Source organism: Bacillus sp. GbtcB14, assembly GCF_019091205.1.
GTDB classification, from domain to species: Bacteria; Bacillota; Bacilli; order Bacillales; family Bacillaceae_G; genus Bacillus_A; species Bacillus_A cereus_AG.
The window spans coordinates 29,552-260,237 of record NZ_JAGXJT010000004.1; the positions used below are offsets into that span (position 1 = coordinate 29,552).

A 230,686-nucleotide genomic window follows, 5' to 3' on the forward strand; every position below is an offset into this window, starting at 1 on the left:
TCTTTCGGATCTTCTGGTTTCACTTTTGGTTCCTTCGGTTCTTTCGGATCTTCTGGTTTCACTTTTGGTTCCTTCGGATCTTCCGGTATCTTAAAATCTTCTTTTGTTTTCGGTAAAATTGTAACTGTAGGCTCAAGTGGTGGATTTATTTTATCGTCCACTACCGCTTTATTTGTTATCCCTTTACTTGGTGATGCTTTTACCTTCGCTTTAAAAATAATACTACGTTCTTTCGTATCTGTAATTTCTAGATACTTGGCGATTACTTTTCCAAACTCCATTTTTAACTCTATTGGATTTGGCTCAGCACCTTCAAATCTAAGACTATCTTGTACATACTCTAAACCGGCTGGTATTTCATCTTCTACCTTTACCACAGCTAGCTTTCCGTTTTCTACCGTATTTTCAAAGCTAATTCGGTATTCGACTTCTTCTTCTAGCTTCGGTTCTTTATTACTTACTGTCTTCGTCGCTTTTAACTTACCATCTTTATATTCTGGCTTTATTGTCGCTGTCGGTTCTATAACTGGATGGTTCGGATCATCCACATGAATAATCGCTTTATTTGTTATTTCTCCTCCAACTTTTACTGTTTCTTTTACCTTCACTTTAAAGATGATACTTCTTTCTTTCGTATCCATAATTTCCGGATACTTCGCTGTTACTTTTCCATTCTCTACTGTAAGCTCTGTTGGTACAGGCTTATCACCTACAGCCTCCAGGCTATCTTTCACATATTCTAAACCGGCTGGTATTTCATCTTCAATTTTCACATCAACTAACTTCCCGCCATCTACTGTGCCGTTAAAAGTAATTCGATATTCAATCTCTTCTCCTAACTTCGGTTCATGATTACTTACTTCTTTCCTGGCCTCTAGTTTCCCATCTTTATATTGCGGCGTAATTGGTATAAGTGGCTCAACTGGCGGAGTCGTCGGATTATTATCATCCACAATCACCTTGTTTATAATCTCTTTTCCTACTTGTACCGTTTCTTGTACTCGCACTTTAAAGATGATACTTCTTTTTTTCGTATCCGTAATTTCTGGATACTTTGCTGTTACTTTTCCATTCTCAACATGAAGTTCTACTGGATTTGGTTCCGGCCCATCAGACTTTACACTATCTTGTACGTATTCTAAACCGGCTGGAATTTCATCTTCTACCTTTACCTCAGTTAGTTTTCCGTTCTCTATCGTATTTTCAAAGCTAATTCGATATTCTACTTCTTCTCCTAACTTCGGTTCATGATTACTTACTGTTTTTTCTGCTTGTAATGCACCCTCTTTATATTGAGGCTGAATAGCGATAATCGGTTGCTCTGGTGGATTTATTGTATCTTCCACAATCGCCTTATTCACAATTTCCTCGCCTATTTTAGCTTTTTCTTTTACTTTCACTTTAAAGATGATGCTTCTTTCTTTCGTATCCACAATTTCGGGATACTCTGCAAGGACGATCCCATTTTTCACTTTTACATGCAATGGTTTCGGATTCTCTCCCTCAGCTCTTTCACTACCTTCTACAAACTCTAAGCCACTTGGTAATTCATCCTTAATCTTCACCTTCGCTACTTTTCCATGCTCAACTACGTTACGGAAAGTAATTCGATACTCTACTTCTTCTCCTAATTTTGGAGCTGGATTATTTACTGTTTTCTCAGCTTTTAATTTTCCATCCTTATACTCCGGTGTAATAATCGCTTCTGGTTTTTGCGGCGGATTCTTTGGATTATGATCATCCACAATTGCCGTATTCACGATTTTCTTACCGACTTTTGCTGCTTCCGTTACTTTCACCTTAAAGCTAATGCTACGCTCCGCTGTATCAGTGATATTCTCATACTTCGCTGTAATTTTTCCAGCTTCTTCTTTTAACTCTACCGGATTTGGTTCATTACCTTCTGCTTTTAAACTATCCTTCACATACTCTAAACCAGTTGGTAATTGATCCTCAATTTTCACTTCTGCTAGTTTTCCGTTTTCTACCGTATTTTTAAAACTAATTCGGTACTCTACTTCTTCTCCTAGCTTAGGATCTTTTTTACTTACCTTTTTATCAGCTTTAACTTTACCGTCTTTATGCTGCGGTGTAATATCTACTTCCGGTCGCTCTTGTGGATTTTTTGTATCATCAACAATTGCTTTATTTACAATTGCTTTGTCCACTTCAACTGAATCTTTCACCTTCACTTTAAAGATAATGCTTCTTTCTTTCATGTCAGTGATATTGTTATACTTCGCGATAACTTTACCAGCTTCTTCTTTCAACTCTACTGGGACTGGCTTATCACCTTCTGCTTTTAGACTATCCTTCACAAATTCTAAACCAGATGGGATTTCATCTTCTATCTTCACCTCGGCCAGCTTTCCATCTTTCACCGTATTACTAAATGAAATGCGGTATTCGATTTCTTCCCCTAGCTTCGGTTTATGATTATTTACCTTTTTATGAGCATTAATTTTACCGTCTTTATATTGCGGTGTAATTTTAGCTGTCGGTTCAGTTATAGGGTGGTTCGGATCATCCACATGAATAATCGCTTTATTTGTAATGCCCTTGCCTATTGCAACTGAATCTTTCACCTTCACTTTAAAAACGATACTTCTTTCTTTCGTATCCATAATCTCTGAATACTTTGCCATTATCTTACCATTTTCTACTTTCAACTCCACTGGTTTTGGCTCTTCACCTTCAGCCTTTTCGCTTCCTTCTACAAACTCTAATCCAGCTGGAATTTCATCCTCTATCTTCACCTCGGCTAGCTTTCCATCTTTCACCGTATTATTAAAAATAATTCGATATTCGATTTCTTCGCCTAGCTTCGGTTCGTGATTACTTACTTCTTTTCTCGCTTCAATTTTTCCATCTTTATATTGCGGTGTAATCGGTACATAAGGCTCTTCTGGCAGATTCTTTGTATCATCCACAATCGCCTCATTTACGATTTCTTCTCCCGCTTTTACGTTTTCTTTTACCTTCGCTTTAAAGACAATAATTCTTTCCTCTGTATCTGTAATTGCTGGATATTTTGCCATTACCTTATTATTTTTCACCTGTAGCTCTACTGGTTTCGGTTTAGAACCTTCTGCCATGATGCTGCCTTCTACATACTCTAAACCAGTTGGTAATGTATCCTTTATATTTACCTCTGCTAGTTTTCCGTTTTCTACCGTGTTTTTAAAACTAATTCGGTATTCTACTTCTTCTCCTAGTTTCGGTTTATGATTATTCGCTACTTTCTGAGCAGTAATCTTGCCATCTTTATATTGTGGAATAATTGCCACATGCGGCTTTTCTGGCTCGTGTGTTGTATCTACTACGATTGCCTTATTGACAATTTCCTTACCTATTTCTGCCTCTTCTTTTACTTTCACTTTAAAGGCAATGCTTCTTTCTTTCGTATCTGTAATTGCTGGATACTTTGCCAGTACCTTGCCGTTTTCCACTTTCAGTTCTACCGGACTAGGCTTAGAACCTTCTGCTTTTAAACTGTTCTCTACATACTCTAATCCAGTTGGAATTTCATCTTCTACTTTAACCTCAGTTAGCTTCCCGTTTTCTACCGTATTTTTAAAACTAATTCGGTACTCTACTTCTTCCCCTAACTTCGGCTTCTTATTGTTTACAACCTTCTCTGCTTTCAGCTTACCGTCTTTATATTCTGGTGTAATCGTTACTTCCGAGGTTGTTGGATCTTTCGTATCATCAACAACTACTTTATTGACAATACCTTCACCAGCTTTGAAGTCTTCTTTTACTTTCGCTTTAAAGACGATACTTCTTTCTTTTGTATCCGTAATCTCTGGATATTCGGCAATTACTTTTCCATCTTTCACTTGCAATTCTACCGGCTCTGGTTTAGAACCTTCTGCTCGTAAACTATCTTTCACATACTCTAACCCATTCGGTAAATTATCTTCTATTCTCACCTCTGCTAGTTTCCCGTTTTCTACCGTATTTTTAAAGCTAATTCGGTATTCTACTTCTTCTCCTAACTTCGGTGTTTCATTATTTACTACTTTTTTTGCTTCAACTTTTCCATCTTTATGCTGCGGCGTAATTTCTGCCTTCGGTGTTTCTGGTTTGTTTTTCCTATCATCAATAGTTGCTTTATTGACGATTTTTTCACCGATTTTCACTTCTTCTTTTACTTTCACCTTAAAAGTGATACTTCTTTCTTCTGTATCCGTAATCTCTAGATACTTCGCCAGTACCTTACCGTTTTCCACTTTCAATTCCACTGGATCCGGCTTAGAACCTTCTGCTTTCACACTGTTTTCTACATACTCTAAACCTTCTGGTAAAGTATCTTCTATTTTCACCTCTGCTAGTTTTCCGTTTTCTACCGTGTTTTTAAAGCTAATCCGGTATTCTACTTCTTCTCCTAACTTCGGTGTTTCATTATTTACTACTTTTTTTGCTTCAACTTTTCCGTCTTTATGCTGCGGCGTAATTTTCGCTGTCGGTGTTTCTGGCGGATGTTTCGTATCACTCACAATTGCCTGATTGACAATTGTATCGCTCACATTACCTTTTACTTTCACTTTAAAGGTAATACTTCTCTCTTTTGTATCCGTAATTTCTGGATACTTCGCCAGTACCTTACCGTTTTCCACTTTCAATTTCACTGGATCCGGCTTAGAACCCGCTGCTTTTAAACTATCTTTCACGTACTCTAATCCATTTGGTAAATCATCTTCTATTATTACCTCTGTTAGCTTTCCATGTTCTACCGTATTTTTAAAACTAATTCGGTATTCGATTTCTTCTTCTAACTTCGGTGTTTCATTATTTACCGTCTTTTTCGCTTCAAGTTTTCCGTCTTTATACTGCGGCGTAATTTCTACTTTTGGTGTTTCTGGTTTGTTTTTCGTATCATCAATAATTGCTTTATTGACGATTTTTTCACCGACTTTTACTTCTTCTTTTACTTTCACTTTAAAAATGATATTTCTTTCTTCTGTATCCGTAATCTCCGGATACTTCGCCAGTACCTTACCGTTTTCCACTTTTAACTCTACTGGATTTGGTCCGGCACCTTCTGCTTTCAAACTATTTTCTACATACTCTAAACCTTTTGGTAAAATATCTTCTATTTTCACCTCTGTTAGCTTTCCGTTTTCTACCGTATTTTTAAAACTAATTCGGTATTCTACTTCTTCTCCTAACTTCGGTGTTTCATTATTTACGCTTTTCTTTGCTTTAATTTTTCCATCTTTGTGTAATGGCGTAATTTTTGCTTCTGGCTCTTTTGAATCTTTTGTATCATCAACAATTGCCTTATTGATGATTTCCTTGCCTACTTCCGCTTCTTCTTTCACCTTTACTTTAAAGACGATACTTCTTTCTTTCGTATCCGTAATATTTTCATATTCAGCGATAACTTTTCCATCTTTCACATGTAACTTGACTGGAGCCGGTTTATCGCCTTCCGCCTTTTCACTACCCTTTACATACTCTAAACCGTTAGGGATTGTATCCTTTATTTTTACCTTTTCTAGTTTTCCGTTTTCTACCGTATTCTTAAAGCTAATTCGGTATTCCACTTCTTCTCCTAGTTTTGGTGACGGATTATCTACTGTCTTCTTCGAATCAATTATTCCCTCTTTATATTGCGGAGTAATTCTTTCCTCTGGCTTAATCGGCGGATTTTTCGTATCATCAACAATTGCTTTATTGACGATTTCTTTACCTACTTTTGCCTCTTCCTTCACCTTTACTTTAAAGACGATACTGCGTTCTTTCGTATCCATAATATCGATATACTTAGCTTTAACTACTCCAGCTTCAACTGTTAATTCTACTGGACCCGGCGCTTCCCCTTCAGCCTTAACACTATTTTCTATATATTCAAGACCTTCTGGAATTGTATCTTCTATTCGCACCTCTGCTAGTTTTCCGTTCTCTACCGTATTATGAAAACTAATGCGGTACTCGATTTCTTCTCCTAGCTTCGGCTTTTCATTATTAACTACCTTTTTAGCGGCAATTTCACCTTTTTTACTTTGCGGTGTAATAACAACCTTTGCATCAATCGGATCATGTTTCGGATCTTTTGCAACTGCTTTGTTTACAATTGCTTCCCCTACTTTTGCCGTCTCTTTTACTTTCACTTTAAAAACAATACTTCTTTGTTCCATATCCGTAATTTCTGGATATTTTGCAGTTACTTTGCCATTCTCCATTTTTAGTTCTACTGGCTCTGGTTTTATACCTTCCGCTTTCAAACTATCTTTCACGTATTCAACACCTGCAGGTAATGTATCTTCTACCAATACCTTTTCTAGCTTTCCGTTTTCTACCGTATTATGAAATGTAATGCGGTACTCCACTTCTTCTCCTAATTTTGGTGTTTGATTCGTTACGCTTTTATCTACGTCTACTTTACCCTCTTTATAACCTGGCGTAATTTTTTCTTCGGGATGCTCAGACTGTCCATTCGGATCGCTCACAACTGCTTTATTAACAATTGTTTCTCCTATTTTTGCCTCTTCTTTTACTTTCACTTTAAAAATGATGCTTCGCTCTTTCGTATCCGTAATCTCTGGATATTTTGCGATTACCTTACCATTTTCTACTTTTAACTCTACTGGATTTGGTTCAGCACCTTCAGCTCTCTCACTGCCTTGAACAAATTCTAAGTTAGCTGGAATTTCATCTTCTATTGTAACTGCCTCTAGTTTTCCGTTTTCCACCGTATTTTTGAAGCTAATTTGATATTCAACTTCTTCTCCTAGCTTCGGCCTCTTATTTGTTGCTTTTTTCTTTGCATCAATTTTGCCGGCCTTATGCTGTGGTGTAATCTTTTCTTCTAGATCCTTTGGTGGATTTGTTTTATCACTAATAATTGCTTTGTTAACAATTTCTTCACCAATTTTTGCAGTTTCTTTTACTTTTGTTTTAAAAACAATACTTCTTTCTTCCATATCCATAATTTCTGGATACTTTGCAATGATTTTTCCATTTTCGAATTTCAGTTCTACTGGCTCTGGCTGTACACCTTCAGCTTTCAAACTGTCTTTCACAAACTCAAGACTACTCGGTAATTCGTCTTCAATCGTCAATACATCTAGACGTCCATCTTTGATAATGTTTTTAAAAGTAATGCGATACTCTACCTCATCACCTAAACTCGGTGTTTTGTTAGAAGCTATTTTTGTCGCTTCTATTTCTCCAGGAACTTCTTTTGGAAGCGTAACCGTAACATTTGCATCATCTGCAGTTTCATAATTTACCTCGGTACTATCTTTTCCCTTTACAGCAACGATATTTTTTATTGTTGTATCTGATTGTACAGAAGCTTTCACTTTTACTTTGAATGTAATAATGGCACTTTCACCAGGCTGTAACACACCACCGTCTGTAGCATCTGCCCCTTCACCAATACGGAAATCAATTTGATTATTTACAAACTCTGCTTCATCATCATTCGCATCATCAGTTTTTTGTCCTTTATTACTACCAGTAACATATTGAATGGATCCCGGAACATACTCTAAGCGATTATCTAATTTATCAAATCCTTTTACATTAGATACCGGTGCTTGATTGTTCTTCGTATCATTCTTCACTTCAATTTGGTACGTAAACTCTTCACCTGCTTTAATCTCCTTAACTTCTTTACCAGCACTATCTAACGCCTTTTTATCCACTTGTAAGTTTGGAGCATTATGTTCTGTGACGAATGTAGTGTTGTTTAATACATAAATGTCACCGCCGCCACCGTATGCTCTAAAGCGCATTTTCCCTTCTTTTAAATCATTTTTCACTTGCTTTGGACCTTCAAGATGATACGTATGAATATCTGTACTAAATGAATTTGTCCAATCTGGGTTATATCCCTGATATTTTTTTGTAACAAATTCGTTAGTGCCATCTACTTGTACTTCTGTCATAGATGAGTCATTAACATCATTGTCTTTACCGTTAATATTTTTAAACTTTTGATATCCTAACCCAAAATCATACTCTCCATAATCATAGGCATATCCATCATTATCAGCTGGATCACCTTGCGAGGAGAAATAACTAAATTTAGCCTTAAAAGCACCTTCTTTTGGCGTGTTTATTTTATTAACACTAATATCTGTCCAGGCTGTGCTTTTTTGAGAGACTAACCCTTCCCAAATTTTCATATCTTTTACGGTTTCTTTATAGTTTTCATAAACTAATATAAGATTCCAGTTGCCCCAGTAGTAGCCACTGCCTTTTTCAAATTTAATTTGTGGTACATTCGCGATTGTCACCGTTTGAGAAATACCTTGTTTTGCAATCACATTTGTTACGTCAGCATATGCAACATATCCTGCACCACTGCTATAGTGATTTGCAATATACGGTAAATAATCCGCTTTTCGTATACTATCAGCACTTACTTCAGCGTATTGCTTATCTCCCATCTTCATTTTAACGGGCTGTCTTACATCTTCATCGCTAACTCTATAATCTGCCCTTGCATCACTTGGTGTCCCCATAGCTGCTGTCCAGAATAAGTAAGCCTTTTTCACTTTACTTCCAGTTGGAATTTTTGGAAATGCACCTGTTGATGAATTAAAAGTACTATTATCGTTATCAATATCAACCGTCATTTTATTCGTTTTATAACCCATACTTTGTCTTCCATAATGATCCGTGGTCAAACCAAGCGTCACATTACCAGTCTGTACTAAATTACCAGGAGCAATTGTAGAATACAGTGGATCTCCAAACCCTTGCTTATCTCCTGTTTGGATTTGAACCGTTGAAGCATTCTCTGATGCAGCTTGTACTTCTACATCACTCTGATTTTTCGCTTCTTTTTCTAGTTGCTTCTCATCTTTAGCTACTGGTTGCTTTACAAGTTCTGTGTTGGATGTAGGTTTATTTTTATCTTCTACAGATACTTTTAATTTTTCATCCACTTCTTTAGTTTTAGCATCAGCCGGTGACCCGATATTTTTCTTACTATTGTCAGCCTCATCATCAGCATTAGCTTCAACCTTGTCTTCAGAAGGAATCCCTTCAACATCTACAAACATGATCCCTATTTGTACTTGATCTTTTTGCACACTAATCTTTTGTTTGTATTCTTTATTAAAATGCTGCGTGCGACTAGCTTTTATTAATACAGTCATTTTTTCGTGTGACTTTACATCTTGAATTTTAAGATTAGAAGAAAGAAGCTTTCCTCCCTTATCTTTTTCCTCTATATAGAAATCAACTACCTTATTTTCCGGTAATTTCTCCCCGTTTACTTTCATAGATTGAGGAAGGAACATAATTTCATTGTCATTATTTTGTTTAAGCACCAATTCTTGAATTGGTGTATCTCCCGTATTTTCAATCGTATATTGAAATACGTGCTCCCTCTTTGCTACTTCTCCCTTATATATTAAGGCATTCACTTGCTCTGCCTTAATTCTCACATCATTTCCTTGTAACTCATCCCAGCTCTTCTTATTTATCTCTGTAGCAAAAGCGCTAGGTGAAGGTAATATGATGGATAGGAGAAGTGTAATCATCGTTACGACATTAAAACATTTCAACACTTTTTTCATATTTTCTACCTCTCTCCTTTCTATATATTTGCTATCCGTCTACTTCACTTCAGTACCCACCTCATTTAGTAGTCAGGAACATAGCAATATACCCACTCGCAACAACCCGCCCTACGAAGATGCATCATTGAAATTCCTATTTCAACAATATAAACCTCATAGAATATTACTATTTTAATTTATCAAAAATAGCATATATATCGGGTACTTATATAAACCTATAAAACACCTTATGGTATAGGCCTATATAACAGTTTAAGGATACATAAAAAGCTTAACATATCCCTTAATCTATTCATACATACAATAGAAATTCTTCCATTTTTAGTCATTTCAGTTTGTTTTTTATGATTAAAATTTTCAAAAAACAATAACCGTTACATGTAAAAATATGTTATATTAAACAGGAACAAACGTTCTTATTTAAAGGAGGAATTTTTCATGATAAACGAACCTATTATCGTAAAAAAAGAAGCTTTCCAAGCAATCGGTGTTTCGCTTACGACGACAAATGAAATAGAGGCATCTACTGAAGGAAAAATCCCCGGGCTTTGGAACCGCTACTTCCAAGAACAAATCATGCATCAAATCCCAAATCAACAAACAAAAGAAACATTTGCTTTCTACTCAAACTACGAATCAGATGAAACTGGTACATATCAATTTACGATCGGTATGCCCGTTTCTTCATTAGAGGACGTTCCTGAAAATATGACAACTTTAACAATACCTGCCGCTACGTATGCGGTATTTACAACGAGAAAGGGACCAGTTGCTGAAATCGTTTGCGAAGCTTGGGAATATATTTGGAAATGGTCGAAAGAAAATAAACGTGCTTTTACAACAGACTTTGAGCTTTATGATGAAAAAGCAGCAGATCCAACCAACGTACAATTGGATATTTATATCGCATTAGCCTGAACGACAAAAAAGAAGATACCATTTGGTATCTTCTTTTTTGTCGTTAAATAGCCACTGTGCAAATTCATTATTATTGTCTACAATGAGAAAGTGCAGTATAGAAATATTAGAAACTGTATAAAGTGATTGTTAACAGGTTTTTCAGTTTAAATTTGTCACATAGAAAGGAAGCAATATGGAGGAACTACAACAAAATAAATCTGCTTTAGAGGGAAGCGGAAAGCCGTTATTAAAAAATACGAATTTCCTTTTTCTTTGGGCAGCTACACTCTTTTCAAGTTTTGCTTTAGCCTTTTTTACTTTTTCACAAACGTGGTACATAGCAAAAACATTAAACCTTGAGGCTTCACTCGGTGTTGTTTTCGTAGCTCTTAGTGTTCCAAGGCTTATTTTTATGATTATCGGTGGTGCTGTAGCTGATAAATTCCCGAAAAAAAACATTATGTTTTATTCTAATATTATTCGTGCTATTCTTGTCGCAACCATCCTTACATGGTTCATCGTAGGTGATGTAACACTATATACATTTGCTTTATTCGCTTTATTCTTTGGGCTTGCTGATGCTTTTTTCTGGTCCGCTGATGGTTCTATCTTGCCTGAACTTGTAGAAAAAAGCCGTTTAACACAAGCAAATTCACTTACACAAATGACAAATCAAGCATCGGTCATCTTAGGCCCTGTACTTGGCGGAATTCTTATCAAATTTACGAACTATGAAACGATCTTTTCGATCACGATTTTATTACTGATCGTCGCAGCCATACTCGTTCAAAAAATACAATTTACAGTGCCAGAACAGCAAAATACAGACAAAGGCATGTTCACTTCTATTAAAGAAGGAATTTTATACGTAAAGGAATCACCATTCCTTTCCACTTTCCTTCTTTGTAGCGCCTTTCTAAATTTATTTTTAATTGGTCCGATGCAAGTCGGTTTCCCGCTTTTCGTTAAAAATGTTCTGCACGGTGACTCGCTCCAGTTCAGTTACCTAGAAGCATCTGTAGGAGGCGGAATGGCAATAGGCGCTGTCATTGTCGGTTTAAAAAATATTAATCGTAGACGCGGTCTATTTTGCATTATCATGATGCTACTGTCTGGTGTATTCTTCTTATCCATCAACTTTAGTACCGTGCTTTGGCAAGCATTATTAGCTGGCATGTTTTATGGTATTACAATTGCAATGGCTATCGTTCCGCTTATGGCGATGATTCAATCGACAGTAAAAGAAGAAATGATGGGACGCGTAATGAGTTTACTTATGCTATCATCAATGGGATTCATTCCGCTTTCTTATGCATTCACATCAATCGCTCTTGCAATAGGAATTCCAATCGTAACCGTTATGAAAAGCGGTGCAATCGCCGTTATCGTCTTCGTACTATTTGTAGCGATTCGTGTTCCAGTTGTAAGAAAGTTCGATTAGCTACTTGGAGTCATGTATTATACGCATGGCTCTTTTTTAAATGGATCAAATAACGGTATCCCCTTACTTCTTCTCACAGCTGCTCCCCATTCTAATCCAATCTCTAAAAATAGATCCCGCACTGTACTATATAAAAGAGCCCTAACATTTTTACGGATTTCCCCATATTTATACGCTCTCACAACACTCTTCACTCGCCAAATGAGGTTTCCATACACTTCTTCATCAGCTAATATTTGCTCCAGTAAAACACCTTGCTCTAGTAACCCGCTCTTTTTATACGCAAGTTCCACCTTACTCCAAAATATATTAATCTTCTTCGGATTACTCGTCATCGGCACAAGTGCGTATATAAAAGGCTTCGGTATATCATGGCGACAATACGTTTCATCAAGCTCGTACGTTCCTTTTCTTTTTTCTTTTATTTGTGGAATGTTTTTAAAAAGAACTGTTTCCCCCTCACATTTTTGCTCATTTCCACTACAGCCCGCTGCATGATCCTCATTTTCACATGCGGACATTTTCATACGGTCATCCATGCGGTCAATTGCGGATACAAGAAATACATATAAGTTCGCACTATACCCGCCACGCTTATGCCTTTCTTTTGTCGCAACACGCTTTATAATTCCTAGTTCCTCTAACTTTGCAATTGAGCGGCGTACTGTACGAATACTTTTTCCAACATTCGTCGCAATCGTCTCCATTAACGGACAAGCAACTCCTACTGTTTTCTGTTTCTCATTCACCGCATACTTTCCTAAAAAATGAATAATGGTAGCATCCGTTTTATTTAATTGAAATCGATAATATTTCAAAACTTGTTTTTGATATGTATTAAACTCTTCTTTACTTCGAAATTCACTATATGGTTTCATTAAATTATATAAGCTTCCCATTTTTATCACCTCATATATAAGTAAGAGGCAGGAAGAGAAATTGGCGTGACATTGAATATTTTTTTATGGAGATGAAAATATGATCGTAATTAGCGCTTGTTTAGGTGGTATCGCTTGTCGGTATGACGGCAATGACAATCTCGTTTCAAAAATAGAGGAGCTTCTGCAAAAAGAAGATACAGTCCTCATTTGTCCTGAAGTATTAGGAGGACTACCAACACCTCGTCCCTCAGCTGAAATTATTGGCGGGAATGGCGATGACGTTTTGGATGGAAAAGCAAAAGTGATGACGAAAGACGGTGAAGATGTCACAGAAGCTTTCGTAAGTGGTGCTTATAAAGCATTAGAACAAATTAAAGATTTACACCCAGAATATATTATTTTGAAAGAACGTAGTCCATCTTGTGGCAGTGCTACGATTTACACTGGAGAATTTAACGGGAATAAACAAACTGGGTTCGGAGTGACAACTGCTTTATTCAAAAGACATGGATTTACAGTCATTTCAGAAGAGGATTTTGAGGATAAAAAAAGGAATTGACCCTGTTCGTCAATTCCTTTTTATCTGTCTTATTTCACGCTTAATTTTTCTTTCACTTTCGCTGGAAGCTCGTCTTTCTTCACTTCTTCCCAAGCCGTTACACCTTTTTTATCTGAATGATATAAGCGTAAGAACGCTTCTTTACGAAGGTTTTTCACAGCTGTAAATTCTAATTCTTTCTCTTTACCTTCTTTATCAAAAGCAGGTAACTTATACTCAAATGATTTGAATGGCTGACCACCATCAGCTTTTTCATTCTTTTCAATTCCATCAGTCGTAATTTGAACGTAGTACTCATCTTTACCCATACGGTTAATATCACAACCAACTAACAAACTTGCAAATACAACTAAAATACTAAACAGTGCAATGTATCTTTTCATTTCCTTCACCTCATATGTTTTTTCTTATATTCTTATCTTAAAGCCCAGAGCTTAAAGAAGAAATTCAAAAACATGACATGAACATTACACTTTTGTAAGATAATAATTATTTCTTCACTCTAGAAACTGTCATCCCATCACCAATTGGAATAAGTACAGATTCTAACTTCGGATGATTTGCTACTACTTCATTAAATTTCTTCATAACTTCTGTATAACGTTTTTGTTTCGCACCTTCATCCACTACACTACCACCAGCTAGAACATTATCTGTAACAATTAATGCGCCTGGCTTAGCAAGCTGGATGCAGTACGTTAAGTAATTTTCATAATTCTCCTTATCAGCATCGATAAAGAAGAAATCAAATCGCTTATTACCTGCAGCTAATTTTTCAAGACTTTGTAAGGCAGCGCCAGTCATATACGACACTTGTTTTCCAAATCCCGCTTTATGTAGATTGCTATGTGCTATCTCTGCATACTTTTCTTCTAATTCAAGAGAAGTTAACGTACCCTCTTCTCCAAAACCTTTCACAAGACAAATTCCGCTATAACCACCTAATGCACCTATTTCTAAAATATCTTTCGCTCCAGAAATAGAAACTAGCATCGTTAACAGTTTTCCCGAAGAAGGTGATACCGATATCGGCGGCATTTCGTTTTCTTTTATGGAAGCAATCACTTCATCCAAAAGAACATCTTGACCACAAAATACAGAATCAATATAACGATTAATTTGTTTCATCAGATGCAGTCCCTTGCTCTAGATTTACCTTCTCATCTAACGTGGACGCTTCTTCTGTTTCACTCTCATGTATTTCAAATAGTTGTGTAAATTCATTAATAACCAAATCAATTGCCTTTAATTCCCCGATTAAAATTTGCTGAATAGACTGGAATTCTGGCTCACTTAACTGTTGTTTAATTGTCGCTCGTTTTAAATTCATCATTTCTAAAAAGGCAATTGCTCTCCCGCGGCGAAATGTTTTCGGCCCGCGATGATGAGATCCATCTCTCCCCCTATGACGCTCACCACGGTGACGACCTTCTTTCATAAACTTATCTTCTCTCATTTCAAATCCCCCTTTGTATACAAATGTATACGTTTATTTTATAGTTCAAAGTGTATACGTTTGTATACAAAATGTCAAAACAAAAGAAAAACCCTTATAAAAAAGGAATCATTTCACTCCTTTCTCATAAAGATTTCTCTCATGTAAGTCTTTATTCATACTACTCATCTTCCACGCCATTTTTCCCACTTGTTACGAATTTTATCGCATAATTTGCGTATACCGTTTATTACGCCTTCTATTATGCACTCAATTATAATATCTATTACAAGGTATCTCACAAATCTAATTATAGGTTTAATCACGTATCTCCCCAAGAACTCAAAAATATCTTCCATCATGCGTCTCTCCTTCTTGCCCATAGAAATACTACTTTTTGCGTAACCTGCGCTCTGTCACAACCGCTGCGCCTACTGCAGTAGATACCAACAAAAATAGTACAGCGATAACATCCACGATAATGCTATTGAATTTGGATGAGACTCCGACAAATACTAAAGCGGTTGTTATCACTGCTAATAAAATTAGCGTTACTTGATTTTCATTCATCCTTATACTCTCCAATCACTCACGGTTCTCTCTCCAAGACTTTATAAAACTACCGACCATATCAGTAATAACTGCTGCTATTAAGGCCAACGCAAATAGTACTGCCCCTGCACTTAAATATAAGTTTCCGATCATGTCAGTAACGAATAACCCAATTAGTGCGATGAAGGCCAGAATTCTGGTGCTTTTCTTCGCTTTTTTTATTTTCACTTTTATCCTCATGCCATTCATTCCTTTTATGTAATCTGACCATATTATACCAAATAATAATCCTACTATAACTTTGCACATCTTCTTCATACACATAAACCAACTTCTAATAATGCAAAAGAAAAAAATAATCATTCCTTATCCAACTAACGGTTTCGTTTTCAATATGTGAAAAGGGATTTCTAGATGATGGAGTGAATATATATTTATTGTTTTCTAAATTTTGAGCGAAAATTTTTTACATAAGTTTCACTCTGTCCTAATTTAAAGTTTTCGAGAGGAGAAATGATATGAATCCTATTTTATTAGATGTTCCGTTACAAATAGAAACAGATAGACTCATTCTTCGAGCGCCACTTCAAGCTGGTGAAGGGAATATAGTACACCAAGCTATTAAAGATTCAATTAGTGAATTAAAGCAGTGGTTGTCTTTATTCCGGTCAATTCCTACTGTTGAAGAAACGGAAATTCTCCTGAGAAATGCGCATATAGATTTTTTGAAAAGAGAAAGCTTTCGCTATCTTATCTACCATAAGGAGACGAAGGATTTTATTGGAACCGCTAGCCTTCACAGAATTGATTGGAAGGTTTCTAAATGTGAAATTGGATACTGGATTAGCACGCAATTTAGTGGCAATGGATATATGACAGAAGTAGTAAATGCGTTAATAAACCTTGGATTTCAGTTTTTCAAATTTAGAAGGATTGAAATACGATGTGAACGTAATAACACGAAAAGTCGTGCGATTCCTGAAAAACTAGACTTTGAACTTGAAGGGATATTACGTAATGAAGATTTTTCAGCTGACGGCAAACAACTAACTGATACTTGCATCTATGCAAAGATAAATTAGATTTAAACATTCGTTGTGCAACCTATCTTAGGGCCGGCTTCTAAATTTGGAAGGCAACGTTTTGATTTTTTACGAAAAAAGAAAAGACCTCCTTAACGATTTTATTTCATCGCTAAAAAGGTCTTTCTCTATTTCTGCTAAAAACTTAGCACTCTTCTGGCTTACCAGCATTCGATGCTGTACGGAAAGATGATCCACATCCGCATGATGCGATTGCGTTTGGATTGTCGATTGTGAATCCGCCGCCAAGCATAGATTGTTTATAATCAATTTTTACTCCTTTAACAATTGGAGCACTTTCTGTATCGATAACAAATTCAACACCGAAAAATTCAAGAACTGTGTCGTCTTCTTTTGGTTCTACTTCAAATCCTAAGCCGTAAGAAAGGCCAGTACATCCGCCGCCATGTACAGCAAGGCGCACGTACTTCTCTCCATCTTCAGCATCTTTTAACATATCTTTAATTTGAAAAGCTGCTTGTTCTGTAACTTCAATCATGAAATACACCATCCTTTCTGTTCTCATTCTATTATACATCTTTACGCTTCTATCTTGTACTCATACACTCCGCGGCAAATTACTTCTGCTGGTCCTTTCATTAACACATTGCCTTCTTCTGTCCATGCAATCATTAAATCGCCGCCAGCTAAATGAACTGTAATTTCCTTACCACGTTCCATTTTCCCATTTAAAATAGAGGCTACAACTGCAGCACATGCCCCTGTTCCGCAAGCTTGTGTGACACCAGATCCTCGTTCCCAAACGCGGAAGTTCATCTCTGCATCATTCAAAATCTCGATGAATTCAACATTTACTCGCTCTGGGAACATTTCATGTGTCTCAAGGACTGGACCAAGTGTTGTAAGGGGTGCTTGTTCTACATCATCAACAAAAATAACCGCATGCGGATTCCCCATTGAAACAGCTGTAAATGCATAACGATGATTATTGTATAAGAAGTTTTCACGAATAAATGGTGTGTCCCCTTCACCAAGCATCGGGATTTCTGCATGTGTTAAACGCGGTGCTCCCATATCGATTTTCGCTAATGTAACTTTCCCTTCTTCTACCGTTACTTCCGCCGTTACAATGCCAGCTAACGTTTCAATTTTGAAAACTGTTTCTTCTACCAGTTTATGCTCATACGCATATTTCGCTACGCAGCGTAAACCGTTACCGCAGCTCTTTCCTTCTGATCCATCATTATTAAACATGCGCATTTTCACTGGAGCTACGTCAGATGGACAAATTAAAATCATTCCATCTGCTCCAATACCAGTATTAATATTTGAAACCTTTTCCGCCACAAGAGCTAAATCTTCTTCAAGAATTTGTTCTTCAAACATATTTACATATATATAACTATTGCCAAGACCATGCATTTTTGTAAAAGAAAATTGGCTCATTTGTACTCACTCCAAAAATAGTTTGTTATTTTAAGTATAAAATGCATGCTTTTAGAACACAATATGAATGTCCCCCGTTTCTCATATTTGACAACATTTGGCGATGAGCCATTCTTGCACAAATCGTGTAAGAAAAAGCCCTTCTACAAGGGTCTTTTTTTATTTATCCCGCATTAACGGACAGTAAGACCTCCACTTCAAAATTCAACGAAAGCAAAGAAATTAGGTGGGGATCAACTGTCCGTAAAAGCCCGATTGGTTCAACTAATAATCATTTGGGGATGAATCCCCAAATGATTAAAGTTTCACTTTATATACAATATTATCCTCCCCCGCGAAAGAAGATTTTATCTAATAGAAAAAGAAAAAGGTGCTGCTGATTGCAACACCTTAAAACATTGGATTTTCATCCAAATACTCATATACATTATTGACAAGTTCTTCTACTGTAGCACCTTGTACTACCTCACCATTTACAAGTGCAAACGGCCCTTCAAAACAAATGCCACAATATCCTAAACAACCATACTCCATTACATCTAAATTCGGATCTTTTTCTAATTTCTCTAAAGCTGCTTGTGAGCCACTCGCAAGGTTACCTACACAAAATTCAATTAATGGTTTAATCAAAATTCTCCCCCCTGTACTACAAAACAAATTACCTTCTGACTTTATATATAAGAAGAAAACTAAGCTGTCTCTTGTTGTTTTCGTTATACATTCTAAACTATTTAGTTGCTTCACTATTTCACTTCAAAGTAGATGGTCTTATTTTATATAACATGCTATTCATAATGAAATAGTAACTAGAAAAGAAAAACAGTTTACTTTACTTTTCTTCTTATTGTACAACAGAGTATTCATTCATGCATTGTTATTTGTTCACAAATTCGATATAATTTGATTGAGTAAAGTCGAAATATTTTATTAATATAAAATTGTGTGATTAGGGGATATTTCAACAGAAAAGGGGTAATCCATCATGAAACACCTCGTAATACTAGGTGGCGGCTACGGTGGAATGAGAATTCTGCAACGGCTACTTCCAAGCAACCAACTTCCGGATGATGTACAAGTGACATTAATCGACAAAGTACCATACCATTGTTTCAAAACTGAATATTATGCATTAGTTGCGGGTACTATTTCAGAAACGCATATTCGCATACCGTTTCCTGAGCACCCACGCCTTAATATTCAATACGGCACAATAACAAATATTGATCTCGAAGAAAAAGCTGTTCACCTTGATGGCGGCGAAGCAATCCAATATGATGATTTAATTATTGGACTTGGCTGTGAAGATAAATATCATAACGTTCCTGGAGCAAAGGAATATACACACAGTCTACAATCAATTGAACAAACACGTAAGACATATGAACAATTAAATAGCCTAGAACCGAATGCAACAGTTGCTGTTGTTGGTGCTGGCTTAAGCGGTGTTGAAGTTGCAAGTGAACTTCGCGAAAGCCGTTCTGATTTAAAAATCTACTTATTTGATCGAAAAGATAGAATTCTATTCCCATATCCAGAGAAACTAAGTAGATACGTAGAAGAATGGTTCGTAAAACATAAAGTTAACATTATACGAAACTCTAACATTACAAAAGTAGAACCAAACATTGTGTACAACCACGATGAACCACTTGAATGTGATGCAATCGTCTGGACAGCTGGTATTCAAGCAAATGAAGTTGTTCGAAACCTCCCAGTTGAACAAGATGGTAGCGGACGGGTTGTTTTAACAAAATATCACAATATTCCAAATAACGAGCACGTGTATGTTGTAGGAGATTGCGCAGCACTTCCACACGCACCATCTGCCCAACTTGCTGAAGGTCAAGGAGAACAAATTGTCCAAATATTATTAAAACGTTGGAATAATGAAGCACTCCCTGATGAACTACCTGTTATCAAATTAAAAGGTGTTCTCGGTTCTCTCGGTAAAAAACACGGATTTGGTTTACTAGCAAACCAACCATTAATGGGACGTGTACCGAGATTATTAAAATCCGGTCTTCTTTGGATGTACAAATATCATAAAGGTTAATACTTTACAGACTGTCTACTAAGTAGGCAGCCTCTTTTATGAGTTAAAATATAATTATCAGACACATCTTTCTCAATATGGATGATGAATTATTTTTCATTTTCATATTAAAAACTATTGATAAACAGTGTATGCTATTTATAAGTTGTTTTATTATTTCCTTTAAGACCGAAGTCATTCGGTCTTATTTTTTGCGTTGTAAATACTTTTACAGGAGGCATTCCATTTTACTTATGAACTTAACGAAACTAAACGATCGAATAGAAGCGAAGAAGAAAGAATTGATCTATCTCGTTGAAAAGTACGGATTCACTCATGATAAAGTGGTTTCTTTCAGCCAAGAATTAGATCGTTTACTTAACTTATTAATAGAACTCAAGACGAAGAAAAAACGTTGCTCTTTATAACCGTTATCTTCTCTTTTTTGATACGATATAAAGTGAAACTTTAATCAGTAGGGGTTTTGTTCATCCCCCACTGATTATTAGCCTTCACCAATCGGGCTTTTACGGGCAGTTGATTCCCCACCTAACTTCTTTGCTTTCGCTGAATTTTGAGGTGGGGGGCTTACTGCCCGCAAATAGCGGATAACTAGAATCAGAAAGGAGCCATTTATGTTTATATTAAAAGACGTTACATATAAAGATATACTACACATTCCTTATTTACAGATTCAAAAAGAAAAAATCACATGTATTATCGGTGAGAGTGGGAGCGGAAAAAGTACATTGCTCCGCATGTTAAATGATTTGCAATCTCCAACATCCGGCACAATTGAATATAACGGAAAACTAATTTCTGATTATCCCCCTATTCAGTTACGACGTGACGTAGTCATGCTTGGGCAAACGCCACCTATTTTTGATGGAACGATTAAAGACAATCTATTAATGGGACTTCGTTTTTCTGAAAAACCATTTCCAAATGATGATGCCTTGCGAAGTGCATTAACGACTGTTAGCTTAGAAAAAAATTTAGAAGACAACACTGATTCATTATCAGGCGGGGAAAAACAACGACTTGCTTTTGCACGTATCGTACTTATGGATTCACCTGTTTATTTATTAGATGAACCAACCTCGGCACTAGATAGCGATACAGAACGCCGCGTTATGAAACAATTTACTATACTAGCAAGAGAAAAGAAAAAAACAGTTATCTTCATTACACACTCACAACAGCTTCCAGAAGAAATTGCAGACGATATTATTGAAATTAGTAAAGCAAACGGTGCAACTAGAAAGGAAGTGCTCTCAGTTGAAGGGCGTTATTGAACTCCAAATTTGGCAACTTGCCGCTGCATATATTTTTATTCTCATATTAATTGGACTTGTAAAACTAAAAGGGATTCCGCGTGAAAAACAAATTGCGCTCGCAACATTCCGTATGACAATTCAGCTCGTACTTGTTGCATATGTCCTTACATACGTATTTGAAAATAGTAATCCATTTTATACAATTGCTCTTATTACTTCTATTACTACCTTTGCAATTTTTAATATTTATAAACGAGTTAACATCCCAATGTCAAAAGACTTAAAACGAGTAGCCGCTCTTTCCATGGTTGCCGGATCAATTGGGCCACTTCTACTATTTATCTTTGTTATTATCGGTCATGATCCTTGGTATGCGCCGCAATATATCGTTCCGATTACGGGAATGTTAGTTGGGAATGCGATGACAGGTGTTTCTCTCGGTGCAAATACGTTCTTAAACAATATGAAATCACAAAGAGGTCAAATTGAAGGAGCACTTATGCTCGGCGCAACACCGAAAGAAGCAACTGCTCCACTCATACGCGACGCTTTTGACTCTGCTATTTTGCCAACAATCAACTCCATGGTCGGAATGGGAATTATAAGCCTACCAGGCATGATGACAGGACAAATATTAGCTGGTATATCACCTTTTACAGCTATTCAATATCAAATTGCTATCATACTCGGTATTTCAGGAAGTACTGCCTTTGCTGTCATTATCTTTTTACAGCTTGGATATAAAACATTCTTTAATAAGCGGTGTCAGTTGAAAGAGATTGACTATGGCGGGCGATAAATGATGCACCGTTCATGGTAAATAAAATTATATCGACGATTTTTGAAATATATCGACTTACCAACCAAAATTTACAATAAAAAAAGAGGAGGCTACTCGCCTCCTCTTTTTACTTACGCCTTCTTAACGAATTGTGATTTTAACTTCATAGCGCCGAAACCGTCGATTTTGCAATCAATATCGTGATCGCCATCAACTAGACGGATACTCTTTACTTTCGTACCGATCTTCACAACTGAAGAAGTTCCTTTTACTTTTAAATCTTTAATGACAGTAACAGCATCGCCGTCTTGAAGAACGTTTCCGTTCGCATCTTTTACAACTTTTGCACCATCATTATTTTCAGCTTCTGCTTCTTGGCCCCACTCATGAGCACATTCTGGGCATACGAAAAGAACGCCATCCTCATACGTATATTCTGAATTACATTTTGGACAATTTGGTAAAGTAGCCATAAATTCATTTCCTCCGTTCATTATTTATACGTAAAAATCAAAATTGATGTTTACATCTCGATAAATAAAATTTGTATAGCATTTCTTTATAGTGCCATAGTCTCACGTTATTGACAAGCCTACCTCAAATTCTCATTTTTTATTGTATTTTACAAATTTTCAATTCGTATGGTGTTTCCAATAAAAAAGAAGAACCTTCACAAGATTCTTCTTTTCAAAATGAACGATTTCTGACTAGAACCCCAAACCATTTTCTTCAATGTAAAATTGATACTCTTCTAGCTCATCTTCACTTAACTTCTTATTATTCTCATATACTTCTTGCCACTCGAAATAATCTTTATCGAAATAAACAGCAAATTTAATTTTCACGTTTTTCTTCTCTTCATAATCATAACCAGTAAACTCTACTACATCATAATCTTGTTCTTTCTTCACAAACTTCCAAGTTGGATTATCCGTCATAATCTCTAAAGTAACACCTTCACTACTTGAACGAACGACATTTTTAATATTCGGCTCAGTTGGTAAAAGTGAAAATCCAAACATGGATCCACCAAATACTATCATCACTATAACTTGTAAACCAATCATGCCAGCAAAACTAGCGCTGCCCTTTGATTGTAAGTAATACGCCTTCTCATGATCAGGCACATCTTCTCCCTTATGTAGAACACGAACGGCATGCTTATAATATAAACGATTTCCTTGCCATCCAGTAAATATCATCGTTCCTAACTGAAGAACTAAACTACATGTTAAATAAATCCCATCTGGAATATCTATAAAAGGAGTTACAACGATACTAGGTATCGCCAATAACGTAAGTATAATAAACAACTTATACATTTTACGATAAGCTAACCAAAAAGTTGGAAAGAAAAAGGCTACCCAATTCCACGTATTCCCTTGCGCTGGATTTTCTACTTTGCCCCACTTAAAGTCATAATAAGCCGTATTCTTTTGAACAACTTTATGTAACTCTTGCGGAGAAATTATTTCTTGTAAAACAGTGTCCTTCACGTACATCATCCTTTTCTTATTTCTACACAAATGTATTTTATAGAAATAAAAAGAAGGAATCTAACAAAAAGTACATATATTTTATAAAAATGAACGGAAATCGAATATATTCCGACAATTACCCATTTATTATTTCATTTTACTTTTAAATATATTAGAATACTTATGAATGATACGTTTAATACACTAAGTTAAGCATTTTGTATATTCATAAAAAAGATGCCTCAAAATCATTTTGAAGCACCTTACTAACTTTTTACTATTTCAAACTATCCTTCACTTTCTCAATAACAACTTCTATACGTTCCGCTATACATTCCGACTCCCAATCTCCCTCACCATGCATAGCTGTATAAACCGGACAATTTTCATCATTACTATCTACAAAGATTGGATCCCCAAGATATGAATCTAGTCCAATTACAATCCATCCTTCTTTCCAACCTCCTTCTTCATTCCCGATTAAACTTTGCCCTTCATCATCAACGCTATAACCAAGTTGTCCTTCTTCTATCTCTTCACTATTAAATAGTTCTATTGTCATTGGTTCAAATTCATACTCTAACTCAATTTTATTATCCTCAGCACGATCTACATATGCTAAAAGTTGTTTAATTTTATTGTGGTTAATCATAATATTTTCTCCATTCTCTCTTGAAAAATCTAGCTTTAGTCATACTATAATATATAAAATAAAGTTCATAACACTACTATTTCAGGTGATTAAATATGAAGTATATAGTTAGGTCAAAAGTTGTTTTTTCACAAAACTTCACTACGTTCATTGTTCTCACTAGAGGAGGGCATCATGATACAAAATTTCATTTCAAGTTTGCACACTACTTTAAAACCACTTGGATTTAAGAAGAAAAGACATACATTTTTTAAAGCTGATAATGGATTTTATAAACTTATCAATATACAAAAAAGCCAGTTTGGAGATGAATTCTATATAAATATAGGAGTTCACCCTATCGGTCTCCCACAGCTTATAACGGACCAGTTACTAATTAAAGAAAACAGTTCAATATTCGATTGCATTCTACAAACGCGAATAGAGCCTATACATATGAAACAGAACCGGTTATTACATAATGTTTCACATGAAACTATCGAAATTCCGAATTGTCTTTCTACCATTTTCGACTGGTTTCAAGTGTGGGCGTCTTATAAGAATTTAGCAAAAACAAATATACACTCTATTACTCCGGTACTAGTTGTCGTTCCAATGTTACAAGAAAAAGCGTTTCTGCTTCTCACTTGTTTCTCTTTCTACAACTTAAAACAGTACGATCAAGCTAACCGCTACTTACAGCAATATTTGCATTGTGCTGTGTATCTTAATACCGAGAAAGAAGAGCAAGTTTTCTTTCGTGAAGTTGATATGTATATGAAAAAACTAGTAGAAGGTACAATGCGAAATTACATTGTACCTTCTACTAGCGCTTTATATTCCTCTTGTAACTTTTCAAATTGCTCTTCATACTTTTGTATCTTTACCGTATCCGTTTTCGAATTAAGGAGTGGTCTTCTTCTCCCAATCACCATTATATTTTTTCCTTCTATTGCATCGTTCATATATACGTATGGTTTGAAAAATTCACATTCCGTATATGGCAATGCTACAGATAATTTTGCATACTCTTCCACCTTAAATTGATTAGATAAACTTAACTCCCGTAAATTTTTTAATTGGATTAAAGGTTCTAACGAATCATCTTTAACCTTTAAGTTCATAAGAGTAAGTTTTTTTAAATGCTGTAATGCAGCGAGTGGTTGTAAAGTTTGTACTTTCATCGCTGTATTTATCCCACCGCCCATGTAAAAGGTATTGAGTTGCGGACACTTACTTAAAGCACTTAAATCTTCTAGCTTAGAAAAATCATCAATTAGTAAGGATTTGAGTTTTTTATTATACGCGATATCCCATAACGTCTTCGCTTTTGTATTCCAGCACATATACAACTGTTGTAAATCTGATAACTTCTGAAGGCCACTTAAATCCTCTACCCGCATTTCGTAAACATATAATATATCGGGACGAGCATACGAAAGAATATGTTCAAACTGTTTTTGATTTACTGCGAAAATCCATAATTTCTTAACTTGTAAAAATGCTAGTCGTTCTATATTTTTTGTTTTCCCCTCAATCGCTAATTCTTCTAAATTAGCAGTCACATTTTCCAAGTCTTTTATAATCCTCGGCTGCTCACCAATCGGAAACATTTTATCCCTCTCCTACAACTCCCAAGTAATATTCATCTCTTCAAACAAACCCTTACTAACTTCCAATCCTTCACTATCATCCGTTCCGATCATCACCACTTCTTCTTTAGACAACATCATTTCCTCGTTTGGATTTTTGATTTTTCTCTCATACACGAGTTGTAAAAGCTCTATTTGCTCTTCTGTCAGCTCATATTCTTCTTCTAATCTTTCTATTGCTGATTGCAGATTAAGTAGTGGGATTTCTAATAAGAATCCGCCATGCTCTTCCATCTCTTCAAATGAATCAATTGAATACGCACCGCTCTCCTCAATCCAAAACGCTGCTGTAATGAACGGCACTGTTTCGCCCCCCACTTCTTCTAATACGTATTGAAGTGCTTCTTCTTTCGCAATGTCTATCACTTCCGAAGGTGCCCCTTCAAAATAATTTGCCGCATCAATCCATTCATCAATTCTTTCACTATTCACATCTTGCAGGCATACGATCGTATAATCCGGATAAAACGTAATTGTCCCTCTTCCGCCTTGACTATCTTGCATATTATAGTTCAATCCATCCCATGAACTTTCATGCGAGAAATCAGGAGCACGTGCTACAAAAATTGCAGCTGCAATCGACTTTAAGATGCAACCTTTCCATAGTTGTTCTTTATTTATATGTAATTTATATTTACTCATTATCTTCCCCCATACACATATTTTTTCTATTATCTTTCCTCTACATCATACTTGTAAAGCCTTTTCTACCTACTACAAAATACGAAAGACGCCCTTTTCAAAAAGGCGTCTTTTTACAGTTGAAAATTTACTAATATAAAAAATGCATTATTTAATAAATGAATCCCCCATGGGACGAGTAAGTTATTTGTTTTCTTATACGTATAGGCTAAACATACACCTATACCAAAAATGTATAAAATACTACCTACTGTAAGGGGGTGACCTAAAGTAAATATAAAAGCACTTATAACAATACTAATAAGTGTAGAAAAGCGCTGAGATAATTTTGTGAAAAACATCCCCCGAAATAAAAGTTCTTCCCAAATCGGTGCAAAAATCGTGAGTACAACTACGTATAAAATGATTTCACTTATAGTAGGCTCTATTACTCTATTAGACTCATCCACACCAAGTCCATGTGGTAAAACTAAATTTAATACCGCAAGATATATAAGTAGTACGATCATTGTTATTACTATCGTTACATAATGTTTTAAATTGTTAAATTGCATTGATTTTAATAACTGTAAACAGTAATTTCTTGCTGGTGAATATATTGAAATAATAGTAAGAAATGTTAAAGGCGGAATAAGATGATCTACATACCATGGATATAAGGAAGAGTCATATAAAAGGTTCAAAAGGCCCACTCCATACATGACCCCCAAAATAATTATTATCATACTAATTACTTCGCGCATACTCATTTGTACATTTTTTTCTTTATATGTAACTAATTCCGTGTCCATCATATCCCCTCCAGTATAATCAAACCTTTTAATCCATTATATACCAATTTTAACAAAAAAACAGACGATACAATCTACTGTATCGTCTGTTTTTCCCTACCAGTTCTCTCTACATGTTTCAATTAAATGCAGTAAGTACCTCTTCGTCATATCAGCCCTTCTCCACCTTGAGAGCATTCGCTTTTCTTTTGGATTCTGCCGTATTCTCGCTACTTCTTTTAACAAAATCTCCCATTCTTCCCCTGAACATTCTAACAAATATTGCAATCCTCTATCTTTTGAAACGATTGTTTTATGATCCAGTGTATATAAAATACGTCCCATTGTAACGACAGCTGATTCTACCCACTCTTCTATAAAAAATAAATATGGTTGCTGCGCTTTTGCACTCCAGTACTGTTCTACGTTGTATTTCATCGTATTTACTACATCGTCCCACCTTATTTGAAACGGAAGATCTTCCGCTTCTTTCCCGGTAACTGTAATACCTTGATTTTTCAGTGTCCACCATGTGACCGCATTAATATCCCAATGACCTATATTTGCTTTACCATCTGCACAATACACGTACTCATTCATTTCATCATTGTATTTTCCTAAATCAGCAAGCGGAATATACATACCATCCATTCTTTTACCTAACGTACTATCACTTAGTTTCTTATGCAGTTCTACAAGTTGCTGTTTTTCAGCTTCATTCACAGAATCACTTATTACCGTAACAAAATCAACATCGCTCGTTTCTGCATGAAATGCACCGAGTGCGATGGAGCCGTAAATATATACCCCGACTATTTTTTCATCTAAAAAAATTTCTTTTAATTCTACTGTGTACCGCTCCATTAACTGTCGTACTTCTGTTGGTAACGCACGCTTCACTCCATTTTTCACATCTATCCCTCCAATAAAAAAGAGCCTTTGCGAATTCGCAAAGGCTTCCTGCTTTATAAATATTTCTCGATTTCTTCGTAAACATCCTTCAAACGAGGATTTCCTTCTCCAACAATTTCTCCATTTACAATAACGACTGGATAAAATAGATCTTCCTCCACTACGCGCTCTGCGAATGCTTTTTTATCTTCATCTTCTTGTTTTTCTTGGAAATCAATATACTCGAAATTAAATTTATTTTCTTGTCCTTCATATTTACGCCCAATTGCCGCTTGTAACCATTCAAACGTTTCTGTTGAAGATGGCATTCCAACGCAGCTTGCACAAATTACTTTCGTCCCATACACTTGCACATTAACCATTTCTTCTCCCCCGCTTCTTGTTTCAACAGTATATTCAGATGTCTTAGTGCATAAGCACATCATTTTACAAACTTATTCCATACCCCTATACTGAAAAAACACGTTATAAACATGATAAAAAATTTCGACATTAAAACAAGAACAGAAAAAATAGATTTTCCCCTCTATCTTGATTATAATAAAACTGATGAAAGGAGTCGATAAAAATGGAAAACCCACATATGCAAGAACAAGTACTAGAAGTACTAGATAAATTACGTCCATTCTTACTTCGCGATGGCGGAGACGTTGAATTAGTAGACATTGAAGAAGGTATCGTAAAACTACGCCTTATGGGTGCATGCGGAAGCTGCCCAAGTTCTACAATCACACTAAAAGCTGGTATCGAGCGCGCATTACTTGAAGAAGTACCAGGCGTTATTGAAGTAGAACAAGTATTTTAATTAAAAGCAGAAGCGGCTCGTTCAGAACAGGAGGTCATTGGAGCTCCTGACGAAGAGGCGCTTTTTGCCTCACAGGAAGGCGCGAAATGGCCGACTGTTCTAGCCGCTGGAGCTGGATAACATCTAAAAGCGGAAGCGGCTCGTTCAGAGCCGCTTCCTAAAAAGAGAGCCCAATGGGTCCATATCATGCAATTTATATTCATCCCTTAATACTTTTGGGAATATTACAGAGTAAATTGCCCCTGTTAAAAACATAAAAGAACCCAAGAAACTGTTACATCAGCTGCTTGGGTTCTTTTATGTTTTTAAGTTGATGTGCATATGGTAGTTTACTCTCGAAACTTCTAACACTTTTTCTTTTTAGCCGCCGCTATTTCTTGCTGTGCCGAAACGCTAGTACGCTTTGCATCTTGGATTTCTCTGACCATTTTCATAAGATTATCATCCCTTAGTTCTAGCCTTTTTTCTATTCTTTCCTCACGTTCCTTACGATCCTTCATATCGTTCTCAATTAATTTATTCCTTTGATCAATGCGGTCACCTAATCTTTGTTCCATTTCTAATAAGTTTGCTTGCTGCACCTTATTAATTTCTTCTATCATAGCGCTATATTGTTGTTGAAATTGAATTTGATATGGCAATGAATCTGATTCCTCAGCACCTTCTTTTTTGTTATCTATCCCAAATTGTTGAACAATCATTTTTGCTGATTTCTCCAATGTCATGCCATCTTCTCTACTCAACTCTACTAATTTTCCAATGAGAAATACATCAAAATCAGTGTATTCCCTTCTCCCTCTACTATTCTTTTTCACTACATAACCTTCACGTTCCAGGACATCCGAATATTTTCTAAGAGTGCTGCCACTCACTCCTAAGCGACCATAAACTTCATTAGCGTTATATAATATTTCTGTATCTGACATAGCGCTACGCACCTCCTATAAGGAGAATTCCATATCAATAGAGTAATACCTTTTAAAATCCATCAACGAAGCTCGTACGGTCTTTGCTGTATTTTGTCAGATTAGTAGATTGTATTTATATGTTACCTTTAAAAGAAATTTATAATAGAATTTTTTGTGATTTTTTCTATTGGATTGTTTATGTTTAATTTCACAAAGAAAGATTAATTGTTTCACTTCTATATTTACCATTTCTTTACATAAACAAAATAATATTATACGAGGAATTATACATTATTAATTGAATATATTTATCGATGTTGGCAAAAATTTGAAATTGGAGGATGAAAATTAATGTTTAAAAAAGCAATACTCATTTCTACTACAGTTTTAGGTTTTATGCATTTTATACCGGGGGCTGATGCTTTCGCTAAAGAATCAGCTTCAACACAAAATTTAAAGGTTTCAAGCACACAATCTACTTTGGATAAACAAACGTTGACATCTATCAATGAAGTTTTAGAAGAACAAAACATCAATTGGGAAGAAATAGAAAAAATCCATGCTATCGCTAACAAATCCCTTACATTGGTAGGTGGGAATAAGTATCTCTTTGATTCTTCAAAGGCACTTGAATTAGGGCTTACCCCAGAACAAACAACAAATTTAAAAAATGGATATGAAAATTTAAGTTCATCAGAAGTTAAAGCGTTTGAAAAGATAAAAAAAGATAAAGTTGAATTTCCAGGACCAGATCCGATCAATACGGCTCTTCCTGTTATTATTACAGTAGGGGCTCTTATAGATGCACTTTTAGCTATAGGAGCTGCTTGGTTAGTAACAATAATATTGGAATTAGGGGCATATTTAGCTTGTAAAAGATGGAAATATAGCTCTAAGACACCTAAAATTTTTACAGCTTTTTGTGATATGAAGGGGTGGTAATTTGAATTTCGCAAATATATTTATGATTTCGATTATAACTCTTATCGGTTATAAGATCTCAGAGTTGTTACTGTTAATGATATTGATGAAAAATATTGAAAAGATAAAACAACGAAAAAAAGGTTTTATCTATGAACTTGCAAAAATGAAATTAGGAGAAAAATTTAGTCATTTATAATTTATTAGATTGATTACCATTTTATTTTGCACCTAAAATGAATGATTGTACTTTGAATGGTCTCTCAGCTTGCCTGAGGGACCTTTTTCGTTTGATATTATGCGATATGTAGCTTTCTCTTTTTGATAGACTTGTGTATTCCAGCGAATACGTGACACATAAAATGCTTTTCAATCCGCAATTTTTTCTAAATCATAAATAGAAAAATAGCCAAGATCACGAAGAGAAAGTTCCCCTGGCCCTAATGTTTGCGTATGTTCCTGTCCATAACGGCAATCGCTACTTGTTCCATCTCTTACAGCTGTTTCTAAAAATTCTCCAGAAATCAATTCATACTCTAATTGAATTTTCACGCCAGCTTCTGAACCACCTCCTCCTATTCCTTTGTAAGAAGATGCATATTGAGCTGGAAGCTGAAATGCTGTTGAATCTAGTATACGGATACGTGTAAAGCGGTTAGATAAAGGAGTCATTGGAGAAAACTTCTTTCGAAATACTTGTAAAAACAATTCCTTTAAGAATTGTACAGTCTGTGCATTAAATCGTTCGTTCAGACCTTGACTAGATAATTGGATTCCCGTAGCTCTAGTTAGTTTCGAACATAAACTAACTAGGGATTCGGTCCCAATTGCTTGGCTGAGAAACACGCATAATGAAACGAGGTCTTGTACTCTACACTTTCGTTTTCGGCGAATCATTCCAGTTTTAACTGCCAGTAGTTGTAAGTGGTGAATCAAAAATTTACTTTTAAATTCTTCACCTAGTAAACGTAACTCTTCTTGTGTAACATCATTAATTTTAGACATAAAATGGGTCTCTTTTTTTATTCAAACAACACTTCTCCTTTAACATCATAAAACAAAATTGGAAATCCTTCCCCAAAAATGAGATAATTAATACTATAGAATCGTTCACACATATAAAAGTAAAAAGACATAGGGGGACGACAAATGCCAAAAATGGGGAACACTTTTTTAACAATTCAGGAACTAGAAAAGAAAAAAGAGTATTTATTAGACCTTTCATCCGTTATACCAACATGGAATACGAGTTATCAATTTTTATTTAAAGAAATCCAGCAAGAATTATTGGGTAAAGTAAATGAAAAACTCGAAAGACATCAATTCGTTTTAAATATATGTACAGATCAGCAGGTAGGGGCATAATGTATTACATAAAATTGTGGTATAAAAAAGAGACCCCAGCGGTCTCTTTTTTATACTTTTAAGATAGCCAATCTAATTTTCTAATCCCAAGCTTATCTACTGGTAAACGAAGTGAGCCATAAAAATGCTTCATAAATTGCTCTGAGCGGTTCACATCGTGTAAAATGGCTTCTAAGCGATCTCTATATATGCTTTTTTGTTCTTCGTTTCCAGTTTGGTAATATCGTTCGACCGTTTCAAAATAGTGAAGCGGGAACAAGAGCCTTGCAAATAATAAGCGCCAACCAAATGAGGATAGCGAATAATTACGTTCATAATCTGTAACAAATTGAACAATTGTTTGCTCCCAGTCTTTCTTTTTTTCTATCGTCATATGGCGGATCCATTCTGCAATATCTCGACTCGGGTGATCATACACCCAATCAAAAGGAAGTTTGAGCCGCTTCGTTTGATGCCATAATAAAGGTGTGAATCGTTCTTGACAAATTGTTGCTGCATCAGTTACTTGCGGCGTAGCATCCATCTCTGTATCTACAACATATTGGATTGCATTTTCTGCAACTCCTAAGTAATACGGGAAGGATTCAATAAACAATTGATCGAATACGTCTGTAGGGTGGTTCATCACTTGTGATTGCCAAAATTTCTCTAATTGATCGAGCCTTTTTTCCCATAACGCTTTCCATTCACCAATACGGCTTAATTGCTCAATTTCTTCTGGAAAGAATGCACCTCGTTTATGGAAGATAGAAAGCTCACTTCCTAATGATGTAGCATGTCGTTCTAACGCACGCATACCTTTTAATAAGCAGTAATTTTGTTCTTCTATCTCACTTACATAGTAGCCGTGTATAGTCGGAACGAAAGTCGCTACAGTTATATCCCCTTGCTGGTTCATATAATCACTGAGCTTTTTCATCTCTACAAGTACTTCTTCCTCCATTTCTCCAATTGGAACAAGTACATAAATTTTGTTGCGAATCCAAAAGCTTTTATAGGGGCCAAGGGGGATTAATTCTTTAACATGCATATGATAATGCTCATAAATATGATGAATCATCGCAGTCGCCACCTATGGTTTTTCTTTATATATATGAGCTTGTGCTCGCCTTTCATTCCTATGCACATGATAAAGCAACGAAACGTATACAAATACTAAAAAGAAAAAAAGGTGATAAACATGAAAGAATCAAATCAACTACAAGAAAGAGCATTACAACTATTACAAGAGCGCGGTGTAACAATTGACGATATTGCTGAACTTGTTCATTTTCTTCAAAAAAAATATCATCCAAATTTAGAGATGTCAGAATGCCGTTATAACGTTGAGCGTGTATTATCAAAACGTGAAGTACAAAACGCACTGATTACTGGTATCGAACTCGATGTCCTTGCTGAAAAAGGAATGTTAAGTGAGCCGTTACAAGATATCGTAAAACGTGATGAAGGCTTATACGGAATTGATGAAGTGATCGCACTTTCTATCGTTAATGTGTACGGCTCTATCGGTTTCACGAACTTTGGATATATCGATAAATTAAAACCTGGTATTTTAGAATTCTTAAATGATAAATCATCTGGAAAGGTACACACATTCCTTGATGATATCGTTGGCGGAATCGCTGCCGCTGCTTCAAGCCGTTTAGCGCACAGAGCTGAGCATTCGGAATAATAAAACATGAAAGACCGCCAGTTTCATACTGACGGTCTTTCATATTCCATAATCATAAATTCTCTTCCGCGGCTCAAAAAAGTAGACCCTTGCTGAAAACCTATGTTTTTATATAGCGTAATCGCTCGTGTATTAAATGTCGCTACACTAAGTCGAAACGTCTTCGGCTTATATTCTTTCGCTGCAAAGGTGATCCCAGCTTGAAAAAACATTTTCCCCAGCCCATTCCCTGTTAACGCTGGCTTCATGCCAAGTCCGATATCAATTACATCTTCTCCACCATATAAATGAGCATCTCTTCCTCCTGGCACTTGTGCATTTTCCCCAAAACAAAAATAACCAATAAACTCTCCATTATCGTCACAACAGCCATAATACGTCCCATCTAATAGTTCTTCTATTGCTTCTTCCTCTCCTGAAAAACTATACAAATCATAAGGTTCCTCATACGTCCACGTATTTATCTCATTTGCTTCTTCTACTGTTAACTTATGTATATCCACTTTCTCTTCCCCCTATTATATTTCTACTAACAATATTCGATATTCATCTTATAATTCATCTTTCTCAATATGTTTTTTAAATTTCTCGCTTTATTTTTATGGAAGATTTTCCTTATTATGTTACGATTAAACAGAATTATTTGAAATAAGGTGGTGACAATTTGAATTACTTTTCTTATCTCTCCTTAGAAGAACGTCAAAATTTTTTCTATAAAGAACCTCTTAGTTTTTCAAAAAGTATAGAGAAAGAGCAATTAGCGTACGCATTAGGGGCTACGCTATATACTCCTGGCACGAAAGAAACTATCGCGGAAGATATAATTAGAAAAAAACATGTGGAAGCTACCTCGATTATTCTTTGTCTAGAAGACTCTATCAGCGATAAGGAAGTAAAACTTGCAGAGCAAAACATTGTCGTTCAAATACAGCAAATCGCCAACTTAGTCAGTGCCAACATACTAAATCAAGCAGATCTCCCACTTCTTTTTATTAGAGTTCGACAGCCCAGTCAAATGAAAACAATTGTTACTGAATTAGGTAGTGCTGTTCATTGCTTATGTGGTTTTGTCTTTCCAAAATTCACACCCGTTAATGGAAAGACTTATATCAATCAGCTTGCATATATAAACGAGCTACATTCATTATCCCTTTATGGAATGCCGATTTTAGAATCACCAGAAATTATGTATAAAGAAACACGTGTAGAATCATTATTACAAATAAAAGATCTACTAGATTCCTATCGTGATTACATCTTAAATGTACGTATTGGCGCTACTGATTTTTCAAGTATATTTGGTATTCGGCGCAATAAATACACCCCTATCTATCATATTACTGTTGTTCGTGATTGTATTGCCGACATTATTAATATTTTCTCCAGAGCAAAAAATGAATATGTTATTTCAGGATGTGTATGGGAATATTTTTCTAATGATTACGAAGAAGGGCTCATTCAAGAGGTATCGCTTGACCATGCAAATGGATTAATTGGAAAGACAGTTATTCACCCATCTCATATTAGAGTTGTACAAGCAATGCACATTGTTACAATGGAAGATTATTTAGACGCAAGGTCAATTTTACAAAATGCAGATACGTATAACGGAGTGCTAAAAAGCAGTTTTGCTAACAAAATGAATGAAGTAAAGCCTCATTATAACTGGGCTCGCAAAACCATTTTAAAATCTAATATTTACGGGGTGCTACATGAAAACAAACAATTCACCGATCTCCTTATTACAAACGCAAAACAACACGTATAACGTTTTAAATAATATAAAGGTTCATGTAGAAGTACGTGATAATCCATATAACTTAGAATTAGACAATCTTTTTCAAATGGCAGCGAGGATAAATAAGAAGCGGAGTTTTTTATTTGTGAGTACAATTCTTGGAAAACATCTTTCTATTAAACCTGCAATCTCTCTAGCAAGTGGATTTGCTCTCGCTGCAAGATATATGGAAGTACTAGATAATGCTTTTCATCCGTTTCAAAAAGAAATTTTAAATCTTATTTCATTAGAAGTTGATGAAATTCCAGAAGAAGTATTTCATTATCAATATCCCTTGCAAGAAGAAGTGTTATTTATCGGATTTGCTGAAACAGCAACAGCACTTGGTCATTCTATGTTTCAATGCTTTCAAAATGCAAAGTATGTACATACAACTAGGGAATCGATACCCAACCTCGAATCTGTCATTACATTTGAGGAAGAACACTCCCATGCAACATCGCACCGTTGTTATGTGGATGAAAGCTTTTTTCAAAACAGCAATCCAATTGTTCTCGTAGATGATGAGATGACAACAGGAAAAACAGCATTAAATATTATTAGATCGATTCAAAATAAATTCCCACGAGAAGAATATATTATTGCTTCTTTATTAGACTGGCGTTCTAATACGAATAGAAGACAATTTAAACAATTAGAAGAAGAGCTTCAAATTAAGATTCATGTTATTTCTTTATTAGAAGGCAGTATTCATACAACTGGCCAACCATTGAATATTTCAAAAACAGATATTCAAATTGAAGAAACTAAACTTAATTTCAAAAAACATACCCTTACCTGCCCAACATTATCCTATACATCAAATTATATAAAATATACTGGGCGATTCGGCATTTCAGCATATGAACAAAAGCACATTCATTCTTTCGCTCAAGAAGCAGGAAGAACTTTAAATAGAGAAAGAATTGGAAAACGAACACTCTGTCTCGGAACAGGTGAATTTATGTATATTCCAATGAAAATTGCTGCTGAAATGGGTGAAAATATTTTATATCAATCTACAACACGAAGCCCTATCCACCCTGTTTCAAATGATGTGAACTACGCCATTCATAATCATTTCTCATATCCAAGTCCCGAAGATTCTACTATTACAAATTACTTTTATAATATTTCACCTCATGATTACGATGAAGTATTTGTTTTTATTGAACGTGATTTAGGAGAAGAAGCTCTATCTCCTCTTCTACAGCAGTTACAAACAGTTATTCCCTTTATTCATATCGTCTCATTTTCAAATAGCATAGAAAAGGAAGGTTGATAATTATGGTAAAAGTAAATTCTCATATTAGTAGTTATGATCCAAATGATGCTATTTTTCTATTAAAAGATATTAGTGATTTAATGAAAGAAAGTTCCACAGAAACTAGAGAACAAGCAATTCAAGCTGGCACACATTATTCCGAAATGTTACCAATAGAATATAAACCATCTAAAGCATATATGGATTTATTCTTTTCTTCCCTGCAACAATACAAACACAAACTAGCTATTGCTGTTGGAGTTGTCGCCGAACAAATTATACAGACTAAAGGAACTAACCTTGTCCTCGTTTCATTAGCTCGTGCTGGTACGCCTATTGGCATTCTTATAAAACGCTACATACGTTATCAATACAACCTTGATGTACCTCACTATTGTATTTCTATTGTTCGCGGACGCGGTATTGATGAAAATGCACTCCATTATATTTTGGAACATCACTCTAAAGAAACAATTCAATTCATTGATGGATGGACTGGGAAAGGTGCAATAAAAAAAGAATTAGAATATGCAGTACACACATTTAACGAACGAAATAATACACACATTTCTCATTGTATGGCTGTGCTTGCTGATCCCGGTTACTGTACTTCAATTTACGGTACGCGTGAAGATTTTCTTATTCCTAGCGCTTGCTTAAATGCAACTGTCTCTGGACTAATTAGCCGCACTGTACTAAATGACACCTATATCGGTCCAAATGATTTTCATGGTGTTAAATATTATAAAGAGCTAGAACAAGAAGATTTATCAAATTTCTTCATTGATGAGGTAACAGATTTATTCCCTTCTGTTCATTCTCATGTAGATAATCAATTACGTTATATTGCTTCAACTTACACGGATCCCTCTTGGCAAGGATTAAAAGATATACAGTCTATCCAAAATCATTTTAAAATTGACGATATTAACTTAATTAAACCAGGAGTCGGTGAAACAACTCGCGTATTACTCCGAAGAATACCGTGGAAAATTTTAATACGTAAGCAAAACAATCCCGATTTAAAGCATATTTTACTTCTTGCTAAAGAAAAGAATGTCCCTATTGAAATATATGAGAATATGGCTTATTCATGTTGTGGGCTCATTAAGCCTCTTAGGAGGGAAACGATATGATTTTCGCTAGTGATCTTGATCAGACGCTTATTTATTCCCGGAAATCGTTTCGTGCCCCTATAGAAGATGAATCAATTCAACTCATTGAAACTTTAGATGGGAAAGAAATTTCTTTCATATCACATAAAACCATTTCACTACTAAAAAAATTGCAACTGCACTCATATTTTATCCCAGTTACAACAAGAACGATTGAACAGTTTCAGCGTATTACTTTATTCCAAAATGAAATCATTCCCGAATATGCCATTACAAGTAACGGCGGTAATATCCTTCATGACGGCAAGCAAGATGTTACTTGGAACAAAGAAATAAAAAAAAGACTTTCAGTAGAATGTTTAGAGAGAAACGATATACTAAAGGAATTTGAACAAATCGCTCATAAAGATTGGGTTATATCACAAAAAACAGCTGATGATCTATTCCACTATTGCATCATTAAACGAGAGAACATTCCTTATGACGAATTAACATCCTTTATTTCTTGGTTAGACAAACAAGGCTGGGCCCATTCACTTCAAGGTAGAAAATTATATTTTGTACCGAAGCCTATTAACAAATGGGATGCTGTGCAATATATAAAAGAAGTGCTACAAATAGACACTATTATTACAGCTGGGGATTCTTTACTTGATTTATGCATGCTTGAAAAAGCTAACTATGCCTTCGCACCACTTCACGGTGAAGTAGGGGCAGCATATAATCACTTACAACCCCATGTTGTAAAAACAGATGCAATCGGCGTATATGCCGCAGAAGAAATCGTAAATAAATCACTTCAAATTATTCACAGTTCATTACCTACCTCCTAATCGAAATATGCACAATTGCATACGCACACCGATGAAACAAATGGTAAAATTTTATTTGAATCGCTGTTGCTACACTTCTTGATTAAAGAAAAGACGTTAAAACGGAAATTAGCGTCTTATCGAACTCAAGCAATTGGCACATTTTGTCATCATGAAAGACACTCAAAAGAGTGTCTTTGTTTTTATCTCACAAGGACTTACTCATTTCAAAATATACATACATAAAATAATGTAACTCTTTACACACATGAATCCTTTTCTCAAAGTTTTAAAGTAAACTCAAAATAAAAAAGCACTCTTCACTAGAGTGCTTTTTACTTTCAAATAAGGAGGTTACATAGTATGGATAGTACTCTCGTATTTAACTTCGGCATTGGTATTGTCATTATTTTATTTGTTTTCTTTGTTCTTTGTATGAGCGGGGTATAGAAAGGCGATTTTGGGCGTCTTTTTATACATACATATGTCTTCCTTGACTTCCGTAATACAAGTAACCATAATAGTTACATAATTTTAAAAAACTATTCACATATCCACAAATAGGAGGAAGAACAATGAAACATGTAATCGTTTATGCACACCCAAATACAGAAAGCTTCAACCATGCGATTTTAGAAACGGTAAAAAGTGAATTAGAAGAAAAAGGTCACGAAGTACGCGTTCGCGATCTCTACGAATTAAACTTCAATCCAGTATTAGGCGCTTCCGATTTCATCTCATTTTCTCAAGGAAACACACCAGAAGATATTAAAGAAGAACAAGAGCATATCGCTTGGGCTGATAGCATTACATTCATTTATCCAGTTTGGTGGGCAGGACTTCCTGCTATTTTAAAAGGATACGTTGACCGTGTATTTAGCCATGGCTTCGCTTATGCTTACGGTGAAAATGGTATTGAGAAGTTATTAAGCGGTAAAAAAGGCTTATTATTATCTACAATGGGAAATACGAAAGAGGCATACCTAGCCGGCGGTATGTTTGAAGCAATGAAGAAAACAGTAGATGTTGGTATCTTTGAATTTACAGGCATTGAAACAATTGAGCATACATTCTATACAAGCGTTCCTTCTGTGGATGATAGTGTGCGTAAACAATATCTTGAAGAAGTTAAAGATGTTGTGAATCGTGCATTTTAATAGAAAACTCCGGTTGTTAACCGGAGTTTTTTTATTTCATCATTAATTTCGGAATATATCTTTGAAGAACGCTTTCTAATTCATTCATATCTTCCTGCCTAATAAGTAAATTTACATTGTCATTCATTTTTTCTCGCCCGCGATATAAAAATATATTTTCTTTTGGATTTTCCCATGTTGATGTTTTATAGCCTTTTAATTCTTCGTATGAATAAAAGTTCAATCCGTCTACTACACCTTTTTCATATATTTGTACACTTTTAATAAGATGGATAGCTATTAAAGTCATAAAACAACTTGCTACAGCATGAATACCTAGCTGAATGAGAAACTGTTCAACTGTATCAATATCGCCACTTACGTACTGAGCATATATATACATACATTGTCCAATGAAATATGCTGGTCCAAGTAACGCAATCCAACGTCGTTTTACCCTAGGATATATTGCAATAAGTTTTCCTGCGCTTTTTTTCATTTCATTTATTTTATATATTTTCCATAGAACAAAGAACAAAACACATAATGTAAAAACAAACATAATACATGACATCCAGTACATTCTTATCCCCCTTTAAAATATCATTACATATAAATTTTACATTTTATATACCAACAGCACATATGCAATTATGCATAAAAAAACAGGTAACCTCTTCCGGCTACCTGTTTTTCATTACATCTTCTCAATCCACTCCGTCAAGTTATGCACAACTTGCGTCGGTTGTACTTCATATTCTGTTAACTTCTCCACAGTTGTTACTCCAGTGTGGACAAGAAGCGTATGCATGCCAGCATTTACTCCCGCTAAAATGTCTGTATCGTAGTTATCCCCAACCATTAATGCTTCATCTTTTCCTATACCAAGCACTTTTAAAGCTTGTTCCATAATGATTGATTCTGGTTTTCCGATAAAGATTGGATCCACACCTGTTGATACTGCTACAACTGATGTTAATGAACCGTTACCTGGTAATAATCCACGCTCAGTCGGAATGGCAATATCTCCATTTGTAGAAATAAACGTTGCGCCGTTACGCACAGCAAGACAAGCTTTTGCTAATTTTTCATATGTGATGTCACGATCTAAACCGACAACAACGAAATCAGGATTTTCATCCACAAGTTCAAATCCCTTTTCCACAAGCGCATCATGTAAGCCTTCTTCACCAATCATATATACAGTTGCATCTTGTTTACGTTCATAAATAAAGTTTGCTGTCGCCATACTCGTTGTGAATACTTGCTCTGCTTTCGCTGGAATATCGAAACGAACAAGTTTTTCTGCCACTTGTTCTGGTTTACGTGTTGAATTATTCGTAACGAATAAATAAGGAACGCCGCGCTCTCCTAACGCTTTTACGAAGTCGCTCGCTTCTTCAATTTGTTCTTCTCCGCGATACATCGTACCGTCTAAGTCAATTAAATAACCTTTATACATTATTATGTCTCTCCTTCTATGCTAACGTTCTCACCTATCATACCACTCTTATATTACCCGCTTTTTCCAAAGAAAAAAACGCTTTACCTTAAAGCGCCCCATAACGTTCATTTTTTCTCTTTTACTTGGTAAGAACAACTACAATCGCCTTCGCACATGTTTGCTAACGCTTTCACTTCTGCACCTGCAAATAAACGCTTATACATCTCTTTTTCATCTTCACATACTTGCGAGAATCTCTCTGCAATTTCCTTTAACGGACAGTTTTGTTTTTCAATTACGAAAGAATTCTCTCCATCTCTCTTTATTTGAACCATATAACCATTTTTTTCTTGCATAGCTGCTATCTCTTGTACTTTATATGCTAAACTCTTTTGATTACTCACTCGCTTTTGCAACTGTTCTTCCATCCGCTTCGTTCTCTCTTTTAAAACGTGACGAAGTATTTTTTCATCGCCCATTCGAGCTAAATCTTCTAACATATCAATCGCAAATTGCTTATACTCTTTCGGGAATGTATCTTCTCCCTTTTCGCTTAATCCATACAAATAAGTTGGTCTTCCGACATGTTGCCTTACCATCTTGGAATAGATTAAACCATCTTTCTCAAGATTACTTAAATGTCTTCGGATCGCCATTTCTGTAATCTCTAAAACGTCAGCTAGTTCCGCTACCGTGTGCTCTCCCTTTACTTTCAACAATTGTACAATTTCATCTTTCGTCGTACGTGCTTCCCCCATGCTTCAACCTTCTCCCTTTTCTTTCTCACATACAATATAAGATCCCCAAAAAGGTACCTTGGGGATCTTATAAGCATAATTATTCTGGTACAAATGCAGATACAGGTCCTAATTCCTTTTCTAAATAACTGCGAATATTTGCTGGGTATTTCTCTACCACTGCAATATGTTTTTGAATCGTCTTATATAATTCATCATGATTCATTTGAATATAATCTTGCGTAAGCATTTTTCGAAGAAGGATAATTTCTTTCATCCCTTGTCCATCTTCTGCACTGATCACTCGCTCGTCCATTAAAATATCAATAATATCTTCATAGCTTCCTGGATCGCGCATAATAAATCCATCAATCATCGCATTTCCTACATCTAATACACAATCAATAATAAGATGCGCTATGCGTTCTAATGCGTAAAATTCAAACTCGGTTTCATATATCTTTTTCTCTTGAAATGTACTTGTTGCTCGTTCTAAACATACTAGCATTTGTTCTATTTTCTTTCTGTCTACAAAATACATGAATGTCACCTACCTGGAAATTAAAGCATTTACATTTTAATTGTAACGCTTTCTTCTGAAAAAATCGACAATTTTTCGAATTCACCTTTTCTCCGTTATTTGTTATAGTTATATTTGTATGATTTTTGAAATTGGAGGAATGGAATCTTGGAACGTGAACTCGCACTAGAAATTGTCCGTGTAACAGAAGCAGCAGCATTAGCATCCGCACAGTGGATGGGCCGCGGAAAGAAAAACGAAGCAGATGATGCAGCAACTACAGCAATGCGTGATATGTTCGATTCAGTAAACATGGCAGGTACAGTTGTAATTGGTGAAGGAGAACTTGATGAAGCACCGATGTTATATATTGGTGAAGAACTAGGAACAGGTAACGGTCCAGAAGTAGATATCGCCGTTGACCCATTAGAAGGTACTAACATCGTTGCAAAAGGTCTTGCAAATGCAATGGCAGTTATCGCAATCGCAGATAAAGGAAACCTTCTTCATGCTCCTGATATGTACATGGAAAAAATCGCGGTTGGTCCAAAAGCAGCTGGTAAAATTAGCTTAGATGATCCAATTGAAAAAACAATTGAAATTGTAGCAGAAGCTAACAATAAAAAGATTCGTGATCTAACAGTTATCGTGCAAGAACGTGAACGTCATCAAGATATTATTGACCGTGTTCGTGCAAAAGGTGCACGCGTAAAATTATTTGGTGATGGTGATGTTGGTGCGTCAATCGCAACAGCACTACCTGGAACGGGTATTGATTTATTCGTAGGTATTGGCGGAGCTCCAGAGGGTGTTATTTCTGCAGCAGCATTAAAATGCCTTGAAGGTGAAATGCAAGCTCGCTTAGTTCCAATGAACGAAGAAGAAGAAGCTCGTTGTCGTGAAATGGGATTAGAAGATCCTCGTCAACTTCTTATGTTAGATGACTTAGTATCTGGGGATGATGCAATCTTCTCAGCAACTGGTGTATCTGCTGGTGAGTTATTAGACGGTGTTAAATTCCTTGGCGGAGATTTAGCTGAAACATATTCTATCGTTATGCGTTACAAAACAAGAACGGTACGATTCATTAAAACGCATCACCATTTAGATCATAAACCACACTTAAACTTAGATATTTAATAAAGGAGCCATGTGTATGGAAGAACGTTTCTTTCTGTACGACGATACAGTCGCTACAAGAACTCGTTTCGTTAGCTTTATGGGAGAAAATGAGCGTCATGATTTAGCACTTTTATACTCCGATCGTCATTACGGTAAAACAATTGTCCTTGATATGCAGCGCAATAGATTTGCAATCATCGGTCCTGACGATTTAAACGAACCAGGCTACTTAGAGCATGCATTTTCTATGACTGAAGAAATTGCAGAAGAACTACGCTCATTTTTATTTGAACTTATATAATTTATCGTAGGCACCAGCTATGTTAGCTGGTGTTTTTTCGCTTAAATTATTTTGAATTTTCAAACAAACATGTTATAATTAAGAATAAATCTATTTGGATAGAAAGGACGTTATCTACGTATGCCAACATTTACTTTGTAATGGACCAGCAATTGGATAGCATTACTCTCAAAAAAGCACCGTGCTTTTTCAAGGGAGTAGTCTGCCCATTCCCATTACAAAGGAACGTAACGCATCTGTAGTATGATGTTTACGGAGGTTCCTCTTTGGGGAATCTCCTTTTATTTTTGTCTATTTCTCATATCTTCATACTACAAGACATCCAAATAGCTGTATTACGTTCCTTTACCACTGCTATAAGAGGTGAAGGAAAATGCAGAAAGTACAACTTTCTTGGAGTTTATATGAAAATGAGCAAAATACAATCGAAAAGTATTGTAAAAATTGCAGACGCACTACCCTATTTACTGACACGAATATTCGTAGGCATAACGCCAATGGAAAAAATATATACCGCTTTGCCATTTATAAATGTCCGAAAGATCATACGTGGAATCAAAAACTTCGTATTTATAAAGCATTTACTGATCACGTTGAAACAGTCGATATGACCCAGCAGGATCAAACAGAAACAAGCACTACCATTTCCATTACACAACATAAAGAAAACGGCATAGCCGAAATCACAATCGTATTAGATATCGTTTTCGGTTCTCACCGAATGGATAAAGCTTTATCCACATATATTTCCGACTGGAGCCGTACACGCATTGTGGATAAAATTAAAAATGGGGATATTCAATTGAACGGACAACAAATGAAACCAAATGCAATACTTTCTGAAGGTGATTCTATTTCGATTTGTTTGTGAGCAAGTATAAAAAAATCCTCTTACAATCGTAAGAGGATTTTTTTATTTCTTCACTTTTCGTAATACGAAGTGTGCACAACCGAAGTTACAGTACTCGTATAAATACTCCGTTAACGTACTAATTTTCGTATCATATGTCGAACGTTGATTACTATCATCAAAGAAACCGCGCAATCTAAGTTGCTCATAACCCCAGTCCCCAACGATATAATCATATTTATTTAAAATTTCTGCATAACGCTCTTTAAATGCTTCTTCACTAAAACCGTCACGAAAGTTTTTAATTACTTCGTACTGCACATTATTAATGCTCACCGTAGCATGCATCTCTTGCTCTTGCTTTTGCTCCATCATTAACTTCCTCTCTAAGCATTCTTCTTTTTATCGTATCACAAAGCATACCAACCAACAATTTCAAATACAAAAAATTGAAAATTAGTGCATGCTATGGAGAAGGAGGTGATACATCGTGAAAAAACAAATTATACTCTCTCTCCTCACTCTTTCCTTATTTGCAGGCTGTCAATCAACGAATAAAGCCGAAATGGAACGTGAAGAAGGAAGTCGTGTTCTTGTTTCCAATAAAAACGACATGTATCATACGGAAAATACAAATACACGGCTTACAAGGGTAGGTTATTCATCTAAACAAAAGCATGAAGTATCTAACAAACAAGTAGGAGCCATTAACCGTGAGAAAGTCGCTGAAATGATTACAAGCATGACAGTCAAACTTCCTGATGTTACAAACGCTGCTACGCTCGTTACCGATGATGAAGTATTTGTTGTATACCGTGCAAACACAACGGATCCGAAACTCGTAGCGGATCAAGTATATAAAGCTGCATTGTCCATCGTCCCTCGCTATTATAAAGCATATGTATCAACAGACCAAAAGTTGATTTCTCAAATTCAAGGCCTTCAATCTGGCGCATTAAATGATACAGAATATACGCAAAGCCTCGATATGTTAAAACGAGAAATGAGTAAAAATCCTCATTTGAACAATACGGGGGATCAGACTTTGAACGATATGATAAAAAAATAAAACAGGTGGAGAAAACTCCACCCGTTTTTATTTTTTATTACGATCCGCATAAATCTCCATCGCATCACACATAAATTGCGCTAACCCCTCGCCAAACTTATCGATATTTTTCGTAAAGCGCTCATCAGCGACGTACATTTGACCGAGGCCCTTAAAAGCGTCTAATGAATAGTGACTAAAGTTTTGCAAGTAATCGTACCATACTTTGATAGATGCCTGCGCCTCTTTAGAATCTGGTGCACCGTGTCTCAGTGCCGCTAAATTTCTATAAATAGTATTAAACTCTTCTTGATTGTCTTTTGACATACCTTTTGCATATTCGTTCGCTTTATCTACAGCTGCGTCTCCCCATCTTTCACGTGCTTCTTCTTCATATGGGTTATGGCTGAAATCGAATCCTTCAAATTTCTCTTTATTCGTCATTTCAATCTCTCCTTTTGTATGCTGAATTGTTTTATCAATCGTCGCAATCACTTTATCTAACCTTGCACGCTTTTCAAGAAGCATTTTCTTATGAAGCTGTAGCGCTTCTTCGCGATCAAATGACGGACTCATGATAATTTCTTTAATTTTCTTCAAAGGGAAGCCTAGCTCTTTAAAAAATAAAATTTGCTGCAATGTCTCTAAATTTTCATTGGAATACAGACGATATCCAGACTCTGTCGTCTCGTCTGGGGTTAATAACCCAATTTCATCGTAATGATGCAGTGTGCGCACACTAATTCCAACTAAATTAGCTACTTCTTTTACCTTCATTGTCATGTGTATCTCCCCCTTAATACATACGATAAAGTATGACGCAACGTTAGAGTCAATAAGTGAATTATTCATTTTTTGTTAAAAGTTTCATCTCCACTATATTTCATGCATAATAGATATGTACATATATTAGAAAGCGGTGAAAGTATGGTTTCAAATACTGTAATTGCCAGCATCATCTTTCAACTCATTGTCTCGATTCTGGTCCCAATTATTGTACTCGTTTATTTCCGTAAGAAATATAATATTAATTGGAAAGTGGTCGGCGTTGGTGTTCTTATCTTTATCGGTTTTACCCAAATTCTCGAAACACCGTTCCAATTATTCATGCGCGGAAATCCTACAATAGGTCCAATTTTAGAAAACCCATTTATTTTCTCGCTTTATAGCGGACTGACTGCTGGTATTTTTGAAGAATTAGGACGCTTCGTTGCCTTTTTCTTCTTACTAAAAAAATATCAAGAATATAAAGATGGCTTCGCTTACGGAATTGGTCACGGCGGCATTGAATCTATTTTAGTTGGCGGATTCTCTGCATTTCAAGCGCTTATATTTGCGAATTCAATTAACAACGGTAGCTTCGCTCAAATGGTCGAAAAAATGCCGGAGCTAGGCCGCCTACAGGACATGTTAATTCAGCAACCTGCCTACTTATACTTCCTTGGTAGCTTCGAAAGAATTATGGCACTCGTGCTGCAAATTGCCTTTACAATGCTTGTCTTATACGCAGTAAAACAGAAGAAGTATATCTTCCTTGTGTACGCTGTATTATTCCACGCATTTGTAGACTTTTTTGCGGCACTTTACCAAACAAAAACAATCAACATCTTTGTTGCTGAAGGAATCACCCTTCTCTTCACAATTGGTGCTGTCATTCTTATTCGTAAAATGAAAGAAAAATTAATGAATGTACCGGCGTAAAAATAACCCACCAGTTGGTGGGTTATTTTTTATATAGATTATCATAATGATGATAGCTTTTACCTGCTCGCAGCTCCCTTTTTGTTTCTGCATCTATAACAATGTACTTATGAAATTCGTCTACTTCATTTTGAGAAAAGGAAGCGAAAAAATAAACTTGGCGATCAGGGTGAACGAAAGAATCTTGAAGCACCACTTCACCCCGACAACCCACGGCTGTTTTTTGTCGGAAAGAAGATTCTTCATCGGGCACTTCTTTAAATGAGATTTTTTTTCGAACGCTATATGTTGCATTGTTGTATTCTTTATAAATTTTCTTATCTAACTGTTCGTAAAACACATCCTCACTTACAAATGGCTTATTTCGATTGCTTGGATAGTCTAACTTTTGATTGGATTGTGCATATGTTGTGGACAATTGCGTAAGAAAACAAATCATGAATACGATACATATCATTTTTTTCATAAGTACACCTCGATTTTCTATTATCCACATTACTTTTCCACATATTTAGATCAATATGCCGTTTCCAATAAAAAGGAATTATTTCCACTTTTGTCGAAGTATATAGCGTCAACTTGAAAGATGGGGATGAATTATGAAGAAATTAATTATAATACGACATTGTTCAGCAACTGGACAAGAACGTGATGCCGAATTAACGATTGCAGGAAAAAATCAAACAAACATCCTTGCTACATTCCTCTTAGAAATCCAACCACAAATAGATCATATTATTTCAAGCCCATTTGTGCGAGCTATCGATTCTATTCGGCCCTATGCGCTCCAAGCTAACTTGTCTATCCAAGAAGATGAACGATTAGCTGAACGCATATTAAGCGACGTTCCAATGGACGATTGGATGCAAAAACTAGAATCTACTTTTACAAATATAGATATTGCCTTTTCAGGCGGAGAGTCAACAAAACAAGCAATGGACCGTGCTATATCGCTTATCCAAGACGTTTTAAAATTAAACCATACTACAACACTACTTGTTACACATGGAAACTTACTTACGCTCATTTTAAAGCACTTTGATCATACGATCGGCTTTAATGAATGGAGAAGTTTAACGAATCCTGATATTTACGAAATTACAATCGACGAACACTGTGTCTTAAAACGATTATGGGAAGCACAGTCCAAGTAATATCTCTTTCCAGCACATTCAGTTGACGCCACGAGAAGAAACTGTACTAACAATAGAAAGGGGTATCACTCCATATGTACGAAGATGTACTTGCTTTACTACATAAAACAAATGCTTCTTACGAAAAGTTTGAGCATGAACCGGTACTCGATTATGAAACAGATCGTATCGTACGGGAAAGGCTTGGCTTACACGGCACTCCCAGCAAAAGCTTATTTTTAAAATCTAAGTCTGGAGATTATTACGTATTTTTCACGTTAGAAGGCACAAGGCTCAACCGGGGAGAGATGAAAGAAATAACTGGAGAGCGCTTATCTCTCTGTTCTCCTAATGAACTGCGAGACAAAACTGGTTGTACACCAGGATGTGTCGCTCCTTTCGGTTATTCACAACATGTAACAATTATTGTGGATTGTGCGATTTATACTTACGACAAAATTTTAATTACACCTGGTGTACCTGAATTTACAATTGAATTATCCACAGAAGAATTAAAAAAGATTTTATTAACATGCTCAAATACTGTTTTAGAATATAAACAAAAAGAGAGCCAATGATTGGCTCTCTTTTTTTATTATTTTGCTTCTGCTGTTTTTTCTTTTGCAGAACGAACTTGCTCGTCCGCATGGTAAGAAGAACGCACAAGTGGGCCAGCTTCACAGTGGCTAAATCCTTTGCTAAGTGCAATTTCTTTAAGCTCTGCAAATTCTGCTGGTGGGTAATATTTAAGAACTGGTAAATGCTTCTTAGATGGTTGTAGGTACTGTCCAAGAGTTAAAATATCCACATTGTTTGCACGTAAGTCATCCATTGCTTCAATTAAATCTTCTCTCGTTTCACCTAAGCCCACCATAATGCTCGATTTAGTTGGAATATCAGGCTGCATTTCTTTCGCTCGACGTAAAAACTCTAATGAACGGTCATATTTTGCTCTAGCGCGAACTCGGTTAGATAATCGACGTACTGTTTCAATGTTATGGTTTAAAATATCTGGTTTTGCATCCATTAACATTTTTAAGTTTTCTTCTACTCCACCCATATCAGATGGTAATACTTCGATAGATGTGAATGGGTTTTTACGACGTACAGCTCGTACTGTTTCAGCAAAAACAGCTGCTCCACCGTCTTTTAAATCATCGCGTGCAACCGCTGTTATAACAACGTGCTTTAAGCCCATTTGTACTACTGAATCTGCTACGCGTTCTGGTTCTTGTAAATCAAGCTCAGTTGGTAAGCCTGTTTTAACCGCACAAAAACGACAAGCACGTGTACAAACCGCACCTAAGATCATAAATGTTGCTGTTTTCCTTACAGCCCAGCATTCATGAATATTCGGACATTTCGCCTCTTCACAAACTGTATGAAGATTCTTAGAACGCATCATTTTCTTTAAGCCTGTATAGTTTTCATTCGTGTTTAACTTAATTTTCAACCATTCGGGCTTGCGCTTATATTCTGTTTGTTTTGTCATGGTTATCAACTCCGCACAATATGAAATAGTTTACCGTGTTCGCTTCTTTCAATGTAACATATCTATTCTAACGTATGAAAGCGATTTGCTCAAATGAAGATTCTAAGATTTTTTCCAATCGTTCCCTATAATGAAATACTCCGTATATCCCACACTAAAAAGAGTGATGTTGTGAAAGGAGTCTATTTCATGCTTCGAAAAATTTCTCTTTTGCTTTCGATTTGCTTTCTTCTCCACCAAAACATCGCTTACGGTGAAGAGAATCAGCAAAGCATATACGAAAAGCGCATGGCACTATATAAAGAAACAGAGCAATCTTCAGGCATTCCTTGGTATTACTTAGCTGCAATGGATCAGTATGAAAGAAATATACGGAGCGTAAGAAAAGATATTCCGAAAAAACCAGATGCCATCATTTCCCTTTATTTCAAACCAGAAATATGGGCTGGACCTGTTAATGGTAACGACACTCTTCCCCATACAATTTCTCTATTTGGCGGGATGGGTTTAGATGGTGACAAAGATGGATTTGCAAATGCAAATAACGACCGTGATCTTCTGCATACAGCAGCAACGATTTTAAAGAAACAAGGATCGTCCGAAGACCGCATTCACATTATGCTTTGGGAATATTATAGACGTGCGAAAACAGTTGATTTAATTACCGAATACGCCCGAATTTATAAGCATTATGGACGTGTTAATTTAGAAGGAAATGCTTTTCCTCTCCCGATTCGCAGTGACCATAGCTACCGTAGTACTTTCGGTGCCGGAAGAAGTTTTGGGGGAAGAAGAATTCATGAAGGAACTGATATTTTTGCAGGCTATGGCGTACCAGTAAGATCCACTTGCTATGGCATTATTGAAACAAAAGGCTGGAACCGCCTTGGTGGATGGCGCATCGGTATTCGTGATCTTCATAATAATTACCATTATTACGCTCACTTAGGCGGATTCTCAAAAGAAATACAGCTTGGACAAATTGTCGAGCCTGGAAAAGTAATCGGATTTGTTGGTAGCACCGGTTATGGCCCTCCCGGCACAGCTGGAAAATTCCCGCCCCACCTACATTTCGGCATGTATAAAGACAATGGCTATACAGAATGGGCTTTCGATCCATACATGCACTTAAGTCTTTGGGAGCGAAAAGAACGCGCGAATACAAAACGATAACCGTAGCACATTGCTACGGTTATTTTTTATTTATGGCTAACTATCCGTTTTCTTTTTATCAGGTACAGAAACACTTCCGCTTCCATAATAAGTAGGTACTTCCCCTTGAACAATGCGCGTTGCAATTGGAACGTCTTGCTTCACTGTTATTTCTTTCGTATGAAATGGAATAATCACTTGCAACGTTACTTCCATCTCCATAATAATTTGAATCGCTGTCGTATTGATCCCGTGCGGCTCAATTTTTTGTTTAATATCCGTATTCACATGACCAATCGTCGTGAAATCAATTGGAATATCGGGGCCTATATTTCCAAGAAGCGCATTATCCGTTACACGACCAAAAGGAATTGCCATCGTTGCCCCATTTTTTTCAGAAATACCTAGCCCTTTCAAATCCCCTTGTTCTACTTGCTGTAAATATTTTTCTATGTATGTGGTCGTTGACGTTACGATTTCATTTACTTGCTTCGTATTTAAATTAATTGTGGACACTTTCCCATTTTTATCATTTTGTACTTTCATTAATGAATCAACATCGAATCCCTCATTAATTCTATCTTTTACCGCCTTCGTCATAACCGCTGTCGCCATTTTATGCGTCTCTACTTCCCCATATTTAAGTAATGTCGGCTGAATGCTACTATTCACAATCCATAACCCTTGCACAAGTAATATGACAAAAAGAATAAACGACATAAGCAGTATGTACCGAAAGGAAATTGGCCCCTTTCGAAACCGCGAATTTTTCGAACGAAATATGCTCATAAAAAAACCTCCTTCTTATATCATTTCTATGCAAGAAGGAGGGACGATATATGCTTATCTCATTTTTAATAATGCTTCTTTTCCGATTGTGCCAGCCGTAATACCTAAAACTTCGGCTTCAATCGTTACTGATTCTAGCGGTGCTTCAAGAAGTTGTTCAATCGTTCTTACACCAACCGCACGGCCAGCAATAATACCTCGATCCCCTAACTTCTCATTTAAAAGACCTACATCTAATGCACCGCACATAATATATCCTTTATCGCTCATTACCGCTAGCAAATTTGTCTTTGGAAGTTTGACGCTAACCGCAATAAACGTATAATTATCGATTATAATTGGCTCCACATTAACCATAGTTCACACTCCTCTCTTTCTTATCTGTATGACAAGAGAAAAATGAGTGTTACAAGTAACTAGCCTATAGTTTGACGGAAGATGTATGAGTTATCAACACGTCTGTTAACACATCTCTCAGTAGTTCCGGCATATAATATTGTTTGTCAGAAAGTGTGGATAGCTCTGGGTATAAGTATCCGAATGTAAACATATCAATCGTTCCTACCGTATATATACGATCTAATTCCAGCGATTCCCCGTTAATCAATACATCCTCGAGTAAAATTTTATTCCCAGGAATCGTATCTGGAATGACCTCGACACCAGCGTAAATCATTTTCCCCATCACTGTCCCGCGAAATCCGAATCCTTTCACCTCAAGATTCTCCATATTTGGACGGCGTGCTTTCAAAATAACTTCTCTTAACGTTTTCCCTGGTACTTTTAATAAACATGGATTAATGGGATGTGGACAAATTCTGTGAATATCTCCGCGCGTCACAACACCTTCATTTAATCCCTCTAATAGCACACCAGCGTTCACCATGCCAATCTCTGCACCACACCACGTTTTCAGCGCACTTGCTAACATGTGCGAAAACGATGTCTCCTGAAACCAATCGACCGGTAACGCTTCCTTTAAATAAACGACAGGCTCGGCCATAATCTGTTTACTTTCTTCCTGCAGCACTTCAATTGTGGATAACGGTTTGCTATAAGCACCTAAACGTTCTGTCTTAATCGCTCTACCGTCCTTTTTCAACAGCTTCTTCGTCTCTTTATCCACAGTAAGCTGAACGTGCCCAACGTAACGTCCCCACTTTTCACAACAACAAAGTAACGTATTATTCATAAGAACGCCACGCTCAAATAAATGGTGCGTATGTGCACCTAAAATAACATCTATATCATAATGCTCCGCCATATACTCATCCATGCTTTTTCCAAGGTGAGAAAGGACAACCGTAATATGAGCCTCATCTCGCACTTCTTCTAAAATAGACTCTAAATGGATAAGCGGATCTTCAATATGCCAATCGAGCATATGATAAAACTCTGGATAAGCTACCGTTAACCCGATAAAAGCAATTGTAATTCCATCTGTCGTTGTATGTAATTTATAAGGCTTTGCCCACTCCGGACGTACCCCTTCTTTTTCAAATAAATTCGCAACGAGCACCTCGAATCCAGCATCATCATATAGACGATTCAAATGCTCCTTCGCTAACGTAATTCCTTCATTATTTCCGATTGTTACATAATCATATAGCGCCTCATTTAAAAGCTTCGTATTGCCAAGTCCATTCGTCGCTTCCGAAATACTATGAAAACGATCCACATGATCGCCGATATCAACCGTCAAAACGGTCTCTCCCGCTTCCTGTCTTCGCTTTTTCTCTCCTTGTACAAACCGAGAAATTTGCGGCCAATTTTCAAAATGACTATGTATATCGTTTGTATGATAAAGGTGGATGATTGTTTCTTTATTTATATTCAGAGAAAAAACCTCCTCTCAGTTCCTTACTGCCATTTACGCTACACGTACGCAATAATCCTGTAAATACTTTTCGTCTTTTCTTGCTATTTTACATTGTACTCGCATTGAGAGAAAAAGCAAAAGTTTGTCCTTTTTTATATGAGAAACTTTATTTTTTAAATCTGTGAATTCATTGGTAGAACAGGGAGTTGTAAGAAAGTTTACCGTGGGGAATTTTCCTATGAATTCTTTACTGTATTTGTCAGTATCTTAGCCTCAACTACTTCCAGTCGCCTTCTATATATATAAATGCTCCTTTCCTGTTTGAATGGTGCAGGGTATTCGTTCCTCTTGCTATGTCGTAATTTGTTGATAAGTCGATATATTGAAATAATCGCTGATATATTCCGAGTTATGGTTGATATATTTGAAAAATCGTTGATATATTTAGCTGAACACCCACCCTGGTATCCTCTATCCAGCCAAGACAAATCCGCAAAACAAAAAAGCGCCCTGCACAGCAGGGCGCTTTCTTCATACATATATTAACCAATAGAACCTTCCATCTCAAACTTGATTAGACGGTTCATTTCAACTGCGTATTCCATTGGAAGTTCGCGAGTGAATGGCTCGATGAAGCCCATTACGATCATTTCTGTAGCTTCTTGCTCAGAAATACCGCGGCTCATTAGGTAGAATAATTGTTCTTCTGATACTTTCGATACTTTCGCTTCATGCTCAAGTGAAACGTAATCGTTTTTGATTTCGTTATAAGGAATTGTATCAGATGTAGATTGGTTATCCATGATTAACGTATCACACTCGATGTTAGAGCGAGAGTTTTTCGCTTTTGGTCCGAAGTGTACGATACCACGGTAAGTTACTTTACCACCATGCTTCGCAATCGATTTAGAAACGATTGTGGAAGACGTGTTTGGCGCTAAGTGAATCATTTTCGCACCAGCATCTTGGTGTTGGCCTTTACCAGCAATCGCGATAGATAATGTTAAACCACGAGCGCCTTCACCTTTTAAGATAACTGCTGGGTATTTCATCGTTAATTTAGATCCGATGTTACCGTCAATCCATTCCATCGTTGCGTTTTCTTCACAAACCGCACGTTTTGTAACTAGGTTGTATACGTTGTTCGCCCAGTTTTGGATTGTTGTATAACGGCAATATGCATCTTTTTTAATGATGATTTCTACTACCGCACTGTGAAGTGAGTTAGTTGTGTAAACAGGTGCTGTACAACCTTCTACGTAGTGTACGTGTGCGCCTTCGTCTACGATGATAAGCGTACGCTCGAATTGTCCCATATTTTCAGAGTTAATACGGAAGTACGCTTGAAGTGGTGTATCCACTTTAATACCTTTTGGAACGTAGATGAATGATCCACCAGACCAAACTGCAGAGTTTAATGCAGAGAATTTGTTGTCTGTTGGTGGGATTACTTTTCCGAAATGCTCACGGAAAATATCTTCGTTCTCTTTTAATGCGCTATCTGTATCTTTGAAGACGATTCCTAGAGCTTCTAGGTCTTCTTTCATGTTGTGGTATACAACTTCAGATTCGTACTGTGCAGATACACCAGCTAAATATTTTTGCTCAGCTTCAGGAATACCTAATTTATCAAATGTCGCTTTAATTTCCTCAGGTACTTCATCCCAAGACTTCTCAGATTTCTCAGATGGTTTTACGTAGTACGTAATTTCATCGAAATCTAAGTCGTTTAAGTCGCCGCCCCATTGTGGCATTGGCATTTCATAGAACTTATCCAGTGATTTTAAACGGAAGTCTAACATCCACTGTGGTTCTTCTTTCATACGTGAAATTTCTTCAACGATTTCTTTTGTTAAACCGCGTCCAGCACGGAAAATCGAAACGTCTTTGTCTTTGAAACCATATTTATAATCGCCGATATCTGGCAGTTGCTTCGCCATGTTGGTGTGTCCCTCCTTAGATAACCTCGTTTTTAGGAACCTTTAACATTACTTATCTTCGTTTAAGCCCTTTTCTAACGCTTTCCACGCTAATGTTGCACATTTAATACGTGCAGGGAACTTGCATACGCCTTGTAATGCTTCAATATCTCCTAAATCAATGCTGTCATCGTACTCTTTTCCTAGCATCATATCAGAGAAAATTTTAGAAAGCTGAAGTGCCTCTTCAATTTTCTTACCTTTTACTGCTTGTGTCATCATCGAAGCTGAAGACATTGAGATAGAACACCCTTCTCCTTCAAACTTCGCCTCTTGTACAATACCTTCTGCTACTTTCATCGTAAGTTGAATACGATCTCCGCAAGTTGGATTGTTCAAGTTAACAGTAACACTATCTTCTAACACGCCATGGTTACGAGGATTCTTATAATGATCCATAATAACTTGACGGTATAACGTATCTAAATTATTAAATGACATTTGTGAAATACTCCTTTGTCTTGATTAGCGATTCAACAAATGTATCAATTTCTTCTTTTGTATTATATAAATAGAAGCTCGCACGTGCTGTTGAAGAAGCTTTTAGCCACTTCATAAGCGGTTGTGCACAGTGGTGTCCTGCGCGAACCGCAATGCCCTCTACATCTAATACAGTTGCTACATCGTGAGGATGTACGTCTTCAATATTAAATGTAACAAGACCAGCACGATGCTTTGGACCATAAATTGTAACGCCATCTACTTCTGATAGTCTTTCTAAAGCATATTGCGCTAATTCATGCTCATGCTTTTCAATATTATCAAGACCGATTTCTTCTAGGAAATCAATTGCCGCACCAAGTCCGATTGCATTACCGATAATCGGTGTACCTGCTTCAAACTTCCACGGAAGCTCTTTCCAAGTAGATTCTTGTAAATCTACGAAATCAATCATTTCACCGCCAAACTCAATTGGCTCCATATTGTTCAGCAATTCTTTTTTACCATATAATACGCCGATACCTGTAGGTCCGCACATCTTATGAGCAGATAATGCGTAGAAATCACAGTTTAAATCTTGTACATCTACTTTCATATGAGGTGTACTTTGTGCACCATCAACGACCATAATTGCACCGTTTTCGTGTGCGATTGCTCCGATTTCTTTTACAGGGTTAATCGTTCCAAGCACGTTTGATACTTGCATAATAGAAACGATTTTTGTATTCGGTGTAACTGTTTGACGAACATCTTCTAAAGAAATTGTACCGTCTGGTTGAAGCGGAAGGTATTTTAAAGTTGCACCAGTTTTCTTCGCAACTTGTTGCCACGGAATGATGTTACTATGGTGCTCCATGTAAGAAATAACGATTTCATCGCCTTCTTTTACATTTTCAAGACCATAGCTAGCCGCTACTGTATTTAATGCAGTTGTCGTTCCGCGCGTGAAAATAATCTCTTCCATTGATTTCGCGTTAATAAACTTGCGAACTTTCTCACGTGCACCTTCATACGCGTCGGTAGCTTTCGTACCGAGCGTATGAACACCGCGATGCACGTTAGAATTATATTCTTTATAGTAACGTTCTAACGTTTCAATGACTTGAATTGGTTTTTGAGAAGTTGCTGCACTATCGAAATATACAAGTTGTTTGCCGTTCACTTTTTGATCAAGAATTGGAAACTGTTTGCGTATTTCATGAATATTCATTAGCGAACTTTCCTTTCAATTACCTCAACAAGCTGTGCCTTTACTCCTTCAATTGGAAGCTCATTAACTACAGGTGCTAAGAATCCATGGATGACTAAACGTTCTGCTTCGCGTTTTGGAATACCACGGCTCATCAAGTAGTATAGTTGGTATGGATCTACGCGGCCTACTGAAGCTGCGTGACCTGCCATTACATCGTCTTCGTCGATTAAAAGAATTGGGTTTGCATCCCCACGAGCTTTTTCATCTAACATAAGAACGCGAGAAGATTGTTGTGCATTTGATTTAGATGCACCGTGTTCAATCTTACCAATTCCGTTAAAGATAGATGTTGCACTATCTTTTTGTACACCATGTTTTAAAATCCAACCTTCAGAGTGTTTACCGAAGTGAACAACTTTAGTTGTAAAGTTTTGTGTTTGGTTACCACGGCCAATTGTTACTGTTTTCGTATCAGCATATGAACCGTCGCCCATTAAGTTCGTAACGTTCTCTGAAATTGTGTTTCCGTCATTCATAAGACCTAGAGCCCAATCAATGCGGCCGTCGCGTCCAACAACACCGCGGCGGTTAACGTAAGTTGTTACGTCTTTCGCTAATAGATCAACCGCACCGAATTTCACTTGTGCGCCTTGTTCCACGATTACTTCTGCTACGATATTTGCAATACCTTTAGCATTTTCATTTGCAACGTAGTTTTCTACATAAGTTGCAGTACTGTTCGCATCAGCTACGAATAATACGTGGTTATATACGTTAGCTTCTTCGCCGTCTACTAAGAATACAGCTTGAAGTGGAGTTTCAAGAACAACGTTTTTCGGAACATATACGAATGCACCGCCGTTGATTAATGCAGCATGAAGTGCAGTTAGACGATGCTCGTCTACTTTCACGCCATCTTTCATTAAATACTTTTGTAATAGTTCAGCATGCTCAGTTGCTGCTGTTACGATATCTGTGAAAATAACACCTTTTTCTTTTGCTTCGTCTGCTAAAGAAACGAATGCAGTTGTACCAGTACGTTGTACTAATACGCTGTTATTTTCATCGATTAAGTTTTTCACTGCTTCTGGAAGCTCTGTTAAAGAACTTACAGGCTCTTGCTTAGCAGCGTCGCCTTTTCCGATAAAGTCCCATTTTTCAATTTTCGTTTTATCAGGCGTTGGCATTGGAAGTTCAGTTGCTTGTGCAAGAGCTTGTAAGCGGAACTCAGTCAACCAAGCAGCTTCGTTTACTTCGCTTGCGCGCTGACGGATTGTTTCTTGATCGAAAGGTAATGTACCGATTGTCATGTTTATGCTCCTCTCTTACGCTTCTTGCTCTGCTGTTTCGTCTTCAATACCTAATTCTTTTTTAATCCAGTCGTAACCTTCAGCTTCTAGACGTTGTGCAAGCTCAGGGCCACCAGATTTAACGATACGACCGTTCATCATAACGTGAACGAAGTCTGGAGTGATGTAGTTTAATAAACGTTGGTAATGCGTAATCATTAGGCAACCGAACTCTTCGCCGCGCATTTGGTTAATACCTTTAGATACAACTTTTAATGCATCGATATCAAGACCTGAGTCGATTTCATCTAAGATTGCGATTTTTGGCTCAATCATCATTAATTGAAGAATTTCGTTACGTTTTTTCTCTCCACCAGAGAAACCTTCGTTTAAGTAACGTTGTGCCATTTCTGGATCCATTTCTAGGAATTCCATGTTTTTATCTAATGTACGGATAAATTTCATAAGAGAAATTTCATCGCCTTCTTCACGACGTGCGTTAATTGCAGAACGTAAGAAGTCAGCATTTGTTACTCCGCTAATTTCACTTGGATATTGCATTGCTAGGAATAGACCGGCTTGTGCGCGCTCATCTACTTCCATTTCTAATACATCTTCACCGTCGATGATGATGCTACCTTCTGTTACTTCATACTTTGGGTGACCCATAATCGCAGAAGATAAAGTTGATTTACCTGTTCCGTTAGGTCCCATAATTGCGTGGATTTCTCCACCCTTTACTTCAAGGTTTACACCTTTTAAAATTTCTTTGCCATCAATTGATACGTGTAAGTCTTTAACCGTTAATGTAGAACCAGCCATCTCAATACCTCCATTAATCCTATATATACATTTTAAAAATTACTAAAACGTTCATATTCTCATTTTATTCTCATTCTAATCTTATATCAAATAAAATGATATCGCAAACGATGAAAAAATGTAACAATTTTTTCACAAATGTATATAAGTATTTCCCTTGCATCCTTATATGATACACCTTTCTTCTTATTTATATAAAGAAAAAAGAACTGGGAAATTCCCAATCCTTTCCTTGTACTTATTCACTTACCGGAAGTACAGCACCTTTATATTCTTTATTAATAAAGTCTTGAATTTCTTTTGAATGCAGCACTTCTACTAGCTCTTTAATTTCTTTTTTCTTCTCGTCACCTTTGCGAACTGCAATAATATTTGCATATGGAGAGTCTGATCCTTCAATCGCAATTGCATCCTTTGTTGGATTTAATTTCGCGTCAATTGCGTAGTTTGAATTAATAAATAAAGCATCACCTTCATTATTTTCATACAACTTCGGTGACAGTCCAGGTTCAACATCTGTTTTAAACTTTAAGTTTTTCGGATTTTCCACGACATCTTTTACTGTTGCTTTAACAACATCCACTCCATCTTTAAGCTTAATAACGCCGCCTTTTTGTAACAGTGCTAACATACGTCCACGCTCCGCTACGTTATTACTCATAATAACTGTTCCGCCATCTGGTAAGTCTTTTAAACTTTTATATTTCTTAGAATAAATGCCCATTGGCTCTAAATGGATTTTTCCTGCGTTTACAATTTTATATCCCTTTTCTTGAATTTCTTTATCTAAGTAAGGAATGTGCTGGAAGTAGTTCGCATCAATCTCCTTATCTGCTAACGCTTTATTCGGCAGCACATAATCTTGGAATTTTTTAATTTCTAATTTAATACCCTTTTTCTCTAATATCGGCTGTGCTTTTTCTAAAATAACAGCGTGCGGCACGTTAGAAGCTCCAACAACAAGCTTATTCTCCTCTTTCCCTCCGCAAGCAGCTAATGTAAATACAGACAGCGCTGTAACAACTGACAATAGAATCTTTTTCATATGATGTCCCCTTCTCCCCAATAGTTATGTAGTTATGAAAAAGAGCTGGCATCAGACCAGCCCTTTTCAGCAATTATTCTTTTACAGGAACAACTGCCCCTTTATATTCTTTGTTAATAAAGTCTTCAATTTCTTTAGAATGTAATACTTCTACAAGAGCCTTGATCTCTTTCTTATCTTTATCACCTTTACGAACAGCTACTACGTTTGCGTACGGTGAATCGTTACCTTCAATTGCAATTGCATCTTTTTCTGGATTTAATTTCGCATCAATTGCATAGTTCGAGTTAATTAAAACAGCGTCGCCTTCTTTATTGTTATACACTTGTGGTAATAAACCAGGCTCAATATCCGTTTTGAATTTTAAGTTTTTCGGATTATCCGCGATATCTTTTGGAGTTGCTTTAACCGGATCTAGTCCGTCTTTAATTTTTAAAATGCCTTCTTTTTGTAAAATTGCTAGGCCACGCCCGTGGTCAGCAACAGAATTACTCATAATAATTGTTGCTCCGTCCGGAAGTTCTTTTAAACTCTTATATTTTTGAGAGTATACACCAATCGGTTCTAAATGAATTTTCCCTGCCACTTCAAAGTCATACTTTTTATCTTTAATCTCTTTTTCTAAATACGGAATGTGCTGGAAGTAGTTTGCGTCTAAATCCTTATCCGCTAACGATTTATTTGGTAATACGTAGTCTTGGAATTTTTTAATTTCTAACTCAATTCCTTTTTTCTCAAGTAACGGTTTAGCCTTTTCTAAAATAACAGCATGCGGTACGTTAGAAGCCCCAACAACAAGTTTCTTTTCATCTTTATCTTTCCCGCCACAAGCAGCTAACCCAAAAATTGAAGTTGAAATAAGTGCTGTAAGTAATAATTTTTTCATTTGAAACATCCTCCCATTTTTTATTATCGTTTATCTATTCGAGTCGTTAAACTATCACCAATCCACTGAATGAAAAATACAACTAGTAATACACAAATTGTCGCAACGATTGTTACATCGTTATTTCCTCGCTGGAATCCTTCTAAATAAGCAAGTGTTCCAAGGCCACCAGCACCAACAACTCCCGCCATTGCTGTATAGCCTACTAAAGCAATTGTCGTAACCGTAATACCAGATACTAATGCTGGTAACGATTCTGGAATTAACACTTTCAAAATAATTGTGCTTGTTTTTGCTCCCATTGCTTTTGAAGCTTCAATTACACCTTTATCAATTTCACGAAGCGCAATTTCAACCATTCTTGCATAAAACGGTGCCGCTCCAATAATTAAAGCTGGAAGTGCTGCACTCGCTCCAAGAATTGTTCCAAGCAGAATCTTTGTGAATGGGATTAATAAAATGATTAAAATGATGAACGGTATCGAGCGGAAAATGTTTACGAATGCTCCAATCCCCGTGTTAATCGCTTTGTTTTCCCATAAATTATCTTTCGCTGTCATAAAGAGTAACAATCCTAAAATTAGTCCTAAAACAAATGTGGCAAGAGCTGCGATTGCCGTCATATATAACGTTTCACCAGTTGCTTCTAACATTTGATTCCAATCGACATTTGTGAGTAACTTATCCATGTGCAATCACCTCCAGCTCTACTTGATCTTGATGTATTCCCTCTATTGCTTGCTGAATCGCTGTTTCCTCACCATTTAAATGAACAACTAAACTACCGTAAGAGCCGTTATTTGTTTGGGCGATGTTTCCTTGCAAAATGCTAACTTCTATATCACTGCGTTGCATTAATCTTTGAAGTACTGGTCTTTCTACAGCTTCACCGATAAACTGCAAACGAACTACTTTACCATCTGGATACTTTTCAATTAAACTTTCAATCGTTTCATTTGTATCTTCAGAATCCGTTAACTGCTGTACAAATCGTTTCGTAATGTCTTTCTGTGGATTGCGGAATACATCAAGTACTGGACCCGTTTCTACAATCTTTCCTTTCTCCATTACGGCCACTCGATTACAAATCTTTCGAATCACGTGCATCTCGTGTGTAATGAGTACAATTGTTAAACCGAGACGCTTATTAATATCTAATAATAAATCTAAAATTTGATCCGTCGTTTCTGGATCCAAAGCTGATGTCGCTTCATCACATAAAAGCACTTGTGGGTTGTTAGCTAATGCTCTTGCAATACCAACGCGTTGCTTTTGTCCTCCGCTCAGCTGAGATGGATACGCGTCTCCTCTTCCTTCTAATCCCACAAGATGAATTAACTCATCTACACGTTTTCTTCTCTTCGCCTTATCAACACCTGCAATTTCAAGTGGGAATTCGATATTTTCACGTACAGTTCGTGACCAAAGTAAGTTGAAATGCTGAAAAATCATTCCGATTTCTTGCCTTGCCTTACGAAGTTCACTTCCTGTAATAGCTGAAATGACACGATTTGCGATTGTAATTTGGCCTGAAGTTGGTTTCTCTAGCTGATTGAATAATCTGATTAACGAACTTTTCCCAGCGCCACTATATCCGATAACACCAAATATTTCGCCTTTGTCTATTTTTAAATTGGCATTATCTACAGCAGTGACATCACCGCTTTTTGCTTTATATATTTTCTTTACATTTTCTAATAAAATCATGATGTTCACCCCTTTTTGTTTGAACATACTCCGCAATTTTTTATTTTTGATGCGTGTAGTCCACCATTATCATTACTTTTATTATTTGAATGTCCTCCACATTCAAACAACAAAAAAACCTTTCCGCTTTAGAGAAGCAGAAAGGTTTTTATGCGTATATAACAACATTATCCCTCTCTCTCATCTCTCAAAGCATTTGCTTTGCAGGAATTGGCACCATTTCAACATAAGTTGACGGTTGCCGGGCTTCACAGGGCACAGTCCCTCCACCTCTCTTGATAAGAGAAATCAGATTACATTTTCGTCTGATTTGTAATTTATGAAATTGTCTATATTTTATGAATTGAATTGTATCAATATCCACACACCATGTCAACAGAAATTTTCGTAAAAAAAGAAACTTCAGACTTTTAAGCACCCACTGACATCGGCTTGCATATATGAAACATCGATTCAACTAATAGCATCGTTCGATACGTTCCCGAATATTGTACACGTCCATCGTTCATTAACATTTGCAATCGTACATTGCCGTTCACCAATTGTTTTACATCTTCCTCATCTACACAAACGATTTGCTCCGTTCCTCTTTCCTCATGTAGCAGCTCTATATAATCTCTTGAAATTTGTAGCGAACAACTTTCATCTCCAAAGCGGAAATTAACAGTTTTTTCTCCTTGTCTTAAAAGCGGCTCTAAATGATATTGACCATTAGCGTAATTTACAAATGATTGCAGCAAAGAATATAATTTCATCCTAAATCACATCCTTCATATCACTTTCTATTACACATACCATTCCCTCTCACTAAAGAGCAATCCTGTTACTTTCGCTCGACAAATACTGTAATCATCCTGCATCTCGACATATTTCCCAAGAAATATGTCGAGGCGGCAAAAACTTTGCCGCCTACTTTAATTCCGTATATAAATATTCAACCGAATGAAATGCATATATCTTCTTCATGAGTGTCCCATTTTCAAAAACAAGTAAACACGGTACACTTTCGATTCCATACTCTTTCGCTAAATGCGGAGCATAATTTAAATCTAACATTCCAATTTGGAGGTCTTCAATTGTCATCTCAACGACTGTTAACATCTTTTTTGCTAATTGGCATGTTCCACACATTGGAGTATATACATATAACACTGTTTTTTCTTCGTTCTCTATTAGGGCTGTAGCTTCGGCTCCTGTCCAATCAATCACTTCTATCATTCCTTACCGTAAATATTCTGTATAAACGTCAATGTCAGCTCCCCATAATACATTTGCTAAGTGTGAAGATGGCGCAGTTGCCACTTCTCGGTACGAGCGATCAATATAAATATGCTCTGCTTGCGGAAATTCTTTTCGAAATTGTTTCCTTAACTTTTCTCCAGCATCATCAGCATCCACTAGTACATACACTTCCTTATCAAAAAACTGATCAATGAGCTCATCCATTTTCGACAAACCAATTGTACCATTTGTACAGACAATTTCCACTGGTTCACGAATAATAGATTCAATCTTTCTTCTGTCTGATTTACCTTCTACAATAATGACTTTTTCTACATAAATCATATGTCATCACCCGATCACCATATACTATACAACCTTTAACTTAGTATATAGTATATTCGTTATTTTCATGTTGTTTCCTGTTTATTTTTGCAAAAGAAAAGCGCAAGCGGCTTGTTCAGATTGCGAGGGGGATGGAGCTTCTGACGTAGAGGCGCTTTTTGCCTTGCAGGAAGAAGCGAAGCCACCGAACAATCTAGCCGCTGAAGCTGGACAATAAAGAAAAGCGGAACCGACTGCTTAGCCCTGTTGGCTAAGGTTCTTTCGCACAGAAGACGCTTTTTATCTTCTCGTGCGGAAGGTTCTTAGACATGAAGGGCTAGGAGGTGGAGCTAGACAAAGAAAAGCGCAAGCGGCTCGTTCAGATTGTGAGGAGGATGGAGCTTCTGACGTAAAGGCGCTTTTTGCCTTGCAGGAAGAAGCGAAACCACCGAACAATCTAGCCGCTGGAGCTGGACAATAAACACTTAAACGAAAAATTTTTTCAAAAAACGTTCTCCTACACGATAATTAGTATATGATTCTATGTTCATTATTTTACACAAAATAAAAAAGGACAGCACAAAGGCTGTCCTTCAGTCGACTATAATTAGTCTTGGTTTGTCATTTCTGCATATTTTTCTGCAGTTAATAACTTCTCAACTTGGCTTGCATCAGAAAGTTCAACTTTAACCATCCATGCACCTTCGTATGGAGATTCGTTAACTAGTTCTGGTTGGTCACTTAATTCTTCGTTTACTGCTACAACTTTACCACTTACAGGTGCGTATAACTCAGAAACTGTTTTAACAGATTCTACGCTTCCGAATGGCTCGTCAGCTTCGATTGTTGCACCTACTTCAGGAAGTTCAACGAATACGATATCGCCTAGCTCACCTTGTGCAAAGTGAGTAATACCGATAACAACTTCATTACCTTCAGTTTTTACCCATTCGTGTTCTTCAGAGTAACGTAAATTATTTGGAATGCTCATGACTGTACCTCCAGTGAATGTATTAATTATGTAAAAATACCTTATTGGTACTTTTTCCACACACTTTCAAACTGCTCTTCGTTAAAACCAAGTGTTACACTCGTTCCATTTGTTACAATTGGACGTTTAATTAACATGCCATCAGATGCTAAAAGCTCGTACATTTCGTCTTCGCTTGCATCCTTTAACTTATCTTTTAAACCAAGTTCGCGGTAACGCATTCCACTTGTATTAAAGAATTTTTTTAATGGCAATTCACTTTTCTCATGTAAATTACGTAAATCTTCTTTTGACGGTGGATTTTCAACAATATGAATCATCTCATATGCTACATCGTTTGCCTCAAACCATTTTTTTGCTTTTTGACATGTGCCACACTTTGGATATGAATAAAATGTTACTGTCATAAATTCACCTACTTTTTTACTAACCTTTACCTTTATCATATAGAAAACGTTTTATTATTTCAAACGATTATTCGCTAAACTTTTACTTATTTCGTGATAATTTTTAATAATCCTGCTAATTTTTCTTATTTTTCCGCCATTTGTTAAGAAAAAATAAATATTTAATTTTTTTTAGCTTCTTCTCTCATCACTCGCGAGCATTATCTTAAACAAACGTTTGATTAACTCCCTATTTTTCTTTATTAGTCCTGGAACTGCATCGATTTCTTCCTACCGAACATACACCTTAAGCAAACGTTTGATTAATTCCACTTTTTTCTTTGTTCATCCTTGAGCCGCATTGTTTTCTTCCTACCGAACATACATCTTAAACAAACGTTTGTTTAATTCTACTTTTTTCTTTGTTAACCCTTGAACTGCATCGATTTCTTCCTGCCGAACATACATCTTAAACAAACGTTTGATTAACAATAAAAAAGGACCCTTTTACAGGCTCCTTCATCATCGACTTAAATAATCTGCAATTGTTTGAAATACTACAATATACATATTATGAATGCTTTCTTCAGTATTTCCACCATTTGATAAACCAACTGCCCATTGTTGCCCTTCACCACTTCCGATATTTGCAAAGCCTTGTGTATACATAGCATTTACATCTTTTCGTGCACTGTTATACTCTATCCCTTTTGTAATAAACGTTGAATATGATTTATCTTGCAAACCGATAAAAAACACTGGTTTCTTTAGCGATGAAAATACACTTTTATACTGCTCTGTTGAGGCTTCTTGAAAGTGATCTTTCATTATTAGAAAACCATCCACTTCCTTAGATTTCTTTTCCAGTTCCTCTAACTTTATTTCCTCAAACTTTATATTCCTAAACGTATCTTTCGGTTTTTCTCCAACAACTCCGATTACGAGTGCTCTTCCGTTATATTCTAATTTCTCTCCTTCTTTATCCTTTGCACACCCAGTACTCACTAGGCATATCAATATAAAAAATAAGAAATACGATAAACGCTTCATATAGCACCCTCCCCTTCTTTTAAGTCAAGTGACAAAAACGTAAGGCTAATTCAAGAAAATGTAAGTAAAATCGATAGCTCAAATGACGTTTCTATATTATAATCAATTGAATTTACTTACATTACTAAAACATAGGAGCTTATCATGAAGAAATTTAAACTTTCATCTTTTCTTCCGTTAAGTTATATACTTCTACTCGTACTCGTAAGTCCCCTTTACGATGTATTAAATAAATCTACTGTACACGCAGTAGATGTCACAACTGTAGTAGATGATTGGATTCCATTTGTGAAAGCATTTATTATTCCTTATTTACTTTGGTTTCCATACTTATACGGCGCACTTATTTATTACTGCTTTGCAGATCGAAAACAATATTATGTCACTTTAAGTAGTATAATTCTTGGAAAACTTGCTTGTTTTTCTATTTATTATTTTTGGCAGACAACTGTACCACGTCCAACAGTCGTTGGATCAGACGTATTTTCCGAACTAGTCCGCTATATTTATAGTATCGATCAACCGGTAAACTGTTTCCCTAGCATTCACGTTCTTACTACCTTTGTCATTATGCTAGCTGCCTTTAAACGTAGAGAACAACATGCTTTTGAATATTACATTCTTACCTTCTTCGGTACGCTTATTATTTTATCAACGTTATTTACGAAGCAACACGCATTTGTAGACGCCATTTCTGGAATGACGCTTGCAAGCATACTTTATTTCGGCGTTCAGCTTCTATTAGTAAAAGAAACCGTACGTGTTCCAGTAAAACAAAATCATAAAATGTAAAAAGCAGACTGTGGCTTCCAGTCTGCTTTTCTCTATATAAAAGGAGATTTTCAATTTAAGATTGCGGTACAGTCATATCACCAGAATGAATACGACCTGCTTTTTTAAGCGCAATGTAAAGTATATAAGAAACAGCTACTGGAATGATGATATAAGTGATTACCATCGCTGGGACAACTTCCCATCCTTGGCTCGAAATTAAATTAATTGGTGCGATAAGAGAACTTAATCCAAGACCTGCAATTTCTTTTCCTGCTTCCAGTTGGAAAATTAATGCGGACACTGGACCAACTATAGCACTGGCGACGACAGTTGGGACGAGAATCATCGGATTTTTAGTGATATTTGGCAACTGCACTTTCGGAGTACAAAGCGCCTGAGCTAATATGCCACCTAAATTATTTTCTTTCGCTGAAATAACAGAGAATCCGATAAACTGAGCAACGCAGCCGGCAAGAGCAGCACCACCTGCAACACCGTCTAAGCTAAGTGCGATCGCTAACGCAGCTGATGAAGCTGGAGAGATAAGTAATAGTCCCCAAACTACTGCTATCACGATAGAAGCGATAAACGGGCTACCAGCTGAACTATCTTTAATGAATGCTCCAACTGTATTTAAAACCGGACTAATATTTTGTGCTAACCAAATACCTACTAAACCGGAACCTAATATTGCCGCAAATGGGACGAGCATCATATCTAATGCAGTTTTTCCACTTAAACGTTTACCAATATATACAGCTAAAGTTGCTGTTAATAATGCACCGATTGGCTCACCTGTTTTAATGATTAGACCTGCTTCAGTAATTGAAATGGATCCGGCACCAATCGCTCCAGCTACCATAGCCGAGAAGATTACAAGACCGTTTGCACCAAGCATAAAAGCAATTCCGGCACCAATGGCTGGTGCCATAAGTGATTTTGCAACAACTCCGATTGTAATAAGCAATGGAATATCAACAATTCTTCCTATATTTTCGATTAGTAAACCAATTCCAAGGGATACGAAAATACCTTGCGCGATTCCAGCTGACGCTTTAAATACACGAGACATTATATATTCCTTCATTTGTTTCACCTTCTCCTATAAGTTAGTAACCAATTGTTTTCATATAATCACGTAAAATATCGTTTGATTTTGCGAATCGAGATTCTTCAACCTCTGTTAAGTTTAGTTCTACAACTTCTTTCATACCATCTCTAGTAATAATAGCTGGCACTCCTGTACAAATATCATACTCACCGTACTCACCATCTAAAATAGCTGATACAGCAATGACACGGTGATCATCGTTAAAGATTGAACTCGCAATATATGCTAGAGAGTTTCCGATTCCGTAATAAGTAGTTCCTTTACGTTTATAAATTTCCCATCCAGCTTTTGCAGTCTTCTCAACGATTTCATCTAAATCTATTTCACCAAATTGGTCTTTTTTCTCTTCTAAAATTTGCAAAATTGGTTTTCCACCAACAGTTACGTGTGACCAAGCAACCATTTGAGAATCACCATGTTCTCCTAATGAATACCCATGAATACTACGAGGATCTACATGTAACATTTCAGATAAAATTGTTCTTAAGCGAGAAGAATCTAGCGATGTACCAGTACCGATCACACGATTTCTAGGTAATCCAGATAATTTCCACACTTCATATGTAATAATATCAACTGGGTTCGATGCAAGTAAGAAAATACCATCAAATCCACTTTCCATTACGCCGCCAACAACGCTCTCCATAATCTTTGCGCTTGCTCCTAAAGTATCTAAACGACTTTGCCCTGGTTTTGGTGCTGGTCCTGCTGTAATAATAACAATGTCCATATCTTTGCAGTCTTCATAGCTTCCTGCATATACTTTTGTTCTTGTATTTGTAAAGTTAATGCAGTGTGATAAATCCATTGCTTCCCCAACTGCACGTTCATGATTTATATCAATTAATAATAGCTCTTCGCAAATGCCTTGATTGACAATGGAATATGCACAACTTGATCCAACTAATCCAGTACCGATAATTGCAATTTTTCTTGTATTTCGTTTCATGGCAATCTCTCCTAATTGATCATATAATCTATTTCTTTTGTTCTTTACACTCCTAATTATAGAGATTCCCACGATAGAAACCATGGATACTTTGTGAAATATTGAGCAAACTTTTGTCCTTTTTGTGAATTGTTATATTCCATTTTCGTCATATTTGTTACAACTGGAAAAATATTTATTATATATTTATTGACATGCCCAAAACAAAAAAAACGAGCGACTTCATTCGCTCGTTTCTTGATTCCATTATTCCGCACTTAATTGGCTTTTTAATTGTTGTACAATCATTGGATTAGCAGGTGCTGCCGGTTTGTAATAACTCTTTTGCTTTGCGTATTCATACATATTACGTTGACGCATCTCATCTTGATTACGAATTTGAATTAACGTTTGATGTAATTGTTCATTATCAGACTGAGAAATATAATTTGCATAACTTGTTAAACTTGCATTTAACCCTGCTAAATAATCATTTACCATATCTTTTTCATTCATGTTCCGCTTCCTCCTATCCTAGGAAAGTCATTAATTGCTGTTTCGTATTTCGTGCATCTTGCGCATCCTTTTGTAGCATTTGTTTCAACTCTGGATCTGTACACGTCTGTGCATACTGCTCCAACTTGTTAATAATTGTTGCATGTCCACCAATTAAATGACGTAAGTTTTCTACTTCAAGCTCTGTTAAGTTTTGCATAGAATACTCCTACCTTTCTTCTTTCATTCTTCTTTAGTATTCGGTTCTTTTTAAATCGTATTCATTAAAAAGCTTTCTTACATTTCAAATCAATCACATCTATTTATAAATGACGTTTACAAATACAGAAATGAAAATGATATTAGTTGAAGCAGCTATGGCAGGTCCATATGCATTATACGCTTGCTTTGTTGGATTATCATTTATTACTGGTTCACCTGTAGGTGGAGCTATTATGGTTGTTTTAGGTGCGCTAGGACTTCCTAAATTCGCTTCTATTTGCCAAACTATTATAAGAGCATATGCTGCTGATAAAGGTGTTAATGTTGAAATAGGATTAGATGGAGTAATTCCATATATTACTGCAAGTGTTGCAAGACACTAATATTTGAATTGGAGATGATAATACGTGGGTTTCGAGAAAAAAGTAAAAACATATTAAATGTAATAAGCAACTTAGGGATTTTTGGCTTTATGTTTTTGTTTGGCGGTATGTATACATATGTTTATTTTTATGGAACAGCCTTACTCGAAACATTTATTATGCTATTTATCGAAAATGCACTTTTAGTCATACAGTATTATTTTATGAGGAAGTTAGATTTTAAAGAGAGACTTCTTGAAATTTTAATTGTAATTGCTACCAATATCATTTCATTTTTTATTATTCAACAAAATGTAGCATTAATAGCTATTGTTATAGCTGTTGCTACTGCATCATGTATATTAATAAACCGTAAAAAAATAGAAAAACTATATACACACTAATTAATCTAATTAAAAATTAAATAGATTAACAAGCACCCTATCAGGGTGCTTGTTTGGTTCCTTCCACTTGATAGGGGAAACAAGGATAGAAAAGACACCCTAAGGTGCCTTCCTCCGACTTGAAAATTATAATTTCATATTCCAATAAAAGGATAAAATTCTGATAATTCCTAATGGTACACTTTGTGAAGTTTACATTTATTAACAGGTTAATTATACCAAAAAAAATGTATAGACAACCAGTCTTGTATTAAAATTCCATTCATTTTAATATTTGGGTGTAGGGTAAAAAAATAGAAAAAACGTTATGTCGTAGGAGGAATTTATTATGAAGAAAAAGTTTATTAAGGGTACTGCATTTGCAGTAGCAGCAACTATCTTATCAGGTACAATTGCAACTTCTGCTAGTGCTGCAGTTGAAGGAAAGAAATACGATGAATTATTACAACAGCAACAAGAAGCTGAACAAAGCGTACAACAAGCATCTATGATTCTTAACCCGTTTGAAGGATTAGGGTTAGATTTAGTTAATTTAGATGATTATGATATTCATGGTATCGATTTAAAGCAATATGATTTGCCAGATCGTTATACAGCACCATCTGACATTCAACAAATCGTTGAATATTTCGAATTAAATAAAGAAGAAACAATTCAATTATTAGAGGCTATTGAAGATCGCGAACAATTAGAGTCACCTGGATATGGTAAATTTACATGGGCTGTAGCAGCAATAAAAAAAGCTTGGCACAAACTTCCTGATAAAGTTAAAGGAGTATTAGGTGGCGCTTCAACAACTAAGTTCTTTCATACTTTAGAGCATTATACAGGAGTACTTGAAGACGGTATTTATGAAGGGTTCTTGAGAGTGACAGGAAATAAAACTTTATCAAGAATGTTAGCTAAAACCGTAATGCTATTGGTATTCTAATGAACGAAAAGTTTATTATCGTGTTAGGTATTTTTATTTGCGCAATTTTCTATTTTGGTGTGGACTATTTACTAAGTTTAAATAGTCCAGTAGCATTTAGTATTGCGGGATTAATAATTATTATTTGGTTGATTTTAATGTTTACAACACGAAAAAAATAGATTAGTAATAAAGTCAAATATTAATATTTGACTTTATTAGAATATAAGGATGTTATTTATGAAATATGTGTCTATTATTTCATAAATTGTATTTTTTATAATGATATTCATTATTGTGATTGATCACTTCGAGTTGTATAAACGGTTTATCACAACCAGTTATTAAGACAATAGGCCCGTTTGGAATAGGAATACTTATTCTTGCAGGTATTTTAGTGATTTTAGAATGGATACAAAATAGAAGATGATTGCGCTTTAAAGAGTAATAATGTACAAGGTAAAAAACCTTCCCTTTAGACATCTAAAGGGAAGATTTTTTAAAATTTATATTCTATTCATATTTATTGAATCTTCTCTTGAGCTTTTCACATTCGTAACGCAAGTCTGAGCATTTAGGTGCTAAATATTCTAGGCCCTTAATGACATATTCTAGATCGTATTTTTTACCACTTATTACGTCAGTATTAAAATCAAATATTATTTCTTTATATTTTGGTGCTATATAATTATATTCCTCATTCAATTCGGCTAATTTCTTCAGGTGTTCTGTAGGTGTTTTTAGGGACATAGGTGATTTTATTTGTTCATAAATAGAATCAATAGCATCTTTAGATAAATCAAGTGCAATCCCAACTTGTCTAAATGACATATCGTATTTTTGATTTGTCATTATGGTCGCTGCTAAATCGTTAAGCTCTTGTTGTTTAGTTTCTAATGTATCTAGTTTCTCTTGTGCGAAAGTTGCTATATTATTGGATTCATCAATTAATGAGTTCAATTGTTCTATTTTTTTATCCGATTCAGTTAAGTTAGTTTCAGTTTCTTGTCTCGCAATTTCAATTTGTGCTAACTGTTGGGTAGCTGTTTGCAATGTATTTTCGGCTTCTTCAATTTTGTCTTTGGCTTTTTCTTCTAAAGATTTTATATAAGAGTAAGCAACAGTTGCCAAAGCTATGATAATTGCGACTGCTATAGATCCCCAGGTAATTATTGTAGAAACCTCTCCTTGCAAGAAAGTTATTTGACTGTCTTTAGCAGAGATAATCTTATCTTGAACGTCTTTTACAGTTTCTAAGGAATCAACTTTCGTTTGTAACTTGCTCAATTGTTCGTTAACCTTTGTTAATTGTTCGTTAATTTTTTCGTTAGATATTGTAAACAAAGTCAGTTTCATTGTTTAATCCCCTTTGTGTATGAATTCATGACGGATTGTATGATTAAGTGCGACACTAAAAAAACAGATTTGAGCCTTGTTTCACAAGAAAAATTAAACCAATTACTACTTCTTATTAACCAAAGACCTAGAAAATGTTTAAGCTGGAAAACTGCCCACGAAGCGTTTCAGGAAGAACTGTCGCACTTAGATTGACAAACTATCAAATACAAAAAATATTATAATTACATAAAAATACAAATAATTAAAAAAGAGCTCTTTTCCAATTAATATTTTCTTTTCAAAACTACAATAGTTAAAGCATACGAACAAAGTACTCCAGCTAATAAAAATGCATTTGCTAACTTATACTGTTCGCCTGTCAATGAATATAAATTCCCGATTAAAAAGATAACTAAATATAGAAATAAAAATACAAACAATGAAATTTTAGCTGCATTCCCTGTAATATTCTCGCCTCTTTCATCTTCCCCCTCTATCTTATATTGAAAAACTTCATGAAACTCCTTACCTAAAATATGCGCAATTTCAAAAGCTAAAATTAAAGATGGATTGTAACGATTCGCTTCAATTGAGGCAATCGTTTGTCTACTTACCCCAGCTTTGTTCGCTAAATCCGTTTGTGACCAGCGTTTTTCTGCTCTAAGTACAACGAGATTATTTTGTAAATTCCCACTCTGTTTCATAACCTCTCCTTGTTTTACATTATTTTCTATATTTTTATTATAATTTGTTTTTAACATCATTAAAGTAAAACTTTAATCCTCCCACCTACCGTTCTTTTGGAATCCTATGCACTAAAAAACCTTAGAATCGCTTCTAAGGTTTCATATTGTCTCTCTTCTTATTCACTCTCTCATTACATGTAATCCTTTAATAAACGTTTCCAATAATACATGTAAACTTATATCTAAATCTAACGGCAGGCCAAATCCACCCTGCTGTTCAATTGACGCAAATCCATGACAAATACTTCTGAATCCACGTGTCGCATGAAGGGCATTCTCTCCTTCTAAGCCGTATTGTTGTAAAACATGAAGACAAAGATTTACAATTCCGTCACCTGCTTTTCTTACTTCTTCATCTCGTAAAAAAGTTGCTTCATACAATCCAGGATGTTTTCGGACAAACGCTACGTACGCTTCTCCTAATGCATAAATTGCTTCATCCACGCTTTTACCCGAGGCCGCCTCTTCCAGTCTGTTATGCAGCTGTTTTATTCCGTAAATACCAAGATTTTTCCGGACATCTTGTAACCCTTTCACATGATTATATAGAGAGGGCGAACGTACCCCTAATCTTTGCGCTAATGAAGCTAACGTTACTTCTTGTATTCCATCTGCATCTGCAATTTCTGCCGCTGTTTCTACAATTTTAGGTAATGTAAGTCCGATTCTCGGTGACATAAATTACCCCTCTTTTCTACTTTCTATATTCCGCTTAGCTTCCTTAATAACAAGCTCTATGATAGCACCTGGATCATTTATCATTTTTCCATGCCCTGCCGCAAGCAAGGACGGCTCATATTCGCTTAACTTCTCTGCACTTTGTAATGATATTTCTTTGCTCCACGTTGCCATCGCAGGAAATGGAAACCAAAATTTCATTTGTCCCGAAACAGCCATACCTCCTCTTGTTTGGAATGCATCCCCAACAATAAGAGCTTTATTTCTTACATCAAGGAATGACATGGATCCTGGCGTATGTCCCGGTGTCATAATCGCAAGCAGCGATCCAACTCGGTCGCCATCTTCCAATAAAACATCAGGTACCGTTTTTACTTTTTTAGGTACACCACCTTTTATCGGTATACTTGGTTCATCCTTTTGTAACGTCGTATCTCCTTCTAACAGCTTTGCGTCCCGCTTAGAAATATAGACTGGAACATTAGGAAGTACTTCCTTTAATGCGTCTAATGCACCGATGTGATCATCATGCGCATGTGTTAATACAATCATCTTAGTAATGGGTTTCCCTATGTTCTCAGCCGCCTGTAAAATACCTTTTGCGCTATATGGCAAAGCCGCATCAATTAAAGTTAAACCATCTTCTTCCTCCACAAAGTAACAATTCACTGGAAACACTCTTGGCAAAAATGACAATTGATATACCGTTTTTTCATGTATCATTCTCATATTTCCATCTCCCTTTTCACGAAAACTAATACCATTAGTTTTATTATACTAATGGTATTAGTTTTGTGCCACTAAAAATTTCATTTTTACAAAAAAAAAGAAAAGTAGCCGTTTATACGACTACTTTTCTTTACAGCTATTAAACTGTGTAACGCTCATCTTCTAAAATTTTCGCAGCGATTTCACGTTTTTTCGGAATTACGTTAAGTGGTGTGTGGCGAGTTAATTTACGTAATGATGATAACATCATGCGTAGCATGTCGCCGTTTTCAACTGCGATAAGTGTTTCTTTCGCATCTGCTTCGATTTCGTTGAATGCTTCTTGGCAGAATACTTCAGTGTATAACACTTTTTGTTTATTCTTTTCAAGACCAGTTGTTTTAATCGCTTTTTCTGTACGAAGAACAGCTGACTCCATTGCGTATAGGTTGCTTACGATGTCAGCAATATTCACAAGAATTTCTTGCTCTTTATCTAATGCTTTACCGTATTTTTGAGCAGCTAATCCAGCTACCATTAAGCCGATTTTCTTCGCGTTAGTTACTAAATATTTTTGAAGTGCTAATGGCTCATCGCCTACTTCTTCTGGCATCATCATCATTAACTCTTCTTGTAATTTTTGTGCTTTTTGAAGAAGTGGTAATTCACCTTTCATCGCTTTACGTAAGAACGTACCTGGTACGATTAGGCGGTTAATTTCGTTCGTTCCTTCGAAAATACGGTTAATACGAGAATCGCGGTACATTCTTTCAATCTCGTACTCTGCCATAAATCCGTAACCACCGTGAATTTGAACACCTTCATCTACTGTATAATCTAATACTTCAGAACCGAATACTTTATTTAAAGAGCACTCGATTGCATATTCAGCGATAGAAGCTGCTACTGCTTTACCGTCCTTTACTTCTTCTTCAGATAATGTGCTCATGCGGCTTTCAAATAAACCTACTGTACGGTATACAGAGCTTTCAGCTGCATATGTTTTTGCTGCCATATTCGCAAGTTTCTCTTGAATTAATGGGAAGCGAGCGATTGGTTGTTTGAACTGTTGACGTTGGTTTGCATATTGTGCTGAAATTTCTACTGCACGTTTCGCAGATCCAACTGTACCAACACCTAATTTATAACGACCGATATTTAAAATGTTGAACGCGATAATATGACCTTTACCGATTTCACCAAGTAAGTTTTCTTTCGGTACTAACGCATCTTCCAAAATTAACGTACGAGTTGAAGAACATTTAATACCCATTTTCTTTTCTTCTGGGCTTGTAGATACGCCAGCATATTCTTTCTCTACGATAAATGCTGAGAAGTGCTCTCCATCAATTTTTGCGTATACGATAAATACGTCAGCGAATGCAGAGTTTGTAATCCATTGTTTTTCACCATTTAATACGTAATGTGTACCTTCTGCATTTAAACGTGCAGTTGTTTTTGCACCTAATGCATCAGATCCTGAACCTGGCTCTGTTAATGCGTATGCAGCTAATTTTTCACCAGTTGCAAGTAATGGTAAATATTTTTTCTTTTGCTCTTCATTACCGAATAATACGATTGGTAATGACCCGATACCTACGTGAGCACCGTGAGTAATTGCAAAGCCACCAGCGCGAGAGAATTTCTCTGCGATTAACGCTGAACTTACTTTATCAAGACCAATTCCGCCATACTCTTCTGGTACGTCAGCGCCTAATAAACCAAGTTCCCCAGCTTCTTTTAAAAGACGAACAGAACGATCAAACTCATGTTGCTCTAAATATTCAAGCTCTGGAAGAACTTCATTTACGATAAAGTCCTCTGTCGTTTTTGCAATCATTTTATGCTCAGATGAAAAATCTTCTGGCGTAAACACTTGATCAATCGTAATCTCATCTACTAAAAAGCTACCACCTTTAACCGCATTTCCTACTGTTTTTTCCATGAAAATTTCCTCCTTCATATTTTCATAAGCCGCTTCTCTCATTTTGAAAGAAGCTGGCTCTCCCGTTTATTTTTTATAAACCTTTGTTGCTTCCATTCTTTGTATTAGCGTCGTCTCGTTCTGAACGAGCCACCTGCACTTTTTAAAGTAATTCAAACACTCCCGCTGCTCCCATTCCGCCACCGATACACATTGTTACGATACCGAATTGTTGGTTGCGGCGTTTCATTTCATGAATAAGGGATAGTGTTAGTTTTGCTCCTGTACAGCCAAGTGGATGTCCAAGTGCAATTGCACCACCGTTTACGTTTACTTTTTCTTCATCTAAACCAAGTTCACGAATAACTTGGATCGATTGAGAAGCAAATGCTTCATTTAGTTCGAATAGGCCGATATCAGATAGCTCTAAACCAGCTAATTTTAACGCCTTTGGAATTGCAGCGATTGGGCCGATTCCCATTACTTCTGGTGGTACGCCAGCTACTGCAAATGAACGGAATTTCGCAAGTGGTTTCATGCCATCACTCACTGCTTTTTCACGATCCATTAATAATACAGATGCTGCACCGTCACTCATTTGTGAAGAGTTACCAGCTGTTACAGAACCGCGAACGTTAAATGCTGGACGTAATTTACCTAAAATGTCTAGCGACGTTTCTGCTCTTACACCTTCATCTTGTGCAAAAATGATTGTTTCTTCTTGCAGTTTATTGTTTGATCCAACAGTACGTAACGTTACATCTACAGATACTGTTTCATCAGCAAAGTTCCCTGCAGCTAATGCTTTCGCAGCACGTTGATGACTTCTTACTGCAAATGCATCTTGTTCTTCACGAGAAATTCCATATTTCACAGCAACTTGCTCTGCTGTATGTCCCATACCCATATAATATTCTGGAGCTGCTTCTACAAGGCGACTATTTGGACGAACAACGTGTCCCATCATCGGAACTAAACTCATTGATTCCGCTCCGCCTGATAATACAGCTTCCGAGTGACCAAGCATAATGCGCTCTGCTCCGTAAGCGATACTTTGTAACCCTGAAGAACAGTAACGGTTAATTGTAATAGCTGGAACATCATAAGAAAGTCCTGCTAGTCCGCCGATATTACGAGCCATATTTAACCCTTGCTCTGCTTCTGGCATCGCACAACCGAAAATTAAATCGTCGATTGGTCCTTCATAATTCGCACGCTTTAACGTTTCCTTTACTACTAACGCCCCTAGATCATCAGGACGAACTGTTTTTAATGAACCCCTCTTTGCTTTTCCAATTGGTGTTCTTGCTCCCGCAACAATGACAGCTTCTCTCATGAACGATATCTCCCCTCGTTATTAGTTACGTAATGGCTTTCCTTTTACAAGCATGTGCTGCATTCTTGCTTGTGATTTCATTTCACTTACTAAGCTAATAAATGCTTCACGTTCTACATCTAATAAGTACTGCTCATCAACTTCTGTTCCGTACGGCACTTTTCCGCCCGCAATGACATATGCAAGTTTCTTCGCAATGTGAAGATCATGCTCAGAAATGTAACCTGATAAATGCATTGCTTCTGCACCAAGTACAAGAGTTGCATATCCTGTTTCACCAACAACTGGTATCTTTTTACGGATTGGTGCTTTATAGCCAGCTTCATATAAAGCAAGTGCTTTTTGTTTCGCATCATATAGTAAGTGATCACCATTCACACTAATACCGTCTTTATCGCCTAAGAAGTTGTTCGAGACAGCTTCTTGTGCTGATGTAGAAACTTTCGCCATCGCTACAGATTCGAATACTTTATTCGCAACTTTTTGCAGGTCAAACTCTACACCTTTTGGCATTTTATTTAAGTGTTTAATGTATAGCTCTTTATTACCGCCTCCGCCAGGGATTAAGCCAACACCAACTTCTACTAAGCCCATATACGTTTCGCTAGAAGCTTGAATGCTCGCTGCTGGTAAGCAAACTTCTGTACCTCCGCCAAGCGTCATACCATATGGTGCTGCTACAACTGGCTTAGAAGAGTACTTAATTTTCGTCATTGCATCTTGGAAGTTTTTCACAACCCACTCAATTTCAAAATAGTTGTCGTCTTGCGCTTCCATTAAGATCATTGCTAGGTTCGCACCAACGCAGAAGTTCTTCGATTGATTACCGATAACAAGACCTTTGTAATTCTTTTCTACTTCATCAACAGCGTAGTTAATCATTTGCGTAATATCCATACCGATTGCATTACTCTTCGAATGGAATTCTAAGCAAAGGATGCCGTCACCTAAATCAATTAAGCTCGCTCCGCTATTTTTCTTTAATACGCCATTTTTCGCTTTTAGTTGTTTAAGAGAAATGGCTTTTTTATTGCGTTCGATTAGCTTATATTCGCCATTATCGTAATAGTAGCTATCTCCGTTATCATGTTTGTAGAAAGTAGTGAAACCTTTCTCTACCATTTCTTTCACCCAAGTCGGAACAACTGCGCCGTTTTCTTCCATCTTTTGAACAGACTTTTCAACGCCGATGGCATCCCAAACTTCAAATGGTCCTTGCTCCCAGCCGAAGCCCCACTTCATCGCTTGGTCAATTGCAACGATATCGTCAGCAATTTCTTTATGAAGTTTTGCAGAGTATAAAAGAGTCGGTGTAATGATGTTCCATAACAACTCTCCTGCACGGTCTTTCGCGTATACAAGCGCTTTCAATTTATTCGCTAATCCTTTTTCTTGTTTACTTAACTCTACGGATGCAGCTTTTAATTTTTTACGCGCTTCGTATTCCATCGTTTCAGGATTTAATTCTAAAATTTCTTTTCCTTGTTTTAAGAAGAAGCCTTGACCTGTTTTACTTCCAAGCCATTTTTTCTCAAGCATGTCATGCATGAAAGCTGGTACTTTAAATACATCACGCTCTTCTTCTTGCACATTTTCATATACGTTATTTGCAACGTGTACGAATGTATCTAAACCGACAACATCTAATGTGCGGAACGTTGCGCTCTTCGGACGACCAATAAGTGGGCCTGTTACAGAATCAACTTCCCCAATGCTATAGCCGCGTTTTATCATCTCTTGAAGAGTAACAAGTAAACCGTACGTACCGATGCGGTTTCCAATAAAGTTTGGTGTATCTTTTGCGATAACAACGCCTTTTCCAAGAACGTCTTCGCCAAATAGTTTCATGAAGCTTAATACTTGTGGATCTGTTTCTTTCGTCGGTATTACCTCTAGAAGTTTTAAATATCGTGGTGGGTTAAAAAAGTGTGTGCCTAAGAAGTGTTTCTGGAAGTCGTCTGAACGACCTTCTGCCATTTTTTCTACTGAAATGCCTGACGTATTCGAACTTACAATAGAACCCGGTTTACGAACAGCATCTACTTTTTCAAATAGTTTCTTTTTAATATCTAAGTTTTCAACTACTACTTCAATAATCCAATCAACATCAGCTAGACGCTCAAGATCATCTTCTAAGTTACCTGCTTCAATCAGTGCTAGATTTCCTTTCACTGTCAGAGGAGCTGGTTTTTGCTTTAATAGTTTTTGCACAGCCGTATTACTAAAACGATTTCTCACACTTTTATGTTCTAATGTAAGTCCCTTCGCTTCCTCTTCTTTTGTTAGCGCAGGTGGTACAATATCAAGCAATAATGTCGGAATACCAATATTAGCTAAGTGTGCCGCAATCCCTGAACCCATTACGCCTGACCCTAGAACAGCAGCCTTTTTAATTTGGAACATCCAATTCTCCCCCTATTCTTGAATGAATGCTCATTCAATTTTTCGACATAAGTCGCAATCAATGAGTGAGCCTCTACTAATAAATATATGATACAGTTTGAATTTTCGCAATATATTTATTGATAAAATTTTCTGAAATAAATATTTTTCTTTTATTTGCCCATGCTATATGTATGTATTTTCTTTACTCAAATACACTTTTCCTTTTTATAATCTGACGAAACCGGAGGAATATATATGGCAAAACTTAAGAAAAACCCTTCAAAAGCTGGAATTAGCGCAGCGAGTGTAACTGGAAATGCAGGTCCGCATAATCACGGCGTGGAAAAGGGCCGTCAAGGTAATAACCAACAATACAAGAAGCATAATATGGGCGAAAAATAACGGTATATTTTTGGGCAGAAAACGTGGCATAATGGGTAATGGCTGCTTTTTCTGCCCAATTTATTTGTACATATGGAAAACAAAAGAGGGAACGATGATGAAACGAACAATAGTTATGATTGTAATGATTGCTACACTATTTACAGGGATGATTTTCTTCTCTTACGCACAAAGACAGCAAACTGTAAGAGCCGATCAACCTAGCATCACTGGACAGTACGGCATTACAATCGATGCGGACACAGGTGAAATTTTGTATGGAAAACGAGAAGATGAACGCTCTTATCCGGCTAGTATAGCCAAAATGATGACAACCCTTCTTTTACTAGAGAATGTAAAAGAAGATGAAGAAATTACAATTACAGAGAACGCAATTAAAACAGAAAGTCAAAGTAAGAAAATTAAACTTCGTGCTGGGGAAAAATTAAAGCGTGATGAGGCATTAAAACTGATGCTTATTATTAGTGCAGACCCAATAGCCGAATCCATCGCGGAACATATCGCAGGATCAAAAAATGAATTTGTAAAAATGATGAATGCTAGAGCGAAGGAACTTGGTACAAAGCATGCGACTTTCAAAAACGCAAGTGGCGCTGATGCACTCGGAAATAAAGTGTCACCATATGACATTGCTATGATTACGAAAGAAGCATTAAAGTACCCAGTTGTTTTAGAATATATGAATTCAACGCGTACAACTCTACATACTTCAGAACGCTCTCCAAACATCGCAAACTATGGACGAGAAGAACTATATGACGATCCATATGCAATTGGAAGTAAAAGCGGTCTATCAGCACTCGGAAAATATACGGTCGTAACAGTGGATGAAAAAAACGGTAAACGCGTCATTAATGTTGTATTATCTTCTACTCGCACGCAGCTATATCCTGATACGAAAAAAATGGCACATTACGCATTTCAACAATTAAAATAACCAAGGAGTATTTTCTCCTTGGTTATTTTTTAACCATACCTTTTAATACGAACGCAACGTTTGCTGGACGCTCTGCTAGACGACGCATGAAGTAGCCATACCAGTCGTTTCCATAAGGTACGTAAACACGCATTTTGTAACCTTCTTTTACTAGCTCAAGTTGACGCTCATTACGAATACCATATAACATCTGGAATTCAAATTGGTCTCTTGGAATGTTGTGTTCTTCGGCAAGTTTTTTCGTATATTCAATAATCGCTTCGTCATGTGAAGCAATTGCAGTATAATTTCCATTTAATAAGTGCATTTTTATAATTTTTTTATAGTTATCATCTACATCTTTCTTATCCGGGAACGCTACTTCTTCAGGTTCTTTATAAGCTCCTTTTACAAGACGTAAATTCGGACTATAAGCATTTAATTCTTCCATATCTTTTTCTGTACGATATAAGTAAGCTTGAATAACTGTACCAATATTATCGTATTCAGATTTTAATTGTTTAAAGATCTCAATTGTTTTCCCGCAGCGCGTATAGTCTTCCATATCAATGGTAATAAACACACCATTTTCTTTTCCAGCTTCTAAAATACGGCGCATATTGTTCATTACGATTTCATCAGAGATATCTAATCCCATAGAAGTCATCTTTAAAGAAAGCTGCGAATTAAGACCTTCTCTTCCAATTGCACGAATCGCTTCAATCGATTCGCTAGCCATTTCATTTGCTTCCGCTTCGTTATCAACGAATTCACCTAAATAATCGATCGTTACACAAAGACCTTGCTTATTTAATGCTTTAATTGCAGCTGTCGCCAATTCAATCGTTTCCCCTGCGACAAAGCGACCTGCACCAAAGCGTAAACCGTACTTTTTAGCCAGTTTTGTTAGCGCTTTATTTTTAGATAAGAAAAGAAACGAATTTCGCATTAATTGTTCCATGTAATTCACCCCTATGACTGTGATTTATCTGTTTTTTACCCCTCTTCAAAATTATATCATTGTTTAAAATTATTGGATACAAATAATTATTTAGATAATTTATAAAATACTATAAAAACATTTAAAACCCTATATTTCCGCTTATAAATATGCAGGAAATATTTTTCGACATTTAAAAAAAACGAATTTACTAGGCACAAAATAAGCATGTCGAAAATATTCGACATGCTTATAAAACCCTTTATATTCCATGTAAATTATATAAGGATATTAATACAGAAAACTTGAGATTATATTTACCTCAAGTTTTTTATTGCTCATTTCTCTTCTCTTCATTCAGCCTTTTAATATCTGTAATTAACTGTACCATCTCTTCTTTCGCATCAGGATACGTTTCATTCCAATGCTTCACTAAAGCTGGCATCGTCTTCGCTATATAAGAATACAGTGCCCACTTCTGTACTTGTTCTTTTCTCTCTTCATTGCTCTCTCCAAGCAATAGTTCCGTGTACTTCTCTAACAACCCTTCAAATTGTTCGTTAAACTTTTCACTCATCTTATCTACCTCCTATATGAAAAAAGCAGCGAAGATCGCTGCTTTTTCTTATAATTTTGATCGAACAGAGTTTAATTTCTTCTCCATCGTGCTTACTTTATCACGACGATCATCGATACGAATTGTTGTCGCAACGCGCTGTGCACCTTTCGTATATGGAACTTCATGCATCTGTTGAATGACTTCTAGAATGACAGGAAGATCTCCTTCAATAATTGTATTCATTGGTGTTAATTGATACTTCACGCGATCTGCATTTTTCTCTAGCACCTTTTGTACTTCTGCTACATATTCACTAACACTTGGATTACCTGTTCCTACTGGAATAATCGATACGTCAACAATTGCCATAGTAGTCTTCCTCCTATACTTGCTTCTTATATATCCATTGTCTATTTTACCGAAATACGCATCATTTTACTAATTTGTTATTCCTCTATTTTAAATTGCTCAACTAATCTTTCTAAGTCTCTCATGTGCTCCGTCAAGCTTTCCATCGTATGAGCTACCTTTTCTAGATGATTCACTTGAGATTCAGTTGCAGCATTTACCTCTTCCGAAACAGCTGCGCTTTCTTGACTCGTACCAGCAATTGTATGCATTACCGCTGTAATTTCCCCTTGCTCGTGACCGATGTTATTTACCTCTGCTACAATTTGTTCCACTGAAGTACTAATCGTATTTACAACTGACATAATTGTACGGAATTCCGTTTCTGCCTCTGTCGTCACTTTATTTTGTACATCCGCGATATCTTTCAATTTACTTACAACTTCTACCACTCGTCTTACCTCTACTTGTACATCACCAATCATCGTCGCAATTTCTACTGTTGCCTCTTTTGATTGTTCCGCTAATTTCCGAACTTCTTCAGCAACAACAGCAAAACCTTTACCTTGTTCACCTGCACGTGCCGCCTCAATTGAAGCATTTAAAGCAAGTAAATTCGTTTGATCCGAAATACCTTTTATAAGCTCTACAACATTTTGAATCGATCCAACTCTTTGCTCTAACTTTCCGGAGGCTTCCTCTGTGTGAACAACAATCGAAGAGGATTGGCCCCTTGTACGAACTAAATTACGCATCGTATTTAATCCTTGCTTAGATGCCTCTTCAGCTTTGCCAGCCACTCCTTTTATTTCACCAACGGAGTGATTCATTTGTTCCACTGAATGCGCCATATTCTCGAGCTGCTCTGAAACTTCATCTACACTATTAGCAAGAGTAGACGCTCCTCCGCTCACATCATCCATTGCACCTGACACTTCTCTACTAGCTGCTACAGTTTCATTCGTTAAATAATGTAAATTATTCGTTGATTGCTGCACTGTTGATACACTATTTTTAATTTTGCTTACCATTTCATTCATTTGCTCAACCATATGATTAAAATGATTCGTAAGCTCTCCAACTTCATCCTTACTTGTCACTTTCATTTGCAACGTTAAATCACCTTCTGCTACTTTTTGAACATGATTCGTTAATAGTTGCAGCGGTCTTGCTAACCTTCTTGAGAATAAGTATGAAGCTATGATTCCAACTAATAAGCTAATACATGCCATTATAATGACTGTATTTCTCGTACTATTTAATAGCCCATCAATCGTTTCTTTCGGATAAAAAATTCCTATTTTCCATTTCATCAAATCAAATGACTGACTATATGCAACTACATCTCCACCTTTTAATGTAGTGACAGCATATTTTGTTACATCTTTATTTAAACTCTTCACAAGTGGTTCTTTCGAAACATCTTTCCCGATTTTCTCTGGGTAAACAAGAGCCATATTTTTATCATTTATAATAAACATTTCTCCGCCGTTATTGTATTGAATATTATGAAGTAATTTCTGAATTGTTCCGAGTGATACATCCATCGCTACAACACCTAATACAGATCCATCTTGAGCTGTAATTGCTTTAGAAACTCCCACGCTTAACTTACCTGTTGCAATTTCATACATAGGTTGTCCCCAGTGAACCTTTTTCACATCAGCTTCTGAGTCTTTATACCATGGTCTTGTCGTTGGGTCATATCCTTCTGGCACTTGTCCACCTTCAGCAAGATTGGCACTTAATGTTTTTTTATCTTTCGTACCAATATATAAGTCTAAAATGCCAGGATGATTCTTTTTGTACTCCGAAAACTCTTTCGTCAAAAAAGCTTCTTCTTCTGGAGTAACTCCGTCTTGAAGTATATTACGAACCATCTCACTGTTCGCATAATATCCCATATCTTCATCCGTTCTTTGAACAAATGTCGTAAGTTGCTCTGTCACAAGATCCATCGTATTTTGAGAATACTGGTCTAAGGAGCGCACTTCCTTCTCTTTCTGTAATTGATACATAGCTGTACCTAATATTACGAACATCATAGAAATAAGTACCGAAAATACTACCGCAATTTTTAAACGTAAACTTCTTAACATCTTCCCCCAAGCATCCCCTTCTCGTTGTATTGTAATCGTATTAATCACTATATTAAGTATAATGGATAAAATTAAAAAATTGAAATTAATTCTCATCTCAATCTGATTAGAAAACCTACTACCACTTGTGCAAAAACAAATAGTTCATTATCCTTAAACTATATAATCTCATTCGTTCGGAGGGAACTATGTTACAAAAATTCGGTTTCTCACAATATGAAAGCCAAGCTTATGAAGTTGTCGTATCAAGCAACGAACCACTAGATGCTACAACGATTGTGAAGCATTCTGGTGTTCCAAAAGCAAAAATATATGAAGTGCTAGCACGCCTGATCGATAAAGGGATGGTAATGGATTCTGTTTCAGAAAAGAAAAAGCTGTATACAGCATTACCACTCAAGCTAGCAATTGAAAAATTAACGACAGAATTCCAATCAAATATTAAAGAATTGGAAACAAATATATCGAAAAAATCATTTACAGATGACCGTGTGTGGAGCTTAAAAATGCAATCTTCTATTCGAGTTCAAAGTAAAGGACTCATCGAAAGTGCAAAAGAATCGATTCGTATTTCAGCTTGGAATGATACTCTTTTAGAATACCTTCCTTTACTAGAACAAAAAGAAAAGCAAGGCGTCAAACTCGAGTCTCTTATAGTTGGAAAAGTAGAAACAGACTTAGAAAACATGCATTTTCTAATCCCAACAGAAGAACCTAACGCATTAGAGCGCTACTTGCTACTCATCGTTGACGATCGCGAAATTTTATTTGCTGGTGTAGAGCAAGAGTCATGGCAAGCGATGAAAACAATGTCACAACCTTTCGTAAAGTTCTTTACAGAATTTTTCTATCACGACGTTGCACTTGCAAAAATTACAGAAAAGCATCTGGATCTCTTCATGCAAGATGAGGAAATTAAGAGTTTGTTGAGGAAGTTAAGGTATTAATTGAATGATAAAAAGGAGTCTAGTTCTTCACCTAGACTCCTTTTTATTTTCCTCTTTTATCTCCGTCAACAGCTCAATCATTTTCTCATTTTGCTCCACTTGTTTCTCTGAATTTTGATAGATGAAACGAACCCATCTAAAAATAAACGCAACCACAAATATTGGTATAAGGCCCAATATAACTCCGACTAAATCATATGCCATTTTCCATCACCTCGCTATATACCCCCTTCTCCATTTCCCTCCTAATTCCTGCAATTTTTCACAAAACAAAAAAAGAACCTATCAAACGATAGATTCTTCTTTTGCAAACTGAGCAGAACGTCCTCTCGTAATAGAGAAAATTGCACAAAGCAGCGCCAATATAATAAAGCCACCGCCTACCCAAGCATTATATATAACAGATGATTTTTCAATAACAACTCCGCCTACTGTTGAACCGAGCGCAATCCCTAAATGAAGGGCAGAGTTATTTAAACTTTGCTGAATACCAGCTGATTCTGGTGCAATTTCAATTAAATAATTTTGTTGCGCTGGTGAAATAGCCCAGCTCAGCATACTCCAAAGTCCCATCATAATAATGAACAGCGGGAATGAGAATGTCATCATTGGCAATATGAAGATCGCACACGCAAATACAATAATAATTGAGATAATACTTTTCTTCGATCCCCATTTATCAGCAAGCAAGCCCCCAAGGCCGCCTCCAAGTACCGCTGCAATTCCGAAAATAAAGTAAAATACACTAATCCAATCCGCTTCAACATGCATGACATCTTTTAAGAAAGGTGTTAAATATGCATATAGTGTTAAATGACCCGTTAAAAATAAAAATGATGTTAACTGTGCACTTACGATTTTCTTATCTTTTAACGTAGCAACTTGTGCTCTTATCGATAGTACTGATGTCGGTGGTACTTTCGTTAAAAATAATGAAATACAAGCGATTGCTATAACTGTTAATACCGAAATGAGTACAAATGGTGCACGCCATCCATATGCATTTCCAAGTACAAGTCCAAGTGGTACTCCAAGTACGAGCGATCCACTAATCCCCATGAAAATGATTCCAATTGCACGCGCACGAAAATGCGGTTCTACAACGCTAGAAGCAAGTGTTACTGACAGTGCAATAATAAGCGAACCACTCGCTGCACAAACAACCCTTGAGAACATTAACATCCCGTAATTCACACTAAATGCTGAAATAATATTGCCGATTAAGAAAATTGATAATGCCCCAATGTATAATCTTTTTCTTTCAAATTTTCCAGTTACCGCTAATAAAACCGGACCTGATAAAGCAAATACTACTGAAAATATTGTGATAAGCTGACCAGCTGCACTAATAGATACTCCTAAATCATTGGCAACTAGATCGAGCGTTCCTCCTATAATTAGCTCAACCGTTCCGACTACGAAAGCCGCGATAGCTAAAATATACACACGAAAATTCAAGTCTTTCCCCACGCTTTCTATTTTGGTTACTACGACTATAGTAACCAAAATAGAAAGTGGAAGCAAGTACAATTTTTTTACAATAAAAAACAGGCGTATCATACGCCTGTCTTCTAATTATTAAACACTAGCTTTGTTTTTCTTATTTAAATACCAATACACCGGCAGTCCAGTAAAGACAATTCCGATTGATAAGAAACAACTTACCGGATCATTAATAATCGCACTTCCAAGTACAAACAATGATCCTAAAATCGCGACGATTGGTACGATTGGGAATAACGGTACACTGTATGCACGCTCTTTATTCTTATTACGTTTTCTTAAGATGAAGACACCAATAAACGTCATTACATAGAAAATATAAATAATGAATACGGAAATCTCAGATAGCTTATTCGGATCACTAATAATCATTAAAATAATTCCTAAAATGATTTCAACAGTAATCGCATTTGCTGGTGTTTTAAATCTTGGACTTTCCTTTGCGATAAACTTAGAAAATGGAAGGTGTCCACGCTCTGCCATCGACATCGGAATACGTGGGAACGTTAAAATTTTTCCATTTAAACAACCGAAAATAGAAACGATAATACCAATACTAATAATTTTCCCGCCATATTCTCCAAGTAACATGCCCGCAGCTGTCGCTGTTGCATTTTCTCCAAGGTCTACGATTTTCGCTGCTGGTAACACATTTAATAATGCCAAGTTAATTAGTACGTAAGCAGCCGTTACAATTAAAATCCCCACTGTCATCGCTTTCGGTAATAACTTTGTTGGATTCTTCATTTCTCCGCCAATCGAAGCAAGTAGAATCCAGCCGTCATAAGCAAATAATGTTGCTAAAATTGCCATACCGATACTTTGATTTTCTGATATCGGCACAACTACATTAAAGATATCGCTATTCCCTTTCCAAAAACCTAGCACAACAATTAATACGATCGGAATCATCTTCCCAATTGTCGTAACCGTTTGGACGATACCTCCATATTTTGTTCCCATACTATTTACAACGCCAAGGAACACAACTGTTCCAATAGCAATTGGTAAATTCCATACTTTATCTAAATAGAAAAAATTAATCATTAACGAACTAAAATACAAACCTAACGTTCCGATAATAGCTGGTCCATAAACAATTGTTTGCATCCAGCCTGATAAATATCCCCAAAAACTTCCGTAAATCTCCTCTAAATACGTATACAACCCACCATTTTTCGGGATTTGCGCTCCAATTTCAGCTACGGTTAAACCACTTGCTAACGTCAACAGACCACCAATTACCCAAGCAAGAATAGCCATATTAGAACTTCCCGAGTAATCTAATACGCTCCCTGGTTTCATAAACACACCAGATCCAATAATCGTTCCTACCACAATAGAAAGTGCTACTGTTAAACCAATTTTGTTCTTCTCATCATGATGCATGCTGCGTATCCTCCTTCCAATTCTAGTGTGATGCAAAAATGAAATAAAAAAACACTCCTCCCTAAAAAAGGGACGAGTGTTGTATTCGTGGTTCCACCCTTGTTTCAATTCGCAAAGTAACACACTTCACCAATTTCTCAAGTCTAAATAACGGTTTTTGCCGGCAAGCAATTACTAGGTATCCGTTCACTGCTGCAGTTCAGAGGTGGTAATCCATTTTTCCGTATTAGGAAGCTCACAGCCAAAGGCTTCCCTCTCTGAGAATCGTAAAAAATTGATCATGTCCTCATCATCACTTCTTGATGTCGAATTTTGTAGTTATTGTTCATTATATTGAATTGTTAGAAAAAATCAATATATTTTTTTATATAACATATGAAATGTTTCTCTTCTTATATTATAACAGAAGTTACGATACTTCTCTAATTCCCTAAAAATGGTATAGTCTATATAGGAGGTGCACAAATAATGATTGTTGTTTTTTGTATCATCGCTACGTTTCTTTCTGTTCTATTCGCTATCATGTACAGACACAAGTATCCTGGTTATAGCATTTTAGCGGTAGCTATTATACCAGCTACTTCCTTCTACGTATTAGGTAAATACCAATATACAGAAGTGTTTATCGGTTTTGCAATCTTCTACTGCGTCTTTGGATACATACTAACAATGAAAAAAATTTTATTGAATCATTAAAAGGGACCGATTTCTGCTAACAGAAATCGGTCCTCGCACGTACCTTCCGGTTGCCCACACGAAAGATACGACTTCACTCAATTATTTCTCATCTTTTTTCATAAAAAACTTACCCCGCATTAACGGGCAGTAAAACTTCCACCTTAAAATCCAGCGAATACAGGGATGAAATTGGAATATTAACTGCCCGTAAAAGCCCGATTGGTTCAACTAATAATCAGTAGAAATGCACCACTGATTAAAGTTTCACTTTATGATGTGGAAGATCCACATTCAACGCCTCTAATTGTTTCTTTTCATTCTCTAAAATCGCTTTTGCTTTTTCTTTCGTTGCCTCATCTAATCCCGCAAAGATGTCTTCATGCTTCTCTTTCTCTGGCAGTTTCACACCTAGCTTTGTTAATTCTTCTTTTGCTTGCTCATGCGTTAACTTTCCGGACTTTTCTTGTTCAAAAATTGATTTCACTTTTTCTTTCGTTGCTTCATCTAAGTCAGCAAGCATATCTTTACGCTTACCTTTCTCCGGGAATTTCACGCCTAACTTTGTTAATTCCTCCTGCGCTTGTTCACGTGTTAATTTCCCCGATTTCTCTTGCTCTAAAATCGACTTCGCTTTTTCTTTTGTTGCTTCATCTAAGTTAGCAAACATATCTCCATGCTTACCCTTCTCTGGCATTTTCACGCCTAGTTTTGTTAACTCTTCTTTTGCTTGTTCACGTGTTAATTTCCCCGATTTCTCTTGCTCTAAAATCGACTTCGCTTTTTCTTTTGTTGCTTCATCTAAGTTAGCAAACATATCTCCATGCTTACCCTTCTCTGGCATTTTCACGCCTAACTTTGTTAATTCCTCTTGCGCTTGTTCACGTGTTAATTTCCCCGATTTCTCCTGCTCTAAAATCGATTTCGCTTTTTCTTTCGTTTGATCATCTAATCCCGCAAACATATCTTTACGTTTTTCTTTCTTTGGAAGCTTTACACCTAGCTCCTCTAACTGTTTCTTTGTATCGTCCTTAATCGTTTTTACTTTTTGTTTTGTAGCGTCATCTAGATCTTTTTTCGCCGTTTTTGTAGATTGCTCAGCTACTGGAGTATTCGTTGCCGCGAATGCCGGAATACCGACTCCCCCAATGATTCCGAATGATAAAGCACCTGCAATCGCTAAATACCCAACTGTTTTCTTCTTCATAGGAAATTTCCTCCTTCATATTTCTAAAGCATGTACACTTTCGTATACAATGCCTATAGTAATGTTGGTTTCTTAACATTTCCTTAACGACTTAACAAAAAAACACCGCTCATCCCGAGCGGCGTTGTTCTAAGCTTTTTGTAATTGTAATTCTTCACGTTCCATTATTCTTCTTAATACAATTGTTTGTGTCATTGTAAATAAATTACCCGTTATCCAGTACAACACAAGTCCTGATGGCGCTGCAAATCCCATAAATAGAATCATTGCTGGCATCATAATTTGCTGCATTTTCAGCATCTGTACTTGTTCTCCAGGTGTAATATTAGATTGGAAAACTTTCATCTGAATAAATGTCGTTAACGCTGCGATAATCGGTAATATATGATAAGGATCTGCATGTCCTAAGTTCACCCATAAAAATGAAGATGTGCGAATCTCTTCTGTTCGGCTAATCGCATAATACAATGCAGAGAAAATCGGCATTTGTATAAAGATTGGCCAGCAACCCGCAAGTGGATTCCAACCGCCTGATTTCATTAGTTCTGACATTTCTTTTTGATACTGCTTTTGTTTTTCAAGATCTTTACTTACATCACCGTATTTTTTCTTTAGCTTCTGCAATTCAGGTTGCATTTTTTTCATTTTTGCTTGGCTACGATATTGCGAAACAGCTAATGGAATCATTGCTGAACGAATAACGAGCGTCATAATAATGATAGCAATCCCGAAGCTAGCTCCCGGTATATGATGAGCAACAAATTGAATCATATACGAGATTGGATATACAAAATAATGGTTCCAAATTCCCGTACTATGTGAATCTATTGTGCCTGCATTACTGCAGCCAGATAAAACAAAAACAAGTAATACTGATAAACTAATGAGCGCAGCTCGGTATGATTTTAACATGTTCATTCCTCCAATGTTTCGTAATTATTTAGCGAAACATTGGTGTATATGGACCGACCTCGTCATTCTCTTCACTTGATTCTTGTCTGCGTACAGAACGAATCATTCCATATTTATAAAAAATTGAAAATAGCGTTACATTCCCTGCGCTATCTTCACATGTATCAACTAGTTTGAAGGCTCTCTGTCTACCGCTCGATGCTTGCTGACGTACAAAGCGAGAAACGTTAGCAAGGAAGAAAACTTCTAATAAACAAAGCGCTGTCGTTACAAACGATATATATAGAATTGCATCCTGCAATAAAAATTCCATCGCTTCACATCCTTAATAAGGTCATTTTAGCACATTAGACAAACATTCTCTATTTCCTTTTATCGTCAAAAAAGTATTTTGCATATTTTCTCAATAAAACTATGCTAGAAAACCGATGTATTCGCTTTCTTTAGTATATTCACACGTATCTTTGAATAGGTTTAATTTGTTAGAAATTTATAAAATTTTTGCATTATAATAAAACTATTGCCAGTTTTTGAAAAAACCTTTATTCTCTTCTTGTAATCAAAAATGAATATGGAGATGAAACATACTATGGGTCAACTAGGAGACGCCGATTACGTTCCCGACACCGCCTTTTTATCCTTCCCAGCAGCTAAAACATTTCACTTAGAATTCATCATACAGTTGGTTGTTATTTTCGTAGCTTCTATTTTGTATGCAATTTCTATGAATATGTTCTTTATCCCGCATAACATGATTAGCGGTGGATTCGCTGGTGTAGGGATGATTATCGGTTATTTAATGCATTACAATATCGGTGCACTTATCTTTTTACTAAACATTCCTCTTCTTATTTTAAGTCATTTTTACTTAGGCAAGAAGACAACCTTTTTAACAGCGTATTTTGTAGCTGTATCATCGTTAGCGATGAACATTATCCCTGTACACCAAGTTTCAGACGATATTTTACTATCTTCTGTATTCGGTGGTGTAATCTGCGGAGCAGCTTCCGGAATCATATTCCGATTTGCTTCTTCAACAGGTGGCTTTGATGTTGTTGGATTGATTGTAGCAAAACATCGAGATATTTCGATTGGAGCAATCATCTTTGGATTCAACTTAATCTTACTTGTTGCAGCAGGATTTATTTTCGGATGGGATATTACGCTTTATACGTTAATTAGCCGGTTTGTAGTCAGTAAAGTAATTGATGCCGTGCATACGAAACATATTAAATTAACGATAATGACAGTTACAGAAAAAGGCGAGGAAATAAAAAGCGCACTATTACATCACGGCATACGCGGAGTGACAATGGTAGATGCTGTCGGCGGCTATACAAACCATAAGAAAAAAATGATTTACACCGTCGTGACTCGCTATGAGTTAGGCGAAATGAAACGTATTATCCGTCAAGTGGATAACAAAGCATTTATGAACATTACTGAAACAGTTGAAATTGTCGGCCGTTTCAAACGCATATAAAAAAGGTTAATACATTAAAGGGCATAACATATTAGTCATATATAATATGTTATGCCCTTTGTTATTCAACTAACGCACCCTTTAGCATAATAAAATCACGAAGTTTATTACTACAAATCAGAGGATAGCATTCCATATACAATACTATCTGTCCATTCATTTTTATTCCAAAAATCTTGTATGAAATGTGCTTCCTTTCTCATACCTATTCGTTCACACAATTTTTTTGAAGCTGTATTACGTGCATCAAGATTAGCTTGTATACGATGTACATTACATTCATTAAATAATTTAAATACCAAACTATTTACTGCTTCTGTTGCCAAACCTCTCCCAGCTACTTCATTTGAAAAACTATAACCAATCTCAACAGTATCTTTCATATTTGTGTACCATACGGATAAATCACCAACTACTTTAGTCTTGTAAATAACTGCCAAACTTAATATTGATTCTTTAGTAAGCACATTGTTTGCTAGCTTCTTATCAAATCTTTTCTGCATGTCTTCATGAGTCCACTTATTATGTAATAGGAACTTACATGTATCATCACTATTGTAAATAGCAAATACATCCTGTAAATCCGTACTTTTAAAAGGTCTAATTATTAATCTTTCTGTTGTAATCTCCAAGTTAGCTCTCCTCCCTTACATTCATGCTACAAAACATTTTTTATAGTATTTAAGTCCCCTTCTTATATCTCACCCTGATTACATATTTCATCATAATACATTAAAATCCTTCTTCCGCTAAACTGCACCGTTAATGGTATTTCCTTGCGTTTTTTATTTTTTACACTTATTACAAAATCAGATAATTCTATTATTGTGACACTAAATGTGTTATAATGAAAGCAGACTCACAAAAAAAGAGTATATAGACTTGGAAGTTTCTCTTATTTTACAAGCAAAAAGAAACGAGCAGTCGGGTATATTTCAAACACCATACACGTAACGGTTTAAACAACCGATCACTCTTCAATGATCTTTTTATAAAAAAGATACGTACAACTAAAATTCACTTCAATATACTATACCTACCTTTTTGACTTCCAAATCATCTTATTACATAAGGAGATGAACATATGAATCAATATATAAGATATACAATAGCTGTCCTGTTTGCTATTATCGGCGGAACAATCTGCTTCTGGACAAACACTCAGCTTGGAGAGAATATTATTTTTAATGGAATCGAAACACTTGTAAGCGCTTCAATTTTAGGTGGATACATTTACTTCCTCTTCAATCCAGAAGAAAATGCGCAAAAAACAATGTTATTAACAATGATCGGAATCGTTGGTGGATGTATTTCCTACTCAATGACTAACTATACATTACCACTTCAATTAAGCTCAGCTTTCTTCCACGGTCTATGGACTTGGTTCATTGCATTCTGCCTAGCAGACGTATTCAACCTATTACAAGACAATGAAGAAGAAAACGGTCGCCAAATTGAAAGTAACTCGTAAGCTGGAAGATATTCTTCCAGCTTTTTTTATGTTGTTTTGCAGATCCCGTCACCACAATAAAAAGAAGCTACCCTCACGGCAACTTCTTTTCCACATACCCCACTTCGTATTCACTTAAATATATCAACGAGTTTTCAAATATATCATTCATTTCTCCACTTATATCAGCGATTTTTTCATTATATCGACGCTTCGACACTCAAAACGCACAACATACCCTATCCCCCGAGCAACTTACTGCCGAACTCTACGATTAAAAAGATAATTAATAGTATCGCGAGTATCTTTAATGCTACATATGCCACTTTAAAAACAACATAAATGAGCAAGACTATCAAAATAATCGATAAAATTTCCATATTTACTTCCTCCAAGCTTTGCTCTTCTTATCTCATTTTACTCGCACCAGGCTATTTATGGAACGGCATAAGATGACATATAAAAAAGAGGATACCTCACCCATCGTAAGATACCCTCACCTTCAACTGCTCCAACCATTCTCTTTCTAATTGTAAATATCCTATCTCACTCTTCTCGGCACTCTTTAATTCTTTATCCGCTTTTCTCATATAAGTGCGGGACGCTTCCCTGTCGCCCTCTAAATATTTAACAATTCCTTGTGTGCGATAATACCCATTTAAGTCTATTTTTGTAATGGCCTTCCCATGTTCCTTCGCTTCTTGCAGAGAAAAACTATCCATCTGATAAAGAGCTTTGTATAAAAGATACCAACTATGAAAACTACTAACGAAATATTTATTTTCCTTCGTTACAGGTAATTGAACAATTGGCTCTATATATGGTATCGCTCTTTCCATTCCTTCTTGATCAGCTCTGGAATAAAAAACGAGCATAAGTCCGCTCATTATATCTCTTATACTTTTATCCTCTTTTAATTTTTCCTCACTAAGTTCTATTAATCTCTTATCCCAATCTTCCGGCCTCTTATAACTAAATAACTCACTTGATACTTGAATATTATATACATGCTGCTTCGCCTTTTCATCATCTTTAATTAAAATGAGAAATTGCATACCATCACTCAAAAACGTTCCTTTTATCGGTACGATTGTAGCTGCAAAAATCACAAAGTGTAAAACAGAAAAATATAAAAGATATTGATAATAACTCACCATGTATATATAACCGGAAGTAATACCAAATAGTAAACTCGTAATCGGTCCACCTAAAGTGAGCCACGCCCATTTTTTCGAAAGATTCGGTGTCTCTATAGAAGGGGGTACTAACATCGCCACGCCTCCAAAGTACATCCACAATTTATTTTCTCGAATGCGTACTTTCCCCTTCTCTTTTTGAAAAGTAATCGGCCCTACTGTCATAAATTTAAAATTCAAATCACCTATTAAACCAAATACTACATGTCCTAACTCATGGATAGCTAGCACTAATAAAAAGATTCCAAATAATGCCCATATATCCAACATTACTTCTAATTTCTCAGTTCGGATTACTCCGTATAAAATGGACAAAACTAACGCCACCGTCATAGAACCAGCTGGCCTTCTTAAAATATCCACCTTTTTCTCCCCTTAATAAATCATTTTTCTCTGCATTTCGTACATGAATTTTCCAAGATGCAATATCCAAATAAATGAGATTAAGCCAATTAATACAAAATCGATATCACTAGCCGCTGTATATATAACGGCAGCCCACCATACATATGCCAATATTGTATTCGTAAATTCATAAGCTTTATATCCAGCCTCATGCACAATATGTTTTAATCCTTCGTCTGCGTTTTTCGTCCACATTTTCATAGATTCCATATATGTTACACCTTGTTCAGGATATAGCTTATTATAACGATTTTTTGTTATGAGCCCGCTAATCACTACAGTGGTTAAACAAACAATAGAGGCTACTAAATTCCACACTGCAAATGAAACATTTGTATCCTGTAACAGTGCACGTCTACATGCAATAACCGCATATACGAACCATGCCTGCGTAACTATATCACCTACACGTAAATATATACTTATAATGCCTAATTTTCTGCCTTGTACGCTCTCTTCCTCATCGCGTGCCTCCGCTAACATACGTGTATTCTTCCAAGTGTAATACATCATTAAGATTCCAAAAATAGTACATACACCTATAAATGTATTAGATGATAATTTTCTCGGTTCATCCGAGAGTAAATTTAAAGCTACATACGTTGTTAAAAAGCCACCCATCATGCTTAATGATATTTTCCCCACAAAATCAAATTGTTTTTTTCGTTTACTCTTCATCGTCCTCTTCCCCCTCCGCTAACATAAATATTTCCTCCACCGGTACATTGAAAATTTGTGCGATTTTTAACGACAATACAATAGATGGTGCATAATCCCCGCGTTCAATTAAACTAATCGTTTGCCTCGATGATCCAATCTCTTTCCCTAAATCCCCTTGTGATAAACGATGCTTTGCCCGCAATTCCCTCACTCGATTTTGAAGCTTCATGTCTTCCCTCTTTTTCATTTATTTAATTAAAATTGTAAATAATATCCTTATTGTTGTCAATTATAATTGTCATTTTGACGTTAATAATTGACAACAATACTTATTTCTTACCCTGTATCAAATTCCTATAAAGAATGTAAAATGTGAACTAAACATAGTCTTAGAAACAAAATAAAAAAGGCAGTGCATCTGCACTGCCTTCCTAAATTTTGACATAGAATGGATTTCATATTAACTTGCGTTTTGTAAGAATGCTCGTTTTAACTGTTTGCGGAAACGAACTCCTAACGTAACTACTACAATCACAAGCACTCCAAAAATGATTTTACCGATATGACCTTCTAACACTCCAAAAATATCATGTAAGTTGCCACCTAACCAGTAACCACCGATTAAGAAGAATGATACCCAAAATAGAGCACCTGAGTAAATTGTAATTGCAAAGCGACGGAATGGTAAGTTAATAATTCCTGCAAAGTATCCTGTAAAATGACGTACACCAGGAATAAAGAAACCGATAAAAATCAGGAAGTATCCATACTTATCAAACCACATTCTTGTTAAGTCGATTTTTCTTTGTGTTAAAAATACGTATTTCCCATACTTTTGAATAAAGGGCATACCTAATTTATTTCCTAAAAAGTATTGAATTGTCATTCCTACACTTGTCCCAATAAATGATAGGATAATTAAGATCGGTAAACTTAAATCACCCTTCTGTGCTAAAAATCCCGCATATGCTAACGTCGGCTCTCCCGGAAACGGAAGTGCAATATATTCTAACAGCAAACCAACAAGTACAACATAGTACCCGTACTGCTGAAATAATTCATGAACCCATTCCATGTCATCTCTCCTTTCAATCACGTACAACTTCTTACTATTATTGTATAAAAAAATTGTCGAAATAACTATCACAATAGCTTACATTTTTATTACATTTTTGTAAGGCTCACGCTAAAGTTTTCCGTTCATTATTTGCTGCTAACTATTATCGTTTTAAAACGAGCTAACAACTATATATCGGACGATACAAAGGCACTAATATACATTTTTTATCCAGTTTTTAACACTTCGAAATCACCTTATTTTGTTCTCAATAAAAAACCACCACAAACTCATACTAACTTCATATTAGCTTCATATACGTATTGTAAGATTATATCGGAATTTGTTGAAAAATTTAACTAATATATGACTAAACATTATTTTGAATAAATATAAATCGCTTTTCGAAATTGAAAAAAGGGTGAATAAGAAATGGAAGCTTATAAAATGCATGATTTTATTAATACAAATATTGAATCTCATCAAAATGAAACCGTTTTTAATTTGCACATATGCGAAACAAGTGAATTTGACGTAAGTTTAACAAAATCTACAACACTGTCTTTTATCGTTTCAAAAAAGAATATTAAGATCGTTACGAAAAAATGGATTAATTCAAATCAAGAAAGCATGATTGGTAAAAGTTACATCATTCCAACGAAAGCTTTCCACTATTTCTTACCAATTATTTCTGAAACTGAAGATGAATTAAATATTCAAGTTCAAAGTTTTGGACTACATGGGGAACTTTTACTAAATGAAAGATTACTTATTGATAAAAACAACAAACATAACGCTAAAATTACGAGCTTCTTTGAAACATTAGATGAGAATGTAAATCAAACATTACGAGGATTACAAGTTCATTGTATGTAAGAACTATTACAATAGTAAAAAGGAGAATATAATGAAAAAACTATTATTAAGCGCACTATTATCATTAGGATTTTTAACTATTCCATTCACAAATGCTGAGGCAGCTACAACAAATGATCAACTGATTGTAAACACGCAGTTAAATAAAATGGATTATTATCAAAACGGAAAATTTATAAAAAGTTTTACTGTCGCTACTGGAAAAGCAGGTACACCTACACCTAAAGGTACTTTTCAAATCGTTAATAAAATTAAAAACCGTCCTTACTATACAGGAAAAATTAAAGGTGGCGACCCACGTAATCCACTTGGTGACCGTTGGCTAGGATTAAATATGGCTGGAACTTACGGAACAACTTATGCAATTCATGGTACTAACAATAACCAGGCAATCGGCAAATGGACAACACTAGGTTGTATTCGTATGTATAACAATGATATACACTGGTTATTTGAGCGTATTCCACAGCAGGCTACTGTCACTGTAAACTAACCTAACAACACGATTTACCCGTAGCCAAGAATTTTATGTCTTGGCTTATTTTATTTCTTCATTTACAGTAGCAAAACAACTGTATTTACATATATAATGGAATAGATTGTACAAGCAACTTCAAAACATTGATAAACATGGATATTAAAATTATACAGTTATAATATTTTATAAATTTTACAATACATACTATAATAGAACTACTGTAATTCTGAAATATTCAGTTTCGCTAAAACAACTCCCCTTGCTACTTTCATGATTATTTTATAGCGGGGGCTTATTATATGTATAAACAATCTGAGTCATTCAAAAATGATGAATTCGAATATTGCAGTAAAAAGCGTTATTTAGGAGGTGTTACTATGACGCATATACTGGTGATTGAAGACAACCCAGATATACAAGAACTGATTCGTGAATTTCTAATGGCACAAAGCTTTACCGTTGATGTCGTTGGCGCTGGAACAGAAGGTATACTTCTTTTCCAAAAAAATTCATACGATCTTGTCCTCCTTGATGTGATGTTACCAGATATAGATGGCTATAGTATTTGTAAAATTATGCGAGGACAATCTGATGTACCGATTATTATGTTAACAGGCTTACATAATGAAGAAAGTGAAATTAAAGGATTTGAATTAGGTATTGATGACTATATTACGAAACCGTTCCATTACACCGTATTTATTAAACGTGTAGAAGCTGTATTAAGAAGGGCAGCAACGAAGGAAGCAGAAACTGCAACTATACTACAATTCCGTGAATTGATGTTAAATTCTACAGCATATGCCGCTTATGTTCATGGTAATCAAATTGAATTAACAACAAAGGAATTTGAAATTATTTATACTTTACTGCAAAATCGGGGAAAAGTATTATCAAGAAGTGATTTGCTGAATAAGGTATGGGGCTATGAACATTATGGTGATGTAAGAGTTATAGATACACATATTAAAAACTTAAGAAAAAAATTAGGGATTCCTTATATTAAAACGGTGAAAGGCATTGGCTACAAAATCGAATCGTAGCACAGACAACATCACCAAAAATATTTTCATCAAAACCTTATTGTTTTGTATTCTTTTATCACTTTGTCTTTATCAAATTATTTATTTTCTAGCTTCAAACTATGATAAAGAACGTTTTGCAAAAGAAAATGGAGCGCTGTCTACAGAACAAGCGAGTTCAAACAAACAAAACGACCAAAGTAAAATGAATCAAAATAAAGCTGTATCACAGGGAGACATTTTTAATTTCCAATCTTCTATTATAGATTATAAATCACTCTCTACAGCTATCAATCACCTTTTGCAGCCTAGCCAAACTGCAAAAGCAAAAGAACATGCTCAAAATATTCCGGGGAAAAATAGCACTTCTGCTCCACTTACAGAAACGGAAAAGCAAGTCGCTACTAATGATGCCTTACATAAACAAAATGCAGCAAGTAAACCAAATGATGCACAAGATGATCCAAAATTAACAGATGCACTGCAGCAGTTAGCTCCAAATATTGGCGCGACAATGCTTGCATTATCTTTGCTCGGATCTTTAATTTATGCAAAACTAATTGCCAAACCTTTTCAATTTATGAGTGATGCTTTAAAAGATATTATGAATCTTGATTTCTCAGATAAAAAACTACTTAACAAAAATACCAATCAAACAGATTTTAATTTACAAGTAGCTGCTTCACAAGTACCAAATATTGTGAAGAATTTACATGCAAGCAATCAAGATTTAAGAAATGAACTCAAAAAGGAACAACAATTAGAACAATCTCGTAAAGAATTTATGTCTATGGTTTCCCATGAATTAAAAACACCAATCGCAGCCGTTATGGGACAACTAGATGGCATGATTCACGGAATTGGAGCTTATAAAGATAGAGATAAATATTTAAAACGTTCCTATGAAATGATGCAAGACATTAACATATTAACGGAAAAAATGTCGGAATTATCCAAAATACAGAACCCTCAATTTAAACCTGATTTAAAAGTTATCTCACTAACTAATATTATTGAAGATGTTATGAAGAAAGTAGATTATTTCGTATCTGTAAAGCAATTAAATGTTCAATCTAACATTAAACAAGATGTACAGGTTTTAGCTGATCCTAAATTTATTCAAACTGCTATTTTTAACATTATTTCAAATGCAATTCATTACACAATTGACCATCAGCATGTATATATAAAGCTTTATGAAAAGCCTAACGGTTACGCATTAGAAGTATTAAATACAGGTTCACAAATAGATGAGGATAAACTTGCCCATCTATTTGAGCCATTCTATCGCGCAAACCCTGACAAACATGGCTTAGTACAAGGTAGTGGTCTTGGGTTATACATTGTGAAACAAATACTAGATAAACATCAGTTTCCTTATGGGATACAAAACACGCCTCAAGGTGTAAAATGTTCTATTGTATTCCCAAAAGCAATGTAAAAACCTACTACAATTTCATACCCCAAATTCATACTTCGTATGAGTGGCGGAATTTTGTAGAGTATCTTACTCTGTTTCGTTCGCCCGTTATCCTTATTTGGATAGCGGGCGTTTTTTATTATTTAAAAGGAGGATTTTCATGGAAAAATTTAAGTATTCATTACTTGTTTTATTCGGAGCTTGTAGCTACGGCGTACTTTCAACTATTTTCAAACTCGGATTCATTGATGGATTTTCAGCACATCAACTATTAGGGGGACAATATGTCTTCGGATGGATCGGGCTTCTTCTGCTCGTTCTTTTCGTTTCACGTCATAAAGTAACAAAAAAGCAATTCTTTTCCTTACTAACAGTCGGTACAACAATGAGTATGACTGGTATCTTCTACGCTATTTCTGTAGAAGAGCTACCAGCATCTATCGCTGTTGTCCTACTCTTCCAGTTCACATGGATTGGTGTAGTTATAGAAGCAATCGCTAATCGAACATTACCAAGCCGTGAGAAAGTTATATCTATCATTATTTTATTTACTGGAACATTGTTTGCAGGCGGTGTCTTTGAAGGTCTCGGACAAAACTTTTCCACGAAAGGTATTATCTTTGGTTTATTGGCCGCTGTTTCTTTTTCATTCTATGTTTTTGCAAGTGGGCGCGTTGCTACAGAAGTTCCGCCTTATACGAAAAGCTTTCTTATGACAACAAGTGCTACGCTTATCGTATGCCTATTCTTCCCGCCAACCTTTTTAACGGATGGTGCCCTGCAAGCGGGTCTTTGGAAATATGCTTTCTTCCTCGGATTGTTCGGTGTTGTCGTACCCGTCATTTGTTTTTCAATTGGCGTACCGAAAGTAGGAACAGGACTTAGTACAATACTAGGAGCAGCTGAATTACCAACGGCCATTATCGCTTCTATTACACTTGTACATGAAGTCGTAACATTCATGCAGTGGATTGGAATAATCTTTATACTACTTGGGATTTTCACCCCTCAGCTACTTACAGCTAGGAAAGAAAAGAAACATAGTAGCGTGCATAGTGCGTGAAAATAGAAACTTGCATATAAATGTAAATATAGTTACAATGTGGTATAATTTCAAATCTATTTGGAGGTATAAATGACTATTTTAAGCGTAGCCTTTTTTGCCATTATGTGTATCTTCTTCCTAATAAGATATATGAAAGAAAAGAAATTTTACGATTTGCTCCTCATTCCCATTTGCATATATGCTGGGGCAGTCAAAACCCCTTTAGTAGAGTACTTAAACTTTAATACTACATTCAAAATAACATATGATATTGCAGCTATTATTCTCGTAATCCTTGCTGTGCTTTTCTTCTTAAAGGATAAGAAAGAGAATTCTACTGCATAACAAAAAGACCTTTCATGTATTTGAAAGGTCTTTTTGTTTTTCTTTTTCTCTATCTCACTTTACCGCTCCATATAGCTTCTCTACCTCATGCTCAATTTGTTTTACATCGATTCGTTCAAATAGTGGCTGCACACTATCGATTCTATTCGGCAACGTATGTTGAGGTTCCCAATTTCGGTTCCCGATCGATAATGCGTTTCTAACTCTTTCACTTGAAAATGGTAAAAACGGTTCAAGGAGATTTGCAAAATTAGCGATAAGGTACACACAGTTATAAATCGTTTCTTCGCATGAAACTGGATCATCTTCTCTTTGTTTCCAAGGCTGCTTCTCATCAAAGTATTTATTTGCAAAACGTACTGCATCAAATATTGTTTCTAGCGCCACCTTAAATTTAGTTTGCTCAATTGCTTCTCCTACATTTTTATATAATCCTTCTACTTTATCTTTCAGCTCTACATCAATACTTCCCTGCGGCATGATACCACCATAATATTTTTCAATAAACTTTAATGTCCGGTTCACAAAGTTTCCGTATGCACCTAACAATTCACTATTATGACTGTAAATGAATTCACGCCATGAAAAATCAGTATCACGATTTTCTGGTGCATTGACTGTTAAAAAGTAACGAATAGAATCTGGATTGTAGCGTTCTAATATGTCAGGCACCCATACTGCCCAGTTTTTACTTGTAGATAACTTTCTTTTTTCAACTGTTAAATATTCATTCGAAACGATATGACGAGGAATTGCTCCTTCTCCTATTCCAAGTAATACCGCTGGCCAAATGATGGAATGAAACGGAATATTATCCTTTCCGTGTACATAATATGTTTTCGCTTCTCTATCCCAAAACTCTTGATCATCATTTCCTGTTTCTTCAGCCCAATGTTTACTCGCTGAATAATATCCTGTCACAGCTTCAATCCATACGTAAATTTTCTTATCTTCATACCCTTCTACTGGAATTGGTACCCCAATTGGTAAATCACGTGATACGGCCCTATCTAATAAACCTTCCTTAACATATCTCTCTGTTAGTTGAATCGCATTGTCGCGCCATGTTCCTTCTTGCTTTGCGATGTCTACAGCCGTTTTGATTTGCTCCTGAAATGTATGCAATGCAAAATAAAAATGCTCTGTTTCCTGCACGGACGGTGTACTACCACATAACTTACATTTCTTTTCTAACAAATCGAGTGGATCTAAAATAGCTGAACACGCATCGCATTGATCTCCTCTTGCTGCTTCATGGCAATGTGGACAAATGCCTTCTACATAACGATCAGGTAAAAACTGCGTACACGTTTCACAATACGCTTGTTCCACCGTTTTTTTATAAATATAGCCTTCTTCTAATAAACGTAAAAAGACATTTTGAACAGTTTCATGATGATGCTCACTATCTGTACGTGTATAGCAATCATACGTAAAACCAAGGCTACGAAAACATCGCTGGAATTCTTCATGATACTTATCAGCAATTTCCTTCGCCGTCACACCTTCTTGTTTTGCCCTAATTGCAATTGGCGTTCCATTACAATCACTTCCCGAAACATACAACACATTTTCACCTTTTGCCCGGTAATAACGTGCTAGTATATCTCCAGGTAACAAACTCGCAATATGTCCAAGATGTAACGAACCATTTGCATACGGCCAAGCGCCTCCAATAAAAATACTCATCTTACATTCCTCCTTTTAAATATAAAAAAGCCCCGCCCTTATCTTAAAAAAGATAAGGGCGGGGCTGTATAAACAGTCGCGGTACCACCTTATTTCGCCAATTACTCACATAATTAGCCTGAACAAGTACGGAGCTATATGCTCTTATACTGTGGTTTTGATAACGAGTACCAACTCTCGTCGCCGCCTACTACTATCATTTGATAAGTTCAGGACGAAGCTCAAAGGCCATTGTTCAAATGAATATTCTTGCTTCTTCTCAGCTACCGAAGCTCTCTGGAAAGAATGTGTTCATCCTACTTTTCCTTTTCAACGCTTTTACGTATAACAAGTATTGTACGACTTAATCACAGAAAAATCAAACTTTTATTCAGAAAGAAAAGGAAATCCCATCGCCCTGCCGAATAACTATACGTTCACAAAAGGAGTGATACGATTGAATCAAAAACAACTAAGCACACGTAATGAAAAAAGCTGGAATGCAGCTGCTTATGAAGCTTGGACGAATCGCCATGGGGCGCCAGCCGATTATGCGAAAAAGCTTATGGCAGATCCCGTGCGCGAGGTAAATCACTATTTACCTTACATACAATCTCCAAAAGGAAAACGTATTATTAATTTACTCGGGTCAAAAGGAAATAAAGCCGTTGCTCTCGCCCTTTTAGGAGCTGACGTAACAGTTGTCGATATTTCAGCAAGTAATGCAAAATATGCAAATGAACTTGCGGAAGCAGCAGGAGTCTCTATCCAGTATGTCGTTTCTGATGTATTAAATGTGCAGCTCTCCGAATCATTTGATATCGTATTGCTGGAACTTGGTGTACTTCATTACTTTCTAGATTTAAAACCGCTCTTTCAAAAAATTACTACCTTACTTAAAGGAGGTGGAACGCTTATCCTTCGTGACTATCATCCTGTTTACACGAAATTACTAGGAGTAGACCACCCATCATTTCGGGCTAACGGAAATTATTTCGATGAAGAATTGATTGAAGATGATGTAGCTTATAGCATCCTTCTTACAGAAGCGCAGAAAGAAGCATTACCTAAAACACTAATCCGTCGCTGGACGCTAGGAGAAATTATTACAACACTTGCAGAAGAACGTTTTAAAATTGAAAAACTAGTTGAAGAACACGGGTCGCATCAAAGATGGGTCTTCCCTTCTACTGCACCGGAAGGAATTGAAGAACAAATACCTGGTTTATATACATTAATTGCGACAGCATGCAAAAAAGGATCCCTTCACGGATAGGATCCTTTTTGCATGCTCACGCATATAAGTTGAGGTTGGAGATTACCATAATTCTGTAGAATAGGACACAAGATATTTCAACATTTCGTCTCTGACTTACGTCGTCAAAAAGGGGTATGACCAACATAACGAAGAGTAATGTTACAGTTGATACTGATAATCGTTATCAACTAATTAGAAGTATACATGATGTTATTTCAAATTACAATAGCATTTCTAATTTTTATTTATGAACTTTTTGATATACAAATGTATACATTTTAAGAACATTTGCTCATATCAATCTGCCATCTTCCATTATCTGCTATAATTTTCATTGAACAGATTAATAACTTCATAATGATGTTTTTATTAATGTCGTTCTTAATATTTATAAATTATAATAAATAGTTTTTAAAGGTAGGGGTAACGATGAAATATGTTAGTATTCGAAAAAAACTACTGTTCACACTCTTAAGCATTTCTTCTTTATTTAGTATTGCTCTTATTGTTATTCTTTCATTCGCTATGAACCAAGCAAGCGAAATTGAAACGTTAAAAAATGATGTATCAAAACGAGCAACAATTTTAAAAGAACGTGGTGATTGGTTCCAAGCACAAGTTGCCGGTTTACAAGAATATTTACTGTCACATGATCAAAATGGATTGGATAAATTCAACCGAGAAGGAAAAAAACTTGCTGATACTAGAGAGAAAGTAACAAGTGATAAAAAACTCCCAGAAGGAATGAAAGAAGCGATTTTAATGGGGGCAAAATGGCGAAGCGTCATAGATAATGAAGTCCTCCCTCTCGCTCGCGAAGGAAAATGGGACGAAGCATCCAAAATCGCTTTAGCTCAAACCGACTATGTAAACGATCTTTTAAGCCGTTTTACTAAATATGCAAATGAAGAAAATGATAAACGTGACGCATTAATTGCTGACGTAGAGTCTTCTTCATCTCTTATTCAATATATTATTTTCTTCTCTCTCATTACATGTACGTTAACATCTATTTTATTAGCATGGTGGTTCTCTGGTAAACTCGTTAAACCGATACGACAAATTGATGAGAAATTAAAAGAATTAGCCTCTCAAGATGGCGATTTAACAGCTAGATTGCATGTAACGAGTAAAGATGAAATTGGTGATATCGCCAATTCATTTAATCAAATGCTCGCTAACTTACAACGTATTATAAAACAAGTGCAACAAACATCAACAAGTGTAAAAGAAGCATCTGAAAATGTGTTTATCGAAACAACTGCTTCTATGGAAAATACAGCAAAAACCGAAGAAACTATGAATGCCCTTGAGCACAATATTCGCTCACAAGTTTCCAGTATCGAAGAAAGTTCAACTGCAATGGACGATATGGCGACGAGTGTTCAACGTATTGCTGAATTCGCCTCTTCTGTTACTAGCCTAGCTGTTACAACTTCAGAAAAAGCAGATAGTGGGAATAAAGTCATTGAGAAATCTATTACACAAATGCATACAATTAACGAAGCTGTTAACGCTACATCACAAGTAGTAGAGCGACTTATTACACATACGAATCATATTGATACTGCACTTCAATCCATTTCTAATATCGCAGAACAAACGAATTTACTCGCTTTAAATGCTTCAATTGAAGCAGCCCGCGCTGGCGAACATGGAAAAGGCTTCGCTGTTGTTGCCGATGAAGTACGAAAACTTGCTGAACAATCTCAGCTAGCGGCAACTGACATTAACCATTTACTTCATCAAATTCAGGCAGATACAAAAATAGCAAATGAAATGATGACACAAGGTCAGTCAGAGGCTTCGGAAGGAATTACAGTCATTCGTACCGCTGGATCTTCATTCTCAGAAATTGTTAACCACATTAACAAAGTCTCTACACAAATGCAAGAAATGTCTGCAACTGCTGAAGAAATGGCCGCAAGTTCTGAGGAAATGAATGCAGCTTTAAATAGCATCGCTTCTATTTCAAATGAAGTTGCCGCCGAAACATCACAAACAGCAACTTCGGCTGGTGACCAAGTAAACAAAATGAGTATCGTTGCTAAAAATGCGTCTGAAATGAAAACGACTGTACAAGAACTTGAAGTTCTCGTTTCTCATTTCAAAACAAACGTTTAAAGTAAAACTTTCATTTATATTTCTATGAGCTCCAAATTATTAAAAAGAGAGATTTACAGTCTCTCTTTTTTCATCTTAAAATATCTCTTTCTATCTCTCATTCCGTCTGCTATAATTCCTAAAGGAAAGAAGAAAGCTTTGTTCCAAATGGAGTAAAGCTTTCTTTCAATTTTTTAAATTTATTAATTCTAATACTAAGATTTCACAAAGGAGGCTTTTTATCATATGAGTTTTATTAGCATTCGAAAAAAACTAATGTTCATGATGGGAACGATTTGCGCTTTATTTGGCATCGCCTTAGCTTTTATTTTATTCTTTACCATGGATCAATCTCGTCAAGCTGAAGCATTACAAAAAGAAATTTCTCCCCTTGCAACACAATTAAAAGAGCGCGGGGATGCTTATCAAGTACAGCTCTCTGCTTTAAGAGGTTATTTATTACAACATGATCAAGTTGAATTTGACAAGTTTAATGCGATGAGTAAAGATCTTGAGGATTCGAAAGACAAGCTTCTTTCTAATCCAAATGTTTCTCAGTCCATGAAAAATACAATGGAATCAGGATCCACTTGGAGAAAATTTATTGAAGAAAAAGTTTTCCCTCTTGCAAAAGAACAAAAGTGGGAAGAGGCTTTACAAGTAGCTTATGCAGAAAATGGTACTGTTTATAAAGTAATTGGTGACTTCACAAATTACAGTAATGAACAAGCAAAGTTACGTGATCAATCTATCGAAAAAATTGATCAATCTTCACTACAAATTGAATATGTTGTCTTCTTATCACTTGTTATTTGTATTATCGTAGCTACTATTCTTGCATGGTGGTTCTCTGGTAAACTTGTAAAACCAATTCAGCAAATTGATAGTAAGCTAAAAGAATTATCATCTCAAGAAGGTGACTTAACAGCACGCCTACAAGTAAATAGTAATGATGAAATTGGTGCAATCGCAACATCATTTAATAAAATGTTAGAAAACCTACAACATATCATTAATCGTGTTCAAAAAACATCTGTGGAAGTACAAAATGCTTCTGAAAATATGCTAGAAAAGACGAATATATCACGCGAGGCAACAGTAAAAGTTCAAAGCTCGATGTCCAATTTAAATGCGAGTATTCAATCACAAGCCTCTAGCATGGAAGAAAGCTCAACAGCAATGGACGATATGGCGGTAAGTGTTCAGCGTATTGCTGAATCTGCCACATCTGTAACTGAGCTTGCTGTAGTTACATCTGAACAAGCTAACGACGGAAGTACTGTTATTCAAAAATCCGTTTCTCAAATGACAACGATACACGACGCGGTAAATGCTACGTCCGAAGTGGTCGAACGTCTAATCACACACACGAAATATATTGATACAGCTGTACAATCTATTTCTAATATCGCAGAACAAACAAACTTACTTGCTTTAAATGCATCTATCGAAGCAGCTCGTGCTGGCGAACAAGGAAAAGGTTTCGCCGTCGTAGCTGACGAAGTTCGAAAACTTGCAGAACAATCTAAAACAGCGGCAACAGATATTAACCAATTACTACATCAAATTCAACAAGACACTGAAACTGCGAGCTCTATGATGTCACAAGGTCGTTCTGAGGCATTTGAAGGCATTCATGTCATTCGTGAAGCTGGCAATTCTTTCACAACGATTGTAGAACAAGTAAATAAAGTATCTACTCAAATGCAAGACATCTCAGCAACTGCTGAGGAAATGGCTGCAAGCGCTGAAGAAATGAACGCTTCACTGAATAACATCGCTTCTATTTCGACTGAAGTATCTAGTGAAACAGCGGCAACAGCACACTCTGCTGAGCAAAAAGTCATTACGATGAATGAGATGACACAAACCGCTAGACAAATGAAACAAACAGTTGAAGAATTAGATCAACTCGTATCTCATTTTAAAACTGAATAGACATTCCAAAAAGATCCCTCTTCCAAAAGGGATCTTTTTTTTGAGCTCATTTCCTGCACATTATGTACATTTCCGTTATAATGAGAATCGATATCATTAATTATGCAGGGGGTGCTACACATGTCACAACAAGCATTTGAAGAAAAGTTATATGCAAACTTAGAAGCTGTTATTGACCCTGAACTAGGTGTTGATATTATCAATCTGGGATTAGTTTATGACGTTACAGCAGATGAAAATAATAATGCTGTCATTACAATGACGATGACTTCTATCGGTTGTCCAATGGCTGGGCAAATTGTATCAGACGTTAAAAAAGTATTATCAACGAATGTACCTGAAGTCAATGAAATAGAAGTAAATGTCGTTTGGAATCCGCCCTGGTCTAAAGAACGCATGTCACGTATGGCGAAAATCGCATTAGGTATTCGCGACTAAATAAAGAAAGACCTGACATCCTAGTCAGGTCTTTTTCTCTTATTATTTTACGCCTACTGCATCATAAGCTTTCGTTACAGCTTGTACAGCTTTAGAGTTTTTACCATATAAATCTTCAGCTGACTGCAGAGCAGCTTGACGCATCATCTTAAAGTCAGAGTTTGCAGTTAAATATTTCGTAAGAGCACGGTAATAAATTTTTTCTGTCGCTTCACGGCCTACTCCAGTTACTTTCACACCGTAATGCTCTCCGCCATCAGATACTAAATATGCAGCTTTATTGTTAATACTACTGTTAATATGAACGCCGCCATTATCAGCTGTTCCAGTGTAGCGTTTATTGTAATGATCTGGGTAACCTTCACCTGGTTTTAATGGATTTGGAATAGATGCTGGATCTTTCAGAGAACGAAGTGCATCACCAGGTTTTCCAGGTGTATAAATGTCAGCACCTAAATCCCAGCTCTTCTTCTCAACCATGACACCCATAATATCAGATAACGATTCATTTAACGCACCTGACTCATTTTTATAAACAAGATTTGCTGTATGTTCAGTTACAGCATGCGTTAATTCGTGACCGATAACATCTAATCCAGCAGATAATGGAATGAATGTTTTACCATCGCCATCACCATACATCATTTGCACACCGTTCCAAGCTGCGTTATTCCAGCTTTCTCCAACGTGAACAGTCGAAATAAGCTTCGCACCTTTATCATCGAAAGAGTTACGATTAAATGTCTTTTTGTAGTAATCATATACTTTTCCTGCATTTACATGCGCATCAACTGCAGCTTTATCGTCGAAGAACTTAGATTTACTCTTCACTTCTTCTCCTGTATATCCAAGAATTTGCGAGAATAAATTAAACCAGTTTTCGTCCATATTCTCCGCATCAAATGTATGGATACCTTGTCCTCGTTTACCATCAAATAAGTTAAATTCTCCTGTTTTCGTATCTTGAGCGATTTCAAATGATTGTCTACCGCCTAATACGCCATAACCGAATCCTGTAATATTATCTACAGCATTATATTTCTCAATCACATTTCCATTCGTTGCATCAACAAAATAATGCCAATATCCTGGAGCCGGCTTTGAAATCGATGCCTTAACTAAATAGGCAAGATAGTAATTCCCATCCTTTTCATACACAAATAAATCTTTTTTCACACCGTCATAATTCTTTACTTTACCAATTTCTTTCTCAATATCTGCCTTGGCAATCGTTTCTGCTTGATCTGCGCTAATATTTGCAAACGCAGGAATATTTTTATCATCTAAATTCGGAATAACTTGTCCGAAGAATGCTTTTACATTATTTTCTTTATCAAGTGTAACAGTTTGATCTGAACCATACACAGGAATGTTATTATGCTTCTCAACTAACTTCACATGTGTCGTACCAGATTCAGCATCTTTTTCCTCCCCAACGACATTGAAGTGTTTATCAATATTTCCTGCTAATTTAAACATATCTTTCTTACTCTCTAAATATTGAAAGACCGTCTCTTTTTTATCTAGTCCTTCCGGTGCTTTCCATTCTTCACCTATGTATGCAGGTGTTTTAAATTCTTGATGATATTGAATTTTTTGTTCTTCCGCTTTCGTTGTCGTTGCTCCAAATGTTCCAAATCCCCCGGCTATAACAGTTAACGCTAATGCTGATGAAATGACTTGCTTTTTCACTATAACATTCCCCATTCCCATAAAGATTTTTGACACTTTTATAAAATTCTGAATCTTTACCCTGATACCTCTTCCAAAAATTTGAGAAACATTTTTCAGATAATTCCACGCAAAAAGAGGACACCCTATCAGGTGTCCTCTTTTTTTATAAACATTTTGTTATTTTTTTAGCTCAATTGCTAAATAGTGTGATTGCTCTTTCGCTTCAATATGAATATCTTCTTCTATCGCTTCTGCTGCATCACGCATAACAAGACTTTCCCCATTTATTACACTACTTCCTTCAATTTGAACAAGATACAATTGACGGCCTTCTCGCACAGGAAAATGAATTTCTTTTCCGGCATCTAACGATAAAGAATATAAATTTGCATCTTGGTGAATACGAATTGGTGCCTCTCCTTCTACTGGAGATACCATATGGAACCATTCATTTTCACGATTGCTCCAATCAAATGTAAACTCACCATAGTTTGGTTTATGATCCGCACGATCTGGTAAAATCCAAATTTGTAATAAACGTAGTGTTTCATTTCCTAAATTATGCTCACTATGAAATACACCTGTGCCAGCACTCATATATTGAACATGTCCTCGCTCAATTGTTCCGCGGTTCCCCATGCTATCCTCATGTGTTAAAGCACCATCTACAACGTACGAAATGATTTCCATATCGCGATGCGGATGCATATCAAAACCAGTTTGCGGTGCTACTAGGTCATCATTAATTACACGCAATGCTCCAAAGTTCATGTTATTTGGGTTATAGTAATTCGCAAATGAAAAATGAAAATGTGTATTTAGCCAACCGTGATTTGCTCTTCCCATATTTTTATGATCAACTTTTCTAAACATATCCTTCACCTCATATTATCTCGAATTCAAGATTTATTCTAAAAATTTTTCTCACTGTAATTTTTTTAGTAATTGTAGTAATTGATGTTGTTCTTCTACATTTAAATTTTGAAACTGCTCCGCTTGGAACGTTTCTTGAGGCGGGACGATTTCTTCATATAAAGCTTTTCCCTTTTCTGTTAACGAAATATATTTTGTAGTACCTTCTTGTTCACGATGAATCCACTCCAGCTGCTCCATTTTATTTAATAGCTGCGTGATATTTCCCTTCGTAACAAATAGTTTATTTCCAAGCTCTTGCTGCGTTAGACGATTATGCCCTCCAACTTGAGCAAGTACATCAAACTGAGCGGCAGATACATTCCATTCTTTCAAATGCTGATTCGTCTCACGAATACTTTTGTTATAAAAACGTGATAAACGAAACCATAATAGTAATCCAAGTCTATCTTCTGTTTTCATTCTATCACCTCGCTCATTTCATATCATTAGTTTAGGACTAAACTTTATAAAAGTCAATCACTTACTTTTAGTAAACAACAAAGAAAGCACAGTGCCATTTCTCCACTATGCTTTACATTAACCTTCTACTTTTATATTCATCTAACTTCCTTTCCGCGAACTTCCTCGCATCTTTCTCAATCCATCTATCTTCGTACACTTCACTTCCAACATACAATACTTCGCTCTTATGCTGCATCGCATGGCGAAATTCATGCAGTAGTGTTTTGAGCACTTGCTCATACTCTTCCCACATACAAACAAAAATTAATTGTTTTTCTTTATGATAAAAACCACCTACTGGGAATAAAAATTCCTCTTCTTCTTCTCCTAATGATAGAAGCACATGATTCGCATCACACGTATCACAAAAAATAACTGGCGTTTTACATACTTCAATAAGTGAAAACAAATCGTCTCTAAGCTTTTTGACATCCCAAGGAAGCTCCGAATCCAACACATACCAATTCTCAACTTGTTGATATACATTTTGAAACTGGAGTTCCATTTTTCTATAATCCCCTTTCCAAACTCCTTTTCCTATATGTATGCCACAATATGTAAAATATTAAACCTACTCTTTCTCCTTTTGAAAAAATGACAATAAAAAAAGAATCTATGTCAGCATAGATTCTTTTTCTACAATCATTGTTTTATTCAGTTAGTCTTCGTATCCCACTTAAAGATTTTATTTAAAAATTTATATACATTCTTTGACTCTTTCGTCAGAAGTGGACCTAAGATGGATAGTATAAGCACGTATAGTGCTGAGAATGGTTTCAGTACTGACATTAAACCACCGGCGATACCGATATTGGCCATAATGATGGAGAATTCTCCCCTTGAAACGATTGTTAATCCAATATTTGTTGACGCTTTATGAGATAATCCAGCTTGTCGCCCTGCAATCATACCTGCAACAAAGTTACCGATGATTGTAAGAAGGACAGCACCTAATGTTAACCATATCGCTCCGCCCAATGAGAACGGATCAATACTTAATCCGAAACTGAAGAAGAAAATAGCTCCGAAAAAGTCTCTAAATGGAACAACAAGATGTTCAATTCTGTCACTATGCTCTGTCTCAGAGAAAACTAATCCTAAAAGAAGTGCTCCAATTGCCTCGGCAACGTGAATTGTTTCTGAGAAACCTGCAATAAAGAATAACGAAGCAAATACCACAATAATGAAAATTTCATCTGAACTAATATTGAGCAATTTATTTAATAACGGTGTAGCCTTTCTAGCCACAATAAAGAATAGAAGCATGTATCCTAAAGCAATTCCAATTGAAGTGAGGGCACCTAAGAAGGAAGCATGATCCCCTAGAACTAAACCAGAAACAACTGATAAATATACAGCAAGGAATATATCTTCAAACATAATAATTCCTAAAATTAATTCGGTCTCATTATTACCAGTTCTTCTTAAATCCACTAACACTTTAGCAACGATAGCACTAGAAGAAATCGTAATAATACCCGCGATAATTAAGATTTCTAGTAAAGGGAATCCCATTATAAATCCGTATAATAATCCGAGTGAAAAGTTAATTAAAATATAAATCGTTCCACCAATCGCAATAGAACGTCCAGATTTAATTAGTTTTTTCATCGAAAACTCTAGTCCTAGATAGAACAGAAGGAACAGAACGCCAATCCGTCCAAGGAAGGAAATTACATTTGCACTTTCAATAAATTTGAAATCGATCACACCTATTGTCGGCGCATGTGGTCCCACTAACATCCCAAGAACAATTAGAAACGGAATTACTGAGAATTTAAACTTTCCAGCAATTACTGCCGCAATTGCAACTAATACTAACGCTGTACCAACTTCAAAAATTAACGTATCCATCTAGTCAGTCCCCCTATTCGAAAGTAACTCATTAATAATTTTTTTAATTTCTTCTCTCTCACCAGAAACTACAAGCATATCGCCTTCTTCAATTACCGTTTCTGGCCCTGGATTAAATAGCTTTTTCATATTCTTCTTCATAACTGCAATAATCGTTACGCTATAGTTTTTCCTTATTTCAAGATCACCAATTGTTTTTCCGATTGATGGAGCTGCATTCTCTACTTTAAACCACTCAATCGCTAAACCTTCAAAGACCATTTCAACATTTTCTAATGCTCTAGGCTTATATACCATTCCACCTAATATTGCTGCAATTTGTCTTGCCTCTGAGTCACGTAATGAAATACTTGAGATACTTTCTTCATGGTCTGAATCAAAATGATACATTTCTCTACGCCCGTCATCATGAATGACAATTACCATCTTTTCGTTACCTTTCGTAACGATTTGAAATTTGTAACCAATACCCGGAAGTTCACTTTCTCTAATATTCATATTTAGCTCCTCCACAACTTTTTGTATTTGAATTTTCTGTTTTTCTGTCTTTTATTCATCCAATCAACTTTAGAAATTCTAACCATTCAGGATACCTATGAGTTGGAAATCTTTTATTGTAATAATAAGTGGCTCCTAAAAAGATACTGAAAGATGTAATGATAAAAAATATATTACTTCTCATTTTCAAACTCTTAAGGCTTACTTTCAATAAAGTTTCTTCTTTCAAATTATCCCCTCTTTTTCGCTTTACATTTAGTTTTTTAAAATGTAAATAATTCTAAAAATATTATGATGTAACATAATCATAACACAAAGTATGTTTAAGTAACATAATTTTTTAGAAAAATTGATTCTCGTATATTTTTTGCATATAATTTTCTTATTACGGAAAAAAGGAAGTGTATTATATGGTTGATATCTTTAGCAGATTCCTTGAGGTAACGAATAATATTTTATGGTCATATATTCTTATTGCAATGCTAATCGGCTTCGGTCTTTATTTCTCTTTTAAATTGAAATTTGTCCAAATTACTCATTTTGGTGAGATGGTCGGTTTAATTAGTAAAGGGTTTAATCGAAAAGAAAAAAAGAAAGATAGCATCTCTCCATTCCAAGCATTTTGCTTAAGTGCAGCAGCACGTATCGGTATCGGAAACTTAGCTGGTGTAGCATTAGCCATTTCAATGGGTGGACCCGGTGCAATATTTTGGATGTGGTTTATCGCAATTATCGGAGCAGCTACTAGTTTCGTAGAATGTACGCTCGCGCAAATTTATAAAGTAAAAGATGGAAGCAGGTTCCGTGGTGGACCAGCATATTACATGGAAAAAGGATTAACCAAACGCTGGATGGGTGTTTGGTTTTCACTGCTTATTACAGTTGCGTACGGATTAATTTTCAATTCTGTACAAGCAAATACAGTAACAATAGCGTTTGAAAATGCTTTCGGACTAGAGCGAACGATCGTAGGAGCTCTATTAGCTTTATTAGTTGCAGTTATTATTTTTGGTGGTATCAAGAGTATTTCACGTATTACAGAAATAATTGTTCCTCCAATGGCAATCATTTATATTGGTGTGGCTATTTTTGTTGTTATTAACAACTTCACTATGTTACCAAGTATTTTTACAGAAATTTTTAACAGTGCATTCGGTTTAGACCAAGCCATCGCTGGTGGCATTGGAGCAGCAATCAAGTTCGGAATTCAGCGTGGTCTATTCGCGACAGAAGCAGGTATGGGTAGTTCTCCTAACGCAGCAGCAACATCAGATGTATCTCACCCAGTAAAACAAGGACTTGTTCAAGCATTAGGAGTTTTCGTAGACACATTCTTAGTATGTACATCAACAGCATTTATCGTATTATGTTCTGGACTTTACAAAGGAACAAATTTACAAGGTATTGAATTAACACAACAAGCATTAAGTTCACAAATCGGACCGTGGGCAAGCACTTTCTTAGCGATTATTATTTTCCTATTCGCATTCAGCTCTTTACTAGGAAACTACTATTATGGTGAAACGAACATCGCATTCATTAAAGAAAGCAAAACATGGTTAATGATTTATCGCGTCGCAGTTGTCGGAATGGTATTCTTCGGATCAATCGCTGCCCTTCAAACAGTTTGGAGCTTAGCTGATTTATTCATGGGACTAATGGTATTCACAAACTTAATTGCCATCTCATTCCTTAGCAAATTCGCCTACGCAGCATTAGTAGACTATATTAAACAAAAGAAACAAGGAAAAGATCCTGTTTTCGTTGCAAGTTCTATCCCTGGCTTACAAAATACAGAGTGCTGGGATGGACAGGATGTAGAAGAAAAACAGAAGGCTGTGTAACAAATAAAAGCAGAAGCGGCTCGTTCAGAATCGCAGGACATTGGAGCTCTCGACCTTGAAGCGCTTTTTGCTTCGAGCGAGAGAGCGAAATGGTCGGAGATTCTAACCGCTGGAGCTGGATATCCCTAAAAGCAGAAGCGGCTCACTCAAAACAAAAGCTATATATCAAACAAAATCCCTATTACTTCACAGTAATAGGGATTTTTATTTACAACAGTTCATAATTTGTTCAAATTAATTCCAGCAAAAGGGTTGATTTATACGAATTACTAGATTATAATAATTATAAATTAGTAATTGATATCATATAACAACTCAAAAGGAGATTGATCATAATGAACAAACAAGTAATCGAAGTATTAAACAAACAAGTAGCAGACTGGAGCGTTTTATTCACAAAACTACACAACTTCCATTGGTACGTAAAAGGACCTCAATTCTTCACATTACATGAAAAATTCGAAGAGCTATACACAGAATCAGCTACTCACATCGACGAAATTGCAGAACGTATTTTAGCAATTGGCGGCAAACCAGTAGCAACAATGAAAGAATACTTAGAACTATCTTCTATTCAAGAAGCAGCATACGGAGAAACTGCAGAAGGAATGGTTGAAGCAATCATGAAAGACTACGAAATGATGCTAGTAGAACTGAAAAAAGGCATGGAAATCGCTCAAAACTCTGACGACGAAATGACATCTGACCTACTACTAGGCATCTACACAGAACTAGAAAAACACGCTTGGATGCTACGTGCGTTCTTGAATCAATAATAGATTTTAAAGCGGAAGCGGCTCGTTCAGAACGGGAGGGTGTTGGAACTCCTGATTACGAGGCGCTTTTTGCCTCGAATGAAGGAGTGAAACAACCGACTGTTCTAGCCGCTGGAGCTGGATACCACTAAAAGCGGAAGCGGCTCGTTCAGAACGGGAGGGGGATGGAGCTTTTGACGTAGAGGCGCTCTTTGCCTCGCAGGAAAAAGCGAAGCCACCGGAGATTCTAGCCGCTGGAGCTGGATACCACTAAAAGCGGAGGTGACTTGCTCAGAACAGGAGGGCATTGGAGCTCCTGACGATGACCGACTGCTCTAGTCACCGGAGCTGGATATCCCTTAAAGCGGAAGCGGCTCGTTCAGAGTCGCTTTTTTCTATGAGTTTGTCATACATATCAGCACATGAAATTTATATCAGCGATTCCATCAAATATATCAGCGATTTTCCAATATATCGACTTACCGACAAATCACGACAATATCAGCGCCCCTCTCCTCTACTTTTATCAATATATTACAATCCCTTTTATGTTAAAATATAGGTAATACCCTTTAGTAAAATAGATCCAAAAAAGCTTTTCCATATTCATCATTTACTACTTAAATGGCGGGAGTGGTTCAGTTGAAAGACTACTTAATTAGAGCATTTTTTGCGTTAATAACAGTTGGGATTGTCTTACTTATAGCTAATATTTTCAATATACGTGTCGAAGTGAAAGACTATGCTTTCCTCGTTGTTGTAGCAATTGGTGGCGGCTGGGGTGGCTGGTACCTGTATAAAAAACAAAGTAATCAAAATGATAAAGGCATTCCAAAGTAATATGGAATGCCTTCCTTTTATTTCCGTCTATAGTAAATAATAAAATTCAAACCGCTAATACAACCAATCGCAATAAACATGCTAAAACTCTGTACATCCCCAGCTAGATTATACTCATCAACGATAAACCCAGTCATAAACAACGTGATTGCTGAAACACCAATACACAATATCGAAATAAGCCAAAGCGAAAATTCATTAATTAGCTCTTTCTTCTGTCTTAAAACAATTAGCATAACAAGAATAGATGCTGCTAATATACTTTTAAAAACAGGACGTAAATACACGAACTCCTCCATCTATTTCTCCTTTCCCAAAACATTATATCTAAACATTAACATATTTAACTAAATTAAAAACACATGCCTTTTCAAGATAAAATGACATGTGTTTCCAAAAATCTCTATACAATTGTATTATGATAACTGTTTCCACTTCGTTCCTAAGACAGGACGCTCGTAATTTTGGATCTCATGAATTAATTTATCTGCCGTCTCAGCTGAAACAATCAACTCTTTATTCGATGGATTCATAAAGCCTTCTTCTGCTGCCCGTTCAACCATTTGCAAAATTGGTCCGTAAAAATCTTTAATGTTTAATAAACCGACCGGCTTATTATGTATACCAATTTGTGACCAACATACTACTTCAAATAGCTCTTCAAACGTTCCGTATCCACCTGGCAATGCAATGAAAGCATCCGCAAGTTCTGCCATTTTCGCTTTACGCTCATGCATCGTTTCTACTTCAATTAGTTCTGTTAATCCTGTATGTACAATTTCTCCTCGGAACAGACCGCGTGGCATAACACCTGTTACACGTCCACCTAAACGAAGAACTTCGTTTGCTACTTCTCCCATTAATCCAACGCAAGAACCACCGTATACGAGCTCATAGTCGTTCTCAACAAACATTTTGCCTAATTCCATTGCCTGCTCTTTAAATTCTGGTCTCTCCCCTAAATTGGAACCTGCAAACACACAAATCTTTCTCATTCCTACACCCCGAAACTATATATTGTTATGATACAATTGACATTGTACAACATATTGAAGGGATGAGGAAGAAATGGATATCGTTGCATTTCAAAGATGGGTTGAGGAATTTTACGAAAAACGAAGCTGGTCACAGTATAATGCCTTTATTCGCTTAAATTTCTTAACTGAAGAAGTTGGGGAAGTTTCACGCGTTGTTCGCGCAATCGAAATCGGTCGTGATCGTCCTGATGAAGACGCGAAAACAGAAGAAGAGCTAAAACAAGAGTTAAAAGAAGAACTTGGTGATGTACTATCTAATCTTATTATTCTTTCACAAAAATATGATTTGGATTTACAAGACATTATGGAAGCACACGTCACAAAGCTTTCGAAAAGGTTTGAAACATCCAAATGAGAATATTATCAATTATGATATAATATTCTTGTCACAATACTAAGGGGGATTTTATGTTATCTAAAAAATTGCACGACGCACTAAACGATCAAATGAACTTTGAGTTTTACTCTGCCCACGCTTATATGGCAATGGCTGCTTACTGTACAGCCGAAAGCTATGATGGATTTGCTAACTTTTTCCTTGTACAAGCTGAAGAAGAGCGTTTCCACGCAATGAAGCTTTACAACTACATTAATGACCGTGGTGAGCGCGCTATTATTACTGGATTTGATAATCCAAATAACAAATACGAATCTGTACTGAACGCTTTTGAAGTGGCACTTGAGCACGAGCGTGAAGTAACGAAACGCATTTATCACTTATCTGATATCGCTTGGGATGAGCGTGAGCATGCAACAATTACATTCTTAAAATGGTTCGTCGATGAGCAAGTAGAAGAAGAAGCTTCATTCGATAGCATCATCCAAAAATTAAAACGTATTACAAGCGACTCAAACGCACTATTTATGCTAGATGCTGAATTGGAAAAACGTACATTTACGGCTCCAGCTGAGTAATATTTCAATCACCTTAATGAATGTATTAAGGTGATTTTTTAATTTGTTCTTCTCTAAGCTGAATAAGCTTAGCCAAATCCTGCTTATAAATCCCTGAAACCTTTTCAACAAAATCACTCTCAGTAAAAGTACCATCTCCCTCTTCTACTATGTTCAAGTACCCATGTATAAATTTCAAAAATGCTCTAGCATCTTCTCCAGTTAAATAATTAATGTTCTCTATAATCTCATCAAACTCCCTTAAACTATCCCGTTCTTTCAACCTAATTCCCCTCTCTTCATTATTTATCATAACAAAAAAGCCGTTCACCCTCTAAGTGAGGGATAAACGACTTCTTTATTATTTATTAAAGCATAACCCCAACGATAATCGCTGATAATATACTTACTAACGTTGCACCGTATACAAGTTTTAAACCGAATGATGATACAACGTTTGCTTGTTTGCCATCAATACTCTTCGTTGCACCTGCGATAATTCCGATAGATGAGAAGTTCGCAAATGATACAAGGAAGATAGATAAAATCCCTACTGTACGAGCTGATAAATCGCCAGCTACTTTTCCTAAATCAAGCATCGCAACAAATTCGTTTGTTACTAATTTCGTTGCCATAATTTGTCCTGCCGTTAGCATCTCTGATGTTGGAATACCCATTACGAATGCTAATGGTGAGAAGATATATCCTAAAATGCTTTGGAATGTGATTCCGAAAATTGAATCGAATACACCATTAATTGCTGTAATTAATGCTACGAAACCGATTAACATCGCCGCTACTGTTACAGCGATAGAGAAACCAAGCATAATATATTCGCCTAACATTTCAAAGAATGTTTGTTTCTTGTCTTCTTGTAATTCTAAAATATCGTCTTCTTCTTTTACTTCATATGGATTAATGATATGAACGATAATGAATCCACTGAATAAGTTTAATACAAGTGCTGTTACTACATATTTTGGATCAATCATTTTCATATAAGAACCGACGATTGACATCGATACTGTAGACATGGAAGATGCACAAAGTGTGTATAAACGATTTTTCGGTAATTTGCTTAGTTGATCTTTTACTGTAATGAATACTTCCCCTTGACCAACGATTGCAGCTGCTACCGCATTATATGATTCTAGTTTTCCTAAACCGTTCACTTTACTTAATAGGAAACCGACTGCACGAATGATAATCGGTAAAACTTTAATATGTTGCAGGATTCCGATTAATACTGCTAAGAAAATAATCGGTAATAATACTGTTAAGAAGAATGGTGCTTGTCCATCGTTTGCTAGACCACCAAATACGAAATTAACCCCAGCTTCCGCAAATTTTAAAATAGAACCAAATCCATCTGCGATCCCTTTTACTAATACAAATCCGACCTTTGTATTTAGTAAGAAATACGCAAGTACCAATTGAATGACAAGCATAAGTGCAATTGGTTTATATTTAATTTTCTTACGATCTGAACTGATAAGGAATCCTAGTACAAATACTACAAGTAAACCGACTAGAAACATTACTATTTTCATATGTGAATCCTCCACTTCTCCCACGAATTATTGGTCGTATAACGTATAACGAATGACGTCTGACCATTGATGTTAAAAAAATTTAAAACCCCTAAATACTATCCAACTGTTATCTAAAATCAGTAAGCGTTTACATAAATTGCAATTTATAAAAGGTAGTTTCTTCTCTCCTACCATACTTGAAAGTCTGAAATTGATACCACCTACAAATCAAATTGTAAGCGTTATCTAGATGAAATGCAATATAAATTTTAAAAGATTTTTATATGTTAATATATTCCTAATCAATTGGTTTTTTCATGCAAATTTACCATAAAAAAATAGCCCTAACTATGAGCTAGGGCCACCTTTTTTTATAACATAACACCAACGATAATCGCTGACAGAATACTTACTAATGTCGCACCGTACACAAGGCGTAGACCGAATGATGATACAACATTTGATTGGTTTTCATCGATACCTTTCGTTGCACCTGCGATAATTCCGATTGATGAGAAGTTCGCAAATGATACAAGGAATACAGAAAGAATACCAACTGTACGAGCGGATAAATCACCAGCTACTTTTCCAAGATCCAGCATCGCAACAAACTCGTTTGATACTAATTTTGTTGCCATGATTTGTCCCGCTGTTACCATCTCTGCTTGCGGGATACCCATTACGAATGCTAATGGTGAGAAAATGTATCCTAAAATAGCTTGGAATGTAATACCGAACATGGAATCAAACAAGCTATTAATTGCTGTAATTAATGCTACGAAACCAAGTAACATCGCCGCTACTGTGATCGCGATTGTGAAACCAAGCATAATATATTCACTTAGCATTTCAAAGAATGACTGTTTTTTCTTATTTTCTAATTTCAGTGTATCTTCTTCTTCTGTAATATCGTACGGGTTAATAATATGAATGATAATGAAACCACTAAATAAATTTAATACAAGTGCTGTTACTACATATTTCGGTTCGATCATTTTCATATAAGAACCTACGATTGACATTGATACTGTCGACATGGAAGATGCACATAATGTATATAAACGATGTTTTGGGATTTTACTTAATTGATCTTTTACTGTAATAAATACTTCCGCTTGTCCAACAATGGCAGCTGCTACTGCGTTATATGATTCTAGTTTTCCTAGACCATTTACTTTACTTAGCGCCGTACCAATAGCACGAATAAATATCGGTAAAATTTTAAAGTGTTGCAGAATTCCGATTAAAACGGCAAAGAATACGATTGGTAATAACGCTGTTAAGAAGAATGAAACCTCTCCTTTATTAACAAGACCGCCAAATACGAAAACGATTCCAGCTTCCGCATATCCAAGAAGCGCGCCAAATCCATCTGAAATTCCTTTTACTAAAATATAACCAACTTGCGTATTTAATAAGAAATAACTTAAAGCTAGCTGAATAACAAGCATGATTGCGATTGGTTTATACTTAATCTTCTTTCGATCGGCACTTATAAGAAAACCGAGTACGAATACAACGAGCAATCCTACAAGAAACATAACAAACTTCATTAATAAAATCCTCCATTTAACTCTTCATTAACGTTGAACGTCTGACCATTCAAAATAAGAAATAATCCGAACTTTCCATTTCTCCTCCAAAACCTTCAATTGGATAGGAAAGATCATAAAACCTCTTGTTTCAAAGGCATTTTCCATTCTAACACAAATCACAACTCATATCCGCACTTTTCTTAAAAAAATTACATTTTATTATAAAACATTCATGAATGTTCGTCTTTTACATTATATAGCGAAACTTTAATCAGTGTCATCCCCACTGATTATCGCTCGTATCAATCGGGAGTTTTACTGTTCACAAATAGCGGGATAAAACAAAAAATGAGCATCAAGTTTCACTTGATGCTCACCTCATTATACTGCTTTTTCTTTATCAGCTACTGCTGGCTTATCCCAGCACTCTGTATTGTTCAAACCTGGAATAGACTCCGCATAGAATACTGGATCTTTTCCTTGTTTCTTTTGCTTAATATAGTCTGATAACGCTGCGAAAGCGTACTTAGAAAGGAATACGATTGCTACTAAGTTAATAACAGCCATAATACCCATAAATAGATCTGCTAAATCCCACACGATTTGAATTGTTGCTACAGACCCTAACATAACCATACCAAGTACAGCAATGCGGTATGCATTTAATAGCACTTTACTTCCATTTAAGAACTCAATATTCGTTTCACCATAGTAGTAGTTACCTACTAATGAACTAAATGCAAACAAGAAGATTGCAACTGCTACAAATATAGATGCCCACGGTCCGATATGCTGACTTAACGCTTGTTGCGTTAATTGAATACCATTTAGATCAGCTGCATTATGCACATCTGATAAAAGAATAATAAATGCTGTACAACTACAAATTAATAATGTATCTGTAAATACCCCTAAAGTTTGAATGAAACCTTGTTTAACTGGGTGTGTTACGTTTGCAGTCGCTGCTGCGTTTGGCGCACTACCCATACCAGCTTCATTTGAGAATAATCCACGTTTTACCCCTAGTAAAATCGCAGCTCCTAATCCTCCGCCTACTACTTCTTTAATTCCGAAAGCATGTAAGAAAATTTCTTTAAATACATATGGAATTGCCGTAATGTTTGTTACAACAACGAATAATGCCACTGCCACATATATAATTGCCATTACTGGAACAATCATTTCAACCGCACGTGCAATACGTTTTACTCCGCCGAAGATAATAATTGCAAGTAAACCAGCCATTACAAGACCTACTAATCTACTATCTGTTTTGAATGCCCCATCAAAAGCAGCCGCTACAGTATTAGACTGTACAGCGTTAAAAATCAATCCGAAACTTACTGTTATTAAAACAGAGAAAATTGCTCCCAGCCAGCGCTTATTTAATCCCTTTTCCATATAATACGCTGGGCCACCACGGAACGCATTCCCATCTTTTACTTTATAAATTTGCGCTAATGTGCTCTCTACAAATGCAGAAGCACCCCCAATTACCGCGATTAACCACATCCAAAATACCGCTCCTGGTCCACCTGCTGAGATTGCGATAGCTACACCAGCTAAGTTACCAGTACCTACACGAGAAGCTGTACTCATACAAAAAGCCTGGAATGATGATACACCGCTCTTCTCTTTTTGTGCTTTCCTCGTTTTCGAACTCGCCCCATCCCCAAGCAATCGAATCATTTCACCGAAGTAACGAATTTGGACAAATTTCACACGAAACGAAAAGTAAAGTCCTAACCCAATTAACATCGCAATGATTATATATGACCATAGAACATTATTTATATCCCCAATTATATTCGTTAAAAAATCCATAATTGTATTGCCCCCTCTTCTTCACAATAAGAAAATTATATTCTAAAAACTCTTAGTAATCAAGAATTTTCGACAAAAAGATGTAAGGTTTCCTAACATGTAAATGTTACCACATATAACATGTTAGTTCTTTCTACAATAAAATACAACAACTATTACAAGTATCCATACCTATTCAAATGATTCTTTCCATACCGTATACTTCCTATAAATAACAAGAAAAACAAACCTAATTACACTTCACATCATGTACTACAACAAAAAAAGATGAGTATCGAATTTAATTCGATACTCATCTTTTCATCACACTGCTTTTTCTTTATTCGTTACAGCTGGCTTATCCCAACACTCTGTATTCGTTAAACCAGGAATAGAATCTGCACTGAAGACTGGATCTTTCCCTTGTTTCTTTTGCTTTACATAGTCCGCCAATGCAGCGTATGCAAATCGTCCAAGAAGTGTAATCGCAATTAAGTTTGTGATTACCATTAGACCCATAAATAAATCTGCCATATTCCATACGACTTTAAGCGTCGCAACAGAACCGAATAATACCATTCCCACTACCGCAATACGGTAAATCATTAACCAAGTTTTACTTTGTTTAATGAATTCAATATTCGTTTCACCATAATAGTAGTTTCCTAGAAGTGAACTAAATGCAAATAAGAAAATAATAATCGCTAGGAAGCTACTTGCCCATGGGCCGATTTGTGAACTTAATGCATTTTGCGTTAATTCAATACCTTCTAAATTTGTTGCTTTATATGCACCAGAACATAGTACGATAAACGCCGTTGATGTACATACTAAAAATGTATCTACTAACACTCCAATTGTTTGAATAAAACCTTGTTTCGCTGGATGCGTTACATCAGCTGTTGCTGCCGCGTTCGGCGCACTACCCATACCTGCTTCATTCGCAAATAAGCCGCGCTGAATACCAAACTTCATTGCAGCACCGATACCGCCACCTACAGCTGAATCTAAACCGAATGCCCCTTTAAAGATTTCTGTGAACACATCTGGTATTAAATAGAAGTTTTTAATGACAACAAAAATAGCTACCGCAATATAAATAAGCGCCATTGGCGGAACAATCATTTCCGACATACGTGCAATACTTTTTACACCACCAAAAATAATAACCGCAACTAATGCAGCTAATACAATTCCAACAATATAACGTTCTAAACCAAATGCATTTTCAAACGCTAACGTTACTGTATTTGCTTGTACTGAGTTAAAAATTAAACCGTAACTAATTGTAATAAGGATAGAGAACCAAATTCCCATCCAACGTTTATTTAAACCTTTTTCCATATAATAAGCAGGACCACCACGGAAGCCACTGCCATCTTTTACTTTATAAATTTGGGCAAGCGTACTTTCTACGAAACTTGAAGACGCTCCGATAATCGCAATCACCCACATCCAAAATACTGCACCAGGTCCTCCCATAGAAATAGCTAACGCTACACCGGCTAAGTTCCCGATTCCAATACGAGCTGCTGAACTCATACAGAACGCTTGGAAAGAAGATACACTACCTTTTTTACGCGTCTTTCCAGTTAATCCATCACTCATTAAACGAATCATTTCCCCTAAATGAGTAAGTTGTACAAATTTCAATTTAATAGAAAAATAAAGACCTAAACCAATTAACATTGCGATAAGAATATATGACCAAAGAATTGTATTCGTTGATGAAACGAATTGTTCCAAAATATTCATACAATTAACCCCCTCCTTTTCTCCATAAATCGAATTATATTTAAAAAATATTTAAAAATCAACATTTTTCGACAATTTTCTCTTTTCCAAATACTAGGGTTTTTTAGACCAACTATGTTTTTATGACTTACGTTTCCCCAACTACACATACTAAAACAAAAAACAAATTCCTAAACAACCCCATTGACAAAAATGCCAACCTGTAACTATAATGATTACAACAGGTTGTAACAAACCTAATTACAATGCATTCATTTACTTTCAGATATACACTTTAACAAAACACTTTGGAGGGATTTATTATGAAAATCGGAATTATCGGAGCAACTGGTAAAGCAGGAAGTCGTATTTTAAAAGAAGCATTAGATCGCGGACATGAAGTAACTGCAATCGTAAGAAATGCTACAAAAATCACAGAAGAAAACGTAAATATTCTAGAGAAAGATGTATTCTCTCTTACATCTAACGACCTACAAGCATTCGATGTAGTTGTAAATGCGTTCGGTGCTCCAGCAGGAGAAGAACACCTTCACGTAGATGCAGGAAACGTACTAATTGAAGCTATGAAAGGTGCACCAAATACAAAATTACTTGTAGTTGGCGGAGCTGGAAGCTTATTTGTAGACGAAGAGAAAACAACACGTGTATTTGAGACACCAGGTTTCCCAGGCGAATACCTTGCAACAGCTCAAAACCAAGGTAAAAACTTAGAAATCTTACAACAAACAAACGACATTACTTGGACATTCATCAGCCCTTCTGCACTATTTGCATTAGGAAAACGTACTGGTTCTTACAAAGCTGGTAAAGACAATCTTCTTGTTAACTCAAAAGGCGATAGCTACGTAAGCTATGAAGACTTCGCAGTAGCAGCACTTGATGAAATCGAAAATCCAAAACATGTAAACGAACGCTTCACAGTTGTTTCTGAAGCTGAATAATAAAGAAAGCTCGTAAAACATTATGTTTTACGAGCTTTTTTATTATTGTACTTGCTCTAAGCCATTTGGAGTAATCTTGAAGGATATTTCTTCACCCTTCATTGCATCCTCTTTTTTAACTAACTCATTCTTTTTGTACCAATTCAAACGACTCGGTTCCGCATGGTATACTTTCAACACGTCTCCATACTCAAATGCCGTTCCATTTACTTGCTCTGCAAAATTCTTTGAAGTTTCTTGCCCTTCTGCCGTTACATGTTTTTTCTCTTTTCCTTCTCCATCATATAACGTAATTCCCATATATAGTTCATTGTTAAAGTAGCTATGAATTTGTTCATCTGTATATGTTACATGCAATTTCTTTTCGTCATGATTCAACGTTACAATCGAACGAATACTATTACTTAGCCCCTGATATACTAAACTATCTCCATATGTTACTTCTACTGGAACTTCTGTCACTTTCTTATTTCCAAAACGATCTTTCGTTTCCACTTTTACTTTTTGTTCACCGATTTTTGTTGTATTCGGTTTTTCTACAAATCCGATTACTTCTCCATCTTTCACCTGAACAAAGTTTTTTGCATCTAATTTTTCAGCGTCTGTTCCGATTACTACTTTTTGTGGTACTGCTGTTACTTCTTGTTGCGCTTCCACTCTCTCGAAACCTTTTTCCGTTAATTTAAAATACAACTCTTGTTTCCCTTTACCGTTACTTACAAACTCATTCTTTTGATACCACTTTAATCGATCTGATTCTGCATGATACACCTTAATAACATCACCATAAGCGAAGTCTACACCATTTAACTGTTCTGCAAAGTTTTTCGAACTCTCTTGCCCTTCTACCGAAATAACTTTCTTTTCATTTCCATTTTGATCATATAGCGTTATCCCCATATATTTTTCATTCTCAAAGCGATAATGAACTTTAGAATCCGTAAATGTTGCCTGTAATTTTTTCGCATTATGATCCGCAGTTACGACAGAACGCGTATTATTACCATCACCTTGGAAGACTATACTATCGCCATAAATTACTTCCAATGAAACTTCCGTCACTTTCTTATTCCCAAAACAATCTTTCGTTTCCACTTTTACTTTTTGTTCACCGATTTTTGTTGTATTCGGTTTTTCTACAAATCCGATTACTTCTCCATCTTTCACCTGAACAAAGTTTTTTGCATCTAATTTTTCAGCGTCTGTTCCGATTACTACTTTTTGTGGTACTGCTGTTACTTCTTGCTGAGTTTCCATTCTCTCGAAACCATGCTCCGTTACTTTAAAGATTACTTCGTTAACACCATACTTAGCGTCAATTAATTCATTCTTTTTATACACTTTAAATCTATCAAACTCTTTTTGGTATACCTTTACCATATCCCCATATTCAAACATCATTCCGTTGAATTGTTCTGCAAATCCTTTTGTATTTTCAGATGCTTTTACTGATAGAACTTTCTTCTCTTTTCCATTTTTATCGTATACAGTCATCCCCATATACTTCTCATCTGCAAATGAAGTATGCATTGGACCTTCTGAATCTGTTGTACTGAATTTCTTTTCTTCATGATTTAACGTGACAACCGATTTAATATTACTTCCGCCATGCCATGTACCGAAGAACATAATGCTGTCTCCATAAATGACTTCTAACGGTACTTCCGTTACTTTCTTATTTCCAAAGCGATCTTTCGTTTCTACTTTTACTTTTTGTTCACCGATTTTTGTTGTATTTGGTTTCTCGACAAATCCAACTACTTCTCCATCTTTTACTTCAACAAAGTTTTTCGCGTCTAACTTCTTAATATCTGTTCCGACTACTACTTTTTGCGGTTTCGCCGTTACTTCTTGCAACATATCCATTCTCTCAAAGCCTTTTTCTGTCACTTTGAAGAATAGTTCTTTTGCCCCTTTTTCCTCACCTTGACCAGTAAGGGTATTATTTTGATACCATTTCAAACGAACCGGTTCTGCGTGGAATACTTTCACTACATCTCCATACTCGAACTGCATACCATTCACTTGCTTCGCAAAGTTCTTTGATGTTTCTTGTCCTTCTGCTGTTACATGTTTTTTCTCTTTTCCTTCTCCATCGTATAACGTGATTCCCATGTATAGCTCTTTATCAAAATATTTATGGATTTGACTATCCATATCAGTCGCATGGAACTTCTTATCATCATGCTTTAACGTTACCACTGAAGCAATATCATTGTTATATCCCACATATGCGATACTATCTCCATACGTCACTTCCAATGGTACTTCTGTCACTTGCTTATTTCCGAAACGATCCTTCGTTTCCACTTTTACCTTTTGTTCACCAATTTTCGATGTACTTGGCTTCTCTACAAAACCAATCACTTCTCCATCTTTTACTTGTACGAATTCTTTCGGATCTAGTTTGTCTACATCCATTCCGACTACTACTTTTTGCGGTTTCGTCGTCACTTCTTGTAAACTGTCTTTTAACTCAAACCCTTGCGGAGTAATTTTGAATAATTTTTCTTCTTTATTTTTAGCTTTCCCTTGATCTACAAGTACGTTATTTTTGTACCATTTCAGACGGCTTGGTTCTGCGTGGAATACTTTTACTACATCACCATATTCAAAATCCAATTCATTTAGTTCCATTGCGAATCGTTTTCCAGTTTCTTGCCCTTCTGCTGATACACTTTTCTTCTCAATTCCATTTCGATTATATAGCTTTAAGCCCATATATTTTTCTTTTTCAAAACGGTAATGTATTTCATTATTAGTAAAGTTTACATTTAATTTTTTTTCATTGTGACGCAGCATCACTGTCGACATTACATCATTTGAAAGTCCTTGAAAAACTATACTGTCACCATAAACTCCATTGACTTGAACAGGAATTGAATTTTTATTTCCTTTCTCATCTTCAATTTCTACTAACACTTCCTGTGTTCCATTCTCTAATTTAGGAGGCCATATAATCTTACCTGTTACTTTTACATTCTCTCCTAAATTTTGAACGAGTTTACTTGCTTCATTCTCATCAAACTCTGTACCAACTAAAAGGTTTTGCACCTCATTAGCAGGTTCACCATACGGAACTTTATATGGTTCAACTTGCTTTTCACGAATATCATTACTATCTGTAGCTTTCCATATTTCCTTCTCTAATTTAGGTAAATTTAATTTTTTTATTTTCTCTCTAATATCATCATTTGGTGTTAATCCCCATTCTTCAAAGAAAGGAATTAAATTTTGCCCTGCCACTTGTGATGTCATATAAATAAATAGTTGCTTTTTCTCTTCATTAGAATGAGGCATTTCACTCTGTGGTAACAAACGATAAGCTTGATGTAACCTAGGATAAAAATGTTCTCCATACACTACATTTAACTGCCAAAACATTGTAAGGGGATTAATGTCATCAATGACCCTTTCTGTTTTAGGTCTCTCTAAATACTCAAATGAATTTTTATAGTGCTCATCCATTTCTAATTGATTCCCTAACGCCTTTTGAACAGCTAATGAGTAAATATTTACTGTGACTTCGCTTACTTTAGACCACTTCCAAGGTTCTTGCTGATGTAAGTGTCCAACTTCATGCCATGGTCCCCAGCCATCCTTTTCAAGCACTTCTATATCTAAAACTCTATTCATTGCGCTTGGAATATATCCTGTATGATAATTTGTTGCAAACATAAAGTCATCTTCAGCAGGCTTTCGTTTTTCAACAAACTGAACATAATGAATTGGAGATTTTGTAACCCCAACACCGTCCTCAGATAGTCCAGCCACTGCATTTTCCAAACGAATAATTTTATCGTGCAATTTCATTAAATCTGTTGGATCCGTATTCTTCATATATTTCTGCACCGAATCGTAAGTAGTAGTGATTAAACTTCTCTCACCTTTTAATTCAACTGCATAAGGATCCTTATATTTCTTCAACATCTCATCCCAATCTTTTTCCGTATGCTTACCTAAAATAAACAAAGGAAAGTGGCTACCGCCATTCGTAACTGAAGCTGTTACTTCCCCTTCATTATTCATATTGTAAAAATATAAAATACCGCCTCTTGGAGATGATATAACGTTTTTCCCTGGTTTTAAATCAAACTCTTCTGGCCCCTCCTCATCATAAGATCTCGTTCCTATGAAAGCTTGAATAGTCTGTGTTCCTTTTATATCAATTGTAATCTCTTCATTTGGCGCCGCATAAATTCCAGTCGGCTCATTAGCGGAAAGTTTCCAAGTAACTCTTAAGCGGTTATTTTCTTCTTCCACACTACCTTTTCCCGGCAGCTGAAATACCCTCTGCTCAAATTTATTCTCTTTAATCTCTTCTAAATTCCCGCCCTTATTCTCTTCCAAAGGTGCGGCATATCCTTTCGATGCTTCGAAAGCTACTGGTGATAATAATGTAGATATACATATACCAGCTACTAATACCCTACTCGTCTTTTTCTTCGACATAATCTGTGTCCCCTGTTCCTTTATTTAGAGAAACCATCCTATATATTCATTTAATGAGAAATCCTATTATTTTTATACAAAAATTTAAAGAATAGACTAACACCTCGCACACCTATATCAATTACTACCGCATTTCTCTCCATGTATTCGCTTTCTTACATTGTAAAATTTTTATGTAATATGCCCTCCTCACTTCTCTCTACTTGTGATGAGTTCTCTTTGTACATAAAAAGAGAATAGTAAAAGATACTTATCAGTCTTGTCATCTATACATCTAAAAATAAAAATAACAATAGAATCTTACATTTTCTTCATATATGACCATCTATAGGTAGTTTTTCCAAATGAATTTTACACGCTTTCTACTTTGTTTGATAGCCTTTCCAATCAGAATAATGTTACAATTTCGTGAATACAATCTATTAATTGTAACGTTTGAATTTTAATATATTTATATTATTTTTAAATAAACTAGACACTGTATAAACAGTATCTTTACCCTTCATATAGTTTTTCTAATATAATTTTATCATTCATATAAAAAAGCACTGGCACACGGCCAATACTTTTTCATTATCTCTTTTGATTCGGTTTATGCGGTTCGTTTGGAGTATGTGGTTTATTATTATGATCATGACCATTTCCTTTTTTCCAGCTCACTGATAACTCCGGACTTGTTTTTTCTTCACTACGCTCAAGTAATACTACTGCATTTTGAATTGTCGGTGTGCCTTTATGTGCAATCCCTTGTAACTTCGTTAAATTCCCTGATACTTTAAAGCTAAATCCACCAGCTGGTGTCTGTTTCGGAATTAAGATACGGAACTTTTCTCCTACATTGAATTCCGTTTTCGCTTCGCCTTTTTCATTTACAAACTTCGTGCCCGCTGGTGCACCTGTTGCTTGCACTTTATATGTTCCACTTTTCGCGTTTGTTTCTACTGTGTATAAACCTGTTTCAAAGAAATCATTTTTCAATACTGCTTGTTGTTCTTCCGATGGTACTACACTCATCGTAATTTCTTGTAAATCTTCACTAGCACTTGCTTTTGCAACAATGTCTTTCGTTACCTTTTCTACGTTTTTATTTCGGAAATCTAAATCATTAATATCGATTTGTTTTAACGCATTCCATACTGCAAGCTGTGTTGCATAATGGGCATCTCTCCAATCAGAAACACCTAATTCTTGTGGGCTCTTTTGTGGATATCCATTTAATAATACACGGTATACGTTAATATCCACTTTGCCCATTTCCGGTAAATCTTGACCGCTTGGAGATTTCAAATCTACATTTAAACAAAAGGCAATTTTACCATCTGCTGTTTTAATAAGCTCTGTTCGAATTGGTTTCTTCTTTGACCTACTATAACTCCAATCCATTTCATACTTTGTATGATCCATAACTTCCGCGAATGCTTTTTGAAGTGGGAATAACACAAATAAAACACTTAAAAACATAGCTAAAAGTTTGAACGATTGCTTTATATTCATGTTTACAGCCCCTTATAACAAACTTAATACTAAGTAGTATTTAATTAGAAAATATTTTTATGCACAAAAAAAAAGAGTGCATAAAAGCACTCTTTTTCTTTCTTACTTTAATCTTAGAAATCGAAGTTATCAGGATCTGGACCAACGCGGTGATTTTGATTTAATGCATCAATTTTTTCCATATCTTCTTTCGTTAATTCAAAGTTAAATACATCAGCGTTTGCAATAATACGGTGTTCTTTCGTTGATTTTGGAATTGTGATTACCCCATTTTGAAGGTCCCAACGTAAAATAACTTGCGCTGTCGTTTTACCGTGTTTCTCAGCAATTGCTTGTAATGTTTCGTTATCTAATAATTGACCTTGCATTAGTGGTGACCATGCTTCCATTTGAATACCTTGTTCTTTACAGAAAGCTTGTAATTCTTTTTGCGTTAAACGAGGGTGGTATTCTACTTGGTTAATCATTGGTTTAATTTCTGCATCCTTCATTACATCTTGTAAGTGATGGATTTGGAAGTTACTTACACCAATTGCACGTACGCGCTCTTCTTTATAAAGTGTTTCTAGCGCTCTCCATGTATCTTTATATTTTCCTTCTACAGGCCAGTGAACAAGATATAGATCTAAATAATCTAGTTCTAATTTCTTTAAGCTTTCTTCGTATGCAGCAATTGTTGCTTCATATCCTTGGTCTGCGTTCCATACTTTTGAAGTGATGAATAAATCTTCTCTTGAAATACCAGTTGCTTCGATACCTGCACGAATTCCTTCACCTACAGCTTTTTCATTTCCGTAAATTGCAGCTGTATCGATGCTGCGGTATCCTGCTTTAATCGCTGCTTTTACAGCTTCTACAAGTTCTGGTCCTTCTTCTACTTTAAATACACCTAAACCGAACCAAGGCATTTCTACACCGTTATTTAATACTGCTTTACTTTGTAAATTTTTCATTTTATTTTATCTCCTTTTATTTTACTTGATCTCTTTTTTCTAATGTCATACTCCATGCTGTTAAAATCACAGCAGCTACTACCATAATGCCGCCTACCCAAGCAGTATGGATTAACCCTAATGAATTTGTTACAAGGCCACCTATATAAGAACCTAAAGCGATCCCTCCGTTAAATGCGGCAATATTAATTGCTGAAGCAACATCAACCGCACTCGGAACAAAACGCTCTGCCAATATAACTACATATACTTGCAGCCCCGGAACATTCATAAATGCGAATAGTCCCATAAAAATAATTGTAATTAATCCAGCTACTTTAAATGGCGCCGTAAATGTTAAAACAAATAATATAATCGCTTGAATCAAGAACATGTAAAATAGCGCTCGAATCGGATTATGATTCGATAATTTTCCGCCAACCATATTCCCTATCGCAATGGCGATCCCATACACTAATAAAATGATAGTAACAGTACTTGCTTCAAATCCTGTTACTTCTTGTAATAGCGGTGATAAATACGTAAATGTTACGAATGTACCGCCGTATCCAAGTGCAGTAATAATGAAAACAAGTAACAGTCTTCCATTTTTAATTAGTTTGAATTGATCACGAAACGATACAGGTACACCATTTTTTAAATTAGATGGGACGAGTATGCTGTTTGCGATAAAAGCAATAATTCCAATTACAACAATCACCATAAATGACGCTCTCCAGCCAAATTGTTGACCGATAAACGTCCCAATTGGCACACCTGTAATAGTCGCAACTGTTAATCCAGTAAACATAATCGCAATGGCGCTAGCACGTTTATTCTCTGGTACGATTGCAGCCGCAATTGTAGATCCTATCGACATAAACACACCATGTGCAAATGCAGATACAATTCTTGCGATAATTAATATAGTGAAGCTTGTTGCTACTGCCGCAATACCATTACCAATAATGAAAATAACCATAATCCACATTAATAATGTCTTTCTCGACATACTAGCCGTTAACGCTGTTAAAACAGGAGCTCCTACTGCCGCTCCTAACGCATATAAGGAAACTGTTAAACCAGCTGTTGTAACCGAAACATTTAAATCCTCCGAAATAGATGGTAATAAACCGACACTAATAAATTCTGTCGTTCCTATTCCAAATGCACTAATCGCTAGTGCTAATAAAGCAAACATACTTCTCCGATTCGTCTGAACTTCCGAAGATGGTACTGTATACGAACTCAATTGAATTCCTCCTTATTACAAGAAATCCAATCATAATAGTGCGATAAAAAGGCCTTTTTATCTTCTAAAAATATATATTTAATCTCTACAAATGCTATTATGAATGGTTTCATTCCTTTTTGAAAGAACGCACTTTAAAGTACGATAGGCACCAAAAAGTAACATAGGTACTTTTTGGTTCCGTACTACTCATTTGCCTCTTACATGTGCTATTATGAAACATATTTAACATGATAAAAAGTACGTACTTTAAAGTGCTATAGGTACTAAAAAGTAACATTTGTATAATTTAGCTTACTTTACTCATAAAGGAGGGTTTTATATATGAAGAAATACAATATTCCTGTAGAAGCAACTTTAGAAGTTATCGGCGGCAAATGGAAGGTTGTTATTCTTTGTCACTTAACGAAAGGTACAAAGCGAACGAGTGAACTAAAGCGTTCCATGCCTGGTATTACACAAAAAATGTTAACACAACAATTACGTGAACTAGAAGTCGACGGCGTTATTCAAAGAAAAGTATATAACCAAGTCCCGCCAAAAGTAGAATATTCTCTTACTGATTACGGTTGGTCTTTAGAATCGATTCTTGATTCTCTTTGTACTTGGGGCGAATGCCATCTTGAAAAGGAAGGTAACACATCGATGCTAATTGCGGAAGGTGAATAATAGAAAAAAGGAAAAAACGAACATGAATTTGTTCATTTTTTCCTTTTTTTCTTATTATATATGTACATTTCTAACTGAAACAAAATATTTTATACGCTTTCATACCTTGTCAGTACTACATTATACACTCAATATCAAATAATTAGGAATCATTTTTATGTTAACATAGGTGTATATAGTATATAATATAGGATATATATTATATACACTTTCCGGTAACGGACCTTTTCCATTATACGGACAAGCCATATATCGGACAGTTCATAAATAATAGGTAAGACGTTATGGTTTTAGATTTATGTTTGCAGCTTACTTGCTGTCATAAATTTAAAGGCATTTTATTGTGCTTTGTGAAACTTTGTATAAAGTTTCGTAACCGTTTACTATCTTACTTATAAAAAATAAGAGTATTGCTATCGTAAAGGAGAATTGGAGATGCCAGAAACTATGACTCAAACAAAGCCAGAACAAGAAACTGTACAAATTTCTGCTAGCCAAGGACAACTTGATGTACTTGATCAGTTGTTAAAACCTGAGGTACAAGAATCATTAACAACACTAGTAGAACAGCTTCCAAAATTAACTGAGCTTGTTAACATTTTAACTAAGTCTTATGACTTCGCTCAAACTGTTGCTACTGATGAAGTATTAAAAAGCGACACTGTCAGCGCAATCACAGAGCTTGTAGAACCTGTAAAAGATACAGTAAAAGGCATGGCTGCAACTGCTATCGAAGCGAAAGATCGTGCTGACGAAAGCAACGAAGTTATCGGCCTATTCGGTCTATTAAAATTACTAAAAGACCCACAAGCACAAAAAATGTTCCGCTTTGTGAACGCATATCTTCAAATTAGTGCAGAACGTAACAATAAATAATTTAACTTATAACAACAATTAGTAAAGACGGGGGATATCATACTATGTCAAAACAAATTGTCATCTTAGGCGCTGGTTATGGCGGTCTTCTTGCCGCTTTAAACGTACGTAAATATTACAGCAAATCAGAAGCACAAGTTACAGTGATTAACCAATACCCAACACACCAAATCATCACTGAACTACACCGCCTTGCAGCTGGTAACGTTGCTGAGCAAGCAATTGCAATGCCACTTACAAAGCTTTTCAAAGGTAAAGATATCGATCTTAAAATCGCAACAGTTGAGTCATTCTCAGTTGATAGCAAAGAAATCAAACTAGCTGGTGGCACTACTTTATCTTACGATGCACTTGTAGTTGCTTTAGGAAGTAAAACTGCTTACTTCGGTATTCCAGGACTAGAAGAAAACAGCATGGTATTAAAATCTGCTGCTGATGCAAACAAAATCTACAAACACGTTGAAGACCGTATTCGTGAATACGCTAAAACGAAAAACGAAGCTGATGCTACAATCGTAATCGGTGGTGGCGGATTAACTGGCGTTGAGCTAGTTGGTGAGCTTGCTGACATTATGCCTAAACTTGCAAAAAGCCACGGCGTAAATCCAAAAGAAGTTAAACTTCTTCTTGTTGAAGCAGGTCCAAAAATTCTTCCAGTATTACCAGACCATTTAATCGAACGTGCAACTACTAGCTTAGAAGCACGCGGCGTTACATTCTTAACTGGTCTTCCTGTAACAAACGTTGCTGGCAATGAAATCGACTTAAAAGACGGTCAAAAACTTGTTGCTAACACATTCGTTTGGACAGGTGGCGTACAAGGTAACCCATTAATCGGTGAATCAGGTCTTGAAGTAAACCGTGGCCGTGCAACAGTTGATGCATACCTACAATCTACTTCTCACAAAGACGTATTCATTGCTGGAGACAGCGCTGTTGTCTTTGCTGAAGACGGTCGTCCATACCCACCAACTGCACAGATCGCTTGGCAAATGGGTGAGTTAATTGGATACAACTTATACGCAGCACTAGAAGGCAAAGCATTCGAAGAGTTCGCACCTATAAACTCTGGAACACTTGCTAGTCTAGGACGTAAAGATGCTGTTGCTACAATCGGAGCAAGCAATACTCCGCTTAAAGGTTTACCAGCATCATTAATGAAAGAAGCAAGTAACGTTCGTTACTTATCACACATTAAAGGTCTATTCAGCTTAGCTTACTAATCTGAATATAAGCCCGAATCATGCCCTGCATGGTTCGGGCTATTTTTATCCGCAATTCTCTCTAACTTATTTATTCGGCAGAAGAATAATATAATCCTCTTTAATTATCAAAATATACTGACTTTTTTATATCGAAATTGTGTATATGAAAAGAGCGGAAGTAGATATCTTACCTACTTCCACTCTTTCACAAGAACTATTCTCCTAATTTCACTAAGCTGTAGTTCTTCTTCCCTTTACGAATAATAATAAATCGTCCATCAAATGAATTTTCTACAGTAACATCCGTAGCTACATCCGTTACTTTTTCACCATTCATAGATATAGCTCCATTATTAATGTCTTCACGTGCTTGTCTTCTAGATGGTTCAATCCCTAAATCAACTAGCCACTCTACAATATTTTTCGTCTCTTTTGAAGACTGGAATGTTGGCATCTCTTTAAATCCTTGTTCAATTTCATCAGCTGTTAACAATTTAATATCTCCGCTAAATAATGCCGATGTAATTTTCACAGCTTGCAATAATGCTTCTTCTCCATGAACGAATTTCGTCATTTCTTCCGCTAATACTTTTTGTGCTTCACGTTTATGAGGCTCTGTTTCTACCTTCACTGCCAATTCATCAATGCGCTCTTTCGTTAAGAACGTAAAGTATTTCAGGTATTTCACTACATCACGGTCATCTGTATTCACCCAGAACTGGTAAAATTCAAACGGTGTCGTTTTTTCAGGATCAAGCCAAACCGCACCACCTGCTGATTTACCAAACTTCGTACCATCTGATTTCAATAATAACGGAATCGTTAATCCGAATACTTTCGCTTCGTGCCCTTCTAACTTACGAATTAAATCTAAACCACTCGTAATATTTCCCCATTGGTCACTACCACCAATTTGCAGTTGCACATCTTCTTTCGTGTATAAATGATGGAAGTCCATCGCTTGCAAAATTTGGTACGTAAATTCCGTGAAAGAAATTCCTGTATCTAAACGACTTGCTACAATGTCCTTCGCTAACATGCTATTAATGCTAAAGTTTTTCCCGTAATCACGTAAAAACTCAATAATGTTTATTTCATGTGTCCAGTCGTAGTTATTTACCATCTTCACTTCGCTATTTCCGCCAAAATCAAATAGCTTTTTCATTTGCGCTGTTAACGCATCAACATTATGCTGAACGACTTCTAACGTTTGAAGTTGACGTTCTGATTGACGTCCGCTCGGATCACCAATTGTTCCTGTTGCCCCACCAATTAAAATAACCGGATGATGGCCAGCTAACTGGAACCTCTTCATCATCATAAACGGAATCAAATGTCCAATATGCATACTATCACCAGTCGGATCAACTCCGCAGTATAGTGAAATCTTTTTCTCTTCTACTAGCTTACGTAAACCTTCTTCGTCCGTCTGTTGATTAATGGCGCCGCGCCATTCTAATTCATCAATAATATTCATCTTTTGTCATCCCCTCTATTTTTTTGAAAACAAAAAGTCCCTATGTCTATGACATAGGGACGATTATTCACCGTGTTACCACCCAGTTTGTAAAAATAGCATAGCTACTCATACCACTCTTAGCAATAATATCGATTGCCAATCCGCTTAGCATTACCTAAGATACTCCAGAGTGTAATTCGCAAGTTTGTTTGTGCTAGGTTCCAGCAACCCCTAGCTCTCTCATTAACAGTGACAAACTGCTACTGGGCTCTTTCAACGTATATTATTTGTTAAATTATTAGCCATTATATTGAATTGAAAACAAATTGTCAACAATACCCAAATGTTATTTTAAAATAATTCACATTTTCATACGTATTTCGTTACTCTTTATCTTCTCCAATAATCCTTACTTCTCGCTCTAACTTCACGCCAAATTTCTCTTCAACGGTCTTTTGTACAAAGTGGATTAAATCAATGTAATCTTGTGCTGTTCCATTATCCACATTCACCATAAATCCAGCGTGCTTTAAAGAAACTTCCACTCCGCCAATTCGCTTACCTTGTAGTCCTGATTCTTGAATCAATTTACCAGCAAAGTTATTTGGTGGGCGCTTAAATACGCTACCACATGAAGGGTATTCTAGAGGCTGTTTTGATTCACGTTTAAACGTTAAATCATCCATTTTTTCTTTAATTTCTTCACGTATACCTTCTTCAAGTTCAAATCGCGCTTCAAGAATAATGTAATGATTGTTCGCAAATACACTCTTACGATATCCAAATTCAAATGCTTCTTTCGTCAAAGTACGTAGCTCTCCATCACCTGTCATTACAACAGCTTCTGTTAATACAAACGATACTTCACCGCCGTAAGCACCGGCATTCATATATAATGCTCCGCCAACTGAACCTGGAATACCACAAGCAAACTCAAGACCCGTTAAATTATGATCTAACGCAATACGTGATACATCAATAATTGCTGCACCACACTGTGCTACAATCGTTGTTCCTGTTACAGTCACACCTGTAATGTGAATTAAACTTACTATAATCCCGCGAATTCCACCATCTTTAATAATGACATTCGATCCATTTCCTAAAAACGTAACTGGAATATTATATTCGTTAGCATATTTAATAACTTCTTGAATTTCATCATAATTCGTAGGCGCAACGAACACATCTGCTTTTCCGCCAACTTTAATATGCGTATGATTCTTTAACATTTCATCTTGTTTCACATGACCTTCAGGCAATACCGTACTTAAATATTCATAAACCTCTTGCATATTCATTTTACGATTCCTCTATTTCTATATTCTTTTTATCCCGTTATACGGGCCCATAATATCCCCACATACATGAACGAACCTAAAGTGGTGGATACAGTGTACCCAAAATCAATTCGAGACACCTATAAACCTCTTAATTTATAAGAGGTGCCACTCATATTAAAATATATATTGCATAATAAAGCAACCCAAATGGGCTACTAAACTTGACATGTCATCAGAAAGACAACAATTTGTAAAATATATTACTTTTTCAAAACACTATCCTTCAGTATCTTACTATATCACACGAAAATAAAGTGGTATTTTTTTGTAATCTTTACTTTATTTTCATCAATAAAAAAGATGCTTTTACCTGTGTAAAAGCATCTTTTTCATTACCTATTATAATTTACTTTTCGTTCTCTTCTTTTTCCTTATCAAACCATAATAGCTCATCGTCATCAACTTCACCATTATAATTGATTAGAATCTCTTCTCCCGCTTTTATATCTTTGTAAGCAAAGAAGTTAAACGTATGATTCTCAAAGACAATATCATACGTTGCATTCGGATTATATGCATGATTAAATAACATGCCGTATCCTAACAGGAATGCCGTATGATTTACCCCATACTCAAATGCGTAGTCAGCAAGTAACGTTTTCTCAATGTGTTCATGCTGTTCATTCGGATAAGAGATAACTGGTGCTGAGTGAATCAACTCACCTTTTTTAATATCACGAGTTGCAAATACCCCTCTATTAAATTCTCCATCACTAAGTTCAGAAGTCTTAACTTCGATCATATGCGTCACCTATATAATTCTTTCTTTGAAATATTTTATTCCGCTATTTGCGGGGTTCAACTAATAATCAGTAGCGTATAACCCACTAATTAAAGTCTCAGTTTATCTCCTTAAGCTTGGCAGAAAACGCGCAGAAAAGCAATTAAATTACTATCAAGTATTCATTTAAATGAAAAAAGAACACACATAGTGTGCCCTTTTTAAGAGATATTACTTTTCTAAAATATCTTCTAGTAACTTCACTTGCTCGCTAACAGTATGTAACGTCTTCACCGATATATCATTTCGATGTTTTTCTTCTTCCACACTTGCTAACACTTCTTCCGTAGCCGCAGAAGTTTGCTGAATTACATTAGAAGCATGTGTAACATCCTTTACGATATTCGTCGTTTTAACTTGGAAACTTTCTTGATGGTCAACAATCTCTCTCATTACATCATTAATTACATCAATAAACTTTCCTAAATCCGTTACATTTGTTAAAACACTTGCTAACATTTCGTTACATTCTTCTTGTACCCTTTCTGATTTCTCTACCTGTACTTCCACCTTACTTGCTTGATTACTAAACTCCTTTAAAATACCTTGAATTCTCCCCGCAGAACGATTTGATTCTTCAGCAAGCTTTAATACTTCATTCGCTACAATAGCAAATCCCTTTCCATGCTCGCCTGCTCTGGCCGCTTCAATATTTGCATTTAAAGCTAGCAAACTCGTCTGACTTGAAATATTCGTTATTACATCTACAATTTCATTAATTTGCTTCGACTGCATCATTAAATCTCTAAATATAATTCCTGATTGTGAAACAACATCATTTAAACTTCTCATATTCGCTTCAAAATTTCGTAAAGTATGTACACTGCCCTTTGAAATTTCTAAACTTTCATCCATACGAATTGATGCATTTCTTACTTGAGAAATAATTTGTTCAATATTCCCCTCCATATCGTTCAATACTTCTACCGAACGATACATCATCTCTGATTGTGCTTGAGTGCCAACTGCCACTTCTTCAAAAGCGAAATTAATTTCACTCATCGACTCCATCGATGTATTCATATTTTGTCTTAAATGATTGAAATTACTATCTAGTTTCACAACAGTTTCCTCAATAAGTCTTTGAGTCTCTTCTAGCTCCTGAGCTTTCCTCATCACCTCTTGCTTCTCATCACTTAAGCGAGCTAGCAGATTAGAGCCAATCTTCGTTACGCCCCACATAGCGATCGTTACGATTGCTAACAAGCTTGCGAAGTTTGCAGCTTCAGATGCCGCTGTATAAGCAAAAAATTGCTCCGGCCAATAACTACAAAGAATAAATGTGATAACAACCGCCACTCCGCCTAGAATTATAACGAGACGTTCACTTAAATAAATAAGTGAAACTGCTAATGTAAAATACACCATTTGAAATACAGCCGGACTTTCATTAAAAGCTTGCACCATAATGAAAGACATAATAAGCAACATAAATGTCATGATATATTTATACATCGCTCCCATGCTTTCTATAAAAGTAAGAAGCGTTCCAAATACAACAACAGAAATACCACAAACCCAAAACGCTATTGCTCTCTCTGTAAAAATATATCCGTAATACCCAATCGCAATTACTCCAAGAAAGAAACTACAAATCGTGATAAACAGCAATAAATGATTTTTCTGTGATTCTTTCTCAAGGTTAGAAAAACAAGTTCTCTTTAACCACTCCATATATGAAGCCCCACCTTCTCCTTATACATATCGATTACTTCAGCTTAAATACCGCACTCACTGGGTTATGATCACTATTCTCAAACTTTAAATCTTTCCCTTGTACATTTACAATCTCAACATTCGGTGAAACGATAAAACCATCAATAATCGTGACGAAGTTTTCACCCTCCACATATTTCTTCACATCATCTCTCACAGTCATAACAGACGGATCTACAGCCCACTTAAAGCCACCATCAGTAAAGTCCTTTGGTAACTCTACTAACCACTCAGGACGCTCTTTCACAAACTTCGGATCACTTAGCTGAGCGTTAGAAAGTAATTGATTCCAATCTCCGCCCATAATTACGTAATCACCATTTTTATAATGCTTGTTCATATATTCTTTTAAAAACTCTACTTGCTGCTTTCTAATTTTCCCGCCTTCATCATAAGCAGACAAATGTAAATTTACGAGTCTAACAAACTTCCCATTATTAACAGGAATTTTGTGCTCAACAATCGCTCGATCTAAATCAAACAAACGCTTTGGCCAAGGCTCCATTCCAGGAAGCTGGAACCTCTCCGCTGTTTGAACTTTATATTTAGAAAACGTACTTAATCCAGCCTCCGCATATCCCATTGGACTTGTAATTGGGACAGGGACCCATTTTGTATCATAGTTCTTTCCGAATGACGAAGCATAATCCGGTAATCCTTTTTTCAAAAATTCATGCCCATTTACATCAAAAGATCGCATTGATTTTATATCGACTTCTTGTAATAACGCAAAATCACTATTCTCATTTTGTAAAAACGAAAGCATATTCTTTAAGTTCACTTCTGTCTGTTCTTTACTACTTGAACCAGATCCCTTTCCGCCATCCATAAAGAAATCTTGATCCTTATCTAATCCAGCATATCCAATATTAAATGTTGTAACTTTAAACTCATTGTCAGGCGCTAATACACGCTCCTTATTATTTCCCACCTTCAAACTTACAACATCTGCCGGCTGTTCTTTTGTAAGTGTCATATATCCTAAAAATCCACCTACAATTCCCGCTCCTACTAAAATACATATAAGTACTATTTTTAATAATTTCTTCAAATAAACGCCCCTTTTCTAAAACACACAACTTAATTTTCTCTATTTTCAGTTAACTGAAACTGAATGACAGACATACGAAATATTTTATCACATCGAAAACCCTATATCACTATATTTAGTTTATAAGTAATGATTCTTGCTCTTAAATCATCAAAAAAAGACAAAACACCCCAACTTCTTCACTGGAAATCAAACGCAATGTTTAGTACACTATATGTAATAATCATAGGCGATGGAGTTCGCCATAAACGCTGCTTAGCTAATGACTCCTATCAGTATAACTACTGGTAGGAGTCTATTTTTTTGAGCAAGCTATTTAAAGAGGTGAGAAAATTGATTTATATTATCGTTGGCATTGCCGGTATATTAGGAGCCCTTTCTCGTTATTATTTAGGTCTTACTATTCATGAATTTTGGCATCATTCATTTCCATTAGCTACATTACTCATTAACTTAGTCGGCTGCTTCTTATTAGCATGGCTAACTACGTATATTGCTCGGCTAAACATCTTACCTTCGGAGGTTATCACAGGCATTGGAACTGGATTTATCGGTTCCTTTACGACGTTTTCAACATTCAGTGTAGAGACTGTGCAATTACTCAATCTTTCTGAATGGGGTACGGCTTTCTTATATGTATCATGCAGCATACTTGGTGGTCTCATTATGTCTGGTCTTGGCTATACACTAGGTGACTTCTTAATTAAGAAACATCTTACGGAGGGTGATCACTTATGATAGAAGCTTTATTAGTAGCAACTGGAGGTTTCTTCGGTGCTATTACACGATTTGCAATTAGCAATTGGTTTAAAAAAAGAAATAAAACTTCATTTCCACTTGCTACATTTCTCATTAACATAACAGGGGCGTTTTTACTCGGATATATAATTGGCAACGGCGTCACTACAGGCTGGCAGTTATTATTAGGCACTGGATTTATGGGAGCCTTCACTACATTTTCAACATTTAAATTAGAATCTGTTCAGCTTCTCAATCGTAAAAACATTAGCACTTCCCTTCTATACTTAAGCGCTACTTACATAATTGGTATCCTCTTCGCATTCCTTGGAATGAAGCTAGGCGGAATATAAAAAAGAAAGCGACTCTTATCAGTCGCTTTCTTTTATAAGAAGTATGTTCCGCCATATGGAATGGAAAATAAACCAGCTGGATGCACATCATAATGTACAATTTGCATTGGAAACTGTGAATACGGCATATACTGACTTTGCATCATTTGCTCTAATTGTGCTTGTTGCTGCTGCATTTGCATGGCCTGATACACAGCATGAATAGTCCCTTGCGCTCCTGCCAGCGTAATAGCTGCTCCCACTTGTCTACCACTATAAAAATAATGATTCATTATGATTCAGCTCACTTATTATTTTTCTTCCATATAGTATGTTTCTATTTCATAGTGAGTGTTTTGTCCCGATTAATGGATCACTCACTAATTAAACTTCATTTTATCTATTACTTTTTTTCAGCTTTGAAGTAATAAACCCAAATAATAATACACCCATACCACTCAAGAACAATACATAACTTATCGGTACTAGGAAAAAGAAAGGTTCTTCAAGGAATCCATTCGCTCCTACCTTACTGTTTGAAGCATGTATAGCTAAAGAAACAATCGCTAAAATCATAAAAGAAATAGCTACTACGTATTTATTTTTCATTTCACATTCTCCTCTATTCGTATAATCCCTTTTGATTAGTTAACATCATATTACTCAAAACAACACTAATAGTCAATAACGATTTATCGTTTTACAATAAATAATTATTGACTATTATGAAACAAAAAGATTTGCGAAGCACCTTAAATTGCCTCACAAACCTTTTCAAACATAAATATTTACACTTCAAATTTCTTACTTACTACAACATAAATCGCACATAATAGCACGAATATCCCAGCATAAATTAACAAAATTTCTACACTAAACATATCAGCCAATGGACCAAATATGATCATTCCTAAAGGAAGCGCGCATGAATTAGCGATTTGTACAACACTAAACATACGCCCATGCATAGAAGGTTCTACTTTTTCCTGCAATAACACAGTAACTGGTGTATTGAAGCACGGCATTGTTATACCAATTAAAAAGTTAAATACTAAATACACAATAAATATGGGTGCAATTCCTAGTCCAATCATAAGTAGTCCATACAACGCACAAGCTAGCGCTGTTGTATGCATACGATTACGGAAACCACCCCACGCCGCAATCAATACGCCACCAGCTGCCGCACCGGCACTAAAAGTCATCTCGCTAGCAGTAAGTCTCCACATTTCTGCACCGAAAGAACGAGTTACCATTAAAGGTGTTAAAAAGGCAGCTGGACTTATTAAAATCATGACAATAATTAATAAAACGAGTAGCCTTTTAATAAATACATTTTCTTTTAAATAAGCAAAACCTTCTTTTATGCCTTGTAGATTAGATTTTTGCTTACTCTCTGCATTCACATGTCTCTCCACTTGAATAATAAACATAATACTAATTCCAATCATAGCCGTAATAACATCAATAAAAAATGTCGTTTCAATGCTAGTAACAGAAAGAATTGCGGCACTTGCCGCCGGTGAAAGAAACATAATTAAAGATGTAATACTACTATTTATCCCATTTACTTTCATAAGATAATCTTTCGGAACAATTTGTGGAATTAACGCATTCACAGCTGGCGTTTGTATCCCTGTCCCAGCTGAACGAATGAGTAGTACTATAAAAAGTAGCCAAATACTTTTATATCCTGTTAAAAATAAAACTGCTAAAACTAACGTAGCAATTGCTATAACCCCGTCCGATAACATAATCATCTTTTTACGATCGTAACGATCAATCCAAACACCTGCAAACAAAGATATCGCAATTTGTGGTAGGAAACCACAAACGGTTGAAATGGTCAACATTAACCCTGACGATGTGGTTAAGGTGATATACCATATAATCGCGTATTGCACGAGAGAGGAACCGAACAACGAAATAGTTTGAGCAGTCAAAAATATAATAATTTTCTTTTTCCAATCATTTCTACTCATATGTTTCACACCCCCTTAACTAATCCTGTCTCTATATTAAAAATACTATCTGTCCAATCAAGATAAAAACTTGCTTCGTGAGATACGAGTATAACGCTCCCCTTAAATTGTATTAACGCCTTTCGCAAAGCTTCTTTCGCTTCCGCATCTAGATGATTTGTCGGTTCATCTAAGATTAAGAAATTACAAGGTGATAATAACAATCCGCATAATTTAACCTTTGATTGTTCACCACCACTCAACGTACGAATTTCTTGTGAAACATGAGTATCCTTCACACCACATGCAGCTAAATGATGACGTATTTCCTTCGTATTCAGTTTTGGAAACTGTTCCGAAATAATTTGAAGCGGCGTTAAAGAATCATTGCGCCAATGTAAATCTTGCTCATAGTAACCCATCTTTATTTGCTCTGAAAAATGAAATTCTCCAGAAATACTAGCAATATTTCCAACGATTGTTTTTAATAAAGTAGATTTCCCTACTCCATTGAATCCTGTAATAACAAGTTTTTGCCCACCCATTACTGAAAAATTCAACTTTGGTAAGAGAGCAAAATCGTAACCAATTTCAAGGTTATTTACTTCAAGAACTATCTGAACTGAAATGGGAAGTTCCTGAAAATGAATAGACGGTTTATGAGTAAAACTTGGTGGTGCAATTCTTTCCATACGTTGCAACTGCTTTCTGCGTCCTTGTGCTATTTTTGAATTTACTCCAGCGATATTTCTACGAATATACTCTTCCGTTTTTTCAATTTTCTTCTGCTGTGCATGATATTGGCGAATATAATCTTTTCGCAAATGCTCCTTTTGTCTTACAAAATCTGAGTATTTGCCGTAATACTTCTTCACCGTTCCAAACTCTACATCACATATGCAAGAAGTTACTTTCTCTAGAAAATCAAAATCATGTGATACTACAATAAACGCCCCTTCAAAATTCATTAAATAATTAGCAAGCCATTCAACATGCTCTTTATCAAGAAAGTTTGTCGGTTCATCTAGTAATAAAATATTAGGCTCTTCTAATAAAAGCTTTGCTAAAATCACCTTTGCCCGTTGTCCTCCGCTTAATTCACCAATAACACAATCCATCCCAATAGCGTCAATACCTAAACCGGCTGCCACCTTATTTATTACGCTGTCTACTGAATAAAAATCACGAGCCTCAAGCTGCTCTTGTATTTCAGCTGCTTTCAATAGTTGATTCTCATCTCCAGTCATCGCACTTTCTTCATATAACGTATTCATTCTCTTTTCCATTTCAAACAAATCATAAAAGGCTCGCTTTAAATATTGTGCAATGGTATAGCTCCCATCAATTTCTGCATATTGATCAAGATGTCCAATTTGAATATTAGGTTGCCACTTAATGCTCCCTTTATCAGAAATAATTTCCCCCATCAATATTTTCATTAATGTGCTTTTTCCTGCACCATTCTGCCCAACAATCCCCATATGTTCTCCTTTATGCAAATCAAAAGAAGCATTTTCGTATAATGCTTTATCTATAAAACTATGTGATAAACTTTCAACTTTAAGTAAACTCATTTTTATTCCTCTTTTCCTGAAATTAAAAAAAGCAGAGAGATAGCGTCATTCGACACTAGCCCTCTGCTTCGTGGTTTTCCCATACTACTCCAATTTACAGTAAAAGTTCATTGGAATAATATACACAAAGGGCCATAGACAAAGCATTGTCTATGGCCCCTTAATCTATTTTATGCATCAGCTGAATAACCATAACGAAATAAGCATAGGTAAACTATACTTTTTTTGAAAAGTTATTCAGCCGATGAATATAGGGGATTTATGCCCCTTGATTAAGCTCCGTACAACGCTTCACCGTATACATTTGTGCGGAGCAAAGTTTTCTAATGAGTTTTACAAATTTTATATAAAGCATGTTCTGCACCTTCCTTAATACTTAAAAGGGATTTTAGCATACAGTTTTACGAAGCGTCAACATTACTTCCAAATCATTCAACTACTTGCTTTCAAAATATTCCTTCTGGAACATGCACATTCTTATCGCATTATGATAGTTACCATCAACGAAAAACTCGTCGAGAAGTTCACCTTCCACCATAAATCCAACCTTTTTATAAACATGTACTGCTTTTTCATTTTCCTTATCCACCACTAAATAAAGTTTATGCATATTTAATACAGAAAAAGCGTAATCCATCGCTAAACGCGTCGCTTCCGCTGCATAACCATGTCCTTGATAGTTCGGATCAATAATAATTTGGAATTCAGTTCTTCGATGAATATAATCGATTTCCACTAACTCGACTAATCCAACCATCTCATTATCTTTCTCCAGGATAAAACGGCGTTCACTTTGATCATGGATATGTTTATCATATAAATCCTGTAGTTCTACAAAAGCTTCATACGGCTCTTCAAACCAATAAGACATAATATGTGCATTATTATTAAGTTCGTGTACAAACTTTAAATCTTCCCGTTCTAAAGGACGTAACTTTAATTCCTGACTCATTTCTATAACCTCCAAGTAAAAGAAACCTCTTCACTTAATTTCTCAATTTTTTTCAATTTCAAACGCCCTATTTTCATTGTAAACTTTCAAGTAACTTGAAGGTCAAGACATAAAAAGTAGTGCAAGCTACGCCTGCACTACTACTCTTTTCTCAAATCTCTCATATTTGATATGTATAAAGCAATGACTAAAACAAGAATGGATCCATCGGTTCCTCATGAAATACGATAATTAAACGAATTAACGCCGTAATTCCGATATAAATAAAATAACGTAACGGAAAATGATAATTCGATTTAAAATACTTAATAATTAATGCGATGAACCAATACAAACAAGAAATTTAATTGAACGGTTAAAAAATAAAACTATCTTATAAAAATAGAAACACCCTGAATTATAGGACTTTTTAAAGCACCCACAATCCAGGGTATTCTTTCTCTAATTTGTTTCTTTTTATTATTCTATCGAGTTAGCAATTCCAATCAACTCTTCAGTAGTAAACTTACCTACATCTTTTTCACCTATTAAAGCATAATATAAATTATCTTTTGGACTATTGAATGCCAGGACTTGAGCTGCATCACCTTCTGCATAGGTTGCTTCTATACCATTACTCAATCTTACAATTTTCGTATCATAACCCATTGTATCAATATTTGTTTCAGTCCCTATTACATTAAAAGTTATTCTTTGAGAAGCATCGTTATTCTCGTATCTGTGAGTATAAAATTTTGTTCCCTCTGAAGACTCAGACAGAGATGTTGCTATATATTCTCCAGCTTTATTGTCCATAAAATTAGTAATGCCATAATTTATTTCTTTTAACATACCTTGATTTTTCTGTTCATCTCTAAAGATTACTTTCTTAGGAAGCTTTACATCTTTAGATACCGACTTATATAATTCCTTATCTGTATTTAAAGCATATGCTTCTACTTTTTCTCCGCTAGCCTGTACTTTATCTTCCATTCCACTGACTAAACACATACTAGTAGCTAATCCACCAAATAAAATCACAGCTAGTAACTTTTTATTAAATTTCATTTAGATCTCCACCTTTTCATAATATAAATTTAATATTTAAAGATCTGCACATATCTGTATTGAACTCCATTACCAGCTCCAGAACTACGAGCATCTGTATTTATATGCAAGTTAGAAGATGTTACATTGGGTAAATTAAGTCCCCAAAATGGTTCTGGATTATTTCGTAACATTTTATTATAAGCACTTAAAGGATAATGCACATTAGAACTCGTTTTACTTTGTGCCCAAAAACTTTGTATATAAGGGTCACCAGATTCGATACTGGTGCGTAACTTTATCGCTATTAAACGTTTGTCTTTACTAATAGTACTTATCATTGATAGATTCCCACTACCACCACCGCCAGAAAAACCAGCACTATTTGTATAAGAACCACCACTAGATCCAACATTATACTGTTTATACTTATCAACATAACTACCTGCACTAACTGACCCTAAAGACGAAAAACCTATAAAAGTTGCTAATGCCCCAATCCCACAAATCTTTTTTACCCTTGGATTCCCAAAAAATTTGTTAAACATGAATCACATCACTCCTTTTTAGATTTTTTGTTACAAAAACATCATAAACTAATATAAAAATTTAATGTCGAAATTTACAACTTATTAACGAAAAAATGAAAAAAATGCAGATATTTACGGTAAGTTAATAAAAAACAAAATTACCCTTAACCTATCCTAGCTCCATGTAGGCTAAAATATTATTGTGAATGTTTTTCTAAAAATTAAGAAAAGGAGATGAATCTATGCGAATGCAATATAGAAAATATGCGTCATCTGTAATCTCGCTAGCCTTATTTACTTTTACTCTTATTGGTTGTACTAATAACGAGAAAAAAAAGAATAAAAAAGAGACATATACTTTTGAGGCTTCTAAAAAACGTGGTGATATTATTGAAAAAAACGATAAAGTTTATAACATAGAGAAATTAGATGCTTTCGTAAAAAACTATAATTCAAATAAAGACGATTCCGTTAGAATTACTAAATTTAATACCAAGAACGAGCCTGTTATTATTGATTTAACTGTAAAAAAAGAAAAGGAATCTACCTCCGTCTATTATGATGTTGACTATACAAAAACAAATGAGAAACATAATGAAAATCAAGAGATTCAATATTCGAACAATACATGCCAAAAGATCACAAAAGATATTGAAGACAACAAAGTAACTTATAAATTAGAATGTCCTGACACTATTCATTTGATTACAGCCCCCCAATTATAGGGTGGAAAATTGCAAATAAAAAAGTAGTGCAAACTTACGTCTGCACTACTACTCTTTTCTCAAATCTCTCATATTTGATATGTATAAAGCAATGACTAAAACAAGAATGGATCCCGCATATAACAACGTCTCCATCGGCTCCTCATGAGATACGATAATTAAACGAATTAACGCCGTAATTCCGATATAAATAAAATAACGTAACGGGAAATGATAATTCGACTTAAAATACTTAATAATCAATGCGATGAACTCGAAGTATAAGAAATACACGATGATGCTCTCAACCAATTTATACGATGTATATTCCTTTGTTGAAAATATGTATTGAATAAATGTAATCGTCTCGTTAATTAAAAAGATCGATAAAACAATGGATAATATAATTAGAGCTATATTCAATATCCACTGTAAAACACTCGCGATAAAATGATCGATATTAAATGATTTCATTTTCACATTAAACTCCCCTTCGTATAAGTACATATTTATTATAGCAAAATTATACTTACAGAAATGTTAAATCATATGTGATCGTCCTCTTTCACTATCACTTCACCATTAGGATATTTATGCTCAATATAACCGCTACCCCAATCACAAAGTACTTTTAAACCTTGTTTTAATGATTGTCCCTGTTCTGTAAGGGAATATTCCACTTTCGGTGGCACTTGATTGTATACTTTTCTAGATACGAGCCCATCCTTTTCAAGCTCTTTCAATTGCTCAGTAAGCATCTTTTGTGTAATACCAGTTACCAACCTTTTTAACTCACCCGTTCTTGTTGGTCCACTTGTTAAATGATATAAAATGTGGGATTTCCACTTTCCTCCGATCACATCCAAAACAACTTCAATTCTATTGTTATACTCTTTTTTCATACTGAACTCCTTCTGTATTTTGATAGGCACTTTCTCGTGCCTATGTCACGAGATGGTGTCTATATCACGGAAAAGTGCGTACTTTTCATAGTACCTGTACTATACCATAATGATGCATGTAAGCAACTTAGTGGAGGTATTTAAAAATGAAAAAAGAAAATCGTACTGCAAATTTTTATGATGTAATTCGTGAGCGTCGTTCCGTTCGTTCCTATGATCCTTCAGTTACAATCTCTAATGAAGAAATTAAAGAACTTTTAGAAGAAGCAATGTTAGCACCAAGTAGTTCTAACTTAAACCCATGGCGTTTCATGGTAATTACAGATCAAGACTTAAAAGAAAAGCTTCATCCAATCGCTTTAAATCAACCACAAGTGTTAGAAGCATCTGCTATGATCGTAATTTTAAGCGAAAATAATGCTCATGAATTCGAACATATCAATAAGGTGAATGAGCGTGCAGTAGCTGCTGGATTCATGACAAAAGAAGTTAAAAACAGGCTGAACAACAGCATTCGTAAGTTTTATGCACCTGTCAGTGACCAAGGAAAAAGAGAGTGGCAAATGCTTGATGGTGGTTTATTAGCTATGCAATTGATGCTTGCTGCAAAAGCGAGAGGATATGATACAGTTCCAATGCTTGGCTATAACGTTGAAGAATTCCGCAAAGCATTTAACGTTCCAGAAAACTTAACTGACGTTTTAATGATTGCACTAGGTAAAGCAAAAGAACCAGGATTCCCAACAGTTCGATTAACTGTAGATGAAGTAACTTCTTGGAATGGCTAGTTTTAATCATCGTGTTTATCGTACTTTTAGAATGAAAGTACGATAAACTCTATTAATGAAACTATGACGATATCAATTATAATCATGACGCAAAACTACAACCTTACCGACTACTTGCAAAAAAGAAAGGCGGAGAAAACAATGCTTGAAGTTTTAAATCGAATTAATGAACTAGCTAACAAACAAAAAGAAGCAGGTTTAACAAAAACAGAATTACATGAGCGTAAAGTATTACGCGGGGAGTATCTTCAAATTATTCGTGGTCAAATCAACACCACTGTTACAGGATTAAAAATATTAGATCCTTTAGGAAATGACGTGACACCTGAAAAATTAAAAAAACAACAAAAGCTATCACTAAACACAGATAACAATGCATGAAAATACCAAGATTTTTTGTTACTTAATGATTCGTCTAAGTAAACATGCGATTAGATGAATCATTAAGTTAACATTACATACCTCATCAACATATCCTTAAAACTTCTAGTTCTAACTTAAAAATCTACAAACAAAAAACCATCCCCCGCCTCTCCGGCAAGTTATGATTTTCAGTCTACAATACCACTAAGTTAATCATTAGCTTATAAGTTTTCTACAAAACGGAAAATAAAGTTACTATAACCTCCAAAGAAAAGAAACCTTATTTCAACTTTCCTATTGATAGATTAACACGATAGTTCCCGTACTTTAATAATCGTCCTAGAAAGTTATCTAATTCTTCATTGGAAGCAAAATGTGTTTTTAATAAATAACACCCCTCACCACTTATACGGTGTACTTCAGAAATCCCTTCTTCTCCTTGAAAGAAATTCATAAACTCTTGGTGATTAGCTGTTGTTACGAACAAAGTAACAAATGCAGTCACTACTTGTCCTAATTTGATTCGGTTTATTGCGATTGTATATTGTTCAATAATTCCTAAATCCTCTAATCTCCGAATTCGATTTCCTACGGCCTGCCCCGTCATATGTATTTTCTGACCAAGTTCTTTCCATTGTATTCTTGAGTTTTCTCCTAATAATTTCAGTATCTCAAAATCTGTTTGATCAATGATATAAACCAATCCTTTCACCGTGAAAGTAGAAAGCCCGAAAGTGTTTCGCCAACTTATTCTGCTTATCGATACAATTCACTATACTTAGTTTATCCTCTTACATCACATTATTTATCAGGTATATTCACTTATAACATAGAGGACATAACAAAAAAATACATCTAGATTTAAAGGAGGTTACAAATATGTTATTACAAGAAATTCTATCGTTCAATGAACAATTTGTAGAAAATAAGGAATATGCTCCTCGTGAAGCGACGAAAATGCCTAAAAAACGTATGGTTGTTGTTTCTTGCATGGATGCTCGTTTAATTGAGCTACTTCCAAAAGCTTTAGATATACACGATGGTGATGCAAAAGTTATCAGAAATGCAGGTGGTAAAATTGCTTCTGCTTTCGATAGTGTTATGCAAAGTGTTGTCGCGTCAGTATACGATTTAAATGCAGATGAAATCTTCCTTATTGGACACCATAGATGTGGTGCGAGCCAAACGAATCCAAAAGGAACACTTCAAAAAATATTAGATCGTGGAGTAGCTTCACCAGAAATTTTATCAGCGATTGAATATGCTGGTGTTGACCTTAAAAAATGGTTATTCGGATTCAATGATGTTTGCGATTCAACACAAGCTAATGTTGATTTAGTAAGAAATCACCCACTTATTCCAAAAGATGTTCCTGTACACGGTTTAGTTATTGATCCACATACAGGGAAATTAGATGTAGTGGTAGATGGATATAAAGCATTACATGGTGAAACAAAATAATTAATATTACTTACACGAAGGGAAGTTATTAGATATGAAAAGACAAGTATTAGATATGAATCGACCAGAAGCTACAAAAAAAATTTTAGAAGCAAAAATTGCAAAAGGTTTAACATGGGAAGAAATTGCAAAAGTAAGTGAAAACTCTGAGACTTGGGTTGTAACAGCGTTATTAGGACAAGCTACAATGACACGTCCAGAAGCAGAAAAAATCGGTAAACTATTAGAATTAGATGAAGATGTAGTTCAAGCATTAACAGTAGTTCCACTTCGCGGCCAAGTAATGGAAATGCCTCCTACTGACCCAATTGCATATCGTTTATATGAAATGATGTTACAATATGCACCAACTATTAGAGAGTTAATCTTAGAAAAAGCCGGCGAAGGCGTAATGAGTGCGATTAACTTCAACCTAGGTGTGGATACACAAGAAGATCCAAAAGGTGGCGATCCTCGTATCGTGATTACACTTAACGGGAAATTCTTACCGTTCCGTACATGGTAATTAATTAAAAATCTATCCATATAATTAAAATGATTTTATAGAGGTACAAAATCCATCCTTTTTAATCTAACTGTATAGAAAGGATGGATTTTTACTATGAGATTCTTTTTCGGTAAAGGAGAATAATATGTATAAAAAATACTTTAATACGAGCTTTAATATTCTACAGTGGTGTGTTTTTCTATTAGCAAATGCAATTGCATTGCCTATCATTATTGGTGGCATCTTCCATTTATCAATGGAAGATATCTCAACATTAATGCAACGAACTTTTTTAGTTGTAGGAGTAAGTTCATTTATACAAGCATGGTTTGGGCATCGCTATCCCATAGCGGATGGGCCAGCCGGTTCATGGGTAAGTATATTTGTCATATTGGGACAAGTTGCTATGCATCAAGGACAAAGTCCAAAGGATGTATTACAACTTCTAGAAGGCGGATTAATTATTGCAGGTATATTACTCTTCGTCCTTGGTATAACAGGGCTTGTTCATCGAATTCTACGTTTATTTACACCCCTGGTTACAGGCACTTTTCTTTTAATATTATCTCTTCAGCTTAGTGGTGTGTTACTAAAAGGAATGATGGGATTACAAGGAGCTGTAACTCATCCTGATTATACAACGGCTACTATTGCGCTCTTTGTTTTTGCCCTTATTACTTTCTTATCAATTAAAGGGAAAGGATGGATGAAAAGTTACGCTGTGTTACTTGGAATTTCATGTGGTTGGCTTTTGTATGCTGTATTAGGAAAATCATCTCATATGCCTTCACACACACCGTTAGTTAAGTTACCAGAGCTATTTTCTTGGGGCACACCTAAATTCGATATTGGAATGACTCTAACTGCGACTTTATTTACCTTTCTTTTAGTTGCAAATACAATTGCTGCTATTTCGGCTGTAAAACAAGTGGCTCCGTTATCTAAAGAAAATGAAAGGCGAACACTGAACCGTGGTGTATGGGTCGGAGGTATATCACATATGATCTCGTCATTGTTCTCTACAATTGGAATTGTACCATTACCTGCATCAGCAGGATTTATTAAACTAACAGGACAAAGAAAAGTAAAGTCATTCCTTATAGCAAGTCTTATATTAGCAGGAATTTCTTTTATCCCCTCAATTGTAAACTTTATATCCTTGCTACCAGGTCCTATTGCTAATGCTGCACTTTTAGCTACATTTGTCCAAGTAATAGGCATTTCATTTCAATCCATTTTACGTGAAGAATTAAAGCAACGCCGATTAACTATATTAGGAATTTCATTATTAATCAGTTTGGGAATAATGTTTCTTCCAGAAAGTGCATTTAGCGGAGTTCCTTCTTCCTTACAATATGTTTTAAGTAACGGATTACTCGTAGGTACTATGATCGTTATTCTGTTAGAACAGTTTTGGAAAGAGTAAAGTATTTATATACTTAATTATAAAAAAAGAATTAAATAAATTTATGCGTAGATTAAAAAGATAATATTCATACTCCTCTTTTAAATTATTGTTACCCTCCCACTTTTTCACAATGAAACTATATACATCAAAATCGTTTCACGACGTTATTACTTCCGCATAGTTGCAATTCATATAATAACGGTACAGTACAAATAACGTGCTGTATAAATAAGCATGGGGGGATTAACGATGAACGAAGCGTTACTATTAGTAGACATACAAAATGATTACTTTGACGGCGGCAATATGGAATTACATCAGCCTGAAAAAGCCGTACAAAAAGTCAAGGAAGTATTGAAAGTATTTCGTGAAAGACATAAAACAGTCATTCATGTACAACATATTGCGAACAATGAAGGAGCTACTTTCTTCTTACCTGAAACAGTAGGTGTTCAAATTCATGATGATGTACAACCGATTGCTAACGAAAGAGTTATACAAAAACATCACCCTAACGGTTTTTTAAGAACCAATTTATTAGAAACATTAAAGACAGAAAAAATAGATCAACTAGTCATTTGCGGTATGATGACTCATGTATGTATTGATGCAACAGTACGCGCTGCCAGTGATTTAGGATTTCAATGTGTTGTAATTGAAGATGCTTGTACAACAAAAGATTTAGAATTCCAAGGAAATCTAATCCCCGCAGTAAGCGCTCATCAATCGTTCATGAGTGCATTAGAGTTTGGTGATATTTACGCAAAAGTTATATCAGCAAGCAGTTTTATAAACAAAAACAAATAAAGGATTACAGTTCCACATAGAAAAAAAGAAAGGATAAATATCTTATTCTTTCTTTTTTTCCATCGTCTTAATGACAGTATTTATACGATAATCACCATAATGTAAAACATGTGCAAGAATCTCTTCTAATTGCTGGTGCGAAGCTGTGTGAAGAATCATGATATAGCATCCATCTCCACTTATACGATACATTTCAGTAATTACGTCCATTTTTTCAAAAAAGGTTTGAATTTGATTATGATAATGTGACGCATGCAGAAATAGTGTAACAAACGTCATAATAGATCCTTCCAGCTTAGCCCTGTCGATATCTATCGTATATTTTTGAATGACACCTGCCTCTTCTAATTTATTAATTCGTTTCCCAACAGCCTGACCAGTCAAATGTACTATCTCTCCAATTTCCTTCCAGTTCATTCTAGCGTTTTCTTGTAATAACTTTATAATTTTAAAATCTGTTGAATCAAACATGGACATCCCCTTTCTATCTGAAACGACTTCTATAAAATCTTCATTTCCCCTAGAGTTTAGCTCAAAAATTTTGTACTACAATTGATTAACTCTATTAGGAGTTTATCAATTGTTAGCGGCTTCCCTTCTTCTTTGCAATGTATTTTATTAATTACTCGTAGGCACTACAGCAAGCTAGCGATTTTTTTATAAATATGAAAATTTTTTAGGAATTAGTTTATCTTTTTTTAATGATTTATTTAGAGGGAGTTTATAGTCAAGTATTAACATAATCATCGTAGTAACTATTACTATAATCACAAACCGTACTACTTACATTTATAAAATGAGGAGACGATAAAACATGCACAAAAAAACGAAAGCACTATCATCTATATTGCTCGGATTCACACTAGTACTAACAGGGTGTGCTGGTACGAAAGCCGAAGAAACACATAGTAAACCGAAACAAGAACAAGCTGCGAAAGATACTAAAAAGGACAATAAGTTAACGAAAGGGCAAAAAATGGCTAACATTCTTAGCGAGACGAATTGGCAAGGTACAAGAGTGTATGACAAAGATAAAAATGACTTAACGAAAGAAAATGCAAACTTCATTGGCCTTGCAAAATATGATGCGAAGTCAGGAAGATATGAATTTTTTGATGCTAAAACAGGTGCAAGTCGTGGTGATAAAGGTACTTTCTTTGTCACAAATGATGGGAAGAAGAGAATATTACTTTCAGAATCAATGAAGTATCAAGCTGTCGTTGACATGACAAAACTAAATAAAAATGTATTTACTTATAGACGAATGGGGAAAGACGCTAACGGCAAAGATGTAGAAGTTTTTGTTGAACATGTTCCATATAAAGAAAAAGAACTTTCTTTCACTGATCCGGACAAGCAGCTGAACACGACTACAGGCAATATTGTTAAAAACGTTGATGGAGATAAAATTTTAGGCGGTACCCTTTGGCACGGAACAAAGGTATTAGATGAAGCTGGTAACGATGTAACACAGGTTAATTCGAATTTTATAAGTCTAGCAAAATTTGATGACAAATCTAATAAATATGAGTTCTTCAATAGCGAAACAGGCCAAAGCCGCGGTGATTATGGTTACTTCGATGTTGTACACGAAAATAAAATAAGAGCTCATGTTTCAATTGGAAATAATAAATATGGTGTGGCTCTTGAACTTACTGAACTAAATAATAAGAAATTTACGTATAAAAGAACTGGTAAAGACCTAGCGGGTAAAGACATTACTGTATTTGTTGAACATGAACCTTATAAAGGTGATATGAAGCTAAAATTTAGTTTTTAAATTTTTTCTTATGAATCCACTTTTTATATTCGAAGCATAAATTAGCTGTAAAATAAAAGAAGCATAAGTTGACCAGCACAATCCGCTTATGCTTCTTTTACATGGAACAATCACTACAGCTCATCAATTACTTTCGTTAGCTTTTGAAGCGCCGATAAAAAGTTTGTTAATTCTTCAGGTGATAAACTTGCATAATATTTTTCAGAAACCTGTTGCATATAGGCTTCCATTTCTTTTTTATATAACAAACCTTTTTCACCTAATTCAACTGAAAATGCACGTTTATCTTCTGCATGTTGCCTTCTGAAAATGTATCCGTCCATTTCAAGTTTTACTAATTGTTGACTAATGGCACTCTTCGTTACATTCATTTTTTCTGCTAGCTCTTTAGGGGTGGATGATGGGTACCGAATAATTAATGTTAATAACGTATATTGCTGATTATTTAAATTGAAATTCGTATAGGATCTTTCTTTCTTTTCAAGTAATATCCATAATTCTTCAAGTGTTTGATTGATTTCCTCAGCGATATTTTTATTTTTCATACTTGTCTCTCTCACCTTTTCTTCTCCAATTTTTCGGGTTTAAATACTTTTTATATTTTGCCACCACTTCTTTCCCAACAAAGACAGCACCTATTAAAAATAGAATTTCTCCTATTACTATACACCCTGGAATGACAATGGCCTTTATCTGCGTCGAAAGCGAAGTAAACGGTATGATTAAAGCACTCGCCCAAAGTAGAACATATATGACTAGAAGCCCTATTCCAACTTTAAAAAGCAATGGCTTTTTTTGTTTATTTTCGTTTGAAATTATTTCTTCTTCCATTTCAAAACCTCCGAACGCATTTTAATTTAGTTTACTTAACTAAACTATATATCAAGATTGATTTGATTGCAAGACTTTAAAATGTATTTACTAAAATTGCGTTTACTTGAATTCCAACCACATATTTTGAAAATAATTTTATTTGTATTCCTTATTAAAAAAACACCTCTTCCGTGGAAAAAGTGTTTTTTATACTTTGGCAATCTTATGATATTGATTCGTTTTAAGAAAATCTGTTGTCACCTTTGTATATTCATTCTCTTTCGATTCGACAGAAATATCATGTCCTAATTTTTGAGACAGATCTTTTGCTAAATTATAAACCTAGCCTCTTTAATTTCGTATGAACTCGTCCATTCACTCCTAAAAAAGAACGGAACCAGACGGTTCGGTCCTTTTTGTTTTATAATAATCTCTCTTATTTTTTCTACAATATTTTCTTATAAATCTTACGCTAACACAGCTCTTGATTAACTTATCCTGAAATATTATGAATTTGCGTTCAACTTATCTAAAATACTTTTATCTATTTTTGCTTGATTCACTTTAGCTATTTTAGAAACAATCCCACGGCGATCTTCCCAATCAATCAAATAATATTGATTTTTTTCCAATTTATTTTGTACGGAAATTTTTAGTTCTCTTTCTTTCCCTTTTTTATCGTACACCTTCTCATCGTAAGCATGATACGTAAGAACTTCTCCATTACTCAATTTTTCATTTTCTACTGTAGAATCCGTCATTACTTTTACATAATATTGTTTAGTTGAATAATATCCATTCCCTGACTTCATATAGTAGAAAGCACCTCCTACTATAGCTAATAACACAAAAATTCTCATGATCCATTTCATATAATAATACCTAACCTTTCTATTCTATTTGTAAGATTTATACCCATTAAAATATAAATCTTCCTTACCTTAAGTATGCTTTAACCATAAAGATGGTACAATCCAGCTTCCTTACACTCACTTTACATTTTTGTAATTCTATCATTTTACAAAAGTTTTTTAAGTTGGCCGCAAACAAAAGAACATAAACTTTTTAAAGTTTTATTCCTTCAATTGCCGCACTTTTAGCAACACTTGTCCAAGTAATAGGAATTTCATTGCAATCCATTTTACGTGAAGAAGTAAATCGACGCCGATTAACTATATAAGGAATTACATTATTAATCAGTTTTGGAAAGAATAAAGTGAAACTTTAATCAGTGGGGGTCTTACTGCCCGTTAATGCGGGATAAAATTTGTGACTAAGTAAAAAAGCGCCCTACTTATAGGGCGCTTTTTTATACTTAATGATTAATACTAGCTGTTGGGTATAATGTTGTTCCTCCAATTGAAACTTTTATTTCATTTGTTAATGGAACATTTTGTTCATTAATAATTGTTCTCCACCATTCCCATGCAAGACCTGTACATTCTCTTGCTACGATCTTTATATTTTTTGAATTTGGTGGAAGAGGGATAACTGTAGAGTAATGAGCCGTTTTGTCTTTTCCGCTACCATCCCATGTTTTATGTGTTAGTACTTCGTTACCCTTTTGGTCAAATGTGAACTCATCCCAAGATACATCAAATTGAGCAACGTAAGCACCGTAATGATCAAGTGTCATTTTAGCACTTGAATATTCTGTAGTTGTCGTTTCAATATAATCTGTATTGTTATGAACAGCAGCAGTTGCATTATCTTTTAAGAAAGTACTTGTATATGAAATTGGGTATGCTGGATTTTTAAGACTTAATTCAGCATTATCTTTAATGATATTTCGGATTTCATTGAAATCCTTAGTAACAACCTTGTTATGCTCTTTCGCATCTCCGCCTAATACTACAGCAGTAAAGGTACTTTCTTCAAAAATATCTTTATACTGTCCACTCGTTTCGACGCTGTTATTCTTAAGTAAGGCTTTAAAAGCAGCTTGTACATCTTTACTCTTAGATGTTGTTTCTAATTTTACATAAACAGTTCTACCATAAGCTACATTTGAAACCATAACAGGTGGAGCCGAATTACTTACACCTTTACGAGTTAACTCACCAAAAGTAACACTATTATCAAAAAGATCGGATGGATTGTTAGGTAGTTCAGCACTTACGGTATAAAATATTTGCTTATATGCCGCTACCATCACTTTCTTCTCTCCATTTGCAACCGCATTAAAATCAATGTTTAGACTGTTATCAAGATATTTAGCGTTAACGTTAAGGGCACTTGCGATTTGTGATTTACTATAAACCATAGATTCCGTATACTGCATTCTTGCAGGTAACGTATGTGTTTTAGAATACTTTTCATTCCAAGTAGATACTAAATCGTCTACTGCTCCAGCTACATTACCATATGTCGGATTTTGGACAGTAATTGTATTTTCTTTTCTCATGCCAGGTAAGTCTATACTAATATTCAAAGGCTTTCTCTTAGCCACTAATAAACTAGGTTGATTGTCTGCAAAAGCTTTATTTGCAAGTTGTACCGCTCCTGGATACGTGCGATTCACTACAGAATCAATAATTGAAATATCGACTGGTGACGTTGTAAGTGATTTTTTCTCGCGTTCCACTACTACAAATTTACCATTTGAATTGATACTTTCTTTCGGAACAAAACTCTCTACTTTATCACCATTTACAGCTAAAACCTCTTGATTATTATATTTAAGATTTGCTATACCAGTATCAATGCCACTAGCATTTTTGGTTACATCAGTTGCATTATTTACTTGTGTTTCTGCGAAGGAAATAGATGAATAATTAATAGTGCATAGACTAACTAATAAACATGCAAGGAACTTTCTTCTTTTATCTCTTTTCTTAATATTCAGAAAAATCACCCCGTTCTTTTTTTAGTAAGATATGATAATGATTGATAAATGATAGCTAACTAATACACTTACATAAATGCTTTTAAAAGTTCTTGAATTAACGGGATTACGCCACCTACAAATTTCAAAACTGCCATTGCGATTTCCATATTATTTCCTCCTTTTTATTGCTATGAAAATGTGATTTATCTTTATGCCCTCATTATAGTGACCCCTTACACTTTTATCAATACACTCTTATATGCAATATTACATATAAAAAACCAAGCTGAATTCTTTTAAAAAGTTATACAGAGATATTTTTTTCGCTTGGTAGATACTTGAAAAGGTGAAGTATTCTTTTGCACTTTATGAGTAATCACATAAAAAAAGCTGCTGCCTATAAACTACAGACAGCAACTTCAACTAGAGTAACTTGCATAATCTACGCAAGCTACAGTATTTTTTTACACTTTATAACTAATAAACAGCGATTGGACCATAAGGACCATCAAGAATTTCAATTTTTGTTTCAAAAATATCTGTCAAAATCTTTGAATCCATAACCTCTTCTACTGTTCCAAAAGCAGCAATTTGTCCATCTTTCATAGCACAAATTTTATCAGAGTATTTGGCTGCAAAATTTATGTCATGCATAACAGTCAAAATTGTTCTTCCAAATTCATTAGCCGCACGTCTCAAATGCTCCATCATTTGAACAGAACGAGCAACATCCAGGTTGTTCAGAGGCTCGTCTAAAAGTACATATTCAGTCTCTTGGCACAATACCATCGCTACATATGCCCTTTGTCTTTGACCACCGGAAAGCTCATCTAAATATCTATTCTCTAGACTAGTTAAATCTAAGAAATCGATATATTTAGAAATAATAACCTCATCTTCTTTAGTTAATCTTCCCTTTGAATAAGGAAAGCGCCCAAATCCAACTAATTGTCTAACAGTAAGCCTAGTTACAAAATGATTTTCTTGTCGCAATATAGTCAAAATTTTTGCTAAGTCTTTTGATTTAGATTCAGAAACATCCATATTCGCTACCTGAATTTGACCTTCATCCATATCTAAAAGTCTTCCAATCATCAATAGTGTCGTTGACTTTCCAGCACCATTTGGCCCAATTAAAGAAGTAAAGCCCGCTTTTGGTATTTCAATATCCAAAGGTCCTATTTTCACCTTATCAGTATAGAACTTTTTAACATTATCAATTTTTATCATAAAGCCCTCTTCCTTAAAACTATAATTAAGAATATGATTCCACCAAATAATTCAATAATAACTGAAACTACACCTTGAGCATGGAATACATGATACATTAAAAAGTATGCACTCGTCATTATTAAAAATCCGATTGCAAAAGCCATTGGAAAAATATATCTATGATCATACGTTGACGCCGCCTGATAACTCAAAGTTGCTACTAAAAAGCCGTAGAAAGTAAGTGGCCCAATTAGAGCTGTTGAAATGGACATCAAAATAGCAACTAATACAAGCGTATAAATTACACTAGGTTGATATTTAACTCCAAAAGAAGTAGCAACATCCTTTCCTAGTGACAAAACATTCAACTTCTTAGAATGAGCAAAAATTAATACTGCTACAATTATAATCATCGGAATTACAATAGGAAAATATGCAGGGTCCGCATGATTAACAGAACCAAATAATTTCGCTTGTAAAATATCAAACTCTGAAGGCGCAAGTAGCTTTCTCATAAAAGTTGACACTGAATTCAGTCCAGTACCAATAATGATTCCAACTAAAAGCATAAGTTGTAAATTCCCGTATTTACCGGAAAGTAACCATCCATAAAGTATCAAACTCATCAAGACCATCGCAACAACTTGGAATAAAAATGATCCAATTCCATTAAAGTTTATTAATGCACCAGCACCAAAGAAGAATATTGTACTCGTATGAATTGCTGAATAAAGTGATTCGAAACCTAAAAGCGAAGGAGTAATAATCTTATTGTTCGTAATAGATTGGAAAGCAACTGTCGACAAGCTATGGCAAACTGCCGCAATGATCATCGCAACAATAGCTATTATCCTTCTCTTAACAACTGGGATAAAAGAAGGTGAATCTATCGGAACTGGATTGTTATACACTAAAAGTCCATATGAAGAAAGGAGGCCTAAAGCAATCAATGTTATCAGTACAATCCAATAACGTCTTGCTTCCTTCTTAGAACGAAAAGCGCTAGCTGATCTACTTTCATTATGAAGGCTAGAATCGATTTCGACATTTTCTTTATTTCTATAGTCTAATGTGATCATCGCAGCCTCCTTGGTTTTCTTTTTCTCAATAAAATAGTAATAAACACGACTGCTCCCACTGATGCAAGTATTAAAGAAACAGGTACTTCAAAAGGCTTTATAATTGTTCGAGAAATAATGTCACAGGTAGTTATTGTCCCCATTCCGATCACACATACCCAAGGTAAATTACTCCTAAGATCATCCCCTCTAAACATTGAAACAATGTTTGGAACAATTAATCCTAAGAAAGGTAAGTTTCCAATAACAGCTGCAACAATTCCAACTGCAACAGAGATAAGGCCAGTCCCAAAAAGAACAATTCTATTGTAATTAACGCCAAGGCTTGTTGCGACATCTTCTCCTAGTCCCGCTAAGGTCAATCTATTAGCGTACATAAAAATAAGCAAAGTAACGATAACAATCAGCCATAAATATTCATATCTTCCCACCTGAATGTTAGCAAATGAACCTACAAACCAAGTTTCAATACTTTGCGTCATTTGAAAAAGGAGTCCCAAAAAAGTAGACACTGCAGAAATAACTGCTCCAAGCATCAATCCAATAATCGGGACAATTAAAGACGAACGAAGCTTAACTCTTCTTAAAAATAGAAAGAAAATCATAGTTCCTATAAAAGAAAAAATGATTGCACCAGTCATTCTTTGAACTAAAGTCGGAGCAGGAAATAGTAAATACACAAAAAGCAGGCCTAAGCCTGACCATTCAATAGTCCCCGTTGTAGTAGGTTCAACAAAACGATTCTGTGTAATTAATTGCATTACGAGCCCCGCCATCGCCATTGCAGCTCCAGTAAGCATTAGTGCAATTGTTCTCGGAACACGAGTGATGAAAAACATCTCCATTCCGTCCTCTTGTCCACGTATATCATAAACGCCAGTAAACAGTGATATAATCCCTAAAATTATAACAACTATAACCGCTATTATAAAAGGTTTTGTCCATATTTTATTGTGATTATAAAACTGGGGTTGAGAAGTATTCTCAACCCTAGAAATCATATTTTTTGACACTGTTTCGTACTCCTTTACACTACTTAGCTAAAGTTTTTGCGATATTTCCAAATAACTCTATATAAGTCTGAATTGATTCATTTGTGTAAGTATCTGCTGGTGCATAAACAACTTGTTTTTTAGAAACAGCAGTTGTGTTTTGAAGAGCTGGTGATTTAGAAATAACATCTTGAGCAGGAGCTGAAGTAGCAGCATCAGATGTTGCAGCATCACGATCTAATACGAAAAGCCAATCAGGATTTGTTTGTGCAATAGCTTCAACAGAAACGTCATCACCTTTATGACCTGCAGTAGAATTCGAAACTTCTAATGCTGGAGTCCAACCGAAAATTTCATACATTGGTCCCCAAACACGACCAGAATGTGGAGCAGCAAAACCAATATTACCACCAGTAACGATAACACTCATAACTTTATCTTTTCCGTTATAAGCAGATTTTGCTTTTTCAATAGATTTATCAAAATCAGCTACTACTTGTTTAGCTTCTTTATCTTTATCAAAGATTTTTCCTAAAGTAATTGTAGAGTCTTTAAGACCTTTTACTAAGTTTTCGCCAGGCTTAGTAGCCTTCTCAGAAACATCAACATTAAGGTCAATAACTGCTGCATTTGGCACTAATTTTTTGATTTCTTCGTAATGGCCAGCGAATCTTTGACCAACGATTACAAGTTCAGGGTTTGCCGCTGCAATAATTTCAAGATTTGGTTCGCGGTGATTCCCAATATTTTTAACTGAATCATCTTTTACATATGCTGAATCTGCAGGCATTACATCCTTTGGAGCAGCCGCTAATTTAATTCCCCAATCAGCTAAAGTTTCAAAAGTTCTATTATCTAAAGCAACTACATTCTTTGGATTTACAGGGACTTTAACAGTTCCATGTGCATCAGTGATTTCAACCGTTTTTGGCTTATCACTACTATCACCTTTATTAGCCTTCGAAGTTTCTTTACCTGAATCTGAGCAAGCTACTAACATTAAAGTGAAAATTGCTAGAATACTTACTAATTTTAAAAGCATAGTTTTTTTCATACGTATACTCCTTATAATGTAATTTAGTTTGAAAATGATAACGTCCATAGATTAAATTAGATAGTAACTTTTATGCATCTAAATTGCTATTGATAATCATTTTCATTTGAATATCCTGTTAATAAGTATAGTCATTAATTCTGTGAAAATCTTGTGAATGGTGCGAATTAATAAAACCAAGCATAAATTGGATGCCAGAAGTAATATTTGAAGTCAGGCATGTTGACTAACCATGATTTATCCTACAAAACACACCCATTAATAGCTAGTATTTTCATCATCCATTGCCTGATAGAAATATGCTTTTTACATCTTTTAATGCTTCTCAGCAACTATTTGATTATTAGATTTAATAGTAAAAAACGAGTAAAACTGAATGAAACAGTTTTACTCGTTTTTTCTATTATAACAAACTGCACTTTACCTATTATCTTATTTTTATCATTCAATCATTGAATAGCCTCTGCCATGTATCGTTTGAATATATCTGTCTTTCTTCTCGCACTTTAATTTTTTTCTTACATACCCAATATATAAGTCTACTACGTTTGGATTTACTACTACGTTATATCCCCAAACCTGATTCAAAAGCATTTCACGGCTCAATATTGTGTTTTTATTCTTGATCAAAAATACAAGTAAATCGTACTCGCGCTTCGTAAGCGAGAGATTTTCACTACCTTTTTTCACAATATTGCTAGATGCATCAACAAAGAGATCTTTAAACTGAAAAAAGTTTATCTCATTTTGCTGGATATAGTCACTTCTCCTTAAAATTGCTTTAACCCTTGCTACTAATTCTTCTTTCGCAAATGGTTTTCTTATATAATCATCAGCTCCTGCTTGTAACCCTGCTATACAATCCTTGCTAGAAATATTGTCGGTCACAATAATGATCGGTGTCGTTTTAACAAGTCGTATTTGTCTACAAATTTCTGGTCCCGATATGCTTAATGAATCCCAATCCAATATGATAATATCCCAATCTTGTTCATATATTATATTTAAACCCTGGTTTTCATTGTGAAGTTTTAAAATGAAATGGCCTTCTTGCTTTAGACCGCTTACGATTTTCTTTGCTAAAGACCGTTCATTCTTAATTACTAACACCTGCTTCACCGATGGTTCACCTCTACTTCAATATAACTTAGTTAGATAAAAATTATCCCGAAAAAATAATTTAAGATTTATAAGTATTAAACTCCCAAAAAAAAGTCATTGTAACAGCTTATTAGGAGAACTCTATATAATCTTACAATAGATATGGATGAAAACACAAAACATATGAAGATTTAAATAAATGTTATTTAATCATTAAGGAGCAGCTATAGTATCTACCTGCTTATCATCAATAACTATTTCTTCATTTTGTGTTTCAGGGATACCGCCCCCGCCCCATAACGAGATTTTTATCTTCTACAGTTATTTATGAGAGTACAGCCGAGATACGTATAATTTTAAGTATTAGTCTTGCTTTTATTTTATCTATTTACAATAAAGTTTCTCTCTTGGTCTATATGGATTAACACTAATCACACAATTAACAACACTTTGTTTTAAACTTCTTTATTGTAAATTAAACAACTTTATTATTTGTATACACCATTACCAGAAAAACTCCCTAAAAAGTAGAAAAATAAATAACCAATTCCTTAACGTACAAGAAATCGATTATTTTGTATCTACACGTACAAGTTTCTTTTTTTGATATGATGAGCCCTAATGATATTGTCCAATCCGGTGTAAATTCCTCAATAACAATGGATCTTTTCATATTTCTAATGCACCTTATGTATTTTACGCTTAAACATAATATTAAATTTAGAGGAGCAAAGTCACGTCAAGTGAATAGAATTCACTCTTTAAGAATACATAAAATATATACACACAAGTTTCGCCTACTTATTAGTGAACATAGGATTCTATAAATTTTGGAGGGAGAGATATGCCAAAAAAGGTTCTCCTGTTTACAGATTTGGGAATTGATGATGCGTTTGCTATACTGTACACCTTTTTTCGTAAAGACATTCAACTTGTAGGAATTGTAGCCGATTATGGAAATGTATCAAGAGAAAATGTAATAAGAAATATTAACTATTTGAAGTACATTGCGGGAAGAGAAGAGATACCTGTATTCCTTGGTGCTTCTGTACCATTGACAGGTATATTGATTCAGTATTTCCCCGAGGTACACGGAAAAGTCGGATTAGGTCCTATTATTCCCCCTGAAATTCCATATCCAGTTTATCCCTTAAATGATATTTATCAAATTATAGAATCAAATTTAGAAGATCTTACAATTATCAATTTAGGAAGACTCTCTTCGCTAGCCACGACTTTTGTATTGAATTTAGAAACAATGCGAAACGTAAGAGAATGCATTTGCATGGGGGGAGCTTTTTTCTATCCAGGTAACGTAACTGCTGTGGCTGAAGCTAACTTTTACGCAGACCCTTATGCAGCAAATTTGATTCTGCAGCATGCGAAGAACTTGACAATTATTCCTTTAAATGTGACTCAACATGCGATTGTTACACCTGAAATGGTCCAGCAAATTGATACATTTCATCGGAATACACAAGACCTTGCAGGACTCATCATCAAGCCTATGCTAGACTATTATTATAATTTCTACTCCAAGTCTAATCCTGGTATAAGTGGCAGTCCTATGCATGATTTTGTAACAGTGTGGTATTTGCTGAATCAAGAGGCTGTTAGCCTTTCAAGAGTACCCATTAAAATAATTCCTGATCAAGGAGAAGGATTTGGTCAAAGCATTGCAGATTTTCGCTTTGTTGCTAATCCAGGCTATACAATGCATAATGTAGCTTTTCAGTTTGATTATGAAAGATTCAAAAAGGATATTATGGAGACGTTCTTAAAGAAGAGAGTATAACATGCTTTATTAATTTCAGATAATAAGAATCACGCGAATAAAAATTCACTTTACTTAATGTATAGAAATCCGAATTTTTTAGGTTAAAATTCGCCTAGTAGGGATCCCCCACATGCCCATCGAATCAAAAATTTTCACCAAAAAGATTATTTATTAGTTTTGGGGTATTTGCTTTTCCTAGCTTGATTGTAATGTGGTCCTTAAAATGTAACAAGAAGCGTAAAATGGCTATTCTACGCTTCTTGTTACATTTTATTTTTGGAACCATAACTTTTCCACAAACAAAAAGAACCATAACCTCGCCAATCTGGCAAAGTTATGGTTCATGTTATACAAAATAAAAAAACCACCAAATATGTATTGGTGGAGACGGTGGGAGTCGAACCCACGTCCAAAAATATCGGCACTTAAGCTTCTACGAGTGTAGTCGATATATTAGCATTTCGCGAACTCTTCGGCCTATCGACAGGCTTCCAAGTTGCTAGTCTGATTGTTCTCTTCCTTCGCCCTCAGACGGCGAACTCCGGCGTAGTCCACTTAGTTTGAGTCCCTTACCCTACCACATGGACGATGGAGGGAGGAACCTTTAGTGCAATTAAGCAGCTAAAGAAAGATTGTTTTGTTTGCCAATTATAGGCTTTGACGTTTTAACGAGGCCGATCCCCTCGACTCGCAACCTAAGCTCGAACTATCCCTGTCGAATCCGTAACGTCCCCATGATAAAAATGGAGCATACGAAGAAATATCGTGATAGCTACTAAGAGCTGTTTTTCAATGTGCAACAATCTTACATAAGTTATTATATCATACGCGCGCCGTTTTACAAATGTAAATATCTGTATTACATCTTTTGGCGATCACGGAACGCGCGTGCAATTTCACGTTTTGCTTCTTTTTCTTTTAAATCGTTACGCTTATCATATTGCTTTTTACCTTTTGCTAAACCAAGTGCCATTTTTGCAAATCCATTTTTCAAATAGATTCTAACTGGAACTAATGCATAGCCTGTTTCTTTTGAAGCACCCGTTAACTTCTCAATTTCTTTTTTATGAAGAAGTAACTTTCTCGTACGAAGCGGATCATGGTTGAAACGATTCCCTTGCTCGTACGTACTAATATGCATATTATGAACCCATACTTCACCATTATGTACACGTGCAAACGCATCTTTCAAGTTCACGCGTCCAGCGCGAATCGACTTAATTTCCGTTCCTTGAAGGACAAGCCCTGCCTCGTATGTTTCTTCGATGAAATAATCATGAAATGCTTTTTTATTTTGTGCAATAACCTTACCTGTACCCTTTGGCATATAACGTCCCTCCTCTATTTTTACTATTGTAACAAATGTTAATAAAAAGCGAAAGTGGCCCGCTCAGAATCTTTGGACATTGGAACTCCCGACAGAGAAGCGCTTTTTGCTTCGTCCTAGGGAGTGAAATGGCCAATAGATTCTAGCCACTGTAGCTGGATTACAATAAAAAGCGAAAGTGGCTCGCTCTTAAGCCACTAATAAAAAAGAAAAAGCCCCGCTTTTCATCAAAGCGAAGCCCTCCTTTTCTTACTTACGCTTTTTCTTTTTCTTCTTGAATCCTGGTACATTTTCGAAGAATGCTTTTTTCTTCTTGCCATTACCATCTTTTTTCCCTGGCTGACTAGCGGACGTGGAAGTGGAAGCAGAAGCTGATCCTCTTCCTTTTCCTTTGCCACCACGGTCAAATTTTCTACCTGTGCCACGTTCACCGCCGCGCTCATTACTGCGCTCGCTACGTCCACCGCGTTTCTTTCTGCCTGTTCTTGGCTGTTCGATAACGACTGGACGATCTTTGAATTTACGACGAGGTGTACCTTTCATGCCAACGATTTCAAAGTCGATTGCACGCTCATCTTTATTTACGTTAATAACACGAATTGTAATTTCGTCACCGATGCGGAATACGTTACCTGTACGTTCTCCAATCATCGCAAAATGTTTTTCGTCATAACGATAATAATCATCTGTTAAATAGCTAACGTGTACAAGACCTTCAATTGTATTTGGAAGCTCTACGAATAAACCGAAGTTTGTTACAGAGCTAATCATACCGTCATACTCTTCGCCGACCTTATCAACCATATACTCCGCTTTTTTCATTTCGTCTGTTTCACGTTCTGCTTCAACAGCACGGCGTTCCATATTAGAAGAATGCTCTGCTATCTCAGGTAAGTTTTCACGCCATTTTGCTTGTGTTTCATGGTCGACTTTACCATTAATGATATATTCACGAATTAATCTATGAACAATCGTATCTGGGTAACGACGAATTGGCGATGTGAAATGCGTGTAGAACTCAGTTGATAAGCCGAAATGTCCTAAGCTCTCCGCATCGTAACGTGCTTGCTTCATTGAACGAAGCATTACTGTTGAAATAACTACTTCTTCTGGCTGTCCTTGAACCATTTCAAGAATTTGTTGCAGCGCACGAGGATGTATTTCATTCGCACGTCCTTTTACTGCATATCCGAAGTTCGTTACAAACTCGAAGAAACGTTCTAGCTTATCTTCTTTCGGATCTTCATGGACACGGTACATGAATGGTACGTTCATCCAGTGGAAGTGCTCTGCTACTGTTTCGTTCGCAACAAGCATGAATTCTTCAATTAACTTCTCTGATACAGAACGATCGCGCATGACAACATCTGTCGGTTTTCCTTCTTCATCTACTAATACTTTCGCTTCTTTAAAGTCAAAGTCGATTGCACCGCGGCGCATACGTTTTTCACGTAGGATTTGTGCTAATTGACCCATCTCTTTAAACATCGGTACGAGCGGCTCATAACGTTTGATTAACTCTTCGTCCTCATCTTCTAAAATGCTTCTTACGTCAGCATACGTCATACGCTCTGTCGTTTTAATCACACTTTGGAAAATCTCGTGCTTTACAACGTCACCTAAGTTATTGATTTCCATTTCACAAGATAACGTCAGACGGTCTACTTTCGGATTTAACGAACAAATACCGTTAGATAGACGATGCGGAATCATCGGAATTACACGGTCAACAAGATATACACTCGTCGCTCTCTCTGCTGCTTCGACATCAATTGGAGAACCTTCTTGAACGTAATGACTTACATCCGCAATATGAACGCCAAGCTTGTAGTTACCGTTCTCAAGCTTTGTTACTGTAACGGCGTCATCTAAATCTTTCGCATCTGCACCGTCGATTGTTACAATCATTTGGTCACGTAGGTCACGGCGATCTTTTAAATCTTCTTCTGAAATCGTTTCTGGTACACTGTTTGCATGCTCCATCACTTCTTCAGGGAATGCTAAAGGTAAATGATGTTTATGAATGACAGATAAAATATCTACTCCTGGATCATTTTTATGACCTAGAATTTGAATAACTTCACCTTCTGCACTTAAACGATTCTCTGGATAGCTCGTAATTTTCACAACTACTTTATGGCCTTCTACAGCACCCATTGATGCACTTTTCAAGATAAAGATATCACTTGTCCAGCGCTTATTGTCAGGTATAACAAATCCAAAGTTTTTCGATTCTGTATATGTACCAACTAGTTCTTTCGTTCCACGCTCTAAAATACGTACAATTGAACCTTCTTGGCGTGATCCACTTGATTGTGCGCTAACACGAGCTAATACTGTATCGCCATGAAGTGCACCGTTTAACTCTGTAGGCGGAATGAAAAGATCATCGTCCCCCGTTTTCTTCTCGTCTGGTACAACGAATGCAAAGCCACGTGCATGTCCAATTAATTTACCACGCACTAAATTCATCTTTTCAGGAAGACCGTAACGGTTGCTACGTGTACGAATAACAAGCCCCTTCTCTTCCATCATTACAAGTGCCTTTACAAAATCTTTAAAGCCCTCAGAACCTTCAATTCCAAATGCCTCTTCTAACTCTTGTATCGTTAGCGGTTTATACGCTTCTTCTCTCATAAATAATAACAACTTATCAATATGTTCTTGTATGATTTCTTCCAAGCAGAAATACCTCCTTTAAACCCTTATATTATTTAGTGTATCCGAAAGATGGGGGATGTATAAAGCGAAACTTCAATCATCTCCCAATGATTTTTTTACAGCTTCCATAAAAAATTCCCTTATGAAAAAAAGAGGCAACTAGATCTTACCAATCTAGTTGCTCCAAGAAGTTATATACATCCTCATGTAGCTCGTCACGTTGCTTATCAAGTGTAATGACATGCGTAGAGTCTTCATACCATTTAATGTCTTTTAACGTAGATTCTACACCGTTATAAATAATGTTAGCACTATCTGTATTAATCATTTCATCATGACGTGCTTGTACAACAAATGTCGGTGCATAAATCATATCCACATTGTTACGTACGTCAGCAATTAATTGTTGTAATGCTTTTAATGTATTCATCGGTGTCTTTTGGAATTCCAACATTTCTTGTTCAATTTGCTCTGGTGATTTTTGCTCACGTTTTTTATATTCGCGGGCATATGCCAATATACCTTGGTACATCGTTTCTTCACTCTTAATATACATTGGTGCACACATTGGTACTACACCTAAAACCGGTACTGTATAACCTAATTTTAAAGAAAATACGCCGCCAAGTGATAATCCAGCAACAGCAATTTTCTCAAAGCCTTTATCTTTTAAAAGCTGATATGCTTCCATTACGTCTTGCCACCAATCTTCAGGACCTGTATGAACAAGCTCTTCTGGTGGTACACCGTGCCCTTTAAAAATTGGTGCATGACAAGTGTAGCCTTTCTTCTCTAAGAAACGCCCTAACATACGTACATCAGCTGAGTTTCCTGTGAAACCATGTAGTAATAAAACAGCGCGGTCTCCACCCTCAAATGTAAATGGTTTCGGAGATGCTAATTTCATCATGTACTTCTCCTCTTTCTCTTCTGTAATCTAGTCGTATTCTTTCTATATCTTAGTGTACCATATTTATATTTCTATAATCTAATTAGAAACATCTTTCAAATGGCAAAATAAAAAAAGAAGAACCATTAGTACATCTAACTAACGCTTCTTCTTTCAATTCTATAAATTTAAGTACGTAACAGCAATTGTTAATACGAAGAATAGAACAGCTAAAACAATTGTAATACGGTTTAATACTGCTTCAATTCCACGTGCTTTTTGCTTACCAAATAATTGCTCTGCACCGCCTGAAATTGCACCTGAAAGGCCTGAGCTATTACTAGACTGCATAAGTACCATAACAATCATTAAAATCGATACAATAATAAGTAAAACGGATAATAACGTATGCACTTGGCGTACCTCCTACAAAGATTCAGTTATTTTAACTGTAGCATAAATTCTATAGAAAAGCGAGAGCTATAAAGTCGCTCTCGCTTTTCTTCTATTACATAAACATCATTGCAAATAACGGCCCGAGCAAACATGTCAAAATTGCTGTTAATGTCATTGTTACCGATCCAATAACACCTTCATGTTCATTATTTTTCATTGCTCTCATTACACCCATAATATGAGAAGCACATCCAAATCCGATACCTTTACCAACTGAGTTTGTAACGCGGCTCCATTTTAATAAAAGTGGGCCGGTAATCGTTCCAGTAATACCTGCGATAACAACGAAAGCTGCTGTCAATGACGGTACACCACCAACTTGCTCTGAAACACTCATCGCAACTGGCATTGTCACCGATTTTGGTAAAGAAGATAAAATTAAGCTTTTATCCGTTCCCATAAGTGATGCGATGGCAAAATCACTTGCTATGGCAACTGTTGTCCCTACTAATACGCCACCAGCAATCGGTACAATATATTTTTGCAGAACGTGACGTTGTTTATAAAGAGGAATGGCAAATGCTACAACACCGGGTCCTAGCAGCTTGGCAATCCAGCCACCACCACTTTCCATATAATGTTGATATGGTATATCAAGCATGATGAATAAGAAAGCCATTAATCCTGTTGCTACAAGCATTGGAATGGTGAATGGTGTTGGAAATAATGTATAGATTTTTTTAGATAATTGGTATAATAGCACCGTAAAAAGAACCCAACCGATTCCGATTAATATTTGGCTCATCACGACTCTCTTTCCTTTCTATTCGCAAGATATTGTCCCGTATGTCCTGCGACAATAATAATTAAAAATGTACTCGCTACAATTGTAATGAAAAGAGAAATTCCTTTACTCATAAAAAAAGCACCGTAATTCATTAGGCCAAGCGTTGGCGGAATTAATAAAAACGGCATAATAGCAACGAGTGTTTCTGCTCCTAAATCGAACCATTTCACTGGAAGGACTTTTAGGCTAAGTAAAACAAGTAAGAGGAACATTCCGATTAAACTTCCTGGAATCGGAATATTTAACATTTCTTGTACCCAATTTCCAACCATATAAAAAACGTAAAGAGCAGCAATTTGGACAAGAATCTTTGTAAATTTCATGTTCATCATCCCTCATGTTTATACGATCTTCTCTTAATATCTTTATCATAGTATAAATTGTAAAAAGCTGCAATTTATCAACTTGACAGCAAAAACAGCCTATGTTATACGCTTACACCCTTGATATGACTGCATTTCTAATCGGAAATTAAGTCAAAAACCTTGACCTAATATAAAAAGTTTTTATTTTCTGAATTTGTAACGTTGTTATTTCAATAAAATAATCTTTTTATCCTTAAGCTTACATATATATAAAGTGAAACTTTAATCAGTGGGGGGTTCTTCATCCCCCACTGATTATTAGCTGAACCAATCGGACTTTTATGGGCAGTTGATCCCCCACCTAAATTCTTTGCTTTCGCTGAATTTTGAGGTGGGGGTCTTACTGCCCATTAAAGTGGGATAAATAAGATAGGTGGTGAACATATGCCCAAAAAGGTTCTTATTTTTTGTGATCCTGGGATTGATGATACGATGGCTCTCCTCTTAGCATTCTTTATCGATGAAATAGAAATCGTCGGCATTGTTGCTGATTACGGCAATGTTCCAAAAGAAATGGCCGTACAAAACGCTCATTTTCTTAAGAACGAAGCAAAGGATAGAAACATCAAGATATTTGGTGGATCAGAACGCCCACTTACTGGCGCCCCTCCTGCTTTCTTTACGGAAGTACACGGGAAACAAGGGCTCGGGCCAATTATTCCAAAGGGACATGTGACTAACGGAGAAATGGAGAATTTTTTCGAAGTTATTCCTCTTATTGAACAGTATAAAGATGAATTAATCATTGTTAGTTTAGGCAGACTTACCTCCCTAGCAATTTTATTCATCTTATGTAAACAGCTCATGAAGCAAATTAAATCTTACTACGTAATGGGCGGTGCCTTTTTACATCCTGGTAATGTGACCCCTATTTCAGAAGCGAACTTTTATGGCGATCCTACTGCCGCTAATATAGTCCTTCAATCCTCACCTAACATGTACATCTATCCATTAAACGTCACTCAGTATTCCATCATTACACCGGAAATGGCTGAATACATTGAAGCAAAAGGAAAAGCCCCACTCGTCAAACCGTTATTCGATCATTATTACTACGGCTATTATAAAGACGCCTTACCCCATTTAAAGGGGAGCCCCTTCCATGACACAATGCCAATACTCGCTTTACTTGATAACTCTATGTTTACGTATCACAAATCACCTATCGTTGTCATGACGGAATCCTATGCACAAGGAGCAAGCATTGGAGAATTTCGCTCTTTAGGAGAATCTAAACCATTTATTGATCGGCCGAGTCATCAAATCGCAATTGATTTTGATTATAACCGTTTCTTTAAACATTTCATGTCACTTATGACGGGTGAGCAATTTTAAGCATAAAAAAACAGACCGTGATTTCTCACGGTCTGTCGTTATTTTCTACAATTATCGTTTGATGTTGTAGAAAGATTTGATACCATCGTAAACAGCGATTTCGCCTAGTTCGTCTTCGATGCGTAATAATTGGTTGTACTTAGCAATACGGTCAGTACGGCTCATAGAACCAGTTTTGATTTGGCCAGCGTTAGTTGCAACTGCGATGTCAGCGATTGTAGCATCTTCAGTTTCACCAGAACGGTGAGATACAACTGCTGTATAACCAGCACGTTTAGCCATTTCGATAGCTTCGAAAGTCTCAGTTAAAGTACCGATTTGGTTAACTTTAATTAAGATTGAGTTAGAGATACCTTTTTCGATACCTTCAGCAAGTTTTTGTGTGTTAGTTACGAATAAGTCGTCACCAACTAATTGTACTTTATCACCGATACGCTCAGTTAATAATTTGTGACCATCCCAGTCGTTTTCGTCTAAACCATCTTCAATAGAGATGATTGGGAAGTCTTTGCAAAGCTCTTCGTAGAAATCAACCATTTCTGCAGAAGTTAAGCCAGTACGGCCTTCGCCTGCAAGGTCATATTTACCAGTTTCTTTGTTGTAGAACTCAGAAGAAGCAACGTCCATTCCTAAGAATACGTTCTCGCCAGCTTTGTAACCAGCTTTTTCGATAGCTTCGATGATTACTTCTAATGCTTCACGGTTAGAACCAAGGTTTGGAGCGAATCCACCTTCGTCACCTACTGCAGTGTTAAGACCTTTGTCATGTAATACAGCTTTAAGTGCATGGAATACTTCAGCACCCATACGGATTGATTCTTTGAATGTTGGAGCACCAACTGGTAAGATCATGAACTCTTGGAAGTCTACGTTGTTATCAGCGTGAGAACCACCGTTGATGATGTTCATCATTGGAGTTGGTAATTGTTTTGCATTGAATCCACCAAGGTAACGGTATAATGGAAGACCTACGAAGTCAGCTGCTGCGTGAGCTACTGCCATAGATACACCAAGGATAGCGTTAGCGCCTAGTTTACCTTTGTTTGGAGTGCCATCTAATTCGATCATAGCACGGTCGATACCAGCTTGGTCAGTTACGTCGAAACCAACGATTTCTGGAGCGATTGCTTCGTTAACGTTGTTTACTGCATTTAGAACACCTTTACCAAGGTAACGAGATTTGTCACCGTCACGTAATTCTACTGCTTCGTGCTCACCAGTAGATGCACCACTTGGTACGATAGCGCGTCCGAAAGCGCCGCTTTCTGTGTAAACTTCTACTTCTACAGTTGGGTTACCACGAGAGTCAAGGACTTCGCGAGCATAAACATCAATAATTGTTGACATAATAAATTCTCTCCTTTTTATATAAGCAAATTATTTAATAATTGTTTTACCTGTCATTTCTTTCGGTTGTTCCACATTTAAAAGTGTAAGCATTGTTGGGGCGATATCTCCTAAAATACCACCTTCACGAAGCTCTACGTCATTTTTTGTAACGATGAAAGGAACCGGGTTAGTTGTATGAGCTGTCATTGGTCCGCCATCAGCAGTTAACTCCTGATCAGCATTACCATGGTCAGCAGTAATAAGTGCTACACCATCTTTTGCAAGAATCGCTTCTACAACTTTTCCTAAACATTCGTCAGTTGCTTCTACTGCTTTAATTGTTGGTTCCATCATCCCAGAATGGCCAACCATATCACAGTTCGCAAAGTTAAGAATGATAACATCATGTTTATCATTTTCGATTTCATTTACTAAAGCGTCCGTTACTTCGTAAATGCTCATTTCAGGTTTCAAGTCATACGTTGCAACCTTCGGTGAGTTAATTAAGATACGCTCTTCTCCTGGGAATTCAGCCTCACGACCACCGCTAAAGAAGAATGTAACGTGCGGATACTTTTCAGTTTCCGCGATGCGAAGTTGCTTTAATCCCGCTTGCGCAACAACTTCACCTAATGTGTTATCAAGGTTCATTGGCTTAAATGCCACGTAACCATCTACAGTTTCACTGAAATGTGTCATACAAACGAATTCAGGAATGTGAGGTACTTTTTCACCACGATCGAACTCACGGAAATCTTCGTTTGTAAATACACGAGCAATTTGAATTGCACGGTCTGGACGGAAGTTATAGAAGATAACTGCATCATCATCATTGATTGTTGCAACTGGCGTGTTATCTTCGTTAACAATTACAGACGGCAATACGAATTCATCGTAGATACCATTTGCATAAGAGTCTTCTACACACTCTTCTGCTGATTTATAAGTAGGGCCTTCACCATTTACCATAGCACTGTAACATTTTTCTACGCGATCCCAACGCTTGTCACGGTCCATGGAGTAATAACGACCAGAGATAGTCGCGAATTGTCCTACTCCTGTTTCTTTAATTACTTCATTTGTTGCATCGATATAACCTTTTGCTGTTTGTGGTCCAACATCGCGGCCGTCTAAGAATGCATGGATATAAACTTTCTCCACGCCTTCTTTTGCTGCTAAGCGAAGAAGAGCAAACATATGGTTCATGTGACTGTGCACACCACCATCAGAAAGTAAACCGAATAAATGAAGAGCAGTACCTTTTTCTTTTACGCTTTTAATTGCATTTTGGAAAGTTTCGTTCTGATCGAACTCACCTTCACGAATTGCAACGTTTACGCGTGTTAAGCTTTGATATACAATGCGGCCTGCACCGATATTTAAGTGACCAACCTCAGAGTTACCCATTTGACCTTCTGGAAGACCTACTTCCTCACCACAAGCTGTAAGCGTTGTATGAGGGAATTTGTTCCAGTAACCATCAAAATTAGGTTTCTTAGCTTGTGCTACAGCATTCCCGTGAGTTTCTTCACGTAGTCCGAAACCATCAAGAATGATTAAAGCTGTTGGCTTTCTCATTTTACCGCCCCCAGAAGACCTAAGAACGAAGCAGGCTCTAAGCTAGCACCGCCAACTAAAGCGCCGTCGATGTCAGATTGTGCCATATACTCTTTAATGTTTTCTGGTTTTACGCTACCGCCGTATTGAATACGAACAGCTTCTGCAGCTTCTGGAGAAACAGCTTCTGCAACAACTTTACGGATGTGCGCACATACTTCGTTTGCATCTGCAGAAGAAGAAGATTTACCTGTACCGATAGCCCAGATTGGCTCATAAGCGATAACAGTTGCTTTAACTTGCTCTTCTGTTAAACCTGCAAGTGCTTTTGTCACTTGACCTGCTACTAGATCAAATGTTTTTCCGCTTTCGCGCTCTTCTAAAGTCTCACCACAACATACGATTGGTGTTAAACCATGTTCAAATGCTGCAAGAGTCTTTTTGTTTACTGACTCGTCTGTTTCAGCAAACATTTCACGACGCTCAGAGTGGCCAAGTACTACGTAGCCTACTTTTAAGTCGCTAAGTGCTACTGGGCTAATTTCGCCAGTGAATGCACCATTTTTTTCGAAGTGCATGTTTTGTGCACCTACTTGTAAGTCCGTTCCTTCAGCCTTAGCTACTAAACGCTCTAAGAATAAAGCTGGAGAGCAAACTACTGCATCAACAGCTGAAGCTGCTGGGATTTGACCTTTAACTTCCTCTACGAAGCTAACTGCTTCAGATAGAGTTTTATTCATTTTCCAGTTACCTGCGATAATTGGTTTACGCATGCTTTGCACCGTCCTTTTTCTTTGGCTGCTACTTATTTGTCGTTAAGACAAACTACACCTGGAAGCTCTTTACCTTCCATGAATTCTAATGACGCACCGCCGCCAGTAGAAATGTGGCTCATTTTATCAGCCATACCGAATTTTTCAACAGCTGCTGCAGAGTCACCACCGCCGATAACAGAGTATGTATCTTCTGCATCTGCTAATGCTTGTCCTACTGCTTTTGTACCTTCTGCGAATGGAGTCATTTCGAATACACCCATTGGTCCATTCCATACAACAAGCTTAGAATTTTTAATTACATCTGCATAAATTTCACGTGTTTTAGGACCGATGTCCACGCCTTCCCAAGTAGAAGGGATAGAGTCGATACCTACGATTTGAGTTGTTGCAGTTTCAGAGAATTCCTCTGTGATTACAACATCAACTGGCATGTAGAAGTTTACGCCTTTTTCTTTTGCAAGTTGCATAAATTCTTTAGCTAGTTCGATCTTGTCGTCTTCACATAGAGATAGACCAATTTCATGACCTAAAGCTTTAACAAATGTGTAAGCAAGTCCGCCACCGATGATTAAGTTATCTACTTTGTCTAATAGATGACGAATTACACCGATTTTATCTTTTACTTTCGCACCACCGATGATAGCTGTGAATGGACGTTCTGGGTTAGAAAGTGCTTTTCCAAGTACATCTAACTCTTTTTCCATTAATAAACCAGATACTGCTGGTAGGTAGTCTGCGATACCTGCTGTAGAAGCATGAGCACGGTGAGCTGCACCGAATGCATCGTTTACGAAGATATCAGCAAGAGCTGCAAATTCTTTCGCAAGTTCTGCATCGTTCTTTTCTTCGCCCGCATAGAAACGTACGTTTTCAAGAACTAATACGTCGCCTTCGTTCATTGCTGCAACCATTTCTTGTGCAACTGGTCCGAATGCTTCGTCCGCTTTTTTAACATCTTTACCAAGAAGCTCGCCTAAACGTGCTGCTACTGGAGTAAGACGTAATTCTTCTACTGCTTGACCTTTTGGACGGCCTAAATGACTTGCTAAAATAACTTTCGCACCTTGCTCTACTAAATATTGAATTGTAGGAAGAGCTGCACGGATACGAGTTTCATCTGTAATTTTGCCTTCTTTCATAGGTACGTTGAAATCAACGCGGCAAAATACACGCTTACCTTTTAAATCTACGTCACGAATTGATTTTTTGTTCATTGGATTTCCCTCCGACTACTAGTTAGGATTGACAAAACCCACTCAAAAGCTTAACACATTTGCTTTTAAAACGAAAGAAGAGAGAGAGGGAACAAACCCTCTCCCTCGTTTTGTCATTGATTACTTATATAATTAAGAATTAAAGACCTTTAGAAGTCATGTATGCTGCTAGGTCTACTACGCGGTTAGAGTAACCAGTTTCGTTATCGTACCAAGAAAGTACTTTAACCATGTTACCTTCCATTACCATTGTAGATAATGCATCGATTGTAGAAGAAGCTGTACATCCGTTATAGTCGATAGATACTAATGGCTCTTCGCTGTATCCAAGGATACCTTTTAATTCGCCTTCAGCTGCTGCTTTGAATGCTGCGTTTACATCTTCAACTGTTACTTCTTTGTCAAGTTCAACAACTAAGTCAACAAGAGAAACGTTAGCAGTTGGAACACGTACAGCGCCACCGTTTAATTTACCTTTAAGTTCTGGTAATACTAATGCTACAGCTTTAGCTGCACCAGTAGATGTTGGGATCATGTTTTCAGCTGCTGCACGAGCACGACGTAAATCTTTGTGTGGTAAGTCTAAGATTTGTTGGTCGTTAGTGTAAGAGTGAATTGTTGTCATCATTCCGCGTTTTACGCCGAATTTTTCGTTTAATACTTTAGCGAATGGAGCTAGACAGTTTGTAGTACAAGAAGCGTTAGATACTACGTTGTGGTTAGCTGCATCATATTGTTCGTGGTTAACACCCATAACTACAGTGATATCTTCGTCAGAAGCTGGAGCTGAGATGATAACTTTCTTAACTGATCCACCTAAGTGTTTTTCAGCGTCTGATTTTTTAGTGAAACGGCCAGTAGATTCTACTACTACTTCTACTCCGTAGTCGCTCCATGGTAATTGAGCTGGGTCACGCTCAGCGATAACTTTAATTTCTTTACCGTTAACAACGATGCTGTTTTCGTTAGCAGATACTTCTGCATTTAAAGTTCCGTGAACTGTGTCATATTTTAAAAGGTGAGCTAATGTTTTAGCATCTGTTAAGTCGTTGATTGCTACTACTTCTACCTCAGAGTTGTTAAGAGCTGCGCGGAATACGTTACGTCCGATACGTCCAAATCCATTAATACCAATTTTAGTCATTTGAATTTCCTCCTTGGGGGATTATATTAAAGGGTAATACCCTTTGTTAACTGTTTTGCTGCACCTTCATCTGTAATTAAAATTGAAGTGTGCCCTTGTTTAATTACAGCCTGTATTGCCTTTGCCTTTGAAGAACCTCCAGCGACTGCAACAACGTGAGATACATGTTGTAAATCCTCAAGTTGCATACCAACTGTTCTTACTTTATGAACAACATTTCCTTGTTCATTAAAGTAGTAACCGAAAGCTTCGCCTACTGCTTCGCTTGCTTGAATCTTTAACCAATCTGCTTCTGAAGTATTTCTGCGACGTGCCATTGTTAACGCATCACCTATTCCATGAATGACGATATTGGAAGATCGAATCAACTCAAGAACTTCTTTCACGGAAGGCTCTGTCACAATAGACGCATATGCTTCGCTACTAACATGGTCTGGAACATACAATAAGCGATAATTACTCATCGTATTTTGCGCCATCTTGGCACAAATGGTATTGGCTTCTAATTCGACACCTTCTCCAATTCCACCACGTGCTGGGACAAATAGCATATGTAAATCTTTGCAATCAAGCTGCATCATGTCCGCAGCAGCAGCTAGCGTAGTTCCTCCAGCCACAGCAACGATATTATTCACTGTCAGACGGTCTTTTATACAAGTCACACAAGCACGGCCCATCTCCAGTTTGACCCAAGGTGATTCATCACTATCACCAGGGACAACGAAAACTTCATCCAAGTCTAATGTTTCCTTAAGTTGCTTTTCTAAAACCTTTAACCCGGAAATTTCTTTCATAAAGTCTTCCAAAGCAAGAACTAAAGCTGTTCCTTCTTCTGTCAAAGTCATTCCAGAAGAAGCGACGTGAACTAAGTTTTGTTCTTTCAAAACTTGCACTTCACTTCGCAATACTCGTTCTGTCATACCGAGACTTGCTGACAAATTTCTTCTTCCAATCGGCTGCATGAGCCTAATGTATTGAAGAATTTGCATTCTCGTTTGCATAACAGGTAGCAGATCAGGTAATAATTTTTTTGTGTTCTGAATCCATGAGCGCATATCTTTTCTCCTCACTACATTGGTTCATTTTCCCTTGTGGTCACTTTACGTCCCGTAGTGACATTTTATGTCCCACATAGGTTAAAAAAATAATCCCTGCTACGTGTATTATTGTAACAGGAGATAGAAACTTATTCAACTCTTAACTGCATTCTTTATATAGTTTATTATGACACCTTTGTGAATGTTACCGTATTCTACTTGTTTTCCGCCTATTTCTACAACCGGAATCATTAGGTGATATTTTTCTAAAAGGTCATTATCTTCATATATATTTATTTCCTCGATTTGAAAAGAATATTCACATTGTACTTCCTGCAAAACTTGTTTTGCCTGCACGCAAAGACCACAATCTTTTTTTGTATACAGTACAACTTTCATATTCTTCACCTACCCAATCGTTTTTCGTAATGATGACGCTGGAATGTGCATTTGTTCTCTATACTTCGCCACTGTTCTTCGAGAAATAACAATTTCATGCTCTTCTTCTAATAATTTTGAAATCTTTTGATCTGAAAGTGGCTTTTTCTTATTCTCTGCCTCAACAAGCGTTTGGATAAATCGTTTCACACGCTTTGTAGAAACAGCTTCATCTTCAGTAGTCGAAACGGCATTGCTAAAGAACGATTTCATCTCAAATAAACCGTGTGGTGTTTGCACATATTTATTTCGCGTTGCACGACTAATTGTAGATTCATGCACACTTAACTCTTCTGCTACCTCTTTTAAAGCAAGCGGTTTTAAATATTCTGGACCTTCCCAGAAGAAATCACGTTGTTTTTCCATAATAATAGTCATCACTTGCAGAAGCGTTTGTTTTCTCTGTTTTAAACTGCGCATAATCCACTGTACATGCTGATACTTTTCTGATACGTAAGATGCTACTTCACTTTCACTAGCATTCAGAAGCGCACTATACTCAGAATGAATTTCAATTCTCGGCATATTTCTCTCGTTCATTTGTAAAACGAGACGATCACCATCTTTTTTCACTGCCATATCAGGCACGATATAAAGTGGTTTATCAGAAGAAAACGCAAGACCTGGTTTCGGCTGTAATGACGTAATACAGTTCACCGCTGTTTGCAATTCCTCATTACTACACTTCAAAACTTGAACGAGCTTTCGCCAATCTTTCTTCACGAAATAAGCAAATTGATCCTCTATAACCTCTTCCGCTAATCCATTCCGTCTTTGTAAGCGCTTCAATTGCAAAGTTAGACATTCCTGAATATTACGCGCTCCTACCCCTGCTGGCTCAAGCGATTGGACAAGCTCTACAGAGCGGTCGACTACATGAAGTGGTGCGGAAAGGAGATCCGCTAACTCTTCGTTCGTTTCTTGTAAATACCCATTTCCATCCATGTTCATAATAATGAAAGAAGCTACTTTTCGCTCTTCTTCATCTATTTTATAATATTGTATTTGATTTAATAAATGTTGCTGAATCGTTGTAGAATCCACACTGTAGATTTCCATCTGATTCTCGACTTGTTTGCTGGTACTTTTACTTGTGTTAGAGCTCTTTTTCTTCTCCCTCTCAAAACCACCTAACTCAATAAGGGGATTCTCTAACGATTGCTCATACAAAAACTCCGATAATTCTTGTACATTATACTGGAGCATTGTAATCGCTTGCCTTAACTCTTGTGTCATTGCCAAACGTAAGCTTTGTTCTTGTAAAAGACTTGCCTTCAAACTAATCTCCCCCTTGTTTCTATTGTACAATAAGTTTGGTAAAAGGAGAATCCTCACGCAGACACCCATTCCAAAATATTATTAATTTATATGTATTAATGAGATTTACAACTTACAACCGAAATTTGAATAATATTGAAAGAAAATAATAACGGAATTATATTATAACCAAGTACTAATAGTAAATCTTATAACTAGATATAACAAGAGGGAAAATAAAAAAAGTCCTAACCTACAAAATGTAAGTTAGGACTTTTTGACGCGCCCAGAGGGATTCGAACCCCCGGCAGACGTGGTACCGGAAACCACCGCTCTATCCGACTGAGCTATGGGCGCATGATTATAGAAAACTCTTCATTTTCTTTCCATAATAATAGCAATAAAATCCATCTAAATCAATAAAAATATCCCCACAATCCTTTATGCACCTTAGTTATGAGTATATTAACAAAGCACTCTACCCTAAATTTTCCAATCATAAATTCGCCCCTACTCACAAATTATAATCTTTGAATTGATATTCCAAAGGGGGCTTCATTCAATGACTGTAATTACAAAACTAAAGCAAACTGTTTCTGGATTAAAAAGTGCACAAGCTAGCTTAGAGGGATTCGCTCTTGATACGGATAACCAACAAGCAAAGCAACTTTTCCAAACAGCTGCGCAGCAAACACAAACGATTATCGATTCTTTAAACCCACGCGTTGAAGAAGTCCAACAAGAAGAACCACAATACTCACAGCAATAACGTATTCGTCATGCTGTGAAATAGAAAAAGGATGATATGCAGTCATCCTTTTTCTATCACATTACATATTGCAATAGAAATGGAATGATAATCATGCGAAAACTCGGCCTCATAACCGCGTTATTTGCCCTTCTATGTAGCTCTTTTATCGGATGTGATAATAGTCCCTTAGATAAAAAAGTGAAAGATGAAGCAAAACGTACGGAGAAAGAAAAAGGTCCCAAATTAACAAAGATGAGTACGGAATCCTTTAATCAATCTATATCACAAGGAGCCAAGAAAAGAGCTCTCGCTATGGATGAAATTATAAAAAGCACAGCAGTAAATTCAAATTTAGATCTCTACATAGCAGTTACACCGGAGCACCACGAAAGGTTTGGATTAAAACCTTTACGTAAGAAGCTTCAAAAGCAGCTAAGTGATGAGCACCCTACTTTCGATGTTCGTGTAAGTACAGATAAAAAAATCTTTATGTTACTCGAAAAGCTTGAAAGAAAGATTAAGGAAAAAAAAGTATCTAAAGACGAGATCAATGAGCAATTAAAACTCATCGGGAAAAAAATGGAGTCTAACACTTAACGCTTTTTAATAGAAAAGGAAGGATTGCAATGTCTAGTAAAGATAAGAACTTAACCCCTGTGCAACAAGAGTATAAAAAATTCGAGCAAGAACGCGAACCGAAGCGCCCTGTCTTAAAAAATTGTATTAAAGCCTTTTTCGTCGGTGGTTTTATTTGCTTCATCGGACAACTCATTTCTACGTTTTATATCACATATTTTGATTTCACTGAGCGTTCAGCAGGAAATCCAACGGTCGCAACTCTCATTTTCATTTCCATGTTACTAACTGGTTTCGGTATATATGACCGCTTTGGGCAGTTTGCTGGAGCAGGCACTGCTGTACCCGTTACTGGATTTGGTAATTCTGTTATTGCCGCATGTATCGAACACCGAACAGAAGGATTCGTACTCGGCGTTGGCGGAAATATGTTTAAATTAGCCGGCTCTGTTATTTTGTTTGGTGTATTTTCAGCTTTCGTCATCGCACTTATTAAAACGATTCTCGTTCAATGGGGAGGGCTATAAATGTTACAAGGACACCGAACGTGGGTATTTGAAAACAAACCAGTTATTATTTCGACAGGAGTCGTTGGCGGGCCATTTGAAGCAAAAGGAAACATTCCAGAAGACTTCGATATCCTTCATGAAGATTTATGGCTCGGCCAGGATTCCTATGAAAAAGCACATAAAATTTTGTTCGAAGAAGCTTGTAGCCGCGCTACTGAAAAAGCAGAACTTCGTAAAGACGATATTCAATTCGTACTTGCAGGAGATTTAATTAATCAAATCACTCCAACAAGCTTTGCCTGCCGCACACTCGGCACACCATATCTCGGATTATTTGGTGCTTGTTCTACTTCTATGGAAGGATTAGCACTCGGGGCAAGCATTGTAAATGCAAAAGGCGCAAAGTATTTATTAACTGGGGCATCTAGTCATAACGCTGCTGTAGAGAAGCAGTTCCGATATCCAACTGAATATGGCGGTCAAAAACCGCCTACCGCACAATGGACAGTAACCGGGGCAGGTGCGGCTATTTTAAGTGACACTGGACATGGTCCTAGGGTAACATCTGCCACAATCGGACGAGTGATTGATATGGGATTAACAGATCCTTTTAATATGGGTGGTGCGATGGCCCCAGCGGCTGTCGATACGATTGAAGCCCATTTACGCGAACGACAAATTGACACCTCCTACTACGACTTAATTGTAACAGGTGATCTTGGACATGTCGGTCGCGAAATTGCTTATGACTTACTACATAAACACGGAACAAAAGTAACGAGCGAACAGTTTCAAGATTGCGGCACACTCATTTATAGAGAAGGTCAACCTGTCATAGCTGGTGCTAGCGGACCGGGATGTTCCGCAACAGTCGTGTACGGTCATTTATTAAACCGAATGAAAAGAGGAGAATTCAAAAAAATACTTGTCGTTGCGACAGGCGCTTTACTATCTCCACTTACATTCCAACAAGAAGAAACGATTCCGTGTATCGCTCACGCCGTTTCGATTGAATTTGGAGGTGCAACGCAATGATTTTTTTCTGGGCTTTCGTCATTGGCGGACTCATATGTGTAATTGGTCAACTTATGTTTGATGTCGGCAAGCTAACACCCGCTCATACGATGGCAACACTCGTTGTTGCCGGTGCTATATTAGACGGATTCAATTTGTATGAACCATTAATCGACTTTGCTGGAGCCGGGGCAACTGTACCTATTACAAGTTTCGGTAACGCCCTCGTTCACGGCGCAATGGAAGAAGCTGCAAAACACGGCATCGTCGGTGTCATTACGGGAATGTTTAAAGTAACAAGCGCTGGTATTTCTGCTGCTATCATATTCGGATTCATTGGTGCATTACTATTCAAACCGAAAGGATAAGAGGTGTTTGTATGACAGTTATCGCTAGCGTTAAAACCTGCCTTGCTAGTGTACGGGGTGCTCAAGCAAGTTTAAGCTCCCTTTCACTAAATTCACAGGACGCGGAATCAAAACGCGTATTTCATGAATGTATGTTAGAAATGGACAGCATCATCGCTGATTTACAGAATAGAGTTTCAGTATTAGAACGTGAAGAACCTCAATATAAAGGGTTTTAAGTAGACTGGAGGAAATGACTATGTCTCACCTGCCGGAATGGACACTTGTCATTCTTCGCTCTGTATTCATATTAATTATTTTATTCGCTATTACGAAATGGTTAGGGAAAAGACAAATCTCTCAGCTCTCCTTTTTTGAATACATAGCCGGAATGACAATCGGTGACATCGCTGCCCAAGTATCTACAGGGCTCGATTCAAAATTTTTCCACGGCGTCTTTGCGATACTCATTTTCGCTGTGGTACCTTTTTTAACAGGAATCCTCTCCTTAAAGAACAAAACAGCTCGGGATTTTTTTGAAGGGAAATCTACTGTATTAATAAAAGATGGAAAAATACTCGAAGATAACTTAAAGAAAGAAAAATATACAAGTGACGAATTACTGGAACTTCTCCGCGGAAAAGATGCTTTTAGTGTAGCTGATGTTGAATTCGCCGTACTAGAACCGAGCGGAGAATTAAATGTATTATTGAAGAAAGATCGCCAGCCACTTACAGCAAAAGACATCGGCTTAAAAGTACCAAACGAAAAAGAACCACAAACTGTTATTATGGATGGAAATGTCTTAGATGAACCTCTATCCTCTAGTGGGCATAACCGCGCTTGGCTACATTCTGAACTAGAAAAGCTCGGTGTTGTTATTGAAAATGTCTTTCTCGGTCAAGTGGATTCATACGGACAACTTACTATCGATATTTATAATGACAAACTACAAATGCCTTCTCCTCAAAACAAGCCTTTATTATTAGCATCTTTAAAAAAATGTCATGCTGATCTTGAACTATTTTCCCTAGAAACAAAGTCGAAATCAGCAAGTGAAATGTATAGTAAAAACGCGAAACACATCGAAAAGATTTTAAATAAAGTAACCTACCTTTTAAAAGAATAGATATCGAAAGAACGCTTCAATAAAAAGGCGTTCTTTTCTTTTTTTCTACAGTTTCTATAGCGTTTAAATTTATGTAATTCGGTTATGATGTTGAAGATACATAAGCAGGGAATTTCAAAAACATAGCGAATATTTCATGGTACAACTACATATTTTTTTGATTTAAAGTGGTTTCGTTTGACCTTTATTGACCATAATTGTATTATAAGACTAAGAAAGCTTTAGAAGGAGGAAATAACAGATGAATTTAATTCCTACAGTAATTGAACAAACAAATCGTGGAGAACGCGCTTACGATATTTACTCTCGACTATTAAAAGACCGCATCATTATGCTTGGTAGCGCAATTGATGACAACGTAGCTAACTCAATCGTTTCCCAGCTTTTATTCTTGGAATCTCAAGATCCAGAAAAAGATATTCACATCTACATCAACAGCCCTGGTGGTTCTATCACAGCAGGTATGGCAATTTACGATACAATGCAGTTTATTAAACCACAAGTATCAACAATCTGTATCGGTATGGCTGCATCTATGGGTGCATTCTTACTTGCAGCAGGTGAAAAAGGAAAACGTTATGCACTTCCAAACAGTGAAGTAATGATTCACCAACCACTTGGTGGAGCACAAGGTCAAGCGACTGAAATCGAAATCGCTGCAAAACGTATCCTATTCTTACGTGAAAAACTAAACCAAATTCTTGCTGACCGCACAGGTCAACCACTTGAAGTACTACAACGCGACACAGACCGCGACAACTTCATGACAGCTGAAAGAGCTCTAGAATACGGCTTAATCGATAAGATCTTTACAAATCGTTAATAAATTAAAAGCGAAAGCGGCTCGTTCAGAATGGGAGGAGGATGGAGCTTCTGACATAGAGGTGCTTTTTACCTCGACGGAAGAAGCGAAGCCACCGACCATTCTAGCCGCTGGAGCTGGATATAACTAAAAGCGGAAGCGGCTCGTTCAGAATCGCAGGGCGATGGAGCCCCTGATTCCGAGGCGCTTTTTGCCTCGAATGAAGGGGCGAAACGACCGGAGATTCTAGCCACTGGAGCTGGATATAACTAAAAGCGGAAGTGGCTCGTTCAGAATGGGAGGAGGATGGAGCTTCTGACATAGAGGTGCTTTTTACCTCGACGGAAGAAGCGAAGCCACCGACCATTCTAGCCGCTGGAGCTAGATACACTAAAAGCGGAAGCGCCCTATAATAGGGCGCTTTTTTATTATCATGTACCCCTAGTAAAAACAAAAAAGCTATCGCATATGCGCGATAGCTTTTTATTGTACATATGCAGCTAATGCTTCTAAAGCTTCTTCTGCATCTGAACCTTCTGTTGTAATTGTTATCATGCTACCAGTTCCAATTGCTAAGCTCATAATCCCCATTATGCTCTTTGCATTCACTGTCTTTCCATCTTTCTCGATGAAGATATCCGCATGAAAGCGATTGGCCTCTTGTACAAACAACGCAGCCGGACGTGCTTGCAAACCGTTTTTTAATGAAACCTTAACTCGTTTTTGAACCACAGCTCCATTTCCCCTTTAACCTCTTATTTTTTCGCTACCGTTTCCCCCGCGCGTAATTTCTCTGCAATCTCATCGATTTTACGCAAACGATGATTAATACCCGATTTACTAATTTTCCCCCCGGATACCATCTCGCCTAACTCTTTCAATGTTACATCTTGATAATCTCTTCGTAATTGTGCAATTTCTCGCAGTTTATCTGGTAATATATCAAGACCAACCGTCTCATCAATATAACGGATATTTTCAATCTGCCTTAGCGCTGCACCAATTGTTTTATTTAAATTGGCTGTTTCGCAGTTCACTAAACGATTTACTGAATTACGCATATCGCGAACGATTCGAATGTCTTCAAACCTTAAAAGTGCATTATGAGCGCCTATAATATTTAAAAACTCCGTAATCTTTTCCGCTTCTTTCAAATACGTAATGTACCCTTTTCTTCTTTCCAACGTCTTACTATTTAAATCAAATCCGTTCATCAGTTCACATATAGCATCATTATGTTCCTTATATAACGAAAAGACCTCTAAATGATAAGATGATGTTTCTGGGTTATTTACTGAACCACCTGCTAAAAATGCACCACGTAAATACGATCGTTTACAACATTTCTTCTCAATCAATTCTTGTGATATATTTCGGATAAACGAAAAGTCTTCTCGAACAATATGAAGATCAGCTAATATTTCGCGAGACTTCTCAACAAGCCGCACGATATATACATTATTTTTCTTCAATCGCATTTTTTTACGAACAAGTAATTCTACCGTCACGTCATATCCTTTTTTCAAAAGCGTATAAATCCTTCTTGCAATTGCCGCATTCTCCGTTTGAATATCGATAGATAGACGACGATTTGAAAAAGAAAGCGATCCGTTCATTCGAAGTAACGCTGATAATTCTGCTTTCTCACAGCATTCCTTCATCTCAAGATTCGTCAACTCTTTCTTTGTTTCTGATGCAAATGACACAGTCAACACCTCCTTATACGATTACTTTGGAACAAAAATCTTGTCCTATATGAAATGATGAGCGTTACCTCAAACGAGGCAACGCACATCTACAACAGTGAATATAAAATAGAAGCTAATTTTAATGTATCGTGTCTTACAACACGGTCATCATACTTCGCTAATTGATCTTGAATGACATCAATATTGCTCTCTTTAAAACGCTCTTCATCTACTACAACTGGTGCCGACAGTTCTTCCTCATATAACTGACGTAATTCACAAGGAATATCACGGTTATTTACAATTGCAGTATCAATAAATGGTTTACCTAAATGATCATGTAACGCCTGCACATGGTCAAACGCAGTATATCCCATCGTTTCACCAGCTTGCGTCATAACATTACACACATATACCTTCTTCGCTTTTGCAGCAAGAACAGCGTCCCCGATTTTGTTAACAACTAAATTCGGTAATATACTCGTATACAAACTTCCTGGACCAAAAACAAGTAAATCAGCTCGTTTAATCTCAGCCAACGTTTCATGTAACGGCTCTACATCTTCTGGAGTTAAAAAGACGCGGTTAATCTTCTTTCCGTAATACGGAATCTTTGATTCACCTGTTACAATTTCTCCATCTTCTAGTTCCGCATGAAGTACCGCACTTTGATTAGCTGCCGGTAACACACGTCCTCTGACATTTAACACTTTACTCGTTTCCGTAATCGCATGGAAGAAGTCTCCTGTAATCGAGGTCATACCTGCCAATAATAAATTTCCTAACGCATGACCTTTCAGCCCGTCTCCCGTTGTGAAACGATGCTGAAATAAAGCTTCCACCAGCGGCTCTACATCTGATAACGCAACAAGTACGTTACGAATGTCACCTGGGGGTGGAATTTCTAGCTCATCACGTAATCTACCTGAACTGCCACCATCATCAGCGATTGTAACAACTGCTGTAATATCAACTGGATATTGTTTTAATCCTCGTAATAAAACAGATAGTCCAGTACCGCCTCCCATGATGACAATTTTAGGTTTTCTCTCTTTTTTCATCCCTTAATGGCCCTTTCTCTTCTCCACATCACGATGAGATACATGAACGCTATACTCTGGTTTCAAATGTTTCCCAAGGTATTCTGTAAGCGTAACAGAACGATGCTGTCCACCTGTACATCCAATTGCGATTACAAGTTGACTCTTGCCTTCTCTTTTATAATGAGGCAGCATGAAAGTAATAAGATCCGTCAATTTCTCTAAAAACTTATGTGTCTCATTAAATTTCAGCACATACGATGAAACTTCCTCATCTAGTCCTGTTAATGGCTTCATATGTGGAATGTAATATGGATTTGGTAAAAAACGAACATCAAATACTAAATCTGCATCAATTGGAATACCGTACTTAAATCCAAATGACATAACATTTACACGAAATGCTTGCTCAGTTTCAGTTGAAAACAGATGAACAATTTTTTCACGTAATTCTTTCGGTTTTAAATCCGATGTATCCAGCACAATATTCGCTCGTGCCTTCATATCAGTTAATAAGCCACGCTCCATCTCGATTCCCTTTAACGGCAAACCAGTTGGTGCAAGTGGATGCGAACGTCTCGTTTCTTTATAACGAGTTACAAGCGTGCCATCTTTCGCATCTAAGAATAAAATATGAGGAATAATCCATGTACGTTCTGATAAATCATCAAGTGCTCCCCATAAATGTTCAAAAAACTCTCGACCACGTAAATCAACGCCAAGTGCCACTTTATTCATTTTCCCTTTTGAATCCGCCATAAGCTCAATAAACTTCGGCAATAACATCGGTGGTAAATTATCTACACAGAAATATCCTAAATCTTCAAAACTTTGTAAAGCTACTGTCTTTCCAGCTCCAGACATTCCTGTAATAATTACCATTTTTATATCATTATTCTCTGTCATCGTATCCTCTCCTTGACGGTTTAACTCGGATCTAATCGATATGAAAGCAACTCAAAATCTGGGGTATATACAAATGTACCGTAGATTATGCCATTTCCTTTAATTAAATAATCAATAATGTGATAATCTCCTGGTGCCATTGCTAAATCATCAATTTTGTCAAATGTATGCCAACCAATGATGCCTTCTTCGCTCTCTAGTTTGTTTTCTCCTGCAAAATCTGTCGCTAAAAAGGAGAACATCATCCATTCAGAAACAACTTTATCACCTTCTTGGATGACAAAGGTGAAGACCCCCTTTAACGCTGGGTTCTTTAAATAAATACCTGTTTCTTCACGATACTCGCGAACAACGGAATCTCTTACAGTCTCACCACGCTCCATTTTCCCGCCTGGTGCAACCCACCAATTTCGGCGAGGTTTTTGGAGTAAGAGTACTTCATTATCTCTAATTAACACACAGTTTGTCACTCTTTGCATGTTTCTTCACCTCAGCTACTTGCAGTAAATTTCTCACTGCATACTCATTTCATTATACTATCAAAAACAGTTTGCTACAACGAAGGAGCCAGTCCTCTTTCGCTAAGTACATGCTACTCAACAATTTTAAAAAGGCTTTCTATAACAAGCAATGTAAATGCCCGGACTTTCAATGAATAGCATGAAAAAATCCCCTTGACGATTTTTATCGTCAAGGGGATTAAAGCCCTTATTTCTTACCGAAATAAGTAACAATCGCAAATCCTAAAATAAAGGTAATAATTGAACTTATAATTGAAAATCCTCCAGTTGGAATACCAGGGAACACAATTACAATCGAGCCGATAACAAGTCCAATAATTGCCGCAAATGTCATACTTTTATAACGATCTAACAAGAAACTAATTCCTTTACTACTTACAACAAACCCTGCCATAACACCGGCACCGATAACTACGATTAAAGGTAAGTTCAGTGTAGTTAAAGCATTAATTGCTGTCGGATACACACCAATAATTAATAAAATAAATGATCCACTAATTCCAGGCAGCAACATAGCCATACTAGCCATCCAGCCCGCGAAAAATAAACCAATTGCATTTAAAATTGTTAACGTCGTAATTGGATCTGCTGCCTTATCTGGTTTAAAGAAAGCTGTGATCGCAACAAGAATTGCTGCAACTATTAATAAAACAATGTGCTTACCTTTAAACGACGACTTTGCATCAGCTTCCCTCATTAACATCGGTAATATACTAATAATTAAACCGAGGAAGAAAAATTGAGTCGGTTCATAATGATTTGCAAGTAAATATTTAATAACGTGACTTAACGTTAAAAATGCTGCTGCCACACCAGCTGCAAGGGGAATTAAAAATCCTAAATGCTTTTTCCATTCACGACTAAAGAATCCACTAATTGCCGCAAGCAATTGTTCATAAATCCCTAACACAACAGCGATTGTACCGCCGCTCACACCAGGAATTAAATCACTAACGCCCATACAAAATCCACGATATATATTACGCCATTCCATACTGAATAAATTCCTCATTTCTTATAGTGATTTTTTCCGTAAAGTCCAGTATATCAATAAGAAAGCTTATAATCCTAATATTTTTTGACAAAACTTTGACATTTTCACAAAAAAAAAAAAGAAAGCTCCTATCGGTAGCTTTCTTCTCAAAAGGCATGTTATCCCTTATTTTTCTGATACTGTTTTTAGTTCTTCTAATAATTCTTCTACGTAATGTTGTGCACTTTGTGCTGCGATACTACCATCACCTGTTGCAGTTACAATTTGACGTAGCATTTTTTCACGAACATCTCCAGCTGCGAAAATACCAGGAACTTTCGTTTCCATACGCTCATTTGTTTCAAGGTAACCATTTTCATTTGTAATACCCAGTTCAACAAATGGTTTTGATAGTGGTAACATACCGATGTAGATGAACACGCCATCAGTTTTGACTTCTTTCTCTTCTCCACTGTTTACGTCTACAAGTGTTACGCTTCCCACTTTACCATTTGCATCGTTAATTTCTTTTATAGTGTGATTCCAAATGAAATCAACTTTCTCGTTTTGGAAAGCACGATCTTGTAAAATTTTCTGTGCACGAAGAGTGTCACGACGGTGAACGATTGTTACCTTCGATGCGAAGCGTGTTAAGAACACACCCTCTTCAACAGCAGAATCTCCGCCACCAATAACTACAAGTTCTTTTCCTTTAAAGAAAGCCCCATCACATACCGCACAATATGATACACCGCGGCCGCCAAGTTCAGCTTCGCCTGGCACACCAATTTTTTTATATTCTGCACCGCTTGCAACGATAATTGCACGTGCTTTATATTCTTTTTTGCCAGCAATAATTGTTTTGTATTCTTTACCATCGATGACTGCTTTCACATCACCGTATGCATATTCAGCACCAAATTTCTTCGCATGCTCGAACATTTTATTTGATAAGTCTGGTCCTAAAATAGACTCATAACCTGGATAGTTTTCTACATCTTCTGTGTTTGCCATTTGTCCACCTGGGATACCACGCTCAAGCATTAATGTGCTTAAATTCGCACGAGATGTATATACTGCAGCTGTCATACCAGCTGGTCCTGCACCAATAATAATGACATCATAAATTTTTTCTTCTGACACACTATTCACTCCTATTCATTCCTACACAATTAAGTTACCCTCATTATACTGTTAGCATCATTTTTTTCCCAATGATTTGCTTACCCTATGTGTGCGTACGCTTAACAGCCTGCACATACTTTCGAACAGTCGCTACAGATACATTATATACATCTCCAAGCTCCGACTGTGTCATCTTATTTCCTTGTTCGCCGCGCACAATGTATTCAACCGCAGCTGACCAGCCGTATACATTTGTAAAAACTGCCCCAGATGTATATAAACGTATGAACGTACAAAACCAAAATTGTAAACACTCTTCGATTAATTCATCATCTTTTTTCGTATAATTATATAAAGCATCCGCAATTTGTGCGCACTGTTCAAATTGCTGTAAATCAGCTGGAATGCTCTTATGGCTATTAAGTAAAAAGAAATACTTTGCAAGTTGCGATACAATCGGAACACCGTTCTTCGCCTGCGTTACATCAAAGAAGAATCCCACCTTCTCTGGCGTTGACAATTCATTCATTAAATATAAAGCTAGCATTTGTTCCTCTAGCGTCGCACTTTGTTGAAATGATTTTCGTAATTCTTCAAATAATACGTTTTGTCCTTCATCTGCTAAGTTCAGCGCATTCCACGGTTCTTTTCCCTTTTTATCAGGGTGCAATTCTACAACATGCTGCCACATTTTTTCAGCTACTTGCTGATCTTTCACCATATAAGCAGAATATGCAAACCAATAATAAAAACTAACGTCTCCCTCGTATCCTTGACGCTTTAATACTTTGAACCATTTATATGCAGGCTCAAAATGACCAATTGTTGCAAGTGTCGTTCCAAGTTTCAAACGATGCTCGAACGAAATCGGATATACTGAAACTAACTGCTCCGCTAACGCTTCCACTTGTTTATGCTCTCCAATTGAATATAGGAAAATAAGCGTATTACAAAGCGCATGTATATTACCAGGATTTTTCTCTAAAATCATTTCCGTTAACTTCAGAGCTTTATCTACATTACCAGATTGAAAATGTGCAATGGCTAAATTATTATGACCCGACCAAAATTCCGGATAATCTTTTGTAACAATTTCTAATGTAGCAATTGCTTCTTCCAATTGTCCATTACGAATATAACGATTCGCTTCTTCCTGCATAACAATTAGATCATCTTCATCCTCAATCTCTTCCGCACCCATCGCTTCTTCTTCCATAATTTCAAGTAATTCTAATGTATCTTCTACAAATTCCTTCTCTTCTGCAACTTCTAAATAGCGATCCGCATACTTTTTCGCCTGCTGAAATAGCCCCATATATGCATAATTATTTGCAATAAAATAATAGCACTGTTCCAGTTCTGGATTAGATCTAACAAGCTTAAAGAAGATTTGATTCGACTCTTGATATTCACCAGCCTCAGATAATACTGTTGCTAATTGGCATAAAATAAACGGCTCCTTCTCACTTTGTGCCGCTCTTCGAAAATATTTAATTGCATCTTGTAATTTTTGCCCTTTGTAAGCCCTCATCCCTTTTTTATAAAAGAAGTCCGCTAATTGATTAAAAGAGATAACTTGTCCGTTCTCCTTATATATTCCTTGATTTTTCCCCATATATCCTCCAGTTTTTTGTTTTCTTCGTTCACACATTCTTCTATCTATAAGTATAAACGATTCCGTAAAAAACAAAACAGTATATTATACTCAATTATTTCCTTTTTATTCATTAAAAAAGAAGAGAAATGTTACATTTTTGGCATCAGCCTTCTCTAGCATCCATTTCTTCTTTCGTATAAATAACACGCATTGGATTTCCACCCACGAAAGCACCACTTGGGACATCTCTATGAACAAGTGTACCTGCTGAAACAATCGCGCCATCCCCGATTTTCACACCTGGTAATATAGTCGTATTTGCTCCAATCATCACTTCATTTCCTATGATGATCTCTCCAAGTCGGTATTCCCGAATTAAATATTCATGTGCTAAAAGCGTTGTATTATAGCCGATAATCGAATTTCCTCCCACAGTTATCTTTTCTGGGAACATAATGTCCGGCATTACCATAAGCGCAAATGATGTTTTCTTTCCGACTTTCATCCGTAAAAATGTGCGGTACAACCAATTCTTGACGGATAAAAATGGTGTATAACGCGCAATTTGGATAATAATAAAGTTTTTCATTACCTTCCAAAAAGACACTGTTTTATACACATTCCATAATGAATTTCCTCCCGAAACAGGATAGCGCGTTGTCCGTCGCACTTAACTCGCTCCTCTACTAAAAAGTGAAACTGTAAGTTAATAAGGAAATTCCCCTACTAACTTACTTAGGCCTTTATGACCGGTTCATATTAGACAAAATCGGTAGCAAATCACTCATTTTATCTAGCATAAAGTCCGGCTTGTACGCCTCTAAATACGCTCTACCTTTCAACGTCCATGAAACTGCAGCTGTTTTCGTACCCGCATTTTGTCCACCAACAATATCATGATGGTTATCCCCAACCATCAATGCTTCTTCCGGTTTCGCATCTAATAACTCAAGCGCTTTTTGAAGTGGCTCTGGGTGTGGTTTCACATGCTCTACATCATCAATTGTCACGACAACATCAAAAAATTCATCAAGCTTTGACAGCTTTAATCCCATTTCAACGGTTTGTCTCGCTTTCGTTGTAACAATACCAACTTTATAGCCTTGCTTCTTCAACTCTTGAACTGTTTCATATACAGTTTCATATTCTTCCACTAATTCATCGTGATGCTCATGGTTAAATTGACGATAACATGTAATCATCTCCTCAACCTTGTTCTCATCAATCTTGCTGAAAGTATCATGTAAAGATGGACCAATGAATGGCAATACATCTTCACGCTTATATTGATTTGGATAATATGTATGTAACGTATGTAAAAAAGAAGAAATAATAAGTTCGTTTGTATTAATTAAAGTCCCATCTAAATCAAATAACACTGTATTTATTCTCATTGCCTTAGTCCCTTCTCTTTCCTGAATATGAAAGAAGCAGCACCTTATAATAAGATGCTACTTTTCTCTAATTTTCCGAATATCTTTTATCAGCTTGCCCCATTTTTCGTCTCACAATAATGAAAATAATAGAAATAACAACAAGTCCAATTGACATTACTTGTGCGATACGAAGTGGTCCTAGCATTAAACTATCTGTACGTAAGCCTTCTACGAAGAAGCGCCCTACTGAATACCAAATTAAATATGTGAAGAATAATTCCCCGCGTCGTAAATTCACTTTTCGTAATGCAAGTAATAAAATGACACCTGCAAAATTCCATAGTGATTCATATAAAAACGTCGGATGATAGTATACACCATCAATATACATTTGATTAATAATGAAATCTGGTAAATGAAGGCCTTCTAAAAACTGTCTCGTTACTTCATCACCATGTGCCTCTTGGTTCATAAAGTTTCCCCATCGGCCAATTGCTTGTCCTAGTAAAATACTTGGCGCAGCAATATCAGCCAACTTCCAGAATGAAACCCCGCGGCGTTTCGCAAAAAGAATCCCTGTAATAACAGCCCCGATTAAACCACCATGAATCGCCAAGCCACCTTGACGAATATTAATAATTTGACTCGGATTTTGCGCGTAATATTCCCATTCAAAAATAACATAGTACATTCTCGCAAATAGAATAGCAATCGGTACTGCAATTAATACAAGGTCAACAAATGTATCTTTTGGAATACCTAGCCTTTCCCCCTCGCGAGTTGCTAGCCAAAGACCTAATAGCACACCTGTACCGATAATAATCCCGTACCAATAAACAGGAAACGGTCCAAGTTGGATCGCTACACGGTCAAGCTGTGGTACAGAACCTAACAGCATATGTATGACCTCCCTCTCCAAAGTTTACTCCTGATTTCCTAACTCAATCGCACTCATTAATCGTTCAGAGAACTGCTGTGCTGCATTGACTCCCATACGTTTTAAACGGAAGTTCATCGCTGCTACTTCAATAATAACAGCCAAGTTTCGACCAGGACGAACTGGAAGTGTAATCTTCGTAAGTTCTGTATCAATAATCTTCATCTTCTCTTCATCAAGACCTAAGCGATCATAATTTTTCTTTTGATCCCAAATTTCAAGATTAATAACAAGCGTAATACGCTTATAATTTCGCACTGCCCCTGCACCGAATAACGTCATAACGTTAATGATACCTAGACCACGAATTTCTAATAAATGCTCAATTAAATCTGGTGAGCTTCCTACTAATGTGTCTTCATCTTCTTGGCGAATTTCTACACTATCATCCGCAACAAGGCGGTGGCCACGCTTCACAAGTTCAAGAGCTGTCTCACTTTTACCAACACCACTTTGACCTGTAATTAAAACACCAACACCGTAAATATCTACTAACACACCATGTACAGCTGTTGTTGGTGCTAACTTACCTTCTAAATAATTGGTTAAACGACTTGATAATCTCGTTGTCGTTTGAGAAGAACGTAATAAAGGCATGCCTGATTCACGTGATGCTTGTAATAACTCGTCTGGTACATCTTGATTACGAGTTATAATAATACATGGTGTCTCCTCAGTACAAAGCGCTTTCATTCTCTCTTGTTTTTGCTCTGTTGTTAACGTATCAAAGAACGTAAGCTCCGTCTTTCCAAGAAGCTGTACGCGATCAGCTGGATAATATGTAAAAAATCCGGCCATTTCAATTCCAGGTCGTGATAAATCACTTGTATCAATCGGACGATGAATTCCTTCTTCACCACTTATTAACTCCAATTGAAATTGTTCAATTAAATCTTTTGTCCTTACTTTCGGCATATGTATAAACCTCCACTCCGCTGCGGGTTCAGTCTCATTTGATGTAAAATTCCATTCTACCGGATATTGTACCATTTTTTTCTGGAAACAAGAAATACGGTTTCTACTAAATAGAAAAAAACATTTCATACACATCATGAAATGTTTTTCTTTTTGTCATTTTCTCTTTTTTTCATATAAAGGTTCCACAATTGCCTTTTCAATAATCATATTAAAAATTGAAATACAAATTGCCGCAACAATTGCTACACCAAACCCTGATATATTAAATGCATCTCCTAATAATGAATCTGCTATTTTTAACGTAATCGCATTAATAACAATTAAGAAGAACCCAAAAGTTACAACCGTAATTGGTAGCGTAATTAAAATTAAAAACGGTTTTACGAACACATTTAAAACAGCCAAGATAATACTCGCAATAATTGCAGTTTGTATATTTGCTACGTAAAACGCGTCTGGCGCAATCCCTTTTAAAAGTCCCGATACAGCGATTAACACAACGCTATTTACAAGAAGTGATACAATCCATCTCATTTTCTTACACATCCTTTTGACATATATATTTCATCATACGCTAATAGATAATAAACGCAAGTAGCATGCAAATACTTATATCAACTTATTCTACTCTTCACGCTTGTATACCTACTAACATCTCCCCACAAAATAAGGGCCACACCATCTATGTTCATGCGTTTTCACAAAGGTCCAAGTGAAATCTTTGTCTACAATATAGATATCGCCTTTATATGCATCATCTATTTCACACAATATATCCTCCATACGTAATAAACTCGCATCCTTTATTAGCAGTACTTCCTCACAATGTTGATAGAATATATAACAATTCTTTTTCACTTCATTATGAAACGCATTCTCCGCTTCTTTACCCTCTAAACAATTCTTTTTCTCATAACTAAATACGTGCCAAAGATACCCACATGCATACTTATCTCCATAAAGGAAAATGTCTTCTTTTTCCTCATAACTTAAATGGTTTGCAAAGTGATCCTCCCAGCGCTTGCGAAAGTATACACCCCAATTTTGAAACTCTCTTACTTTCATATTTTTCTTTCTTAAAACATCTATAAACTCCATTTCCTCCCCCTATAAAGCGAATTTTTAATCAGTAGGGATTTTGTTCATCCCCACTGATTATTAGTCAAATCAATCGGATCGCCCACAAATAGCGGGATAAAATAAAAACCGAGCGTCATTTCCACTCGGTTTTTATGAATACACTTATTGTGATAACTCTACTTCTTTTATTTTCTCTTTCATTCTTGCTTTATCACGAACTAAAATCTCTTTTAAATACTTACCTGTATACGAGCGCTCTTCTTTCACTACTTGCTCTGGCGTTCCTGAAGCAACGATTTGTCCACCTTTGTCTCCGCCCTCTGGTCCAAGGTCAACAATGTAATCGGCTGTTTTAATAACATCTAAATTATGCTCAATTACAAGAACTGTCTCACCACTTTCAACAAGACGCTGCAATACCTCTAGAAGACGCGCGATATCATGTGCATGTAAACCAGTCGTTGGCTCATCTAGAATGTATAACGTACGACCTGTAGAGCGACGGTGTAATTCAGAAGCTAATTTCACGCGCTGTGCTTCTCCTCCAGATAACGTCGTAGCTGGTTGCCCTAATTTCATATAACCAAGCCCAACGTCTACAAGTGTTTGAAGTTTACGCTTAATTTTTGGGATATTAGCGAAGAATTCTACCCCGTCTTCAATTGTCATCCCTAACACTTCAGAAATGTTCTTATCTTTATACTTCACTTCTAACGTTTCGCGGTTATAACGTTTACCATGACAAACTTCACACGGAACGTATACGTCTGGTAAGAAGTGCATTTCGATTTTAATAATTCCATCACCACGGCACGCTTCACAACGTCCACCTTTTACATTAAAGCTGAAACGTCCTTTTTGATATCCACGCACTTTCGCTTCATTCGTTTGTGCAAACACATCACGAATATCATCGAATACACCTGTATACGTCGCTGGATTAGAACGTGGTGTACGTCCGATTGGCGATTGATCGATATCGATTACTTTATCTAAATGCTCAAGACCTTTAATTTCTTTATGGGTACCTGGCTTTGCTTTCGCTTTATATAACTTTTGCGCTAATGATTTATATAGTACTTCATTAATCATCGTACTTTTACCAGAACCAGATACACCCGTTATCGCTACAAACGTACCAAGTGGGAATGACATCTTTGCATTCTTTAAGTTATTCTCTTTTGCACCGACAATCTCTACTTTACGCCCGTCACCTTTACGTCTTTCAAGCGGAACTGGAATAAACTCTTTACCACTTAAATACTTCCCTGTTAATGAATTCTCATCTTGCATCACTTCAGCCGGCGTCCCCGCTGAAACGACCTGTCCACCGTGAATGCCTGCACCAGGTCCGATATCAAGTAAATAGTCAGCAGCCATCATCGTATCTTCATCATGTTCAACGACAATTAACGTATTACCTAAATCGCGCATTTCTTGCAACGTACGAATAAGACGGTCATTATCGCGCTGATGCAAACCGATAGAAGGCTCATCAAGAATGTAAAGTACGCCAGTTAGACGAGAACCTATTTGCGTCGCTAAACGAATACGTTGCGCCTCACCACCTGATAAAGTTCCTGCGGCACGACTTAACGTTAAATAGTCTAAACCGACGTTTACTAAGAATCCAACGCGCTCCTGAATTTCTCTTAAAATTAAATGAGCAATTTTTTGTTGTTTCTCTGTTAGCTCCACACTTGAGAAGAATTCCTGTACTTCTTGAACAGAATACTTCGTTACATCAGCAATCGTTTTATCACCAACAAAAACAGCTAAACTCTCAGGTTTTAAACGTCCACCTTTACACTTCGGACAAGCTTGTTCTGCCATATACTTTTCCATTTGCTCACGGACATAATCAGAACTCGTCTCACGATAACGACGTTCAATATTTGGAATAACACCTTCAAATAAAATCTCATTTTCCTTTACTTGACCAAATTCATTTACATAGCGGAAATAAACTTTCTCTTCTCCGCTTCCGTACAACACTTTATCAAATAAATCTTTCGGTATATCTTTCACAGGCATATCCATATCAACGCCGTAATGATTACATACAGATTGTAAAAGCTGTGGGTAATATTGTGAACTTGTCGGTTCCCACGGAGCAATCGCATGTTCATTTAATGATAAATCCCAGTTCGGAATAACAAGCTCTAAATCTACCTCTAGCTTTGAACCAAGTCCATCACAAGAAGGACATGCTCCGAATGGACTGTTGAATGAGAACATGCGCGGCTCTAATTCCCCGATTGAAAAACCACAATGCGGACAAGCATGATGTTCACTAAATAGAAGTTCCTCTTCTCCCATTACATCAATTAACACTCGTCCTCCGCCAAGCTTTAATGCACTTTCAAGTGAATCAGCAAGACGGCTTGCGATTCCTTCTTTTACAACAATACGGTCAATTACAACTTCAATGGAATGCTTCTTATTTTTATCTAACGCAATATCTTCAGATACATCAAGCATTTCACCGTTAACACGTACACGAACATACCCTTGCTTCTTAATATCTTCAAGCACTTTTACATGTGCACCTTTACGTCCAGAAACGATAGGAGCTAAAACTTGTAATTTCGTACGTTCAGGATATTCAAGTACACGGTCTACCATCTGCTCTACTGTTTGTGACGTAATTTCAATACCATGATTCGGACAAATCGGCGTACCAATTCGCGCAAATAATAAACGTAAATAATCATAAATCTCCGTTACCGTTCCGACAGTTGAACGTGGATTACGACTCGTCGTTTTTTGATCGATTGAAATCGCTGGTGACAATCCTTCAATCGTATCTACATCCGGCTTATCCATTTGTCCTAAAAACTGACGCGCATACGCAGATAACGATTCTACGTATCTGCGCTGCCCTTCTGCATAAATCGTATCAAATGCTAATGATGATTTCCCTGAACCAGACAATCCCGTTACAACGACAAGCTGATTTCTCGGAATGGTTACATCAATATTTTTTAAGTTATGTGCTCTAGCACCTTTTACAACAATAAAATCCTTGCTCATGCTCACTCTGTTCACCCTTCCGCTTTTAATTCTAATAGTAAATCTCTTAACTCAGCTGCACGCTCGAAGTCTAACGCTTTTGCTGCTTCTTTCATCTCTGCTTCCATCTTCGCAATTGTCTTTTCACGCTCTTTTTTCGTCATCTTCTTAGCCGGCGCTGCTTCATATGTTTCCGTCTCTTCAGCAGCTGTCGTTGCACGGATGACATCACGCACACCTTTTTGAATTGTTTTCGGTGTAATACCATGTTCTTCATTGTAAGCTTCTTGTATAGTACGACGACGCTGCGTTTCTTCAATTGCAATTCCCATTGATCTCGTTATGCGATCTGCGTACATAATAACGCGGCCGTTTTCATTACGTGCTGCACGACCGATTGTTTGAATTAATGAACGTTCTGAACGCAAGAACCCTTCTTTATCAGCATCTAAAATGGCTACAAGTGATACTTCCGGAATATCTAATCCTTCTCTTAATAAGTTAATACCAACAAGAACATCAAACTTACCAAGGCGAAGATCGCGAATAATTTCAATACGTTCTAACGTTTTAATTTCAGAGTGAAGATAGTTCACTTTAATTCCTACATCTTTTAGATAGTCTGTTAGATCCTCTGACATCTTCTTCGTTAAAGTCGTAATTAATACACGTTCATTTTTCGCAATGCGATCTTGAATCTCTCCTAATAAATCGTCAATTTGTCCTTCGATTGGTCGTATATCAATTGGCGGATCTAAAAGCCCTGTTGGACGAATAATTTGTTCTATTACTTCTGGCGACTGCTCTAACTCATACGGCCCTGGCGTTGCCGAGACGTAAATAACTTGATTCGTTTTCTCTTCAAACTCATCAAATGTGAGCGGCCTATTATCTAAAGCTGATGGCAGACGAAATCCATGATCCACAAGCACTTGCTTACGTGCTTGGTCCCCGTTATACATCGCTCTTACTTGCGGCACGGATACGTGTGACTCATCCATAACGATTAAGAAATCTTCCGGGAAATAGTCTAATAACGTATATGGCGTTGCACCCGCTGGGCGAAGTGTTAAATGACGGGAATAGTTTTCAATACCTGAACAAAAACCCATCTCGCGCATCATTTCTAAATCATAACGTGTTCGCTGCTCTATACGCTGCGCTTCTAACAATTTACCGTTATCATTTAATTCTTTTAAACGCACTTCTAATTCTTTTTCAATATTTTCAATAGCGACCTTCATCTTTTCTTCACGTGTAACGAAGTGAGATGCTGGGAAGATTGCTACATGATCACGTTCTGCTAATACTTCACCCGTTAATGCATTTACTTCGCGAATACGATCGATTTCATCGCCGAAAAATTCAATTCGAATACAATGCTCGTCAAGTGATGCTGGGAAAATTTCAACTACATCTCCGCGCACACGGAATGTACCACGTTTGAAATCAATGTCATTACGTCCATATTGCACATCAACAAGTTCACGAAGCAATTGATTGCGGTCCTTCTCCATACCAACTCGAAGTGAAACAACTAACTCGCGGTATTCTTCTGGAGAACCTAAACCATATATACACGAAACACTTGCAACAATAATCACATCATCCCGTTCAAATAATGAAGACGTTGCTGAGTGACGCAATTTATCAATTTCATCATTAATCTGCGCGTCTTTTTCAATAAACGTATCTGTTTGCGGCACATACGCTTCTGGCTGATAATAATCGTAATAACTAACAAAATATTCAACTGCATTATTCGGGAAAAAGTCTTTTAACTCACTATATAACTGTCCCGCTAACGTTTTATTATGAGCCATGACAAGTGTTGGCTTCTGCACTTCTTTAATGACATTTGAAATCGTAAATGTCTTACCCGTTCCTGTCGCTCCAAGCAACACTTGCTTTTTCTTTCCACTATTAATCCCCTCTACAAGCTTCTCTATAGCCGCTGGCTGGTCACCTTGTGGGGAATACGCTGATATAATTTCAAATTGATGTTCCAAGTAAAATCCGACCTCCTCATAAAAAATCTGTATTATTATTTTACCACGAATGCCCATAAAAAACCTAAAAAAACGAACAGATATTCGGTAAAATTTTCGACAATATATACATAGAAAAAGGAAGGAGTCAAAACTTCCTTCCTCTACTAACTCTATTTTTCAGGTACATATAATAAATCATATCCATTGCGCCCATTTTCATTCACACAGTCTATTAACCTATAAGCCGTTTGTGATTCACGCTGCTCTTTAACAATCCTTTTACAGCTATCTTTATGTAACCCTTTATCCTCACCAGCAAATTGGTCTTTTCTATTATCTGACACATAAAGTATATCGTTCTCACTATGCTCTAACTTTTGAAAAATCGGATCCCCTTCATGTGTGTAATGTACAATTCTTACTTTATCAACTTTCCCTTGTTCCACATTCAAAACGAACTGTTCGAATTTATCTAGATTAGAAATTTCTGCCCCTTTTGCAATGACATCATTCTTCTTATCAATTGCATTGTTAGGTTGTGAACATGCTACTAAATTAAAGAGAAATAGACATATAAAACTGCTTCTTTTTCCTATTGTCATCCTCTCCTATAAGAATTATTTGTATACTGCAAAAGCTACTTTCCTCTATGAAAGTAGCTTTTCTTTTCCTTTCTCCTTCTTCGGAAAAATCACATATGAAAATGAAATCGCTGTATCAACTAAAAATATAATTGCCCACACTTGGCTCACGCGACTTGCAGCTTTATTTAAAACGATTCCCGATTCTAACCAATTACCCCATTGTTCAAATGGAATAAATCCATACGCGAAGAAAAAGAATATGTGCACACCAACGAATAAAACAAGATGTAATACCCAATTTTTTATTTCCTGCTTCGCATAGGCCATACCTGTTAATTCTATATGTTCTTCAATAATAGGCGCTGGTTCATTCCGCCATTTCGCAACTAGCTTTTGCACAAATATATCAAGCTTCTTCAAATCCTTTTTCCCGTAGAAAACTGCATACAATAAAATAATGACAGTAATGATTTGAAAATTAGAGAACTTTCCTGTTTGATAATAGTCCACTGCCCCTAATGTTAAAATAAACACTTCATTTACGAGGAGTACAATCCCCATAATAAAGCTCGCCTTCTTCAAACGGAATCCGTAACGGAGTAAAACGAAACCGATAGCCGATAACCAAAATACAATCTCTGCTCCAATTAAAAAATACCAACGATATTCTGCGAGTATACTCATTTATCCCTCTCCTTTTCATCATATATACGAAAAGCTTCATCCATATATAATAAAAGTTCTTCTTCAATTGGATACATGCTCATTTTCTGTGAATCTTCCTTTGATTTTCTAACCTCCCATAACTTATCTAAAAACGCTTCGTCACCATTAGCCATTTCTAAACACTTCTGCATTAATCTCTTCATTGCCCTTTGTACCTCATCACTAGCGGCTTCTTTACCCTCTTTCATAAAAATACGTAATTGCTTTAATAAATCTACCCATTCTAAAACATTCGGATCTTCTTCACTCATATTCGGCAAATTATGAAGCAACTTTTGTTCTTCCTTTGAAAATACTTCATTTTGAAATATTTCACGTATACGAGGAGACTGTTTTGAAAGCTGAATAAGTTCAAACATAACTTTCCAATCAAGTTCTCCCTCTACATCTACCGAATAAACAACCGCTTGTAAAACACGCTCCATTCGATTGAACTTCTTTTGCTCCTCTTGTACAAATCGAAGTTGGTTTTCAAGTGATTTTTTCAAATCCAGCTCACCTTTTACTAACATATTCGCAACTTCTTTTAATGAAAATCCCATTTCTTTTAAAAATAAAATTTGTTGCAAACGAATAACGTCAGCTTCACTATATAACCGATGCCCACCCTCTGTTTTTCCGCTCGGCTTTAATAAATCTATTTGATCATAATAACGTAGTGTACGTACTGTAACCCCTGTTTCTCTCGTCAATTCTTGTATTGAAATCACTACCATCACCTCTTCCATTTCATTATAAAAGATGACGTTACGTAACTTTCAAGTGTTTTGTAAAAAAAATACAAAAAGCTGTTTATACAAAATGTATAAACAGCTTTTATGGAAATAGTCCCTTTTGTACAGCACGCCCGCAAAATAAAATAAGTGCTCCAACAACAACAGTCGTTGCTGTTTTATGATAATGGGCTGATAGTAATAAATAATACGATAAACCTACAGTACCAATCATAATACAAATACTTGGCACTGGATTACGAGAGAAGTTTTGCATTCCCCAAAACAAAGCAAAAATAGCCGTAGCGACACATAATACCGGTAATCCCATCCCAGTTCCCCTTTTTCTATCTATTCCTTGTTGCTAACACACTCGTCGATGCCATACTTATTAATAAACCAAAAATAGCAATATATAATAACTCATTTACATGTACTGCTTGCCTATCTAAATACTTATTTACACAAAGATACATAATGAACAAGAAAATGAAGCTTGTAATACAAATCGTAAAATACGACTTCATCTTATTCACAACTCGCTCATCAATCGACGGTACTCCCTCTTCTTTCAAACACTTTTGTTCTCTATATTCCGAAATACCATATAAAATAACTAGTACTACATTCGATATGAAGATCGTTCCCCACGACATACTTAAAATCATTAAACTCACATTTAAAACAAGACCCGCTAAAAATAAACTTCCTATGAACCGTATAATATCTTGTTTACTCATGCATGATCAGCCTCTTTTGGATTTCTATATTTCCACTTCGGCCAATAGTTCACAAGAAAATACACCCACTGCCCTAGTACAAATAAAACAAACGGCATACCAGCATTTCCATCAACAATTAAATTATATAAACTCCATATCGCTAAACTAATCGTAAAAAATAACCCTACATATTTAAACGCTTTATCTGACTGGAATCTCTCAAACTCATCTTGCATTTTTTATTCCTCCTATCTCTATGCTCGTTTCTCTATCATGACTCCTATGATGAGACTACCCGCAAATAAGGAACTACATATTATAAATATTTCTTGCACTGGTATAACAGCTCTGCCTATTACTTTACTCACAACGATATAAACAATAAGCAACAGAAATGTGAATACAAATGAGACGTTTACATACTTTTTTATATTTTCATTTACTCGCTCATCTATATCGGGAAGTTCCTCTTTTCTGTACTTACGCTTTTTGTAATTTGTATACAACACTAGAAATAGAATCGCCAAAACGTTACTCATTACGAGCGATAAAATTGGTATAGCCGGATTCATAATATGAACTATAATATCACCCAAAAACAATCCAAAAGTCGCACCGGTAAATAACTTTTTAGTATCGTCCATTTTTTCTCTCCTTACTCTAGCGTAAATATTTCTTCTACCTTCAACCCAAAATATTTGGCGATTTTTAGGGATAACTCTAGACTCGGGTTATAATGATGGTTTTCAATCGCCACAATCGTCTGCCGCGTCACCTGCATCGCCTTTGCCATTTCAACTTGCGTTATATGATTTTGCTTTCTTAACTCTTTTATTTTATTTTTCACACCCATAGGCTCCACCTTCGAAAGTAAAGATATCTTTACTTTAATTATAAATATTTTCCAGTTGCAAGTAAAGATATCTTTACAAATTTTAGAAAAACGTTTCACTACATATCTTCTCTAACAAAGTACAAGAGTAATTCAATTTATATCAGCGATTTCCCAAATATATCAGCGCAACTTCATTTATATCGGCGATTCCCCAAATATATCAGTGCAACTCCATTTATATCGGTGATTTTCCAAATATATCGACTTACCGACATCTGTAGCCCTATAAGCATAATAAAAAGCTGTCCCAAAAATACCTTTTGGAACAGCTTTTTAGTCCGACTACATAAAGCCTAATGCATATACAAGAACATACCCAAGAACCGATAAGCAAACCGAGCCGATCAATCCCGCGACGAATGCTTTACTTCCTAACTTACGGAATGTTTTAAACTCTACATTTAAACCAAGCCCCGCCATCGCCATTGCGATAAGCATGTAAGCAAGAACAACGATGTATCCGGCAACAACTTCTGGGATAATCCCAAGCGAATGCACTGCACTCATCGCTAAAAACCCGAAGATGAACCATGGAATTGGAAGATCGCGCCATGATTTTTTTTCCTTGCTTCCTTCACTCTTACCAAACCATAATCCAATTAAAATCGCTACTGGCACAAGCATTGCAACGCGCGTTAGTTTCACGATAACTGCGATATCTACAGCCGTGCTTCCCCCTGGCGCCGCAGCTGCGATGACATGAGCGATTTCATGCAGCGTCGCCCCTGAGAACACTCCGTATCCATATGGAGATAAGCCAAGAACCGGATATAATAACGTATAAATAAGTGTAAATATTGTACCTAAAATAGCAATAATTGCGGCACCAACTGCCGTTTCATCATCCTTCGCTTTCACTTGCGGCGCAATTGCCACGACCGCAGCCGCCCCACAAATTGCTGTCCCGCATGCTGTTAAAATCCCAAGTTTCTTTTCTACTTTAAATACTTTCGTTAGTCCGTATACAACAAAAATAGTAAATGTAATAACAACCGCCGCGATGACCAATACTTTCGGCCCCGCCTTCGCAATATCAACAAGATTTAATCGCATTCCAAGTAAGATGATCCCAAAGCGAAGTAACTTCTTACTCGCGAAATTCGTTCCAGCTATCGCTTCTTGAGGAATCCCGATTGCCGCGCGCCAAACCATCCCAATTAGAATAGCAATCACTAATTGTCCCATAATATTTAAAAATGGAAGCTCTGCTAAATATTTCGCGGCAATCGCGATTAATAACGTAATCCCAATACCTTGCGAAAATCCAAAGCCCTTCTTCTTTTGTATAACAAGTGTTTGTTCCACTTTGTACCACTCCAATAATCGTATTGGAACATGCATGTTCTTTCTACTTACATTATAAGAGAGTTTCTATAATAAGTTTAATATCAATATTGAATCTCTATCATCAGAAATACTTATGATAAGATGATAGAAAAAGAAAGGAGCCCATTACATGAACGTAGACATTTTAAAAATATTTGTTACGGTCGTTGAACAGAAACACTTCTCCCGTGCAGCGGAATTATTAAACCTTTCACAGCCTGGCGTAAGTATGCACATTCGCAACTTAGAAAACGAATTTGGAACTACACTTATTCAGCGCTCTCCTAAGCACGTTCAAGTGACAGAGGCTGGCAACATTTTATATATACACGCAAAGCAAATGCTCTCTCTTTACGAAGATGCTAAGCAAGAAATTAACGAACTACATAACGTTGTAACAGGAACACTTCGCATTGGTGCTAGTTTCACAATTGGTGAATACTTACTTCCAAAAATACTAGCTAACTATGCGAATGAAAATCCACAAGTCGAAGTTCATACTTTCATCTCAAATACAGAAGACGTTTTGCAAAGCCTTCGCTCTAATCAAATTGATATCGGCTTAGTGGAAGGGCAAGTCGTATACGCCGACGTTGATGTTGAAACATTTATGCAAGATGAAATGAAGCTCGTTGTTCCGCCAAACCATCCATTGCTCCGTACAAATGAAATAAATGAAAACACACTCCAAGATCAAGTATGGGTATTAAGAGAAAGTGGTTCTGGAACACGCGCTTATAGTGATCGTTTTATTCATCAACACCATTTAAAAATGAAAAGATTCTTTACATTCAGTAGTATTCAAAGCGTGAAGGAAGCAGTTAGTGCCGGGCTTGGCATTGCTATACTTTCTGATTGGACTGTACGGAAAGAGCTACTGGCAAAAGAACTATTCCACGTCGAAGTTCCAAATGAACAACTCATCCGTCCATTCTCCATCGTGCGTGGCAAATACTTTATTCCGTCTAAAGCTATTCAAGTGTTTTTAAATCATGTAGATTCTTTTGTGAAAAAACAGAGTTGACCTTCACATTAGTGTGAAGGTTTACAATACATTTAAAGGAGTGAAACGCATTGCGAATTGGAGAGTTATCAAAAGAAACCGGGGTTAGCGAAAGGGCATTAAGACATTATGAAGAAAAGGGATTACTCCCTTCTAAGCGCCTCGCAAATGGCTACCGTGATTTTGATGAAAGTGCCATCGAAAAAGTGGAGCTTATTCAAATGTACTTACAAATCGGCTTAAATTTAGAAGAGACGGCAAGGATGTTGCGCTGCCTCGAAATAGAGCCGCACCTGTACGAAAATCCGTGCAGCAGTATCCTTACGCTTTATGAAGATAAACTTAATGAAGTAACAAAGCAAATCTCATTACTTTCTAGCATTCAAACGAATTTGCAAAAACACGTTTCACTCCTAAAGCAAACAAAAGAAAAGGGATGATTACATGTTTGTTATACATGGCAGTTCAAGACAAAACGGAAATACAGAAGCTTTAACACATATGGTGATTGATGGAATTGAAACAGAACAAATTTACTTGCGTAATCATATCGTCCACCCAATCATAGATCAGCGCCATGATGCAGAAGGATTCCAACCTGTAAATGATGACTATGAGCAGTTAACGAAACGCATGTTAGAGCACGATACGATTGTCTTCGCTACACCGCTATACTGGTACGGAATGAGCGGTCATATGAAAAACTTCGTCGATCGCTGGTCACAAAGCTTGCGTGATACATCTCTTCATTTCAAAGAAAAAATGAAAGGTAAAAAAATGTACGTTGTCATCGTTGGCGGGGACAATCCAAAGCTGAAAGCATTACCGCTTATCGCTCAGTTCCAATACATCTTTGATTTTGTTGGTTCATCATTTGAAGGGTATGTTATTGGGGATGCGAATGGATTAGATGAAATTAAAAATGATGCTGAGGCGCTAGCAAAAGCACAAATTTATAATAACGAATTCAAAATTCACAAACAGAAATAAGTTTGACAAACCATTTTGTATACGCATACAATGAAAGTAATATTATGAAAGGAAGGTACTTTGACCAATGAAGTTCTAATTCTCTTATTTATTTCATCCATCACAAATAGTGAACAAAAATGATGAAAACTAGCAGAGGATTAGTCTGTCCATTTGTCGATACTTTCTTTCGAGACGATCATGTAAAAAATCGTTTATTTATGTACGATTTTTTACATGCAAGGGCGACGTTTATCCTCTCTAGTGAAACTAGGGAGGTTTTTTTATGACTATTTTATTCGCACGTAATATTGAAAAGAGCTTTGGTGATCGCACACTATTTACATTACCATCACTGGAAATTCAAGCACAGGACCGCATAGGAATTGTCGGAGTCAACGGAGCTGGTAAATCTACGCTATTACAAATATTAAGTAAAGAAATAGAAGCTGACAAAGGCATAGTAACTCATCATAGCTCTATCGCCATCATTCCTCAAATTAGCGAGGAATTACCAGAGATCGCTTCTTCTCCTGCAAAAGGAAAATGGAATATTTCAAACGTCTCCAATTCAATGAGCGGCGGTGAACGAATGCGTCTAAAGATTGCCCATGCTCTCGAACAAGATGCAGGCATTTTATTCGCTGATGAACCAACAAGCCACTTAGATATGGTCGGTACAGAGCAATTAGAAAAGGCACTTTTATCTTATAAAGGGGCACTTGTTTTAATATCGCATGATCGTGACTTTTTAGATAATATATGTACCAAAATTATTGAAATTGAAGACGGGATGATTCAAGAATATAAAGGAAACTATTCCAACTATCGAAAGCAAAAAGAACGTGAGCGAATACAAAAACAAGCAGAATATGAGCAATATGTACAAGAAAAAAATCGGTTAGAGCAGTCCATTTTACAAAAAAAGCAACGTGCTTCTAGCATGACAAAAATCCCAACACGGTTCAGTTCATCTGAATCTAAACTTTATAAGTTAAGTGGCGCTCATGGCCAAGAACAGGTTAGCAAAGCAGCGAAAGCAGTAGAGACACGTCTCGAAAAATTAGAAAAGAAAGACAAGCCAAGGGAGCTTTCTCAAGCTCAGTTTGACGTGCAATACCATACTCCTATTCATAGTAAAGTGGCAATACAGTTCAATAAAGCAACAAAGAAAATAGGTAATCGCACACTATTTAAAAATATGAATGGAACTATTGCCCCTGGTGCAAAGCTCGCCGTTTTAGGAACAAACGGAAGCGGCAAAACAACTTTGTTCAACATGCTTCTCGCAAACGAGCGTGGCATTCAGCTTTCGAAAAGTTGTAAAATCGGATATTTCGAACAAACTCTATCTATTTTAAAAACAGATAAAACCATTTTAGAAAACGTTCTAGAAGAAACAAACTATACGGAGGCATTCGTTCGAACAATACTTGCACGGCTCCTATTCCGCCGTGAGGATGTCCATAAAACTGTGCACGTTTTAAGTGGTGGTGAACGAATGAAAGTCGCACTCGCTAAAGTATTTTTAGGAAACTATAATATGCTTCTGCTCGATGAACCGACAAACTATTTGGACTTAGCAACGCAAGAAGAATTAGAAAGCATGTTACAAGAGTATCCTGGTACAATACTTTTCATTAGCCATGACCGTGCCTTTATTCGCTCTGTTGCAGACCATATTCTACAAGTAGATGAGAGTGAACCAAGAATCTTCCATGGTAATTACGAACAATACACAAAAAGAACAACCGGGGATTCTGTAAACGTTACTGAACAAGAATTATTACGATTACAAACAAAATTAACAGAAATCATCGGCCGAATTTCCATACCAAATCATCACGATAACATCACATCTCTCGAACAAGAATACGAAACATTATTAGTTCAAATCCAAGAATGTAAAGAAGCGCTCTAATTTCTTCCCTATATATCGACAGGGCCTTCCGCATTTCCCAAGAAATATTGAAACTTCGACATAGAATAGCATCAATAAAAGTGAAAAAGCCGTGCATCAGCACGGCTTTTTCACTTTATATACGGACAGCAGTCCCGCTCACTGCAACCATTAGCATTCCTTCGCGAACTACTTCGTAATCCACGTCGATACCAACAATTGCATTCGCATTTTTTTGTCTTGCGAAAGTTTTCATCTCTTCCATCGCGATGTCGCGTGCTTCTTTTAATTTACTTTCATAAGCGCCCGCACGACCGCCGACAACATCACGGACAGAAGCGAAAAGATCACGAACGATATTCGCGCCCATAATCGCTTCTCCATTCACGATATCGATATACTCAATAATTTCTTTTCCTTGAATTGTAGAAGTTGTTGTTACAATCATACTTTATAGCCTCCCATATGAGATTTTCACCTACTTATAGTGCACTAATTCAGTACAAATTATATTTACGAACTAAACTGAGCTTCGTATAACCTACTGTATCCTCCGCCTTGCCCAATTAACTCTTCATGTGAACCTTGTTCCGCAATACCATCTTTATTTACAACGACGATGCGATCTGCATTTTTAATCGTTGCTAGTCTGTGAGCGATAACTAACGTTGTACGGCCAACAGATAGTTCAGCAAGTGATTTTTGAATCGCTAGTTCCGTCTCTGTATCCAGTGCGGAAGTCGCTTCATCTAATATTAAAATTGGCGGGTTTTTCAAGAACATACGAGCAATTGCTAGACGCTGCTTCTGTCCACCAGAAAGTTTCACGCCGCGCTCACCGATAACAGTATCTAAACCGTCTGGTTGTGAGTAAATTAAGTCTTCTAACTGCGCACGTTTTACCGCCTGCCAAATTTCAGCTTCTGACGCCTTTAAATTTCCGTAAGCAATATTTTCACGAATCGTTCCTGAGAATAAGAACACATCTTGCTGCACAATTCCAATTTGCTTACGAAGTGAAGATAACGTCATATCTTTCGTATCAATACCATCAATTTGGATTGAACCAGACGATTGTTCATAAAAACGTGGGAGTAAACTACATAACGTTGTTTTTCCAGCTCCTGATGGTCCAACGAACGCAACTGTTTCACCTGCATGTATTTTCAAACTAATATCATTTAAAATCGGTTCTTTGTTTTCATATCCGAATGTAATGTTGCTATATTGAATATCACCATGTACATGTTTCACTTCCATCGCATCTTTAGAGTCTACAATGTCTGGCTCTGTTTCAAGAAGCTCTACATATCTCTTAAAACCAGCAATCCCTTTCGGATAGCTTTCAATTACCGCATTAATTTTTTCAATTGGGCGGAAGAAAATATTCGTTAATAAAACGAATCCGATAAATCCACCGTACGTTAATTCACCTTGCAGAACAAACCATGTACCGCATATTAAGACGAAAAGCGTTACGAGACGCATGAGCATATAACTAATTGACGAATTTAACGCCATAATTTTATACGCCATTAATTTGGTTGTACGGAAACGAGCGTTATTTACAGCAAATTGCTCTTTCTCAAACTTTTCATTTCCGAATGCTTGTACAACGCGGATACCGCCAACGTTGTTCTCAATACATGCATTGAAATCAGCAACATCTGAGAATAAACGTCTAAACGTACCTGTCATTTTTTTATTGAAGTAAAGCGCTAACCATAATAAGAATGGAATGACGAAGAACGTTAATAACGCTAACTTCCAGTTGATCATCATCATAAATGAGAATGCCCCGACTAAAGTCATAACAGCGATAAATAAATCTTCTGGCCCGTGGTGAGCAATTTCCCCAATTTCCATTAAGTCGTTTGTAAGACGTGAAATTAAATGACCTGTTTTATTATTGTCAAAAAATCTGAATGATAGCTTTTGAATGTGATCAAATAATTTCTGCCTCATATCCGTTTCAATGTTAACCCCAAGCATATGCCCCCAATATGTAACGACGTATTGTAAGCCTGCATTTAAAATATACACTGCAAGTAAACCGAAACAAGCCCATAAAATAAGCGTCCAGTTTTGTCCTGGCAATAACTTATCAATAAATTGATTTACGATAAGCGGGAAGCCAAGTTCTAGTAACCCTGCGACAACTGCGCAAGAAAAGTCGAGTATAAATAAACCTTTATACGGTTTATAGTAAGAAAAAAATTTACGTAGCATATCTTCCCTCCATTTTCCAAAATTTAAAAGACTCTCTAAATGATAACCATTATCAAACTATTATTCAAGCTATCTGTTTATGAAACTAAAAAAACCTTCATCTATAGAAAATGAAGGTTTCCTTTTATTCTTAGGATTTTTCACAAATGATTAGATTATATATTTTTTATCAAAATTTATAAATTACAAAAAACTAGAATTTTAAACTTTGATAGTTTTTCTAAAGGTTAGATTACTTAAACTCTAAACCTATATTATTAAACTGGGCTATTTCCCTAATAACTTCCATACCCATTTTTTTAGAAAAAGCCCCCTTTTTTTCCGGACTCCATTCAGAGTCTTCTTCAAATAATTCCTTTAATAAAGGAATTATAAAAGAATAAATTATTAGTGCCGCAGACAAATCTTTCTCATCCTGAAAATTCGGAATATGTGAACTAGAACGAAGTGAGCATTCACTCTGTTGATTAAAGACGAAATCCAATCGATAATCATGATATTTAAGCATAATATCAATGGCCGTTATAGGATAAAATTTACTTACAAATGCTTTTGTTACTAGTAACTTAGTTGTTATATCACTATCACCTTTAATTTTGTGATTTTCATCAGCGATATTGCCTAAAAAGCCTGAAATTCCTTCAATTTCAAATCTAGTAGCAATAATTTTATTTCCTTCTTCATATTTGTCAAATAGCCAATAGAATAAATCACTGTGAAGTTCATAACTATCGCCTACACACTCTAAAGGCTGTTCTTCATTAAATAATTTTTGCTTTATCTTGTTAAGTGAAACAGCACTTGTTGTAAAAATAATGCAATATACTTCTTCATTTTTTTCAAAGAAAAGTGTTTTTATATTCTCTGTAACAATTCTTTGTGGTTTAGGTAAGAGCCGTCCATTCTCGAACATATTTTTCGGCCATTTCGATGTTTCTATATACGCTTCTCGAACTAAGTATTTTACTGGATCTCTATCTGGAACATTTAATTCTAGGATATCCTCAGAAATTTCTTGATACCTAGTCCACTCTGAAACAAAAACCCTATCATCTGACGACAACAACTTTAATTGTTCTGGTGTTACATGTTTAATTTTCTCTTCACTTTTGATAGATAATATATTTTCAATTACATCCCCCAGCGACTGAACATTAGATAATCTGAACAACGTAGTATTTGCCATGAATTATTGCTCCCCCTTTGTTTACTTATATATAATTTTAAAATCTTTCTTTGTAACCTTAACCAATAAGCTCTTGATAAAAAAAGCAAAGAATTGTTGAATTACATTCTTTTTTTTAGATACTTTGATTTTTAAATCTACTTGGCAAGAAATAACTTCGAACCTTTTTGGAACTATAATTATTTCAGGACATAATTTTATTGCATCATCCTCTTTAATTTTCCCTGCACCAACTACAGAGTCTGTCCATAAGTATCTCGCATTTCCTTTTTTATCCTTATACAAGTTAGAACTTCGTATTCTACTATTTCCCCAACCATCCGAAACTTCAGTATCATATGCAGATGGCCTATATAGTACTACTAAATCACACCCTACTAGACTAAATAACGCATTAGTTAATCTATTTCCTTTTGAAATACTGAGCTGGATCTTATATATAGATTTATTATCATCATTTGGATCTAATAATTTCTTTACATGGTGTTTTTTTATGCTTTTATTATTAACACTCAAGAAATCTACCTCAATATGTACAGGCGAGAAAAGAAAATGAAATAAAATTAATTCTAATGCAATTAGAATTACACCAGAGGCCGCTACACCAAGTGCCCCTATTATAGCTAAAATTGCTTTGTCATCAACTATTCCTTGATTCGCTAGTATTTGTTTAATTTTCTCGCTACTTGTAGAAAAAACCAAAACGATAGCAACAATATCTGCTATCATCTTAATAATTATTGTAATTATTCTATCTTTCAAAGTAACACCTCTGGTCCCTTGACAAGAAATTCTAAAAATAAATATTCATTCTTTTCTTTTCCTGTACTAATAGTTGTTGAAATAGTACCATTTGAATAAATGTTCAAACGCTCTAAGTTACCATCTTCTTTAATAAAGTATCCTTCTATACATTTAATTTCTATTGCCTCTTGTACTAGTAAATCAAGATACTCAATAGTCGCATTTACATCCTCACGATTTAAAGAGTCTTTAAGACATTCATATCCATCGTAACCATATAATTGTTCTTCTTTCTCCAAAATGACATTTCCCAATTTAAAATCTAATTTATCTGCTTTCTTTATAAATTCCATAAATTTATACGTAGTCATAACATGTTGTTCAATATTACGAGAATGAAGGGAATGATAAATATTATCCAAAAAATCACTATAAGTATCCGGATGGAATTCCAAGCCAAATGCATTGTTAGTTTTACCCTTAATAAAATCAACCTTAAATACCCCTGGATTAAACCTTTTCTTGGATGTATAGAATAACTTATATATTTTCATTAGAAGCCCTCCTCTCATTTAATGAACAACTACACCTTAATAAAAATATACTCTAAACCTTTAAATTGTATACTTTAATCTTTAAAACAGCTAACTTTTTAATAAAAGCATATCAAATATAACAAATTTTAGAAAATATTATAAGTATTAATTGCTAAATTCTTCTTGAATATTCATTTGAATTATAATTACTTTTCATCCCATTCACTGAATTTACGCACTTCAATTCCAAAATTTCAAGCTAAGTTAAACTCTGTCTAGCTGGACGTAGCTAGTGATACTCAGTTATCCCCTGTGATGTTTCCTTATATCTAGAATCTTCAATTATAATACTTTTAACATAATATTATTTCATCTTTCGTATTACTACGCCCCACTTCAAATTAGTTCATTTAAAAAGGCCCCATATATAATGAGGCCAAAAAATAAAAATTCACAATTTTACATCGCTTCCGAATCCCATTCATGCTCCTGCTGAACAAACACAACACCTAATTCGTGATGTCCTCCGGCGTATAATGCCGTTTGAGCAAGGCGAAGCTCTCCATTTGTATCTAATACTTCTAACTTACAAAATGCTCCTGTCGTCTTTGTTTGAAGCGCATCATAAAATTCCTCAGCACTTCTTGGAATGACTCCATTTACTTTCGTAATTACTTCTCCAGGCAGTAAATTCAGCTCTGCCCCAATTGTATTCGGGATTGTATCTAATACAACAAGTCCATCATTACGTGCAGCGAAGTACGCCGGTCTTGTTTCATCCGCAATTTTTTCTTGCATGGAAATTGTGAAACGCCCAAGCATTGCGACTCCCATTGCGATAATGGCAAGTACGTGCCACCAATAACTTGCGATTCCTAAAACAAGTACAATTCCTGCTAATCCGTACACACGTCTTCCTGTAAATAATAAAGCTTCCGTTGGCTCATAGCTTCTAATCTTTCTCATAAATCCAATTAAAAATGGAACGAGGAATAGAGAATAGGTATGTGAACCGATTGAAACGACAGGCCACCATGAAATAAACTGCGTTACTGCATCACCTGGTACAAGAATAAAAATGGGCACGATCCATAAACGCTTTGATTCGTGTAAACCAATCTTTAACCCGCGCTTACCCTTCCTAATCTTCGGCGTAGAATATCCTACTGCATTTTTAGAAATCAACAAGCCCTCTACAACAAGCATGACGCCTAGTAAAATAGCAAGAGACACAATCGTACTCTCTTCACCTTCTCCAAGCTGTAAGAAGGAAACTGGTAGCTTAGAAGATAATAGAACGCATACAATTGCGATACTAAATGTATAAGCTGCTGATAAATATCGATACATAGCAGTTAATCCAAATAATAACGTCCAAAATAAGATGATCCATAAGCTCGCTTTGGAAACGACAAGGCCAAGTCCAATTGTAATAATAGATACGATTAATCCGTATCCAACTCCCGCAAATAGAGATGTTCGCAGTTCAAACCAAATATCATAAACTTTAAAGGAAAAATCCTTTCGTTCTCGTAACATACGTAAGTATCCAACGAAGATACTACTTATTAAAAATACATAGACAGCAGGGTGTAAGAAAAAACGTCCAACTGCCCGCATTATTTCAAAAATCCATGCCTCCACGAACCCATTCACCACCATTTATATCATTCTTTCTTTTTATATTATCATAACTGGACAAACGTTTGTTTAACACAAAAAAATACAGGCAGCAAACTGCCTGTATTTCTTTTTATTTCGCTATTAATTTTAATGCGGACTGTAATTGTAAATCATTTTCTCCAGAACGGATTTTTTCAATAATTTTAGTTTGAATCGCCTCAGCTGTCTTTTTGTCCAGCTGTCCCGTCGCTTCCATCTCATTCGCATTTTGGAATGCTTTCAGCGCTGATTCTGTCTCTTTACTAAAGTATCCATCTTCACGCCCCGGTACATATCCTAAGCTCTTAAGCATTTCTTGCGCGTGTTTTACTTGCACATCATTTGAATTGTATGAAAGTGTTTTTTCAATTTGAATTGGTGTCGCATGATAATAATCTGGTTGCTTCACTTCTACTGTTGGCGCGATTCCTTTTTTATGAATCCAGTTTCCATCCGGTGTTAACCATTTAAACATCGTTAATTTAATGTTGCTGCCATCTTTAAATGGAACGGCTTGCTGAACAGTACCTTTACCAAACGTTTTTTCACCAATTAAATCGTATCCTTCTCCCTCTTTTAGCGCACCCGCTAAAATCTCTGAAGCAGAAGCACTTCCGTTATCAATTAATACTGAAATTGGATATGGCTTTTTCTCTTTCAGTTCCGTAGAGAATTTCTTTTTCTCACCATTTCTTTGCTCTACTTGTAGCATCGGCTTTTTATCCGTCATAATTTCCCCTAGTATCTCTTCTACACTATTTAAGTAGCCACCAGGATTACCACGCACGTCAATAACTAAGCCTTTGATATTTTTCTTCTCTAACTCTTTTAACTGATCCTTAAATTCTTTCGCCGTATTTTCAGCAAAAGAAGTGATTTGCATATAACCGATATCTTTTCCACTCTCTTGTTTCACAGAACTAAACACTGTGAAGATTGGAATTTTTTCACGCTTAATTTTAAATACAATCGGATCAGCTACTCCTGTACGCTTAATTTCAATCGCGACAGTCGTTCCTTTTTTACCACGAATCTTTAATACTGCTTCTTCACGTGATAAATCTTTCACACTATTTCCATCTACAGATAAAATTTGGTCATTCGGTTTAATTCCAATCTTTTCTGCCGGTGAGCCTTTAATTGGAGATACGATAATAAGCTTACCGTCCGTTTTGTTCACCTCAGCCCCGATCCCCTCTAGCTCAGGATCAAGTGATTCACTAAACTGTTTAGCCGTTTCTTTATCCATATACGTGGAATAAGGGTCCTTCAGCGTAGACAACATGCCTTGTATTGCACCTTCGACTAACTTGTCATCCTTCACGTCTTCCACATAACGTGAATCAATTAGTGCATACGCCTCATTAATTTTTGCCAAATTCCCTTGCGCGGTGCTAGCGTTTCCACTCGAAATTGTTTGCGTTACTTCTGCTGGGTTAACCCCAAATAAAGACATACCTGCAAACATTCCGCCAGCACCAATTAAAAATGCAACAACCATTCCAATAATTGCAACTCTACGTTTCAATGCGGAATTCCCCTTTCCAAAACACACAGGTAGTGTAGCAAAAGGCATCACACAGTGTGTGATGCCTTTACCTATTTCTACTATATGATAAGCTTGTACGAATTATGTTTGCAACTTTTTATACTTTTAAGAAGCGACGAATTGACATTACACTTCCCCACATACCGATTAAAGCCCCGATTAACACTAGTAAACCAGCTAATTGGAATACGAAAGGACTGTATGGTAGAAGTTCGAAAATTGTTCCGCCAAGTTTTTCGTTAAACACACTTTGTAGTGAATTATACGTAACTAGAATTAAGCCAATTGGAATAATTGATCCTAATACTCCTAGGAATAATCCCTCTAATAAGAACGGCCAACGAATAAACCAGTTTGTCGCACCTACCAGTTTCATAATTTCGATTTCTGTACTACGAGCATAAATTGTAATTTTAATTGTATTAGAGATTAAGAACATCGCTGTGAATAAAAGACCTGCAATTAACGCAATCCCGATATTACGTCCTGTTTTTACAGTATCAAACAATTTTTCAACTTGCCCTTTACCATATTGAACATTACTTACAAACTGCATTTTCTCAACCTTTTTCGCGATTGTCGCTGTATCTG

General features: G+C 36.2%; 244 protein-coding genes, 1 tRNA gene, 1 other RNA gene, 4 pseudogenes, 2 riboswitches and 3 other annotated features (1 of these 255 only partly in view). Of the genes and pseudogenes, 81 read left to right on the plus strand and 169 right to left on the minus strand.

Translation table 11 applies throughout. The features are described from left to right. A partial coding sequence (locus KVT31_RS12760) for an isopeptide-forming domain-containing fimbrial protein (protein ID WP_254637203.1) occupies positions 1 to 9,539 on the minus strand: 9,539 nt, incomplete at its 3' end. Between the two features lie 441 nt (positions 9,540 to 9,980). Here KVT31_RS12760 and KVT31_RS12765 point away from each other — a divergent pair. Beyond that, positions 9,981 to 10,460 carry a GyrI-like domain-containing protein gene (locus KVT31_RS12765; protein ID WP_088098233.1) on the plus strand — a complete coding sequence of 160 codons (480 nt, stop codon included), beginning with the start codon at positions 9,981 to 9,983 and terminating at the stop codon, positions 10,458 to 10,460. Between the two features lie 175 nt (positions 10,461 to 10,635). Further along, entirely contained in the window at positions 10,636 to 11,883 is a 1,248-nt protein-coding gene (locus tag KVT31_RS12770; RefSeq protein WP_088098234.1) for an MFS transporter, read from the plus strand. 17 nt (positions 11,884 to 11,900) lie between these two features. On the opposite strand, the gene KVT31_RS12775 is transcribed toward KVT31_RS12770, so the two are convergent. Further along, complete coding sequence (locus KVT31_RS12775) at positions 11,901 to 12,782, minus strand: helix-turn-helix domain-containing protein (protein WP_088098235.1); 882 nt, start codon at positions 12,780 to 12,782, stop codon at positions 11,901 to 11,903. A gap of 79 nt (positions 12,783 to 12,861) precedes the next feature. Between KVT31_RS12775 and KVT31_RS12780 the strand changes: the two genes are divergently transcribed. After that, the gene (locus KVT31_RS12780) at positions 12,862 to 13,323 is read left to right on the plus strand and encodes a 2-thiouracil desulfurase family protein (protein ID WP_088098236.1); all 462 of its coding nucleotides are present in this window, start codon (positions 12,862 to 12,864) and stop codon (positions 13,321 to 13,323) included. A 29-nt stretch (positions 13,324 to 13,352) separates the two neighbouring features. Here the strand turns inward: KVT31_RS12780 and KVT31_RS12785 are convergent, their stop codons facing one another. The 5 genes from KVT31_RS12785 to KVT31_RS12805 all read right to left on the minus strand — a co-directional run bounded on the left by KVT31_RS12785 (position 13,353) and on the right by KVT31_RS12805 (position 15,628). Further along, positions 13,353 to 13,706 carry a YxeA family protein gene (locus KVT31_RS12785; protein WP_088098237.1) on the minus strand — a complete coding sequence of 118 codons (354 nt, stop codon included), beginning with the start codon at positions 13,704 to 13,706 and terminating at the stop codon, positions 13,353 to 13,355. A gap of 106 nt (positions 13,707 to 13,812) precedes the next feature. Continuing rightward, positions 13,813 to 14,451 (minus strand): O-methyltransferase, encoded by a 639-nt coding sequence (locus KVT31_RS12790; protein ID WP_088098238.1) that lies wholly within the window; start codon positions 14,449 to 14,451, stop codon positions 13,813 to 13,815. Next, entirely contained in the window at positions 14,438 to 14,779 is a 342-nt protein-coding gene (locus KVT31_RS12795) for a hypothetical protein (protein WP_088098239.1), read from the minus strand. The genes KVT31_RS12790 and KVT31_RS12795 overlap by 14 nt, the downstream gene beginning before the upstream one ends. A 369-nt stretch (positions 14,780 to 15,148) precedes the next feature. Further along, positions 15,149 to 15,328, minus strand: a complete 180-nt coding sequence (locus KVT31_RS12800; RefSeq protein WP_088098240.1) for a hypothetical protein — start codon at positions 15,326 to 15,328, stop codon at positions 15,149 to 15,151. A 15-nt stretch (positions 15,329 to 15,343) separates the two neighbouring features. Continuing rightward, on the minus strand, positions 15,344 to 15,628 hold the full coding sequence (locus KVT31_RS12805; RefSeq protein ID WP_249276727.1) for a hypothetical protein: 285 nt from the start codon (positions 15,626 to 15,628) through the stop codon (positions 15,344 to 15,346). Positions 15,629 to 15,828: 200 nt separating this feature from the next. Here KVT31_RS12805 and KVT31_RS12810 point away from each other — a divergent pair, with 200 nt between their 5' ends. Beyond that, the gene (locus KVT31_RS12810; protein ID WP_088098241.1) at positions 15,829 to 16,392 is read left to right on the plus strand and encodes a GNAT family N-acetyltransferase; all 564 of its coding nucleotides are present in this window, start codon (positions 15,829 to 15,831) and stop codon (positions 16,390 to 16,392) included. Positions 16,393 to 16,537: 145 nt separating this feature from the next. Here the strand turns inward: KVT31_RS12810 and KVT31_RS12815 are convergent, their stop codons facing one another. The 3 genes from KVT31_RS12815 to KVT31_RS12825 form a co-directional block, all read right to left on the minus strand. Continuing rightward, entirely contained in the window at positions 16,538 to 16,891 is a 354-nt protein-coding gene (locus KVT31_RS12815) for a HesB/IscA family protein (RefSeq protein ID WP_000573829.1), read from the minus strand. Between the two features lie 41 nt (positions 16,892 to 16,932). After that, positions 16,933 to 17,799 carry a diaminopimelate epimerase gene (dapF, locus tag KVT31_RS12820; RefSeq protein ID WP_088098242.1) on the minus strand — a complete coding sequence of 289 codons (867 nt, stop codon included), beginning with the start codon at positions 17,797 to 17,799 and terminating at the stop codon, positions 16,933 to 16,935. Between the two features lie 390 nt (positions 17,800 to 18,189). Continuing rightward, positions 18,190 to 18,429, minus strand: a complete 240-nt coding sequence (locus tag KVT31_RS12825) for a YuzB family protein (protein WP_000595026.1) — start codon at positions 18,427 to 18,429, stop codon at positions 18,190 to 18,192. A 352-nt stretch (positions 18,430 to 18,781) separates the two neighbouring features. Between KVT31_RS12825 and KVT31_RS12830 the strand changes: the two genes are divergently transcribed. The 4 genes from KVT31_RS12830 to KVT31_RS12845 all read left to right on the plus strand — a co-directional run bounded on the left by KVT31_RS12830 (position 18,782) and on the right by KVT31_RS12845 (position 21,907). Then, positions 18,782 to 19,852, plus strand: a complete 1,071-nt coding sequence (locus KVT31_RS12830; RefSeq protein ID WP_088098243.1) for an NAD(P)/FAD-dependent oxidoreductase — start codon at positions 18,782 to 18,784, stop codon at positions 19,850 to 19,852. A gap of 233 nt (positions 19,853 to 20,085) precedes the next feature. Next, a complete protein-coding gene (locus tag KVT31_RS12835; protein ID WP_140392589.1) occupies positions 20,086 to 20,259 on the plus strand; it encodes an aspartyl-phosphate phosphatase Spo0E family protein in 174 nt (57 codons plus the stop codon). 207 nt (positions 20,260 to 20,466) lie between these two features. Further along, positions 20,467 to 21,126, plus strand: coding sequence for an ABC transporter ATP-binding protein (locus KVT31_RS12840; protein WP_088098245.1), 660 nt, complete (start codon positions 20,467 to 20,469; stop codon positions 21,124 to 21,126). Further along, on the plus strand, positions 21,110 to 21,907 hold the full coding sequence (locus tag KVT31_RS12845) for an ABC transporter permease (RefSeq protein ID WP_088098246.1): 798 nt from the start codon (positions 21,110 to 21,112) through the stop codon (positions 21,905 to 21,907). The genes KVT31_RS12840 and KVT31_RS12845 overlap by 17 nt, the downstream gene beginning before the upstream one ends. A 113-nt stretch (positions 21,908 to 22,020) precedes the next feature. Here KVT31_RS12845 and phnA read toward each other — a convergent pair whose 3' ends face one another. From phnA to KVT31_RS12860, 3 genes are all read right to left on the minus strand, one after another. Further along, a complete protein-coding gene (gene phnA / locus KVT31_RS12850; protein ID WP_000212737.1) occupies positions 22,021 to 22,362 on the minus strand; it encodes an alkylphosphonate utilization operon protein PhnA in 342 nt (113 codons plus the stop codon). Between the two features lie 234 nt (positions 22,363 to 22,596). Then, on the minus strand, positions 22,597 to 23,391 hold the full coding sequence (locus tag KVT31_RS12855; protein ID WP_088098247.1) for a DUF2628 domain-containing protein: 795 nt from the start codon (positions 23,389 to 23,391) through the stop codon (positions 22,597 to 22,599). 253 nt (positions 23,392 to 23,644) lie between these two features. Further along, positions 23,645 to 24,019 carry a hypothetical protein gene (locus tag KVT31_RS12860; protein WP_088098248.1) on the minus strand — a complete coding sequence of 125 codons (375 nt, stop codon included), beginning with the start codon at positions 24,017 to 24,019 and terminating at the stop codon, positions 23,645 to 23,647. Positions 24,020 to 24,193: 174 nt separating this feature from the next. On the opposite strand from KVT31_RS12860, the pseudogene KVT31_RS12865 reads away from it, so the two are divergent. Next, positions 24,194 to 24,802 (plus strand): annotated as a pseudogene (locus KVT31_RS12865) (DUF4304 domain-containing protein); the annotation flags it as partial. Between the two features lie 5 nt (positions 24,803 to 24,807). On the opposite strand, the gene KVT31_RS12870 reads toward KVT31_RS12865, so the two are convergent. From KVT31_RS12870 to KVT31_RS12890, 5 genes are all read right to left on the minus strand, one after another. Next, positions 24,808 to 25,611 (minus strand): leucine-rich repeat domain-containing protein, encoded by an 804-nt coding sequence (locus KVT31_RS12870; RefSeq protein WP_088098249.1) that lies wholly within the window; start codon positions 25,609 to 25,611, stop codon positions 24,808 to 24,810. 12 nt (positions 25,612 to 25,623) lie between these two features. After that, on the minus strand, positions 25,624 to 26,292 hold the full coding sequence (locus tag KVT31_RS12875; protein WP_088098250.1) for a hypothetical protein: 669 nt from the start codon (positions 26,290 to 26,292) through the stop codon (positions 25,624 to 25,626). 113 nt (positions 26,293 to 26,405) lie between these two features. Then, entirely contained in the window at positions 26,406 to 27,083 is a 678-nt protein-coding gene (locus KVT31_RS12880; protein ID WP_088098251.1) for a CPBP family intramembrane glutamic endopeptidase, read from the minus strand. A 96-nt stretch (positions 27,084 to 27,179) separates the two neighbouring features. Beyond that, positions 27,180 to 27,974, minus strand: a complete 795-nt coding sequence (locus KVT31_RS12885) for a nucleotidyltransferase domain-containing protein (RefSeq protein WP_088098252.1) — start codon at positions 27,972 to 27,974, stop codon at positions 27,180 to 27,182. A gap of 53 nt (positions 27,975 to 28,027) precedes the next feature. Next, entirely contained in the window at positions 28,028 to 28,336 is a 309-nt protein-coding gene (locus KVT31_RS12890; RefSeq protein ID WP_088098253.1) for a YuzD family protein, read from the minus strand. Positions 28,337 to 28,542: 206 nt separating this feature from the next. On the opposite strand from KVT31_RS12890, the gene KVT31_RS12895 reads away from it, so the two are divergent. Further along, a complete protein-coding gene (locus KVT31_RS12895) occupies positions 28,543 to 28,779 on the plus strand; it encodes a NifU family protein (protein WP_000431159.1) in 237 nt (78 codons plus the stop codon). A 344-nt stretch (positions 28,780 to 29,123) separates the two neighbouring features. On the opposite strand, the gene KVT31_RS12900 is transcribed toward KVT31_RS12895, so the two are convergent. After that, positions 29,124 to 29,705, minus strand: a complete 582-nt coding sequence (locus KVT31_RS12900) for a DUF3967 domain-containing protein (protein ID WP_088098254.1) — start codon at positions 29,703 to 29,705, stop codon at positions 29,124 to 29,126. Positions 29,706 to 30,038: 333 nt separating this feature from the next. On the opposite strand from KVT31_RS12900, the gene KVT31_RS12905 reads away from it, so the two are divergent. Continuing rightward, a complete protein-coding gene (locus KVT31_RS12905) occupies positions 30,039 to 30,629 on the plus strand; it encodes a hypothetical protein (RefSeq protein ID WP_088098255.1) in 591 nt (196 codons plus the stop codon). A 348-nt stretch (positions 30,630 to 30,977) separates the two neighbouring features. On the opposite strand, the gene KVT31_RS12910 is transcribed toward KVT31_RS12905, so the two are convergent. Beyond that, complete coding sequence (locus tag KVT31_RS12910; RefSeq protein WP_249276728.1) at positions 30,978 to 31,613, minus strand: IS4 family transposase; 636 nt, start codon at positions 31,611 to 31,613, stop codon at positions 30,978 to 30,980. Positions 31,614 to 31,757: 144 nt separating this feature from the next. On the opposite strand from KVT31_RS12910, the gene KVT31_RS12915 reads away from it, so the two are divergent. Further along, the gene (locus KVT31_RS12915; RefSeq protein ID WP_088098256.1) at positions 31,758 to 31,973 is read left to right on the plus strand and encodes a carbonic anhydrase; all 216 of its coding nucleotides are present in this window, start codon (positions 31,758 to 31,760) and stop codon (positions 31,971 to 31,973) included. 58 nt (positions 31,974 to 32,031) lie between these two features. Here the strand turns inward: KVT31_RS12915 and yutH are convergent, their stop codons facing one another. Then, positions 32,032 to 33,033: a spore coat putative kinase YutH gene (yutH, locus tag KVT31_RS12920; protein WP_088098257.1), complete on the minus strand. Its 1,002-nt coding sequence runs from the start codon at positions 33,031 to 33,033 to the stop codon at positions 32,032 to 32,034. A gap of 120 nt (positions 33,034 to 33,153) precedes the next feature. Here yutH and KVT31_RS12925 point away from each other — a divergent pair, with 120 nt between their 5' ends. Beyond that, positions 33,154 to 33,645 carry a phosphatidylglycerophosphatase A family protein gene (locus KVT31_RS12925; protein ID WP_000665100.1) on the plus strand — a complete coding sequence of 164 codons (492 nt, stop codon included), beginning with the start codon at positions 33,154 to 33,156 and terminating at the stop codon, positions 33,643 to 33,645. 23 nt (positions 33,646 to 33,668) lie between these two features. On the opposite strand, the gene KVT31_RS12930 is transcribed toward KVT31_RS12925, so the two are convergent. Then, positions 33,669 to 34,148 carry a GNAT family N-acetyltransferase gene (locus tag KVT31_RS12930; protein ID WP_088098258.1) on the minus strand — a complete coding sequence of 160 codons (480 nt, stop codon included), beginning with the start codon at positions 34,146 to 34,148 and terminating at the stop codon, positions 33,669 to 33,671. Positions 34,149 to 34,309: 161 nt separating this feature from the next. On the opposite strand from KVT31_RS12930, the gene KVT31_RS12935 reads away from it, so the two are divergent. The 5 genes from KVT31_RS12935 (at position 34,310) to KVT31_RS12955 (ending at position 39,770) form a co-directional block, all read left to right on the plus strand. Next, positions 34,310 to 35,413, plus strand: coding sequence for an HpcH/HpaI aldolase/citrate lyase family protein (locus KVT31_RS12935; RefSeq protein ID WP_088098259.1), 1,104 nt, complete (start codon positions 34,310 to 34,312; stop codon positions 35,411 to 35,413). Further along, entirely contained in the window at positions 35,358 to 36,704 is a 1,347-nt protein-coding gene (locus KVT31_RS12940) for a phosphoribosyltransferase family protein (protein WP_088098260.1), read from the plus strand. The genes KVT31_RS12935 and KVT31_RS12940 overlap by 56 nt, the downstream gene beginning before the upstream one ends. 5 nt (positions 36,705 to 36,709) lie before the next feature. Then, entirely contained in the window at positions 36,710 to 37,822 is a 1,113-nt protein-coding gene (locus tag KVT31_RS12945) for a cysteine protease StiP family protein (RefSeq protein ID WP_088098261.1), read from the plus strand. Next, positions 37,819 to 38,634 carry an HAD family hydrolase gene (locus KVT31_RS12950; protein WP_088098262.1) on the plus strand — a complete coding sequence of 272 codons (816 nt, stop codon included), beginning with the start codon at positions 37,819 to 37,821 and terminating at the stop codon, positions 38,632 to 38,634. Before KVT31_RS12945 ends, KVT31_RS12950 begins: the two co-directional genes overlap by 4 nt. Positions 38,635 to 39,188: 554 nt before the next feature. Then, positions 39,189 to 39,770 (plus strand): NAD(P)H-dependent oxidoreductase, encoded by a 582-nt coding sequence (locus KVT31_RS12955; RefSeq protein ID WP_088098263.1) that lies wholly within the window; start codon positions 39,189 to 39,191, stop codon positions 39,768 to 39,770. Positions 39,771 to 39,801: 31 nt separating this feature from the next. Here the strand turns inward: KVT31_RS12955 and KVT31_RS12960 are convergent, their stop codons facing one another. The 4 genes from KVT31_RS12960 to KVT31_RS12975 all read right to left on the minus strand — a co-directional run bounded on the left by KVT31_RS12960 (position 39,802) and on the right by KVT31_RS12975 (position 42,471). Next, positions 39,802 to 40,332 (minus strand): iron ABC transporter substrate-binding protein, encoded by a 531-nt coding sequence (locus KVT31_RS12960; protein WP_088098264.1) that lies wholly within the window; start codon positions 40,330 to 40,332, stop codon positions 39,802 to 39,804. Positions 40,333 to 40,446: 114 nt separating this feature from the next. Continuing rightward, positions 40,447 to 41,211, minus strand: a complete 765-nt coding sequence (locus KVT31_RS12965; protein ID WP_088098265.1) for a TIGR01457 family HAD-type hydrolase — start codon at positions 41,209 to 41,211, stop codon at positions 40,447 to 40,449. 107 nt (positions 41,212 to 41,318) lie between these two features. After that, positions 41,319 to 41,951 (minus strand): helix-turn-helix transcriptional regulator, encoded by a 633-nt coding sequence (locus tag KVT31_RS12970; protein ID WP_088098266.1) that lies wholly within the window; start codon positions 41,949 to 41,951, stop codon positions 41,319 to 41,321. Between the two features lie 79 nt (positions 41,952 to 42,030). After that, positions 42,031 to 42,471, minus strand: coding sequence for a DUF86 domain-containing protein (locus KVT31_RS12975; protein ID WP_000274001.1), 441 nt, complete (start codon positions 42,469 to 42,471; stop codon positions 42,031 to 42,033). Positions 42,472 to 42,618: 147 nt separating this feature from the next. Here KVT31_RS12975 and glpX point away from each other — a divergent pair, with 147 nt between their 5' ends. The 3 genes from glpX to KVT31_RS12990 all read left to right on the plus strand — a co-directional run bounded on the left by glpX (position 42,619) and on the right by KVT31_RS12990 (position 44,744). Continuing rightward, on the plus strand, positions 42,619 to 43,590 hold the full coding sequence (gene glpX / locus KVT31_RS12980; RefSeq protein ID WP_000439090.1) for a class II fructose-bisphosphatase: 972 nt from the start codon (positions 42,619 to 42,621) through the stop codon (positions 43,588 to 43,590). 16 nt (positions 43,591 to 43,606) lie between these two features. After that, positions 43,607 to 43,873: a DUF3055 domain-containing protein gene (locus tag KVT31_RS12985; protein ID WP_000392616.1), complete on the plus strand. Its 267-nt coding sequence runs from the start codon at positions 43,607 to 43,609 to the stop codon at positions 43,871 to 43,873. A 373-nt stretch (positions 43,874 to 44,246) separates the two neighbouring features. After that, positions 44,247 to 44,744, plus strand: coding sequence for a cytoplasmic protein (locus KVT31_RS12990; RefSeq protein ID WP_088098268.1), 498 nt, complete (start codon positions 44,247 to 44,249; stop codon positions 44,742 to 44,744). Positions 44,745 to 44,786: 42 nt separating this feature from the next. On the opposite strand, the gene KVT31_RS12995 is transcribed toward KVT31_RS12990, so the two are convergent. Further along, positions 44,787 to 45,098: a YutD family protein gene (locus tag KVT31_RS12995; protein WP_002008894.1), complete on the minus strand. Its 312-nt coding sequence runs from the start codon at positions 45,096 to 45,098 to the stop codon at positions 44,787 to 44,789. Between the two features lie 115 nt (positions 45,099 to 45,213). On the opposite strand from KVT31_RS12995, the gene KVT31_RS13000 reads away from it, so the two are divergent. Continuing rightward, complete coding sequence (locus tag KVT31_RS13000; protein WP_002191082.1) at positions 45,214 to 45,792, plus strand: YhcN/YlaJ family sporulation lipoprotein; 579 nt, start codon at positions 45,214 to 45,216, stop codon at positions 45,790 to 45,792. A 27-nt stretch (positions 45,793 to 45,819) separates the two neighbouring features. On the opposite strand, the gene KVT31_RS13005 is transcribed toward KVT31_RS13000, so the two are convergent. Continuing rightward, positions 45,820 to 46,554 carry a MerR family transcriptional regulator gene (locus KVT31_RS13005; protein WP_088098269.1) on the minus strand — a complete coding sequence of 245 codons (735 nt, stop codon included), beginning with the start codon at positions 46,552 to 46,554 and terminating at the stop codon, positions 45,820 to 45,822. 102 nt (positions 46,555 to 46,656) lie between these two features. On the opposite strand from KVT31_RS13005, the gene KVT31_RS13010 reads away from it, so the two are divergent. Next, a complete protein-coding gene (locus KVT31_RS13010) occupies positions 46,657 to 47,472 on the plus strand; it encodes a YhfC family intramembrane metalloprotease (protein WP_140392596.1) in 816 nt (271 codons plus the stop codon). A 22-nt stretch (positions 47,473 to 47,494) separates the two neighbouring features. Here the strand turns inward: KVT31_RS13010 and KVT31_RS13015 are convergent, their stop codons facing one another. Then, a complete protein-coding gene (locus tag KVT31_RS13015) occupies positions 47,495 to 47,968 on the minus strand; it encodes a hypothetical protein (RefSeq protein ID WP_140392590.1) in 474 nt (157 codons plus the stop codon). 103 nt (positions 47,969 to 48,071) lie between these two features. Here KVT31_RS13015 and KVT31_RS13020 point away from each other — a divergent pair, with 103 nt between their 5' ends. Together KVT31_RS13020 and KVT31_RS13025 are read left to right on the plus strand one after the other, a co-directional pair. Beyond that, positions 48,072 to 48,626 carry a histidine phosphatase family protein gene (locus KVT31_RS13020; RefSeq protein ID WP_088098270.1) on the plus strand — a complete coding sequence of 185 codons (555 nt, stop codon included), beginning with the start codon at positions 48,072 to 48,074 and terminating at the stop codon, positions 48,624 to 48,626. A 74-nt stretch (positions 48,627 to 48,700) separates the two neighbouring features. Further along, a complete protein-coding gene (locus KVT31_RS13025) occupies positions 48,701 to 49,183 on the plus strand; it encodes a YbaK/EbsC family protein (RefSeq protein WP_088098271.1) in 483 nt (160 codons plus the stop codon). A 17-nt stretch (positions 49,184 to 49,200) separates the two neighbouring features. Here KVT31_RS13025 and lipA read toward each other — a convergent pair whose 3' ends face one another. After that, positions 49,201 to 50,097 carry a lipoyl synthase gene (gene lipA, locus KVT31_RS13030; protein ID WP_000166375.1) on the minus strand — a complete coding sequence of 299 codons (897 nt, stop codon included), beginning with the start codon at positions 50,095 to 50,097 and terminating at the stop codon, positions 49,201 to 49,203. 189 nt (positions 50,098 to 50,286) lie between these two features. Here lipA and KVT31_RS13035 point away from each other — a divergent pair, with 189 nt between their 5' ends. Next, the gene (locus KVT31_RS13035; RefSeq protein ID WP_088098272.1) at positions 50,287 to 51,270 is read left to right on the plus strand and encodes a M23 family metallopeptidase; all 984 of its coding nucleotides are present in this window, start codon (positions 50,287 to 50,289) and stop codon (positions 51,268 to 51,270) included. Between the two features lie 36 nt (positions 51,271 to 51,306). On the opposite strand, the gene yunB is transcribed toward KVT31_RS13035, so the two are convergent. The 15 genes from yunB to KVT31_RS13110 form a co-directional block, all read right to left on the minus strand. Continuing rightward, a complete protein-coding gene (gene yunB, locus KVT31_RS13040; RefSeq protein ID WP_088098273.1) occupies positions 51,307 to 52,038 on the minus strand; it encodes a sporulation protein YunB in 732 nt (243 codons plus the stop codon). A 54-nt stretch (positions 52,039 to 52,092) separates the two neighbouring features. Further along, positions 52,093 to 52,395: a YunC family protein gene (locus KVT31_RS13045; protein ID WP_088098274.1), complete on the minus strand. Its 303-nt coding sequence runs from the start codon at positions 52,393 to 52,395 to the stop codon at positions 52,093 to 52,095. A 64-nt stretch (positions 52,396 to 52,459) separates the two neighbouring features. Next, positions 52,460 to 53,875 (minus strand): bifunctional metallophosphatase/5'-nucleotidase, encoded by a 1,416-nt coding sequence (locus tag KVT31_RS13050; RefSeq protein ID WP_301291577.1) that lies wholly within the window; start codon positions 53,873 to 53,875, stop codon positions 52,460 to 52,462. A 524-nt stretch (positions 53,876 to 54,399) separates the two neighbouring features. After that, positions 54,400 to 55,797 (minus strand): Fe-S cluster assembly protein SufB, encoded by a 1,398-nt coding sequence (gene sufB, locus KVT31_RS13055; RefSeq protein ID WP_088098276.1) that lies wholly within the window; start codon positions 55,795 to 55,797, stop codon positions 54,400 to 54,402. Positions 55,798 to 55,845: 48 nt separating this feature from the next. After that, positions 55,846 to 56,277, minus strand: coding sequence for a Fe-S cluster assembly sulfur transfer protein SufU (gene sufU / locus KVT31_RS13060; RefSeq protein ID WP_000009521.1), 432 nt, complete (start codon positions 56,275 to 56,277; stop codon positions 55,846 to 55,848). Next, the gene (gene sufS / locus KVT31_RS13065; RefSeq protein WP_001020767.1) at positions 56,267 to 57,487 is read right to left on the minus strand and encodes a cysteine desulfurase SufS; all 1,221 of its coding nucleotides are present in this window, start codon (positions 57,485 to 57,487) and stop codon (positions 56,267 to 56,269) included. The genes sufU and sufS overlap by 11 nt, the downstream gene beginning before the upstream one ends. Next, entirely contained in the window at positions 57,487 to 58,779 is a 1,293-nt protein-coding gene (sufD, locus tag KVT31_RS13070; protein ID WP_000152177.1) for a Fe-S cluster assembly protein SufD, read from the minus strand. Before sufD ends, sufS begins: the two co-directional genes overlap by 1 nt. A 15-nt stretch (positions 58,780 to 58,794) precedes the next feature. Further along, positions 58,795 to 59,580 carry a Fe-S cluster assembly ATPase SufC gene (gene sufC, locus KVT31_RS13075; RefSeq protein ID WP_000929162.1) on the minus strand — a complete coding sequence of 262 codons (786 nt, stop codon included), beginning with the start codon at positions 59,578 to 59,580 and terminating at the stop codon, positions 58,795 to 58,797. Positions 59,581 to 59,818: 238 nt separating this feature from the next. After that, positions 59,819 to 60,625, minus strand: coding sequence for a methionine ABC transporter substrate-binding lipoprotein MetQ (metQ, locus tag KVT31_RS13080; protein WP_000722401.1), 807 nt, complete (start codon positions 60,623 to 60,625; stop codon positions 59,819 to 59,821). 73 nt (positions 60,626 to 60,698) lie between these two features. Then, the gene (gene metQ / locus KVT31_RS13085) at positions 60,699 to 61,511 is read right to left on the minus strand and encodes a methionine ABC transporter substrate-binding lipoprotein MetQ (RefSeq protein WP_088098277.1); all 813 of its coding nucleotides are present in this window, start codon (positions 61,509 to 61,511) and stop codon (positions 60,699 to 60,701) included. A gap of 23 nt (positions 61,512 to 61,534) precedes the next feature. After that, positions 61,535 to 62,200 carry a methionine ABC transporter permease gene (locus KVT31_RS13090; protein ID WP_140392592.1) on the minus strand — a complete coding sequence of 222 codons (666 nt, stop codon included), beginning with the start codon at positions 62,198 to 62,200 and terminating at the stop codon, positions 61,535 to 61,537. Next, positions 62,193 to 63,218, minus strand: coding sequence for a methionine ABC transporter ATP-binding protein (locus KVT31_RS13095; RefSeq protein ID WP_000601756.1), 1,026 nt, complete (start codon positions 63,216 to 63,218; stop codon positions 62,193 to 62,195). Before KVT31_RS13095 ends, KVT31_RS13090 begins: the two co-directional genes overlap by 8 nt. Before the next feature lie 177 nt (positions 63,219 to 63,395). Next, positions 63,396 to 63,503, minus strand: a riboswitch (SAM riboswitch). Positions 63,504 to 63,628: 125 nt separating this feature from the next. Further along, a complete protein-coding gene (locus KVT31_RS13100) occupies positions 63,629 to 63,973 on the minus strand; it encodes a hypothetical protein (RefSeq protein ID WP_000781217.1) in 345 nt (114 codons plus the stop codon). A gap of 154 nt (positions 63,974 to 64,127) precedes the next feature. Further along, a complete protein-coding gene (locus tag KVT31_RS13105) occupies positions 64,128 to 64,436 on the minus strand; it encodes a thioredoxin family protein (protein ID WP_076541789.1) in 309 nt (102 codons plus the stop codon). A gap of 3 nt (positions 64,437 to 64,439) precedes the next feature. Further along, positions 64,440 to 64,784, minus strand: a complete 345-nt coding sequence (locus KVT31_RS13110; protein ID WP_000640866.1) for a toprim domain-containing protein — start codon at positions 64,782 to 64,784, stop codon at positions 64,440 to 64,442. Between the two features lie 289 nt (positions 64,785 to 65,073). Here KVT31_RS13110 and KVT31_RS13115 point away from each other — a divergent pair, with 289 nt between their 5' ends. After that, a complete protein-coding gene (locus tag KVT31_RS13115; RefSeq protein ID WP_170930160.1) occupies positions 65,074 to 65,244 on the plus strand; it encodes a hypothetical protein in 171 nt (56 codons plus the stop codon). A gap of 126 nt (positions 65,245 to 65,370) precedes the next feature. Here KVT31_RS13115 and gcvH read toward each other — a convergent pair whose 3' ends face one another. From gcvH to KVT31_RS13130, 3 genes are all read right to left on the minus strand, one after another. After that, positions 65,371 to 65,754, minus strand: coding sequence for a glycine cleavage system protein GcvH (gene gcvH / locus KVT31_RS13120; RefSeq protein ID WP_000026896.1), 384 nt, complete (start codon positions 65,752 to 65,754; stop codon positions 65,371 to 65,373). 41 nt (positions 65,755 to 65,795) lie between these two features. Beyond that, positions 65,796 to 66,161, minus strand: coding sequence for an arsenate reductase family protein (locus KVT31_RS13125; protein ID WP_000218970.1), 366 nt, complete (start codon positions 66,159 to 66,161; stop codon positions 65,796 to 65,798). Between the two features lie 501 nt (positions 66,162 to 66,662). Beyond that, positions 66,663 to 67,190: a hypothetical protein gene (locus tag KVT31_RS13130; protein WP_088098279.1), complete on the minus strand. Its 528-nt coding sequence runs from the start codon at positions 67,188 to 67,190 to the stop codon at positions 66,663 to 66,665. A 144-nt stretch (positions 67,191 to 67,334) separates the two neighbouring features. Here KVT31_RS13130 and KVT31_RS13135 point away from each other — a divergent pair, with 144 nt between their 5' ends. Then, a complete protein-coding gene (locus KVT31_RS13135) occupies positions 67,335 to 67,982 on the plus strand; it encodes a phosphatase PAP2 family protein (RefSeq protein ID WP_088098280.1) in 648 nt (215 codons plus the stop codon). 55 nt (positions 67,983 to 68,037) lie between these two features. On the opposite strand, the gene KVT31_RS13140 is transcribed toward KVT31_RS13135, so the two are convergent. The 4 genes from KVT31_RS13140 to KVT31_RS13155 form a co-directional block, all read right to left on the minus strand. Next, entirely contained in the window at positions 68,038 to 69,051 is a 1,014-nt protein-coding gene (locus tag KVT31_RS13140; protein ID WP_002089394.1) for a PTS sugar transporter subunit IIC, read from the minus strand. Between the two features lie 22 nt (positions 69,052 to 69,073). Next, on the minus strand, positions 69,074 to 70,024 hold the full coding sequence (locus tag KVT31_RS13145; protein WP_088098281.1) for an L-lactate dehydrogenase: 951 nt from the start codon (positions 70,022 to 70,024) through the stop codon (positions 69,074 to 69,076). A gap of 246 nt (positions 70,025 to 70,270) precedes the next feature. Then, positions 70,271 to 70,519, minus strand: a complete 249-nt coding sequence (locus KVT31_RS13150) for a spore coat protein (RefSeq protein WP_001002992.1) — start codon at positions 70,517 to 70,519, stop codon at positions 70,271 to 70,273. Between the two features lie 13 nt (positions 70,520 to 70,532). Next, on the minus strand, positions 70,533 to 70,718 hold the full coding sequence (locus tag KVT31_RS13155; RefSeq protein WP_001180553.1) for a hypothetical protein: 186 nt from the start codon (positions 70,716 to 70,718) through the stop codon (positions 70,533 to 70,535). A gap of 136 nt (positions 70,719 to 70,854) precedes the next feature. On the opposite strand from KVT31_RS13155, the gene KVT31_RS13160 reads away from it, so the two are divergent. The 3 genes from KVT31_RS13160 to KVT31_RS13170 all read left to right on the plus strand — a co-directional run bounded on the left by KVT31_RS13160 (position 70,855) and on the right by KVT31_RS13170 (position 72,417). Then, the gene (locus KVT31_RS13160) at positions 70,855 to 71,103 is read left to right on the plus strand and encodes a hypothetical protein (protein WP_212667748.1); all 249 of its coding nucleotides are present in this window, start codon (positions 70,855 to 70,857) and stop codon (positions 71,101 to 71,103) included. Positions 71,104 to 71,192: 89 nt separating this feature from the next. Then, on the plus strand, positions 71,193 to 71,486 hold the full coding sequence (locus KVT31_RS13165; protein ID WP_088098282.1) for a hypothetical protein: 294 nt from the start codon (positions 71,193 to 71,195) through the stop codon (positions 71,484 to 71,486). Between the two features lie 328 nt (positions 71,487 to 71,814). Then, complete coding sequence (locus tag KVT31_RS13170) at positions 71,815 to 72,417, plus strand: hypothetical protein (protein WP_088098283.1); 603 nt, start codon at positions 71,815 to 71,817, stop codon at positions 72,415 to 72,417. A gap of 492 nt (positions 72,418 to 72,909) precedes the next feature. Here KVT31_RS13170 and KVT31_RS30260 read toward each other — a convergent pair whose 3' ends face one another. Beyond that, the gene (locus tag KVT31_RS30260; RefSeq protein ID WP_249276729.1) at positions 72,910 to 73,752 is read right to left on the minus strand and encodes a coiled-coil domain-containing protein; all 843 of its coding nucleotides are present in this window, start codon (positions 73,750 to 73,752) and stop codon (positions 72,910 to 72,912) included. Between the two features lie 57 nt (positions 73,753 to 73,809). Here KVT31_RS30260 and KVT31_RS30265 point away from each other — a divergent pair. Beyond that, positions 73,810 to 73,947: pseudogene (locus KVT31_RS30265) on the plus strand (IS30 family transposase); the annotation flags it as partial. Between the two features lie 71 nt (positions 73,948 to 74,018). Here the strand turns inward: KVT31_RS30265 and KVT31_RS30710 are convergent. The 7 genes and pseudogenes from KVT31_RS30710 to KVT31_RS13205 form a co-directional block, all read right to left on the minus strand. Then, positions 74,019 to 74,231 (minus strand): DUF2178 domain-containing protein, encoded by a 213-nt coding sequence (locus KVT31_RS30710; RefSeq protein WP_249276731.1) that lies wholly within the window; start codon positions 74,229 to 74,231, stop codon positions 74,019 to 74,021. Beyond that, positions 74,214 to 74,438: pseudogene (locus KVT31_RS30270) on the minus strand (helix-turn-helix transcriptional regulator); the annotation flags it as partial. The pseudogene KVT31_RS30270 and the gene KVT31_RS30710, both read right to left, overlap by 18 nt. A gap of 162 nt (positions 74,439 to 74,600) precedes the next feature. Further along, complete coding sequence (locus tag KVT31_RS13185) at positions 74,601 to 75,158, minus strand: TetR/AcrR family transcriptional regulator (protein WP_088098284.1); 558 nt, start codon at positions 75,156 to 75,158, stop codon at positions 74,601 to 74,603. A 3-nt stretch (positions 75,159 to 75,161) separates the two neighbouring features. Continuing rightward, complete coding sequence (locus tag KVT31_RS13190) at positions 75,162 to 75,887, minus strand: MBL fold metallo-hydrolase (protein ID WP_088098285.1); 726 nt, start codon at positions 75,885 to 75,887, stop codon at positions 75,162 to 75,164. A 139-nt stretch (positions 75,888 to 76,026) separates the two neighbouring features. Continuing rightward, positions 76,027 to 77,811, minus strand: coding sequence for an acyl-CoA dehydrogenase family protein (locus KVT31_RS13195; protein WP_000416287.1), 1,785 nt, complete (start codon positions 77,809 to 77,811; stop codon positions 76,027 to 76,029). A gap of 142 nt (positions 77,812 to 77,953) precedes the next feature. After that, positions 77,954 to 79,126 (minus strand): acetyl-CoA C-acetyltransferase, encoded by a 1,173-nt coding sequence (locus KVT31_RS13200; RefSeq protein ID WP_001206340.1) that lies wholly within the window; start codon positions 79,124 to 79,126, stop codon positions 77,954 to 77,956. A gap of 21 nt (positions 79,127 to 79,147) precedes the next feature. Continuing rightward, positions 79,148 to 81,529 carry a 3-hydroxyacyl-CoA dehydrogenase/enoyl-CoA hydratase family protein gene (locus KVT31_RS13205; protein ID WP_088098286.1) on the minus strand — a complete coding sequence of 794 codons (2,382 nt, stop codon included), beginning with the start codon at positions 81,527 to 81,529 and terminating at the stop codon, positions 79,148 to 79,150. Between the two features lie 237 nt (positions 81,530 to 81,766). Between KVT31_RS13205 and KVT31_RS13210 the strand changes: the two genes are divergently transcribed. Both KVT31_RS13210 and KVT31_RS13215 read left to right on the plus strand, forming a co-directional pair. Then, positions 81,767 to 81,913 (plus strand): YuzL family protein, encoded by a 147-nt coding sequence (locus tag KVT31_RS13210; RefSeq protein ID WP_001096344.1) that lies wholly within the window; start codon positions 81,767 to 81,769, stop codon positions 81,911 to 81,913. A gap of 97 nt (positions 81,914 to 82,010) precedes the next feature. Then, on the plus strand, positions 82,011 to 82,850 hold the full coding sequence (locus KVT31_RS13215) for a D-alanyl-D-alanine carboxypeptidase family protein (RefSeq protein WP_088098287.1): 840 nt from the start codon (positions 82,011 to 82,013) through the stop codon (positions 82,848 to 82,850). A 22-nt stretch (positions 82,851 to 82,872) separates the two neighbouring features. Here the strand turns inward: KVT31_RS13215 and KVT31_RS13220 are convergent, their stop codons facing one another. The 4 genes from KVT31_RS13220 to KVT31_RS13235 form a co-directional block, all read right to left on the minus strand. Further along, on the minus strand, positions 82,873 to 83,790 hold the full coding sequence (locus tag KVT31_RS13220) for a proline dehydrogenase family protein (RefSeq protein ID WP_000436767.1): 918 nt from the start codon (positions 83,788 to 83,790) through the stop codon (positions 82,873 to 82,875). Between the two features lie 310 nt (positions 83,791 to 84,100). Further along, complete coding sequence (locus tag KVT31_RS13225) at positions 84,101 to 84,346, minus strand: YusU family protein (RefSeq protein ID WP_088098288.1); 246 nt, start codon at positions 84,344 to 84,346, stop codon at positions 84,101 to 84,103. Positions 84,347 to 84,394: 48 nt separating this feature from the next. After that, positions 84,395 to 84,697 (minus strand): MTH1187 family thiamine-binding protein, encoded by a 303-nt coding sequence (locus KVT31_RS13230; RefSeq protein WP_001018860.1) that lies wholly within the window; start codon positions 84,695 to 84,697, stop codon positions 84,395 to 84,397. Positions 84,698 to 84,774: 77 nt separating this feature from the next. Further along, complete coding sequence (locus KVT31_RS13235; RefSeq protein ID WP_088098289.1) at positions 84,775 to 86,775, minus strand: methyl-accepting chemotaxis protein; 2,001 nt, start codon at positions 86,773 to 86,775, stop codon at positions 84,775 to 84,777. Between the two features lie 188 nt (positions 86,776 to 86,963). Between KVT31_RS13235 and KVT31_RS13240 the strand changes: the two genes are divergently transcribed. Beyond that, on the plus strand, positions 86,964 to 87,722 hold the full coding sequence (locus KVT31_RS13240) for a TrmB family transcriptional regulator (RefSeq protein WP_088098290.1): 759 nt from the start codon (positions 86,964 to 86,966) through the stop codon (positions 87,720 to 87,722). Between the two features lie 27 nt (positions 87,723 to 87,749). Here KVT31_RS13240 and KVT31_RS13245 read toward each other — a convergent pair whose 3' ends face one another. The 3 genes from KVT31_RS13245 to KVT31_RS13255 all read right to left on the minus strand — a co-directional run bounded on the left by KVT31_RS13245 (position 87,750) and on the right by KVT31_RS13255 (position 90,614). Next, the gene (locus KVT31_RS13245) at positions 87,750 to 87,926 is read right to left on the minus strand and encodes a hypothetical protein (protein WP_088098291.1); all 177 of its coding nucleotides are present in this window, start codon (positions 87,924 to 87,926) and stop codon (positions 87,750 to 87,752) included. Positions 87,927 to 88,007: 81 nt separating this feature from the next. Further along, entirely contained in the window at positions 88,008 to 89,192 is a 1,185-nt protein-coding gene (locus KVT31_RS13250; protein WP_140392597.1) for an MFS transporter, read from the minus strand. Between the two features lie 108 nt (positions 89,193 to 89,300). Continuing rightward, on the minus strand, positions 89,301 to 90,614 hold the full coding sequence (locus KVT31_RS13255) for an APC family permease (protein ID WP_088098292.1): 1,314 nt from the start codon (positions 90,612 to 90,614) through the stop codon (positions 89,301 to 89,303). A gap of 65 nt (positions 90,615 to 90,679) precedes the next feature. Next, positions 90,680 to 90,916 (minus strand) — a binding site (T-box leader). 166 nt (positions 90,917 to 91,082) lie between these two features. Here KVT31_RS13255 and KVT31_RS13260 point away from each other — a divergent pair. Next, positions 91,083 to 91,310, plus strand: a complete 228-nt coding sequence (locus tag KVT31_RS13260; RefSeq protein WP_088098293.1) for a hypothetical protein — start codon at positions 91,083 to 91,085, stop codon at positions 91,308 to 91,310. Positions 91,311 to 91,548: 238 nt separating this feature from the next. Here the strand turns inward: KVT31_RS13260 and KVT31_RS13265 are convergent, their stop codons facing one another. From KVT31_RS13265 to KVT31_RS13275, 3 genes are all read right to left on the minus strand, one after another. Then, positions 91,549 to 92,496: a hypothetical protein gene (locus tag KVT31_RS13265; protein ID WP_088098294.1), complete on the minus strand. Its 948-nt coding sequence runs from the start codon at positions 92,494 to 92,496 to the stop codon at positions 91,549 to 91,551. A 129-nt stretch (positions 92,497 to 92,625) separates the two neighbouring features. Beyond that, on the minus strand, positions 92,626 to 93,408 hold the full coding sequence (locus KVT31_RS13270) for a membrane protein insertase YidC (RefSeq protein WP_088098295.1): 783 nt from the start codon (positions 93,406 to 93,408) through the stop codon (positions 92,626 to 92,628). Positions 93,409 to 93,436: 28 nt separating this feature from the next. Beyond that, entirely contained in the window at positions 93,437 to 93,721 is a 285-nt protein-coding gene (locus tag KVT31_RS13275; protein ID WP_087982921.1) for a hypothetical protein, read from the minus strand. A 276-nt stretch (positions 93,722 to 93,997) separates the two neighbouring features. On the opposite strand from KVT31_RS13275, the gene KVT31_RS13280 reads away from it, so the two are divergent. Continuing rightward, on the plus strand, positions 93,998 to 94,891 hold the full coding sequence (locus KVT31_RS13280; RefSeq protein ID WP_000530035.1) for a YitT family protein: 894 nt from the start codon (positions 93,998 to 94,000) through the stop codon (positions 94,889 to 94,891). A 110-nt stretch (positions 94,892 to 95,001) separates the two neighbouring features. Here KVT31_RS13280 and KVT31_RS13285 read toward each other — a convergent pair whose 3' ends face one another. Then, entirely contained in the window at positions 95,002 to 95,523 is a 522-nt protein-coding gene (locus KVT31_RS13285; protein ID WP_088098296.1) for a GNAT family N-acetyltransferase, read from the minus strand. A 452-nt stretch (positions 95,524 to 95,975) separates the two neighbouring features. Here KVT31_RS13285 and KVT31_RS13290 point away from each other — a divergent pair, with 452 nt between their 5' ends. Then, positions 95,976 to 96,362 (plus strand): DUF3938 domain-containing protein, encoded by a 387-nt coding sequence (locus tag KVT31_RS13290; protein WP_001077775.1) that lies wholly within the window; start codon positions 95,976 to 95,978, stop codon positions 96,360 to 96,362. A 218-nt stretch (positions 96,363 to 96,580) separates the two neighbouring features. On the opposite strand, the gene KVT31_RS13295 is transcribed toward KVT31_RS13290, so the two are convergent. The 5 genes from KVT31_RS13295 to KVT31_RS13315 all read right to left on the minus strand — a co-directional run bounded on the left by KVT31_RS13295 (position 96,581) and on the right by KVT31_RS13315 (position 99,677). Further along, complete coding sequence (locus KVT31_RS13295) at positions 96,581 to 96,721, minus strand: DUF3985 family protein (protein ID WP_000404758.1); 141 nt, start codon at positions 96,719 to 96,721, stop codon at positions 96,581 to 96,583. A gap of 96 nt (positions 96,722 to 96,817) precedes the next feature. Next, on the minus strand, positions 96,818 to 97,870 hold the full coding sequence (locus KVT31_RS13300; protein ID WP_140392598.1) for a M50 family metallopeptidase: 1,053 nt from the start codon (positions 97,868 to 97,870) through the stop codon (positions 96,818 to 96,820). Between the two features lie 42 nt (positions 97,871 to 97,912). Beyond that, the gene (locus KVT31_RS13305; RefSeq protein WP_048563508.1) at positions 97,913 to 98,620 is read right to left on the minus strand and encodes a DUF3169 family protein; all 708 of its coding nucleotides are present in this window, start codon (positions 98,618 to 98,620) and stop codon (positions 97,913 to 97,915) included. Further along, positions 98,610 to 98,831 carry a helix-turn-helix transcriptional regulator gene (locus KVT31_RS13310; RefSeq protein ID WP_088098298.1) on the minus strand — a complete coding sequence of 74 codons (222 nt, stop codon included), beginning with the start codon at positions 98,829 to 98,831 and terminating at the stop codon, positions 98,610 to 98,612. The genes KVT31_RS13305 and KVT31_RS13310 overlap by 11 nt, the downstream gene beginning before the upstream one ends. Before the next feature lie 231 nt (positions 98,832 to 99,062). After that, a complete protein-coding gene (locus tag KVT31_RS13315) occupies positions 99,063 to 99,677 on the minus strand; it encodes a DedA family protein (protein ID WP_088098299.1) in 615 nt (204 codons plus the stop codon). A gap of 414 nt (positions 99,678 to 100,091) precedes the next feature. Between KVT31_RS13315 and KVT31_RS13320 the strand changes: the two genes are divergently transcribed. The 6 genes from KVT31_RS13320 (at position 100,092) to KVT31_RS13345 (ending at position 104,845) form a co-directional block, all read left to right on the plus strand. Continuing rightward, positions 100,092 to 100,535: a DUF3978 family protein gene (locus KVT31_RS13320; RefSeq protein ID WP_088098300.1), complete on the plus strand. Its 444-nt coding sequence runs from the start codon at positions 100,092 to 100,094 to the stop codon at positions 100,533 to 100,535. Between the two features lie 31 nt (positions 100,536 to 100,566). After that, the gene (locus tag KVT31_RS13325; protein ID WP_088098301.1) at positions 100,567 to 101,028 is read left to right on the plus strand and encodes a L,D-transpeptidase; all 462 of its coding nucleotides are present in this window, start codon (positions 100,567 to 100,569) and stop codon (positions 101,026 to 101,028) included. A gap of 362 nt (positions 101,029 to 101,390) precedes the next feature. Next, positions 101,391 to 102,056, plus strand: coding sequence for a response regulator transcription factor (locus KVT31_RS13330; RefSeq protein ID WP_088098302.1), 666 nt, complete (start codon positions 101,391 to 101,393; stop codon positions 102,054 to 102,056). Further along, a complete protein-coding gene (locus KVT31_RS13335; protein WP_088098303.1) occupies positions 102,034 to 103,476 on the plus strand; it encodes a sensor histidine kinase in 1,443 nt (480 codons plus the stop codon). The genes KVT31_RS13330 and KVT31_RS13335 overlap by 23 nt, the downstream gene beginning before the upstream one ends. Before the next feature lie 139 nt (positions 103,477 to 103,615). Then, a complete protein-coding gene (locus KVT31_RS13340; protein ID WP_000410502.1) occupies positions 103,616 to 104,518 on the plus strand; it encodes an EamA family transporter in 903 nt (300 codons plus the stop codon). A gap of 72 nt (positions 104,519 to 104,590) precedes the next feature. Next, positions 104,591 to 104,845, plus strand: coding sequence for a hypothetical protein (locus KVT31_RS13345; RefSeq protein WP_088098304.1), 255 nt, complete (start codon positions 104,591 to 104,593; stop codon positions 104,843 to 104,845). 54 nt (positions 104,846 to 104,899) lie between these two features. Here KVT31_RS13345 and metG read toward each other — a convergent pair whose 3' ends face one another. Next, positions 104,900 to 106,534: a methionine--tRNA ligase gene (metG, locus tag KVT31_RS13350; RefSeq protein WP_088098305.1), complete on the minus strand. Its 1,635-nt coding sequence runs from the start codon at positions 106,532 to 106,534 to the stop codon at positions 104,900 to 104,902. 51 nt (positions 106,535 to 106,585) lie between these two features. Further along, positions 106,586 to 106,856 (minus strand) — a binding site (T-box leader). 114 nt (positions 106,857 to 106,970) lie between these two features. Between metG and KVT31_RS13355 the strand changes: the two genes are divergently transcribed. The 4 genes from KVT31_RS13355 (at position 106,971) to KVT31_RS13370 (ending at position 112,250) form a co-directional block, all read left to right on the plus strand. Continuing rightward, positions 106,971 to 107,789: a class I SAM-dependent methyltransferase gene (locus tag KVT31_RS13355; protein ID WP_088098306.1), complete on the plus strand. Its 819-nt coding sequence runs from the start codon at positions 106,971 to 106,973 to the stop codon at positions 107,787 to 107,789. Positions 107,790 to 108,200: 411 nt separating this feature from the next. Continuing rightward, on the plus strand, positions 108,201 to 109,895 hold the full coding sequence (locus tag KVT31_RS13360) for a methyl-accepting chemotaxis protein (protein WP_088098307.1): 1,695 nt from the start codon (positions 108,201 to 108,203) through the stop codon (positions 109,893 to 109,895). Positions 109,896 to 110,120: 225 nt separating this feature from the next. Next, positions 110,121 to 111,812: a methyl-accepting chemotaxis protein gene (locus KVT31_RS13365; RefSeq protein ID WP_088098308.1), complete on the plus strand. Its 1,692-nt coding sequence runs from the start codon at positions 110,121 to 110,123 to the stop codon at positions 111,810 to 111,812. Positions 111,813 to 111,932: 120 nt separating this feature from the next. Then, positions 111,933 to 112,250 (plus strand): metal-sulfur cluster assembly factor, encoded by a 318-nt coding sequence (locus KVT31_RS13370; RefSeq protein WP_000082521.1) that lies wholly within the window; start codon positions 111,933 to 111,935, stop codon positions 112,248 to 112,250. Between the two features lie 42 nt (positions 112,251 to 112,292). Here KVT31_RS13370 and nprB read toward each other — a convergent pair whose 3' ends face one another. The 6 genes from nprB to KVT31_RS13400 all read right to left on the minus strand — a co-directional run bounded on the left by nprB (position 112,293) and on the right by KVT31_RS13400 (position 117,653). Next, complete coding sequence (gene nprB / locus KVT31_RS13375) at positions 112,293 to 113,942, minus strand: neutral protease NprB (protein ID WP_140392594.1); 1,650 nt, start codon at positions 113,940 to 113,942, stop codon at positions 112,293 to 112,295. A gap of 159 nt (positions 113,943 to 114,101) precedes the next feature. Further along, on the minus strand, positions 114,102 to 114,797 hold the full coding sequence (locus KVT31_RS13380) for a pirin family protein (protein WP_088098309.1): 696 nt from the start codon (positions 114,795 to 114,797) through the stop codon (positions 114,102 to 114,104). Between the two features lie 51 nt (positions 114,798 to 114,848). After that, positions 114,849 to 115,259, minus strand: coding sequence for a MarR family winged helix-turn-helix transcriptional regulator (locus KVT31_RS13385; RefSeq protein ID WP_000845460.1), 411 nt, complete (start codon positions 115,257 to 115,259; stop codon positions 114,849 to 114,851). 112 nt (positions 115,260 to 115,371) lie between these two features. Then, the gene (locus tag KVT31_RS13390) at positions 115,372 to 115,806 is read right to left on the minus strand and encodes a DUF3920 family protein (RefSeq protein WP_088098310.1); all 435 of its coding nucleotides are present in this window, start codon (positions 115,804 to 115,806) and stop codon (positions 115,372 to 115,374) included. Between the two features lie 149 nt (positions 115,807 to 115,955). Continuing rightward, positions 115,956 to 117,155, minus strand: a complete 1,200-nt coding sequence (locus tag KVT31_RS13395; RefSeq protein WP_088098311.1) for a cation:proton antiporter — start codon at positions 117,153 to 117,155, stop codon at positions 115,956 to 115,958. Beyond that, on the minus strand, positions 117,156 to 117,653 hold the full coding sequence (locus KVT31_RS13400) for a cation:proton antiporter regulatory subunit (RefSeq protein WP_088098312.1): 498 nt from the start codon (positions 117,651 to 117,653) through the stop codon (positions 117,156 to 117,158). Positions 117,654 to 118,063: 410 nt separating this feature from the next. On the opposite strand from KVT31_RS13400, the gene KVT31_RS13405 reads away from it, so the two are divergent. The 3 genes from KVT31_RS13405 (at position 118,064) to KVT31_RS13415 (ending at position 121,092) form a co-directional block, all read left to right on the plus strand. Beyond that, entirely contained in the window at positions 118,064 to 119,497 is a 1,434-nt protein-coding gene (locus KVT31_RS13405) for an alanine/glycine:cation symporter family protein (protein WP_088098314.1), read from the plus strand. 335 nt (positions 119,498 to 119,832) lie between these two features. Then, positions 119,833 to 120,273 (plus strand): Dps family protein, encoded by a 441-nt coding sequence (locus KVT31_RS13410; RefSeq protein ID WP_001041897.1) that lies wholly within the window; start codon positions 119,833 to 119,835, stop codon positions 120,271 to 120,273. Positions 120,274 to 120,894: 621 nt separating this feature from the next. Beyond that, on the plus strand, positions 120,895 to 121,092 hold the full coding sequence (locus KVT31_RS13415) for a hypothetical protein (RefSeq protein ID WP_000656329.1): 198 nt from the start codon (positions 120,895 to 120,897) through the stop codon (positions 121,090 to 121,092). 17 nt (positions 121,093 to 121,109) lie between these two features. Here KVT31_RS13415 and KVT31_RS13420 read toward each other — a convergent pair whose 3' ends face one another. Next, on the minus strand, positions 121,110 to 121,391 hold the full coding sequence (locus KVT31_RS13420; RefSeq protein ID WP_088098315.1) for a hypothetical protein: 282 nt from the start codon (positions 121,389 to 121,391) through the stop codon (positions 121,110 to 121,112). 117 nt (positions 121,392 to 121,508) lie between these two features. Next, positions 121,509 to 122,087 (minus strand): LOG family protein, encoded by a 579-nt coding sequence (locus KVT31_RS13425; RefSeq protein ID WP_033717612.1) that lies wholly within the window; start codon positions 122,085 to 122,087, stop codon positions 121,509 to 121,511. Positions 122,088 to 122,160: 73 nt separating this feature from the next. Here KVT31_RS13425 and KVT31_RS13430 point away from each other — a divergent pair, with 73 nt between their 5' ends. Both KVT31_RS13430 and KVT31_RS13435 read left to right on the plus strand, forming a co-directional pair. After that, the gene (locus KVT31_RS13430; protein WP_001990794.1) at positions 122,161 to 122,484 is read left to right on the plus strand and encodes a MazG nucleotide pyrophosphohydrolase domain-containing protein; all 324 of its coding nucleotides are present in this window, start codon (positions 122,161 to 122,163) and stop codon (positions 122,482 to 122,484) included. A 53-nt stretch (positions 122,485 to 122,537) separates the two neighbouring features. Further along, positions 122,538 to 123,044, plus strand: a complete 507-nt coding sequence (locus KVT31_RS13435) for a ferritin (protein WP_088098316.1) — start codon at positions 122,538 to 122,540, stop codon at positions 123,042 to 123,044. 25 nt (positions 123,045 to 123,069) lie between these two features. Here the strand turns inward: KVT31_RS13435 and KVT31_RS13440 are convergent, their stop codons facing one another. The 5 genes from KVT31_RS13440 to KVT31_RS13460 form a co-directional block, all read right to left on the minus strand. Then, positions 123,070 to 123,306 (minus strand): hypothetical protein, encoded by a 237-nt coding sequence (locus KVT31_RS13440; protein WP_088098317.1) that lies wholly within the window; start codon positions 123,304 to 123,306, stop codon positions 123,070 to 123,072. An 85-nt stretch (positions 123,307 to 123,391) separates the two neighbouring features. Then, entirely contained in the window at positions 123,392 to 124,573 is a 1,182-nt protein-coding gene (locus tag KVT31_RS13445) for a NupC/NupG family nucleoside CNT transporter (RefSeq protein ID WP_088098318.1), read from the minus strand. A gap of 353 nt (positions 124,574 to 124,926) precedes the next feature. After that, on the minus strand, positions 124,927 to 126,108 hold the full coding sequence (locus KVT31_RS13450) for a NupC/NupG family nucleoside CNT transporter (RefSeq protein WP_000673848.1): 1,182 nt from the start codon (positions 126,106 to 126,108) through the stop codon (positions 124,927 to 124,929). A 363-nt stretch (positions 126,109 to 126,471) separates the two neighbouring features. Further along, positions 126,472 to 127,914: an alanine/glycine:cation symporter family protein gene (locus tag KVT31_RS13455; protein ID WP_088098319.1), complete on the minus strand. Its 1,443-nt coding sequence runs from the start codon at positions 127,912 to 127,914 to the stop codon at positions 126,472 to 126,474. 303 nt (positions 127,915 to 128,217) lie between these two features. After that, entirely contained in the window at positions 128,218 to 129,648 is a 1,431-nt protein-coding gene (locus tag KVT31_RS13460) for an alanine/glycine:cation symporter family protein (RefSeq protein ID WP_088098320.1), read from the minus strand. A gap of 302 nt (positions 129,649 to 129,950) precedes the next feature. On the opposite strand from KVT31_RS13460, the gene KVT31_RS13465 reads away from it, so the two are divergent. Beyond that, positions 129,951 to 130,589: an NAD(P)-dependent oxidoreductase gene (locus KVT31_RS13465; RefSeq protein WP_088098321.1), complete on the plus strand. Its 639-nt coding sequence runs from the start codon at positions 129,951 to 129,953 to the stop codon at positions 130,587 to 130,589. 42 nt (positions 130,590 to 130,631) lie between these two features. Here KVT31_RS13465 and KVT31_RS13470 read toward each other — a convergent pair whose 3' ends face one another. The 4 genes from KVT31_RS13470 to KVT31_RS13485 all read right to left on the minus strand — a co-directional run bounded on the left by KVT31_RS13470 (position 130,632) and on the right by KVT31_RS13485 (position 138,668). Next, positions 130,632 to 135,041 carry a putative mucin/carbohydrate-binding domain-containing protein gene (locus KVT31_RS13470; protein WP_088098322.1) on the minus strand — a complete coding sequence of 1,470 codons (4,410 nt, stop codon included), beginning with the start codon at positions 135,039 to 135,041 and terminating at the stop codon, positions 130,632 to 130,634. A 573-nt stretch (positions 135,042 to 135,614) separates the two neighbouring features. Then, positions 135,615 to 136,535, minus strand: a complete 921-nt coding sequence (locus KVT31_RS13475) for a thioester domain-containing protein (RefSeq protein WP_088098323.1) — start codon at positions 136,533 to 136,535, stop codon at positions 135,615 to 135,617. A 113-nt stretch (positions 136,536 to 136,648) separates the two neighbouring features. Continuing rightward, positions 136,649 to 137,488, minus strand: a complete 840-nt coding sequence (locus KVT31_RS13480) for an aldo/keto reductase (RefSeq protein WP_088098324.1) — start codon at positions 137,486 to 137,488, stop codon at positions 136,649 to 136,651. A gap of 16 nt (positions 137,489 to 137,504) precedes the next feature. Then, entirely contained in the window at positions 137,505 to 138,668 is a 1,164-nt protein-coding gene (locus tag KVT31_RS13485) for an MFS transporter (protein ID WP_170930162.1), read from the minus strand. Positions 138,669 to 139,043: 375 nt separating this feature from the next. Between KVT31_RS13485 and KVT31_RS13490 the strand changes: the two genes are divergently transcribed. The 3 genes from KVT31_RS13490 to KVT31_RS13500 all read left to right on the plus strand — a co-directional run bounded on the left by KVT31_RS13490 (position 139,044) and on the right by KVT31_RS13500 (position 141,487). After that, positions 139,044 to 139,388 carry a winged helix-turn-helix transcriptional regulator gene (locus tag KVT31_RS13490; protein ID WP_088098326.1) on the plus strand — a complete coding sequence of 115 codons (345 nt, stop codon included), beginning with the start codon at positions 139,044 to 139,046 and terminating at the stop codon, positions 139,386 to 139,388. 435 nt (positions 139,389 to 139,823) lie between these two features. Then, a complete protein-coding gene (locus KVT31_RS13495; protein WP_001115312.1) occupies positions 139,824 to 140,264 on the plus strand; it encodes a DUF1641 domain-containing protein in 441 nt (146 codons plus the stop codon). A 44-nt stretch (positions 140,265 to 140,308) separates the two neighbouring features. Continuing rightward, the gene (locus tag KVT31_RS13500) at positions 140,309 to 141,487 is read left to right on the plus strand and encodes an NAD(P)/FAD-dependent oxidoreductase (RefSeq protein WP_088098327.1); all 1,179 of its coding nucleotides are present in this window, start codon (positions 140,309 to 140,311) and stop codon (positions 141,485 to 141,487) included. A gap of 196 nt (positions 141,488 to 141,683) precedes the next feature. On the opposite strand, the gene tyrS is transcribed toward KVT31_RS13500, so the two are convergent. The 5 genes from tyrS to KVT31_RS13525 form a co-directional block, all read right to left on the minus strand. Then, entirely contained in the window at positions 141,684 to 142,946 is a 1,263-nt protein-coding gene (gene tyrS / locus KVT31_RS13505) for a tyrosine--tRNA ligase (RefSeq protein WP_088098328.1), read from the minus strand. 52 nt (positions 142,947 to 142,998) lie between these two features. After that, positions 142,999 to 143,214, minus strand: a binding site (T-box leader). A 97-nt stretch (positions 143,215 to 143,311) separates the two neighbouring features. After that, on the minus strand, positions 143,312 to 144,229 hold the full coding sequence (murB, locus tag KVT31_RS13510; protein ID WP_088098329.1) for a UDP-N-acetylmuramate dehydrogenase: 918 nt from the start codon (positions 144,227 to 144,229) through the stop codon (positions 143,312 to 143,314). A gap of 388 nt (positions 144,230 to 144,617) precedes the next feature. Beyond that, positions 144,618 to 145,013, minus strand: a complete 396-nt coding sequence (locus KVT31_RS13515; RefSeq protein ID WP_000573650.1) for an SET domain-containing protein — start codon at positions 145,011 to 145,013, stop codon at positions 144,618 to 144,620. A 210-nt stretch (positions 145,014 to 145,223) separates the two neighbouring features. Continuing rightward, positions 145,224 to 146,726: a DUF4077 domain-containing protein gene (locus tag KVT31_RS13520; RefSeq protein ID WP_088098330.1), complete on the minus strand. Its 1,503-nt coding sequence runs from the start codon at positions 146,724 to 146,726 to the stop codon at positions 145,224 to 145,226. A 34-nt stretch (positions 146,727 to 146,760) separates the two neighbouring features. Then, a complete protein-coding gene (locus KVT31_RS13525; protein ID WP_088098331.1) occupies positions 146,761 to 147,819 on the minus strand; it encodes an endonuclease/exonuclease/phosphatase family protein in 1,059 nt (352 codons plus the stop codon). A gap of 219 nt (positions 147,820 to 148,038) precedes the next feature. Beyond that, positions 148,039 to 148,098: riboswitch (Fluoride riboswitch) on the plus strand. A 54-nt stretch (positions 148,099 to 148,152) separates the two neighbouring features. Here KVT31_RS13525 and crcB (KVT31_RS13530) point away from each other — a divergent pair. Together crcB (KVT31_RS13530) and crcB (KVT31_RS13535) are read left to right on the plus strand one after the other, a co-directional pair. Continuing rightward, the gene (crcB, locus tag KVT31_RS13530; protein ID WP_140392599.1) at positions 148,153 to 148,557 is read left to right on the plus strand and encodes a fluoride efflux transporter CrcB; all 405 of its coding nucleotides are present in this window, start codon (positions 148,153 to 148,155) and stop codon (positions 148,555 to 148,557) included. After that, positions 148,554 to 148,910 (plus strand): fluoride efflux transporter CrcB, encoded by a 357-nt coding sequence (gene crcB / locus KVT31_RS13535; RefSeq protein WP_088098332.1) that lies wholly within the window; start codon positions 148,554 to 148,556, stop codon positions 148,908 to 148,910. The genes crcB (KVT31_RS13530) and crcB (KVT31_RS13535) overlap by 4 nt, the downstream gene beginning before the upstream one ends. A 32-nt stretch (positions 148,911 to 148,942) precedes the next feature. Here crcB (KVT31_RS13535) and KVT31_RS13540 read toward each other — a convergent pair whose 3' ends face one another. From KVT31_RS13540 to KVT31_RS13575, 8 genes and pseudogenes are all read right to left on the minus strand, one after another. Beyond that, entirely contained in the window at positions 148,943 to 149,185 is a 243-nt protein-coding gene (locus tag KVT31_RS13540) for a DUF3947 family protein (RefSeq protein ID WP_088098333.1), read from the minus strand. 100 nt (positions 149,186 to 149,285) lie between these two features. Continuing rightward, the gene (locus KVT31_RS13545) at positions 149,286 to 149,498 is read right to left on the minus strand and encodes a DUF3955 domain-containing protein (protein WP_088098334.1); all 213 of its coding nucleotides are present in this window, start codon (positions 149,496 to 149,498) and stop codon (positions 149,286 to 149,288) included. Positions 149,499 to 149,677: 179 nt separating this feature from the next. Continuing rightward, positions 149,678 to 150,871, minus strand: coding sequence for an MFS transporter (locus KVT31_RS13550; RefSeq protein ID WP_140392595.1), 1,194 nt, complete (start codon positions 150,869 to 150,871; stop codon positions 149,678 to 149,680). A gap of 5 nt (positions 150,872 to 150,876) precedes the next feature. After that, complete coding sequence (locus KVT31_RS13555) at positions 150,877 to 152,424, minus strand: ABC-F family ATP-binding cassette domain-containing protein (protein WP_088098336.1); 1,548 nt, start codon at positions 152,422 to 152,424, stop codon at positions 150,877 to 150,879. 436 nt (positions 152,425 to 152,860) lie between these two features. Then, positions 152,861 to 153,376, minus strand: a complete 516-nt coding sequence (gene speG, locus KVT31_RS13560; RefSeq protein ID WP_016085620.1) for a spermidine N1-acetyltransferase — start codon at positions 153,374 to 153,376, stop codon at positions 152,861 to 152,863. A 140-nt stretch (positions 153,377 to 153,516) separates the two neighbouring features. Continuing rightward, positions 153,517 to 153,701 (minus strand): annotated as a pseudogene (locus KVT31_RS13565) (phosphate-starvation-inducible PsiE family protein); the annotation flags it as partial. A gap of 134 nt (positions 153,702 to 153,835) precedes the next feature. Continuing rightward, on the minus strand, positions 153,836 to 154,423 hold the full coding sequence (locus tag KVT31_RS13570) for a DUF4367 domain-containing protein (protein ID WP_088098337.1): 588 nt from the start codon (positions 154,421 to 154,423) through the stop codon (positions 153,836 to 153,838). A gap of 29 nt (positions 154,424 to 154,452) precedes the next feature. Continuing rightward, complete coding sequence (locus tag KVT31_RS13575) at positions 154,453 to 154,950, minus strand: hypothetical protein (RefSeq protein ID WP_088098338.1); 498 nt, start codon at positions 154,948 to 154,950, stop codon at positions 154,453 to 154,455. Between the two features lie 224 nt (positions 154,951 to 155,174). On the opposite strand from KVT31_RS13575, the gene KVT31_RS13580 reads away from it, so the two are divergent. Next, positions 155,175 to 155,657, plus strand: a complete 483-nt coding sequence (locus KVT31_RS13580) for a DUF4362 domain-containing protein (RefSeq protein WP_088098339.1) — start codon at positions 155,175 to 155,177, stop codon at positions 155,655 to 155,657. A 48-nt stretch (positions 155,658 to 155,705) separates the two neighbouring features. Here KVT31_RS13580 and psiE read toward each other — a convergent pair whose 3' ends face one another. Next, on the minus strand, positions 155,706 to 156,110 hold the full coding sequence (gene psiE, locus KVT31_RS13585) for a phosphate-starvation-inducible protein PsiE (protein WP_078417356.1): 405 nt from the start codon (positions 156,108 to 156,110) through the stop codon (positions 155,706 to 155,708). 71 nt (positions 156,111 to 156,181) lie between these two features. Next, positions 156,182 to 156,538, minus strand: a complete 357-nt coding sequence (locus tag KVT31_RS13590) for a winged helix-turn-helix transcriptional regulator (protein ID WP_088098340.1) — start codon at positions 156,536 to 156,538, stop codon at positions 156,182 to 156,184. 146 nt (positions 156,539 to 156,684) lie between these two features. Between KVT31_RS13590 and KVT31_RS13595 the strand changes: the two genes are divergently transcribed. Further along, complete coding sequence (locus KVT31_RS13595; protein ID WP_088098341.1) at positions 156,685 to 157,326, plus strand: nitroreductase family protein; 642 nt, start codon at positions 156,685 to 156,687, stop codon at positions 157,324 to 157,326. 141 nt (positions 157,327 to 157,467) lie between these two features. Further along, on the plus strand, positions 157,468 to 157,707 hold the full coding sequence (locus KVT31_RS13600; RefSeq protein ID WP_088098342.1) for a DUF896 domain-containing protein: 240 nt from the start codon (positions 157,468 to 157,470) through the stop codon (positions 157,705 to 157,707). A 262-nt stretch (positions 157,708 to 157,969) separates the two neighbouring features. Here the strand turns inward: KVT31_RS13600 and KVT31_RS13605 are convergent, their stop codons facing one another. Continuing rightward, positions 157,970 to 158,401 (minus strand): Lrp/AsnC family transcriptional regulator, encoded by a 432-nt coding sequence (locus tag KVT31_RS13605; protein WP_002096214.1) that lies wholly within the window; start codon positions 158,399 to 158,401, stop codon positions 157,970 to 157,972. 167 nt (positions 158,402 to 158,568) lie between these two features. Between KVT31_RS13605 and KVT31_RS13610 the strand changes: the two genes are divergently transcribed. The 4 genes from KVT31_RS13610 to KVT31_RS13625 all read left to right on the plus strand — a co-directional run bounded on the left by KVT31_RS13610 (position 158,569) and on the right by KVT31_RS13625 (position 161,852). Beyond that, complete coding sequence (locus KVT31_RS13610) at positions 158,569 to 159,150, plus strand: beta-class carbonic anhydrase (protein ID WP_088098343.1); 582 nt, start codon at positions 158,569 to 158,571, stop codon at positions 159,148 to 159,150. A gap of 55 nt (positions 159,151 to 159,205) precedes the next feature. Beyond that, a complete protein-coding gene (cynS, locus tag KVT31_RS13615) occupies positions 159,206 to 159,655 on the plus strand; it encodes a cyanase (protein WP_088098373.1) in 450 nt (149 codons plus the stop codon). 127 nt (positions 159,656 to 159,782) lie between these two features. Then, positions 159,783 to 161,063: a purine/pyrimidine permease gene (locus tag KVT31_RS13620; protein WP_088098344.1), complete on the plus strand. Its 1,281-nt coding sequence runs from the start codon at positions 159,783 to 159,785 to the stop codon at positions 161,061 to 161,063. A 231-nt stretch (positions 161,064 to 161,294) separates the two neighbouring features. Beyond that, positions 161,295 to 161,852 (plus strand): cysteine hydrolase family protein, encoded by a 558-nt coding sequence (locus KVT31_RS13625; RefSeq protein ID WP_088098345.1) that lies wholly within the window; start codon positions 161,295 to 161,297, stop codon positions 161,850 to 161,852. A 42-nt stretch (positions 161,853 to 161,894) separates the two neighbouring features. Here the strand turns inward: KVT31_RS13625 and KVT31_RS13630 are convergent, their stop codons facing one another. Next, positions 161,895 to 162,329: an Lrp/AsnC family transcriptional regulator gene (locus KVT31_RS13630; RefSeq protein ID WP_212667749.1), complete on the minus strand. Its 435-nt coding sequence runs from the start codon at positions 162,327 to 162,329 to the stop codon at positions 161,895 to 161,897. A gap of 337 nt (positions 162,330 to 162,666) precedes the next feature. On the opposite strand from KVT31_RS13630, the gene KVT31_RS13635 reads away from it, so the two are divergent. Continuing rightward, positions 162,667 to 163,632 carry a DUF4822 domain-containing protein gene (locus KVT31_RS13635; RefSeq protein WP_088098347.1) on the plus strand — a complete coding sequence of 322 codons (966 nt, stop codon included), beginning with the start codon at positions 162,667 to 162,669 and terminating at the stop codon, positions 163,630 to 163,632. A 113-nt stretch (positions 163,633 to 163,745) separates the two neighbouring features. Here KVT31_RS13635 and KVT31_RS13640 read toward each other — a convergent pair whose 3' ends face one another. From KVT31_RS13640 to KVT31_RS13680, 9 genes are all read right to left on the minus strand, one after another. Next, a complete protein-coding gene (locus KVT31_RS13640) occupies positions 163,746 to 164,177 on the minus strand; it encodes a MarR family winged helix-turn-helix transcriptional regulator (protein ID WP_088098348.1) in 432 nt (143 codons plus the stop codon). Next, positions 164,167 to 164,463, minus strand: coding sequence for a transporter suffix domain-containing protein (locus tag KVT31_RS13645; protein ID WP_088098349.1), 297 nt, complete (start codon positions 164,461 to 164,463; stop codon positions 164,167 to 164,169). Before KVT31_RS13645 ends, KVT31_RS13640 begins: the two co-directional genes overlap by 11 nt. Positions 164,464 to 164,951: 488 nt before the next feature. After that, complete coding sequence (locus KVT31_RS13650; protein WP_048542465.1) at positions 164,952 to 165,317, minus strand: YxeA family protein; 366 nt, start codon at positions 165,315 to 165,317, stop codon at positions 164,952 to 164,954. A 443-nt stretch (positions 165,318 to 165,760) separates the two neighbouring features. Beyond that, positions 165,761 to 167,299, minus strand: a complete 1,539-nt coding sequence (gene alo / locus KVT31_RS13655; RefSeq protein WP_088098350.1) for an anthrolysin O/cereolysin O family cholesterol-dependent cytolysin Alo — start codon at positions 167,297 to 167,299, stop codon at positions 165,761 to 165,763. Between the two features lie 450 nt (positions 167,300 to 167,749). Further along, positions 167,750 to 168,502, minus strand: a complete 753-nt coding sequence (locus tag KVT31_RS13660) for an iron ABC transporter ATP-binding protein (RefSeq protein WP_088098351.1) — start codon at positions 168,500 to 168,502, stop codon at positions 167,750 to 167,752. Continuing rightward, positions 168,499 to 169,563, minus strand: coding sequence for an iron chelate uptake ABC transporter family permease subunit (locus KVT31_RS13665; protein ID WP_088098352.1), 1,065 nt, complete (start codon positions 169,561 to 169,563; stop codon positions 168,499 to 168,501). Before KVT31_RS13665 ends, KVT31_RS13660 begins: the two co-directional genes overlap by 4 nt. Then, positions 169,560 to 170,576 (minus strand): ABC transporter permease, encoded by a 1,017-nt coding sequence (locus tag KVT31_RS13670; RefSeq protein ID WP_088098353.1) that lies wholly within the window; start codon positions 170,574 to 170,576, stop codon positions 169,560 to 169,562. The genes KVT31_RS13665 and KVT31_RS13670 overlap by 4 nt, the downstream gene beginning before the upstream one ends. Before the next feature lie 19 nt (positions 170,577 to 170,595). Continuing rightward, positions 170,596 to 171,609, minus strand: coding sequence for a siderophore ABC transporter substrate-binding protein (locus KVT31_RS13675; RefSeq protein ID WP_088098354.1), 1,014 nt, complete (start codon positions 171,607 to 171,609; stop codon positions 170,596 to 170,598). Positions 171,610 to 172,050: 441 nt separating this feature from the next. Continuing rightward, positions 172,051 to 172,728 carry a response regulator transcription factor gene (locus KVT31_RS13680; RefSeq protein ID WP_088098355.1) on the minus strand — a complete coding sequence of 226 codons (678 nt, stop codon included), beginning with the start codon at positions 172,726 to 172,728 and terminating at the stop codon, positions 172,051 to 172,053. Between the two features lie 826 nt (positions 172,729 to 173,554). On the opposite strand from KVT31_RS13680, the gene KVT31_RS13685 reads away from it, so the two are divergent. After that, entirely contained in the window at positions 173,555 to 174,505 is a 951-nt protein-coding gene (locus tag KVT31_RS13685; protein ID WP_088098356.1) for a nucleoside hydrolase, read from the plus strand. Between the two features lie 361 nt (positions 174,506 to 174,866). On the opposite strand, the gene ssrA is transcribed toward KVT31_RS13685, so the two are convergent. The 7 genes from ssrA to KVT31_RS13720 all read right to left on the minus strand — a co-directional run bounded on the left by ssrA (position 174,867) and on the right by KVT31_RS13720 (position 180,930). After that, positions 174,867 to 175,221: a transfer-messenger RNA gene (gene ssrA, locus KVT31_RS13690) on the minus strand. A 125-nt stretch (positions 175,222 to 175,346) separates the two neighbouring features. Beyond that, positions 175,347 to 175,814 (minus strand): SsrA-binding protein, encoded by a 468-nt coding sequence (gene smpB, locus KVT31_RS13695; protein ID WP_001123922.1) that lies wholly within the window; start codon positions 175,812 to 175,814, stop codon positions 175,347 to 175,349. A 249-nt stretch (positions 175,815 to 176,063) separates the two neighbouring features. Continuing rightward, positions 176,064 to 178,496 (minus strand): ribonuclease R, encoded by a 2,433-nt coding sequence (gene rnr / locus KVT31_RS13700; protein ID WP_088098357.1) that lies wholly within the window; start codon positions 178,494 to 178,496, stop codon positions 176,064 to 176,066. A 145-nt stretch (positions 178,497 to 178,641) separates the two neighbouring features. Beyond that, on the minus strand, positions 178,642 to 179,382 hold the full coding sequence (gene estA, locus KVT31_RS13705; RefSeq protein ID WP_170930161.1) for a carboxylesterase: 741 nt from the start codon (positions 179,380 to 179,382) through the stop codon (positions 178,642 to 178,644). Between the two features lie 162 nt (positions 179,383 to 179,544). Next, positions 179,545 to 179,778 (minus strand): preprotein translocase subunit SecG, encoded by a 234-nt coding sequence (gene secG, locus KVT31_RS13710; RefSeq protein ID WP_000557263.1) that lies wholly within the window; start codon positions 179,776 to 179,778, stop codon positions 179,545 to 179,547. Between the two features lie 94 nt (positions 179,779 to 179,872). Next, on the minus strand, positions 179,873 to 180,565 hold the full coding sequence (locus KVT31_RS13715; RefSeq protein WP_088098358.1) for an LrgB family protein: 693 nt from the start codon (positions 180,563 to 180,565) through the stop codon (positions 179,873 to 179,875). After that, positions 180,565 to 180,930 (minus strand): CidA/LrgA family holin-like protein, encoded by a 366-nt coding sequence (locus KVT31_RS13720; RefSeq protein WP_088098359.1) that lies wholly within the window; start codon positions 180,928 to 180,930, stop codon positions 180,565 to 180,567. The genes KVT31_RS13715 and KVT31_RS13720 overlap by 1 nt, the downstream gene beginning before the upstream one ends. A 426-nt stretch (positions 180,931 to 181,356) precedes the next feature. Between KVT31_RS13720 and KVT31_RS13725 the strand changes: the two genes are divergently transcribed. Further along, positions 181,357 to 182,307 (plus strand): nucleoside hydrolase, encoded by a 951-nt coding sequence (locus KVT31_RS13725; protein ID WP_088098360.1) that lies wholly within the window; start codon positions 181,357 to 181,359, stop codon positions 182,305 to 182,307. Positions 182,308 to 182,358: 51 nt separating this feature from the next. On the opposite strand, the gene eno is transcribed toward KVT31_RS13725, so the two are convergent. From eno to KVT31_RS13770, 9 genes are all read right to left on the minus strand, one after another. Continuing rightward, positions 182,359 to 183,654 carry a phosphopyruvate hydratase gene (eno, locus tag KVT31_RS13730; RefSeq protein WP_000103948.1) on the minus strand — a complete coding sequence of 432 codons (1,296 nt, stop codon included), beginning with the start codon at positions 183,652 to 183,654 and terminating at the stop codon, positions 182,359 to 182,361. Between the two features lie 30 nt (positions 183,655 to 183,684). Further along, positions 183,685 to 185,214 carry a 2,3-bisphosphoglycerate-independent phosphoglycerate mutase gene (gpmI, locus tag KVT31_RS13735; RefSeq protein WP_001231145.1) on the minus strand — a complete coding sequence of 510 codons (1,530 nt, stop codon included), beginning with the start codon at positions 185,212 to 185,214 and terminating at the stop codon, positions 183,685 to 183,687. Continuing rightward, on the minus strand, positions 185,211 to 185,966 hold the full coding sequence (gene tpiA, locus KVT31_RS13740) for a triose-phosphate isomerase (protein WP_048566659.1): 756 nt from the start codon (positions 185,964 to 185,966) through the stop codon (positions 185,211 to 185,213). The genes gpmI and tpiA overlap by 4 nt, the downstream gene beginning before the upstream one ends. A gap of 32 nt (positions 185,967 to 185,998) precedes the next feature. Next, positions 185,999 to 187,183, minus strand: coding sequence for a phosphoglycerate kinase (locus KVT31_RS13745; RefSeq protein ID WP_001036333.1), 1,185 nt, complete (start codon positions 187,181 to 187,183; stop codon positions 185,999 to 186,001). A 139-nt stretch (positions 187,184 to 187,322) separates the two neighbouring features. Beyond that, complete coding sequence (gene gap / locus KVT31_RS13750; RefSeq protein ID WP_000161234.1) at positions 187,323 to 188,327, minus strand: type I glyceraldehyde-3-phosphate dehydrogenase; 1,005 nt, start codon at positions 188,325 to 188,327, stop codon at positions 187,323 to 187,325. Between the two features lie 26 nt (positions 188,328 to 188,353). Continuing rightward, the gene (gene cggR / locus KVT31_RS13755; protein WP_001258189.1) at positions 188,354 to 189,382 is read right to left on the minus strand and encodes a gapA transcriptional regulator CggR; all 1,029 of its coding nucleotides are present in this window, start codon (positions 189,380 to 189,382) and stop codon (positions 188,354 to 188,356) included. A gap of 135 nt (positions 189,383 to 189,517) precedes the next feature. Beyond that, the gene (locus KVT31_RS13760; RefSeq protein WP_088098361.1) at positions 189,518 to 189,763 is read right to left on the minus strand and encodes a glutaredoxin family protein; all 246 of its coding nucleotides are present in this window, start codon (positions 189,761 to 189,763) and stop codon (positions 189,518 to 189,520) included. Positions 189,764 to 189,772: 9 nt separating this feature from the next. After that, a complete protein-coding gene (gene rpoN, locus KVT31_RS13765) occupies positions 189,773 to 191,080 on the minus strand; it encodes an RNA polymerase factor sigma-54 (RefSeq protein WP_088098362.1) in 1,308 nt (435 codons plus the stop codon). A 260-nt stretch (positions 191,081 to 191,340) separates the two neighbouring features. Beyond that, positions 191,341 to 191,416: transfer RNA gene (locus KVT31_RS13770), tRNA-Arg, on the minus strand. A 205-nt stretch (positions 191,417 to 191,621) separates the two neighbouring features. On the opposite strand from KVT31_RS13770, the gene KVT31_RS13775 reads away from it, so the two are divergent. The 8 genes from KVT31_RS13775 to clpP all read left to right on the plus strand — a co-directional run bounded on the left by KVT31_RS13775 (position 191,622) and on the right by clpP (position 196,208). After that, positions 191,622 to 191,828: a DUF1657 domain-containing protein gene (locus KVT31_RS13775; protein WP_000216166.1), complete on the plus strand. Its 207-nt coding sequence runs from the start codon at positions 191,622 to 191,624 to the stop codon at positions 191,826 to 191,828. Between the two features lie 93 nt (positions 191,829 to 191,921). After that, positions 191,922 to 192,407 carry a YhcN/YlaJ family sporulation lipoprotein gene (locus KVT31_RS13780; protein WP_088098363.1) on the plus strand — a complete coding sequence of 162 codons (486 nt, stop codon included), beginning with the start codon at positions 191,922 to 191,924 and terminating at the stop codon, positions 192,405 to 192,407. Between the two features lie 29 nt (positions 192,408 to 192,436). Next, positions 192,437 to 192,913 carry a stage V sporulation protein AC gene (gene spoVAC / locus KVT31_RS13785; protein ID WP_000095399.1) on the plus strand — a complete coding sequence of 159 codons (477 nt, stop codon included), beginning with the start codon at positions 192,437 to 192,439 and terminating at the stop codon, positions 192,911 to 192,913. Then, positions 192,914 to 193,930, plus strand: a complete 1,017-nt coding sequence (gene spoVAD / locus KVT31_RS13790; RefSeq protein ID WP_088098364.1) for a stage V sporulation protein AD — start codon at positions 192,914 to 192,916, stop codon at positions 193,928 to 193,930. Then, positions 193,927 to 194,277, plus strand: coding sequence for a stage V sporulation protein AE (gene spoVAE, locus KVT31_RS13795; protein ID WP_000575918.1), 351 nt, complete (start codon positions 193,927 to 193,929; stop codon positions 194,275 to 194,277). The genes spoVAD and spoVAE overlap by 4 nt, the downstream gene beginning before the upstream one ends. A gap of 11 nt (positions 194,278 to 194,288) precedes the next feature. Beyond that, entirely contained in the window at positions 194,289 to 194,495 is a 207-nt protein-coding gene (locus tag KVT31_RS13800; RefSeq protein WP_002167398.1) for a DUF1657 domain-containing protein, read from the plus strand. Between the two features lie 20 nt (positions 194,496 to 194,515). Beyond that, complete coding sequence (locus KVT31_RS13805; RefSeq protein WP_061679300.1) at positions 194,516 to 195,385, plus strand: DUF421 domain-containing protein; 870 nt, start codon at positions 194,516 to 194,518, stop codon at positions 195,383 to 195,385. A gap of 241 nt (positions 195,386 to 195,626) precedes the next feature. Then, the gene (gene clpP / locus KVT31_RS13810; protein ID WP_001049163.1) at positions 195,627 to 196,208 is read left to right on the plus strand and encodes an ATP-dependent Clp endopeptidase proteolytic subunit ClpP; all 582 of its coding nucleotides are present in this window, start codon (positions 195,627 to 195,629) and stop codon (positions 196,206 to 196,208) included. Positions 196,209 to 196,670: 462 nt separating this feature from the next. Here the strand turns inward: clpP and KVT31_RS13815 are convergent, their stop codons facing one another. From KVT31_RS13815 to KVT31_RS13935, 25 genes are all read right to left on the minus strand, one after another. Continuing rightward, entirely contained in the window at positions 196,671 to 196,919 is a 249-nt protein-coding gene (locus KVT31_RS13815) for an HPr family phosphocarrier protein (RefSeq protein ID WP_000250306.1), read from the minus strand. A gap of 23 nt (positions 196,920 to 196,942) precedes the next feature. Beyond that, on the minus strand, positions 196,943 to 197,893 hold the full coding sequence (gene whiA / locus KVT31_RS13820; RefSeq protein ID WP_088098375.1) for a DNA-binding protein WhiA: 951 nt from the start codon (positions 197,891 to 197,893) through the stop codon (positions 196,943 to 196,945). 89 nt (positions 197,894 to 197,982) lie between these two features. Continuing rightward, the gene (locus KVT31_RS13825) at positions 197,983 to 198,936 is read right to left on the minus strand and encodes a gluconeogenesis factor YvcK family protein (protein ID WP_088098376.1); all 954 of its coding nucleotides are present in this window, start codon (positions 198,934 to 198,936) and stop codon (positions 197,983 to 197,985) included. Positions 198,937 to 198,939: 3 nt separating this feature from the next. After that, entirely contained in the window at positions 198,940 to 199,821 is an 882-nt protein-coding gene (gene rapZ, locus KVT31_RS13830; RefSeq protein WP_000138461.1) for an RNase adapter RapZ, read from the minus strand. Positions 199,822 to 199,841: 20 nt separating this feature from the next. Then, positions 199,842 to 200,300 (minus strand): NUDIX hydrolase, encoded by a 459-nt coding sequence (locus tag KVT31_RS13835; protein ID WP_001190080.1) that lies wholly within the window; start codon positions 200,298 to 200,300, stop codon positions 199,842 to 199,844. A 229-nt stretch (positions 200,301 to 200,529) separates the two neighbouring features. Continuing rightward, positions 200,530 to 201,336 (minus strand): DUF368 domain-containing protein, encoded by an 807-nt coding sequence (locus tag KVT31_RS13840; protein WP_000455195.1) that lies wholly within the window; start codon positions 201,334 to 201,336, stop codon positions 200,530 to 200,532. Positions 201,337 to 201,501: 165 nt separating this feature from the next. Further along, positions 201,502 to 202,458: a thioredoxin-disulfide reductase gene (gene trxB, locus KVT31_RS13845; protein ID WP_001288064.1), complete on the minus strand. Its 957-nt coding sequence runs from the start codon at positions 202,456 to 202,458 to the stop codon at positions 201,502 to 201,504. Between the two features lie 85 nt (positions 202,459 to 202,543). Beyond that, on the minus strand, positions 202,544 to 204,055 hold the full coding sequence (locus tag KVT31_RS13850; RefSeq protein ID WP_088098377.1) for a tetratricopeptide repeat protein: 1,512 nt from the start codon (positions 204,053 to 204,055) through the stop codon (positions 202,544 to 202,546). Between the two features lie 145 nt (positions 204,056 to 204,200). Further along, positions 204,201 to 204,707, minus strand: a complete 507-nt coding sequence (locus tag KVT31_RS13855) for an acyltransferase (protein ID WP_088098378.1) — start codon at positions 204,705 to 204,707, stop codon at positions 204,201 to 204,203. 73 nt (positions 204,708 to 204,780) lie between these two features. Next, complete coding sequence (gene ppaX / locus KVT31_RS13860; protein WP_063259555.1) at positions 204,781 to 205,431, minus strand: pyrophosphatase PpaX; 651 nt, start codon at positions 205,429 to 205,431, stop codon at positions 204,781 to 204,783. Between the two features lie 67 nt (positions 205,432 to 205,498). Next, positions 205,499 to 206,311, minus strand: coding sequence for a prolipoprotein diacylglyceryl transferase (gene lgt / locus KVT31_RS13865; RefSeq protein ID WP_000924233.1), 813 nt, complete (start codon positions 206,309 to 206,311; stop codon positions 205,499 to 205,501). Between the two features lie 24 nt (positions 206,312 to 206,335). Further along, positions 206,336 to 207,265 (minus strand): HPr(Ser) kinase/phosphatase, encoded by a 930-nt coding sequence (hprK, locus tag KVT31_RS13870; protein ID WP_001127251.1) that lies wholly within the window; start codon positions 207,263 to 207,265, stop codon positions 206,336 to 206,338. Positions 207,266 to 207,421: 156 nt separating this feature from the next. Beyond that, positions 207,422 to 207,802 (minus strand): phage holin family protein, encoded by a 381-nt coding sequence (locus tag KVT31_RS13875; RefSeq protein WP_001267308.1) that lies wholly within the window; start codon positions 207,800 to 207,802, stop codon positions 207,422 to 207,424. A 114-nt stretch (positions 207,803 to 207,916) separates the two neighbouring features. Then, positions 207,917 to 208,366, minus strand: a complete 450-nt coding sequence (locus KVT31_RS13880) for a DUF4275 family protein (protein WP_088098379.1) — start codon at positions 208,364 to 208,366, stop codon at positions 207,917 to 207,919. 144 nt (positions 208,367 to 208,510) lie between these two features. Then, positions 208,511 to 211,381: an excinuclease ABC subunit UvrA gene (uvrA, locus tag KVT31_RS13885; RefSeq protein WP_140392605.1), complete on the minus strand. Its 2,871-nt coding sequence runs from the start codon at positions 211,379 to 211,381 to the stop codon at positions 208,511 to 208,513. 11 nt (positions 211,382 to 211,392) lie between these two features. Next, complete coding sequence (uvrB, locus tag KVT31_RS13890; RefSeq protein ID WP_088098381.1) at positions 211,393 to 213,369, minus strand: excinuclease ABC subunit B; 1,977 nt, start codon at positions 213,367 to 213,369, stop codon at positions 211,393 to 211,395. A gap of 152 nt (positions 213,370 to 213,521) precedes the next feature. Beyond that, positions 213,522 to 213,953, minus strand: a complete 432-nt coding sequence (locus KVT31_RS13895; RefSeq protein WP_088098382.1) for a DUF4362 domain-containing protein — start codon at positions 213,951 to 213,953, stop codon at positions 213,522 to 213,524. A gap of 45 nt (positions 213,954 to 213,998) precedes the next feature. Further along, the gene (locus tag KVT31_RS13900; RefSeq protein ID WP_088098383.1) at positions 213,999 to 214,619 is read right to left on the minus strand and encodes a hypothetical protein; all 621 of its coding nucleotides are present in this window, start codon (positions 214,617 to 214,619) and stop codon (positions 213,999 to 214,001) included. Further along, the gene (locus tag KVT31_RS13905; protein ID WP_140392600.1) at positions 214,616 to 215,377 is read right to left on the minus strand and encodes a MerR family transcriptional regulator; all 762 of its coding nucleotides are present in this window, start codon (positions 215,375 to 215,377) and stop codon (positions 214,616 to 214,618) included. The genes KVT31_RS13900 and KVT31_RS13905 overlap by 4 nt, the downstream gene beginning before the upstream one ends. Positions 215,378 to 215,477: 100 nt before the next feature. After that, complete coding sequence (locus KVT31_RS13910) at positions 215,478 to 215,705, minus strand: hypothetical protein (RefSeq protein ID WP_088098385.1); 228 nt, start codon at positions 215,703 to 215,705, stop codon at positions 215,478 to 215,480. Between the two features lie 16 nt (positions 215,706 to 215,721). After that, complete coding sequence (locus KVT31_RS13915; RefSeq protein WP_088098386.1) at positions 215,722 to 216,114, minus strand: ATPase; 393 nt, start codon at positions 216,112 to 216,114, stop codon at positions 215,722 to 215,724. Then, on the minus strand, positions 216,111 to 216,332 hold the full coding sequence (locus tag KVT31_RS13920; RefSeq protein WP_088098387.1) for a hypothetical protein: 222 nt from the start codon (positions 216,330 to 216,332) through the stop codon (positions 216,111 to 216,113). Before KVT31_RS13920 ends, KVT31_RS13915 begins: the two co-directional genes overlap by 4 nt. Positions 216,333 to 216,350: 18 nt before the next feature. Further along, positions 216,351 to 216,740, minus strand: coding sequence for a hypothetical protein (locus KVT31_RS13925; RefSeq protein ID WP_088098388.1), 390 nt, complete (start codon positions 216,738 to 216,740; stop codon positions 216,351 to 216,353). An 11-nt stretch (positions 216,741 to 216,751) separates the two neighbouring features. Continuing rightward, on the minus strand, positions 216,752 to 216,949 hold the full coding sequence (locus tag KVT31_RS13930; protein WP_000538362.1) for a helix-turn-helix transcriptional regulator: 198 nt from the start codon (positions 216,947 to 216,949) through the stop codon (positions 216,752 to 216,754). 324 nt (positions 216,950 to 217,273) lie between these two features. After that, positions 217,274 to 218,296 (minus strand): YeiH family protein, encoded by a 1,023-nt coding sequence (locus KVT31_RS13935; protein WP_140392601.1) that lies wholly within the window; start codon positions 218,294 to 218,296, stop codon positions 217,274 to 217,276. Positions 218,297 to 218,447: 151 nt separating this feature from the next. Here KVT31_RS13935 and KVT31_RS13940 point away from each other — a divergent pair, with 151 nt between their 5' ends. The 4 genes from KVT31_RS13940 (at position 218,448) to abc-f (ending at position 222,210) form a co-directional block, all read left to right on the plus strand. Next, the gene (locus KVT31_RS13940; RefSeq protein ID WP_088098390.1) at positions 218,448 to 219,341 is read left to right on the plus strand and encodes a LysR family transcriptional regulator; all 894 of its coding nucleotides are present in this window, start codon (positions 218,448 to 218,450) and stop codon (positions 219,339 to 219,341) included. 50 nt (positions 219,342 to 219,391) lie between these two features. Continuing rightward, positions 219,392 to 219,760, plus strand: coding sequence for a MerR family transcriptional regulator (locus KVT31_RS13945; RefSeq protein WP_088098391.1), 369 nt, complete (start codon positions 219,392 to 219,394; stop codon positions 219,758 to 219,760). Between the two features lie 4 nt (positions 219,761 to 219,764). Then, positions 219,765 to 220,310 (plus strand): flavodoxin family protein, encoded by a 546-nt coding sequence (locus KVT31_RS13950; RefSeq protein WP_088098392.1) that lies wholly within the window; start codon positions 219,765 to 219,767, stop codon positions 220,308 to 220,310. Positions 220,311 to 220,575: 265 nt separating this feature from the next. Then, complete coding sequence (gene abc-f / locus KVT31_RS13955) at positions 220,576 to 222,210, plus strand: ribosomal protection-like ABC-F family protein (protein WP_088098393.1); 1,635 nt, start codon at positions 220,576 to 220,578, stop codon at positions 222,208 to 222,210. A 115-nt stretch (positions 222,211 to 222,325) separates the two neighbouring features. On the opposite strand, the gene KVT31_RS13960 is transcribed toward abc-f, so the two are convergent. The 8 genes from KVT31_RS13960 to ftsX form a co-directional block, all read right to left on the minus strand. Further along, on the minus strand, positions 222,326 to 222,637 hold the full coding sequence (locus KVT31_RS13960; protein WP_000637523.1) for a heavy metal-binding domain-containing protein: 312 nt from the start codon (positions 222,635 to 222,637) through the stop codon (positions 222,326 to 222,328). A 65-nt stretch (positions 222,638 to 222,702) separates the two neighbouring features. After that, positions 222,703 to 224,418, minus strand: coding sequence for an ABC transporter ATP-binding protein (locus KVT31_RS13965; RefSeq protein ID WP_088098394.1), 1,716 nt, complete (start codon positions 224,416 to 224,418; stop codon positions 222,703 to 222,705). Between the two features lie 232 nt (positions 224,419 to 224,650). Continuing rightward, complete coding sequence (locus tag KVT31_RS13970) at positions 224,651 to 225,604, minus strand: hypothetical protein (RefSeq protein ID WP_088098395.1); 954 nt, start codon at positions 225,602 to 225,604, stop codon at positions 224,651 to 224,653. A gap of 21 nt (positions 225,605 to 225,625) precedes the next feature. Further along, on the minus strand, positions 225,626 to 226,366 hold the full coding sequence (locus tag KVT31_RS13975; RefSeq protein WP_088098396.1) for a hypothetical protein: 741 nt from the start codon (positions 226,364 to 226,366) through the stop codon (positions 225,626 to 225,628). Next, entirely contained in the window at positions 226,363 to 226,902 is a 540-nt protein-coding gene (locus KVT31_RS13980) for a hypothetical protein (protein WP_088098397.1), read from the minus strand. The genes KVT31_RS13975 and KVT31_RS13980 overlap by 4 nt, the downstream gene beginning before the upstream one ends. Positions 226,903 to 227,343: 441 nt before the next feature. Next, the gene (locus KVT31_RS13985; RefSeq protein WP_140392602.1) at positions 227,344 to 228,528 is read right to left on the minus strand and encodes a PDZ domain-containing protein; all 1,185 of its coding nucleotides are present in this window, start codon (positions 228,526 to 228,528) and stop codon (positions 227,344 to 227,346) included. Between the two features lie 109 nt (positions 228,529 to 228,637). Further along, positions 228,638 to 230,074 (minus strand): S41 family peptidase, encoded by a 1,437-nt coding sequence (locus KVT31_RS13990; protein ID WP_088098399.1) that lies wholly within the window; start codon positions 230,072 to 230,074, stop codon positions 228,638 to 228,640. Positions 230,075 to 230,192: 118 nt separating this feature from the next. Then, positions 230,193 to 230,686 carry the 3' portion of a permease-like cell division protein FtsX gene (gene ftsX / locus KVT31_RS13995; protein ID WP_088098400.1) on the minus strand. The gene runs 400 nt beyond the window's last position, so the window shows 494 of its 894 coding nt (coding positions 401-894); its start codon lies off the right edge, out of view — the gene reads right to left on this strand; its stop codon occupies positions 230,193 to 230,195.

Excerpts from the sequence above, each read along its gene's own strand:
- ppaX (WP_063259555.1), bottom strand. The coding sequence starts at position 205,431 with ATGAGAATAAATACAGTGTTATTTGATTTAGATGGGACTTTAATTAAT.
- KVT31_RS13965 (WP_088098394.1), bottom strand. The coding sequence starts at position 224,418 with ATGCTACGTAAATTTTTTTCTTACTATAAACCGTATAAAGGTTTATTT.
- KVT31_RS13675 (WP_088098354.1), bottom strand. The coding sequence starts at position 171,609 with ATGAAAAAAACTATGCTTTTAAAATTAGTAAGTATTCTAGCAATTTTC.
- KVT31_RS12975 (WP_000274001.1), bottom strand. The coding sequence starts at position 42,471 with ATGTATTTTGTAGACAGAAAGAAAATAGAACAAATGCTAGTATGTTTA.
- KVT31_RS13960 (WP_000637523.1), bottom strand. The coding sequence starts at position 222,637 with ATGATTGTAACAACAACTTCTACAATTCAAGGAAAAGAAATTATTGAG.
- KVT31_RS13200 (WP_001206340.1), bottom strand. The coding sequence starts at position 79,126 with ATGAGAGAAGCTGTCATTGTTGCGGGAGCAAGAACACCAATTGGAAAA.
- KVT31_RS13165 (WP_088098282.1), top strand. The coding sequence starts at position 71,193 with ATGTTTTTGTTTGGCGGTATGTATACATATGTTTATTTTTATGGAACA.
- KVT31_RS13515 (WP_000573650.1), bottom strand. The coding sequence starts at position 145,013 with ATGATCGAAGTTAAGACTTCTGAACTTAGTGATGGAGAATTTAATAGA.
- KVT31_RS13345 (WP_088098304.1), top strand. The coding sequence starts at position 104,591 with ATGACTATTTTAAGCGTAGCCTTTTTTGCCATTATGTGTATCTTCTTC.
- KVT31_RS13015 (WP_140392590.1), bottom strand. The coding sequence starts at position 47,968 with ATGTGGATAATAGAAAATCGAGGTGTACTTATGAAAAAAATGATATGT.
- lgt (WP_000924233.1), bottom strand. The coding sequence starts at position 206,311 with ATGCTGTTAGGTTCTGTACCACAGCTTGACCGTGTAGCGATCCAACTT.
- KVT31_RS13485 (WP_170930162.1), bottom strand. The coding sequence starts at position 138,668 with ATGTTTGCTTTATTAGCACTAGCGATTAGTGCATTTGGAATAGGAACG.
- KVT31_RS13445 (WP_088098318.1), bottom strand. The coding sequence starts at position 124,573 with ATGAAAATAGTAATGTTTCTAGTCGGTTTACTTGTAGTATTTGTACTA.
- rapZ (WP_000138461.1), bottom strand. The coding sequence starts at position 199,821 with ATGACAGAGAATAATGATATAAAAATGGTAATTATTACAGGAATGTCT.
- KVT31_RS13900 (WP_088098383.1), bottom strand. The coding sequence starts at position 214,619 with ATGAGTATACTCGCAGAATATCGTTGGTATTTTTTAATTGGAGCAGAG.
- sufB (WP_088098276.1), bottom strand. The coding sequence starts at position 55,797 with ATGGCGAAGCAACTGCCAGATATCGGCGATTATAAATATGGTTTCAAA.
- KVT31_RS13610 (WP_088098343.1), top strand. The coding sequence starts at position 158,569 with ATGTTATTACAAGAAATTCTATCGTTCAATGAACAATTTGTAGAAAAT.
- KVT31_RS13420 (WP_088098315.1), bottom strand. The coding sequence starts at position 121,391 with ATGGAGGAGTTCGTGTATTTACGTCCTGTTTTTAAAAGTATATTAGCA.
- KVT31_RS12960 (WP_088098264.1), bottom strand. The coding sequence starts at position 40,332 with ATGTACTGGATGTCATGTATTATGTTTGTTTTTACATTATGTGTTTTG.
- KVT31_RS13630 (WP_212667749.1), bottom strand. The coding sequence starts at position 162,329 with ATGTCCATGTTTGATTCAACAGATTTTAAAATTATAAAGTTATTACAA.
- KVT31_RS12945 (WP_088098261.1), top strand. The coding sequence starts at position 36,710 with ATGGTAAAAGTAAATTCTCATATTAGTAGTTATGATCCAAATGATGCT.
- KVT31_RS13225 (WP_088098288.1), bottom strand. The coding sequence starts at position 84,346 with ATGAGTGAAAAGTTTAACGAACAATTTGAAGGGTTGTTAGAGAAGTAC.
- KVT31_RS12990 (WP_088098268.1), top strand. The coding sequence starts at position 44,247 with ATGCAGAAAGTACAACTTTCTTGGAGTTTATATGAAAATGAGCAAAAT.
- KVT31_RS13325 (WP_088098301.1), top strand. The coding sequence starts at position 100,567 with ATGAAAAAACTATTATTAAGCGCACTATTATCATTAGGATTTTTAACT.
- KVT31_RS12835 (WP_140392589.1), top strand. The coding sequence starts at position 20,086 with ATGAACTTAACGAAACTAAACGATCGAATAGAAGCGAAGAAGAAAGAA.
- KVT31_RS13235 (WP_088098289.1), bottom strand. The coding sequence starts at position 86,775 with ATGTTAAGAAGTTTACGTTTAAAAATTGCGGTAGTATTTTCGGTACTT.
- smpB (WP_001123922.1), bottom strand. The coding sequence starts at position 175,814 with ATGCCAAAGGGTACAGGTAAGGTTATTGCACAAAATAAAAAAGCATTT.
- KVT31_RS13665 (WP_088098352.1), bottom strand. The coding sequence starts at position 169,563 with ATGATCACATTAGACTATAGAAATAAAGAAAATGTCGAAATCGATTCT.
- KVT31_RS13035 (WP_088098272.1), top strand. The coding sequence starts at position 50,287 with ATGCTTCGAAAAATTTCTCTTTTGCTTTCGATTTGCTTTCTTCTCCAC.
- KVT31_RS13110 (WP_000640866.1), bottom strand. The coding sequence starts at position 64,784 with ATGATTTATGTAGAAAAAGTCATTATTGTAGAAGGTAAATCAGACAGA.
- KVT31_RS12895 (WP_000431159.1), top strand. The coding sequence starts at position 28,543 with ATGGAAAACCCACATATGCAAGAACAAGTACTAGAAGTACTAGATAAA.
- KVT31_RS12905 (WP_088098255.1), top strand. The coding sequence starts at position 30,039 with ATGTTTAAAAAAGCAATACTCATTTCTACTACAGTTTTAGGTTTTATG.
- KVT31_RS13480 (WP_088098324.1), bottom strand. The coding sequence starts at position 137,488 with ATGAAAAATTTACAAAGTAAAGCAGTATTAAATAACGGTGTAGAAATG.
- tpiA (WP_048566659.1), bottom strand. The coding sequence starts at position 185,966 with ATGCGTAAACCAATTATCGCAGGTAACTGGAAAATGAATAAAACTCTA.
- KVT31_RS13800 (WP_002167398.1), top strand. The coding sequence starts at position 194,289 with ATGACAGTTATCGCTAGCGTTAAAACCTGCCTTGCTAGTGTACGGGGT.
- KVT31_RS12910 (WP_249276728.1), bottom strand. The coding sequence starts at position 31,613 with ATGTCTAAAATTAATGATGTTACACAAGAAGAGTTACGTTTACTAGGT.
- sufC (WP_000929162.1), bottom strand. The coding sequence starts at position 59,580 with ATGGCTGGTTCTACATTAACGGTTAAAGACTTACACGTATCAATTGAT.
- KVT31_RS13360 (WP_088098307.1), top strand. The coding sequence starts at position 108,201 with ATGAAATATGTTAGTATTCGAAAAAAACTACTGTTCACACTCTTAAGC.
- KVT31_RS13760 (WP_088098361.1), bottom strand. The coding sequence starts at position 189,763 with ATGAAAGTTGTACTGTATACAAAAAAAGATTGTGGTCTTTGCGTGCAG.
- eno (WP_000103948.1), bottom strand. The coding sequence starts at position 183,654 with ATGTCAACAATTATTGATGTTTATGCTCGCGAAGTCCTTGACTCTCGT.
- crcB (WP_088098332.1), top strand. The coding sequence starts at position 148,554 with ATGATAGAAGCTTTATTAGTAGCAACTGGAGGTTTCTTCGGTGCTATT.
- KVT31_RS13720 (WP_088098359.1), bottom strand. The coding sequence starts at position 180,930 with ATGAAATTTACAAAGATTCTTGTCCAAATTGCTGCTCTTTACGTTTTT.
- KVT31_RS13295 (WP_000404758.1), bottom strand. The coding sequence starts at position 96,721 with ATGGAAATTTTATCGATTATTTTGATAGTCTTGCTCATTTATGTTGTT.
- KVT31_RS13320 (WP_088098300.1), top strand. The coding sequence starts at position 100,092 with ATGGAAGCTTATAAAATGCATGATTTTATTAATACAAATATTGAATCT.
- KVT31_RS13215 (WP_088098287.1), top strand. The coding sequence starts at position 82,011 with ATGAAACGAACAATAGTTATGATTGTAATGATTGCTACACTATTTACA.
- KVT31_RS13405 (WP_088098314.1), top strand. The coding sequence starts at position 118,064 with ATGGTTGATATCTTTAGCAGATTCCTTGAGGTAACGAATAATATTTTA.
- KVT31_RS13450 (WP_000673848.1), bottom strand. The coding sequence starts at position 126,108 with ATGAAGTTTGTTATGTTTCTTGTAGGATTGCTCGTTGTATTCGTACTC.
- KVT31_RS12875 (WP_088098250.1), bottom strand. The coding sequence starts at position 26,292 with ATGAGTAAATATAAATTACATATAAATAAAGAACAACTATGGAAAGGT.
- KVT31_RS12790 (WP_088098238.1), bottom strand. The coding sequence starts at position 14,451 with ATGAAACAAATTAATCGTTATATTGATTCTGTATTTTGTGGTCAAGAT.
- KVT31_RS13910 (WP_088098385.1), bottom strand. The coding sequence starts at position 215,705 with ATGGGATTACCGGTATTATGTGTCGCTACGGCTATTTTTGCTTTGTTT.
- abc-f (WP_088098393.1), top strand. The coding sequence starts at position 220,576 with ATGACTATTTTATTCGCACGTAATATTGAAAAGAGCTTTGGTGATCGC.
- KVT31_RS13010 (WP_140392596.1), top strand. The coding sequence starts at position 46,657 with ATGCATAATAGATATGTACATATATTAGAAAGCGGTGAAAGTATGGTT.
- metG (WP_088098305.1), bottom strand. The coding sequence starts at position 106,534 with ATGAGTATTTTTATTGGAGGCGCTTGGCCGTATGCAAATGGTTCGTTA.
- KVT31_RS13205 (WP_088098286.1), bottom strand. The coding sequence starts at position 81,529 with ATGTTCCAAATTAAAAAGGCTGCTGTTCTAGGGTCAGGCGTAATGGGT.
- KVT31_RS12775 (WP_088098235.1), bottom strand. The coding sequence starts at position 12,782 with ATGGGAAGCTTATATAATTTAATGAAACCATATAGTGAATTTCGAAGT.
- KVT31_RS13745 (WP_001036333.1), bottom strand. The coding sequence starts at position 187,183 with ATGAACAAAAAATCAATTCGTGACGTAGATTTAAAAGGTAAGCGTGTA.
- KVT31_RS13245 (WP_088098291.1), bottom strand. The coding sequence starts at position 87,926 with ATGGCATATGATTTAGTCGGAGTTATATTGGGCCTTATACCAATATTT.
- KVT31_RS13185 (WP_088098284.1), bottom strand. The coding sequence starts at position 75,158 with ATGTCACCGAGAATCGGACTTACATTACCTAAAATTGTAGAAACAGCG.
- KVT31_RS12955 (WP_088098263.1), top strand. The coding sequence starts at position 39,189 with ATGAAACATGTAATCGTTTATGCACACCCAAATACAGAAAGCTTCAAC.
- KVT31_RS12940 (WP_088098260.1), top strand. The coding sequence starts at position 35,358 with ATGAAAACAAACAATTCACCGATCTCCTTATTACAAACGCAAAACAAC.
- estA (WP_170930161.1), bottom strand. The coding sequence starts at position 179,382 with ATGAAATTAGCATCTCCGAAACCATTTACATTTGAGGGTGGAGACCGC.
- KVT31_RS13595 (WP_088098341.1), top strand. The coding sequence starts at position 156,685 with ATGAAAAAAGAAAATCGTACTGCAAATTTTTATGATGTAATTCGTGAG.
- KVT31_RS13915 (WP_088098386.1), bottom strand. The coding sequence starts at position 216,114 with ATGAGTAAACAAGATATTATACGGTTCATAGGAAGTTTATTTTTAGCG.
- KVT31_RS13220 (WP_000436767.1), bottom strand. The coding sequence starts at position 83,790 with ATGGAACAATTAATGCGAAATTCGTTTCTTTTCTTATCTAAAAATAAA.
- speG (WP_016085620.1), bottom strand. The coding sequence starts at position 153,376 with ATGAGTCAGGAATTAAAGTTACGTCCTTTAGAACGGGAAGATTTAAAG.
- KVT31_RS13255 (WP_088098292.1), bottom strand. The coding sequence starts at position 90,614 with ATGCATCATGATGAGAAGAACAAAATTGGTTTAACAGTAGCACTTTCT.
- KVT31_RS13330 (WP_088098302.1), top strand. The coding sequence starts at position 101,391 with ATGACGCATATACTGGTGATTGAAGACAACCCAGATATACAAGAACTG.
- KVT31_RS13410 (WP_001041897.1), top strand. The coding sequence starts at position 119,833 with ATGAACAAACAAGTAATCGAAGTATTAAACAAACAAGTAGCAGACTGG.
- KVT31_RS13435 (WP_088098316.1), top strand. The coding sequence starts at position 122,538 with ATGTTATCTAAAAAATTGCACGACGCACTAAACGATCAAATGAACTTT.
- KVT31_RS13475 (WP_088098323.1), bottom strand. The coding sequence starts at position 136,535 with ATGAATATAAAGCAATCGTTCAAACTTTTAGCTATGTTTTTAAGTGTT.
- KVT31_RS13380 (WP_088098309.1), bottom strand. The coding sequence starts at position 114,797 with ATGTTTAGAAAAGTTGATCATAAAAATATGGGAAGAGCAAATCACGGT.
- KVT31_RS13925 (WP_088098388.1), bottom strand. The coding sequence starts at position 216,740 with ATGGACGATACTAAAAAGTTATTTACCGGTGCGACTTTTGGATTGTTT.
- KVT31_RS13100 (WP_000781217.1), bottom strand. The coding sequence starts at position 63,973 with ATGAAATTATATTCTTTGCTGCAATCATTTGTAAATTACGCTAATGGT.
- KVT31_RS13940 (WP_088098390.1), top strand. The coding sequence starts at position 218,448 with ATGAACGTAGACATTTTAAAAATATTTGTTACGGTCGTTGAACAGAAA.
- tyrS (WP_088098328.1), bottom strand. The coding sequence starts at position 142,946 with ATGAATATTATTGATGAATTAGAATGGCGCGGCGCCATTAATCAACAG.
- yunB (WP_088098273.1), bottom strand. The coding sequence starts at position 52,038 with ATGAGCATATTTCGTTCGAAAAATTCGCGGTTTCGAAAGGGGCCAATT.
- KVT31_RS13575 (WP_088098338.1), bottom strand. The coding sequence starts at position 154,950 with ATGTTTAACAAATTTTTTGGGAATCCAAGGGTAAAAAAGATTTGTGGG.
- KVT31_RS13635 (WP_088098347.1), top strand. The coding sequence starts at position 162,667 with ATGCACAAAAAAACGAAAGCACTATCATCTATATTGCTCGGATTCACA.
- KVT31_RS13300 (WP_140392598.1), bottom strand. The coding sequence starts at position 97,870 with ATGACGGTGGCGTTAGTTTTGTCCATTTTATACGGAGTAATCCGAACT.
- KVT31_RS13580 (WP_088098339.1), top strand. The coding sequence starts at position 155,175 with ATGCGAATGCAATATAGAAAATATGCGTCATCTGTAATCTCGCTAGCC.
- KVT31_RS13520 (WP_088098330.1), bottom strand. The coding sequence starts at position 146,726 with ATGGAGTGGTTAAAGAGAACTTGTTTTTCTAACCTTGAGAAAGAATCA.
- hprK (WP_001127251.1), bottom strand. The coding sequence starts at position 207,265 with ATGCCGAAAGTAAGGACAAAAGATTTAATTGAACAATTTCAATTGGAG.
- dapF (WP_088098242.1), bottom strand. The coding sequence starts at position 17,799 with ATGAGCCAATTTTCTTTTACAAAAATGCATGGTCTTGGCAATAGTTAT.
- KVT31_RS13930 (WP_000538362.1), bottom strand. The coding sequence starts at position 216,949 with ATGGGTGTGAAAAATAAAATAAAAGAGTTAAGAAAGCAAAATCATATA.
- spoVAE (WP_000575918.1), top strand. The coding sequence starts at position 193,927 with ATGATTTTTTTCTGGGCTTTCGTCATTGGCGGACTCATATGTGTAATT.
- metQ (WP_000722401.1), bottom strand. The coding sequence starts at position 60,625 with ATGAAAAAGATTCTATTGTCAGTTGTTACAGCGCTGTCTGTATTTACA.
- KVT31_RS13135 (WP_088098280.1), top strand. The coding sequence starts at position 67,335 with ATGAAGAAATTTAAACTTTCATCTTTTCTTCCGTTAAGTTATATACTT.
- KVT31_RS12810 (WP_088098241.1), top strand. The coding sequence starts at position 15,829 with ATGAATCCTATTTTATTAGATGTTCCGTTACAAATAGAAACAGATAGA.
- yutH (WP_088098257.1), bottom strand. The coding sequence starts at position 33,033 with ATGATTCATCATATTTATGAGCATTATCATATGCATGTTAAAGAATTA.
- KVT31_RS13570 (WP_088098337.1), bottom strand. The coding sequence starts at position 154,423 with ATGAAATTTAATAAAAAGTTACTAGCTGTGATTTTATTTGGTGGATTA.
- KVT31_RS13400 (WP_088098312.1), bottom strand. The coding sequence starts at position 117,653 with ATGAATATTAGAGAAAGTGAACTTCCGGGTATTGGTTACAAATTTCAA.
- KVT31_RS13555 (WP_088098336.1), bottom strand. The coding sequence starts at position 152,424 with ATGAGTTTACTTAAAGTTGAAAGTTTATCACATAGTTTTATAGATAAA.
- KVT31_RS13775 (WP_000216166.1), top strand. The coding sequence starts at position 191,622 with ATGACTGTAATTACAAAACTAAAGCAAACTGTTTCTGGATTAAAAAGT.
- phnA (WP_000212737.1), bottom strand. The coding sequence starts at position 22,362 with ATGGCTACTTTACCAAATTGTCCAAAATGTAATTCAGAATATACGTAT.
- KVT31_RS12860 (WP_088098248.1), bottom strand. The coding sequence starts at position 24,019 with ATGATTAACCACAATAAAATTAAACAACTTTTAGCATATGTAGATCGT.
- KVT31_RS13640 (WP_088098348.1), bottom strand. The coding sequence starts at position 164,177 with ATGAAAAATAAAAATATCGCTGAGGAAATCAATCAAACACTTGAAGAA.
- KVT31_RS13140 (WP_002089394.1), bottom strand. The coding sequence starts at position 69,051 with ATGAAGGAATATATAATGTCTCGTGTATTTAAAGCGTCAGCTGGAATC.
- lipA (WP_000166375.1), bottom strand. The coding sequence starts at position 50,097 with ATGACAAAACAAACAGAATATAAGCGCAAGCCCGAATGGTTGAAAATT.
- KVT31_RS12985 (WP_000392616.1), top strand. The coding sequence starts at position 43,607 with ATGGAAGAACGTTTCTTTCTGTACGACGATACAGTCGCTACAAGAACT.
- metQ (WP_088098277.1), bottom strand. The coding sequence starts at position 61,511 with ATGAAAAAATTATTACTTACAGCACTTATTTCAACTTCAATTTTTGGG.
- KVT31_RS12830 (WP_088098243.1), top strand. The coding sequence starts at position 18,782 with ATGAAACACCTCGTAATACTAGGTGGCGGCTACGGTGGAATGAGAATT.
- KVT31_RS13425 (WP_033717612.1), bottom strand. The coding sequence starts at position 122,087 with ATGAGAAAGATTTGTGTGTTTGCAGGTTCCAATTTAGGGGAGAGACCA.
- KVT31_RS12805 (WP_249276727.1), bottom strand. The coding sequence starts at position 15,628 with ATGAAGAAGATGTGCAAAGTTATAGTAGGATTATTATTTGGTATAATA.
- KVT31_RS13190 (WP_088098285.1), bottom strand. The coding sequence starts at position 75,887 with ATGAGAATGATACATGAAAAAACGGTATATCAATTGTCATTTTTGCCA.
- KVT31_RS13825 (WP_088098376.1), bottom strand. The coding sequence starts at position 198,936 with ATGAAAAAAGAGAGAAAACCTAAAATTGTCATCATGGGAGGCGGTACT.
- KVT31_RS13465 (WP_088098321.1), top strand. The coding sequence starts at position 129,951 with ATGAAAATCGGAATTATCGGAGCAACTGGTAAAGCAGGAAGTCGTATT.
- KVT31_RS13840 (WP_000455195.1), bottom strand. The coding sequence starts at position 201,336 with ATGGAATGGCGTAATATATATCGTGGATTTTGTATGGGCGTTAGTGAT.
- KVT31_RS13950 (WP_088098392.1), top strand. The coding sequence starts at position 219,765 with ATGTTTGTTATACATGGCAGTTCAAGACAAAACGGAAATACAGAAGCT.
- KVT31_RS13105 (WP_076541789.1), bottom strand. The coding sequence starts at position 64,436 with ATGATAGAAGTGATTGATTGGACAGGAGCCGAAGCTACAGCCCTAATA.
- KVT31_RS12870 (WP_088098249.1), bottom strand. The coding sequence starts at position 25,611 with ATGTTTCCGATTGGTGAGCAGCCGAGGATTATAAAAGACTTGGAAAAT.
- KVT31_RS12795 (WP_088098239.1), bottom strand. The coding sequence starts at position 14,779 with ATGAGAGAAGATAAGTTTATGAAAGAAGGTCGTCACCGTGGTGAGCGT.
- sufU (WP_000009521.1), bottom strand. The coding sequence starts at position 56,277 with ATGTCATTTAATAATTTAGATACGTTATACCGTCAAGTTATTATGGAT.
- KVT31_RS13280 (WP_000530035.1), top strand. The coding sequence starts at position 93,998 with ATGGGTCAACTAGGAGACGCCGATTACGTTCCCGACACCGCCTTTTTA.
- KVT31_RS12815 (WP_000573829.1), bottom strand. The coding sequence starts at position 16,891 with ATGATTGAAGTTACAGAACAAGCAGCTTTTCAAATTAAAGATATGTTA.
- KVT31_RS13980 (WP_088098397.1), bottom strand. The coding sequence starts at position 226,902 with ATGAAAATATATAAGTTATTCTATACATCCAAGAAAAGGTTTAATCCA.
- KVT31_RS13645 (WP_088098349.1), bottom strand. The coding sequence starts at position 164,463 with ATGGAAGAAGAAATAATTTCAAACGAAAATAAACAAAAAAAGCCATTG.
- cynS (WP_088098373.1), top strand. The coding sequence starts at position 159,206 with ATGAATCGACCAGAAGCTACAAAAAAAATTTTAGAAGCAAAAATTGCA.
- KVT31_RS13210 (WP_001096344.1), top strand. The coding sequence starts at position 81,767 with ATGGCAAAACTTAAGAAAAACCCTTCAAAAGCTGGAATTAGCGCAGCG.
- KVT31_RS13230 (WP_001018860.1), bottom strand. The coding sequence starts at position 84,697 with ATGGCAATTGTTGACGTATCGATTATTCCAGTAGGAACAGGTAATCCA.
- KVT31_RS13455 (WP_088098319.1), bottom strand. The coding sequence starts at position 127,914 with ATGGATTTTTTAACGAATATAATTGGGGATATAAATAATGTTCTATGG.
- KVT31_RS13385 (WP_000845460.1), bottom strand. The coding sequence starts at position 115,259 with ATGAAAACAGAAGATAGACTTGGATTACTATTATGGTTTCGTTTATCA.
- KVT31_RS12840 (WP_088098245.1), top strand. The coding sequence starts at position 20,467 with ATGTTTATATTAAAAGACGTTACATATAAAGATATACTACACATTCCT.
- KVT31_RS13620 (WP_088098344.1), top strand. The coding sequence starts at position 159,783 with ATGTATAAAAAATACTTTAATACGAGCTTTAATATTCTACAGTGGTGT.
- KVT31_RS13460 (WP_088098320.1), bottom strand. The coding sequence starts at position 129,648 with ATGAATATTTTGGAACAATTCGTTTCATCAACGAATACAATTCTTTGG.
- KVT31_RS13625 (WP_088098345.1), top strand. The coding sequence starts at position 161,295 with ATGAACGAAGCGTTACTATTAGTAGACATACAAAATGATTACTTTGAC.
- KVT31_RS13685 (WP_088098356.1), top strand. The coding sequence starts at position 173,555 with ATGCCAAAAAAGGTTCTCCTGTTTACAGATTTGGGAATTGATGATGCG.
- KVT31_RS13725 (WP_088098360.1), top strand. The coding sequence starts at position 181,357 with ATGCCCAAAAAGGTTCTTATTTTTTGTGATCCTGGGATTGATGATACG.
- KVT31_RS13090 (WP_140392592.1), bottom strand. The coding sequence starts at position 62,200 with ATGGATAAGTTACTCACAAATGTCGATTGGAATCAAATGTTAGAAGCA.
- KVT31_RS13880 (WP_088098379.1), bottom strand. The coding sequence starts at position 208,366 with ATGGAGTTTATAGATGTTTTAAGAAAGAAAAATATGAAAGTAAGAGAG.
- KVT31_RS13160 (WP_212667748.1), top strand. The coding sequence starts at position 70,855 with ATGATATTAGTTGAAGCAGCTATGGCAGGTCCATATGCATTATACGCT.
- KVT31_RS12855 (WP_088098247.1), bottom strand. The coding sequence starts at position 23,391 with ATGTACGTGAAGGACACTGTTTTACAAGAAATAATTTCTCCGCAAGAG.
- KVT31_RS12995 (WP_002008894.1), bottom strand. The coding sequence starts at position 45,098 with ATGATGGAGCAAAAGCAAGAGCAAGAGATGCATGCTACGGTGAGCATT.
- gap (WP_000161234.1), bottom strand. The coding sequence starts at position 188,327 with ATGACTAAAATTGGTATTAATGGATTTGGACGTATCGGACGTAACGTA.
- KVT31_RS13315 (WP_088098299.1), bottom strand. The coding sequence starts at position 99,677 with ATGGAATGGGTTCATGAATTATTTCAGCAGTACGGGTACTATGTTGTA.
- KVT31_RS13490 (WP_088098326.1), top strand. The coding sequence starts at position 139,044 with ATGAAGAAATACAATATTCCTGTAGAAGCAACTTTAGAAGTTATCGGC.
- KVT31_RS13780 (WP_088098363.1), top strand. The coding sequence starts at position 191,922 with ATGCGAAAACTCGGCCTCATAACCGCGTTATTTGCCCTTCTATGTAGC.
- KVT31_RS12880 (WP_088098251.1), bottom strand. The coding sequence starts at position 27,083 with ATGGACACGGAATTAGTTACATATAAAGAAAAAAATGTACAAATGAGT.
- KVT31_RS13850 (WP_088098377.1), bottom strand. The coding sequence starts at position 204,055 with ATGGGGAAAAATCAAGGAATATATAAGGAGAACGGACAAGTTATCTCT.
- gcvH (WP_000026896.1), bottom strand. The coding sequence starts at position 65,754 with ATGAGCATTCCAAATAATTTACGTTACTCTGAAGAACACGAATGGGTA.
- KVT31_RS13370 (WP_000082521.1), top strand. The coding sequence starts at position 111,933 with ATGTCACAACAAGCATTTGAAGAAAAGTTATATGCAAACTTAGAAGCT.
- KVT31_RS12890 (WP_088098253.1), bottom strand. The coding sequence starts at position 28,336 with ATGGTTAATGTGCAAGTGTATGGGACGAAAGTAATTTGTGCAAGCTGC.
- KVT31_RS13430 (WP_001990794.1), top strand. The coding sequence starts at position 122,161 with ATGGATATCGTTGCATTTCAAAGATGGGTTGAGGAATTTTACGAAAAA.
- KVT31_RS13240 (WP_088098290.1), top strand. The coding sequence starts at position 86,964 with ATGTTACAAAAATTCGGTTTCTCACAATATGAAAGCCAAGCTTATGAA.
- KVT31_RS12785 (WP_088098237.1), bottom strand. The coding sequence starts at position 13,706 with ATGAAAAGATACATTGCACTGTTTAGTATTTTAGTTGTATTTGCAAGT.
- KVT31_RS12765 (WP_088098233.1), top strand. The coding sequence starts at position 9,981 with ATGATAAACGAACCTATTATCGTAAAAAAAGAAGCTTTCCAAGCAATC.
- KVT31_RS12800 (WP_088098240.1), bottom strand. The coding sequence starts at position 15,328 with ATGAATGAAAATCAAGTAACGCTAATTTTATTAGCAGTGATAACAACC.
- KVT31_RS13650 (WP_048542465.1), bottom strand. The coding sequence starts at position 165,317 with ATGAAATGGATCATGAGAATTTTTGTGTTATTAGCTATAGTAGGAGGT.
- KVT31_RS13805 (WP_061679300.1), top strand. The coding sequence starts at position 194,516 with ATGTCTCACCTGCCGGAATGGACACTTGTCATTCTTCGCTCTGTATTC.
- KVT31_RS13265 (WP_088098294.1), bottom strand. The coding sequence starts at position 92,496 with ATGAAGAAGAAAACAGTTGGGTATTTAGCGATTGCAGGTGCTTTATCA.
- KVT31_RS13390 (WP_088098310.1), bottom strand. The coding sequence starts at position 115,806 with ATGGAACTCCAGTTTCAAAATGTATATCAACAAGTTGAGAATTGGTAT.
- KVT31_RS13920 (WP_088098387.1), bottom strand. The coding sequence starts at position 216,332 with ATGCAAGATGAGTTTGAGAGATTCCAGTCAGATAAAGCGTTTAAATAT.
- KVT31_RS13290 (WP_001077775.1), top strand. The coding sequence starts at position 95,976 with ATGAATCAATATATAAGATATACAATAGCTGTCCTGTTTGCTATTATC.
- KVT31_RS13305 (WP_048563508.1), bottom strand. The coding sequence starts at position 98,620 with ATGAAGAGTAAACGAAAAAAACAATTTGATTTTGTGGGGAAAATATCA.
- KVT31_RS12970 (WP_088098266.1), bottom strand. The coding sequence starts at position 41,951 with ATGGGGGAAGCACGTACGACGAAAGATGAAATTGTACAATTGTTGAAA.
- murB (WP_088098329.1), bottom strand. The coding sequence starts at position 144,229 with ATGAATATGCAAGAGGTTTATGAATATTTAAGTACGGTATTGCCTGAA.
- KVT31_RS13005 (WP_088098269.1), bottom strand. The coding sequence starts at position 46,554 with ATGACAATGAAGGTAAAAGAAGTAGCTAATTTAGTTGGAATTAGTGTG.
- KVT31_RS12780 (WP_088098236.1), top strand. The coding sequence starts at position 12,862 with ATGATCGTAATTAGCGCTTGTTTAGGTGGTATCGCTTGTCGGTATGAC.
- KVT31_RS13130 (WP_088098279.1), bottom strand. The coding sequence starts at position 67,190 with ATGAAGCGTTTATCGTATTTCTTATTTTTTATATTGATATGCCTAGTG.
- KVT31_RS13150 (WP_001002992.1), bottom strand. The coding sequence starts at position 70,519 with ATGAATGAAAAAGATATGGTAAATGATTATTTAGCAGGGTTAAATGCA.
- KVT31_RS13600 (WP_088098342.1), top strand. The coding sequence starts at position 157,468 with ATGCTTGAAGTTTTAAATCGAATTAATGAACTAGCTAACAAACAAAAA.
- KVT31_RS13020 (WP_088098270.1), top strand. The coding sequence starts at position 48,072 with ATGAAGAAATTAATTATAATACGACATTGTTCAGCAACTGGACAAGAA.
- cggR (WP_001258189.1), bottom strand. The coding sequence starts at position 189,382 with ATGCGCTCATGGATTCAGAACACAAAAAAATTATTACCTGATCTGCTA.
- KVT31_RS13195 (WP_000416287.1), bottom strand. The coding sequence starts at position 77,811 with ATGGAAAAAACAGTAGGAAATGCGGTTAAAGGTGGTAGCTTTTTAGTA.
- KVT31_RS12915 (WP_088098256.1), top strand. The coding sequence starts at position 31,758 with ATGCCAAAAATGGGGAACACTTTTTTAACAATTCAGGAACTAGAAAAG.
- KVT31_RS13275 (WP_087982921.1), bottom strand. The coding sequence starts at position 93,721 with ATGGAATTTTTATTGCAGGATGCAATTCTATATATATCGTTTGTAACG.
- KVT31_RS13835 (WP_001190080.1), bottom strand. The coding sequence starts at position 200,300 with ATGCAAAGAGTGACAAACTGTGTGTTAATTAGAGATAATGAAGTACTC.
- KVT31_RS13045 (WP_088098274.1), bottom strand. The coding sequence starts at position 52,395 with ATGGTTAATGTGGAGCCAATTATAATCGATAATTATACGTTTATTGCG.
- clpP (WP_001049163.1), top strand. The coding sequence starts at position 195,627 with ATGAATTTAATTCCTACAGTAATTGAACAAACAAATCGTGGAGAACGC.
- KVT31_RS13365 (WP_088098308.1), top strand. The coding sequence starts at position 110,121 with ATGAGTTTTATTAGCATTCGAAAAAAACTAATGTTCATGATGGGAACG.
- gpmI (WP_001231145.1), bottom strand. The coding sequence starts at position 185,214 with ATGAGAAAGCCAACAGCTTTAATCATTCTTGATGGTTTCGGACTACGT.
- KVT31_RS30260 (WP_249276729.1), bottom strand. The coding sequence starts at position 73,752 with ATGAAACTGACTTTGTTTACAATATCTAACGAAAAAATTAACGAACAA.
- KVT31_RS13470 (WP_088098322.1), bottom strand. The coding sequence starts at position 135,041 with ATGTCGAAGAAAAAGACGAGTAGGGTATTAGTAGCTGGTATATGTATA.
- KVT31_RS12965 (WP_088098265.1), bottom strand. The coding sequence starts at position 41,211 with ATGTATAAAGGTTATTTAATTGACTTAGACGGTACGATGTATCGCGGA.
- sufD (WP_000152177.1), bottom strand. The coding sequence starts at position 58,779 with ATGACAATCGGTACATTACCTTTCGATCAAGAAACAATCCGTCAGCGC.
- KVT31_RS12950 (WP_088098262.1), top strand. The coding sequence starts at position 37,819 with ATGATTTTCGCTAGTGATCTTGATCAGACGCTTATTTATTCCCGGAAA.
- KVT31_RS13715 (WP_088098358.1), bottom strand. The coding sequence starts at position 180,565 with ATGAGCCAAATATTAATCGGAATCGGTTGGGTTCTTTTTACGGTGCTA.
- KVT31_RS13155 (WP_001180553.1), bottom strand. The coding sequence starts at position 70,718 with ATGCAAAACTTAACAGAGCTTGAAGTAGAAAACTTACGTCATTTAATT.
- uvrA (WP_140392605.1), bottom strand. The coding sequence starts at position 211,381 with ATGAGCAAGGATTTTATTGTTGTAAAAGGTGCTAGAGCACATAACTTA.
- KVT31_RS13660 (WP_088098351.1), bottom strand. The coding sequence starts at position 168,502 with ATGATAAAAATTGATAATGTTAAAAAGTTCTATACTGATAAGGTGAAA.
- KVT31_RS13260 (WP_088098293.1), top strand. The coding sequence starts at position 91,083 with ATGATTGTTGTTTTTTGTATCATCGCTACGTTTCTTTCTGTTCTATTC.
- KVT31_RS13905 (WP_140392600.1), bottom strand. The coding sequence starts at position 215,377 with ATGGTAGTGATTTCAATACAAGAATTGACGAGAGAAACAGGGGTTACA.
- KVT31_RS13125 (WP_000218970.1), bottom strand. The coding sequence starts at position 66,161 with ATGACAGTAACATTTTATTCATATCCAAAGTGTGGCACATGTCAAAAA.
- KVT31_RS13270 (WP_088098295.1), bottom strand. The coding sequence starts at position 93,408 with ATGTTAAAATCATACCGAGCTGCGCTCATTAGTTTATCAGTATTACTT.
- KVT31_RS13895 (WP_088098382.1), bottom strand. The coding sequence starts at position 213,953 with ATGACAATAGGAAAAAGAAGCAGTTTTATATGTCTATTTCTCTTTAAT.
- KVT31_RS13025 (WP_088098271.1), top strand. The coding sequence starts at position 48,701 with ATGTACGAAGATGTACTTGCTTTACTACATAAAACAAATGCTTCTTAC.
- KVT31_RS13970 (WP_088098395.1), bottom strand. The coding sequence starts at position 225,604 with ATGGCAAATACTACGTTGTTCAGATTATCTAATGTTCAGTCGCTGGGG.
- spoVAD (WP_088098364.1), top strand. The coding sequence starts at position 192,914 with ATGTTACAAGGACACCGAACGTGGGTATTTGAAAACAAACCAGTTATT.
- KVT31_RS13310 (WP_088098298.1), bottom strand. The coding sequence starts at position 98,831 with ATGAAGCTTCAAAATCGAGTGAGGGAATTGCGGGCAAAGCATCGTTTA.
- KVT31_RS13340 (WP_000410502.1), top strand. The coding sequence starts at position 103,616 with ATGGAAAAATTTAAGTATTCATTACTTGTTTTATTCGGAGCTTGTAGC.
- KVT31_RS13875 (WP_001267308.1), bottom strand. The coding sequence starts at position 207,802 with ATGAGATGGATTGTATCACTTCTTGTAAATAGCGTTGTGTTAATCGCT.
- spoVAC (WP_000095399.1), top strand. The coding sequence starts at position 192,437 with ATGTCTAGTAAAGATAAGAACTTAACCCCTGTGCAACAAGAGTATAAA.
- KVT31_RS12925 (WP_000665100.1), top strand. The coding sequence starts at position 33,154 with ATGAAAGAATCAAATCAACTACAAGAAAGAGCATTACAACTATTACAA.
- KVT31_RS12770 (WP_088098234.1), top strand. The coding sequence starts at position 10,636 with ATGGAGGAACTACAACAAAATAAATCTGCTTTAGAGGGAAGCGGAAAG.
- KVT31_RS13395 (WP_088098311.1), bottom strand. The coding sequence starts at position 117,155 with ATGGATACGTTAATTTTTGAAGTTGGTACAGCGTTAGTATTAGTTGCA.
- KVT31_RS13500 (WP_088098327.1), top strand. The coding sequence starts at position 140,309 with ATGTCAAAACAAATTGTCATCTTAGGCGCTGGTTATGGCGGTCTTCTT.
- KVT31_RS13170 (WP_088098283.1), top strand. The coding sequence starts at position 71,815 with ATGAAGAAAAAGTTTATTAAGGGTACTGCATTTGCAGTAGCAGCAACT.
- KVT31_RS12900 (WP_088098254.1), bottom strand. The coding sequence starts at position 29,705 with ATGTCAGATACAGAAATATTATATAACGCTAATGAAGTTTATGGTCGC.
- sufS (WP_001020767.1), bottom strand. The coding sequence starts at position 57,487 with ATGAATATTCATGAAATACGCAAACAGTTTCCAATTCTTGATCAAAAA.
- KVT31_RS13145 (WP_088098281.1), bottom strand. The coding sequence starts at position 70,024 with ATGAAACGAAATACAAGAAAAATTGCAATTATCGGTACTGGATTAGTT.
- KVT31_RS13550 (WP_140392595.1), bottom strand. The coding sequence starts at position 150,871 with ATGAGTAGAAATGATTGGAAAAAGAAAATTATTATATTTTTGACTGCT.
- KVT31_RS13590 (WP_088098340.1), bottom strand. The coding sequence starts at position 156,538 with ATGAAAAAAGAGTATAACAATAGAATTGAAGTTGTTTTGGATGTGATC.
- psiE (WP_078417356.1), bottom strand. The coding sequence starts at position 156,110 with ATGAAATCATTTAATATCGATCATTTTATCGCGAGTGTTTTACAGTGG.
- KVT31_RS13095 (WP_000601756.1), bottom strand. The coding sequence starts at position 63,218 with ATGATTTTATTAGAAAATGTAAAGAAAATATATAAAGCAAAAAGCGGT.
- KVT31_RS13545 (WP_088098334.1), bottom strand. The coding sequence starts at position 149,498 with ATGAAAAATAAATACGTAGTAGCTATTTCTTTTATGATTTTAGCGATT.
- KVT31_RS13495 (WP_001115312.1), top strand. The coding sequence starts at position 139,824 with ATGCCAGAAACTATGACTCAAACAAAGCCAGAACAAGAAACTGTACAA.